Source organism: Agrobacterium sp. LAD9 (genome assembly GCF_003031125.1).
Taxonomy (GTDB): domain Bacteria; phylum Pseudomonadota; class Alphaproteobacteria; order Rhizobiales; family Rhizobiaceae; genus Agrobacterium; species Agrobacterium radiobacter.
In genome coordinates this window covers 1-227714 of the sequence record NZ_PHGS01000007.1, presented here as the reverse complement: position 1 = coordinate 227714, position 227714 = coordinate 1, and the positions used below count along the sequence as shown (strand labels likewise).

227 protein-coding genes, 4 tRNA genes and 1 riboswitch (1 of these 232 running past the window's edge) are annotated in these 227714 nt (G+C 59.6%); of the genes, 91 read left to right on the top strand and 140 right to left on the bottom strand.

Going from position 1 to position 227714, the window contains the following annotated elements; translation table 11 throughout:
* Positions 1-748 carry the 5' portion of a zinc ABC transporter substrate-binding protein ZnuA gene (gene znuA / locus DA915_RS07760; protein ID WP_003502781.1) on the bottom strand. The gene continues 245 nt to the left of window position 1, outside the view, so only the first 748 of its 993 coding nucleotides appear in the window; its start codon is at positions 746-748; its stop codon lies off the left edge, out of view.
* Between the two features lie 104 nt (positions 749-852).
* On the opposite strand from znuA, the gene znuC reads away from it, so the two are divergent.
* The 3 genes from znuC to zur are packed head-to-tail and all read left to right on the top strand — an operon-like array spanning position 853 to position 3006.
* A complete protein-coding gene (gene znuC, locus DA915_RS07755; protein WP_107675555.1) occupies positions 853-1785 on the top strand; it encodes a zinc ABC transporter ATP-binding protein ZnuC in 933 nt (310 codons plus the stop codon).
* A complete protein-coding gene (gene znuB / locus DA915_RS07750; RefSeq protein ID WP_107675554.1) occupies positions 1778-2596 on the top strand; it encodes a zinc ABC transporter permease subunit ZnuB in 819 nt (272 codons plus the stop codon). Before znuC ends, znuB begins: the two co-directional genes overlap by 8 nt.
* Positions 2593-3006, top strand: coding sequence for a zinc uptake transcriptional repressor Zur (zur, locus tag DA915_RS07745; protein WP_003502775.1), 414 nt, complete (start codon positions 2593-2595; stop codon positions 3004-3006). The genes znuB and zur overlap by 4 nt, the downstream gene beginning before the upstream one ends.
* 36 nt (positions 3007-3042) lie before the next feature.
* Here zur and DA915_RS07740 read toward each other — a convergent pair whose 3' ends face one another.
* Positions 3043-3576: a gamma carbonic anhydrase family protein gene (locus DA915_RS07740; protein ID WP_107675553.1), complete on the bottom strand. Its 534-nt coding sequence runs from the start codon at positions 3574-3576 to the stop codon at positions 3043-3045.
* Between the two features lie 32 nt (positions 3577-3608).
* Positions 3609-4298, bottom strand: a complete 690-nt coding sequence (locus DA915_RS07735) for a fumarylacetoacetate hydrolase family protein (RefSeq protein ID WP_107675552.1) — start codon at positions 4296-4298, stop codon at positions 3609-3611.
* 138 nt (positions 4299-4436) lie between these two features.
* On the opposite strand from DA915_RS07735, the gene dusA reads away from it, so the two are divergent.
* Positions 4437-5447 (top strand): tRNA dihydrouridine(20/20a) synthase DusA, encoded by a 1011-nt coding sequence (dusA, locus tag DA915_RS07730; RefSeq protein ID WP_107675551.1) that lies wholly within the window; start codon positions 4437-4439, stop codon positions 5445-5447.
* Positions 5448-5453: 6 nt separating this feature from the next.
* On the opposite strand, the gene DA915_RS07725 is transcribed toward dusA, so the two are convergent.
* Together DA915_RS07725 and uvrA are read right to left on the bottom strand one after the other, a co-directional pair.
* On the bottom strand, positions 5454-6254 hold the full coding sequence (locus tag DA915_RS07725) for a DUF72 domain-containing protein (RefSeq protein WP_107675550.1): 801 nt from the start codon (positions 6252-6254) through the stop codon (positions 5454-5456).
* Between the two features lie 56 nt (positions 6255-6310).
* Positions 6311-9232 (bottom strand): excinuclease ABC subunit UvrA, encoded by a 2922-nt coding sequence (gene uvrA, locus DA915_RS07720; RefSeq protein ID WP_107675549.1) that lies wholly within the window; start codon positions 9230-9232, stop codon positions 6311-6313.
* A 263-nt stretch (positions 9233-9495) separates the two neighbouring features.
* Here uvrA and DA915_RS07715 point away from each other — a divergent pair, with 263 nt between their 5' ends.
* Together DA915_RS07715 and DA915_RS07710 are read left to right on the top strand one after the other, a co-directional pair.
* Positions 9496-10080, top strand: a complete 585-nt coding sequence (locus DA915_RS07715) for a single-stranded DNA-binding protein (RefSeq protein ID WP_161974070.1) — start codon at positions 9496-9498, stop codon at positions 10078-10080.
* Positions 10081-10113: 33 nt separating this feature from the next.
* Positions 10114-10377 (top strand): hypothetical protein, encoded by a 264-nt coding sequence (locus tag DA915_RS07710; protein WP_223564850.1) that lies wholly within the window; start codon positions 10114-10116, stop codon positions 10375-10377.
* A gap of 54 nt (positions 10378-10431) precedes the next feature.
* Here the strand turns inward: DA915_RS07710 and DA915_RS07705 are convergent, their stop codons facing one another.
* Complete coding sequence (locus tag DA915_RS07705) at positions 10432-11580, bottom strand: HPP family protein (protein ID WP_003502756.1); 1149 nt, start codon at positions 11578-11580, stop codon at positions 10432-10434.
* A 126-nt stretch (positions 11581-11706) separates the two neighbouring features.
* On the bottom strand, positions 11707-12336 hold the full coding sequence (locus DA915_RS07700) for a MarC family protein (protein WP_003502754.1): 630 nt from the start codon (positions 12334-12336) through the stop codon (positions 11707-11709).
* A 217-nt stretch (positions 12337-12553) separates the two neighbouring features.
* Between DA915_RS07700 and gyrA the strand changes: the two genes are divergently transcribed.
* Positions 12554-15346: a DNA gyrase subunit A gene (gene gyrA, locus DA915_RS07695; RefSeq protein ID WP_060724999.1), complete on the top strand. Its 2793-nt coding sequence runs from the start codon at positions 12554-12556 to the stop codon at positions 15344-15346.
* Positions 15347-15441: 95 nt separating this feature from the next.
* On the opposite strand, the gene DA915_RS07690 is transcribed toward gyrA, so the two are convergent.
* The 3 genes from DA915_RS07690 to DA915_RS07680 form a co-directional block, all read right to left on the bottom strand.
* Entirely contained in the window at positions 15442-15702 is a 261-nt protein-coding gene (locus tag DA915_RS07690) for a hypothetical protein (RefSeq protein WP_003502750.1), read from the bottom strand.
* An 83-nt stretch (positions 15703-15785) separates the two neighbouring features.
* A complete protein-coding gene (locus DA915_RS07685; RefSeq protein ID WP_080570138.1) occupies positions 15786-17267 on the bottom strand; it encodes a D-alanyl-D-alanine carboxypeptidase family protein in 1482 nt (493 codons plus the stop codon).
* Between the two features lie 138 nt (positions 17268-17405).
* The gene (locus DA915_RS07680) at positions 17406-18125 is read right to left on the bottom strand and encodes a hypothetical protein (RefSeq protein WP_020810777.1); all 720 of its coding nucleotides are present in this window, start codon (positions 18123-18125) and stop codon (positions 17406-17408) included.
* Between the two features lie 137 nt (positions 18126-18262).
* On the opposite strand from DA915_RS07680, the gene DA915_RS07675 reads away from it, so the two are divergent.
* From DA915_RS07675 to DA915_RS07660, 4 genes are all read left to right on the top strand, one after another.
* Positions 18263-18526, top strand: coding sequence for a hypothetical protein (locus tag DA915_RS07675; RefSeq protein ID WP_003502742.1), 264 nt, complete (start codon positions 18263-18265; stop codon positions 18524-18526).
* 15 nt (positions 18527-18541) lie between these two features.
* Positions 18542-18769 carry a hypothetical protein gene (locus DA915_RS07670; protein ID WP_107675548.1) on the top strand — a complete coding sequence of 76 codons (228 nt, stop codon included), beginning with the start codon at positions 18542-18544 and terminating at the stop codon, positions 18767-18769.
* A 341-nt stretch (positions 18770-19110) separates the two neighbouring features.
* Complete coding sequence (locus tag DA915_RS07665) at positions 19111-19263, top strand: hypothetical protein (RefSeq protein WP_003502736.1); 153 nt, start codon at positions 19111-19113, stop codon at positions 19261-19263.
* Between the two features lie 88 nt (positions 19264-19351).
* Positions 19352-19441, top strand: a tRNA-Ser gene (locus tag DA915_RS07660).
* Positions 19442-19572: 131 nt separating this feature from the next.
* On the opposite strand, the gene DA915_RS07655 is transcribed toward DA915_RS07660, so the two are convergent.
* Complete coding sequence (locus DA915_RS07655) at positions 19573-19911, bottom strand: hypothetical protein (RefSeq protein WP_003502734.1); 339 nt, start codon at positions 19909-19911, stop codon at positions 19573-19575.
* Positions 19912-20226: 315 nt separating this feature from the next.
* Here DA915_RS07655 and DA915_RS07650 point away from each other — a divergent pair, with 315 nt between their 5' ends.
* From DA915_RS07650 to DA915_RS07560, 19 genes are all read left to right on the top strand, one after another.
* Positions 20227-21315 (top strand): septal ring lytic transglycosylase RlpA family protein, encoded by a 1089-nt coding sequence (locus tag DA915_RS07650; RefSeq protein ID WP_099085419.1) that lies wholly within the window; start codon positions 20227-20229, stop codon positions 21313-21315.
* A 75-nt stretch (positions 21316-21390) separates the two neighbouring features.
* On the top strand, positions 21391-22563 hold the full coding sequence (locus DA915_RS07645) for a D-alanyl-D-alanine carboxypeptidase family protein (protein WP_107675547.1): 1173 nt from the start codon (positions 21391-21393) through the stop codon (positions 22561-22563).
* Between the two features lie 135 nt (positions 22564-22698).
* On the top strand, positions 22699-23373 hold the full coding sequence (tmk, locus tag DA915_RS07640; RefSeq protein WP_107675657.1) for a dTMP kinase: 675 nt from the start codon (positions 22699-22701) through the stop codon (positions 23371-23373).
* The gene (locus DA915_RS07635; protein WP_107675546.1) at positions 23366-24391 is read left to right on the top strand and encodes a DNA polymerase III subunit delta'; all 1026 of its coding nucleotides are present in this window, start codon (positions 23366-23368) and stop codon (positions 24389-24391) included. The genes tmk and DA915_RS07635 overlap by 8 nt, the downstream gene beginning before the upstream one ends.
* Positions 24392-24699: 308 nt before the next feature.
* Positions 24700-26250, top strand: coding sequence for a methionine--tRNA ligase (gene metG, locus DA915_RS07630; RefSeq protein WP_107675545.1), 1551 nt, complete (start codon positions 24700-24702; stop codon positions 26248-26250).
* A gap of 11 nt (positions 26251-26261) precedes the next feature.
* The gene (locus DA915_RS07625) at positions 26262-27044 is read left to right on the top strand and encodes a TatD family hydrolase (protein WP_107675544.1); all 783 of its coding nucleotides are present in this window, start codon (positions 26262-26264) and stop codon (positions 27042-27044) included.
* Between the two features lie 2 nt (positions 27045-27046).
* Positions 27047-27871 (top strand): MBL fold metallo-hydrolase, encoded by an 825-nt coding sequence (locus tag DA915_RS07620; RefSeq protein ID WP_107675543.1) that lies wholly within the window; start codon positions 27047-27049, stop codon positions 27869-27871.
* A gap of 21 nt (positions 27872-27892) precedes the next feature.
* On the top strand, positions 27893-29674 hold the full coding sequence (locus DA915_RS07615) for a chloride channel protein (RefSeq protein WP_107675542.1): 1782 nt from the start codon (positions 27893-27895) through the stop codon (positions 29672-29674).
* A 109-nt stretch (positions 29675-29783) separates the two neighbouring features.
* Positions 29784-30146: a helix-turn-helix transcriptional regulator gene (locus tag DA915_RS07610; protein WP_035212424.1), complete on the top strand. Its 363-nt coding sequence runs from the start codon at positions 29784-29786 to the stop codon at positions 30144-30146.
* A gap of 29 nt (positions 30147-30175) precedes the next feature.
* Positions 30176-30703, top strand: coding sequence for an arsenate reductase ArsC (locus DA915_RS07605; protein WP_107675541.1), 528 nt, complete (start codon positions 30176-30178; stop codon positions 30701-30703).
* On the top strand, positions 30703-31761 hold the full coding sequence (gene arsB, locus DA915_RS07600; protein WP_003502712.1) for an ACR3 family arsenite efflux transporter: 1059 nt from the start codon (positions 30703-30705) through the stop codon (positions 31759-31761). Before DA915_RS07605 ends, arsB begins: the two co-directional genes overlap by 1 nt.
* Before the next feature lie 2 nt (positions 31762-31763).
* Entirely contained in the window at positions 31764-32186 is a 423-nt protein-coding gene (gene arsC / locus DA915_RS07595; protein WP_107675656.1) for an arsenate reductase (glutaredoxin), read from the top strand.
* The gene (gene arsH / locus DA915_RS07590; RefSeq protein ID WP_192886434.1) at positions 32164-32889 is read left to right on the top strand and encodes an arsenical resistance protein ArsH; all 726 of its coding nucleotides are present in this window, start codon (positions 32164-32166) and stop codon (positions 32887-32889) included. Before arsC ends, arsH begins: the two co-directional genes overlap by 23 nt.
* Positions 32890-33200: 311 nt before the next feature.
* Positions 33201-33767, top strand: a complete 567-nt coding sequence (locus tag DA915_RS07585; RefSeq protein ID WP_107675540.1) for a YceI family protein — start codon at positions 33201-33203, stop codon at positions 33765-33767.
* A 115-nt stretch (positions 33768-33882) separates the two neighbouring features.
* Positions 33883-34272, top strand: coding sequence for a hypothetical protein (locus DA915_RS07580; protein ID WP_107675539.1), 390 nt, complete (start codon positions 33883-33885; stop codon positions 34270-34272).
* 5 nt (positions 34273-34277) lie between these two features.
* A complete protein-coding gene (locus DA915_RS07575; protein ID WP_107675538.1) occupies positions 34278-34784 on the top strand; it encodes a sigma-70 family RNA polymerase sigma factor in 507 nt (168 codons plus the stop codon).
* On the top strand, positions 34781-35560 hold the full coding sequence (locus tag DA915_RS07570; RefSeq protein ID WP_107675537.1) for an anti-sigma factor: 780 nt from the start codon (positions 34781-34783) through the stop codon (positions 35558-35560). The genes DA915_RS07575 and DA915_RS07570 overlap by 4 nt, the downstream gene beginning before the upstream one ends.
* Before the next feature lie 3 nt (positions 35561-35563).
* Positions 35564-36208, top strand: coding sequence for a cytochrome b (locus DA915_RS07565; RefSeq protein WP_107675536.1), 645 nt, complete (start codon positions 35564-35566; stop codon positions 36206-36208).
* A gap of 375 nt (positions 36209-36583) precedes the next feature.
* Positions 36584-37204, top strand: coding sequence for a DUF1062 domain-containing protein (locus DA915_RS07560; protein ID WP_107675535.1), 621 nt, complete (start codon positions 36584-36586; stop codon positions 37202-37204).
* 80 nt (positions 37205-37284) lie between these two features.
* Here the strand turns inward: DA915_RS07560 and DA915_RS07555 are convergent, their stop codons facing one another.
* A complete protein-coding gene (locus DA915_RS07555) occupies positions 37285-37935 on the bottom strand; it encodes a glutathione S-transferase family protein (protein WP_107675534.1) in 651 nt (216 codons plus the stop codon).
* 332 nt (positions 37936-38267) lie between these two features.
* Between DA915_RS07555 and DA915_RS07550 the strand changes: the two genes are divergently transcribed.
* Positions 38268-38924 (top strand): peroxiredoxin, encoded by a 657-nt coding sequence (locus DA915_RS07550; protein ID WP_107675533.1) that lies wholly within the window; start codon positions 38268-38270, stop codon positions 38922-38924.
* Between the two features lie 67 nt (positions 38925-38991).
* Here the strand turns inward: DA915_RS07550 and DA915_RS07545 are convergent, their stop codons facing one another.
* Positions 38992-39795 (bottom strand): hypothetical protein, encoded by an 804-nt coding sequence (locus DA915_RS07545; protein ID WP_107675532.1) that lies wholly within the window; start codon positions 39793-39795, stop codon positions 38992-38994.
* 31 nt (positions 39796-39826) lie between these two features.
* A complete protein-coding gene (locus DA915_RS07540) occupies positions 39827-40279 on the bottom strand; it encodes a DUF5680 domain-containing protein (protein ID WP_107675654.1) in 453 nt (150 codons plus the stop codon).
* Between the two features lie 165 nt (positions 40280-40444).
* Here DA915_RS07540 and DA915_RS07535 point away from each other — a divergent pair, with 165 nt between their 5' ends.
* From DA915_RS07535 to fghA, 3 genes are read left to right on the top strand one after another with little or no spacing between them, the layout of a single operon-like run.
* Positions 40445-40900 (top strand): YaiI/YqxD family protein, encoded by a 456-nt coding sequence (locus tag DA915_RS07535; RefSeq protein ID WP_003502698.1) that lies wholly within the window; start codon positions 40445-40447, stop codon positions 40898-40900.
* Between the two features lie 25 nt (positions 40901-40925).
* Positions 40926-41585, top strand: a complete 660-nt coding sequence (locus tag DA915_RS07530) for a DUF1345 domain-containing protein (protein WP_060724173.1) — start codon at positions 40926-40928, stop codon at positions 41583-41585.
* A 28-nt stretch (positions 41586-41613) separates the two neighbouring features.
* Positions 41614-42447: an S-formylglutathione hydrolase gene (gene fghA / locus DA915_RS07525; RefSeq protein ID WP_099085427.1), complete on the top strand. Its 834-nt coding sequence runs from the start codon at positions 41614-41616 to the stop codon at positions 42445-42447.
* Between the two features lie 60 nt (positions 42448-42507).
* Here fghA and DA915_RS07520 read toward each other — a convergent pair whose 3' ends face one another.
* The 6 genes from DA915_RS07520 to crcB all read right to left on the bottom strand — a co-directional run bounded on the left by DA915_RS07520 (position 42508) and on the right by crcB (position 46578).
* Positions 42508-42897: a RidA family protein gene (locus DA915_RS07520; protein WP_003502695.1), complete on the bottom strand. Its 390-nt coding sequence runs from the start codon at positions 42895-42897 to the stop codon at positions 42508-42510.
* A gap of 204 nt (positions 42898-43101) precedes the next feature.
* Positions 43102-43590, bottom strand: a complete 489-nt coding sequence (locus tag DA915_RS07515) for a hypothetical protein (protein WP_003502694.1) — start codon at positions 43588-43590, stop codon at positions 43102-43104.
* Positions 43591-43650: 60 nt separating this feature from the next.
* Positions 43651-44445: an ATP12 family chaperone protein gene (locus DA915_RS07510; protein WP_107675531.1), complete on the bottom strand. Its 795-nt coding sequence runs from the start codon at positions 44443-44445 to the stop codon at positions 43651-43653.
* Between the two features lie 29 nt (positions 44446-44474).
* Positions 44475-45140: an HAD family hydrolase gene (locus DA915_RS07505; protein WP_107675530.1), complete on the bottom strand. Its 666-nt coding sequence runs from the start codon at positions 45138-45140 to the stop codon at positions 44475-44477.
* A 5-nt stretch (positions 45141-45145) separates the two neighbouring features.
* A complete protein-coding gene (locus tag DA915_RS07500) occupies positions 45146-46135 on the bottom strand; it encodes an RluA family pseudouridine synthase (protein ID WP_003502691.1) in 990 nt (329 codons plus the stop codon).
* A gap of 65 nt (positions 46136-46200) precedes the next feature.
* Positions 46201-46578: a fluoride efflux transporter CrcB gene (gene crcB, locus DA915_RS07495; protein WP_003502690.1), complete on the bottom strand. Its 378-nt coding sequence runs from the start codon at positions 46576-46578 to the stop codon at positions 46201-46203.
* 201 nt (positions 46579-46779) lie between these two features.
* Between crcB and DA915_RS07490 the strand changes: the two genes are divergently transcribed.
* A complete protein-coding gene (locus DA915_RS07490) occupies positions 46780-47100 on the top strand; it encodes a hypothetical protein (RefSeq protein WP_060724170.1) in 321 nt (106 codons plus the stop codon).
* Positions 47101-47323: 223 nt separating this feature from the next.
* Here the strand turns inward: DA915_RS07490 and DA915_RS07485 are convergent, their stop codons facing one another.
* The gene (locus tag DA915_RS07485) at positions 47324-48298 is read right to left on the bottom strand and encodes a copper chaperone PCu(A)C (protein ID WP_107675529.1); all 975 of its coding nucleotides are present in this window, start codon (positions 48296-48298) and stop codon (positions 47324-47326) included.
* Positions 48299-48385: 87 nt separating this feature from the next.
* Entirely contained in the window at positions 48386-48775 is a 390-nt protein-coding gene (locus tag DA915_RS07480; RefSeq protein ID WP_223568418.1) for a hypothetical protein, read from the bottom strand.
* A gap of 165 nt (positions 48776-48940) precedes the next feature.
* Here DA915_RS07480 and DA915_RS07475 point away from each other — a divergent pair, with 165 nt between their 5' ends.
* From DA915_RS07475 to DA915_RS07455, 5 genes are all read left to right on the top strand, one after another.
* Positions 48941-49126: a DUF3008 family protein gene (locus tag DA915_RS07475; RefSeq protein WP_003502682.1), complete on the top strand. Its 186-nt coding sequence runs from the start codon at positions 48941-48943 to the stop codon at positions 49124-49126.
* 217 nt (positions 49127-49343) lie between these two features.
* Positions 49344-49431: riboswitch (glycine riboswitch) on the top strand.
* 154 nt (positions 49432-49585) lie between these two features.
* Positions 49586-50725: a glycine cleavage system aminomethyltransferase GcvT gene (gene gcvT, locus DA915_RS07470; RefSeq protein WP_107675528.1), complete on the top strand. Its 1140-nt coding sequence runs from the start codon at positions 49586-49588 to the stop codon at positions 50723-50725.
* A 28-nt stretch (positions 50726-50753) separates the two neighbouring features.
* A complete protein-coding gene (gene gcvH / locus DA915_RS07465) occupies positions 50754-51116 on the top strand; it encodes a glycine cleavage system protein GcvH (protein WP_045016075.1) in 363 nt (120 codons plus the stop codon).
* The gene (gene gcvP, locus DA915_RS07460) at positions 51116-53980 is read left to right on the top strand and encodes an aminomethyl-transferring glycine dehydrogenase (RefSeq protein WP_107675527.1); all 2865 of its coding nucleotides are present in this window, start codon (positions 51116-51118) and stop codon (positions 53978-53980) included. The genes gcvH and gcvP overlap by 1 nt, the downstream gene beginning before the upstream one ends.
* A gap of 150 nt (positions 53981-54130) precedes the next feature.
* Positions 54131-54934, top strand: a complete 804-nt coding sequence (locus DA915_RS07455) for an endonuclease/exonuclease/phosphatase family protein (RefSeq protein ID WP_107675526.1) — start codon at positions 54131-54133, stop codon at positions 54932-54934.
* Between the two features lie 45 nt (positions 54935-54979).
* On the opposite strand, the gene DA915_RS07450 is transcribed toward DA915_RS07455, so the two are convergent.
* Positions 54980-55483 (bottom strand): hypothetical protein, encoded by a 504-nt coding sequence (locus DA915_RS07450; RefSeq protein ID WP_107675525.1) that lies wholly within the window; start codon positions 55481-55483, stop codon positions 54980-54982.
* 133 nt (positions 55484-55616) lie between these two features.
* On the opposite strand from DA915_RS07450, the gene DA915_RS07445 reads away from it, so the two are divergent.
* Positions 55617-56957, top strand: coding sequence for an MFS transporter (locus DA915_RS07445; RefSeq protein WP_192886432.1), 1341 nt, complete (start codon positions 55617-55619; stop codon positions 56955-56957).
* Positions 56958-57017: 60 nt separating this feature from the next.
* Here the strand turns inward: DA915_RS07445 and DA915_RS07440 are convergent, their stop codons facing one another.
* The 5 genes from DA915_RS07440 to cysG all read right to left on the bottom strand — a co-directional run bounded on the left by DA915_RS07440 (position 57018) and on the right by cysG (position 61941).
* Positions 57018-57830, bottom strand: coding sequence for a ferredoxin--NADP reductase (locus tag DA915_RS07440; RefSeq protein ID WP_003502669.1), 813 nt, complete (start codon positions 57828-57830; stop codon positions 57018-57020).
* A 144-nt stretch (positions 57831-57974) separates the two neighbouring features.
* On the bottom strand, positions 57975-58481 hold the full coding sequence (locus tag DA915_RS07435) for a DUF934 domain-containing protein (RefSeq protein ID WP_107675524.1): 507 nt from the start codon (positions 58479-58481) through the stop codon (positions 57975-57977).
* A 10-nt stretch (positions 58482-58491) separates the two neighbouring features.
* Complete coding sequence (locus DA915_RS07430) at positions 58492-60162, bottom strand: nitrite/sulfite reductase (protein WP_107675523.1); 1671 nt, start codon at positions 60160-60162, stop codon at positions 58492-58494.
* An 8-nt stretch (positions 60163-60170) separates the two neighbouring features.
* Entirely contained in the window at positions 60171-60485 is a 315-nt protein-coding gene (locus DA915_RS07425; RefSeq protein ID WP_020012470.1) for a DUF2849 domain-containing protein, read from the bottom strand.
* Positions 60478-61941, bottom strand: coding sequence for a siroheme synthase CysG (cysG, locus tag DA915_RS07420; protein WP_107675522.1), 1464 nt, complete (start codon positions 61939-61941; stop codon positions 60478-60480). The genes DA915_RS07425 and cysG overlap by 8 nt, the downstream gene beginning before the upstream one ends.
* A 218-nt stretch (positions 61942-62159) precedes the next feature.
* On the opposite strand from cysG, the gene DA915_RS07410 reads away from it, so the two are divergent.
* Both DA915_RS07410 and mazG read left to right on the top strand, forming a co-directional pair.
* Positions 62160-62792 carry a deaminase gene (locus DA915_RS07410; protein WP_371412707.1) on the top strand — a complete coding sequence of 211 codons (633 nt, stop codon included), beginning with the start codon at positions 62160-62162 and terminating at the stop codon, positions 62790-62792.
* Positions 62793-62858: 66 nt separating this feature from the next.
* A complete protein-coding gene (gene mazG, locus DA915_RS07405; RefSeq protein ID WP_107675652.1) occupies positions 62859-63704 on the top strand; it encodes a nucleoside triphosphate pyrophosphohydrolase in 846 nt (281 codons plus the stop codon).
* Between the two features lie 195 nt (positions 63705-63899).
* On the opposite strand, the gene hflX is transcribed toward mazG, so the two are convergent.
* The 8 genes from hflX to dusB form a co-directional block, all read right to left on the bottom strand.
* A complete protein-coding gene (gene hflX, locus DA915_RS07400) occupies positions 63900-65339 on the bottom strand; it encodes a GTPase HflX (RefSeq protein ID WP_170318977.1) in 1440 nt (479 codons plus the stop codon).
* 91 nt (positions 65340-65430) lie between these two features.
* Positions 65431-65673, bottom strand: a complete 243-nt coding sequence (gene hfq / locus DA915_RS07395; RefSeq protein WP_003496145.1) for an RNA chaperone Hfq — start codon at positions 65671-65673, stop codon at positions 65431-65433.
* A 184-nt stretch (positions 65674-65857) separates the two neighbouring features.
* Positions 65858-67234: a Trk system potassium transporter TrkA gene (trkA, locus tag DA915_RS07390; protein ID WP_060724158.1), complete on the bottom strand. Its 1377-nt coding sequence runs from the start codon at positions 67232-67234 to the stop codon at positions 65858-65860.
* Positions 67235-67282: 48 nt separating this feature from the next.
* Complete coding sequence (locus tag DA915_RS07385; RefSeq protein ID WP_003502628.1) at positions 67283-68647, bottom strand: sigma-54 dependent transcriptional regulator; 1365 nt, start codon at positions 68645-68647, stop codon at positions 67283-67285.
* A complete protein-coding gene (locus DA915_RS07380; protein ID WP_003502626.1) occupies positions 68637-70898 on the bottom strand; it encodes a PAS domain-containing sensor histidine kinase in 2262 nt (753 codons plus the stop codon). The genes DA915_RS07385 and DA915_RS07380 overlap by 11 nt, the downstream gene beginning before the upstream one ends.
* A 150-nt stretch (positions 70899-71048) precedes the next feature.
* The gene (gene ntrC, locus DA915_RS07375; protein WP_003502624.1) at positions 71049-72500 is read right to left on the bottom strand and encodes a nitrogen regulation protein NR(I); all 1452 of its coding nucleotides are present in this window, start codon (positions 72498-72500) and stop codon (positions 71049-71051) included.
* Positions 72497-73645, bottom strand: a complete 1149-nt coding sequence (locus tag DA915_RS07370) for a nitrogen regulation protein NR(II) (protein WP_003502622.1) — start codon at positions 73643-73645, stop codon at positions 72497-72499. The genes ntrC and DA915_RS07370 overlap by 4 nt, the downstream gene beginning before the upstream one ends.
* The gene (gene dusB, locus DA915_RS07365; RefSeq protein ID WP_107675520.1) at positions 73642-74655 is read right to left on the bottom strand and encodes a tRNA dihydrouridine synthase DusB; all 1014 of its coding nucleotides are present in this window, start codon (positions 74653-74655) and stop codon (positions 73642-73644) included. Before dusB ends, DA915_RS07370 begins: the two co-directional genes overlap by 4 nt.
* Before the next feature lie 275 nt (positions 74656-74930).
* On the opposite strand from dusB, the gene DA915_RS07360 reads away from it, so the two are divergent.
* Together DA915_RS07360 and DA915_RS07355 are read left to right on the top strand one after the other, a co-directional pair.
* Positions 74931-76118 carry a bifunctional 2-C-methyl-D-erythritol 4-phosphate cytidylyltransferase/2-C-methyl-D-erythritol 2,4-cyclodiphosphate synthase gene (locus DA915_RS07360; RefSeq protein WP_107675519.1) on the top strand — a complete coding sequence of 396 codons (1188 nt, stop codon included), beginning with the start codon at positions 74931-74933 and terminating at the stop codon, positions 76116-76118.
* Positions 76115-76624, top strand: a complete 510-nt coding sequence (locus tag DA915_RS07355; protein WP_107675518.1) for a CinA family protein — start codon at positions 76115-76117, stop codon at positions 76622-76624. The genes DA915_RS07360 and DA915_RS07355 overlap by 4 nt, the downstream gene beginning before the upstream one ends.
* On the opposite strand, the gene DA915_RS07350 is transcribed toward DA915_RS07355, so the two are convergent.
* Both DA915_RS07350 and DA915_RS07345 read right to left on the bottom strand, forming a co-directional pair.
* Positions 76606-77061 carry a type II toxin-antitoxin system RatA family toxin gene (locus DA915_RS07350; protein ID WP_107675517.1) on the bottom strand — a complete coding sequence of 152 codons (456 nt, stop codon included), beginning with the start codon at positions 77059-77061 and terminating at the stop codon, positions 76606-76608. The genes DA915_RS07355 and DA915_RS07350 overlap by 19 nt on opposite strands.
* A gap of 9 nt (positions 77062-77070) precedes the next feature.
* Entirely contained in the window at positions 77071-77640 is a 570-nt protein-coding gene (locus tag DA915_RS07345; RefSeq protein ID WP_060724153.1) for an AAA family ATPase, read from the bottom strand.
* A gap of 249 nt (positions 77641-77889) precedes the next feature.
* Between DA915_RS07345 and DA915_RS28840 the strand changes: the two genes are divergently transcribed.
* From DA915_RS28840 to DA915_RS07330, 3 genes are all read left to right on the top strand, one after another.
* Entirely contained in the window at positions 77890-78066 is a 177-nt protein-coding gene (locus DA915_RS28840; RefSeq protein WP_192886431.1) for a hypothetical protein, read from the top strand.
* Between the two features lie 128 nt (positions 78067-78194).
* Positions 78195-78929 (top strand): AraC family transcriptional regulator, encoded by a 735-nt coding sequence (locus tag DA915_RS07335; protein ID WP_107675515.1) that lies wholly within the window; start codon positions 78195-78197, stop codon positions 78927-78929.
* Positions 78930-79022: 93 nt separating this feature from the next.
* Complete coding sequence (locus DA915_RS07330) at positions 79023-79952, top strand: DMT family transporter (protein ID WP_020012455.1); 930 nt, start codon at positions 79023-79025, stop codon at positions 79950-79952.
* Between the two features lie 199 nt (positions 79953-80151).
* Here DA915_RS07330 and lipA read toward each other — a convergent pair whose 3' ends face one another.
* From lipA to DA915_RS07275, 11 genes are all read right to left on the bottom strand, one after another.
* Complete coding sequence (gene lipA / locus DA915_RS07325; protein WP_087743870.1) at positions 80152-81123, bottom strand: lipoyl synthase; 972 nt, start codon at positions 81121-81123, stop codon at positions 80152-80154.
* Between the two features lie 104 nt (positions 81124-81227).
* Entirely contained in the window at positions 81228-81476 is a 249-nt protein-coding gene (locus tag DA915_RS07320) for a GlsB/YeaQ/YmgE family stress response membrane protein (RefSeq protein ID WP_003502608.1), read from the bottom strand.
* A 96-nt stretch (positions 81477-81572) separates the two neighbouring features.
* Positions 81573-83018 carry a dihydrolipoyl dehydrogenase gene (lpdA, locus tag DA915_RS07315; RefSeq protein WP_003502607.1) on the bottom strand — a complete coding sequence of 482 codons (1446 nt, stop codon included), beginning with the start codon at positions 83016-83018 and terminating at the stop codon, positions 81573-81575.
* 60 nt (positions 83019-83078) lie between these two features.
* The gene (locus DA915_RS07310) at positions 83079-83723 is read right to left on the bottom strand and encodes an SGNH/GDSL hydrolase family protein (RefSeq protein ID WP_107675514.1); all 645 of its coding nucleotides are present in this window, start codon (positions 83721-83723) and stop codon (positions 83079-83081) included.
* A gap of 12 nt (positions 83724-83735) precedes the next feature.
* A complete protein-coding gene (locus DA915_RS07305; protein ID WP_060726180.1) occupies positions 83736-85070 on the bottom strand; it encodes a pyruvate dehydrogenase complex dihydrolipoamide acetyltransferase in 1335 nt (444 codons plus the stop codon).
* 14 nt (positions 85071-85084) lie between these two features.
* Positions 85085-86506, bottom strand: a complete 1422-nt coding sequence (locus DA915_RS07300; protein WP_107675513.1) for a pyruvate dehydrogenase complex E1 component subunit beta — start codon at positions 86504-86506, stop codon at positions 85085-85087.
* Between the two features lie 17 nt (positions 86507-86523).
* A complete protein-coding gene (gene pdhA / locus DA915_RS07295) occupies positions 86524-87567 on the bottom strand; it encodes a pyruvate dehydrogenase (acetyl-transferring) E1 component subunit alpha (RefSeq protein ID WP_020012450.1) in 1044 nt (347 codons plus the stop codon).
* A 153-nt stretch (positions 87568-87720) separates the two neighbouring features.
* Positions 87721-88038, bottom strand: a complete 318-nt coding sequence (locus tag DA915_RS07290) for a septum formation initiator family protein (RefSeq protein ID WP_003502598.1) — start codon at positions 88036-88038, stop codon at positions 87721-87723.
* 304 nt (positions 88039-88342) lie between these two features.
* A complete protein-coding gene (gene eno / locus DA915_RS07285; RefSeq protein ID WP_107675512.1) occupies positions 88343-89617 on the bottom strand; it encodes a phosphopyruvate hydratase in 1275 nt (424 codons plus the stop codon).
* A 148-nt stretch (positions 89618-89765) separates the two neighbouring features.
* Entirely contained in the window at positions 89766-90611 is an 846-nt protein-coding gene (kdsA, locus tag DA915_RS07280; protein WP_107675511.1) for a 3-deoxy-8-phosphooctulonate synthase, read from the bottom strand.
* A complete protein-coding gene (locus DA915_RS07275; protein ID WP_107675510.1) occupies positions 90611-91489 on the bottom strand; it encodes a VOC family protein in 879 nt (292 codons plus the stop codon). Before DA915_RS07275 ends, kdsA begins: the two co-directional genes overlap by 1 nt.
* A gap of 211 nt (positions 91490-91700) precedes the next feature.
* Here DA915_RS07275 and lexA point away from each other — a divergent pair, with 211 nt between their 5' ends.
* Together lexA and DA915_RS07265 are read left to right on the top strand one after the other, a co-directional pair.
* A complete protein-coding gene (gene lexA, locus DA915_RS07270; RefSeq protein WP_107675509.1) occupies positions 91701-92423 on the top strand; it encodes a transcriptional repressor LexA in 723 nt (240 codons plus the stop codon).
* Positions 92424-92824: 401 nt separating this feature from the next.
* Positions 92825-93502 (top strand): glutathione S-transferase family protein, encoded by a 678-nt coding sequence (locus tag DA915_RS07265; RefSeq protein WP_107675508.1) that lies wholly within the window; start codon positions 92825-92827, stop codon positions 93500-93502.
* A gap of 19 nt (positions 93503-93521) precedes the next feature.
* On the opposite strand, the gene DA915_RS07260 is transcribed toward DA915_RS07265, so the two are convergent.
* Entirely contained in the window at positions 93522-95954 is a 2433-nt protein-coding gene (locus DA915_RS07260; RefSeq protein WP_107675507.1) for a ComEC/Rec2 family competence protein, read from the bottom strand.
* Positions 95955-96260: 306 nt separating this feature from the next.
* Here DA915_RS07260 and gltA point away from each other — a divergent pair, with 306 nt between their 5' ends.
* On the top strand, positions 96261-97550 hold the full coding sequence (gltA, locus tag DA915_RS07255) for a citrate synthase (RefSeq protein ID WP_003502585.1): 1290 nt from the start codon (positions 96261-96263) through the stop codon (positions 97548-97550).
* 76 nt (positions 97551-97626) lie between these two features.
* Here gltA and DA915_RS07250 read toward each other — a convergent pair whose 3' ends face one another.
* From DA915_RS07250 to DA915_RS07160, 20 genes are all read right to left on the bottom strand, one after another.
* The gene (locus DA915_RS07250) at positions 97627-98361 is read right to left on the bottom strand and encodes an amino acid ABC transporter ATP-binding protein (protein WP_060726176.1); all 735 of its coding nucleotides are present in this window, start codon (positions 98359-98361) and stop codon (positions 97627-97629) included.
* Entirely contained in the window at positions 98339-98998 is a 660-nt protein-coding gene (locus DA915_RS07245) for an amino acid ABC transporter permease (protein WP_003502581.1), read from the bottom strand. The genes DA915_RS07250 and DA915_RS07245 overlap by 23 nt, the downstream gene beginning before the upstream one ends.
* Positions 98995-99666 carry an amino acid ABC transporter permease gene (locus DA915_RS07240; RefSeq protein ID WP_020012427.1) on the bottom strand — a complete coding sequence of 224 codons (672 nt, stop codon included), beginning with the start codon at positions 99664-99666 and terminating at the stop codon, positions 98995-98997. The genes DA915_RS07245 and DA915_RS07240 overlap by 4 nt, the downstream gene beginning before the upstream one ends.
* A gap of 80 nt (positions 99667-99746) precedes the next feature.
* Positions 99747-100532, bottom strand: a complete 786-nt coding sequence (locus tag DA915_RS07235; RefSeq protein ID WP_003502579.1) for a transporter substrate-binding domain-containing protein — start codon at positions 100530-100532, stop codon at positions 99747-99749.
* A 6-nt stretch (positions 100533-100538) separates the two neighbouring features.
* Positions 100539-101249, bottom strand: coding sequence for a GntR family transcriptional regulator (locus DA915_RS07230; protein ID WP_003502578.1), 711 nt, complete (start codon positions 101247-101249; stop codon positions 100539-100541).
* A gap of 197 nt (positions 101250-101446) precedes the next feature.
* A complete protein-coding gene (lpxB, locus tag DA915_RS07225) occupies positions 101447-102631 on the bottom strand; it encodes a lipid-A-disaccharide synthase (protein ID WP_107675506.1) in 1185 nt (394 codons plus the stop codon).
* A gap of 4 nt (positions 102632-102635) precedes the next feature.
* Positions 102636-103508 carry an LpxI family protein gene (locus tag DA915_RS07220; RefSeq protein WP_192886430.1) on the bottom strand — a complete coding sequence of 291 codons (873 nt, stop codon included), beginning with the start codon at positions 103506-103508 and terminating at the stop codon, positions 102636-102638.
* Between the two features lie 3 nt (positions 103509-103511).
* Positions 103512-104327, bottom strand: coding sequence for an acyl-ACP--UDP-N-acetylglucosamine O-acyltransferase (gene lpxA, locus DA915_RS07215; RefSeq protein WP_003502575.1), 816 nt, complete (start codon positions 104325-104327; stop codon positions 103512-103514).
* Positions 104324-104791: a 3-hydroxyacyl-ACP dehydratase FabZ gene (fabZ, locus tag DA915_RS07210; protein WP_003502572.1), complete on the bottom strand. Its 468-nt coding sequence runs from the start codon at positions 104789-104791 to the stop codon at positions 104324-104326. The genes lpxA and fabZ overlap by 4 nt, the downstream gene beginning before the upstream one ends.
* A complete protein-coding gene (gene lpxD / locus DA915_RS07205; protein WP_003502570.1) occupies positions 104784-105851 on the bottom strand; it encodes a UDP-3-O-(3-hydroxymyristoyl)glucosamine N-acyltransferase in 1068 nt (355 codons plus the stop codon). The genes fabZ and lpxD overlap by 8 nt, the downstream gene beginning before the upstream one ends.
* Positions 105852-105900: 49 nt before the next feature.
* Positions 105901-108225 (bottom strand): outer membrane protein assembly factor BamA, encoded by a 2325-nt coding sequence (bamA, locus tag DA915_RS07200; RefSeq protein WP_107675505.1) that lies wholly within the window; start codon positions 108223-108225, stop codon positions 105901-105903.
* A 199-nt stretch (positions 108226-108424) separates the two neighbouring features.
* Positions 108425-109546, bottom strand: coding sequence for an RIP metalloprotease RseP (rseP, locus tag DA915_RS07195; protein WP_162687200.1), 1122 nt, complete (start codon positions 109544-109546; stop codon positions 108425-108427).
* Between the two features lie 49 nt (positions 109547-109595).
* Positions 109596-110429 carry a phosphatidate cytidylyltransferase gene (locus DA915_RS07190; protein ID WP_107675504.1) on the bottom strand — a complete coding sequence of 278 codons (834 nt, stop codon included), beginning with the start codon at positions 110427-110429 and terminating at the stop codon, positions 109596-109598.
* Positions 110429-111172 (bottom strand): isoprenyl transferase, encoded by a 744-nt coding sequence (locus DA915_RS07185; protein ID WP_107675503.1) that lies wholly within the window; start codon positions 111170-111172, stop codon positions 110429-110431. Before DA915_RS07185 ends, DA915_RS07190 begins: the two co-directional genes overlap by 1 nt.
* A gap of 65 nt (positions 111173-111237) precedes the next feature.
* On the bottom strand, positions 111238-111795 hold the full coding sequence (gene frr, locus DA915_RS07180; protein WP_003502562.1) for a ribosome recycling factor: 558 nt from the start codon (positions 111793-111795) through the stop codon (positions 111238-111240).
* Positions 111796-111857: 62 nt separating this feature from the next.
* Complete coding sequence (gene pyrH, locus DA915_RS07175) at positions 111858-112580, bottom strand: UMP kinase (RefSeq protein WP_003502561.1); 723 nt, start codon at positions 112578-112580, stop codon at positions 111858-111860.
* Positions 112581-112677: 97 nt separating this feature from the next.
* Entirely contained in the window at positions 112678-113604 is a 927-nt protein-coding gene (tsf, locus tag DA915_RS07170) for a translation elongation factor Ts (protein WP_003502560.1), read from the bottom strand.
* 360 nt (positions 113605-113964) lie between these two features.
* The gene (gene rpsB, locus DA915_RS07165) at positions 113965-114732 is read right to left on the bottom strand and encodes a 30S ribosomal protein S2 (protein WP_003502558.1); all 768 of its coding nucleotides are present in this window, start codon (positions 114730-114732) and stop codon (positions 113965-113967) included.
* A 6-nt stretch (positions 114733-114738) separates the two neighbouring features.
* Entirely contained in the window at positions 114739-114864 is a 126-nt protein-coding gene (locus tag DA915_RS29385; protein ID WP_003512833.1) for a hypothetical protein, read from the bottom strand.
* A gap of 60 nt (positions 114865-114924) precedes the next feature.
* Entirely contained in the window at positions 114925-115767 is an 843-nt protein-coding gene (locus DA915_RS07160; protein ID WP_003502556.1) for a cell envelope integrity EipB family protein, read from the bottom strand.
* A gap of 116 nt (positions 115768-115883) precedes the next feature.
* Between DA915_RS07160 and DA915_RS07155 the strand changes: the two genes are divergently transcribed.
* The 4 genes from DA915_RS07155 to DA915_RS07140 are packed head-to-tail and all read left to right on the top strand — an operon-like array spanning position 115884 to position 118735.
* Entirely contained in the window at positions 115884-116354 is a 471-nt protein-coding gene (locus DA915_RS07155) for a RidA family protein (protein WP_003502555.1), read from the top strand.
* Positions 116351-117091, top strand: a complete 741-nt coding sequence (locus DA915_RS07150) for a glycerophosphodiester phosphodiesterase (RefSeq protein ID WP_003502553.1) — start codon at positions 116351-116353, stop codon at positions 117089-117091. Before DA915_RS07155 ends, DA915_RS07150 begins: the two co-directional genes overlap by 4 nt.
* Complete coding sequence (locus DA915_RS07145) at positions 117088-118281, top strand: GNAT family N-acetyltransferase (protein WP_107675502.1); 1194 nt, start codon at positions 117088-117090, stop codon at positions 118279-118281. Before DA915_RS07150 ends, DA915_RS07145 begins: the two co-directional genes overlap by 4 nt.
* A gap of 22 nt (positions 118282-118303) precedes the next feature.
* Entirely contained in the window at positions 118304-118735 is a 432-nt protein-coding gene (locus DA915_RS07140; protein WP_003502549.1) for an HIT family protein, read from the top strand.
* Between the two features lie 178 nt (positions 118736-118913).
* Here DA915_RS07140 and DA915_RS07135 read toward each other — a convergent pair whose 3' ends face one another.
* Positions 118914-119765 carry a DUF1989 domain-containing protein gene (locus DA915_RS07135; protein WP_107675501.1) on the bottom strand — a complete coding sequence of 284 codons (852 nt, stop codon included), beginning with the start codon at positions 119763-119765 and terminating at the stop codon, positions 118914-118916.
* Between the two features lie 110 nt (positions 119766-119875).
* On the opposite strand from DA915_RS07135, the gene DA915_RS07130 reads away from it, so the two are divergent.
* On the top strand, positions 119876-120766 hold the full coding sequence (locus DA915_RS07130; RefSeq protein WP_107675500.1) for a LysR family transcriptional regulator: 891 nt from the start codon (positions 119876-119878) through the stop codon (positions 120764-120766).
* Here the strand turns inward: DA915_RS07130 and DA915_RS07125 are convergent.
* The 7 genes from DA915_RS07125 to DA915_RS07095 form a co-directional block, all read right to left on the bottom strand.
* Positions 120745-121695, bottom strand: coding sequence for a phosphatase PAP2 family protein (locus DA915_RS07125; protein WP_107675499.1), 951 nt, complete (start codon positions 121693-121695; stop codon positions 120745-120747). The two genes, DA915_RS07130 and DA915_RS07125, sit on opposite strands and share 22 nt — an antisense overlap.
* 70 nt (positions 121696-121765) lie before the next feature.
* Positions 121766-122110: an AzlD domain-containing protein gene (locus DA915_RS07120; RefSeq protein ID WP_162708931.1), complete on the bottom strand. Its 345-nt coding sequence runs from the start codon at positions 122108-122110 to the stop codon at positions 121766-121768.
* Complete coding sequence (locus tag DA915_RS07115) at positions 122107-122865, bottom strand: AzlC family ABC transporter permease (protein ID WP_003502543.1); 759 nt, start codon at positions 122863-122865, stop codon at positions 122107-122109. The genes DA915_RS07120 and DA915_RS07115 overlap by 4 nt, the downstream gene beginning before the upstream one ends.
* A 167-nt stretch (positions 122866-123032) precedes the next feature.
* The gene (clpA, locus tag DA915_RS07110; protein WP_003502542.1) at positions 123033-125540 is read right to left on the bottom strand and encodes an ATP-dependent Clp protease ATP-binding subunit ClpA; all 2508 of its coding nucleotides are present in this window, start codon (positions 125538-125540) and stop codon (positions 123033-123035) included.
* A gap of 10 nt (positions 125541-125550) precedes the next feature.
* On the bottom strand, positions 125551-125907 hold the full coding sequence (gene clpS / locus DA915_RS07105) for an ATP-dependent Clp protease adapter ClpS (RefSeq protein WP_003502541.1): 357 nt from the start codon (positions 125905-125907) through the stop codon (positions 125551-125553).
* 281 nt (positions 125908-126188) lie between these two features.
* Entirely contained in the window at positions 126189-128771 is a 2583-nt protein-coding gene (gene cckA / locus DA915_RS07100) for a cell cycle histidine kinase CckA (protein ID WP_107675498.1), read from the bottom strand.
* Positions 128772-128945: 174 nt separating this feature from the next.
* A complete protein-coding gene (locus tag DA915_RS07095; RefSeq protein ID WP_003502539.1) occupies positions 128946-129221 on the bottom strand; it encodes a hypothetical protein in 276 nt (91 codons plus the stop codon).
* Between the two features lie 235 nt (positions 129222-129456).
* On the opposite strand from DA915_RS07095, the gene DA915_RS07090 reads away from it, so the two are divergent.
* The gene (locus DA915_RS07090) at positions 129457-130701 is read left to right on the top strand and encodes a flagellar biosynthetic protein FliO (RefSeq protein WP_192886429.1); all 1245 of its coding nucleotides are present in this window, start codon (positions 129457-129459) and stop codon (positions 130699-130701) included.
* Between the two features lie 108 nt (positions 130702-130809).
* Here DA915_RS07090 and dksA read toward each other — a convergent pair whose 3' ends face one another.
* Positions 130810-131229: an RNA polymerase-binding protein DksA gene (gene dksA / locus DA915_RS07085; protein ID WP_003496274.1), complete on the bottom strand. Its 420-nt coding sequence runs from the start codon at positions 131227-131229 to the stop codon at positions 130810-130812.
* Between the two features lie 302 nt (positions 131230-131531).
* On the opposite strand from dksA, the gene DA915_RS07080 reads away from it, so the two are divergent.
* The 4 genes from DA915_RS07080 (at position 131532) to DA915_RS07065 (ending at position 135381) form a co-directional block, all read left to right on the top strand.
* Complete coding sequence (locus DA915_RS07080) at positions 131532-132008, top strand: histidine phosphatase family protein (RefSeq protein ID WP_050816408.1); 477 nt, start codon at positions 131532-131534, stop codon at positions 132006-132008.
* A 128-nt stretch (positions 132009-132136) separates the two neighbouring features.
* Entirely contained in the window at positions 132137-133615 is a 1479-nt protein-coding gene (locus DA915_RS07075; RefSeq protein WP_107675497.1) for a YcjX family protein, read from the top strand.
* On the top strand, positions 133612-134691 hold the full coding sequence (locus DA915_RS07070; RefSeq protein WP_107675496.1) for a YcjF family protein: 1080 nt from the start codon (positions 133612-133614) through the stop codon (positions 134689-134691). Before DA915_RS07075 ends, DA915_RS07070 begins: the two co-directional genes overlap by 4 nt.
* A gap of 129 nt (positions 134692-134820) precedes the next feature.
* Positions 134821-135381: a hypothetical protein gene (locus DA915_RS07065; RefSeq protein WP_003502534.1), complete on the top strand. Its 561-nt coding sequence runs from the start codon at positions 134821-134823 to the stop codon at positions 135379-135381.
* Positions 135382-135395: 14 nt separating this feature from the next.
* On the opposite strand, the gene folK is transcribed toward DA915_RS07065, so the two are convergent.
* The 3 genes from folK to folP form a co-directional block, all read right to left on the bottom strand.
* Positions 135396-135932, bottom strand: a complete 537-nt coding sequence (gene folK / locus DA915_RS07060; RefSeq protein ID WP_003502533.1) for a 2-amino-4-hydroxy-6-hydroxymethyldihydropteridine diphosphokinase — start codon at positions 135930-135932, stop codon at positions 135396-135398.
* Complete coding sequence (folB, locus tag DA915_RS07055) at positions 135916-136281, bottom strand: dihydroneopterin aldolase (protein WP_003502532.1); 366 nt, start codon at positions 136279-136281, stop codon at positions 135916-135918. Before folB ends, folK begins: the two co-directional genes overlap by 17 nt.
* A gap of 78 nt (positions 136282-136359) precedes the next feature.
* Positions 136360-137145, bottom strand: coding sequence for a dihydropteroate synthase (folP, locus tag DA915_RS07050; RefSeq protein WP_107675495.1), 786 nt, complete (start codon positions 137143-137145; stop codon positions 136360-136362).
* A 179-nt stretch (positions 137146-137324) separates the two neighbouring features.
* Between folP and DA915_RS07045 the strand changes: the two genes are divergently transcribed.
* Positions 137325-137951, top strand: a complete 627-nt coding sequence (locus tag DA915_RS07045) for a DUF922 domain-containing Zn-dependent protease (protein ID WP_031234002.1) — start codon at positions 137325-137327, stop codon at positions 137949-137951.
* A gap of 306 nt (positions 137952-138257) precedes the next feature.
* On the opposite strand, the gene DA915_RS07040 is transcribed toward DA915_RS07045, so the two are convergent.
* Positions 138258-138578, bottom strand: a complete 321-nt coding sequence (locus tag DA915_RS07040; protein WP_003502527.1) for a 2Fe-2S iron-sulfur cluster-binding protein — start codon at positions 138576-138578, stop codon at positions 138258-138260.
* Between the two features lie 130 nt (positions 138579-138708).
* Positions 138709-139077 carry an Hpt domain-containing protein gene (locus DA915_RS07035; protein WP_003502525.1) on the bottom strand — a complete coding sequence of 123 codons (369 nt, stop codon included), beginning with the start codon at positions 139075-139077 and terminating at the stop codon, positions 138709-138711.
* 478 nt (positions 139078-139555) lie between these two features.
* On the opposite strand from DA915_RS07035, the gene DA915_RS07030 reads away from it, so the two are divergent.
* Positions 139556-145915 carry a hypothetical protein gene (locus DA915_RS07030; protein WP_107675494.1) on the top strand — a complete coding sequence of 2120 codons (6360 nt, stop codon included), beginning with the start codon at positions 139556-139558 and terminating at the stop codon, positions 145913-145915.
* A 114-nt stretch (positions 145916-146029) separates the two neighbouring features.
* Here DA915_RS07030 and DA915_RS07025 read toward each other — a convergent pair whose 3' ends face one another.
* The gene (locus tag DA915_RS07025; RefSeq protein ID WP_107675493.1) at positions 146030-146947 is read right to left on the bottom strand and encodes a PhzF family phenazine biosynthesis protein; all 918 of its coding nucleotides are present in this window, start codon (positions 146945-146947) and stop codon (positions 146030-146032) included.
* Between the two features lie 303 nt (positions 146948-147250).
* On the opposite strand from DA915_RS07025, the gene DA915_RS07015 reads away from it, so the two are divergent.
* Both DA915_RS07015 and DA915_RS07010 read left to right on the top strand, forming a co-directional pair.
* Positions 147251-148024 (top strand): NAD kinase, encoded by a 774-nt coding sequence (locus tag DA915_RS07015; RefSeq protein ID WP_020809760.1) that lies wholly within the window; start codon positions 147251-147253, stop codon positions 148022-148024.
* 21 nt (positions 148025-148045) lie between these two features.
* Positions 148046-148546 (top strand): hypothetical protein, encoded by a 501-nt coding sequence (locus DA915_RS07010; protein ID WP_026364079.1) that lies wholly within the window; start codon positions 148046-148048, stop codon positions 148544-148546.
* A 27-nt stretch (positions 148547-148573) separates the two neighbouring features.
* Here the strand turns inward: DA915_RS07010 and DA915_RS07005 are convergent, their stop codons facing one another.
* The 4 genes from DA915_RS07005 to DA915_RS06990 form a co-directional block, all read right to left on the bottom strand.
* A complete protein-coding gene (locus DA915_RS07005; protein ID WP_107675491.1) occupies positions 148574-149044 on the bottom strand; it encodes a cysteine hydrolase family protein in 471 nt (156 codons plus the stop codon).
* Between the two features lie 73 nt (positions 149045-149117).
* A protein-coding gene (prfB, locus tag DA915_RS07000) for a peptide chain release factor 2 (RefSeq protein WP_099085460.1) occupies positions 149118-150249 on the bottom strand; the annotation gives its coding sequence in 2 pieces (ribosomal slippage) (positions 149118-150179 and positions 150181-150249; 1131 coding nt in all).
* A 98-nt stretch (positions 150250-150347) separates the two neighbouring features.
* The gene (locus DA915_RS06995; RefSeq protein ID WP_020012387.1) at positions 150348-152795 is read right to left on the bottom strand and encodes a penicillin-binding protein 1A; all 2448 of its coding nucleotides are present in this window, start codon (positions 152793-152795) and stop codon (positions 150348-150350) included.
* Positions 152796-153122: 327 nt separating this feature from the next.
* Positions 153123-154382 (bottom strand): N-acetylmuramoyl-L-alanine amidase, encoded by a 1260-nt coding sequence (locus DA915_RS06990; protein ID WP_107675490.1) that lies wholly within the window; start codon positions 154380-154382, stop codon positions 153123-153125.
* A 645-nt stretch (positions 154383-155027) separates the two neighbouring features.
* Here DA915_RS06990 and DA915_RS06980 point away from each other — a divergent pair.
* A complete protein-coding gene (locus tag DA915_RS06980) occupies positions 155028-157925 on the top strand; it encodes a ribonuclease E/G (RefSeq protein ID WP_107675489.1) in 2898 nt (965 codons plus the stop codon).
* Between the two features lie 231 nt (positions 157926-158156).
* Here DA915_RS06980 and DA915_RS06970 read toward each other — a convergent pair whose 3' ends face one another.
* The 3 genes from DA915_RS06970 to DA915_RS06960 form a co-directional block, all read right to left on the bottom strand.
* On the bottom strand, positions 158157-158861 hold the full coding sequence (locus tag DA915_RS06970; protein WP_003502501.1) for an SDR family oxidoreductase: 705 nt from the start codon (positions 158859-158861) through the stop codon (positions 158157-158159).
* Positions 158862-158979: 118 nt separating this feature from the next.
* Positions 158980-159345, bottom strand: a complete 366-nt coding sequence (locus DA915_RS06965; RefSeq protein WP_107675488.1) for an antibiotic biosynthesis monooxygenase — start codon at positions 159343-159345, stop codon at positions 158980-158982.
* Positions 159342-159668, bottom strand: a complete 327-nt coding sequence (locus DA915_RS06960) for an NIPSNAP family protein (protein WP_003502499.1) — start codon at positions 159666-159668, stop codon at positions 159342-159344. The genes DA915_RS06965 and DA915_RS06960 overlap by 4 nt, the downstream gene beginning before the upstream one ends.
* 74 nt (positions 159669-159742) lie before the next feature.
* Here DA915_RS06960 and DA915_RS06955 point away from each other — a divergent pair, with 74 nt between their 5' ends.
* On the top strand, positions 159743-160426 hold the full coding sequence (locus tag DA915_RS06955) for a helix-turn-helix transcriptional regulator (RefSeq protein ID WP_107675487.1): 684 nt from the start codon (positions 159743-159745) through the stop codon (positions 160424-160426).
* Between the two features lie 24 nt (positions 160427-160450).
* Here the strand turns inward: DA915_RS06955 and DA915_RS06950 are convergent, their stop codons facing one another.
* Positions 160451-161608: a pyridoxal phosphate-dependent aminotransferase gene (locus DA915_RS06950; protein WP_060724201.1), complete on the bottom strand. Its 1158-nt coding sequence runs from the start codon at positions 161606-161608 to the stop codon at positions 160451-160453.
* 173 nt (positions 161609-161781) lie between these two features.
* Here DA915_RS06950 and DA915_RS06945 point away from each other — a divergent pair, with 173 nt between their 5' ends.
* The 6 genes from DA915_RS06945 (at position 161782) to DA915_RS06920 (ending at position 166159) form a co-directional block, all read left to right on the top strand.
* Complete coding sequence (locus DA915_RS06945) at positions 161782-162549, top strand: DsbA family protein (protein WP_003502496.1); 768 nt, start codon at positions 161782-161784, stop codon at positions 162547-162549.
* 125 nt (positions 162550-162674) lie between these two features.
* Positions 162675-163112 carry a type II 3-dehydroquinate dehydratase gene (aroQ, locus tag DA915_RS06940; protein ID WP_003502495.1) on the top strand — a complete coding sequence of 146 codons (438 nt, stop codon included), beginning with the start codon at positions 162675-162677 and terminating at the stop codon, positions 163110-163112.
* Between the two features lie 25 nt (positions 163113-163137).
* Positions 163138-163626: an acetyl-CoA carboxylase biotin carboxyl carrier protein gene (accB, locus tag DA915_RS06935; RefSeq protein ID WP_020012377.1), complete on the top strand. Its 489-nt coding sequence runs from the start codon at positions 163138-163140 to the stop codon at positions 163624-163626.
* A gap of 12 nt (positions 163627-163638) precedes the next feature.
* Positions 163639-164985 carry an acetyl-CoA carboxylase biotin carboxylase subunit gene (accC, locus tag DA915_RS06930; RefSeq protein WP_107675486.1) on the top strand — a complete coding sequence of 449 codons (1347 nt, stop codon included), beginning with the start codon at positions 163639-163641 and terminating at the stop codon, positions 164983-164985.
* 6 nt (positions 164986-164991) lie between these two features.
* Positions 164992-165636, top strand: coding sequence for a leucyl/phenylalanyl-tRNA--protein transferase (gene aat, locus DA915_RS06925; protein ID WP_107675485.1), 645 nt, complete (start codon positions 164992-164994; stop codon positions 165634-165636).
* Positions 165637-165715: 79 nt separating this feature from the next.
* Entirely contained in the window at positions 165716-166159 is a 444-nt protein-coding gene (locus DA915_RS06920; RefSeq protein WP_107675648.1) for a hypothetical protein, read from the top strand.
* Positions 166160-166176: 17 nt separating this feature from the next.
* Here DA915_RS06920 and DA915_RS06915 read toward each other — a convergent pair whose 3' ends face one another.
* The 5 genes from DA915_RS06915 to gatB form a co-directional block, all read right to left on the bottom strand.
* Entirely contained in the window at positions 166177-166614 is a 438-nt protein-coding gene (locus DA915_RS06915) for a DUF2155 domain-containing protein (RefSeq protein WP_026364075.1), read from the bottom strand.
* 129 nt (positions 166615-166743) lie between these two features.
* Positions 166744-167142 (bottom strand): NADH:ubiquinone oxidoreductase subunit NDUFA12, encoded by a 399-nt coding sequence (locus DA915_RS06910; protein WP_080866104.1) that lies wholly within the window; start codon positions 167140-167142, stop codon positions 166744-166746.
* Positions 167143-167251: 109 nt separating this feature from the next.
* Positions 167252-167725 (bottom strand): GNAT family N-acetyltransferase, encoded by a 474-nt coding sequence (locus tag DA915_RS06905; RefSeq protein ID WP_107675484.1) that lies wholly within the window; start codon positions 167723-167725, stop codon positions 167252-167254.
* Positions 167722-168219, bottom strand: a complete 498-nt coding sequence (locus tag DA915_RS06900) for a GNAT family N-acetyltransferase (RefSeq protein WP_080817148.1) — start codon at positions 168217-168219, stop codon at positions 167722-167724. Before DA915_RS06900 ends, DA915_RS06905 begins: the two co-directional genes overlap by 4 nt.
* A 211-nt stretch (positions 168220-168430) precedes the next feature.
* Positions 168431-169936, bottom strand: a complete 1506-nt coding sequence (gene gatB / locus DA915_RS06895; protein ID WP_107675483.1) for an Asp-tRNA(Asn)/Glu-tRNA(Gln) amidotransferase subunit GatB — start codon at positions 169934-169936, stop codon at positions 168431-168433.
* Between the two features lie 151 nt (positions 169937-170087).
* Between gatB and DA915_RS06890 the strand changes: the two genes are divergently transcribed.
* Positions 170088-170420 carry a DUF1294 domain-containing protein gene (locus tag DA915_RS06890; RefSeq protein ID WP_107675482.1) on the top strand — a complete coding sequence of 111 codons (333 nt, stop codon included), beginning with the start codon at positions 170088-170090 and terminating at the stop codon, positions 170418-170420.
* On the opposite strand, the gene DA915_RS06885 is transcribed toward DA915_RS06890, so the two are convergent.
* Positions 170402-170911, bottom strand: coding sequence for a GNAT family N-acetyltransferase (locus DA915_RS06885; RefSeq protein ID WP_020012369.1), 510 nt, complete (start codon positions 170909-170911; stop codon positions 170402-170404). The two genes, DA915_RS06890 and DA915_RS06885, sit on opposite strands and share 19 nt — an antisense overlap.
* Before the next feature lie 274 nt (positions 170912-171185).
* Here DA915_RS06885 and DA915_RS06880 point away from each other — a divergent pair, with 274 nt between their 5' ends.
* A complete protein-coding gene (locus DA915_RS06880; protein ID WP_026364074.1) occupies positions 171186-171443 on the top strand; it encodes a YjhX family toxin in 258 nt (85 codons plus the stop codon).
* A gap of 69 nt (positions 171444-171512) precedes the next feature.
* Here DA915_RS06880 and DA915_RS06875 read toward each other — a convergent pair whose 3' ends face one another.
* The 4 genes from DA915_RS06875 to DA915_RS06860 all read right to left on the bottom strand — a co-directional run bounded on the left by DA915_RS06875 (position 171513) and on the right by DA915_RS06860 (position 174655).
* Positions 171513-172010, bottom strand: a complete 498-nt coding sequence (locus DA915_RS06875) for a GNAT family N-acetyltransferase (RefSeq protein ID WP_371412706.1) — start codon at positions 172008-172010, stop codon at positions 171513-171515.
* Positions 172001-173482 (bottom strand): Asp-tRNA(Asn)/Glu-tRNA(Gln) amidotransferase subunit GatA, encoded by a 1482-nt coding sequence (gene gatA / locus DA915_RS06870; protein WP_107675480.1) that lies wholly within the window; start codon positions 173480-173482, stop codon positions 172001-172003. Before gatA ends, DA915_RS06875 begins: the two co-directional genes overlap by 10 nt.
* A gap of 55 nt (positions 173483-173537) precedes the next feature.
* The gene (gene gatC, locus DA915_RS06865) at positions 173538-173825 is read right to left on the bottom strand and encodes an Asp-tRNA(Asn)/Glu-tRNA(Gln) amidotransferase subunit GatC (RefSeq protein WP_003496362.1); all 288 of its coding nucleotides are present in this window, start codon (positions 173823-173825) and stop codon (positions 173538-173540) included.
* Between the two features lie 125 nt (positions 173826-173950).
* The gene (locus DA915_RS06860) at positions 173951-174655 is read right to left on the bottom strand and encodes a metal-dependent hydrolase (RefSeq protein WP_003502462.1); all 705 of its coding nucleotides are present in this window, start codon (positions 174653-174655) and stop codon (positions 173951-173953) included.
* Between the two features lie 84 nt (positions 174656-174739).
* Here DA915_RS06860 and DA915_RS06855 point away from each other — a divergent pair, with 84 nt between their 5' ends.
* Both DA915_RS06855 and ruvX read left to right on the top strand, forming a co-directional pair.
* Entirely contained in the window at positions 174740-175042 is a 303-nt protein-coding gene (locus DA915_RS06855) for an alkylphosphonate utilization protein (RefSeq protein ID WP_003502460.1), read from the top strand.
* Positions 175043-175056: 14 nt separating this feature from the next.
* Positions 175057-175536, top strand: a complete 480-nt coding sequence (gene ruvX / locus DA915_RS06850) for a Holliday junction resolvase RuvX (RefSeq protein ID WP_107675479.1) — start codon at positions 175057-175059, stop codon at positions 175534-175536.
* On the opposite strand, the gene DA915_RS06845 is transcribed toward ruvX, so the two are convergent.
* From DA915_RS06845 to DA915_RS06825, 6 genes are all read right to left on the bottom strand, one after another.
* On the bottom strand, positions 175488-175805 hold the full coding sequence (locus DA915_RS06845) for a DUF6105 family protein (RefSeq protein ID WP_003502456.1): 318 nt from the start codon (positions 175803-175805) through the stop codon (positions 175488-175490). The two genes, ruvX and DA915_RS06845, sit on opposite strands and share 49 nt — an antisense overlap.
* A complete protein-coding gene (locus DA915_RS28835) occupies positions 175802-175963 on the bottom strand; it encodes a hypothetical protein (protein ID WP_020812168.1) in 162 nt (53 codons plus the stop codon). Before DA915_RS28835 ends, DA915_RS06845 begins: the two co-directional genes overlap by 4 nt.
* A gap of 249 nt (positions 175964-176212) precedes the next feature.
* The gene (locus DA915_RS06840) at positions 176213-176857 is read right to left on the bottom strand and encodes a TetR/AcrR family transcriptional regulator (protein WP_003502452.1); all 645 of its coding nucleotides are present in this window, start codon (positions 176855-176857) and stop codon (positions 176213-176215) included.
* A 155-nt stretch (positions 176858-177012) separates the two neighbouring features.
* Positions 177013-177624: a GNAT family N-acetyltransferase gene (locus tag DA915_RS06835; protein WP_003502450.1), complete on the bottom strand. Its 612-nt coding sequence runs from the start codon at positions 177622-177624 to the stop codon at positions 177013-177015.
* Positions 177625-177761: 137 nt separating this feature from the next.
* Positions 177762-179414: an acyl-CoA dehydrogenase family protein gene (locus tag DA915_RS06830; RefSeq protein WP_003502448.1), complete on the bottom strand. Its 1653-nt coding sequence runs from the start codon at positions 179412-179414 to the stop codon at positions 177762-177764.
* A 137-nt stretch (positions 179415-179551) separates the two neighbouring features.
* Positions 179552-180130: a LysE family translocator gene (locus DA915_RS06825; RefSeq protein WP_035212507.1), complete on the bottom strand. Its 579-nt coding sequence runs from the start codon at positions 180128-180130 to the stop codon at positions 179552-179554.
* Positions 180131-180421: 291 nt separating this feature from the next.
* Between DA915_RS06825 and DA915_RS06820 the strand changes: the two genes are divergently transcribed.
* From DA915_RS06820 to dprA, 5 genes are all read left to right on the top strand, one after another.
* Entirely contained in the window at positions 180422-180853 is a 432-nt protein-coding gene (locus tag DA915_RS06820) for a hypothetical protein (RefSeq protein WP_107675478.1), read from the top strand.
* Between the two features lie 238 nt (positions 180854-181091).
* Positions 181092-182033, top strand: coding sequence for an aspartate carbamoyltransferase catalytic subunit (locus DA915_RS06815; protein WP_003502441.1), 942 nt, complete (start codon positions 181092-181094; stop codon positions 182031-182033).
* Positions 182030-183322 (top strand): dihydroorotase, encoded by a 1293-nt coding sequence (locus DA915_RS06810; RefSeq protein WP_003502440.1) that lies wholly within the window; start codon positions 182030-182032, stop codon positions 183320-183322. The genes DA915_RS06815 and DA915_RS06810 overlap by 4 nt, the downstream gene beginning before the upstream one ends.
* 48 nt (positions 183323-183370) lie before the next feature.
* Positions 183371-183988, top strand: coding sequence for a glycerol-3-phosphate 1-O-acyltransferase PlsY (gene plsY, locus DA915_RS06805; RefSeq protein WP_161974062.1), 618 nt, complete (start codon positions 183371-183373; stop codon positions 183986-183988).
* A gap of 20 nt (positions 183989-184008) precedes the next feature.
* The gene (dprA, locus tag DA915_RS06800; RefSeq protein WP_107675477.1) at positions 184009-185151 is read left to right on the top strand and encodes a DNA-processing protein DprA; all 1143 of its coding nucleotides are present in this window, start codon (positions 184009-184011) and stop codon (positions 185149-185151) included.
* Here dprA and DA915_RS06795 read toward each other — a convergent pair.
* The gene (locus DA915_RS06795; protein WP_020012349.1) at positions 185104-185337 is read right to left on the bottom strand and encodes a hypothetical protein; all 234 of its coding nucleotides are present in this window, start codon (positions 185335-185337) and stop codon (positions 185104-185106) included. The two genes, dprA and DA915_RS06795, sit on opposite strands and share 48 nt — an antisense overlap.
* 258 nt (positions 185338-185595) lie before the next feature.
* Here DA915_RS06795 and topA point away from each other — a divergent pair, with 258 nt between their 5' ends.
* From topA to rpmG, 6 genes are all read left to right on the top strand, one after another.
* The gene (gene topA / locus DA915_RS06790; RefSeq protein WP_099085467.1) at positions 185596-188280 is read left to right on the top strand and encodes a type I DNA topoisomerase; all 2685 of its coding nucleotides are present in this window, start codon (positions 185596-185598) and stop codon (positions 188278-188280) included.
* Complete coding sequence (gene rnr, locus DA915_RS06785) at positions 188277-190631, top strand: ribonuclease R (protein WP_107675476.1); 2355 nt, start codon at positions 188277-188279, stop codon at positions 190629-190631. The genes topA and rnr overlap by 4 nt, the downstream gene beginning before the upstream one ends.
* Before the next feature lie 45 nt (positions 190632-190676).
* A complete protein-coding gene (locus DA915_RS06780; protein WP_003502429.1) occupies positions 190677-191120 on the top strand; it encodes a DUF983 domain-containing protein in 444 nt (147 codons plus the stop codon).
* Between the two features lie 61 nt (positions 191121-191181).
* A complete protein-coding gene (locus tag DA915_RS06775) occupies positions 191182-191808 on the top strand; it encodes an NUDIX hydrolase (RefSeq protein ID WP_244600699.1) in 627 nt (208 codons plus the stop codon).
* Positions 191809-191825: 17 nt separating this feature from the next.
* The gene (locus tag DA915_RS06770) at positions 191826-192992 is read left to right on the top strand and encodes an MFS transporter (RefSeq protein WP_192886446.1); all 1167 of its coding nucleotides are present in this window, start codon (positions 191826-191828) and stop codon (positions 192990-192992) included.
* 89 nt (positions 192993-193081) lie between these two features.
* On the top strand, positions 193082-193249 hold the full coding sequence (gene rpmG / locus DA915_RS06765) for a 50S ribosomal protein L33 (protein WP_003496403.1): 168 nt from the start codon (positions 193082-193084) through the stop codon (positions 193247-193249).
* An 895-nt stretch (positions 193250-194144) separates the two neighbouring features.
* On the opposite strand, the gene DA915_RS06755 is transcribed toward rpmG, so the two are convergent.
* Positions 194145-195515, bottom strand: a complete 1371-nt coding sequence (locus DA915_RS06755) for a PleD family two-component system response regulator (protein ID WP_107675473.1) — start codon at positions 195513-195515, stop codon at positions 194145-194147.
* 18 nt (positions 195516-195533) lie between these two features.
* Positions 195534-195905, bottom strand: coding sequence for a response regulator (locus tag DA915_RS06750; protein ID WP_003496409.1), 372 nt, complete (start codon positions 195903-195905; stop codon positions 195534-195536).
* A 131-nt stretch (positions 195906-196036) separates the two neighbouring features.
* On the opposite strand from DA915_RS06750, the gene DA915_RS06745 reads away from it, so the two are divergent.
* The gene (locus tag DA915_RS06745; protein WP_107675472.1) at positions 196037-196345 is read left to right on the top strand and encodes a DUF3572 domain-containing protein; all 309 of its coding nucleotides are present in this window, start codon (positions 196037-196039) and stop codon (positions 196343-196345) included.
* Between the two features lie 21 nt (positions 196346-196366).
* Here DA915_RS06745 and DA915_RS06740 read toward each other — a convergent pair whose 3' ends face one another.
* Positions 196367-196627: a BrnA antitoxin family protein gene (locus tag DA915_RS06740; RefSeq protein WP_003502419.1), complete on the bottom strand. Its 261-nt coding sequence runs from the start codon at positions 196625-196627 to the stop codon at positions 196367-196369.
* Complete coding sequence (locus tag DA915_RS06735) at positions 196593-196880, bottom strand: BrnT family toxin (RefSeq protein WP_003502417.1); 288 nt, start codon at positions 196878-196880, stop codon at positions 196593-196595. Before DA915_RS06735 ends, DA915_RS06740 begins: the two co-directional genes overlap by 35 nt.
* Positions 196881-197059: 179 nt before the next feature.
* On the opposite strand from DA915_RS06735, the gene DA915_RS06730 reads away from it, so the two are divergent.
* Both DA915_RS06730 and DA915_RS06725 read left to right on the top strand, forming a co-directional pair.
* A complete protein-coding gene (locus DA915_RS06730; RefSeq protein ID WP_080866093.1) occupies positions 197060-198343 on the top strand; it encodes a DNA polymerase IV in 1284 nt (427 codons plus the stop codon).
* 169 nt (positions 198344-198512) lie between these two features.
* A complete protein-coding gene (locus DA915_RS06725) occupies positions 198513-199751 on the top strand; it encodes a L,D-transpeptidase family protein (RefSeq protein WP_107675471.1) in 1239 nt (412 codons plus the stop codon).
* Positions 199752-199772: 21 nt separating this feature from the next.
* Here the strand turns inward: DA915_RS06725 and dnaE are convergent, their stop codons facing one another.
* From dnaE to DA915_RS06585, 26 genes are all read right to left on the bottom strand, one after another.
* Complete coding sequence (gene dnaE / locus DA915_RS06720) at positions 199773-203276, bottom strand: DNA polymerase III subunit alpha (protein ID WP_107675470.1); 3504 nt, start codon at positions 203274-203276, stop codon at positions 199773-199775.
* Between the two features lie 539 nt (positions 203277-203815).
* Complete coding sequence (locus DA915_RS06710) at positions 203816-204499, bottom strand: ABC transporter ATP-binding protein (protein ID WP_003502409.1); 684 nt, start codon at positions 204497-204499, stop codon at positions 203816-203818.
* A gap of 15 nt (positions 204500-204514) precedes the next feature.
* Positions 204515-205822 carry a lipoprotein-releasing ABC transporter permease subunit gene (locus DA915_RS06705; RefSeq protein WP_003502407.1) on the bottom strand — a complete coding sequence of 436 codons (1308 nt, stop codon included), beginning with the start codon at positions 205820-205822 and terminating at the stop codon, positions 204515-204517.
* Positions 205823-205946: 124 nt separating this feature from the next.
* Complete coding sequence (gene proS / locus DA915_RS06700) at positions 205947-207269, bottom strand: proline--tRNA ligase (RefSeq protein ID WP_003502405.1); 1323 nt, start codon at positions 207267-207269, stop codon at positions 205947-205949.
* Positions 207270-207939: 670 nt separating this feature from the next.
* On the bottom strand, positions 207940-208245 hold the full coding sequence (locus tag DA915_RS06690) for a DUF1467 family protein (RefSeq protein ID WP_003502403.1): 306 nt from the start codon (positions 208243-208245) through the stop codon (positions 207940-207942).
* Between the two features lie 279 nt (positions 208246-208524).
* A complete protein-coding gene (locus tag DA915_RS06685; RefSeq protein ID WP_003502399.1) occupies positions 208525-210192 on the bottom strand; it encodes a ribonuclease J in 1668 nt (555 codons plus the stop codon).
* Between the two features lie 203 nt (positions 210193-210395).
* The gene (locus DA915_RS06680) at positions 210396-211136 is read right to left on the bottom strand and encodes a biotin--[acetyl-CoA-carboxylase] ligase (RefSeq protein WP_003502397.1); all 741 of its coding nucleotides are present in this window, start codon (positions 211134-211136) and stop codon (positions 210396-210398) included.
* Between the two features lie 26 nt (positions 211137-211162).
* Positions 211163-212605, bottom strand: a complete 1443-nt coding sequence (gene nuoN, locus DA915_RS06675) for an NADH-quinone oxidoreductase subunit NuoN (RefSeq protein ID WP_003502395.1) — start codon at positions 212603-212605, stop codon at positions 211163-211165.
* 18 nt (positions 212606-212623) lie between these two features.
* A complete protein-coding gene (locus tag DA915_RS06670) occupies positions 212624-214135 on the bottom strand; it encodes an NADH-quinone oxidoreductase subunit M (protein WP_003502393.1) in 1512 nt (503 codons plus the stop codon).
* Entirely contained in the window at positions 214135-216132 is a 1998-nt protein-coding gene (gene nuoL, locus DA915_RS06665; protein ID WP_107675469.1) for an NADH-quinone oxidoreductase subunit L, read from the bottom strand. Before nuoL ends, DA915_RS06670 begins: the two co-directional genes overlap by 1 nt.
* A gap of 7 nt (positions 216133-216139) precedes the next feature.
* Entirely contained in the window at positions 216140-216448 is a 309-nt protein-coding gene (gene nuoK, locus DA915_RS06660; protein WP_003502389.1) for an NADH-quinone oxidoreductase subunit NuoK, read from the bottom strand.
* Between the two features lie 29 nt (positions 216449-216477).
* On the bottom strand, positions 216478-217092 hold the full coding sequence (locus DA915_RS06655; protein WP_003502387.1) for an NADH-quinone oxidoreductase subunit J: 615 nt from the start codon (positions 217090-217092) through the stop codon (positions 216478-216480).
* Positions 217093-217228: 136 nt separating this feature from the next.
* Complete coding sequence (nuoI, locus tag DA915_RS06650; protein WP_003502385.1) at positions 217229-217720, bottom strand: NADH-quinone oxidoreductase subunit NuoI; 492 nt, start codon at positions 217718-217720, stop codon at positions 217229-217231.
* Positions 217721-217756: 36 nt separating this feature from the next.
* Positions 217757-218803: an NADH-quinone oxidoreductase subunit NuoH gene (nuoH, locus tag DA915_RS06645; RefSeq protein ID WP_003496451.1), complete on the bottom strand. Its 1047-nt coding sequence runs from the start codon at positions 218801-218803 to the stop codon at positions 217757-217759.
* Positions 218804-218816: 13 nt separating this feature from the next.
* Positions 218817-220898, bottom strand: coding sequence for an NADH-quinone oxidoreductase subunit NuoG (gene nuoG, locus DA915_RS06640; protein WP_107675468.1), 2082 nt, complete (start codon positions 220896-220898; stop codon positions 218817-218819).
* 155 nt (positions 220899-221053) lie between these two features.
* On the bottom strand, positions 221054-222358 hold the full coding sequence (gene nuoF, locus DA915_RS06635) for an NADH-quinone oxidoreductase subunit NuoF (RefSeq protein WP_020012329.1): 1305 nt from the start codon (positions 222356-222358) through the stop codon (positions 221054-221056).
* Between the two features lie 10 nt (positions 222359-222368).
* On the bottom strand, positions 222369-223466 hold the full coding sequence (locus tag DA915_RS06630) for an NADH-quinone oxidoreductase subunit E (RefSeq protein ID WP_107675467.1): 1098 nt from the start codon (positions 223464-223466) through the stop codon (positions 222369-222371).
* Positions 223467-223482: 16 nt separating this feature from the next.
* The gene (locus tag DA915_RS06625) at positions 223483-223743 is read right to left on the bottom strand and encodes a hypothetical protein (protein ID WP_003502376.1); all 261 of its coding nucleotides are present in this window, start codon (positions 223741-223743) and stop codon (positions 223483-223485) included.
* On the bottom strand, positions 223743-224933 hold the full coding sequence (locus DA915_RS06620; RefSeq protein WP_003496461.1) for an NADH-quinone oxidoreductase subunit D: 1191 nt from the start codon (positions 224931-224933) through the stop codon (positions 223743-223745). The genes DA915_RS06625 and DA915_RS06620 overlap by 1 nt, the downstream gene beginning before the upstream one ends.
* Position 224934: 1 nt before the next feature.
* On the bottom strand, positions 224935-225363 hold the full coding sequence (locus DA915_RS06615) for a GFA family protein (protein WP_003502373.1): 429 nt from the start codon (positions 225361-225363) through the stop codon (positions 224935-224937).
* Entirely contained in the window at positions 225360-225962 is a 603-nt protein-coding gene (locus tag DA915_RS06610; protein WP_020810740.1) for an NADH-quinone oxidoreductase subunit C, read from the bottom strand. Before DA915_RS06610 ends, DA915_RS06615 begins: the two co-directional genes overlap by 4 nt.
* A gap of 21 nt (positions 225963-225983) precedes the next feature.
* A complete protein-coding gene (locus DA915_RS06605; protein ID WP_003502368.1) occupies positions 225984-226568 on the bottom strand; it encodes an NADH-quinone oxidoreductase subunit B family protein in 585 nt (194 codons plus the stop codon).
* Complete coding sequence (locus tag DA915_RS06600) at positions 226559-226924, bottom strand: NADH-quinone oxidoreductase subunit A (RefSeq protein WP_003496469.1); 366 nt, start codon at positions 226922-226924, stop codon at positions 226559-226561. The genes DA915_RS06605 and DA915_RS06600 overlap by 10 nt, the downstream gene beginning before the upstream one ends.
* Before the next feature lie 437 nt (positions 226925-227361).
* Positions 227362-227438: transfer RNA gene (locus DA915_RS06595), tRNA-Asp, on the bottom strand.
* A gap of 41 nt (positions 227439-227479) precedes the next feature.
* Positions 227480-227556: transfer RNA gene (locus tag DA915_RS06590), tRNA-Asp, on the bottom strand.
* A gap of 41 nt (positions 227557-227597) precedes the next feature.
* Positions 227598-227674, bottom strand: a tRNA-Asp gene (locus tag DA915_RS06585).
* Positions 227675-227714 lie beyond the last annotated feature (40 nt).

Sequence of the window (227714 nt, the reverse complement as noted above, 5' to 3'; positions counted from 1 at the left end):
TGACGGTGATCGATCCCGCCGTCTTCACACCGTAACGGTGCTCGAAATACTGATAGGCATCGTGGAAGACGATGAAGGGCTTGTCCTTCACCGGCTTGACCGTTTCCTTGAGTTCGGCATCAAGCGCATCGAGATCGTCGATCAGTTTTTTGGTATTGGCCTGGTAGGTCGCGGCATTGCCGGCATCGGCGGCGATCAGCGCGGTTTCGATCGTCTGCGCCATGGCCTTGGCGTTGGCGGGATCGAGCCAGAGATGGGTGTCGTATGCGCCATGGTCGTGGTCCCCGTGACCCTCCGCATGGTCGTGTCCATGATCGTGTGCGCCTTCCTCTTCGGCGTGACCGTCATGCGCATCATGGCCTTCGTCGCCATGGTCGTGTGCTTCAAAGGGGCCGCCTTCGCGGAAGGGCAGCTTCTCCAGCCCCTTGGCGTCTTCCAGTTCCACCACGGTTGCCTTGCTGGCAAGCGCTTCCAGCGGCTTTTCCAGAAATGCTTCAAGGCCCGGCCCAACCCAGAAGACCACATCGGCCTTTTCCAGCTTGCGCGCATTGGACGGTCTGAGATTATAGGTGTGCGGTGAGGCCGCGCCGTCGACGATGAGCTGCGGTTCACCGACGCCCCGCATGATTGCGGCGACGAGGGAATGGATGGGCTTGATCGAGACCACGACATCGGGCGCGGCGGTGGCGCCGGAAGCGGCGGCTGCGATAGCCACCGATGCCATGAGCGGGATCAGGAACGATTTCATGAAATGCACTCCACTTGAAGAAGTATAGTTATGTTATTACATTTATTGCGTTACTCTATAACGTATGCAATAGCGGTAAGCAACATCGCCGAACGGACAATCCCATGCTTCATTCCGCCCATCGGGGCAACGAGATACTGGTTTCCCTTGCCAATGCCGGCGTGCAGCGCAATGGCCGCTGGCTGGTGCGCGGCGTGGAGTTTTCCGTCAGCAAAGGCGAGATCGTCACGCTGATCGGGCCGAACGGTTCCGGCAAATCAACGAGCGCAAAAATGGCGATCGGTGTGCTGAAGCCGACCGAGGGCGAGGTCTCGCGCATTGCCGGTCTGAGGGTCGGTTATGTACCGCAGAAGCTCTCCGTTGATTGGACCATGCCGCTTTCGGTGCGCCGGCTGATGACGCTGACCGGGCCGCTGCCAGCCCGTGAAATCGACGCGGCGCTGAATGCGACTGGCATTGCGCATCTCGCCAACGCCGAGGTCCAGCACCTTTCCGGCGGCGAGTTCCAGCGCGCGCTCCTGGCCCGCGCCATCGCCCGTAAGCCCGATCTGCTGGTTCTTGACGAGCCCGTGCAGGGTGTCGATTTCTCCGGTGAGATTGCTCTCTATGATCTGATAAAAAATATCAGAAATTCAAATAATTGCGGAATTCTGTTAATCTCGCATGACCTGCATGTGGTGATGGCGGAAACCGACACCGTCATATGCCTGAACGGCCATGTCTGCTGCCGGGGCACGCCACAGGCGGTGAGCCAGAGCCCGGAATATATGCGGCTGTTCGGCGGCTCGGCAGCCAAGGCGCTTGCCGTCTATAGCCACCATCACGATCATACCCATTTGCCCGATGGCCGGGTGCAGCATGCGGATGGTTCGGTGACCGATCATTGCCACCCCGAGGACGGCCACCACCATATGCATGACCATGGCCACCATCATGACGACCATGGCGAATGCGGCTGCGGCCACCAGCATGAGCATGAGCATGAGCATGAGGGCCATACTTCCTCCAGCCAGCGGCAGGGAGAGCGCCATGTTTGACGATTTCTTCGTTCGCGCCATGGTCGCCGGTATCGGTGTCGCGCTCACTGCCGGTCCTCTCGGCTGTTTCGTCGTCTGGCGGCGCATGGCCTATTTCGGTGATACGATGGCCCATTCGGCGCTGCTCGGCGTCGCGCTGTCGCTGCTGTTGCAGCTCAACCTCATCGTCAGCGTCTTTCTGGTGGCGTCGGCCGTGTCGATCCTGCTGCTCTTCTTGCAACGCCGGCAGGCTCTCTCCTCCGATGCACTGCTTGGCATATTGTCCCATTCGGCGCTGGCGATCGGTCTTGTCATCGTCGCTTTCATGAGCTGGGTGCGTATCGACCTCGTCTCGTTCCTGTTCGGCGATATTCTCGCTGTTACCCGCAGCGATATCGCCCTGATCTGGGGCGGTGGGCTGGTGGTCATCGTTTCCATGGCCTTCCTGTGGCGGTCGCTGCTCGCCTCCACCGTCAATACAGAATTGGCCGAGGCCGAGGGGTTGAACCCGGAGCGCGCGAAGCTGATCTTTACGCTCTTGATGGCGCTGGTGATCGCCATCGCCATGAAGGTGGTCGGCATCATGCTCATTACCTCGCTGCTCATCATACCGGCGGCGACCGCCAGACGTTTTTCCGCTACGCCGGAGGTGATGGCGGTGGTGGCTTCGCTGATCGGCGCGATTGCCGTTGTCGGCGGCCTGTTCGGCTCGCTCACCTACGATACGCCGTCCGGCCCTTCCATCGTGGTTGCCGCGGTGATCCTCTTCGTTATAAGCCTGTTGCCGGCGCCGGGTTTTTCCCGCGCCGCGGATGAAGGAGGCAAGTCATGAATGTGCAGACCCAGCAGAACCTCACCAAAAACCAGTCGCTGGTCATGAATGCCCTCTCAAATGCGCATCAGCCGCTCAGCGCCTATATGATCCTCGACAAGCTGCGGGACGATGGTTTTCGCGCGCCGCTGCAGGTTTATCGGGCGCTGGAAAAGCTGGTGGAATTTGGTCTCGTGCACCGGCTTGAGAGCCTTAACGCCTTTGTTGCCTGCACCCATACGCAGGCGGAGTGCTGCTCGCACCACCATGGGACTGTCGCTTTCGCCATCTGCGAATCCTGCGGGCAGGTGACGGAGTTTCACGATCATGAGATCGACCACCGCCTTGAGCGCTGGGTAAAGGACAGCAAGTTCAAGGCGGAAAAGACAACCATTGAAATTCGCGGTCTCTGCGCCGCCTGCTCGGCTTAGTCTCGAGGCGGGGCGGGCGTGGATGCCCGCCGTTTCCTATCCCTCGATGATCGCCAGATCTTTCGAAAACCGCTTCCAGTTTTCGATGTATTTTTCCGCCGAGCGGCGGAGCCCTGCGACGGCTTCATCATCAAGCGTCCGGATGGCGCGCGCCGGCGAGCCGACAATCAGGGAATTGTCTGGGAATTCCTTGCCCTCCGTCACCAGCGCATTGGCGCCAACGAGGCAGTTGCGGCCGATCTTAGCGCCATTCAGGATCGTCGCCCCCATGCCGATGAGCGAATTATCGCCGATGGTGCAGCCATGCACGATGGCGTGGTGGCCGATGGTGCACATTTCGCCAATGACAGCGGCAAAGCCGGGATCGCTATGCACCATCGCACCCTCCTGAATATTGGTGCCATGCCCGACGCTGATCGGCTCGTTATCGCCGCGCAGCGTCGCGCCGAACCAGATGCCGACATCCTCGCCGAGCGTGACCGAGCCGATGACGTTGGCGTCGGGTGCTACCCAGTAGCTATCCGGGGCAGGGGTTCGCGGCACCCGGTCGGCAAGGCGGTAAAGCGGCATGGTGGTGTCCTCCCTTTGTTTTGGCGATGCTTTCAGGCAACCGTCACGGCAAGCGTGCCGACACCCTCGACGCCGCATTCGATCCGGTCGCCGCGCACGATGGGGCCGACGCCGGCCGGCGTGCCGGTCATGATGACGTCACCGGCGGCAAGCGTGAACAGCTTGGAAAGCTCGGCAATCACTTCCGGCACTTTCCAGATCATCTGGGCGAGGTCGCCAGTCTGCTTGCGTTCGCCATTGACGTCGAGCCAGATCGCACCGGTAGCGGGATGGCCGATCTTGTCTGCGGGGACGATGGCCGAAATCGGCGCGGAATATTCGAAAGCCTTCGCGCCTTCCCAGGAGCGCCCCATCTTCTTAAGACCGTCCTGAAGGTCCCGACGGGTCATGTCTATGCCGACGGCGTAACCCCAGACATGGTTCAGCGCCTCGGCCGCCGGAATATCGGAACCGCCGCTTTTCAGCACCACGACGCATTCGACTTCGTAATGTACGTTGGATGACAGCGGCGGATAGGGGAAATCCCGTCCTGATGGCAGCAGATTGTCCGGGTTTTTCTGGAAATAAAAGGGCGGCTCGCGCGAAGGATCGTGGCCCATCTCTATGGCGTGATCGGCATAATTGCGGCCGACACAATAGACCCGCCGTACGGGGAACAGGTCGCCCGTGCCTTCAACGGGCAGAAGAACGGGTTTCGGGGCGGGAATGACGGTGGCGGCCATGTGGATTTCCTGTCGTCTTTTCTGGGTGCAATTCTTGTCCCGCGATTCCGGGGCGATTTCCAGTTCAAAATGACCCTGCCTGCAAAACTGGCTTTTTACGGTCCTTTGCTGTAGAAGCCGGCGCAAAGAGGTTAATCCATGTACAGACAAGCGCTTGCAAGCGGCGAAAAAATCTTCGCCGTTGCCCCCATGATCGACTGGACCGACACGAGGTGCAGATTTTTGCACCGGCAATTGTCGAAGCGTGCGCTGCTTTATACCGAAATGATCGTCGCCGACGCCATTATCCATGGTCAGCGTGACAGGCTGCTCGGCTATCACCCTCAGGAACATCCCGTCGCGCTGCAGCTTGGTGGGTCTGATCCGGCCAAGCTTGCCGAGGCGGTGCGGATCGCCGGGGACTACGCCTATGATGAGATCAATCTCAATGTCGGCTGTCCCTCGGATCGGGTGCAATCTGGTACCTTTGGTGCATGCCTGATGCGCGAGCCTGATGTGGTGGCGCAATGTGTCTCGGCAATGAAGGCTGTCGCCCGCGTGCCGGTTACGGTGAAATGCCGGATCGGCGTGGATGATCAGCAGCCGGAAGCGGTTTTGCCGGATTTTCTGAAGCGGGTTGTTGCGGCAGGCGCGGACGCCGTCTGGGTTCATGCGCGAAAAGCCTGGCTGCAAGGGCTTTCGCCGAAGGAAAACCGCGAAGTGCCGCCGCTCGATTATGATCTCGTCTATCGCATGAAGCGGGAAAACCCTGACGTCTTTGTCGGCATCAATGGCGGTATCGCCGATCTCGATCAGGCGAGCGGGCACCTCCAACATATGGATGGTGTGATGCTCGGCCGGGCGGCCTATCACAACACTTCCGTCCTTGCCGATGTCGACCATCGCATCTATGGCGAAGAGGCCCGGCAGCCGGACTGGATGGCGCTGCGTGACGCCATGATGGCCTATGCCGCCGACTATATCGCCGCGGGTGGACGTCTCAACCACGTCACTCGCCATATGGTCGGACTGTTTCAGGGCATGCCCGGCGCGCGCCGTTTCCGGCAAATCCTCTCCAGCGATGCCACCCGGCCGGGGGCTGGCCCGGAGGTGATCGAGGCCGCTTTCGCGACCATCGATTTCAGCTCGACGAAGGAAATGGCGGGCTGAAAGCGCTCAGACCGCCTTTTGCAGTTCCTGCGCACCATTGGGCGCATTGACCTTGCCGCCGGTGATGAAGAAAGCGAAGACGTCGCGCCGGGTCTTTTCGACTTTTCGCCCCGGTGCGATCAGCGGCAGATCGTCCGACACGTCGCCCTTTGCATAGGTCTTTACCCGCTCGGCCCAGTGGTCGATTTCTTTTTTCGGATAACAGGTCTTGATGTCGTCCTCGCCCTTCTGCAGGCGGCAATAGACGAAATCGGCCGTCACGTCAGGCAGCATCGGATAGTCATGATGGTCGGCGCAGACGACGGCGACTTTGTGCTTGGCGAGAAGATCGATGAATTCCGGAACCTGAAATGTCGGGTTGCGAACCTCGACGACATGGCGAAGACGGATACCGTCCTGCTTCTCGGGCAGGAGCGCCAGAAATGCGCCGAAATCCTCCGCGTCGAATTTTTTTGTCGGCGCGAATTGCCAGAGGATCGGGCCGAGGTGGGACCCGAGTTCCGTCAGCCCCTGCGTCAGGAACTTCGTCATCGATTCACCGGCCTCGGCCAGAACCCTGCGGTTGGTGACAAAGCGGCTTGCCTTTAGCGAGAAGACGAAATCCTCGGGCACTTCGGAAGCCCATTTGACGAAGGTCTCCGGTTTCTGGCTGCTGTAATAGGTGCCGTTCACCTCAATGGCCGTGAGTTGCCGGCTGGCGTGCTCCAATTGGCGCTTCTTCGGCAATTTTTCGGGGTAAAAAGTGCCTTCCCAGGGCTCGAAGGTCCAGCCGCCGATACCGGTGCGGATCGTGCCTGATGTCGACATATGCTGTTCCTCCTCCGGCCTTCGGCCTTTCGAACCTTTGCGACAAAAGCTGCGGATTACTCCGCAGCCTCCCGTTTTCCGGCTGGCCGGCGCTCCAGAAGCTCCTTCAGGAAGTGACCGGTATAGGAACGCTCGACTTTCACGATGTCTTCCGGCGTACCGGTCGCCACCACTTCGCCGCCGCCCGTGCCGCCCTCAGGCCCGATATCGATGATCCAGTCCGCCGTCTTGATGACTTCGAGATTGTGCTCGATCACCACGACGGAATTACCCTGTTCCACAAGCGCATGCAGCATTTCGAGCAGCTTGTTGACATCGTGGAAATGCAGGCCGGTCGTCGGCTCGTCGAGAATGTAGAGCGTGCGACCGGTGGAGCGCTTGGACAGTTCCTTGGCGAGCTTGACGCGCTGCGCTTCGCCGCCGGAGAGCGTGTTCGCCTGCTGGCCGACCTTGATGTAACCGAGGCCGACATCGAAGAGCGATTGCAGCTTGTCGCGCACCGCCGGCACGGCGGCGAAGAATTCCACGCCTTCCTCCACCGTCATATCCAGCACGTCGGCGATGGATTTGCCCTTGAAGGTGACGTCAAGCGTCTCGCGATTATAACGCTTGCCGTGGCAGACATCGCAGGTGACGTAAACGTCAGGCAGGAAGTGCATCTCGATCTTGATGACGCCGTCACCCTGGCAGGCCTCGCAGCGGCCGCCCTTGACGTTGAAGGAGAAACGGCCCGGCGCATAACCGCGTGCCTTGGCTTCCGGCAGGCCGGCAAACCAGTCGCGGATTGGCGTAAAGGCGCCGGTATAGGTGGCCGGATTGGAGCGCGGCGTGCGGCCAATCGGCGACTGGTCGATATCAATGACCTTGTCGATGAATTCGAAGCCATCGATGCGGTCATGTTCCGCCGGGATTTCGCGCGCGCCCATCACCCGGCGCGCCGCCGACTTGTAGAGCGTCTCGATCAGGAAGGTGGATTTGCCGCCGCCTGATACGCCGGTTACGGCAGTGAAGACGCCGAGCGGTACAGCTGCCGTGACATTCTTAAGATTGTTGCCGCGTGCGCCAAACACCTTGATCTCGCGGCCCTTCTTGGGCTTGCGGCGCTCAGCCGGCACGGCGACACCGAGTTCGCCCGAAAGATATTTGCCGGTCAGCGATTTCGGATTGGCCATCACCTCCTGCGGTGAGCCTTCGGCTATCACCTGACCGCCATGAATGCCGGCGGCCGGGCCGATATCGACCACGTAATCCGCCGTCAGAATGGCGTCTTCGTCATGTTCGACCACGATGACCGTATTGCCGATATCGCGCAGATGTTTCAGTGTATCGAGCAGGCGGGCATTGTCGCGCTGATGCAGGCCGATCGAGGGCTCGTCGAGAACATAGAGAACGCCTGTCAGGCCCGAGCCGATCTGCGAGGCCAGACGGATACGCTGGCTTTCACCGCCGGAAAGCGTGCCGGAATTGCGCGACAGGCTGAGATAATCCAGCCCGACATCATTGAGGAAGCGCAGGCGTTCGCGGATTTCCTTGAGGATTCGGACCGCGATTTCGTTCTGCTTGGCGTTGAGGCTTTCCGGCAGCACTTCAAACCAGTCGCGCGCCGTGCGGATCGACATTTGGGTGACTTCACCAATATGCAGCTTGTTGATCTTGACAGCGAGCGCTTCCGGCTTCAGGCGATAACCGGCGCAGGCCGGGCAGGGGGCCGCCGACATGTAGCGTTCGATTTCCTCACGCGCCCAGGCGCTGTCGGTCTCTTTCCAGCGACGCTCCAGATTGGGCACGATGCCTTCGAAATTCTTCACTGTCTTGTAGGAGCGGGCGCCGTCCTGGTAGTTGAATTCGATCTTTTCCTCGGTGCCCTGCAGGATGGCGCTCTGTGCGTCCTTCGAAAGGTCCGACCATTTGCTCGAGAGTTTGAAACCGAAGGCCTTGCCGAGTGCTTCCAGCGTCTGGTTGTAATAGGGCGAGGATGATTTGGCCCAGGGAGCTATCGCGCCGTCCCGCAGCGTTCGTGCCGGTTCCGGAACGATCAGGTTTTCATCCACCTTCTGCTGCGAGCCAAGGCCATCGCAGCTCGGGCAGGCGCCGAAGGGGTTGTTGAAGGAGAACAGCCGGGGCTCGATTTCCGGAATGGTGAAGCCGGAAACGGGGCAGGCGAATTTTTCCGAAAACAGCACCCGCTCATGGGTCTCGTTGAGCGACTTGTTGGCGGAGCCGCCAGCGGCGGTTTCTTCCGGTGGCAAAGGCTTGTCAGCAAATTCCGCAATCGCCAGCCCGTCGGCGAGCTTGAGGCAGGTCTCGAGACTGTCGGCAAGGCGTGCTGCCATGTCCGGGCGCACGACGGCGCGATCGACCACCACGTCGATGTCGTGCTTGTATTTCTTGTCGAGAGCAGGAACGTCGGCGATTTCGTAGAACTGGCCATCCACCTTGACGCGCTGGAAGCCCTTCTTCATTAGATCGGCGAGTTCCTTCTTATATTCGCCTTTGCGGCCGCGGACTATCGGCGCAAGAATATAAAGACGCGTACCTTCCTCGAAAGCGAGAATGCGATCGACCATCTGGCTGACAGTCTGGCTTTCGATCGGCAGGCCGGTGGCTGGCGAATAGGGGACACCGACACGCGCGAAGAGAAGGCGCATATAATCGTAGATCTCGGTGACCGTGCCGACCGTGGAGCGCGGGTTGCGCGAGGTGGTCTTTTGCTCGATGGAGATTGCTGGCGACAGGCCGTCGATCTGGTCGACATCCGGCTTCTGCATCATCTCCAGGAACTGGCGCGCATAGGCCGAGAGGCTTTCGACATAACGGCGCTGGCCTTCGGCATAGATCGTATCGAAGGCAAGCGAAGACTTGCCCGAGCCGGAAAGGCCGGTCATGACGATCAGCTTGTTGCGCGGCAAATCCAGATCGATGCCCTTGAGGTTATGCTCGCGGGCGCCACGGATGGAAATCGTCTTCAGTTCACTCATGACAAGGCTCGGACAAAATAACAGGCTTGATGGCAGCGCGTCCTTATGTAGTGACGCAGCCGGGTGTGTCGAGGTCTATTCCCTCTCGGTCGCAGCTTTTCGGAAAGCTTGACTCGAAATCTGCGATTTAATAGAACAAAAAAGGAACGGAATGCAAGCGCGAATGTCCGCTCCCGCAGCTTAAGATTATTCTTTGTGGATAGTTCCATGCTTGCGGTGCCCTTTGCGGGCGGCGGCAGCTATTGTGTGGCAAATTTTTTGAAATGCAATTGCCGGTCATGATGGCCGGCGGACAGGATGACGAGATGGCTGGTAGCGTAAACAAGGTAATTCTGATCGGGAACGTGGGCGCTGATCCCGAAATCCGCCGGACGCAGGATGGCCGCCCCATCGCCAACCTGCGCATCGCCACCTCGGAGACCTGGCGTGACCGCAATAGCGGCGAGCGCAAGGAAAAGACCGAATGGCACACCGTCGTGGTTTTCAACGAAGGCCTGTGCAAGGTCGTCGAGCAATATGTCAAGAAGGGCGCCAAGCTCTATATCGAAGGCCAGCTGCAGACCCGCAAATGGCAGGACCAGACCGGTAACGACCGTTACTCCACCGAAATCGTGCTGCAGGGCTTCAACTCCACGCTGACCATGCTTGACGGTCGCGGCGAGGGCGGCGGTGCTGCCCGCAGCGGCGGTGGCGATTTCGGCGGCGGCAACGATTATGGCAGCGGCGGCGGCTCCAGCTATGGCGGCGGTTACGACCAGCAGCCCTCGTCGCGCGGCGGCTCTGCCCGTGGCGGCAGCCAGCCCTCCGGCGGCTTCTCCAATGACATGGACGACGACATCCCGTTCTGATCGGACGGTGGATCCAGAAACGCGTGACAGGAGGTGAGCTTGACTGACGAAACCGTGCAGCCGAAACAGCCCGCCACCTGGCGCATCATTCTTGCTTTTTTCCTCGATTTCTGGACGGCGTTTTTCGCCGCCGGATTTCTGGTCGCGACGGTCGCGGGTGGGCGAACGCCTGAAGGTTTTGCCCTCAACGGCGCGCCCGCCTTTATCGCCTTCGCGCTGATCATCGCCTATTTTGTCGTGCTCGGTCGGTTCTTCGGCGGCACGCTGTGGCAGCGCCTGCTGAAGGCGAGACGCTGACTTCAGGCTTTGCCGGTTCCTCCTGAGAGGAGGATACTTCCACGTCGCGGCAAGCTATGCCGCGACTTTGTCCGCCAGCATCGCGACCATGACATCGGATTGCGACACGATGCCCACCATCTTGCCCCTGGCATCGATCACCGGCAGATAATGCAACCCTTCCTCCGCAAAGCGGATGATGGCTTCCTCGATGGAGGTTTCCGGTCGCACGGTTTTCACCGGTGATGTCATGATGTCCTTGACCGTATCATTGGGTGCGCTTGCGCCGGACAGGATGAGGCGCAGCCGCTGCAGGAAACCGATGGAGGGACGACCGTTTCTCCAGCTCGCCTTTTCCAGAAAGTCCGTCTGGGTGACGATGCCGACGATTTCGGCCCTGTCATTGGTGACGGGCAGCGCCTTGAAATGATGGCTGTGCATCAGCGCATGGGCGTGGCGCAGGCTGTCGTCAGGAGCAACACCGACCACGTCGCGTGACATGACGCTTTCGCAATCGAGATGCAGCGCGCGACGCCGGTAGGAACGCAACTCGGTCCTGCGCAGGATGGTTTCCAGCGCATCGCGGTCGATATCGATGAACTCGTCATATTCCTTCAGCACTTCGTCGAGATCGGTGGAGGAAAAACCGATTTTCTGGATGGGTGTCGGATCCGTGGTACCGTGGGCGGCCTTGCCGAGCTTCAGGCCATGTGGATAGGCGCGACCGGTGGCATTGTTATAGGCGAGGGCCAAAGCAAGAAGGATCAGCGAGTTTCCGGCGACCGGCCACAGCAGGAAACCATAGCCGAGGCTGTGCACGGCAGGGCCGCCGAGGACGGCAGTCAGTGCGACAGCACCGCTTGGCGGGTGCAGGCAGCGCAGCGCCATCATGGCGGCGATGGCGAGGCTGATGGCGAGCGCGCTGGCAAGAAACAAATCCGGAACCAACAGCGCCACGGTCACACCGACGAAAGCCGAAACGAGGTTGCCGCAGAGGATCGACCATGGCTGCGCCAGCGGGCTGGAGGGCACGGCAAACAAAAGCACGGCCGAAGCGCCCATCGGCGCGATCATGGCTGGCAGGGTGGGATCGAAACGGAGAGCAAGACTTCCCAAAAGGCCGGTTAGCAGGATGCCGACAAAGGCGCCGGTTGCGGAGCGCAGCCTTTCCCTGTTGCTGACGGGTGCGGCATCCGGGATGAGGCGGCGCAGCGTGGAACGCATGGAGATAACTTTCGAATCCGAAAAAACATGCGTCTTTTAGCCGAAGCAGAGGGCGGATTTAAAGGGAGGATTTTCCGGCATTTCAGCTGTTGGCGAGAATTTATTGCGTTGGTGTCGCGAAGCGGCTCAGAACGCGAAGGCTGATTTTATGCCATCGACCACGAATTGCACGGAAAGCGCCGCAAGCAGAACGCCGAGCAGTCGGGTAAGGATCGCGCGGCCGGTATTGCCGAGAAAGCGGTCCATCCGCTCCGAAACGATGAGCGCGGCATAAACAAGGGCCATGGCGAAAGCGAGGATCAGGATGAGCACCACCATCTCGACGGTGGTCTTCATTGAGCCGGCAAGCAGCACGGTGGCGGAAATGGCGCCCGGTCCGGCGATCAGGGGCAGCGCCAGCGGAAAGACCGCCAGATTGTGGAGGTGGTCCTTGGTGATGGCGATTTCGGAGGTCTTTTCCTTCCGTTCCTGGCGCTTCTCGAAAATCATCTCGAAGGAGATCCAGAACAGCAGAAGGCCGCCGGCGATGCGGAAGGCGCCGAGCGAAATGCCGAGCAGGTTGAGGATCGCAAGGCCGAAGAGCGCGAAGACGGCGAGAATGCCGAAGGCGATGATGGAACCGCGCAGCGCCACCTGGCTGCGCTGGTCGCGGTTCATGCCGGCGGTGAGCGCCAGGAAGACGGGGGCGAGACCCGGCGGATCGAGTGTGACCAGAAGTGTGGTAAGCGCGTTGATGAGCGTTTCGCTGCTGGCCATTTTTTCCCCGCTTATTGCCTTTTTGCGCGTGAGACTACGCAAGTCGCAATCGCTTTAAAAGGGAGTGGCGACGCTTTTGCTGACCTAAATGGCGAAAAGCGGTGTATGTCTTGCAAATGACGCAAAAGACTGTTCAAAACTCGCCGGGAAATTGGCTTAACGTGGCTGTTTCCGCTATAAAAATCCATCCGATTCTTAACAGAGAATGTGATCCGTTTTGACTGACCAGAGCCCCCCCGGCGGCGGAAAACTTCCGCCAGGCATTGAACCGATTTCCATCATGGAGGAAATGCAGCGGTCGTATCTCGATTACGCCATGAGCGTTATCGTTTCCCGCGCGCTTCCCGATGTGCGAGACGGCCTGAAGCCGGTTCATCGCCGTATTCTTTACGGCATGTCCGAACTCGGCATCGACTGGAACAAGAAATACGTCAAATGCGCCCGCGTTACCGGTGACGTGATGGGTAAATTCCATCCGCACGGCAATTCGGCGATTTATGACGCGCTGGCGCGTATGGCGCAGGACTGGTCGCTCCGCCTGCCGCTGATCGACGGGCAGGGTAACTTCGGCTCCATCGACGGGGATCCGCCGGCGGCTGAACGTTATACCGAATGCCGTCTGGAAAAGGCCGCCCATTCGCTGCTCGACGATCTCGACAAGGAAACGGTCGATTTCCGCGACAACTATGACGGCACCTTGCAGGAACCGGTCGTCATTCCGGCCAAGTTCCCGAACCTCCTGGTCAACGGAGCAGGCGGCATCGCCGTCGGCATGGCCACCAATATTCCGCCGCACAATCTGTCCGAAGTCATCGACGGCTGTATCGCGCTGATCGAAAATCCGGCGATCGAACTGCCCGAACTGATGCAGATCATTCCCGGCCCGGATTTCCCGACCGGTGCTCTGATCATGGGCCGTTCCGGCATCCGCTCTGCTTACGAGACGGGCCGCGGTTCGGTCATCATGCGCGGCCGCGCGACCATCGAGCCGATGCGTGGCGACCGCGAGCAGATCATCATCACCGAAGTTCCCTATCAGGTGAACAAGTCGTCGATGATCGAGAAGATGGCCGAACTGGTCAAGGAAAAGCGCATCGAGGGTATTTCCGACCTGCGCGACGAATCCGACCGCCAGGGTTATCGCGTCGTCATCGAGCTGAAGCGCGACGCCAATGCCGATGTCATCCTGAACCAGCTTTATCGCTACACGCCGCTGCAAACCTCCTTCGGCTGCAACATGGTGGCGCTGAACGGTGGCAAGCCGGAACAGATGACGCTGCTCGACATGCTGCGCGCTTTCGTCTCCTTCCGCGAGGATGTCGTCAGCCGCCGCACGAAGTACCTGCTGCGCAAGGCGCGCGAGCGTGCGCATGTGTTGGTCGGTCTGGCGATTTCCGTCGCCAATATCGATGAGGTCATCCGCGTCATCCGTCACGCTCCCGATCCGGCTTCGGCCCGCGAGGAGTTGATGACCCGGCGCTGGCCGGCGCAGGAAGTGGAAAGCCTGATCCGTCTGATCGACGATCCGCGTCACCGCATCAATGAAGACGGTACCTACAATCTCTCCGAAGAGCAGGCGCGCGCCATTCTCGAATTGCGCCTTGCCCGCCTCACCGCACTTGGTCGCGATGAAATCGGCGACGAGCTGAACAAGATCGGCGCGGAAATCAGCGAATATCTTGAGATCCTGTCGTCACGCCTGCGCATCATGCAGATCGTCACGGAAGAGCTCATCGCGATCCGCAACGAGTTCGGCACGCCGCGCCGTTCCGAGATTGTCGAGGGCGGCCCCGACATGGACGATGAGGACCTCATCGCCCGCGAAGACATGGTCGTCACCGTTTCGCATCTCGGCTACATCAAGCGTGTGCCGCTGACCACCTACCGGGCGCAGCGTCGCGGCGGCAAGGGCCGTTCTGGCATGGCGACGCGCGACGAGGATTTCGTCAATCGCCTCTTCGTTGCCAATACCCATACGCCGGTACTGTTCTTCTCCTCGCGTGGCATCGTCTACAAGGAAAAGGTCTGGCGTCTGCCGATCGGCACGCCGCAGTCCAAGGGCAAGGCCCTGATCAACATGTTGCCGCTGGAGCCCGGAGAGCGCATCACCACCATCATGCCGTTGCCCGAGGATGAGACCACCTGGGAAACGCTTGACGTGATGTTCTCGACGACACGCGGCACGGTTCGCCGCAACAAGCTAGGCGATTTCGTGCAGGTCAACCGCAATGGCAAGATCGCCATGAAGCTGGACGAGGAGGGCGATGAAATCCTCTCCGTCGAAACCTGTACGGACCGCGATGACGTGCTGCTGACGACCGCGCTCGGCCAGTGCATCCGCTTCCCCGTAGACGATGTGCGCGTCTTTGCCGGCCGCAACTCCGTCGGTGTGCGCGGCATCAACATGGCCGAAGGCGACCGCATCATCTCCATGACCATTGTCGGGCATGTGGAAGCGGAGCCGTGGGAGCGTGCGGCCTATCTGAAGCGCTCGGCTGCTGAGCGGCGTGCCGCAGGCGTCGATGAGGACGATATCGCACTCGTTGGCGAGGAAGTGACGGAAGAGGGTGAACTTAGCGAAGAGCGTTATCAGGAACTGAAGGCACGTGAAGAATTCGTGCTGACGGTTTCCGTGAAGGGCTTCGGCAAGCGCTCCTCCTCTTACGACTTCCGCACCTCGGGCCGCGGCGGCAAGGGCATCCGCGCCACCGACACCTCGAAGACCAACGAGATCGGCGAACTGGTTGCGGCCTTCCCCGTGGACGAAGGCGACCAGATCATGCTGGTGTCCGATGGCGGGCAGCTCATCCGCGTGCCGGTCAACGGCATCCGCATCGCCAGCCGCGCCACCAAGGGTGTGACGATCTTCTCTACCGCGAAGGATGAGAAGGTGGTTTCCGTGGAGCGCATCAACGAGCCGGAAGGCGACGACGAAGCAGAGAACGGTAATGGCGAAGATGCCGCCGACGATCTGCCGGATACGCCGGAGGCACCGGAGAACGAGGCGTAAGCCGCCTCGTCATCTTCGGGTACTAATCAAGAAAAACCCCGCGGTGCTCAGGCTCCGCGGGGTTTTTCTTTTGTCGTATCAGCTACGTTTGATTTTCAGCGAATCCGGATATGGACCGGAGCGCGACCCGAACGGCTCGCGACATGAAGGTGGATGTTTGCTTCCGGCTGATTGGAGCGCCAGGCGCGGGCGCCATGCGACAGAAGCAGCGCCACGAGATCGCGCGTTTTTGCCTTGGAACGGTTGAGACCGAGATCGGCGATACGCATTGCCGCCTCGTGAATGGGATGCAGAACCGACAGGCTGCCATGCCCATTGCCAGACGCAATGTCCGAATAATTCTCGTTGACTGCCATCTTGGAAAGCCTCGCTACTCATTACACAATTCGAGGAGACAGGCGATGTTTCGACAATGAAGCACCGCCTGCGGAAACATCAGTTACTGGAGTGACGCCCAGCAGCTGACGCCTTTCTTTTTCAGTACATTACATGCATTCACCGCAGCGTTCTGGCCATCAAAGCCGCCGAAACGGGCGCGGTAGATCTGGGAGCCGTCCTTGCTGAAGGCGACCGTGAAGGGTTTTGCGGAGCGCAATGCCGCGCCGCCTTTTTCCTGCGCGTTCTGCAACAGGCCGCGGGCGGAATTTTCGTCCGGTGATGCGCCGATCTGGATTACCCAGCCGCCTTGCGGAGCTTCGGACCGGGCCGAAACAGAAGGGGCGGAGGCGACAGACGCCGTGGTAATATTGTCCACCTTGGTCGAGTTGGTGATCAACTTGCGGTCCGGTGCAGCGGGTGCCTGAGCAATCGGATCCTTGCCCTTCTGCCAGGTGGCGGCTTCCATGGCCTTGACGGCTGCATTGGAAGAGGAGCCCGCAAAGGCGGTGACCGGCGCTTCCTCGTAACGGGTTTGCGGAACGGGACCTGCATGCGGAAGACCGGAATCGGTCGCTGCGACGGCCACGGAAGGCACAGCTGCAGCCACGGCAACGGGTTCTTCGACCGGAGCAGAACGCGTCTGCGCGATCAGGTTGCTGTTGCCGCCGCGCGATGCCTGCGGCAGGTAAGTAGCAACAAGCTTGCGCATTGTCGCATCACGGGCAGCACTCGAACGGCCGCCGAGAACGACAGCGACGATCGAGCGACCGTCGATCTGCGCCGACGTGGCAAGGTTGCTGCCGGCTGCGCGGGTGTAGCCCGTCTTGATGCCATCCACGCCCTTCACGGTTCCGACGAGGCGGTTATGGTTGCCGATAACCTGCTTGCCGAAGTTGAAGGTGCGGGTGGAGAAATAGCCGTAATATTGCGGAAAATGCTGGCGAAGTGCCACGCCGAGGCGGGCCTGGTCGCGTGCCGTCGTCATCTGCGCCGTGTTGGGCAGGCCGTTGGCGTTGCGATAGGTCGTGCGGGTCATGCCGAGTGCACGGGCTTTGGCGGTCATCATTCTGGCAAAGCGGTCTTCCGAGCCGCCGATATATTCGCCAAGCGCGGTTGCCATGTCATTTGCAGAACGGGTGACGAGCGCAAGGATAGCCTGTTCCACGGTGATGCTGCCGCCGGCGCGCACGCCGAGCTTGGATGGTGGCTCCTTGGCGGCATTCGCGGAAACCGGCACCTTGGAATCAAGCGAGATGCGTCCGGTATTGAGTGCTTCGAACGTCAGGTAAAGCGTCATCATCTTCGTCAGCGAGGCTGGATAACGCAGGCCGTCAGGATCCTCACCATAGAGGACCTTGCCGGTCTTGGCGTCGATGACGATACCCGCATATTTCGGGTCGGCCTTTGCGGTCTGAACGGATGTTGCGGTTATGAACGCCGCAGCAAGGGTTAACGCAATAAACCTCACGAAAGACGTTGCACCCGCTTTGCGCGAATGTGCTCCAGATAGACTTTTCAACACTGCTGAACTCTTCAATCGCATATTTATGTTCCGCTCGGACACGCCCCGCCCGATGCTCCGAGACGAAACTTTATCGGGATGGCGTTACCAAGTGGTTTATGAAAGGTATCTGCCTTCCATAAAATGCGACTTTTCGCACACAATCTGTGCCGTGCCGTGTCACGGATTTCCGTCTTTTACGAGGCGTCGCTCGATATAGTTTTTCACATCCGCATCCAGCTTTTGCCATTGTGGCAGCAGGGCGGAGGAGAAACGGTAGAACAGGCTGAGATCCTGTCCGGTGTGAATATCCCTCTGGCAATCGCTGCCAGTGGCCTCCTGCGGCGGTTGCGGCAGGAGGCAGCGCACCACATAGGCGTTGCCGCCCTCACGCTCGCCCGTCAATATGACTTCCTTGCCGTAGCCGGAATCGGCGCGCAGACGGTGCAGCACGAGGCCGTGCTTCAGCGGCACCGGCTCTCCCTCTGTCAGGCGTGAATAGATCGGCGCGAAGCGACCGGACATATCCTCCGACATGGTGCTTTGCGAAAGCTGGATGAAAATCAGCCCCGCCGCCTGCGTCGGATCATCGAAAACAGAGCGATTCGCATCCTCATAGCCCCTGAGGTCCGGCCAGCTTAGATAAAGATCGACGCGTTCGCGTTCTCCGCTGAGGCGCTCGGAAGGCGCTCGCAGGGTGTTTTTCGCAAGCTTCAGCCGGTCGTTGCCGATGACGATCTCCACGTCCTCGGTGGCCGTCGTATGGCCCGCCTGGAGAATCCGCTCGCCGTACCATTTGATGCCGACATTGAGCGCGCCGAGAAAGATGAGAAGAATTCCGGCGATGAGGGCGGTCCGGAGCATGACTGACGATGAAAGCAGGGGTTTCTGGTCTTTCATGGACTTCCATATTCGGTTGGCCGCCGGATGATTTTCCGGGACGGGAAATAGCCGTGCAAAGCTTTAACCTGAGGCGATCGGCATTGAAATGATGTTTTGCCGCTGCTACCTGATAACCACCAAGCAAAGGACGGCATATGGCAGCGCGCGACAGATATTCCCGGAAGCTCGAATGTTCCAAATGTGGTCATCAGGGTTTTGCCGAAGCGTCGGAATCGGATGACAAGAGCCGCCGGGACGTCGATTTTCGCATCGATGAAATGCCTAGGGGATTTCGCGCTGAGCGCGTCTCGGGCGATCCGACGGATTTCATGATCCGCTGCGCCCAGTGCGGCAATATATTCCGTTTCCTGCAGAAAACCGCCTATGCGCCGGGAGGCGAGCCGCGCGTGAAGGCCTGAACGGGAGGTGCCCGCATGACTTTACCGCAACAACCTGATGGAGCGCCGCAAAGGCGCAAACCGATCTGGCCGTGGATTCTGCTTCTGGTGCTCACGCTCTGCGCCATCTATTCCTATAATCGCGCCAATGAAATCATCGCGGAATTGTCAGACACCTTGCTGCCCGCTCTGCTGAACCTGTTCGAGGATATTCTTCGCGGCGACGGCCGGCATGGCAATGGCGGGCCGGGCATCGGCGTCTGAAGCGAGGACGTCTGGCGCGTAGCCGGCCCCTTGGGCGTGCTTCAGCCTCTGTGATCGCAAATAAAAAAAAGCCCCGCAAATAGGCGGGGCAGGTTGATCGCTCGGGGAAAGTTGGGCAATGCCCGGGAGCGATGGCTTGATATAAGTGACAAGAGTGCTGACGCGATAGGCCACTTCCGACCCAAACAGTACGCCCGCGCATAAATTTTGTTCAATCAGCAGATTTTTAAAAGATGAGCTCGGTAAATCTGTAAGACAACTTGACAGACTTCCCCTTTATTCTTTGCATTGCCTCGAATTGCACATATTCGCCTTTAACATAACGTGACATGAGCAGACGCATGGATAAATCCGGAATTTTCTTCGTGGCGCTTTTGCTGGTGCTGATCGCAATTGTTTTGAGCCTGACGCTATTCGATTCGGCCCAGCAGGTGCCGTCGATACCTTCAGGCGACGGATCCCTGCTGCCGCCGGCAACGACCCCGGGGCAATGATCTGCCAACCATAAAGAGAAGGACGGCGCCGCTCGCCCGGGCGGGATTGACGGCCTTTTTCAAACCGCTATAAAGCCTCACCACCGATGGATGGGTGTCCGAGTGGTTTAAGGAACCGGTCTTGAAAACCGGCGTGCGTGAGAGCGTACCGTGGGTTCGAATCCCACCCCATCTGCCATTCAGTCCGAAAATGATTCTAAAAGCGCAGCGACGAAGGATGCTTCGATCGCGTTGCTTTGCTTTGGAATGGCTGGAGATCGGCGTGAATGGGAAACCCGCCTTTCGGCGGGTTCCGAGCGGCTAATTTGATCAGATTTCCGGACAACCCCGTTCATTCGCGAAGGTGATGCGATCCGGTCCCCGGCGCGTGAAGCCTTCAACGACGACACGACCCGGCGTGACGCGTACGACCTCGGGATCGCGCAGGCCTGCCTCACGGGCAGCGGCACGGGCTTCGCGTTCGCTGCAACCGCGCATGCGGGGCGGGCCACGGCGGTCCATATCCCGGTCACGATCTCGGATGACGGGGCGAACGCCGTCAGGGCCGATTCTGAGCTCCATGTCCTGTGCACCTGCAGGGATTGGTGCGGCGAAGGATACGAGGGCGATGCCAATCGCCAGACCTGTGGTTTTCATAAACTTGATCATGTTTCCTCCCTCAGCCGAAACCGGCGGAAGCTCGTTGTTTGCGGGGAGAAAACGCGGTCGTCGTCCGTTTGTTCCTTGAGGATGCGGTCGGGAAGGGAGGCCGAGGTGGGTAGATTGGGCCCGACAGGCGGGCTTAAAAGATAGAAATCATTAACCACGTTCGTTACAATTTTATCGAATTTGCAGAAGTCGTTCGCATTTTCGCCACGTTATGCACAAGATTAAGCGACTGTTAGGTGCTTCGATGGCAGGGGCAATTATCGAGGCAAGTGAGGGTGCGGTTCTCCGAGCCAATAGCAGCGTGGGGCAGACGATTTGAATTCTTCGGTCAAGAAACTCGGCATCAACGCCAGGTCGGGCGTGAAGTGGCTCGCAATTTCCGTGCTTTGCGCTGCGACTGCATCGTGTTCCACGACGTCCGAGACCAAGCCTAAACCCAAGCGCAGCAAGGAATATTTTTCCGAATCCGAATATGGCGTCAAAGCCAGCCCGCGTGTGGCCGATGGCAAAAGCATTCCCAAGGGCGGCGGGCGCGAGCTGGTCGGCAATGCCTATACCGTCAAGGGCCGCCGTTATTTCCCGAAGGAAGAGCCGGGTTACAACAAGACCGGTCTTGCTTCCTGGTACGGTTCCGCCTTTCATGGTCGCCTGACCGCCAATGGCGAAGTCTACGACAAAGAACATCTTTCTGCCGCACATCCGACATTTCCCCTGCCGAGCTACGCGCGCATCACCAACATGGAGAATGGCGCTTCGGTTCTGGTGCGCGTCAACGATCGCGGACCGTTCCATGAAGGCCGCCTGATCGACGTTTCCAGCAAGACGGCCGATCTTCTGGACATGAAGGCCACTGGAACGGCGAATGTGCGGGTGCAATATGCCGGCCGCGCACCGCTTGACGGTCACGACATGCCCTATCTGATGGCATCTTACATTCCGAAGGGATCACGTTCGCCGGGTGTAGCACCGGAGGGGCAGATCGCAACGGGCGTGATGGTGGCTTCGGCCTCGCCGAATTTCGTTCCCGCGCCCACCTCCAACCCGAATTACGGCGGCTCTACCCAGACGGCGCTCGTCGGTTCCAAGAAGAATGCGGCGCTTCAGGCCATGCCGCTGGTCAATGGCCCGGCGCCGGTTTTCGAACAATTCGCGATCCTGCCGGAAATCGGCCCTATCCTGGCCGAGCGTCCGGAAGGCAATTTCATGCGTGAGCCGGCTGCCCCCGGCGGCAATTATCTGCGCGTGCCGACGCCGTCTTCCAAATTTGCCGCGGCCTATTCCGAAGAATCTGCTACGGTTTCCAGGACCGCGAGCGCCTTTGACAGCGTGCTCGTCGATCGTGGCGCGCTCAATGAGCAATCGATACTCGCCCATGTGAAGCGTCAGCAGGCGAAGTCGCGCTGACGGATTGAAGGATACGGCCGGCCTCTCGCCTTTATCGCGGGCAGCCGGTTGCGGCAGGCAGGACTGGGCGGTTTCATGCGCAAGGCCATTCATCGCTCCTATTGTTCGGTCGTCACGGCGGCTGCGCTTGCGTTTTTCAGTGCAGGCCCGGCGCAATCACAGACAGCCCCCTTCATCGCCAAGGCCGAACAGGCCTATATGGTCGATGCCGAAACGGGAACGGTGCTTCTTTCGCAGAATGAGAATCAGCCTTTTCCACCTGCATCGCTCGCCAAGCTGATGACGGTGGAGGTGGTGCTGGATGCGCTGTCCAAGGGTCAGGTGGCGCCTGAGACCGCTTATCCCGTCTCGGAATATGCCTGGCGCACGGGCGGTGCGCCGTCGCGCACCTCGACCATGTTCGCGGCGCTGAAATCCTCCGTCAGCATCAATGATCTCTTGACCGGCATCATCGTCCAGAACGCCAATGATGGCTGCATTGTCATCGCCGAAGGCATGACGGGCTCGGATGCCGCCTTTGCCAAGCGCATGACGGCGCGGGCGGGCGAACTTGGCATGAGCCGCAGCACCTTTACCAATTCCACGGGGCTTCCCGATCCCGGCAACCAGACGACCGCCAGGGACATGGTGCGCCTTGCCCAGCATCTGCATGACACCTATCCCGACCGTTACGGGCTTTTCACCAAGCCGGATTTCGAATGGAATCGGATTTTCCAACGCAACAAGAACACGCTGTTGATGCCGGGCAGCGGTATCGATGGTCTCGGGCTTGGTTTTGCCGAAGGCAGCGGTTTTGCCGCCGTCGTCTCGGCCGAGAGGGAAGGCCGCCGGGTCTATCTGGCGCTTTCAGGCATCGTGGACGACAAGACGCGGCAGGAAGAAGCCCGCCGGGTGGTGGACTGGGGCCTGACGGCCTTTGAGAAACGCCATCTTTTCAGCAAGGGCGAGGCTGTCGGGTCGGTCAGCGTCTATGGCGGCGATGTCGCGCATATCGATCTTTCGCCGAAGGAAGATGTCAGCGTGCTCGTGCCGGTCAATAATCCGGAGCGTATTTCCGGACGAATCGTCTATCGCTGGCCGCTGAATGCACCTTTGGACGTTGGCGCAAATGCCGGAACGCTCAGGATTTTTTCGGGTGAGCGCCTGTTGCGGGAGGTTCCGCTTTATACGAAGGCGGCGGTCGGCAAGGGATCGCTTACCCAGAATGCAACGGGTGCGCTGAAGGAACTGCTGCTGTTCTGGCTCTGAAAGCCTGTTCCACGCATCGCCTTGTTCCTATGCTTTTGTTCAGGCACCGGTTTTTCTGAAAAGCGCTTCACACATTTCGGTTCGATGCTGTAAACAGGCATTTCGAATTCCAGAAAACCCGTGCAGGACGTGACATTGGCCGAAAAGACCGGATTGTTCATCAGCTTCGAAGGCGGCGAGGGCGCCGGCAAGTCGACGCAGATTCGCACCCTTGCCGAGGCGCTTCGCGGCCGTGGTTTCGAGGTGGTCGTGACGCGTGAGCCGGGGGGCTCGCCGGGTGCGGAGGCTGTCCGGCATGTGATCCTGTCGGGTGCGGCCGAATCCTTCGGCGTGCGCATGGAAGCAATCCTGTTTGCGGCTGCCCGCAACGACCATGTCGAAGAGGTCATTCGCCCGGCGCTCGCGCGCGGCGAAATCGTGCTCTGCGACCGGTTTCTCGATTCTTCTCGCGTTTATCAGGGCACGACCGGCAATCTGGAGCCGGAATTCATCGAAACCCTGCAACGCATCGCGATTGACGGCGTCGTGCCCGAACTGACACTGATTTTCGATATCGCCGCCCAAAAGGGGCTCGCCCGCGCCAGAAAGCGTGCGGATGAGGGCGCTGCGCCTGATCGGTTCGAGAAAGAGGAAATCGAAACCCACGAGAAGCGGCGGGAAGCCTATCTGGATATTGCGCTCGCCGAACCGCGTCGCTGCCGGATCGTCAATGCCGACCAGCCGGAAGGAAAGGTGGCGGAGGATGTCCTGTCCTTCGTCGAGCCTTTGCTTGAACAGCTGGGAACGGCAGCGGGCGCGGCGCATGAGTGAGGTTCAGGGCGTTCTCGACGGCGCGATTGCGCCACAGCAGAACACGAAGCTTTTTGGCCATGAAGAGGCGGAAGCGTTTCTCGCGCAATCCTATCGCTCCGGCAAGGGCCATCACGCCATTCTGATCGAGGGGCCGGAGGGTATCGGCAAGGCGACGCTTGCCTTCCGTTTTGCCAATCATGTGCTCAGCCATCCCGATCCGTCGCTGGCGCCGGATTTTCTCGCTGATCCCGATCCGCAATCGCTGGTCAGCCGGCAGATCACCGCAGGCGCCTCGCATAATCTGCTGCATCTCACCCGTCCGGTGGACGAAAAGACCGGCCGCGTGAAATCAGCCATCACCGTGGACGAGGTGCGGCGGGCAGGGCACTTCTTTTCGCAGACCTCGGGCACCGGCAACTGGCGCATCGTCATCATCGATCCCGCCGACGATCTCAACCGCAATGCCGCGAATGCGATCCTAAAAATACTGGAGGAGCCGCCAAAGCGGGCGATGTTCCTCGTCCTGTCGCACGCGCCGGGAAAATTGCTGCCGACCATCCGCTCGCGCTGCATGCCGCTCAGGCTCCTGCCGCTTTCCGACGCGGCCATGGTGCAATCGCTCGATCATCTCGGCATCAGCCCATCGGGTGAAAAACGCGACGCCCTGCTTGCCGCCTCCAAGGGCAGCGTGGCTCAGGCGCTCAAGCTGCTGAATTACGGCGGCTCGGACATCGTCGAGGCCTTTGCCGAGGTCATGGGAGCCGAAGGGCCGGGCGCGCGCAAGCAGATGCACAAGCTTGCCGAGATTCTCGCGCAGAAGGACGGCGACATCGTCCTCGGCTTCTTCATGGAGCATGTGACGGAAGAGCTGATGGAGCGCGCAAGAGCGGCGGCGATGGCGGGTGATATCGCGGCGGCGGAAAAGCATGCGCGGCTTTCCTCGGCGCTTTCGGAACGCATTACCGTGGCGCAGGCCTATAATCTCGACAAGAAGCAGATGGTGCTCTCCATTCTGGAGGATATTCGCGGCGTTTGAGGATCGGGAATCGTATGGAACGTACGATTTGACGGTGAATAAATTCTCCTTCGTCATGCCGGACTTGATCCGGTATCCAGCCACGGCGCGTCTGTGCCGTGGGGAATGAGTCTTTCGCGATCAAGGACTTGATCGCTGCTGGACCCCGGATCTAGTCCGGGGTGACGGTAGTGCGGATGCTAAGCGTTTGCCAAATCCACTTTGTCTGCGAGCAGTCGTACAAAACGTACGCTTTTTCTTTCGCTGCTGCGCACAATGGTTTAAGAGCGGTCTATCCAAAAAACAGCCTGTAAAGTCGATAGACCGTCATGACAGACAAGACACCATTCTACATCACCACCGCGATCTCCTATCCTAACGGCAAGCCGCATATCGGCCATGCCTATGAGTTGATTGCGACGGACGCCATGGCACGCTTTCAGCGCCTGGATGGAATGGATGTTTTCTTCCTGACCGGCACCGACGAACACGGCCAGAAGATGCAGCAGACAGCGCGGGCGGAAGGTATTTCGCCGGAAGAGCTGGCGCAGCGCAATTCCGATCAGTTCCGCGAGATGGGCAAGCTGCTCAACGCCTCGAACGATGATTTCATCCGTACCACGGAAGAGCGTCACCACGAGACCTCGCGCAATATCTGGAACCTGATGGCCGATAGCGGCGATATCTACAAGGACAGCTATGCCGGCTGGTATTCCGTGCGCGACGAGGCCTATTACGGCGAGGACGAGACGGAAGTGCGCGCGGACGGCGTTCGTTACGGGCCGCAGGGCACGCCGGTCGAGTGGGTGGAAGAGGAAAGCTACTTCTTCAAGCTCTCCGAATACCAGGACAAGCTGCTGAAGCTTTACGAGGAAAACCCTGAATTCATCGGCCCGGCCGAGCGTCGCAACGAAATCATCTCCTTCGTGAAATCCGGCCTCAAGGATCTGTCGATTTCCCGCACCACCTTCGACTGGGGCATCAAGGTTCCGAACGACCCGAAGCACGTCATGTATGTCTGGGTCGATGCGCTGACCAACTACATCACCGCCACCGGTTACATCGAGGACAAGAACGGTCCGCGCGCCAAATATTGGCCTGCCGACGTGCATATCATCGGCAAGGACATCATCCGCTTCCACGCGGTTTACTGGCCGGCTTTCCTGATGAGCGCCAAGCTGCCGTTGCCCAAGCGGGTCTATGCGCATGGCTTCCTGCTCAACAAGGGCGAGAAGATGTCGAAGTCGCTTGGCAATGTCGTCGATCCGGCCAATCTGGTGAACCATTTCGGTCTCGATCAGGTCCGTTATTTCTTCCTGCGCGAAGTTTCCTTCGGCCAGGACGGCAGCTATAGCGAAGAGGGTATCGCCACCCGCATCAATGCCGATCTCGCCAATGGCATCGGCAATCTCGCCAGCCGTTCGCTGTCGATGATCGTCAAGAATTGCGACGGCCAGATACCGACACCCGGTGAGTTCACCGATGAAGACAAAGCGATGCTCGCCTCCGCCGACGGGTTGCTGGCGCTCTGCCGTGAGGAGATGGGCAAGCAGCTCATCCACCGCGCGCTTGCGGCCATTATCGCCGTCGTCTCGGAAACCGACCGCTATTTCGCGTCGCAGGAGCCTTGGGCGCTGAAGAAGACCGATCCCGAGCGCATGGGCACGGTTCTTTACGTCACGGCGGAAGTGGTGCGCCAGATCGGCATTCTCCTGCAGCCCTTCATGCCGGAATCCTGCGACAAGCTGCTCGATCTCGTTGCCGCTCCCGCCGACAAGCGCGATTTCGCGGCATTGGGAGAGGCGGGCCGTCTGGTTCCGGGCACGCCGCTCGAAGCGCCGAAGCCGGTTTTCCCGCGTTACGTCGCGCCGGAAACGTGAAGGCGACAACCATGCTGATCGATACCCATTGCCATCTGGATTTTCCCGATTTCGAGGCTGAGCGCGACGATATCATCGCCCGCGCCCATGCTTCGGGTGTCAGCCAGATGGTGACGATCTCGACCCGGGTGCGCCGGCTGCCTGAACTTTTGAAGATCACGGAAAAATATCCGTCGGTTTTCTGCTCGGTCGGCACGCATCCCAACAGCGCGGCCGAGGAACTGGATATCTCTGCTGATGATCTGGTGCAGCTGGCGGAGAGCCACGACAAGATCGTGGCGATCGGCGAGGCGGGTCTGGATTATTTCTACGATACGCAGAAGCCGGAAGACCAGAAGACCGGCCTCCTTCGCCATATCGAGGCGGCAAGGAGAACGAAGCTGCCGCTCGTCATTCACAGCCGCAGTGCCGATGACGACATGGCCGCTATTTTGCGCGCCGAGAGCGACAAGGGAGCATTCCCCTTCATTCTGCACTGCTTCTCCGCTGGTCCTGAGCTGGCGAAAGCCGGTGTCGAACTTGGCGGTTATGTTTCCTTCTCCGGCATTCTGACTTTCCCGAAATCGCAGGATATCCGCGATATCGCCGCCACCGTGCCGCTGGACCGGCTGCTGGTGGAGACGGACGCGCCTTATCTTGCGCCGAAGCGCTGGCGCGGCAAACGCAACGAACCTTCCTACGTGGTCAACACCGCTGAAGTTCTGGCCGAGGTGCATGGTGTTTCCTATGAGCGCATGGCCGAAATCACCACCGAAAACGCCTTCCGCTGCTTTTCGAAGATGACAAGGGTGTAGGCGTGGCAATCTACCGTCGCCGCTTCACGGTTCTCGGTTGCGCGTCGTCGCCCGGCGTGCCGCGCATCAACGGCGACTGGGGTGCCTGCGACCCTGACAACCCCAGGAACAGGCGCACGCGCACCGCCTTCATGGTAGAGCAGATCGGCCCGGATGGCGGCAGGACGACTGTCGTCATCGATACCGGCCCGGATTTTCGTGAGCAGATGATCGCGGCGAAGGTGGAGGCGGTCGATGCGGTGCTTTACACCCACGCCCATGCCGACCATCTGCACGGCATCGACGATCTGCGCATCTATTTCGCCATTCAGCAAAACCGCATTCCGATCTATGCCGATCCCGTCACCATGGCGCGCATATGGGACGGTTTCGCCTATTGCCTGGAGACGCCGCCGGGCAGCAGCTATCCGCCCATCGTCGAACCAAGGATCATCGCGGATATCGACGCGCCTGTTATCATCGACGGGGCAGGCGGGCCGATACCTTTTGGCGTGCATATGCAGCAACATGGCGATGTGCATTCGCTGGGCTTCCGCATTGGTGACGTCGCCTATTGCACCGATGTCAGCGATTTTCCGGCCGAAAGCCTGCCGAAGCTTGCCGGCCTCGATGTCCTCGTCATCGACGCGCTGCAGCACCGTTACCACCCCAGCCATCTTTCGCTGGAGCAGGCGCTCGACTGGATCGAGAAATTCGCACCCAGACGGGCGATCTTGACCCACATGCATATTCCGCTCGATTATGACACGGTGATGCGTGAAACGCCTGATAATGTTGAACCGGCTTATGATCAGATGCGTTTCGAGATCGAGATCGAAGCAGCCTGACGCCGCCTGAAAAGGAACAGCATGTCGACCAAGCCTTTCCGTGCACCCAGTATGGCGAGCTTCTTCGACAATCTGCGCGCCAGCCGGTTGCGGGCCATGTTCCGGCGCGGCGAACTGGGGCTGGTGATCCTCGCCGTTTTCATCGGCATCGCCGCGGGTCTCCTGGTGGCGCTGATCGGCGCTCTTAGCACGGCGCTGCATGTGCTGGTCTTCGGTGTCGAGCGATTGAGCAGCAGTGATCTGTCCGGATGGATCGTGCTCGCCGGTCCTATCATCGGCGGCATAGTACTTGGCCTGATCATCTTCATTCTATCGAAGACCCGCAAGAAACCCATGGTCGACCCGATCGAGGCGAATGCGCTGCATGGCGGCCGCCTGTCGCTGACGGACAGCATCATCGTCTGCGTGCAGAATATCGTCTCCAACGGTTTCGGCGCATCTGTGGGGCTCGAGGCCGGTTACACCCAGATCGCCAGCGGCGTTGCCTCCAAGATCGGCATCAAGCTGAAACTGAGGCGAGGGGACATGCGCATCCTCGTCGGCTGCGGCGCCGCAGGGGCGATTGCAGCAGCGTTCAATGCGCCTCTGACCGGGGCGTTCCACGCCATTGAACTCATCATCGGCACTTATACCGTCGTAACGCTTGCGCCGCTCATCGTTTCGGCGCTGGTGGCGACGACCGTTATCGGTGTTATCGGTGGCCATGGCCTCTCCATCGATATTGTCGATGCCAGCCGCGTGACGCCGGCGGATTATGTGCCTGCCATCTTTCTCGGCGTCGTGTGCGCGGCCATCGGCATCACGCTGATGCAGGCGGTGTCCTTCATCGAGGAGACGGCCCGCAAAAGCGCCATTCCCGGCTGGCTGCGCCCTGCAATTGGCGGCGTGGCGGTGGGTGGGCTTGCGCTGATTTCACCGCAGGTGCTGTCGAGCGGCCACGGCGCGCTGCATCTCAATATCGACGCGGAACTGACGATATACGGGCTGGCCGGGCTGTTCCTGCTGAAGGCGGCGGCCAGCGCCATTTCCATCGGTTCGAATTTCCGCGGCGGCCTGTTTTTCGCCTCGCTGTTCATGGGATCGCTGCTCGGCAAGATTTTCGCGCTTTGCGCCCCCTATATCGGTTATGGTTCGACGGCACCCATCGTTTATGCGGTGATCGGCATGAGCGCCTTTGCCGCCGCCATCATCGGTGGCCCGCTGACCATGACGTTTCTGGCGCTGGAACTGACCGGCGACTTCCAGATCACGGCTCTGGTGCTTGCCGCCGTCATCACCACCTCGCTCGTGGTGCGCACCACATTCGGTTACTCCTTCGCCACCTGGCGTTTTCACCTGCGTGGCGAGAGCATTCGCAGCGCCCACGATATCGGCTGGATCCGCGACCTGACGGTCGGCAGGATGATGCGCGCCGATATCCGCAAGGCCAATGTCAGCATGGGGCTTCCGGCCTTCAGGGAGAAGTTCCCGCTCGGTTCGACGCAACGGGTAATCATGACCCATGATGACGGGCGTTATGCCGGCGTCGTCCTTGTCCCGGAAATCTATGCCGACCCGATGGATCGCGACCCCAGCAAGATCAGCCTCGAAACCTATCTGCACTACAAGAACGACGTGCTGCTGCCGACCATGAATGCCCGTCAGGCGGCGGCGGCCTTCGATGCGGCGGAGAGCGAGGCGCTGGTGGTCGTCAATGACAAGATCGAAAACCGGCCGGTGGGCCTGCTCACGGAAAGCCATACATTGAGACGTTATAGCGAAGAGCTGGATCTTAGGCGTCGCGAGGCGTCCGGTGAATTATAATATACATTAGGAAATCTATTCATCTTATTGATATGATTAATTTTTATATTCATTTCTTCTGCCTCGTTTGTTTTCTTGACAATCCTTTTGTATCCGTTATTCTGGATATATGGATAATTTAACCGCAATAACAGCGCTTGGCGCTTTGGCTCAATCCACCCGCCTGGAGACATTCCGGATACTCGTGCGGCACGAGCCGGACGGCGTTCCCGCTGGGGAACTTGCGCGCCTTATCGATGTTCCACAGAACACGATGTCGGCGCATCTCGCCACGCTTTCGCGGGCGGGTCTGGTCAAGAGCGAGCGGCAAAGCCGGTCTATCATCTATCGCGCCGATCTTGACGGGTTGCGCCTGTTGACCCTGTTTCTGCTGAAGGATTGCTGCGGTGGTTCGACCGAACTTTGTGCACCGCTGATTGCCGAACTGACACCCTGCTGCAGCCCGGAGGCGACACCATCGCCGGGCCTGTAAGACCACCGATCTAACCACGGACCGAAACCATGACCGACAAGATTTATAACGTGCTCTTTCTGTGCACGGGCAATTCCGCTCGTTCCATTCTTGCCGAATCCATTCTCGCCAAGGAAGGTGAGGGGAGGTTCAACGCCTATTCGGCCGGCAGCCAGCCGAAGGGGGAGGTGAACCCTCACGCCCTGAAGGAACTGGCGGTGCTGGGTTATCCTGCTGCTGGTTTCACCTCGAAAAGCTGGGATGTTTTTGCCGGGCCTGATGCGCCCCAGATGGATTTCATCTTCACGGTCTGCGACAGCGCCGCAGGTGAAGCCTGTCCCGTCTGGATCGGCCATCCGATGACAGCCCATTGGGGTATAGAGGACCCCGCCGCCGTGGTTGGCTCTGAGGCCGAGGTTCAACGCGCCTTTGCGCAGGCTGCCCGTTTCCTCAAGAACAGGATCGCGGCTTTCGTCAGCCTGCCCCTGCAATCGATCGATCGAATGGCGCTGGAAACCAGGCTCCGGCAGATCGGCGCTTTGGAAGGAACCACCAATCGTGAAGGAAAATCGGCCTGATGTCCGTCTTCGAACGTTATCTGACCGTCTGGGTGTTCCTGTGCATCGTTGTCGGTGTCGCGCTCGGCCATTGGATGCCCGGCGTCTTTCAGCTCATCGCTGCTGCCGAGATCGCCAGGGTGAATATCCCGGTTGCGGTCCTGATCTGGCTGATGATCATCCCGATGCTGCTCAGAATCGATTTCCGCTCCCTCTCGCAGGTCGGCACATTCTGGCGCGGCATTGGCGTGACGTTGTTCATCAACTGGGCCGTCAAGCCGTTCTCTATGGCGCTGCTCGGCTGGTTTTTCATCGGCTGGCTATTCCGTCCTTATCTTCCGGCTGGTGAGATCGACTCCTATATTGCCGGGTTGATCATCCTTGCCGCTGCTCCATGCACCGCCATGGTCTTCGTCTGGAGCAACCTGACACGGGGTGAACCGCTGTTTACATTGTCGCAGGTCGCGCTCAACGATGCGATCATGGTCGTGGCCTTTGCTCCCATTGTCGGGCTGCTGCTAGGCCTTTCGGCCATCACCGTGCCCTGGGATACGCTCGTTCTCTCTGTCGCGCTCTATATTGTCGTTCCCGTCATCCTCGCGCAGCTGATCAGGCGGTGGCTCATGACTGACGGAACGTCACGAACACTGGATCGCGTTCTTGCAAGGCTGCAGCCGATTTCGCTGGTGGCGCTGCTTACGACGCTGGTTCTTCTCTTCGCCTTCCAGGGCGAGCAAATCATCGCCCAGCCGGCCGTCATCGGTCTGCTTGCCATCCCGATCCTCATCCAGGTCTATCTGAATTCGGGGCTTGCCTACCTCCTGAACCGGATGACGGGTGAGCGCCATTGCGTCGCCGGGCCTTCGGCCCTCATCGGCGCCAGCAATTTCTTCGAGCTGGCCGTCGCGGCCGCCATCAGCCTGTTCGGCTTTCAGTCAGGCGCGGCACTCGCAACCGTTGTCGGTGTTCTCATCGAAGTCCCGGTCATGCTTTCGGTCGTCTGGATCGTGAACCGCTCGAAGGATTGGTATGAGGCCGCCCCCGCCGTTTCCCGAACGATAATGACTGAAAGGCAATGACCATGGATGCCACGATTTTTCACAATCCGTCCTGCGGAACGTCTCGCAACACGCTGGCGCTGATCCGCGCGGCAGGGATCGAGCCGACCGTGATTGAATATCTGCGGGAACCGCCGACGCGCGAACGGCTCGCAAAAATGATAGCGGATGCGGGCCTGACGGTGCGCGAAGCCATGCGCGAGAAGGGGACACCCTATACCGAACTCGGTCTCGACAATCCTGATCTGACCGACGATCAGCTGCTTGATGCGATGATAGAAACACCGATCCTCATCAATCGCCCTTTCGTGGTGACACCACTCGGCACCAGGCTCGCCCGTCCGTCGGAAATCGTGCTGGATATTCTGCCCAAGACTTTCAACGGACCGTTCTTCAAGGAGGATGGTGAGCAGGTCCTCGACAATGAAGGAAAGCGCATTGCCTGAGACATTTCCCGCGTTGCAGGCGCAACACCTGCACAACATTGACCCGGATGCACTGCATCCGGCGTTTTCGACCCACAAGCCGCGCATCCTGATCCTTTACGGCTCGCTGCGCGAGGTTTCGTATAGCCGTCTGCTTGCATTCGAAGCCGGGTGGCTGCTCGAACGGCTCGGTTGCGAGGTTCGGATATTCGATCCGAAAGGCCTGCCTTTGCCCGATGAAGCGCCCGTCAGCCACCCGAAGGTGAAGGAGTTGCGTGAACTCTCCCAATGGTCGGAGGGACAGGTCTGGGTAAGTCCCGAACGCCACGGCGCGATGACCGGCATCATGAAGTCGCAGATCGACTGGATTCCTCTTGCAGTTGGATCGGTCCGGCCAACACAGGGCAAGACGCTCGCCGTCATGGAGGTTTCCGGCGGAAGCCAGTCCTTCAACGCGGTGAACCAGATGCGAATTCTCGGCAGATGGATGCGGATGATCACCATCCCAAACCAGTCCTCGGTGGCAAGGGCCTATCAGGAATTCGATGCTGAAGGCCGGATGAAGCCATCATCCTATTATGACCGGGTCGTGGATGTCTGCGAGGAACTGGTGAAATTCACGCTACTGACACGTGACGCTTCCAGCTATCTGACAGATCGCTACAGTGAACGCAAAGAGCTGGCAGACGAGCTTGAAAAACGAGTCTCGTTAAAATCGATCTGACGGGCTGGTCTTGGTGGCGTTTCGTGCTTTTCAGTCCAGAAACGATATGATCGCATCGGTCGTTCTGTGGCATATGCAACAGGCAACAACCACACAAATCCAGAACCTCACCACTAATTAAGTTCCATAATCTATCTTATGCGATTACTGTTTGTGGGTTGAAACCATCACCCCTAGGGATGTTTGCCCACCGCCAATCAAAAGCGGTCATTCCCCTGTGGTGGGATTTTGACGATCTGCCGGCATGGTACGGATTAAACCTCTTCCTGCGGTGTTCTCCTGAGTGCGACTACTCGTAAAGGAGCTTGCGCGTGAAATATTCCTATTCCCTCACTCTGCTCATGGTGACATTGGCTGGCATGCCGGTGTCTGCCAGCCCGTTCTCGTCGGCAGCCGGACGTTATCGCATCGATCCCGCCTCTCACATACGCTTTTCAATTGCCCAGGTTGCCGGCCCCGGGATCAAGGGTACTATTCCCGACATATCCGGCCGTTTCGACATCGATCCGGACCAGCCGGCCAAGTCCTACGTGGAGATCAGTCTCAACCCTTCCAGTGTCCAGACGGGACAGGAACGGGTGGAAAACTTCCTGCGATCCAGCGCGGTTTTTAATATCGCCATTTATCCGCAGATCGTGTTTCGCTCCAAACGCGTTACGCAGGACGGGCCGCGTAGCGCAGTGGTTGAAGGCACACTGACAGCCAGAGGCATATCCAGACCCGAAACGTTTCACGCGACATTCGTCGAGCAACAGAAGGGATCCGTCACCTTCCACGTCACCGGCAATGTCGCCCGCCTGCCCTATGGCATGGGTGTTGGGGTGCCGCTCTATTCGAATACGGTTGCATTCGACTTTGATTTGAAGGGCGTCAGATAAAAAGCGATGGGGCATCAAAAAAATCCAGCGGCGGTGGGATTAAGCGCCGCTGGCCGGTGTTTCTCCAATATCGGGCATCTTCTCCGATCCATCACTCCTCAAAGGACTATCTCCCATGCGTGCACATCATTTCGTTCTGGCTGGCCTTGTCGCGCTTACGGCCACGGCTGCACTGGCCGAACCCTATGCCGGTGGTGCGGTGATTGAAAAGGCAACGGCCAAGGGCACGATCCTGACCGACTCCAAAGGCATGACCCTTTATACTTTCGACAATGATACAAATGGCGCGTCGGCCTGCTATGATGGCTGTGCAAAGAAATGGCCGCCCCTCGCCGCCTCGAAAACCGACAAGGCGGATGGCGACTACAAACCAGTTTCCCGTAAAGATGGTACGATGCAATGGTCGCATGACGGAAAGCCGCTCTATCGTTGGCAGATGGACAAGAAGCCCGGCGATGTCACGGGCGATGGCGTCGGCGGCGTCTGGCACATCGCCAAGGAATAGTATCCATGCCGGATTTTCTGGACGAGATCACGAGTTGCATACCGGCGCTTCGACGTTACGCGAATGCGCTCACGCACGACCGTGACAGGGCTGACGATCTCGTCCAGGACTGTCTGGAGAGAGCGATCCGCAAAAAGGCGTTGTGGAAACCGCAGGGACCGCTGCGTCCCTGGTTGTACCGGGTGCTTATCAACGTCTACCGTAACAATCTGCGCGGCCGAAATCGGAGGCCCTCGCAAATCCCGATTGACGATGTTGCGGAACAGCTGTTCGTGCCGGCGGCGCAGACGGGTCGGATAGCGCTTGCCGAAATGGCCCGCGCCATTGAAAAACTGTCCGGCGAACATCGCGAGGCCCTCCTCCTCGTCGTTGTCGAAGGCCTTAGTTATGCGGAAGCGGCAAATGTTCTTGAAATTCCGTTGGGCACTCTGATGTCCCGTCTGGGGCGAGCTCGAACGGCCCTCGCCCGCATGACCCAGGAAGACCAGCCAAATCTCAAGGTGATAAAATGACCGGCAGCGAGCCGCAGATAACCGAAGCCGATCTGATCTCTTACGTCGATGGGCAGCTCGAAGACCCGCGGCGTAACGTCGTTCGCGCCCACCTCGCCTCCAATCCGGCCGACGCACGCAAGGTTGCTATGTGGCAGCAGCAGAACACGACGCTTACGGCGCTCTACGGCCCTCTTGATACCGGTGCTTTACCCGAGCGCCTCGATGTTTCCCGGATCGAGCGGCGTCTGCGATCGCAGCGTGCCGAGTGGCGTAACATGGCGGCGGCATCCATCCTCGTTCTGGCCGTTGGTTTGACAGGCGGCTGGTTCGGGCGCGGGTTAGTGTCTCAGGTCGCGGAACCTGCTCACTCCCTCGTGGCGGATGCAACGCAGGCGCATAAGCTGTTTGTGAGCGATGTTCTGCATCCGGTCGAAATTCGGGCCGATGCGGAGAATGCTTCCAGCCTGCCGAAATGGCTGTCGAAACGGCTGGACCGCAAACTGAGTATTCCTGACCTCACCCGCCATGGACTGTCCCTTGTCGGCGGCCGCGTCCTTCCCAGCTCGGAAGGCGCCGCCGCCCAGCTCATGTATGAGGATAAAAGCGGGCAGCGCGTTACTCTTTATATCGTGGCTGCGGCCGACTCGAGCGACACCCCCATGCAGCGCTCCAGCGTCGGTTCGCTGCAGACAGTCTCCTGGGATGACGAAATGATCCGCTGCGCTTTGGTCGGCAACCTGCCGTCCGACCGCATGGACGCCATCGCTAAAGACACCTATCAGCAACTGAGTTAGCCGATGAGATATTTCGAGGATCATTCCGATAGCGCACCAGCGGGTGAACGTCTGTGGCGTAATTCGCCGACATCCTTCGGATGGGTGGCGATCACGTTCCACTGGACGATCGCGCTGCTTTTTCTGGCGCAACTTGCGCTGGGATATGTGATGAGTCGCAACGATATCGATCCGGTTCTGCAGTTCGATCTGTTCCAATATCACAAGTCGATAGGGTTTCTGGTGCTAGCCCTCGCCGTGCCGCGTGTCCTGTGGTCGGTTTTCAGCCGGAAGCCGCAGCCTGTCGATGGCGAAGGCCTGGCTTCAAGGTTCGCCGCGCGGGCCGCTCACCTCGCATTGCTGTTTCTTACCCTCGCCGTTCCCCTCGCCGGCTGGGCCATCGCTTCGACGTCTCCGCTGCAAATTCCCAGTTACGTCTTCGATCTCGTGGTCGTGCCGGGGTTGCCTCTGGCGATTTCCGACCAGGCGGAGGCTTTCTGGACAGAGGTTCATGCCACTCTCGCCTATCTCGCCGCAGCCATCGTATTTCTGCACGTGATGGCAGCGCTATGGCACCATTTCATCCGCAAGGATTCTATCCTCCGGCGTATGCTTCCGTCTCCGGCAGCCGCAGATAACAGGCGCAAAACTGTGTCCAATCGGAAATAGATGGGCAGGTTACCCGGAGTTGCGTAAAAGTCACATCGCAATGGCTTTCGGCCGCCGGGCGTGCCGGGTGCTCCATTTCTGAACGATCATTTGTTATCTTTACCGTCGAAGAGCATTGGCGCATCGAGGTAGACTTTGCCTAAGTAAATACCGGTCTCAATCCAGTTTCACCCGTACTGCGGATGGCCACAGGCTGTCGGCGTATGATCACGTTCATCGGGTGGTGGCAAGAGACCGGTCTGGCATTGTTAAAATGTGCCCTGCGCAGCTTTGCTGTCTCAGCTCTTCACCCACCCGAAACATCGCCACGCCGTTCCCGTCAGGGTTTTCTCCTGCACCATCTTGGTGGACTTCCAAATGGAAGACCAAGACAATATGTGCAATGTACTTCGGGTCCAATGGACCATTACACCACGAACGGCGCCCCAGCCCTGGCTTGCATGCAGCGGATGTGGCGACCTGAGGGCGTTTCAAGCCAGCGGCAAGATCCGGCTTAATGCCAACGGCCGCAAACTGGATGCCTGGCTCATCTATAAATGCCTGATCTGCGACAAAAGCTGGAACCGGCCAATTTTCGAGCGGCAGAACGTCCGCGACATCAGCCCTTCCGTTATGGAAGCGCTGCAGTCGAACGATCCGCAATGGATAAGAGCGGAAACATTCAACCTCGAAGCCCTGAGACGCAAATCGCAACGCATCGACGAGTTTCCCGAGTTCGATATCGAGAAAAAGATCAAGGACGAACCTCCCGACTGGACCAAGGCCGAGATTGATCTCACGGTTCCGCTCCAGACCGGCATACGCCTTGATCGTCTGCTGGCGTCCGAACTGGGGCTTTCACGGTCGATGCTGCAGAAGCTTCACGATGGCGGCGCCATACGGGCACCATCCGACCTTCTGCGGCGACGTCTCAAGAACGGCACCCGCATTGTGATCGAGTGCTGCGATGGTTTCGATCGGGAGCTATTCTTGAAACCCGTGACGGTGGGTTTCTAAAGGTGTCGCGAGGGTCTGTCAGGTCAGACCCTCGCGCTGAGACTGGGTTAGACCGCAGCGGCAGTCTTTCCGACCGTCGCTCAGCCGTTCGACGCAGCCTTGAAAATCGCCAATTGGTCGGCAAATGCGCGTTTATAGGCGGGGCGCGCTTCGCCCCGGGCGACGTAGGCCGAGAGGTTCTCATATTCGTCGAGGATGCCTGAGCTTTTTATCCTTTGCAGCACGGACACCATCAGCAGATCGCCGGCGCTGAATCCGCCGTCGAGCCAGTCGGCGTCACCGAGGCGGTGGGACAGTTCGCCAAGCCGCTTGCGAATACGGTCATGGACGACCTGCAGGCGCTCGCTGTGCCAGCTCTTGTCCCTTTCGAGAAAGCCGGCGACAAAATGCTCGACGATGGGCGGCTCCATCGTGCTGAGTGCGGCGAACATCCACATGATCGCACGCGCCCGCGCATCCGCATCCTCTGGCAACAGGCCGGCATGACGTTCGGCTATATGCAGCACGATCGCCCCGGATTCAAACAGGACGAGTTCACCCTCCTCATAGGTCGGGATCTGCCCGAAGGGTTGAAGCGCAAGGTGCGCCGGCTCCCGCATCGCCTTGAAGGAAAGAAGGCGGACATCATAGGGCTGGCCCACTTCTTCGAACGCCCAGCGGACGCGCATATCGCGGGCGAGACCCTTGCCGCCATCGGGCGAGTGTTCAAAGGCGGTAATGGTGATTGTCATTGCTGTTCTCCATCACTCCCTGTGCGGAAACGCCCCGGAATGCCGTCGCCTGACGTTGCGTCACAATATGCGCTGGGATGAGCGAAAACAACGCCGGGATCGCCTTTCGAGTAATCCTGTCCTCCTGAAACAATCAACCGGGTGGAAATCACGCAACTGCAACAAACGATGGAAATCGGGGGCATCAAATCTCTGTGGGGCTGAAGCAAACGCCACTGAGGCCGGATGAAAAGGCTGGCCATTTCATGCAAAAACTCTAAGCTCCAGCGCCGGACACGAATTGTCGAAAACCATCAGATTTTCAGTTCAAATCATCAGGGAGAAAGCATCAGATGAGCCTGCGTATCAACGATATAGCACCAGACTTCACCGCCGAGACCACCCATGGTCCGGTGAGCTTTCACGACTGGATCGGCGACGGTTGGGCGATCCTGTTTTCGCATCCGAAAAATTTCACGCCCGTCTGCACGACGGAACTTGGTGCGATGGGCGGCCTGCAGCCGGAATTCGAAAAACGCGGCGTGAAGATCATCGGCATTTCGGTCGATCCGGTTGAGAGCCATGAAAAATGGAAGAACGACATTCGCACCGCGACCGGTTTCAACGTCGATTATCCGCTGATCGGCGACAAGGACCTGAAGGTCGCGAAGCTCTACGACATGCTGCCGGCCGGTGCTGGCGACAGTTCCGAAGGCCGCACGCCTGCCGATAACGCCACCGTGCGCTCCGTCTTTGTCATCGGTCCCGACAAGAAGATCAAGCTGGTCCTCACCTACCCGATGACCACCGGCCGTAATTTCGAGGAAATTCTCCGCGCGATCGATTCCATCCAGCTCACCTCCAAACACCAGGTGGCGACACCTGCCAACTGGAAGCAGGGCGAGGATGTCATCATCACCGCAGCCGTTTCCAACGAAGATGCGATTGCCCGTTTCGGCTCCTACGACACGGTTCTTCCCTATCTGCGCAAGACCAAGCAGCCCGGCTGATTTTGAAACCTGTGATGGGGCGGTGAAAACGCATCGTCCCATCCGTTCTGGGGCATGACGGCGCGCCCTAGCCGGCTTCCTGCTTCGCGACGAGCAGCATTGGCCGATCATCGAGTTCGGCGGGGGTGAAGCGCGCAAGAAGATCGAAAGATGTTATGGCTTCACCGGCGGCGAAGCGTCGTCCGTTGACGACGAGATGTCCGAGGCCGAATATGGTGAGAAGCGCTTCCGTCGCATCTCCCGCTGGGCTATCGAAAAGCAGATCTGTCTGGCCGAAATGTTCCAGACCCGTTGTCCAGGCCCTGATCTTTTCCCCCTCTTCCGTCACAAAGGCTCCGAAGGCCAGCATCGTCGCCATTTGCTGCGGCTGGTCCAGATGGCTGTTTGCATAGTTCAGATAGTCATCGAGATTGGCGCGGCCGACGATCATGTCCAGATAGTGCAACGCAACCGCCTGCATGGGGGCGAGCTGATGGATGCCGAGCAGGGTCGAGGCGATCTCGTTATGCGCGATGTCTGGATCATCTTCATCCGCCAGGATGAGAAATCTGAACTCGCATTGGTGTGTCGCACGGGTGAAATCGTCATATGCCGCTTTTGCATCGATACAAAAGGTCTTTGACCAGTCGACCCTTGCCTCTGCAACTGCCGGATATTGGGCCGGCGCAATCGGCGTCGCTACGACCGGCTCGGGAGTACCGACAAAAACCCTGGTTGCACCGCGCAGTCCGTCAAACACGCCCTTTTCGCCCAACCGCTCGCATTCATATCCCTCCTCACCCCACGCTTCTATCAGGGTCACATCCGAGATCGCGGGTTTGCTGTCGAAATAGAGTGTCGCCTTGAAAAATTGAGCGTCGCCATTTGCCATTGTAGTTCCTGTCCATGGCATTTCTTGCGCTCTATGGCTTTATGATACCGCCATGATAGTCAAGCCGGTATGTCTCGACATGTCCGCGGTAAATGCGCTCGACGCCGGTGAAGGACCGGAATTCACCCGCATTCGTATCGACATAGACCAGATTTTCCACCGGGTGGGTGAAGCCGCCAAGAAAGCGGCCCTCCCGATAGAGCGTGGAAAGCGACCGCTGAATGACCATGCCGGCTGTCGCACCGTCGATCATATCGGGCCGAAGGATACGGCCGTAATAACTCATCGCCCAGAGGGCCGTCCCCTGATGCCAGACGACCTCCTGACCGATGAAATCGGTTCCCCCGAAATAGCTGTCGATATAGTGCCAGTCGCCGTTCTGATAGCCGAGATCGTGCGATCCCTTGCGCGTGGGCGTCGCGGATTTGTTGCCGCCGCCAACATACGTGGCAGACTTGGCCTGCACGATGAACTCTTCCAGCATGGTATCCCTCGAAAACAAGAACATAAAGGGAACATATGCCGTTTTTACGATCATCGCAAGTACCGCCTGCGCCCACCATCCATCCCGTATTTCAGCTGTCGTGGGCTTGGTAATCGCGGCATTTGCGCTTAGAAGCGTGGCAGGAAATATCCGAAAAGAGTGTCCATGCCGCAGAACCCGCAAATCTATGTCGATGCCGATGCCTGCCCCGTGAAGCCGGAGATTCTCAAGGTGGCGGAACGGCATGGGCTGGAAGTGACCTTTGTCGCCAATTCCGGTCTGCGCCCGTCGCGAGATCCCATGGTGAAAAACGTCATTGTTTCCGCTGGTTTCGACGCTGCGGACGACTGGATCGCCGATCATGCCGGCGAAAACGATATCGTCATCACCGCCGATGTGCCGCTGGCTGGACGCTGTGTCGCCAAGGGTGCGTTGGTCACCGGGCCGACGGGTCGCGTTTTTGACCAGTCGAATATCGGGATGGCGACGGCGATGCGCGACCTTGGTGCACATCTGCGTGAAACCGGTGAAAGCAAGGGATATAACGCGGCTTTTTCACCGCGCGACCGCTCCGCCTTTCTGGAGACGCTTGACCGTTTCTGCCGCCGTGTCAAAAAGTGACGGTGCCAACAGAAAGATGCCGCCCATGACCACGGCCAATATGAAAAGCAGCAGCTATCGCCGCCATCAACCTTTCGTCATTGCTTTTCTCGTCGGCGCCATAGGCCTTGGGCTGGCTCTGGTTCTGGCGCCACCGCTGGCGATCGAGATCGCGGCCGTTCTGTTCTTCCTGACCTATCTCACTTTGATTGGCTTTCGCCTGTCGGGCCTGACGGCGCAGCATCTGAAGGCCCATGCCGATAGTGACGATCTGCCCGCAGTCGCCATCATCGCCGTCACGCTGCTAGCCGTCGCTGTCGCTGTGGTATCACTGTTCCAGGCGCTCAACCACACAGGCGAGACGGTCTGGACGCTGCTCATCGCCTTTGCCTCGGTGATCTTGGGCTGGCTGACCATCCACACCATGACAGCCCTGCATTACGCCCATCTTTACTGGCGGCCGGCCACGGTGGACGGCAAGCGGCAGCATCGCGGCGGCATGGATTTTCCGGCGACCAAGGAACCCTGCGGTTACGACTTTCTCTACTTCGCCGTGGTGATCGGCATGACGGCACAGACATCGGATGTGGGAATTACCACGACCGCCATGCGGAAGGTCACGCTGCTGCATTCCATCGTTTCTTTCTTCTTCAACACAGTTCTGGTAGCGGCGGCGGTCAATGCCGCGGTCTCGCTTGCGGGCTGAGCCGGATTTTTTCACAAGGAATGTCTTCATGAACATCATTTCGCAAAATACGGCCTTTGGCGGCATGCAGGGCGTATTTTCGCACGTATCGGAAACCCTGAAATGTGAGATGACCTTTGCGGTTTACGTGCCGCCGAAGGCGATCCATGAGCCCTGCCCCGTTCTGTGGTATCTTTCCGGCCTCACCTGCACCCATGCCAACGTCATGGAAAAAGGCGAATATCGCCGCATGGCCGCCGAACTCGGGCTCATCATCGTCTGCCCGGACACCAGCCCGCGCGGCAATGACGTGCCGGACGAACTGACCAACTGGCAGATGGGCAAGGGCGCCGGATTTTATCTCGATGCCACGCAGGAACCCTGGTCCGAGCATTACCAGATGTACAGCTATGTCACGGAAGAACTGCCCGCCCTCATCGGCCAGCATTTCCGTGCGGATATGAGCCGCCAGAGTATTTTCGGCCATTCGATGGGCGGCCATGGCGCGATGACCATGGCGCTCAAGAATCCCAGCCGTTTCAAAAGCTGCTCTGCCTTTGCACCGATCGTGGCTCCCTCGTCAGCCGACTGGTCAGAACCGGCGCTGGAAAAATATCTCGGTGCGGACAAGGCCGCATGGCGTCAATACGACGCCTGTGCGCTGGTCGAGGATGGCGCGCGTTTTCCCGAGTTCCTGATCGACCAGGGCAAGGCTGATAGTTTCCTTGAAAAAGGCCTGCGTCCCTGGCTCTTCGAAGAGGCGATCAAGGGCACGGATATCAGCCTGACGTTGCGCATGCATGACCGCTACGACCACTCCTACTACTTCATTTCCACCTTCATGGATGACCATCTGAAATGGCATGCCGAGCGGCTTGGATAAGGGTGGAGAAGCAAGCCGGCGGCGCCCTGTGAGCGCCGCCGTTTCAGGTTTGACCCGCTATTAAGGGATACGGGCAATGACCTTGATCTCGAAATCGAAGCCCGCGAGCCAGTTGACGCCGACAGCGGTCCAGTTCGGGTAAGGCTTTTGGCTGAAAATCTCCTGCTTGACGGTCATGATCGTTCCAAACTGGTTTTCCGGATCCGTGTGGAACGTCGTGATATCCACAATGTCGTCGAAAGTGCAGCCCGCCGCCTCGAGCGTTGCCTTGAGATTTTCGAAGGCCAGCCGGACCTGCCGTTCAAAATCAGGTTCAGGCGTTCCATCGGCACGGCTGCCGACCTGGCCGGAAACGAATAGCAGATCACCGGATTTGATGGCAGCAGAGTAGCCATGCTCTTCGTAAAGCGCGTGCCTGTGGGCGGGAAAAATTGCTTCGCGTTTACTCATTTCCATCTCTCTTTCAGCTGAGTGACGATGCCGCGCTCTATAGCGTCAGCGTCCAGTTTACATACGTTGCGTATGCGAGATAGGAACATACACTGCGTATGTCAAATAAATATACGCGATGTATGTGAGTGCGACACGCGGAACCAATGGTGGCGCGACATTGAGAAACGACGCATCGTGATTGTGCCACCGCTTCCGCGGACGTTACGGGAAGAGCGCCGTCGCAAGCGTCGTCGGGCCGGATCGGCTGAGCCTGAATTCGCGGATCACCCGTTCTGCAACGCCATAGGCGAGTTCCTGCTCGATAGACTGATTGTCGAAGCTGACGACAGTGGCGGTGAATTTGGCTTCGGCGATCACTTCTCCCGTCGCCACGGCGGCGGCGCGGACGATGACCTTGGCCGACGCCCTTTCTCCGAACAGGAAGGGGCCGCGCGTAACGGATGCGAGACGGATGGTCAGCACCACGCGCGGGCGGGTCTCTCCACGCGCCGTGGTCTTGATCGCATTCTGCACCTGCGCATGAATGGACTGCATCAGCGCCGGAGCGACATCCGGGCGGGCGGCGACGAATGCGCCGCGCACATCGTAAAGCAGCCGGTCGGTATTGGTCGCTTGCGGTTCCAGCCTGAAAGACATGAGCGTGAAACACGCCAGCACAAGAATGCCAAGGCGTTTCAGCGTGGTGATCATGATCAGCGGCTCCCCTTACGTGAGGTAACCGCATATTCGGCCATCAGGGTTAGAAAAGCGTTAAGAAGCGCTCTTCAGGGACTCCAGAACATTGAGTGCCGCGCGCATGTCGACAAGCCTCACGGCGCGGCGCTCCAGCGCCTCCTCGTCCTCCCCCCATTGCTCGGCGGTCCAGTCCTCATCGAGATGGGCAAGCGCCCATGCTTCCTCCTGCGTCAGCTGCCCTTCCGCCAGCGCAAGCGCCAGAATGGCGGAGCCGGTCAGCGACGTCATGGTGTGAAGAGCGGCAAGTGCGATCGGTGTGTCATATTTCTTCAGCGTTACCGCGAAAGCCGCGATGGCTTCGCGTGGCTGGTCTTGATGCATTACGCCTTCAACGAGAATGAAGCGCGCGCCGAGCACATTGGCCGCCCAGTCCAGCACGGGATCCCAATGGTCCGTCTGTCGCGCAACCAGCGCTTCCGGGTCACCGGCGCGGTAACAAAGAAGATCGGAAGAAGAAAACCGGAGGATATCCTCGAAAACCGCCTGGGTGTCGTTGGCGACGCCATCGATGGCGGTATTCACATGGCGCGATACCGGCATGACCACCGGGTTCACCACCTCCTTCTGGGCATCCCACTCATCGCGAAGCAGTTCAGCCAGCGCGTGCGACGGGACGGTCAGATTCTTCTTGGCGGGCGTGCGCAGCGGCTTGCCATCGAGAAGGATGGCAAAGCCACCCTCCTCCACCTCTCCGACGGTGACATCCTTGTAGAACCGCTTCGGCAAAGGTTTCTGCATCTGGATTTGCGCGCGCAGGATCGGGTCGGGGTGGCTCAGGCCCTCCGAAAGGTCGTTCAGGAGATCACGCATGGCACGTCCTCATCAGTCGGATAGAAAGGTTAGAGATTATCGGCAGGAACATAGGCCGGAATTTCACGCGGATGGCTGACTACCGCATCTGCGCCCGCCGTCCAGAGTTCATCGACGGAAGCATAACCCCAGGCGACGCCGATCGCTTTTGCGCCCGCAGCCTTGGCCATCTGCATGTCATAGACCGCATCGCCGATCACGATAGTATCGGCCGGAACCATGCCGGTTTCGTGGCAACACTCCATGACCATGGCCGGATGCGGCTTTGACGGGCAATCATCCGCAGTGCGCGAAACGATGAAGTGTTCGGCAAAGCCGTGGGTTTCGAGAATATGGGTGAGCCCTCGCCTTCCCTTGCCGGTCACCGCGCCAATCAGCACATCGTCCCGTTTCGAAAGCGTGTCGATCAGCGGCGCGATACCGTCGAAGAGCGGCGTCGTCATTTCGGGACGCTCGCGCAGGGGATGATAAACTTCCCTGTAACGCTGCGTCATTGCCAGCGCCTCCTCATCCACATGCGTCTTGCCCAGCATGCGGGCGATGGCGATATCCAGCGTCAGCCCGATGATCGCCTTGGTCTGCGAGATACCAGGCCGCGGCTTTCCAAAATCGGCAAAGGTTTCGACCATGACCGCATGGATCAGGCCGGCGCTGTCCACCAGTGTGCCGTCGCAATCGAAAAGAACGAGCTTCATCGCTTTCAGTCTTCCCTGTCGCCATCGGCCACGTCGAGGCCGAGCAGGTTCCAGGTCTGCACCATATGCGGCGGCAAAGGCGCGCTGACCCGAAGCCGGCCCCCATTCGGATGCGGAATGTCGATATGGCGCGCATGCAGATGCAGGCGCTTCTGGATGCCGCCGGGGAAATCCCAGTTCGGATCGTCGATATAATATTTGGGATCACCGATGATCGGGTGGCCCATATGCAGCGCGTGAACGCGGAGCTGATGGGTGCGGCCGGTATAGGGTTCCATCTCCAGCCAAGCGAGGTTCTGCGCGGCGGTATCGATGACACGGTAATAGGAAACGGCGTGATCGGCCCCCTCCTCGCCATGCTTGGCGATACGCATGCGGTCGCCATCCATGGTCTGTTCCTTGACCAGCCAGGTAGAAATCTTGTCCTGGTGCTTGCGCGGCACGCCCTTGACCAGCGCCCAATAGGTCTTCTTGGTATCGCGCTCGCGGAAGGCGGCCGTCAGCTTCTGCGCAGCACCGCGGGTGCGGGCAACCACCAGCACGCCAGAGGTATCGCGGTCGAGGCGGTGCACCAGACGCGGCTTTTCGCCCTTAGGGCTGGTCCAGGCTTCCAGAAGCCCGTCGATATGGCGGTTGACGCCGGAACCGCCCTGAACGGCAATGCCGGCCGGCTTGTTGAAAACGAAAACCTTGTCGTCTTCATGCAAGAGCATGCGCGCCAGAAGTTCCGCGTCTTCCGAATGTTTGAGATCCCTTGATCCGATCGGTCCGCTTTTGACTTTGAGATCGGAATCGACCGGCGGTACGCGCACCATCTGTCCCGGCTGCACCCGCGCGTCCGTCTTCACCCGGCCGCCATCCACGCGCACCTGTCCGGATCGCAACAGCTTCTGCAATTGCCCGAAACCAAGTCCCGGATAGTGAATCTTGAACCAGCGATCGAGGCGCATACCGGCCTCGTCGGCCCCGACCTTGATATGCTCGATACCTGCCATGAAATTTCCAGTCTCTCTGTCTTGATCGCGCGCCCGTTGTTCGGCGCGCCGTTTGGATCAAGCCTTTAGAACAAGTTGCGGCCCAAGGCCAGCCCGGCGAAAACCGCGGCAATGGAAACCACAAGACTTGCAAGGACGTAAACGGCCGAAAGGCCGAGCGCACCGCGTTCGAAAAGCGCCACCGCATCGAGCGAGAAGGAAGAAAATGTCGTGAAGCCGCCGAGCACGCCGGTGACGAGAAACAGGCGCATTTCCATCGAGGCGTTCAGCCGCCGCGCCACAAGCTCGACCAGCAGACCGATGAGGAAAGACCCGACCACATTAACCGCAAGCGTTCCCCAGGGGAAATTGGGCCCGGCCAGCCGCACGCTCCAGACGCCGACCAGATAACGAAACACGGAACCGATGGCGCCGCCTGTCGCGACAAGAGCGATATTGATCATGGGAATGGTATCTCCGGAAATTACCGGACCTGTGAAGTCCGACGCATTTCTAGACCAAGGGCACAGCGGACGAAAGCCCTTTGGCAGGCGTCTTCGTCCATTAAAATACGATTAAATTGTAGCGTCGCGATTTAGCCTTCCAACAAGATGCGGCTGCTAATCTCGCTTTTTTAAGGGTCGGCGACAATTGCCGGGGGTTGGATGACACAGGTTCTTTCTGTTTCCGCGAATACGGCAGCCTATGCGCTGGAAGCCGTGAAGCCATCGCAGCGCGTTCCGCGCAAAAGCGAAGTGGAAGAGGCCATTCACGAATTGGCGCGCAAGGCCGAAGGTGGGGATGACTTCCAGCTGCGCGGCATGATGACGGTGATCAAGCCACCCGCCCTGACGCTCTATTTCCTGACCGTTGCCAGCCAGCGCCACGAGCCGCAGGCGACACTGGAGCAGGCCGTTGAGGCCTATGAGGAAAACAGCACCACGCAAAAACCCAGAAATGATGTGTTAGATCATACCGATATATAGGTATCTTAATTTGGTTTCTCGGCCTCTTGACCACGTCGAACGGACATTCGCGTTCAGCTTGGTGTCAGCTTGATTTTCTAGATATTTTCGACCGAGTTCCGGAAAATCGCGATGGCAGATGCCCTCTCCCTTTTTCCATCACGGCGCTGAAGAACAAATACAATATATGAAAAATTTGCGGCTACCGGACCTGTCACGCGTTCCGGTAGCCGCTTTTCATTGGTCAATTATGCTTGTGGTCGCTGCCGCCCTTGGCTGCGCCAGCGGAGAGCACGATGTCGACCTTGCCGGCCTTTTCGAAGATCAGCGTCACCGGCACCTTGTCGCCTTCGGCAAAGGGCTTCTTTACATCAAAGAACATCATGTGCAGACCGCCGGGCTTCAGCTCCACTGTCTGCCCTGCGGGAATGACGATGCCGTCATCCAGCTTGCGCATTTTCATGACGTCGTTGACCATGGCCATCTCATGGATTTCGGCACGACCGGCAGCCGAGGATTCAACGCCGACCAGCTTGTCGTCGCTATCGCCGGTATTCTTGATCGACACATAGCCGCCGCCCACGGGCTGGCCCGGCAACATGGCCTTGGTCGTGCCGCCAGACACTTCGAGACTGCCGCCCTTCACGACATCCATATCCATGCTCATGCTGGCATGATCATGGCCGCCCGCATGCGCCTTGGCCGCAACCTTGATGGTCGGCGCCGGGCTTTTCAGGGAATGGGGATCGACGCCGGCCGCCGCGACCTCATCCCAGGATACCTTGCCCTTGTCACCGCAAAGCTGCGTTACCTTGAAGGGCAGGTCGTGCCCTGCTTCGATACCGGAAATCTTACCCTGCACCGCGAAGGTATCGTAAAACTCGTCCGGGAGGTTGCCCCCCTTCCAGCGGATTTCGATCGGGCCGCTTTTGATCTCCTTGCCGTGGTTCTTATAGACCTTCTGGTAGTCGCCCTTGATGATCTCCAGCTCCCAGCCGGCCTTGGGCTGCGGCTTGGCGGAAATGAAGCCTTCCGGCAGCTTGATCTGGACTTCGGTGGTGGCGAGACCGCCGTCGCAGCCATGCGGCACCTGAAGGGCCGCAACGACGGTGCTGTCCTGTTCGGCCGAACCCTCAACGAATGTGGCATGGGCAAAAGCCTGTGCAGTCGAAACCGAGGCGACGAAAAGGCCGCAGGTGATGATCTTGGTGGTTTTCATTTGCTTGTCCCTGCGACTGCTACCCTCTGGGTCTGCGCAGCCGCTCCGTGCCGCCAAAGACGGCGATTATCCCGTTAAAACGAAAAATCAGGCGGACTGGGGTGGCGGGCCGCGCGCGGCGGGTTGCTGGATCGTCAGGACGGAGCGGAAGCTCCATTCCGCAGAGAGACGATTGTCGAGCCAGGCAAATTGGGTCTTCAGCCAGCCTTCCGTATCGGGCATGGGCAGAAGAATGGACGATGCCAGCAGGCACGCCTCGCAGAAGAGGATAGCGTCACCCGAATGGGCCGGGCTGTCCTTGGTGTGGGAGGCATTCAAACCGCCGGCGTGGCCGAGGCAGATTTCGGCAAAGGTGCCATCCGGAAGCCGGTAGCTCTCGTCGAGTGCAACCTCCGGGGCGACGGCAAGTGCTGGCTTGTGGGCAAAACCGAGCGACAACATCAGGGTCGCGCAGAAAATGCGAAGCACCTTCTCCATCCCTGTCAGTCGTCGTTTTTGATTTGCATCCATAATCCCATGCGATATCCCGCTTTCCCGCCGATTTCAAAGGGGAATTTTGCCGCAGGCTTAACAGTTGCAAGGGAACAATCGCCGCAAGGCGGCATTTCCCCGTCGGAACCACCGTTTCAAGGGAGATCCGACATGCCAGCCAAATCGAAAGCCCAGCAGAAAGCCGCCGGCGCCGCACTCGCCGCCAAACGGGGTGAGACGAATAAATCCAGTTTACAAGGTGCTTCAAAAAGCATGGAGAAGTCTATGACAGAAAAGGAACTTGAGGATTTCGCTTCGACGAAACGCAAAGGCCTGCCGGAGAAAAAATCCGATTAGAAACACCTTTTCTCGCCAGCCCAAATCCATGCGCTAGAAAAGCCTCATCGCGCCCATGCGAGCGGCATTGACCGGGCTATTCCGACGGGTACGAAACGCGGTCTCAAAACCGTCATACCGGACAGGATAGATGTCGATGGCGCAGATGGAGCAAAAATCTGTTCAGATGCGTCATTTCGTCCTTGCCAATAACGGGCCTTCGAAGATAATGAGCGTCGCATCATCGTTGGGAGAAACCGCTTCAATGCGGTGCCGAAGGAGCAACCGCCCCGGAAACTCTCAGGCAAAAGGACCAGCGGTGACGACGGAACTCTGGAGAGAAGCCACCTTTCATAAGGACGGCTCGCCGAAGGGATAACAATCTCAGGCGACAAGGACAGAGGGGGCTCTTGAACCCGGCGCGTTTCTCGCGTCATGACCTGAGCCCGCGCGATCTTTCGCGCAACCCTGGAGGCGTCCTTGGACGATACCGCCGAGCTTGACATCACGCCGCTCAATTCCCTGCATCTTTCGCTTGGCGCCCGCATGGTGCCATTCGCGGGTTACGACATGCCGGTTCAATATCCGGCCGGCGTTCTGAAGGAACATCTTCAGACCCGTACCTCCGCCGGCCTGTTCGACGTGTCCCATATGGGCCAGGTGATCCTGAAGGCGAAATCCGGCAACAATGCCGATGCCGCACTTGCGCTGGAAAAGCTGGTGCCGGTCGACATTCTCGGCCTCAAGGAAGGCCGCCAGCGCTACGGTTTCTTCACCGATGAAAACGGCTGCATCCTCGACGACCTAATGATCACCAATCGCGGCGATCATCTTTTTGTCGTCGTCAACGCATCCTGCAAACACGCCGATGTCGCCCATATGAAGGCGCATCTTTCCGGCGACTGCGAGATAACCCTTCTCGACGACCGGGCGCTTATCGCGCTGCAGGGACCGCGCGCGGAAGCGGTTCTGGCAGAACTGTGGGCTGGCGTCTCCGAAATGAAGTTCATGGACGTGCTGGAAATTCCGCTGCACGACGTCCCCTGCATCGTCTCCCGCTCCGGTTATTCCGGCGAGGACGGCTTTGAAATCTCCGTGCCTGCCGAAAAGGCGGAAGAGATCGCCAAGGCCCTGCTCGAACATCCCGATTGCGAGCCGATCGGGCTCGGCGCGCGTGACAGCCTGCGTCTCGAAGCGGGCCTTTGTCTTTATGGCAACGATATCGACACCACGACCTCCCCCATCGAAGCTTCGCTCGAATGGGCGATCCAGAAGGCGCGCCGCGAAGGTGGCGATCGCGAAGGTGGCTTTCCGGGCGCGAAACGCATTCTCGGCGAACTGAAAGACGGTACATCGCGCCGCCGCGTCGGCCTGAAGCCCGAAGGTAAGGCACCGGTGCGTGGCCATTCCAAGCTTTTCGCGGATGCCGAGGGCAAGACGGAAATCGGCGAAGTGACTTCCGGCGGCTTCGGCCCATCGGTCGAAGGTCCCGTCGCCATGGGTTACGTGCCAACGGCCTACACGGCTCCCGGTACGGCGATCTTTGCAGAAGTGCGCGGCAAATACCTGCCCGTCACCGTCGCTGCCCTGCCCTTCATCAAGCCCACCTACAAACGATAATCTTCATCCCATCTCCGGAGAGAATACGATGCTGAAATTTACCGCAGAACACGAATGGCTGAAGTTCGAAGGCGATATCGCCACCGTTGGCATTACCAGCCACGCCGCTGAACAGCTTGGCGATCTCGTCTTCGTCGAATTGCCGGAAGTGGGCGCCACCTTCTCCAAGGATGGTGACGCAGCGACCGTTGAATCCGTCAAGGCGGCTTCCGATGTCTATTGTCCGCTGGATGGCGAAGTGGTGGAAATCAACCAGGCCATCGTTGACGACCCCTCGCTGGTCAATTCGGACCCGCAGGGTGCCGGCTGGTTCTTCAAGCTGAAGCTTTCCAACGTCGCGGATGCCGATACGCTGCTCGACGAGGCAGCCTACAAGGAGCTGATCGCGTAATGACGACGCCCACGGAATTTCATTTCACCGACTATCAGCCCTATGATTTCGCCAACCGGCGTCACATCGGGCCGTCGCCGTCGGAAATGGCTGACATGCTGAAGGTCGTCGGCTACAAGAGCCTCGACGCCCTGATCGACGCCACCGTTCCATCCTCCATTCGCCAGAAGGTGCCGCTGACCTGGGGTGCCGCGCTGACCGAACGCGAGGCGCTCGACCGCCTGCGCGAAACGGCCAACAAGAACCAGGTGCTGACCTCGCTGATCGGTCAGGGTTATTACGGCACGATCACGCCGCCGGTCATCCAGCGCAATATTCTGGAAAACCCGGCCTGGTACACGGCCTATACGCCCTACCAGCCGGAAATCAGCCAGGGCCGTCTTGAGGCGCTGCTGAACTACCAGACCATGGTCTGCGATCTGACCGGCCTCGATGTCGCCAACGCATCGCTGCTCGATGAAGCGACGGCCGCTGCCGAAGCAATGGCCATGTGCCAGCGCGTCGCCAAATCTAAAGCGACCGCCTTCTTCGTGGATGCCAATTGCCATCCGCAGACCATCGCGCTGATCGAGACCCGTGCAGCCCCGCTTGGCTGGAAGGTGATTGTCGGCAACCCGTTCACCGATCTCGATCCGGTCGACGTGTTCGGCGCGATCTTCCAGTATCCGGGCACCCACGGCCATGTCAGCGACTTCTCCGGCCTGATTTCCCGCCTGCACCAGACCGGCGCCATCGCCGCCGTCGCCGCCGATCTTCTGGCGCTGACGCTGCTGAAATCCCCCGGTGAAATGGGCGCAGATATCGCCATCGGCACTTCGCAGCGTTTCGGCGTTCCGGTCGGTTACGGTGGCCCGCATGCGGCTTACATGGCCGTCAAGGATGCGCATAAGCGTTCCATGCCCGGCCGTCTTGTCGGCGTTTCGGTCGATGCGCGCGGCAATCGCGCCTATCGCCTGTCGCTGCAGACCCGCGAGCAGCATATCCGTCGTGAAAAGGCCACTTCCAACATCTGCACGGCGCAGGTGCTGCTCGCCGTCATGGCCTCTATGTACGGCGTCTTCCACGGCCCGCAGGGCATCAAGGCGATTGCCCAGCAGACCCATCAGAAGGCCGTGCTGATGGCCAAGGGTCTGGAAAAGCTCGGCTACACGATCGAGCCGGAGACCTTCTTCGATACGATCACCGTCGAAGTCGGTCACATGCAGGGCGTCATCCTGCGCTCGGCTGTCGCGGAAGGTGTGAACCTGCGGAAGGTCGGCGCGACCAAGATCGGCATGAGCCTTGACGAGCGCACGCGCCCGGCAACGCTTGAGGCGGTCTGGCGCGCGTTTGGCGGCAATTTCTCGATCTCGGATTTCGAGCCGGAATATCGTCTGCCGAAGGAACTGCTGCGCACCAGCCAGTACATGACGCATCCGATCTTCCACATGAACCGTGCCGAAAGCGAGATGACCCGTTACATCCGCCGTCTTTCGGACCGCGATCTGGCGCTCGACCGCTCGATGATCCCGCTCGGTTCCTGCACCATGAAACTGAACGCAACTGCGGAAATGCTGCCGATCACCTGGCCGGAATTCTCCGACATCCATCCCTTCGTGCCAGCCAATCAGGCGCTCGGCTACAAGGAGATGATCGACGATCTCTCCGAAAAGCTGTGCTCGGTCACCGGTTACGACGCCTTCTCCATGCAGCCGAACTCCGGCGCGCAGGGGGAATATGCGGGGCTTCTGACCATCCGCAACTATCACCTTGCCAATGGCGGCACACATCGCGACGTCTGCCTCATTCCCACCTCGGCGCATGGCACCAATCCAGCCTCCGCGCAGATGGTCGGCATGAAAGTGGTGCCGGTGAAGGTGCGGGACAATGGTGACATCGACATCGATGATTTCCGTGCAAAAGCAGAGCAGTATGCGGAAAACCTCTCGTGCTGCATGATCACATACCCGTCCACCCACGGCGTGTTCGAGGAGACGGTTCGCGAGATTTGCGAGATCACCCACAAGCATGGTGGACAGGTTTATCTCGATGGCGCCAACATGAACGCCATGGTCGGCCTTGCCCGTCCCGGCGATATCGGTTCGGACGTTTCCCACCTCAACCTGCACAAGACCTTCTGCATTCCGCATGGCGGCGGCGGTCCGGGCATGGGGCCGATTGGCGTCAAGGCGCATCTTGCTCCTTTCCTTCCCGGCCATCCGACGACGGACGGTCGTGAAGGTGCGGTTTCGGCTGCCCCGTTCGGCTCGCCTTCGATCCTGCCGATTTCCTGGAGCTATTGCCTGATGATGGGCGGCGAAGGGCTGACGCAGGCGACCAAGGTGGCGATCCTCAACGCCAACTATATCGCCGAGCGGCTGAAGGGCGCTTACGACGTGCTCTACAAGTCCGAAACGGGACGCGTGGCGCATGAGTGCATCATCGACACCCGCCCGCTGGCGGACAGCTGCGGCGTGACGGTGGACGATGTTGCAAAGCGCCTCGTCGATTGCGGTTTCCATGCGCCGACCATGAGCTGGCCGGTGGCCGGCACGTTGATGATCGAGCCGACGGAATCCGAAACCAAAGCGGAAATCGACCGTTTCTGCGATGCCATGCTGGCGATCCGCGAGGAAGCCCGCGACATCGAGGAAGGCCGTGCGGACAAGACCAACAATCCGCTGAAGAACGCACCGCACACGGTGGAAGACCTGGTCGGCGAGTGGGATCGTCCCTACAGCCGCGAAAAGGGCTGCTTCCCGCCCGGCGCTTTCCGCATCGACAAATACTGGTCGCCGGTCAACCGCATCGACAATGTCTACGGCGACCGCAACCTCATCTGCACCTGCCCGCCGATGGAGGATTATGCCGAAGCGGCTGAATAAGGCATCAGTGCAAACCAACATACGAAGGCCCGGAGCGATCCGGGCCTTTTCCGTTGCGGCGACAACATTTCACGACCTCGCTGCACACGATTGATCGCCATCCGTTCCATGCTAAAACGGGTGCCACAATCAAGCGGTGATGGAGTGTGAATGCGTCTGATTTGCCTGAATGGTTGGGGCGGAAAGCTTCATGACGAGCTTGTTCCCTATATCGCCTCATCCGATCCCGATATTCTCTGCCTGCAAGAGGTGGTGCACACGCCGACTGCCTTGCAGGACTGGCTGAGCTATCGCGATCACGGCATCGACCTGCCGCAAAGAGCGAACTTCTTCAGCGATATCGCCGAGGCCTTGCCAAATCATCTGGCGATTTTCTGCCCGGCGGCGCAGGGCGATCTCTGGCATGGTGAGATCAGGTATCCTTCCCAATGGGGGCTGGCGACCTTCGTGCGCAAATCCATTGCCATCGTTGCGCAGGCTCAGGGTTTCGTGCACGGCACCTTTTCCGCAGATGGATACGGCGATCATCCACGGTCTCGCACGGGCCACGCCATCAGGGTTTTCGATTTCACGACCGGTCAACCGGTTGTCATTGCCCATATGCACGGGCTGCGCGACCCCAACGGCAAACACGATATCCCTGCCCGTCTGGCGCAGGCAAAACGCCTCGTGCAACTTGTCAAAAACATTGCGGAAGATGGCGACCGGATCGTCGTCTGCGGTGACTTTAATGTTCTGCCTGACAGTGAGACCTTCACTGTGCTGAAGGAACTGGATCTCATCGAACTCGTGACGACACGCGGCTTTACCGACACCCGGACATCGCATTATGCCAAACCGAACCGTTATGCGGATTACATGCTGGTCAATCCGGCTGTGAAGGTCGATCACTTCAATGTGGTGGGGCAGCCGGAGGTCTCGGACCACTGCCCTTTGCTGCTCGAGTTCAGCTAAAGACCCCGAGCAGCCTCGTCTGTCATTTTTTCACGGCCCGCTGCCTCAGCGCACCAGCCGGATATCGCTCGTCACCACCGTCTTGCCGGTCCGGCCATCCTTGTCGGTGGTGCGCAGGCGCAGGCTATTGGCGCCAACCTTTTCGATGGTCATGGCGGCGACGCGATCACCATTGATGTCGCGATTCCAGCGGACCGTGAGGTTGATCGCGTTTCCCCGCCTTTTGCCGGAAAGCGCAGACGGACGACCGGAAGGACCGGTATAGGCACCGCTATAGCGTCCACCCTTCGCCGAGAGATCGGCGGCTATCGCGCGCCTTACGACGAGCAGTCCCCGGCAAGTGCCGGACATGTTGAGCGACGAGGCCCCCGCATTGGAATTAAGCGTACAGTTCACATTGATGGGCGGCGTGCCGATGCGAGTAATCACGGTTCCCTTGCCCGCCCATGTGCCTTTCAGCGACGAAAGGAATTCGCGTTCATCCGCATGCGCGGGCTGTGCGCCGAGCAATCCGGCAGAAAATAAAATTGCGAGAGCCTTGGTCTTCATGGCGAGTATCCGGTTTTTCTTCGAAGACTAACTCGCTTGCACCGCGAAACGTTCCTCCGGCCTATTCTGCAACGAGCAAAATATCGAAGGACTTATGTTTCTGTCGTGTCAATGCAACCAAATGCGGGCACAGATGTTTCTCGCCAGCCTCGATCAATTTCTGATCACCTCTTGCATATTTTTCGGAGCATATTTCATGACGACTATCGGCGTTTCGGCACCGCGCGGCAGCCTGCCTTCCGGCGGTCTGCCTCGCAGCGGTGGCATTTCAGACCGCACGCTTTTTGCCCTTGCAGCACTGAATTTTTTTCTGGCCGATGCCCGCGACGGTCTAGGGCCGTTTCTGGACGCATTTTTAGCGACACAGGGCTGGTCTTCGCTTTCACTCGGGATGATCGCCACGGTCGGCGGTCTCGTCGGTCTGCTTGCCACGCCGCTGTGCGGCGCGCTGGTGGATGGCACGACGTGGAAAAGAACGCTGATTGCCGTTCCCGTCGTTCTCGTGACTGTCGGCGCGCTGATCACGCTGATCTTTCCGGATGTGTGGATCGTCTGGACCGGCCAGATCATGACGGCGGTCGTCGGTGCCGTCGTCGGCCCGGCGCTGGCCGGACTGACGCTTGGCCTCGTCGGTGAACGCCTGTTCTCCCGTCAGATATCGCGAAACGAATTCTGGAACCACGGCGGCAATTTCGCGTCGCTTTTCGCCACTTACATTGCCGTCTCCTTCTTTGGCCTGCATGGCGTCATCGGGCTGATGCTGCTGACTGCGGCCGGTGCGCTTGTTGCGGCAGCAGCCATCGATCCTGACAGGATCGACCACAAGGTTGCGCGCGGCCTTGCCGAAGACAAGGGCGAACCGGGGCCATCCGGCATCAACGTGCTGCTTCACGAACGCGGCCTGATATTCCTCGCCATCATTCTTCTGATCTTCCACTTCGGCAATGCGCCGATGGGACGGCTCATCGCGCAGAATTTCGCCATCGAATTACAGACACCGTTCCGCACGACGGCGATCATTACCGGCGTCGCGCAATTTGCTATGATCTTCGTCGCAGCGATGGCGCCGTGGCTGATCCTTCGCTTCGGTCTTGCGACCGTGTTTCTGATCGCGCTTGCCGCCCTGCCGATCCGCGGCCTGCTTGCCTCCGCCTTCACGGATTTCTGGGTGATCTTTCCGGTGCAGTTGCTCGACGGCATCGGCGCCGGTCTTTTAGGCATCGTGACACCCGTCGCGGCCGAACGCATTCTCAAGGGAACAGGCCGGTTCAATGTCGGGCTTGCAAGCGTCATGATGGTGCAGGGCGTGGGTGCTTCTCTCAGCAACGTCGTTGCCGGCTGGCTGGTCACCAAAGGCGGTTATGCGCTTTCGCATCTGGTCGGCGGCGGCATATCGGCCATCGCTATCGCCCTGTTTTTTATCTACCGAAACGAAATCGCCCCGAAGCAGGACGACGAAGCACTGCCTCAGTAGGCCGTACAAACAAAAAGGAGGCCTTGCGGCCTCCTTCATAAACCTTATCAAATGTCGGCTTTATCCGACGAAAGCGCGCTCGATAACGAACTCAGCGGGCTTGTTATTGGCGCCTTCGTTGAGGCCGGCCTTTTCAAGCAGCTCCTTGGTGTCCTTCAGCATGGCCGAGGAACCGCAGATCATGCCGCGATCGATTGTCGGATCGAGCGCAGGCACACCGAGATCCGCAAACAGCTTGCCGTTCTCGATCAGCGTGGTGATGCGGCCCTTGAAGGGGTAGTCCTCGCGGGTGACGGTGGCGTAATGCTTGAGCTTGTCGCCGACGATCTCGTTCAGGAATTCGTGGTTCCTGATTTCCTCGACCAGATCGAAACCGTATTTCAGCTCGGCCACGTCGCGGCAGGTATGGGTGAGGATGACCTCTTCGAACTTTTCATAGGTATCCGGATCGCGGATCAGGCTTGCGAAAGGCGCAATGCCGGTGCCGGTCGAGAACATATAAAGCCGTCTGCCGGGTGTCAGCGCGTCCAGAACCAGCGTGCCTGTCGGCTTCTTGCGCATCAGAACCGTGTCGCCGGGCTTGATCGCCTGAAGATGCGAGGTCAGCGGGCCATCAGGAACCTTGATCGAGAAGAACTCCAGTTCCTCGTCCCAGGCGGGGCTGGCGATGGAATAGGCGCGGTAGATCGGCTTTTCGCCGACCATCAGGCCAATCATGGCGAATTCGCCTGAACGAAAACGGAAGCCAGCCGGACGCGTCATGCGGAAACGGAACAGGTGATCCGTATAATGCTCCACCGACAAAACCGTCTCGGCGTAAACACCATCAGGTATCTTGATCGCGAAATCTTCCGTCTTGGCTGGCGCGTTCATTTCAGGTTCCGTCCATTCATTCGATAAGCGACATTCTTCGACCGGGCAATTATACCATTTTTGTCGCGGTTTGAAGGCATGAGAATATCAATACTGCCATGCGCAGAAAATATGTATCCGAAACTCATATTTCCACGCAACGTGTCATTGGGCCGCACGACGGCGCCAGCTATAGGCCTCGCCACCACTGGCCGGCCGGGCCGTCGGCTGGTAATAGACCGGGATTTCCGGCAGGCGATTTTCGGACAGACGACGGATCGCCGTGTCGTTCGTCACCGCAAAGCTGGTAAAGCCGGTGCGCAGCATCAGCGGCACCTGGTCGATCAGCACATCGCCAACCGCCCTCACCTCTCCCGCAAAATCAAGACGGCTGCGCAGCAGCGAGGCGTGGCTGAAACCACGGCCGTCATTAAAGGCCGGAAAGCTCACGGCCACAAGCTCGATACGGTCGAGATAGGGTTCGAGCCGCGTGACATCGTCGGCAGGCGTAATCAGAACGCCGAGGCCGATATCGTTGCTTTCGGCGGCGCGGACAAGGAAATCGGCAAGCGGCAGCACCGGCTTTTGCTCAGCCCCAGCCTTCAGCTCTTCCGTTTCGATCACCCAGGGATCGTTTTCCACGAAGCCGTCGCGGTTCCAGATTTTCGTCATGGCAATCTCCTCAGGCGGCTTCAGCGGCGGAACCGTAGAGCGCATCCTTGAAAGGCTGCGGTCCGACACGGCGATAGGCTTCGAGGAAGTTCTCTTCCTTCGAAAGGCGCAAGCCCAGATAGGTGTCGACGATGGTTTCCACCGCGTCGGTCACTTTTTCCGGCTCGAAACCGCGACCGATGATCTCGCCGATCGAGGTGTTTTCGTCACCCGATCCGCCAAGCGTAATCTGGTAGAGTTCGGCACCCTTCTTTTCCACACCCAGAAGGCCAATATGGCCGACATGGTGATGGCCGCAGGCATTAATGCAGCCGGAAATCTTGATCTTCAGCTCACCGATTTCCAACTGACGCTCATGCGCGCCGAAACGGGTGGAGATTTCCTGCGCGAGCGGAATGGAGCGCGCATTGGCGAGCGCGCAATAGTCCAGCCCGGGACAGGCAATGATATCGGTGATCAGCCCGGCATTGGCGGTTGCCAGCCCCGCCCCCACAAGTGCACGATAGACCGGTTCGAGATCGGCCAGCGCCACATGCGGCAGGATGATGTTCTGCTCGTGGCTGATGCGGATTTCGTCGAAGGCATACTCCGCGGCGATATCGGCGACGAGTTCCATCTGTTCGTCAGTCGCATCGCCCGGAATACCGCCGATCGGCTTTAGCGAGATCGTCACCATGCCGTAATCGGGATGCTTGTGCGGCTGAACGTTCTGCTCGACAAAACGGGCAAAACCCTCATCCGCACGCTTCCAGCGCGCCAGGCTTTCCCAGCCTTCAGGACGATCCTTCATTGCCGGCGGTGCAAAATAGGCGGTGATGGCGGCGATATCCGCATCCGGCAGCTTCAATTCGGTGTTTTTCAGTTCCGCGAACTCGACCTCAACCTGACGGGCCAGCTCTTCCGCACCCGTCTCGTGCACAAGGATCTTGATGCGCGCCTTGTACTTGTTGTCACGGCGGCCGTGCAGGTTATAAACGCGCATGACGGCCGTGGTGTAGGACAGCAGATCTTCTTCCGGCAGGAAGTCGCGGATCTTCTTGGCGATCATCGGCGTACGGCCCTGCCCGCCGCCGACATAAACGGCAAAGCCGATCTCACCCTTGTCGTTCTTTTTCAGGTGCAGGCCGATATCGTGGACCTGAATGGCGGCGCGGTCGCGCTCGGCACCCGTTACCGCAATCTTGAACTTGCGCGGCAGGAACGAGAATTCCGGATGCACGGAGGACCACTGACGCAGGATTTCCGCATAAGGACGCGGATCGGCGACTTCATCTGCCGCAGCACCGGCGAAATGATCGGCGGTCACGTTGCGAATGCAGTTGCCCGAGGTCTGCAGCGCATGCATTTCCACGCTCGCCAGTTCGGACAGGATATCCGGCGTGTCGGAAAGGCGCGGCCAGTTGTACTGGATGTTCTGGCGGGTGGTGAAGTGGCCATAACCCCGGTCATATTTGCGGGCGATATGGGCCAGCATCCGCATCTGCTTCGAATTCAGCGTACCGTAGGGAATAGCGACGCGCAGCATGTAAGCATGGAGCTGGAGGTATACGCCGTTCATCAGGCGCAGCGGCTTGAACGCGTCCTCGGCCAGCTCACCGGACAGCCGGCGCTCTACCTGATCGCGAAACTGTGCCACGCGGCCTTCAACAAATGCGTGATCGAATTCGTCGTAACGGTACATATTCTTCCTCAGACTGCGATAAATGCTGCATCGGCCGGCTTGAAGCCGTTGGCATAGTGCATGGTCGGGCCGGCGGCGCGAATGCGCTCGCGAAGCCGCGTCGGCCAAAGCTTGCCGTTCTCCTCAATGACATCGACGATATTCACGTCGACGACCTTGTTGGCGGAAAAATCGCGCTTGCCGATTTCCTCGAACGAGGCAACGGCCTCCGCATGGCGCGCGACGATCGCACCCTGCAGGTTCTCCGTCCATTCGCCATTGGCGTCGAGCCAGACGGCGATACCATCGCCCAGGCGGTTGGCGGTCAAAACCTTGTCAGCCATTTGCATACTCCCGTTTAAGGTTCACTGGCCTCGCAGCAAGCGCAAGCGCCTCGGACCTGTCGAAATTGGCGCCCGCCACCGCATCGCCGATGATGACCATGACCGGACCGGTCAGTTCATCGCGATGTTCGAGGTCGGGCAGATCGTTCAATGTGCCATGCAGCAGGCGGCGATCTGCGCGGCTGGCATTTTCGATGACGGCCACCGTCGTCTCCACGCCCAGCCCTGCCTCGATCAGCCTTGTCGCCACCGAAGCGGCAACGCTGCGGCCCATATAGACGGCGATTGTTGCGCCGGAAACGGCAAGACGCGCCCAATCGGGCAGAACGTCGCCGGTCAGATCGTGGCCGGTGGTGAAAATCAGCGACGAGGCGACACCGCGCAGCGTCAGCGGCAACTCGAAATCCGCAGCGGCGGCAAAAGCCGAAGTGATGCCGGGCACGATCTCGTAGCCAATGCCGGCATTACGCAACGCCGCCATTTCCTCACCCGCCCGGCCATAGACCAGTGGATCGCCGGATTTCAGGCGAACGACGCGTTTTCCATCCTTACCGAGACGCACCAGCAGGCGGTTGATCTCGTCCTGCGACTTCGTATGGCAGCCCTTGCGCTTGCCGACAGACAGTCTTTCGGCGTCGCGGCGGCCCATATCGACAATCGCCTGCGGTACCAGCGCATCATAAACGATGACGTCGGCCTCCATCAGCACGCGCTGCGCGCGCAGCGTCAGCAGGTCTTCCGCACCCGGACCGGCGCCGACAAGCCAGACACGGCCTTCGCTGCGTTCAGGCGATTGCAGCAGACGGTCAGCGGCATCGCGGGCGGAAAGCGTATCGCCGAGAGCAACGGCATCCGCGACAGCACCGGAAAAGAACCGCCGCCAGAAATTGCGCCGCAAGGCTCCCTTGGGAACATTCTGCTCGGCGGCGTCACGATATTGCACGGCAAGGCGCGCAAGCTTGCCGAGCGACGGCGACAGCATCTGGTCGATGCGCGCGCGGATCATCTGGGCGAGAACCGGCCCTGCCCCTTCGGTGCCAATGGCGATGGCGACGGGGGCGCGGGCGACGAGCGCCGGGGTGAAGAAATCGCAAAATTCCGGCTGGTCCACCGCATTGGCGGGGATTTTCTTAGCGCGCGCAGCCGTAACGATCTGGCGGTCCAGCGCCTCGTCCCCGGTGGCGGCAAAAACCAACGTCGCGCCTTCGATCAACTGGCTGGAGAAACCCAAAGCCCGATGATCAATGCCGTTCTCGCGGAGATAGCGCACAAAATCCGCTTCCGGCTGGTCAGCATAGGCGACAATATACGCATTGGTGTTGGCGAGCAGCCTTACCTTCGCGAACGCTTCATCACCATTACCGAACACAGCGACCTGCCGTCCCTCAACCCGGAAGAAGGCGGGGAAGGTAGAAAGGCGGTCGCCAGCAGCGGAAAAATCATGTTCGTTGTGCATTGGACATATATCTCGCATTGCGGTGCAAGATTGAAGAAACAGAAATTCAAGCCTTTCCGACACCTGGATTTTTATTTCTCGAAGACCCCGGTTTTGGAGGAAAACAAACCGGTAGCCCTTTTTCGCGCCTGCGCAAGGCCTGAGAATCCACTCAGAATCCCTTGACAAAGCAGGTACCCGCGCCGAACAAGGAGCAACGATTACCCGTCGATTTCTCCATGCGAAGACCGCTTTTCCTTGAGGCGGCACGAAGGATCAGACCCTTGACCAGCCACACCCTCGCCGCCCGCCTTCTCGATATCATCGAACACGATATTCTGCCCTTGACGGCGCGCGGCGTCAGCCTCGGCAACAAGGTCTTCGGTGCGGCTATCCTACGCAAATCCGATCTGTCGCTGGTGATAGCGGAGACCAATAACGAACTGGAAAACCCGCTCTGGCATGGCGAAGTGCACACGCTGAAGCGGTTTTACGAACTGGGCGAAAAGCCGAACACCAAGGACCTGATTTTTCTTTCCACCCACGAACCCTGCACCATGTGCATGTCCGCCATCACCTGGGCCGGCTTCGACAATTTCTATTCCTTTTTCAGCCATGAGGATTCACGCGACGCTTTCGCAATCCCGCACGATCTGAAAATCCTGAAAGAGGTTTTCGGGTTGGAGCCGGGCGGATATCGCCGAAACAATGCCTTCTGGAACTCGTATTTCATCGCCGATCTGGTGGAGGGCGAAGACGATCCGCTGAAAACCACGCTGAAGGTGCAGACGGCCCGTATCAAGGCCGCCTATGACGATCTTTCCACCAGCTATCAGTCGTCAAAGAGCGGCAACGACATTCCGTTGAATTAGAGCCCTTCCAGGCGGTTTTCCGTCAGGATAATGCGCAAAAAAGCGAAGAACGAAGGTTTGAGACATATGGAAGCCTCGAAGGATATTTCCCGCCTGATCGAGATCATGGAAGCCCTGCGCCAGCCGGAAACCGGTTGCCCGTGGGATGTTGTGCAAACCTTCGAGACGATCAAGCCCTATACCATTGAAGAAGCTTATGAAGTCGCCGACGCTATCGAGCGCAAGGACATGGACGATCTTTGCGAGGAACTGGGCGACCTTCTCTTGCAGGTGGTTTTCCACGCCCGCATTGCCGAGGAACGGGGCGAATTCGCCTTTGGCGACGTGGTTGAGGCTGTCACCTCGAAGATGATCCGCCGCCATCCGCATGTCTTTGCCGTTTCCGAGGCCGATACACCTGACAGCGTCAAGCTGCAATGGGACCGGATCAAGGCCGAGGAAAAACGCGAACGTGCAGAGCGCCGCGCCCGCCGGGGTATCACCGAGGATTTCAAGGCCGGGTTTCTGGGCGGCGTGCAGCGCAGCCAGCCGGCGCTCACCGAGGCCCTGAAGCTGCAGGAACAGGCCGCGCGCGCCGGTTTCGACTGGTCAGATCCCGCTCCCATTCTAGACAAGATCGAGGAGGAAATCGCCGAATTGCGTGAGGCGCTGGCGGAGGGGAAACCGGAGAAAGTCTCGGACGAACTCGGCGATCTGATCTTTGCCCTCGTCAATATCGGCCGGCATGTCAAAGCGGATCCGGAAGATGCGCTGCGCGGCACCAATACGAAATTCCGCAGGCGTTTCAATCACATCGAAACATCGCTCACCGAAAATGGCGAGACGCTGGAAGAAGCGAGCCTTGAGCGGATGGAAGATTTGTGGCAGGCGGCGAAACGCATCGAACGCTCACTTGATACGGTTTCGTTCTGATCGCGGAGATGCTGCGGGCGCTTTGGCTGGCGCCGTCAGAGGGAATGGTGCGTCGAGCCAATCACGCCGAGGTCATCCTCGGGCTTGTCCCGAGGATCTGCAACCTGTCGATTCTACTCAACGTGATTGGATTCTCGGGGCAAGCCCGAAGATGACGTCGAATTTGAGGAAATCCTCGCACCCCTTTCGGAGCACTTAGCGCTCCCAGTCCTCGCGTTCGCGGATGGTCACTTTACCAAGCTTGCGCTCCAGCTCGGCGGCCTGCGTTTCCGACAGGCGCACATCGAGCGCCACCGATCCGTCCTCATGGTCTTCACGGGCATCCACGATGGAATTGCTGTAGACCCAGGAAATCAGCGACAGCTGCTCAACGGAAAGCACGACGGTCGTTTCCGTCAGCACACCGGAGAGGCGCTTTGAAATCTCGTCCATCAGGGCATCAACGCCCTCACCCGTGATTGCCGAAACGGCGCGAATATCCGAGCGGCCTTCGGCGCGCTGCATGATGGCGTCATGCGCTTCCGGCTCGAGACGGTCGACCTTGTTCCAGACCTCGATGATGCGCTTTTCGGCCTCCTTCTCGTCAATGCCGAGATCGCCGAGAATACGTAGCACATCCGCAGACTGTGCGGCATTATCCGGATCGGACATGTCGCGCACATGCAGAACGAGATCGGCTTCCAGCACCTCTTCCAGCGTTGCACGGAAGGCGGCGACGAGATGCGTCGGCAGGTCGGAAATAAAACCGACCGTATCGGAAAGGATGACAGTGCGGCCATGCGGCAGCTTCATCCGGCGCAATGTCGGATCGAGGGTTGCGAACAGCATGTCCTCCGCCAGAACGCCAGCACCGGTGATGCGGTTGAACAGCGTGGATTTACCGGCATTGGTGTAACCGACCAGCGCCACGATCGGATGCGGCACCTTGCGGCGCTTGGCGCGGTGAAGCTGGCGGGTGCGCACCACCTGCTCCAGCTCCTTCTCGAGCTTTACGATGCGATCCTGCAGCAATCGTCTGTCGGCCTCGATCTGCGTTTCACCCGGACCGCCCATGAAACCCGCACCACCGCGCTGGCGTTCAAGGTGGGTCCAGCTTCTGACGAGGCGGCCCTTCTGGTAGTTCAGATGCGCGAGATCAACCTGCAACGTGCCTTCCTTGGTGGAGGCGCGGCGGCCAAAGATTTCAAGGATGAGACCCGTGCGGTCGATGACCTTGGCATTCCACTGCTTTTCGAGATTTCGCTGCTGCACCGGGGTCAGCGGATGATCGACGATCACCAGGCCGGAATCCGTCTCATCGAGCAGATGGCCGATTTCCTCGATCTTGCCGGTTCCGAACAATGTCGCCGGGCGCGGCTGGTTCACCGAAACGATGAGACCCTGCGTCACCTCCAGATCGATGGCGAGCGCCAGACCCTTGGCTTCCTCAAGCTTGGCTTCAACGGAGCGGCCGGGAGCGACGGGGCCTGCCGCCGCATCGCGATTTTCGCGCTGCTGCTTGAGGACGGGCACGAGGACAACCGCGCGCATGTCGTCGCGGCGCTTTTCCTGCTCCGGAATGATCGATTCGTTCGAAGTGTCGCGCGTCGAAATGGGCTCAGCCTTATCCAGAAAGAAGATTGCGGCCGACCGCATCCGCGCGGGCGGCCATGGGAATTAACCTGACGGAACGGGAAATGTTCCCGATCCGGGTCAGTCTATATCGAATATCCGTCGAGGGAGCCGATCAGGCCGCGCCTTCTTCGCTTTCGAACATCTGCATCGGCTGGCCGGGCATGATGGTGGAGATCGCATGCTTGTAGACCAGCTGCGAATGACCGTCACGGCGCAAAAGCACGCAGAAATTGTCGAAGGAGGTAACAACGCCCGTCAGCTTGACGCCGTTGATCAGGAAAATCGTGAGCGAAATCTTCTGCTTACGAACGGTATTGAGGAAGAGATCCTGAAGGTTTTGAGAACGTTCCGCCATAGCGCCGCTTCTTTCTTTTTTGCCGGCAGGGATACCGGAAAATAATCAATCAATAATAAGCCGGCCAAGTCTTGTCCCCCGCTTGGCTGACCTCAAACTCTGGTATCAAATCATGTTCCGTTCCGCAACGGTCAAAACAGCCTGACGGGTACGAGTATTGACCCGCATTTTCGATTCGGGACAGTCAAAAATATTGTATCGAAACACGGAAAAGTTGTTCCACGTCGCGCACCGCATCGGCGGATGCAAAGAGCACGACACGGTCCTTCGCCTTGATTTTCGTGCTGCCGTCAGGACGGATCACCACACCGTCGCGATAGATCGCGCCGATGCGCACGCCTTCGGGCATATCGATGTCGCGGAAGGATTGGCCGACCAGCGGCGATGTCTCCAGCGCCTCCGCCTCGATTACCTCCGCCGAACCGCGTTGGACGGCGTAGACCGAACGGATGCGACCCTTGCGCACATGCTGAAGCACGCGGGAGATCGTCACGGCTCTGGGATTGATATAGGCATCGAGCCCCAGAGAACGGGCGACATCGTGGAATGACGTGCTGTTCAAGAGCGCCAGATTCGATTTGCAGCCGAGCTGCTTGGCAATGACGGCGGCCAGAATATTGGTCTGGTCATTGTTGGTGAGCGTGACGATCAGATCGGTATCCTGAATATCGGCCTGCATCAGGATTTTCTGATCGAGCGCCGAACCATGCATGACGATGGTGTGGCTCAACTGCTCGGATGCGGCAACCGCCCTGTCGCGGTCCGACTCGATGATCTTCACCCGCGTCTTCGGCTGCATCTCCTCGATCTTGTGCGCGACGAAATGGCCGATATTACCGGCACCCGCAATCACGATGCGCTGCGCTTCCTGCTCCTCGTGACCGAAGAGGCTTAGGGTACGGCGGGCGTGCTGGCGCTGGCAGATGACATAGGCAAGGTCGCCCACCCGCAACTGTTCCGAAGAATGCGCCACCTTCAGAATACCATCCCGGTAAACGCCAACCACCGTGGCGATGAGGTCGGGAAAGAGGCTGGAGAGTTGCTGCAGCGGTGTGTTGATGACAGGGCAATCTTCCATGCATTCGATGGCCAGCATGTAGATCGTATCTTCCGCGAACCTCACGACGTCGGTTGCGCCCGGAAAGGCGATACGCCGCAGCACCATCTTGCCGACTTCGACTTCCGGAGAAATCGTCACATCGATGGACATGTTCTCGCGGCTGAAGAGATCGGCATATTCCGGCTTCAGATAGCTCTGGTCGCGGATGCGGGCGATCTTGGTCGGCACGCTGAAGAGCGCATGCGCCACCTCACAGGCGACGATATTGATCTCGTCATGCAGCGTAACGGCGATGATCATGTCGGCCTGGTCGGCGCCGGCCTTGGCTAGCATGTCGGGATGGGCGCCATGGCCGACATAACCGCGCACGTCCAGCGTCTCGGTTATGGCGGTAATAAGCGGCGCAGCGGTATCGATGACCGATACCTCATTATCCTCCCGCGACAATTGTTCGGCGATGCCGTAACCCACCTGCCCTGCGCCGCAAATGATGACTTTCATGCTGTCTCTCTGACGGAATAATCGGTTACGGCAAAGCGCCTAGATTCCTTATACGCCGAGAGATTTCAGTTTGCGATGCAGCGCCGACCGTTCCATGCCGACAAATTCCGCCGTGCGCGAAATATTGCCGCCGAAGCGGTTGATCTGGGCCATCAGGTAGTCCCGCTCGAACATTTCACGCGCTTCGCGCAGCGGCAGGGTCATGATGTGCTGATCGCCCTGCGCCGAAATCTTCGGCAGCATGTCGCCAATATCCGCCGGCAGCATGTCGGCCGAGATCGGCGCTTCGCCGCCTTCGGGCCGCGCCAGAATCATCAGCCGCTCGATATTGTTGCGAAGCTGGCGGATATTGCCCGGCCAGTCGTGGGTCTGGAGAACGGCCATGGCGTCATCCCCGATCTTGCGCGGGCGAATGCCAGCCTGTTCGGAAATCTGCCGCATGAACATGTCGACGAGGAAGGGGATATCTTCGCGGCGCTCGGAAAGCGCCGGCACCTTCACCGGCACCACGGCGAGGCGATGATAGAGGTCCTCGCGGAACTGGCCTTCGGCGATCAGGCTTTCGAGATGGTGGGCGGTCGAGGAAATGATGCGCACATCCACCTTCACCCGCTTGCCGCCGCCGACACGCTCGAATTGCTGGTCGACCAGCACGCGCAGGATTTTGTTCTGCGTCTCGCGCGGCATTTCGCCGACTTCATCGAGATAAAGAACGCCGCGATGGGCTTCTTCCAAGGCACCTACCTTGCGTGGCTGTCCGGGCAGGCCTTCCGTGCCGAAAAGCGCGATTTCCATGCGGTCGGGCGTGATCGTCGCGGCATTGAGCGCCACGAAAGGTCCTGTAGCGCGCGAGGATTTCTTGTGCACCATGCGCGCCACCAGCTCCTTGCCGGAGCCGGAGGGGCCGAGGATCATGATGCGGCTGTTGGTGGGGGCCACCCTGTCAATGGTCTGGCGAAGCTGCGACACGGCAAGTGACGCACCAACGAGTTCAACCGCGTCACCGGTGCGCTTCTTGAGTTCCTGAACCTCGCGCTTCAGCTTGGAGTTTTCCAGCGCCCGCTCGGCGATCAGGATCAGCCGGTCGGCTTTGAACGGCTTTTCGATAAAGTCGAAAGCGCCACGCTTGATGGCGTTGACGGCGGTTTCGATATTGCCGTGACCGGAAATCATGACGACAGGAATTTCGGGATGACGGCTCTTGATTTCGTCCAGCAGCGCCAGACCGTCGAGCTTCGAACCCTGCATCCAGATATCGAGAAAGATCAGGCGCGGCACGCGTTCCGAAATGGCGGCCAGCGCGCTGTCGCTGTCGAACGCCATGCGGGTCTCGTGTCCCTCGTCGGAAAGAATGCCCGCTACGATTTCGCGAATGTCCGCCTCGTCATCCACGACCAGAATATCAGACGCCATATGCTGCTTCCTTGTTATTTTCGCTGCCGACCGCCTCGATATAGGGCAGCAGCACTCGGATCATGGCGCCATGGCCATGGTCGAATTCGGCCGGGGCATCATGGAGCTCCAGATACCCACCATGTTCTTCGATGATTTTCTTGACGATGGCGAGGCCGAGGCCTGTGCCCTTGTCCCGCATCGTCATATAGGGTTCGAGAATGCGGTGACGGTTCTCGACGGGAAGGCCGCGGCCATTGTCGATGATGTCGGCCACGAAACGGGAATTGGCCTCGTCGAAGGAGGCGCGCACCAGGATTTTACCCGGACGCTTTTCGCCTTCCACCGCCTCGATGGCTTCCGTCGCATTCTTGATGAGATTGCCGAAGGCCTGTCCCAGCATGCGGGCATCGAACATGCCCTCCAGCGGGATGTCGCCCAGTTCCGTTGAGAATTTCGTGTCGGCGGCGCTGATTTCGCGCAGGAACGCCGCATCCTTCAAAATCGAACGCAGGTCCGACTTTTCCTTGGTCGGCTTCGGCATGCGCGCAAAGGCCGAGAACTCGTCGACCATCCGGCCGATATCACCGACCTGCCGGACGATGGTGTCCGTACACTGGTCGAAAATGGCGCGGTCGCTTTCATCGATCTGCTTGCCGAAACGGCGCTTGATGCGCTCGGCGGAAAGCTGGATCGGCGTCAGTGGGTTCTTGATTTCATGAGCGATGCGTCGCGCCACATCCGACCATGCGGTGGAGCGTTGGGCGATGACGAGATCGGTGATGTCGTCAAGGGTGATGACGTAGCTGTCGCGGCTGTCGCGGGCGTCCTCGCGGGTCACCTGCACATTGAGGGTACGCTCCTTGCCGCGCCGCATGATATTGATCTGCTTGCGGAAGTTGCCGCGCGACCAGGTGTTGGCCTCGGTCACGACCTCTTCGATTTCAGGCGCAATTTCCGACAGTTGCGCACCGATCAACTGGTCGGAAGAAAGCGCCACGAATTCTTCTGCCGAAGGATTGACGATGGTGATCTTGCGGTTCTCGTCAACGCCGATGACGGCGGCGGTAACGCCCGAAAGCACCGCCTCGATGAAGCGGCGACGATCGTCGATATCGTCTTTCGCCTCGATGATCTGTTCCTGCTGGCTGCGCAGTTCCGAGACCATCTTGTTGAAGGTGCGCGACAGACGCCCGACGTCGCCATCAACGGCGCGCACGGGCACCAGCACATGCATGTTGCCGGTGGCGACACTGTCTGCGGCACTGATGAGAAGCCGGATCGGGCGCACGATACGGTCGGCGACCGCGATCGCCGTCCAGATCGCCGCCAGAAGCACGATCAGCGCAAAACCGAGATAGAGGATCGCAAAGGCGATCTGCAGCGGCGCGCGACCGGCTTCCATCGCCTTGTATTCGGCGCGGTTCTCCTCCATCAGCCGCATTGCGCCCATGACCTTGGGATCGACGGCGCGTACCGTGTAAAGGAAGGTTCCGCTAATGCCTTCGAGCTTGATAATCGCGCCAACGAGGTTGGTGATGCCAGGCGGGATCAACGTCGGCTGACCGGCGGCGGCCTTTTCAAGCGCGTCATGCGGAATGGCGGGAAGCGGTTTTTCCGTCTTGATATCGGCCTGCGCGACGGCGTCGCCGTCTTCCTGCACCAGAAACGCGCCAAGCAGGCCGCGTCCCTTGGCCTGACGGGTCATGAGATCAACGAAGCCGGTGCGGTCTAGATAAAAAAGCGCGCGGTTGCGGTCGAGATCGGTGGCCATCGACAGGGTCTGGCCCTGAAGATAACCGGCATTTTCCATCATATAGGCCTGAGCGATGTTGCTGGAGGAATCGACGATCGACTGCGTGCGCAGCGAAAACCAGCGGTCGAGACCGACATTCAGCGTCAGGCTGGCGAAGATGGCGACAAGCACGGCGGGCGTGATCGCCACGATGGAGAAAAGCACGACGATGCGCACGTGCAGACGCGCCGCCGCCCTGCCCTTTTTCCGGGCTTTCAGCAGGCGGTTGATTTCGCGGCCGATCAGAAAGATCAGGCCGATCACGAAGATCGAATTGATGACGACGGAAGCGATGACGACGTTGGATGTCGGCGCAATCGGGGTCACGCCGAGCAGCACGAAGAGGGTAATGATGGCGCAGACGAGGGCGACGCCGGCGAGCACCAGCCCCGGCAGAGCGAAAGACATCCTGCGATCGGCAACCACCATGCCCGCTGCTTCGTCAGCAACGGCGTTTTCGGCGGCGGGTTTCCGCATCAACTACTCCCAATCGCTGGCCAGCCAGCACCACATTCCTGAAGTCAGGCAAGATTCACCGCAGTTCGGCGAATCTCTCTCCCTCCTAGTGTTTTCCAAGCAACACAATGTGGCGAAAATGCAACGACAGATGCGGCCTTGTCAACATTCTCAGCTGGGGCGGGAGCTGCGATACACGGAAACTCCAAGCTCGCGGATTTTCTTGCGCAGCGTATTGCGGTTGAGGCCAAGAAGATCAGCAGCCTTGATCTGGTTGCCGCGTGTCGCCGTCAAGGCGGCGAGAATCAGCGGATATTCCAGTTCGCGCAGCACGCGGTCGTAAAGACCCGGCGGCGGCAAGCCATCACCAAAGCTTGAGAAATAATCCCGCATGTTTTCCTCGACCGCCTGCGAAATGGTGAGCGAGCCGGTACGGACCGCCATCTTGTCGAGCGGGCTGTCCGGGACATCCGACTGCAATTCCTGCTCGATGATTTCGCGGGTGATGACTTCCTGCGGATAAAGCGCCATCAGGCGGCGGATCAGGTTTTCCAGTTCACGCACGTTGCCCGGCCAGGCATAGGCCTTCATGACCTCAAGCGCCTCGGTCTCGAAACGCTTGCCCTCAAGGCCTTCCTTCTCACCCTGCTGGATGAAATGGCGCACGAGATCGGGAATATCCTCGGCCCGGTCACGCAGCGGCGGCAGCCGAAGCGGCACGACGTTGAGGCGATAATAGAGGTCCTCGCGGAAGAGGCCCTGATTGATCGACTGTTTCAGGTCCTTGTTGGTGGCGGCGACGATGCGGACATCGGTGCGGATCGGCGTGCGTCCGCCCACCGTCGTATATTCGCCCTGCTGCAACACGCGCAGCAGGCGTGTCTGGGCATCCATCGGCATATCGCCGATTTCATCGAGGAACAGCGTACCACCTTCGGCCTGTTCGAAACGGCCGGTCGAGCGGTTCTGCGCACCAGTGAAGGCGCCCTTCTCGTGGCCGAAAAGTTCGGATTCGATCAGGTCGCGCGGGATTGCCGCCATGTTGATGGCGACGAAGGGACCATTGCGGCGCTTGCCGTAATCATGCAGCGCCCGCGCCACCAGCTCCTTGCCGGTGCCGGATTCGCCGGTGATCATCAGCGTCAGATCGGTCTGCATCAGGCGGGCGAGAACGCGGTAGATTTCCTGCATCGCCGCGGAACGGCCAACGAGCGGCATGCCGTCCTGCATGTCGTCATCAAGCTTGGCCGGCTTGCGCTTCGGCTCAGACAGGGCGCGGCCGATGATCGCGATCAGTTCTGTCAGGTCGAAGGGCTTCGGCAGATAGTCGTAAGCGCCTTTTTCCGAGGCCTTGATGGCGGTCATGAAGGTGTTCTGCGCGCTCATGACAAGAACCGGCAGGTCTGGACGGGCCTTCTTGATGCGAGGCAGAAGATCGAAGGCGTTTTCATCCGGCATCACGACATCGGTAACGACCAGATCGCCCTCACCTGCCGAGACCCAGCGCCAGAGCGTTGCGGCATTGGAGGTGATGCGCACGTCGTAACCGGCACGGCTGAGCGCCTGGTTGAGTACCGTGCGGATTGCGGCATCATCATCGGCGACGAGGATCGTAGCTGTCATAGGTCATTTCCTGTCGTGTTCGGCAAGGTGATGTCGTCGAGCGCCACTTCCGGCGAGACGGGCATCAATACGCGGAAAGTCGTGCGATGGTTCTGGCTGTCGCATTCGACGATGCCGCCATGGGCGCCGATCAGCTTGGCGACAAGCGCCAGGCCCAGGCCCGAACCATTCGTCTTGGTGGTGATGAAGGGATCGAAGAGATGCGGTAAGAGATCGGCCGGAACGCCCGGGCCATTGTCATGCACGCAGAATTCGAGCGGCAGCGAAATGCGCTCGCGGCTGCCGGCGACGGAAAGCCGCATGCCGGGACGGTAGGCGGTGGTCAGCAATATCTCGCCATCCGACTGGTTGCCCACGGCTTCCGCCGCATTCTTCACCAGATTGAGGAAGACCTGAACCAGCTGGTCGCGATTGGCATAGACCGGCGGCAGCGACGGGTCATAGTTCTCGGAAATCTTGATGTTGCGGGCAAAACCGGCCTTGGCGATTGCCTTCACATGATCGAGCACGGAATGGATGTTGACCGGTACGCGATCCACCGGCCGCTCGTCGGAAAACACCTCCATGCGGTCGACCAGCGAAACGATGCGGTCGGTCTCATCGCAGATCAGCCGCGTCAGCGCCCGGTCCTCATCGGCAACCGATGTCTCCAGAAGCTGGGCAGCGCCGCGAATGCCTGACAGCGGGTTCTTGATCTCATGCGCGAGCATCGAGGCAAGGCCGGTTACGGAACGGGCAGCGGCGCGATGGGTCAATTGCCGGTCGATCTTGTCCGCCATCGACCGCTCCTGAAAGACGACGACAACCGAACCCGGCTCGCTGACAACGGGCGCCACATAGAGATCGACCAGCTTGTCCTGTCCAAGCCGTGGCGAACTCAGATCGACCCGATATTCGTTCACCGGTGCGCGGCGTTCCCGCACCTGATCGATCAACGCCAGAAGCGGGCTGCCGAAGGGAATAAAGGTGGAAACGCGGTAACGGGCGAGATGAGAGGCGCTTGCCCCGAAAAAGGCCTCGGCTTCCCAATTGGCGAATGCAATGAAACCTTCGGCATCCACTAGAATGACGGGGTTCTGCACCGCGTTCAGAACCGCCATGGCGAGCGGGTTTGCATCTGCCGGGCTGTGTTTGTCAGCGCTCATGCGGCCTTCCTTGCGGCTTCGCCCGCATTTTTGCAAAGGGCGGAGCGCAGCAGATCGGCCACCTCCACCGTGTCACGCGATGTCATGATTTGAGCCTTGTCGGGCGTGGCGATCTCTGGCGCGAAACGGTCGAGATACCAGCCCAGATGTTTGCGGGCATGCCGGAGACCGGCTTCCCTTCCGTAAAATTCCAGCATCATCTCGTAATGCTCGATGGCAATGGCGGAAATATCATCGCGGTGCGGCGCCGCATGTCCGGCGAGCACTGCCGGCAGCCAGGGTTGCCCCTGTGTGCCGCGCCCGACCATGACGGCATCCGCACCCGATCGGCGCAGGATTTCGCGCGCATCATCGGCCGTTTCCACATCGCCATTGGCGATGAGAGGCACGGAAATCACCTCGCGCACGGCGCGGATGGCGTTCCAGTCCGCTCGTCCCTCGTAAAACTGCATGCGGGTGCGCCCGTGAATGGTGATGAGCTGAACACCTGCCGCCTCGGCGCGGCGGGCGATATCAGGCGCATTGATGGTGTTTTCGTCCCAGCCGAGCCGCATCTTCAGCGTCACAGGCACGTCGACCGCATTGACCGTCGCCTCGATCAGCGAGAGCGCATGATCGGGATCGCGCATCAGCGCCGAGCCGGAATAACCGCCCGTTACCTTCTTGGCCGGGCATCCCATATTGATATCGATGATGCCGGCGCCGTTATCGGCCGCGATCTTCGCCGCCTCGGCCATGAAATACGCCTCACGCCCGGCAAGCTGCACCATATGCGGAACCATGCCTGCATTTTTCAGCCGCGCCCAGGATTCCCCCTTGTTAGCGACGAGCTCGCGGCTTGCGACCATCTCCGTCACGACGAGACCCGCACCATAACGCCAGGCAAGCTGCCGAAACGGCAGATCCGTCACGCCCGACATGGGCGCCAGCACGGCACGATTACGGATCGTAACTGAGCCGATGCTGAACGGTTCTGACAACTCCGGAAGATGCAATTGATGATCTTTCATGCAGAAGGGTTATTTGCATTATTTTTAGACAGTGTTTGCGCGGTTGCCAAGCACTTTTAGAGGGTTGCACCTTTTATTTGCTGGGCGGCTGCCTGCCTGTTTTGCTGTCGGCAGCAATTTGTGCAGGTTCAAAGGCCAATGACGATCGATCCTGCGTCATGCAGGGGCGAATGCGCGTCTTATCGGGCTGGCCATCCGGGTTTTGAAACGCTAGAGCAGGACTGTCAACCGCTAAGGGTTGCGCGCAAAGCATATGACCAATGCAGGAAAGTACTATGAAACTCGGCATCGTCATCGTCGCCGCGGGACGCGGTGAAAGGGCAGGCTCGCCCGAGGAAGGGCCGAAGCAATATCGCCCGATCGGCGGCAGGGCCGTGATCGAGCATACATTGGCGACTTTCCTCGGCTGGAATGGTGCCTCCCCCATCGTGGTCGTCAGCCATGCCGACGATGCAGCACTGTTGTCACCAGTCCTGCAGCGACTGGATGCCGGTGAGCGGATCGTCACCGTGACGGGCGGTGCGACACGCCAGCAATCGGTACTGGCCGGGCTGGAGGCGCTCGCCTCGGAAGAGCTGACGCATGTGATGATCCATGACGCCGTGCGGCCTTTCGTCGCCGTGGACATGCTGGAACGCATCGTCGCCCTGCACCGGGCGGGTGCGGTGGGCGTTCTGCCCGCCCTGCCCGTCACCGATACGCTGAAGCGCGGCTCTGGCGATCTCGTCGTGGAGACGGTTTCCCGACAGGGACTTTATGCGGCCCAGACACCGCAGAGCTTCAATTACGGTGATATTCTTCGCGCGCATCGCACTGCTGCTGCTTCCGGCAAAACGGATTTCACCGATGACGCATCCATCGCGGAATGGGCCGGGCTGACGGTGACGCTGACCGAAGGTTCGGTCGACAATGTAAAACTCACTCTCAAGCGGGATATCGCCATGGCCGATGAAAAGCTCTCTCACGGATTGCCCGACGTGCGCACCGGCAATGGTTACGACGTGCATCAGCTTGAGGCCGGGGATGGCGTCACACTCTGCGGCATCTTCATCGAGCACGATCAGAGACTGAAAGGTCATTCGGATGCCGATGTGGCGCTGCATGCGCTGACCGATGCGCTGCTCGCCACCTGCGGCGCCGGCGATATCGGCGACCATTTCCCGCCCTCGGATCCGCAATGGAAGGGTGCGGCCTCCCGCATCTTTCTCGAACACGCGGCCAAGGTGGTGCGTGACAATGGCGGCACGATCATGAACGCCGACGTTTCGCTGATAGCCGAAGCGCCGCGCATCGGTCCGCACCGGCAGGCCATGCGGGAAGCGCTTTCGGACATGCTCGGGATCGCGCTGGAGCGCTGCTCGGTGAAAGCGACAACCAACGAGACGATTGGCTTCGTCGGCCGTCGGGAGGGCATCGCGGCGATAGCCACCGCTACCGTCGTCTACCGGGGCAGACCGCTATGAGCCTTTTTCCCGCTGACATAGAAGAACTGGCGCGGCGGATCATCGCCGATTTCACCGCCCGCGGTTTCATGGTCTCGACAGCTGAGAGCTGCACGGGCGGCCTGATCGCCGGCGCGCTGACAGAGATTGCCGGCTCCTCCGCCGTCGTGGACCGTGGTTTCGTTACCTATACCAATGAAGCCAAGATGGACATGCTGGGAGTTGGCGTCGAGACACTGGCGAATTTCGGCGCGGTCTCCCGGCAGACGGCGCTGCAGATGGCGCATGGCACCCTGTTCCGTTCACGGGCGGATTTTGCCGTGGCTGTAACCGGCATTGCCGGCCCGAGTGGCGGCTCTTCGGAAAAACCGGTGGGATTGGTGCATCTGGCGGCCAAGGCGCGCAATGGCCAGAGCCTGCACAAAGAGATGCATTACGGCGACATTGGTCGCACCGAAATCCGTCTTGCGACGGTTAAGACAGCGCTCGAAATGCTGACCGCACTTAGTCAGGCCGGGTCGGCATAAATCTTGTCGGCGCGGGTCTCGAAGGCTTCCGCGAACATGCGGAATGCCCGGTCGAACATCGACCCCATGACCGCGCCGAGCAGTCGGTTCTTGAATTCATAGTCAATGAAGAAATGAATGGCTGAGCCGCCCTCGTCCGAGGCCTCAAAACGCCAGCGATTTTCGAGATATTTGAATGGTCCGTCGATATATTTCACATCGATGGCGCGCTCCGCAGGGTTCAGAAGCACCTGGGTGGTGAAGGTCTCACGAATGGCCTTGTAACCCACCGTCATGTCAGCCACCAGCAGCATCTTGCCGTCGCGTTCCTTGCGCGAGCGGACCGTGAGCGCCTCGCAAAGGGGAAGAAACTGCGGATATTTCTCCACATCGGCGACGAGGTCGTACATGCGGTCGGGCGAGTGTTTAACGAGGCGATGCGTTTCGAACTGTGGCATGAGCGGCAGTTAATCCTCGATAACGAGAAGATCAAGAAGGCGGCGAAACTGTTTTCGGCTTTTCAGCTGGAATACCGGCACATCAGGACCATAAAGCGCGAAATTCTGCTCGAAAATCGGGGCATGGCGGCGTTCGAAATTCCAGATATAGCGCAGGAAATCGATGTCTATTCTTTCGGGACATCCCTCCGCCATTTCCGGACGCGCCTTGCCGTAACCCTTGATCGCCCGGCTGACGGCGCCCCACAGGCAGAGCCAGCGCGGCATGCGCACCCAGAGAACGATGTGGGACCGCGGCAGGCGTATATCGAAAGACGATGGATTGCTGCCGTCCATCAGCCAGCGTTCTTCTGTGATGATGGCGGCTATCCTCTGCCGCTGCTCATCGCGGGCGCGCGCCTGCCAGCCGGGCAGCCAGAAAATCTCCCGATCCATGGAGATATAACGAAGCCCGAAATTGCCCGCGAGCTTCTGCGAAAGCGTCGACTTGCCGCCGCCGGAACAGCCAACGACCAAGATGCGCTGCGCGCCGGCGATAATCGCGGCAGCATCTTCTACCCTGTGAAGATAGTTCGGCATTTGAAAGACCTCATCTAACCGCTGGATATATTTCTGCCACCCGGTCATAACCCTTGAGCGATATCGTTACCGCGCATGGCAGTTACGGAAAATTGACTATTGTAACTCCGTCGCAGGGATTGCTATTTATTTGCGACTAATATTACACCCATTGGATGCAACGGCGCTGGAAGCTCCCGATTTCACCCAGCGTATTCATCCTTGGGTTCAGACCCGATACATAACCGCTTTGAGCCACTGAGTGAGCCGATGGACGATTTTTCCAACATCATCAACCTTCTCGAATCCGCAAAACAACTCGCATCGATGAACGGCATGCCGGTGCTTGCCTATCTTATCGATGTCGCGAAATGCGAGGCGAGAGAGAACAAGCCGGTTCTGCGCAAGCGCAAACGCGGCGAATCGACCACCAAGGAAGACTGTTAATTGCCGGCGCGCAGAGCCGACCGATAAAGCCGACTGGCCCAATCTTCAAGACAATGTCATAATCAAACAATGAAACCGGCCGCTTTTTCGAGGCGGCCATTTCTTTGCACAATGGAAACGACAGCGTCATGACAGCCGCATCCGCCGATATCAGAACCTACAGGGAAGAAAAACCGAAGGAACGGCATGGCTTCGTTCAAATCGTTCTTCCGGTCTCCGGGCGTCTGCTAATCGATGTAGCCGGACGGCAGGATGAATTGTCGACCGGGCGTGGCGTCTTCATCCATCGCGACACGCCGCATACCCAGGAAGCGACAGCGAGCAATCACTCACTGGTGGTCGATATTAATGAAAGCGCCCTTCCCGAGCAAACCCTCGAAAAATTCGCCCGTTCGCCGTTTCTCGACATAGTGCAGGATACCCGGCAATTGATCGCCTATATGCGCGGCATCATCGGAGCGGATGGGCGGCGCGACGATATTGCCGGTCTGTGGGCGCCGCTGCTGATCGACAGTCTGGCCGATGACAGAACCGATATCCGCCAACGCCTGCACAGGCTCGCCGCGGTCGTCAGGGCGGAACCGTTCTTCCCCTGGACCATCGGGATGCTTGCCTCCTGCGTGACGATCAGCGACAGCCGTTTGCATGCTCTGTTTCTCGAGGAATTCGGCCGCCCGCCTCACCGCTGGCTGGCCGGGCTGCGCATGGACAAGGTCTGCGTGCTGCTCGACGATTCCACCCTGCCAATTGCCGAGATTGCCCTGCGGGCCGGCTTTTCCGACCAGACGGCACTGACGCGCGCCATGCGCAATGCGGTGGGTGAAACGCCCGCTGCCTATCGCCGAAACCGCGGCATTCATTAGAACCGTCGACACGGTCATCAGGAGTTTTTGTCAAGACAGCCGGAAAGGGCTGTGGCACATCGCAGGCAAATGCGAATGCGGATGTGACAGGACATGAACAGGACAGGTCTCGGTGTTTTTTATGGCATGCTGGCGGGAGCGATGTGGGGAGGCATCTTTCTCGCCCCCAAACTCGTGCCGGATTTTTCCGCCTTGCAACTGTCGACGGCGCGTTACCTCACCTACGGGCTGATTTCCCTCATCATCATCGGACCGCGCATCAGGCGGGTTTCCGCCCGTTTTGGCATACAGGAATGGTTTGCGCTCGGCTGGCTGAGCATGATCGGCAATATCGCCTATTATGTCTTCATATCGACAGCCGTTAAACTCAGCGGTGTCGCTTTCACCTCCATCATCATCGGTTTCCTGCCCGTCGCCGTCACCATCATCGGCAGTCGCGACCACGGCGCGGTATCGCTCCGGCGGCTATGGCCGTCGCTTGTTTTCGGCGCAATCGGCATTGTCGGCATTTCCTGGCAATCGCTGGTGCAAGGCGATGGTGGGCTCGATGTTTCACGCGTCATCGGCCTTGCCTGCGCGCTCGGGGCACTGGCCTCCTGGACGGCCTTTGCCGTCGGCAACGCCCGCTGGCTTTCCCGCCTCCACGATGTCAGCGCCGATGACTGGAACATGATGACGGGTGTGGTGACCGGCGCACTGGCGCTGGCGCTGGCAATTCCGGCTTTTGGCTTTGGTGGCGCAAGCCACGCTTCCGGGGATTGGCTGCATTTCGCCGCCGTTGCCGCAGGCCTCGGCGTCACCGCCTCCATTATCGGCAATGCGCTATGGAACCGCATGAGCCGACTTCTGCCGCTCACCATGGTCGGACAGATGATCCTGTTCGAAACGCTGTTTGCGCTGCTTTACGGTTTTCTCTGGGAGGGGCGTGGCCCGACGCTGGTTGAGGTCGTCGCGATCTGCTCAGTAGTGCTGAGCGTGGTGCTGTGCATGCGGGCGCATCGCCCGAAGAAGGTTGTGGCGTAATTAGCTTAAGGGCCGAAGACAGGCGATTGAGCCATTTCGTAAGGATCGCCTCCAGCTCAACGTCATCCTCGGGCCCGTCCCGAGGATCCAATCACGTATCGTAAAGTACAGAGGTTGCAGATGCTCGGGACAAGCCCGAGCATGAGAGCGTGCAAAACGTGCGATGACACGTCGTTTTGCCCAGCCTTTCCGCCCCTGATTACTCAGCAGCAGCCAGCAGCTTCTTCTCGCGGGCAGCACGCAGGCGCTCGAAATCGTCGCCGGCATGGTGCGAGGAGCGGGTCAGCGGGCTCGACGACACCATCAGGAAGCCCTTGGTATAGGCCACCGTCTCGTAGGACTTGAATTCCTCCGGCGTCACGAAGGCCTCGACCTTGTGGTGCTTGCGGGTCGGCTGCAGATATTGGCCGATGGTCAGGAAGTCCACGTCGGCGCTGCGCAGGTCGTCCATCAGCTGCAGCACTTCGTTGCGCTCTTCGCCAAGGCCGACCATGATGCCCGACTTGGTGAACATGGTGGGATCGAGTTCCTTCACCCGCTGCAGGAGGCGCACGGAGTGGAAATAGCGCGCGCCGGGGCGAACCGTCAGGTAGTTGCCAGGAACGGTTTCCATATTGTGGTTGAAGACATCGGGCTTGGCCGCAACAACACGTTCCAGCGCGCCCGGCTTCTTCAGGAAGTCAGGCGTGAGGATTTCGATGGTCGTCGTCGGAGACGCGGCGCGGATCGCCCAGATCACCTTCTCGAAATGTTCAGCGCCGCCATCGGCGAGGTCATCGCGGTCGACCGAGGTGATGACGACGTGCGACAGGCCCATCTGCTTGACGGCCTTGGCGACGTTCTCGGGCTCATCCATGTCAAGCGGATTGGGCTTGCCGGTCGCGACGTTGCAGAAGGCGCAGGCGCGGGTGCAGATTTCACCCATGATCATGAAGGTCGCGTGCTTCTTGTCCCAGCACTCGCCGATATTCGGACAGCCGGCTTCCTCGCACACCGTGACCAGCTTGTGCGAACGCACCAGTTCGCGCGTCTCGTGATAGCCCTTGGAGGTCGGCGCCTTGACGCGGATCCATTCCGGCTTGCGCATGACCTCGGTATCGGGCTTATGCGCCTTTTCCGGGTGGCGAATACGCTTTTCTTCGGACGAAGTCCTGTCGAGAATAGTGACCATTAAAAACCTGCTTCCATCGCCTTTAGCGATCTAAACATCTGTTGGCCCGATGCTTTAGAACAATTCCAGAAAAAGCGTAAGCCCCTTCCGGTCACGAAGCCTTGTCAGCGCCGCACCAGCTTCGCCAGGAACAGCAGCAGGCTGGCGCCGAGGAAAGACGTGACAAAGTAGCCGAGCCTGCTGTCCTGCACGAAAACATCGAAGGTTCTCAGCACCGCAACAGCCACCACCGAACCGACGATGCCGAGGACGATGTTCATGAAAACGCCGAAGCGCATGTCCATGAGCTTGCCCGCAAGCCAGCCGGCGAGACCGCCGATGATGATTGCTGCAATCCAGCCTACGCTTTCCATTCCACGCTCCCTGAAAGAACCGGCCCCTTGAGCGACCTGCATCGAGACATATGGGACACCCGGCAGGGTTAGACAATGCCGGGTATCACGGAGCACTTATGCGTTCAGAACACGCCCATAGGCGTCGAGCACGCTTTCCTTCATCGACTCCGAAATCGTCGGATGCGGGAAGATCGTGTGCATCAGGTCTTCTTCCGTCGTCTCGAGATTCATGGCGACAACGAAGCCCTGAATGAGCTCGGTCACTTCCGCACCGACCATATGCGCGCCGAGCAGTTCACCGGTCTTTTTATCGAAGATAGTCTTGACCATACCCTGATCTTCGCCGAGTGCCACGGCCTTGCCGTTCGCAGCAAAGGAGAAGCGACCGACGCGGATATCGCGGCCCTGTTCCTTCGCCTTGGCTTCGGTGAGGCCGACAGAAGCGACCTGCGGGTTGCAATAGGTGCAGCCGGGAATCTTGAGCTTGTCCATCGGATGGACATTCGGCAGACCTGCAATCTTTTCGACGCAGATGACGGCCTCATGCTCCGCCTTGTGGGCGAGCAGCGGCGGGCCGGCAACATCGCCGATGGCGTAGATACCAGGTACATTGGTCTTGCCGTAACCGTCGATGACGATGAAGCCGCGATCGGTCTTCACGCCGGCAGCCTCAAGCCCGATACCTTCGATATTGGCGACGACGCCGACGGCGGAAATCATGCGGTCGGCCGTGATCTTTTCGGAAGAACCATCCTTCTTCTCAAGCGTCGCGGTGATGGAGTTCGCGCCCTTCTCGACCTTGGAAACCTTGGTCTCCAGATGGATTTTCATGCCCTGCTTTTCGAGCTGCTTCTTGGCGAAGGTGGAGATTTCCGCGTCTTCAACCGGCATGACCTGGCTCATGATTTCGACGACGGTGACGTCGACGCCCATGGTGCGGTAGAAGCTGGCGAATTCGATGCCGATCGCGCCCGAGCCCATGACGAGCAGCGACTTCGGCAGTTCTTCCGGCTTCATCGCCTCGAAATAGGTCCAGATCAGCTTGCCATCGGGCTCGATGCCGGGCAGCGCACGCGGGCGCGCACCTGTCGCGACGATGATGTGCTTGGCGGTATAGGTGCCCTCGCCCAGCGTGTTCTTCGGCACGGGACCCTGCGGCTGAACCACCGGCTTGGTGGACTTGCCGACAACGATTTCGCCCGGCTTGGTGATCTTGGCTTCACCCCAGATGATATCGACCTTGTTCTTCTTGAACAGGAAACCGACGCCGTTGTTCATACGCGCAGCAATGCCGCGCGAGCGTGCCACAATCGCCTTGACATCAGGCTTGATCGAGCCTTCCAGCGTCAGACCGTAATCCTTGGCATGGGTGGCGGTATGCATGACATCGGCGGTGCGCAGCAGCGCCTTGGTCGGAATGCAGCCCCAGTTGGAGCAGATGCCGGCAAGGTGCTCGCGCTCGACCACGGCAACCTTCATGCCGAGCTGGGCCGCACGGATCGCGGCAATATAACCGCCCGGTCCCGAACCGATGATGATGACGTCATAAGATTGAGCCATTGGAAATCCTGCCTTGTCTTATTCGGGTGACGGCAAACCGCCCCGAAACGAGGATGAGTGTCAAAGTCCGAGCATCATGCGGACGACAGGCTCCAGCCCGCGCCCGATGGCCCGCGTGTTTTCAGCATCGAGATGGACGCCGTCCACCGGCGTCGTGCGGGCGACAGACCCGGCATCGAAAAATCCGCAGTCGAGGTCGTCGGCAAGGTCCCGGTAAACGGAAGCCAGCATCGCCGACTCATCGATTGCATCGCGAAAGATCGCGCCCATGACAGGGTTTGCCGTCTCACTGAGTTGCGGCGGCGCGACGATCAGCACGTCAGGCGCTTCCCAGTCCGGAACTTGCCAGACATGGTTGCGCGTGAGCTTCACCAGCCGCTCGATACCCTTCATGGCGACAATCGCCGAGCCGTGGATCGACGGTTTCATGTCGTTGGTGCCGAGCATGATGATGACGAGATCAAGCGGCGCATGGCTGTGCAGCAACGTCGGCAGAAGCCGCGCGCCGTTGCGGTCGCAATCGGCCGTCAGGTCGTCATAGGCGGTGGTGCGGCCGCCAAGACCCTCATGGATCACATGCACGTCGGAACCGAGCGCCTTCTGCAAGACGCTCGGCCAAAGATCGTCATGGCTGTGCCGGCCACCCGTTTCCGCATCAGATCCCCAGGTCAGGGAATCGCCAAAGCAGAGGACCGACTTCACCATGTTATTCTCCGATCAAACCAGCATGCCCATCGGGTTTTCGATGTAGCGCTTGAAGGCGCCGATCAGTTCGGCTCCGAGCGCGCCATCGACGCAGCGGTGGTCGGTGGAAAGCGTGACCGTCATGACGTTGGCGATCTTGATCTCGCCGTTCTTCACGACAGCGCGCTGTTCGCCCGCACCGACAGCCAGGATGGTGGCATGCGGCGGGTTGATGACGGCGGAGAAGCTCTTGACGCCCATCATGCCCATATTGGACACGGCCGTCGTGCCGCCCTGATACTCCTCGGGCTTCAGCTTGCGCTCTTTCGCGCGCTTGCCGTAGTCCTTCATCTCATTGGAGATGGTGGAGAGCGACTTCTCTTCCGCCTTGCGGATGATCGGCGTGATCAGGCCACCCGGAATGGAAACGGCAACGCCGACATCCGAATGCTTGTGCTTGACCATGTTGCTTTCCGTCCAGGAGACGTTGGCGTCAGGCACGTCGCGCAGCGCCAGAGCCAGCGCCTTGATGACCATGTCGTTGACCGAAAGCTTGTAGGCCGGCTTGCCGTCCTTTTCGGGTGCTGCAGCATTGAGCTGGGCGCGCAACGCCAGAAGCGTATCCAGTTCGCAATCCACGGAAACGTAGAAATGCGGAACGGTCTGCTTGGATTCGACCAGACGCTTGGCGATGACCTTGCGCATGCCGTCGTGCGGCACCAGCTCGTAGGAACCCGGCTCGAACAGCTTGAGAACGGCTTCGTCGGACGGACCCTTGGCAAGTGCCGGAGCCGGTGCGCCTGCGGATGCTGCGGCGGCAGGAGCTGCCTTCGCACCACCGGAAGCGGCAGCCTTTTCCACGTCGGTCTTGACGATGCGGCCATGCGGGCCGGACCCGGAGACGGCCGTGAGGTCGAGACCGGCTTCCTTGGCGAGACGACGGGCAAGCGGCGAAGCGAAGATGCGCTCGCCGGACTTTGCGACCGGGGCCGGTGTGGAAGCTGCGGCTGCCTGCTCAGCCTTGACTGGCGCAGCTTCGGTCTTTTCTTCCTTCGGTGCCTCGGCTTTGGCCTGAGACGGAGCAGGAGTGGCATTGCCGCCCTTTGCCGCCTCGGCCACATCTTCGCCTTCTGCAGCGAGGATGGCGATCAGGGCGTTGACCTTGACCGCGTCGGTGCCAGCGGCAACGACGAGCTTGGCAACGATGCCCTCATCGACGGCTTCCACTTCCATGGTCGCCTTGTCGGTCTCGATCTCGGCAATCACGTCACCGGGTGCGACCTTGTCGCCTTCCTTGACCAGCCACTTGGCCAGATTGCCCTCTTCCATGGTGGGAGAAAGGGCAGGCATGGTGATGTTTATCGGCATCGAAACGCCTCCCCTTACTTGTAGCAGACGGTTTTGACAGCCTGAACGACTTCATCGACGTTCGGCAGAGCCAGCTTTTCGAGGTTTGCCGCGTAAGGCATTGGAACGTCCTTGCCGGCGATCGTCAGGATCGGCGCATCGAGATAGTCGAAAGCGGCGCGCATGACCTGGTTGGCGATGAAGTCACCGACCGATGACTGCGGGAAACCTTCCTCGACCGTGACCAGACGACCGGTCTTCTTGACCGATTCGATGACGGTGGGCAGATCCATCGGACGGATGGTGCGCAGATCGATCAGTTCGACGTCGATGCCGAGCTTTTCGAGTTCCGCAACAGCCTTGATCGCGTAGGTCATGCCGATGCCGAAGGAAACGATGGTCGCGTCCGTGCCCTTGCGATGAATGCGCGCCTTGCCGATTGGCAGCACGAAATCATCGAGCTTCGGTACTTCGAAGCTCTGGCCGTAGAGAATTTCGTTCTCGAGGAAGATGACCGGGTTCGGATCGCGGATAGCCGCCTTCAGAAGACCCTTCGCGTCCGCTGCCGTGTAAGGCATGACGACCTTGAGGCCCGGAATATGGCTGTACCAGGCGGCATAACACTGCGAATGCTGAGCGCCAACGCGGGCGGCAGCACCCGAAGGACCGCGGAACACCATCGGCGCACCCATCTGGCCACCCGACATGTAAAGTGTCTTCGCTGCCGAGTTGACGATCTGGTCGATCGCCTGCATGGCAAAGTTGAAGGTCATGAATTCGACGATAGGCCGCAGGCCCGTCATTGCCGCACCGACGCCGATACCGGCAAAACCGTGCTCGGTGATCGGGGTGTCGATGACGCGGCGTTCACCGAATTCCTGCAACAGGCCTTGGGTGATCTTGTAGGCGCCCTGATATTCGGCGACTTCCTCACCCATGACAAAAACTTTTTCGTCGGCGCGCATTTCTTCGGCCATGGCGTCACGCAGCGCTTCACGCACCGTCGTCATCACCATTTCAGTACCGGCAGGAATATCCGGATCGGCAGCAACTTCGATCTTGGGTGCTGCCGGAACCTTGGCGGCTTCCTTGGAAGTGCTCGGCTCTTCGGATGCTTCGCGGGTCTTGCCGCCTGCGGCGTCCGAACCGGAATTTGCAGCCTCTGCCTTCGGCTCTTCCTTCTTGGCGGAGGAAGAGATGTCGGCGGCGCTTTCGCCTTCCTGAATGAGAACGGCGATCGGCGTGTTGACCTTGACGCCTTCGGTGCCGGCATCGATCAGCAGCTTGCCGATGACGCCTTCATCCACGGCTTCCACTTCCATGGTCGCCTTGTCGGTCTCGATCTCGGCAATCACGTCGCCGGAGGTGACCTTGTCGCCTTCCTTTTTAAGCCATTTGGAAAGCGTGCCTTCCTCCATGGTCGGGGAAAGGGCGGGCATAAGAATTTCTACTGGCATGGGTTTCCCTTTCCCGATCAGAGCAGAATGTCGGTGTAGAGCTCGGATACATCCGGCTCGGGGTCGTTCTGGGCGAAGTCAGCGCTGTCGGCAACGATGTCACGGACATCCTTGTCGATGGCCTTCAGTTCGTCCTCGCTTGCCCAGCCATGGTCGATGAGCCGTGCCTTGACCTGCTCGATCGGGTCGTGTTCGGAGCGCATCTTCTGCACTTCGTCTTTCGAACGGTATTTTGCCGGGTCGGACATGGAGTGACCACGGTAACGGTAGGTCAGCATCTCCAGAATGATCGGACCCTTGCCGGAGCGGCAATGTTCCAGTGCCTGATCGGCAGCCGCCTTGACGGCGCGCACATCCATGCCATCCACCTGAATGCCGGGAATGCCGAAGGACTGGCCGCGCAGCGAATAGTTCGACTGGGCGGTGGCGCGGGCGGTCGAGGTGCCCATGGCGTAACGGTTGTTTTCGACGATATAGATGATCGGCAGCTTCCAGAGAGCAGCCATGTTGAAGCTCTCGTAGACCTGACCCTGGTTGGCCGCGCCGTCACCGAAATAAGTCACGGAAACATTGTCGTTGCCGCGATAACGGTTGGCGAAGGCAAGACCGGTTCCAAGCGAAACCTGCGCACCGACGATGCCGTGACCGCCGTAGAAATGCTTCTCCTTGGAGAACATGTGCATGGAGCCGCCCTTGCCTTTCGACAAGCCGCCCCTGCGGCCGGTCAACTCGGCCATGACGCCACGCGCGCTCATGCCCAGAGCGAGCATGTGGCCGTGGTCACGGTAAGCGGTGATGACCTGATCGCCTTCCTTCTGCGACATCTGCATGCCAACAACAACGGCTTCCTGACCGATGTAGAGGTGACAGAAACCGCCGATGAAGCCCATGCCATAAAGCTGGCCGGCCTTTTCTTCGAAACGGCGGATGAGAAGCATTTCACGATAGGCGTGAAGCTCTTCTTCCTTCGAGAAGTCCGGGCTGTTCTTGCCGGTAAATTCGGTTGCAGCCTTTGCCGTTGTCTTGCGGCCGGATACGGTCGCTGGTTTTCGCGGCGCCATTCATCCCTCCCTGAGTTGCCGTTTGAATGGATAGAGTGGCGCGTACCATATGCAAGAAAATGCCATGCAGCAATGCTTTAAACGCATGGCACATATTCACGCTAAAGCGCTGTGAATAAATCACAAATGATTAATTAACTTGATTTCGGTTAATTAGAAATAGGTGTTCATGATGACGATTTCATCCGTGCGGGACATATTGAGCTGATAGCGCGAAATCTCGTCGATCATGTCCCGCTCAAGCGAGCCGTCGCTCATCAATTCCACCTGCCGCTCAAGCGCCACACGCGCCTGCGTGAGCTTTGCGAGCTCCGCGGTGCGGGTAATGCGCTGCCGCTCCAGCCGCTCCGTCGCCTGCAGGCCGAAGTCGCCATGAATGGAATGATACCCGAAATAGGAAAGAAAAGCGATCGTGATGGCCGGAACGATCAAACGGCCGAATCGTCTCTTTTTATGATGCCTGGTCCACATGCCGGAGAGAAGCCTTAAAACGCACAACGTGATTCTGAGACTAAGCCGGATTGTTTAACTATCCGTTGACCTTAAATTCCTGTCGGCTGACGGACGCAAAAAAGCCCGCCGGAAGGCGGGCTACGTTTGCAAAGAGAGTTCTCCTCTCAACTTCGTCATCCTCGCCCTTGGGACGAGGATCTATAAGTGGTTTGGAAGGTGGATCCTCGGGTCAGGCCCGAGGACGACGTCTCATGCGTGGACACGTCTTTCACCAACCTCAGCCCGCCAAGCGGCGGGCCACGTCGCCAAACCTGAACGCGAATTATCCGCGCAGGATCGAACGGCCGGCGTAAGCGGCCTGCGGGCCCAGCATTTCCTCGATACGGATCAGCTGGTTGTACTTCGCGAGCCGGTCGGAACGGGCAAGCGAACCGGTCTTGATCTGACCGCAATTGGTGGCAACCGCGAGATCGGCGATGGTGGAATCTTCCGTTTCGCCCGAGCGGTGCGACATGACGGCGGTGTAACCGGCCTTGTGCGCCGTTTCGACCGCATCCAGCGTCTCGGAAAGCGAACCGATCTGGTTGACCTTGACGAGGATGGAGTTGGCAACCCCCATCTTGATGCCGTCGCGAAGACGTGCGGAGTTGGTGACGAAAAGATCGTCGCCCACCAGCTGGCACTTGTTGCCGACGAGATCGGTCAGCGTCTTCCAGCCTTCCCAGTCGTCTTCGGCCATGCCGTCTTCGATGGAGATGATCGGATACTTGCCGACCAGATCGGCGAGATATTCAGCCATCGCGCCCGGCTCCAGCGTGCGGCCTTCGCCTTCGAGAACGTATTTTCCGTCCTTGAAGAATTCGGTCGACGCACAGTCAAGACCAACGAACATGTCGTCGCCCGGACGGTAACCGGCCTTTTCGATCGACTTCATGATGAAATCGAGCGCAGCCGGCGCGCTTTCGAGGCCCGGTGCGAAACCGCCCTCGTCGCCGACGTTGGTGTTGTGGCCCTGCGCCGACAGTTCTTTTTTCAGCGTATGGAACACTTCCGAACCCATGCGCACGGCTTCGCGGATGTTTTCCGCGCCGACCGGCAGGATCATGAATTCCTGGAAGTCGATCGGGTTGTCTGCATGCGCGCCGCCATTGATGATGTTCATCATCGGAACCGGCAGCAGATGTGCGTTCGGGCCGCCGACATAACGGTAAAGCGGCAGGCCGGAAGCTTCAGCGGCAGCCTTGGCGACTGCAAGCGATACGCCGAGGATGGCGTTCGCGCCAATGCGCGACTTGTTCGGCGTGCCGTCAAGCGCGATCATTATCTGGTCGATCTGAATCTGGTTTTCGGCATCAAAACCGCCGATGGCGTCGAAGATTTCCGTATTGACGGCTTCGACCGCCTTTTCCACGCCCTTGCCGAGATAACGCTTGCCGCCATCACGCAGCTCAACCGCCTCATGTGCGCCAGTGGAGGCGCCCGAGGGAACGGCAGCGCGGCCCATGGAGCCGTCTTCGAGATAAACGTCGACTTCAACGGTCGGATTGCCGCGGCTGTCGAGGATTTCGCGCGCGATGATATCGGTAATGGCAGTCATGGTCTCTCCCTTGGGAATGGAACAGATATTTTCCGTCGCCTGTCTTAGACGATGGCGAAGAAATTACAATGACGGCGAGCGGCGGAAACGGCCCGCCCGCCATTTAAAATCGATTGGCACAAACGGTGCCCGCCGCAACGGCCAGCCCTCAGGCTTTGGTGATGGCGTCGAAAGCCAGAAGCTTTTCGAGTAGTTTCGGCATGTCCTTCAGGTGCACCATGTTGGGGCCGTCAGACGGCGCATTATCAGGGTCCTCATGGGTCTCGATGAAGAGGCCGGCCACGCCGACGGCGACCGCCGCGCGTGCCAAAGTCTCGACGAATTCGCGCTGGCCGCCCGTGGAGCCACCCTGCCCGCCCGGCTGCTGCACCGAATGGGTGGCATCGAAGACAACAGGAGCGCCGAGCGAAGCCATGATCGGCAGGGAGCGCATGTCGGAGACCAGCGTATTGTAACCGAAGGACGCGCCGCGCTCGCACAGGAGCACGTTTGGATTGCCGCTCTCATTGAGCTTGGCAAGCACGTTCTTCATGTCCCAGGGCGCCAGGAACTGACCCTTCTTGACGTTGATGACGCGGCCGGTTTTGGCGGCGGCGACGAGAAGATCGGTCTGGCGGCTGAGGAAAGCCGGAATCTGCAGCACATCCACCACCTCGGAAACGATGGCGCATTGCTCCTCGGTGTGAATGTCGGTCAGAACAGGAAAGCCGAATTCCTTCTTGAGATCAGCGAAAACCTGCATCGCACTGTCAAGGCCGATGCCGCGCTTGCCGGAAAGCGAGGTGCGGTTCGCCTTGTCGAAGGAGGACTTGTAGACAAGTCCGATCCCGAGGCTGTCGCAAAGCTCTTTCAGGACACCTGCAATCATGAAGGCGTGTTCGCGGCTTTCCATCTGGCACGGGCCGGCAATCAGCGAAAAACGCTCGGTATTGGAGAAGGAAACCTTGCTGGCGCCGTCGCCGGCGATGACTTTGAGATTGTTCGTAACGCTCATCATTTTTCCTCGAAGGCGAAGGCAACGCCCTGACCGGGTGCCGCAGGCACCACCAGGCGGCCGCCCGCTTTTGCGCAGGACACGCCATTAGCAGCAAGCGCCGCCTCTGTCACGGCAAGATCGTGTGACGAAAAGACGATGCCCGCACCGCGCAATCCGCCGCCGCTCCAATCAGGAGTATTCGGGGCCTGTCCGCTGAAATCAGGTTTTCCGGTCAATCTGATGTGCGCATTGCCGGTCGCGAAAACCATATCACCATCCGGAGATATTCTGCCCTCACAACCAAAAACCGTTTCGATCAAGCGCGCCGCGTTCGGATCATCACCGGAGAACAAAACGATTTCGCTGAGGCCGGAGACACCGTTGGCATGGCGCTCCAGCACTGTTCGATCGCCCGGCAGGGCCTGCAGCCGCTGACAACTAAACAGAAAGAAATCCGCCGCCCCGCTTGCCGCAAAAGCCAGCCGGAACGCCGCCTCGCTTTCCGATCCATCCGGCATCCGCACATGGCGCGAAAACTGAAATACGTCGCCCGCTGACACGCCGGAGGCCAGAAACCTGTCATGGTCGGCAAGGGCATCATCGGTTTTAGCGACAAGAGCCGAAAAACCCTCCTGCCCGTCACGCTGCCGGAAGGCCCTGTCCCTGCCCGTGAACACATCTCCCCTGTCTGCCGAGGCATTATATTTAGCCGGATCAGCAATTACGAGCGGCTCCAGATAGGTCCCGTCAGTGAAAAAAACACAGGCATTTCGGGTGCCGAAAGGATGCAAAGCCTCCGGTGAGACCGTAAATCCAAGGCTGGCGAGACGTTTCGCGGCAACGCCGATTTCCTGCACCGGCAGAACGAGATGATCGACGCTATGGGATTTCATCATGACCTGTTTCCTGCGCTGGCGCTCCGCCCGGACATGCCTGGACGATTTGGGCCGCAGAAAAGCACAATCGTAGGCCAAGAAGCAAATCATCAAAACAACAGATAGCAGCTTCACGAAATTTTAGGGGATTGCGGAACACATATGGAACATATAGTGTTCGTTCTGTATTTGTTTCGCGACTTCCACTACGATTCTAAAGGGTGTTTTCCTCATGCTCACGCGCAAACAGCAGGAATTGCTTCTCTTCATTCATGAACGAATGAAAGAGTCCGGCGTGCCGCCATCCTTCGATGAAATGAAGGACGCACTCGATCTTGCCTCGAAATCTGGCATCCACCGCCTGATCACCGCCCTCGAAGAGCGCGGGTTTATTCGCCGGCTACCAAATAGAGCGCGAGCGCTGGAAGTCATCAAGCTGCCTGAGGCCTATACGCCGGGTGCAAGGCCGCAGCGCGGCTTTTCGCCGAGCGTCATCGAAGGCAGCCTTGGCAAGCCCAAGGCGCCGGAAGCGGCCCCTGCCCCCAAGACGCCGGCCAACGATCTCGTCGGGGCCGTTACCGTGCCGGTCATGGGCCGCATTGCCGCCGGTGTGCCGATTTCCGCCATCCAGAACAATACCCACGATGTGGCCGTGCCTGTTGATATGCTCGGTTCGGGCGAACATTACGCTCTTGAGGTCAAGGGCGACTCGATGATCGAGGCCGGCATTTTTGATGGCGATACCGTCATCATCCGCAATGGCAATACGGCAAATCCGGGTGATATCGTCGTAGCGCTGGTGGATGATGAGGAAGCCACCCTGAAGCGTTTCCGTCGCAAGGGCGCCTCCATTGCGCTCGAGGCGGCAAACCCAGCCTATGAAACGCGTATTTTTGGACCGGACCGGGTGAAAATCCAGGGCAAGCTGGTCGGACTGATCCGCCGTTACCATTGATTCAAGGCATGGGGCCGCAATTCCTTTTGCTGCGGGCACCATCAAGAGGATGGCGCTCCCCTTATGGAGCATTGCAGCTTGCTCCTTGGAATGATGCGGTTCTGCATAAGTGAGAAGCGACATCGTCTGGCAGGTCCGCACATCTTTTTATCGCGAAGGCCAGCAGGCAGCGGTAAGAAACAGATGATTGAAAATGAGCATCCTTAATTTCGTTGAGAAAGGATGCAGGTCATCAGTCTCGTCGCGGTGTGTTTCGTCGTTATCTCCGAATGGTGACGTACAGGTGCTTCTTTTCTTCCTGCCCCACTCATCAATACGGCTTATGGGAGCCATGGATTATTTGCAATATTCCTGGGCCCATCCGCCAGTATAGAAATGCGCATCATATCGGGGAACACGCCATGTACGATCTTTATATCGCCAACAAGAACTATTCCTCATGGTCACTGCGGCCATGGGTATTGATGCGCACGCTCGGCATTGCTTTCGATGAAAAACTCGTTCCCTTCGGCGAAGGCGTTTCCTTCTCCACCTTTTCGCCAACCGGCAAGGTGCCTTGCCTCGTTGATGAAGGCGTGACGGTTTGGGAATCGTTGTCGATCGCCGAATATCTGGCGGAGCGACACCAGGGCGTCTGGGCGAGCGACAAGCAGGCAAGAGCATGGTCGCGTTCGGCTGCGAGCGAAATGCATGCGGGCTTTTTCTCGCTGCGCAATCTCTACCCCATGTCGGTCGGCATTCGCGTGAAACCGAAGGGTGACAATACCGGGCTAGCGGCCGACATAAAGCGCGTTGATGCGCTGTGGAGCGAAGGCCTGGCAAAATTTGGCGGGCCCTTTCTTGCCGGTCAGAAATTTACGGCGGTCGATGCCTTCTTCTGCCCGGTGGCTTTCCGTTTCCAGACCTATGGCGCGGAACTTTCGCCCGCAGCGAAAGCCTATTGTGACCGGCTGCTCGCCCTGCCCGCCATGCGCGAATGGTACGAGGCCGGACTGAAGGAAACCTGGCGCGACGCGGCGCATGAAGAGGAAATCGGCGGGATCGGCGAATTGACGACGGATCTGCGCATCAAGGCCTGACGATCCAGGCTGGCGGCCCTCATTGTGGTGCCGCCAGCAACCGCGTGACGGCATCAGGGACCTCATGGTCAAAACGGCCGCTTTTCCAGTCGTAATAGCGATGTTCGCTCCAGGGCCTGTCCATGCCGGCTATCGCGGCGCGCAACCTGCCGACTACCGCGACCTGATCGCTGCCGGCAAAATCTATTTCCAGCGAACCGATCCGCCGCAGGATATCGCGGTTAAGCAAGAGTGCGCCCGAGCGGCATTGGGAGAAGGATGTTCTGCGGGAAACGACGACAATATCGGCGATATCACAAGCCTTTCCGGCAAATCGACCATCTTCCAGAACGATGATCCATTCGCCGCTTCTCGCGCGTGCGGCACACCATATGCCCTTGCTGCAGGTGAAAATACCGGGCTCCGCGTCTCTCAGGGCCACCGTCATCTGCCGTGCAACCGCCCTCATCTTTTCCGGATCAAGCTTCGCCTTGGTCAAAACCACGGTGGTTGCCGCAGCCTCCCTCTTGAGAAAGACCGGCGGAACTGGCTGTTTCGGCAGCAGCAGTGCCCTTTGCCACTGGTCATAAACGAAACCCTGCGGCCGTGTTTTCGTCGTGTAGGCTTTGCCATCCTCCAGCAGCGCCACCAGCATGCCATCCTCATGAACAAGCAGATGAGGCGGATTGCGATAGGCCGTGGCCGCCGACAGGCCAAAGGCGAGGACCAGAAACGGCAAACCAAGAAGCGCCAGCCGGCTGCGTAACAATGCCAGCAGCAGAAAACCAACGGAGGCAAGCCCCAGGAACCAGCCATGTGGCCGCCCCGTCGCAGCGCTTCCTCCCCAGGAGGCCACTTCCTGCGCAACGTCGATCACAAGAGCCATACCGTAACCCATGACCTTGAGGAACGGAGCATCGAGCCCGAAAGGCATCAGCAGCATGGCGACAAGGCCGAAAGGCATGACGATCAGCGACATGAGCGGCATGGCGGCCAGATTGGCAAAAAGTCCATAGGTGGTGACACGCTGAAAATGCTCGGCGGAATAGATCGCAGTCGAAAGACCGCCGATCAACGAGGTCGTGATGACGCCGCCGATGATGGCGCCCGCCGTTTGCGCCACCGTCATCCATGCCGGTTTGCGCCCGATGAACAGACGCTCGCGATCAACACGCCAGCGGCTCCAGGCGGCATAGGAGGCGACGAGCGCGATGGTTGCGGCAAAGGACATCTGGAAGCTCGGACCCATGATTTCCGAGGGCGACAAGGCAAGAATGACCAGAGCGGAAAGCGCAACATTCCTGAGACTGAGCGAGGGTTGATCGAAGAGAACAGCGATCAGCATCACCGACATCATCAGCCAGGCGCGTTCGGCGGAGACGGCGAAACCGGAAATCAGATAATAGGCAAGCGTCATCAGGAGTGCGGCGAAAGCCGAGATTTTCTTGACGGGCCAGCGCTGCGCAAAGGCCGGAAAAAGGCTGAAGGCAAGCCTCAACCCCACAAAGAATATGCCTGACGCCAGCGCCATGTTGAGCCCGGATATGGCGACGATATGGGCAAGGCCGGAAAGCCGCAGCGCTTCCATCGTCCCGGCGGATATGGCCTGTCTCTCATCGGTGACGATGGAGGCGGCAAAAGCGCCGGCATCACCGCCGATGGTGTTGCGGATGCGTTCCGCAATGGCGGTGCGCAGGCCGTAAAGCCGCATATCGGCCCATTCCAGCCAGTCCGTTCCGGCCCTGATGTCATCTTCGGGTGATATGACCGTCTGTGGCGGCTTATAAAAGAAGCCCGTCGCGCCTATGCCCCTGAAATAGGAGGCGAAGGCGAAATCGTTGAGCCCCGGCAAAGCCGGTCCGGATGGCGGCGAAAGCCGCGCCTTGCCACGAATGGTCGCGCCCAGTGCGGCGGGCTCACCTGCCCCGCGTGAGAGAAGCGACACCTTTTCCGGCGGGCGTGACAATGCCGGCGCTTCCGTCGCGGCAAGCCGCACCACATATCGCCAATCCCCGCGCGCATCGACCTCCCGGCGCGTCACCGTGCCTGTAATGGTAGTGGTGACGGGTGTATCCAGCACCACGGTTCCCACCCGCCGCGTTTCTACCTCGGCGAAAAGCATGCCCAGCAAGAACAGCGCGAAAAAGCCGCAGGCCGTCGCTGCCAGACCCGAACGATATTTCGTGAAGGATGCCAGACCCGCGGCAATGAGACATGCGATTGCCAGAACAGGGAATGAAGGCGAGGTATCGAGGGAAAACCAGAAGATCGCACCACAGCCGATGAAGACCGGCACGAAAAGAAAATCGTGGCCGAATGCACGCTCCTCGGCGAAGCATGCGGTGATTTTTTGAGAGGCGACAGCTCGCAGTTTTGGCCTGCTGACAAGGGCGGGCGTATCATATGCCGCAACATCCCCGGTTCTGCGGAGCGGGAACAGAATCTCCGCCGTGCCGGGCAAGCCGCCCTGCATCGTTTCCGCATATCCGAAATGCTGTTTTTCCCCTTGACCAAGCAATCCGCGCCGCGCCCCTGCCGCACCTGAAACAGGTTTGCAGGCGGATGCGAGGGATTGCAATGCTTTCCTTTAACCCTGCGTTGACCGAGATCGAATTGCTATGATGATAAAGCGAAAAGCAACGCAATTGCGTATGCCGCAATGCACAATTTGACCTTTGGATAGCTTGGCATCGGCGCAAGGATCATATAGCTAATCGGTAGACGCTTAACCGCGGGGCGTGTCTCAGCGCCCCCACCCGCATGTTTTCGGAGGATCAGTATGACGGAAAAAAGCGCTACAGTGACACTTGGCGAAAAACAGGTCGAACTCCCGGTCAGGGAAGGCACGATTGGACCAAGCGTCGTCGATATCGCCACGCTGTACAAGCACACGGGCTCCTTCACCTACGACCCGGGCTTCACGTCGACGGCCTCCTGCGAATCCAAGATCACCTATATCGATGGTGACGAAGGCGTTCTCCTTCACCGCGGCTTCCCGATCGAGCAGCTTGCCGAACAGGGCGATTTCCTGGAAACCTGCTACCTGCTGCTCTACGGCGAACTGCCGACGGCTGCGCAGAAGAAGGATTTCGACACCCGCGTCACGCGTCACACCATGGTGCATGAGCAGATGAGCCGCTTCTTCACCGGCTACCGTCGCGACGCGCATCCGATGGCCGTCATGTGCGGCACGGTCGGCGCTCTCTCGGCCTTCTATCACGACTCGACCGACATTACCGATCCGCACCAGCGCATGGTCGCTTCTTTGCGTATGATCGCAAAAATGCCGACGATCGCCGCCATGGCCTACAAGTACCATATCGGCCAGCCCTTCGTTTACCCGAAGAACGATCTCGATTACGCCTCCAACTTCCTGCACATGTGCTTTGCTGTACCGTGCGAGGACTACAAGGTTGATCCGGTTCTGGCCCGCGCCATGGACCGTATCTTCATCCTGCATGCCGATCACGAGCAGAACGCCTCCACCTCCACGGTGCGTCTTGCCGGTTCGTCGGGCGCTAACCCGTTCGCCTGTATTGCGGCTGGCATTGCCTGCCTCTGGGGCCCGGCTCATGGCGGCGCCAACGAAGCAGCACTCAACATGCTCAACGAGATCGGCACGGTTGACCGTATTCCGGAATATATCGCCCGCGCCAAGGACAAGAACGATCCGTTCCGCCTGATGGGCTTTGGCCACCGCGTCTACAAGAACTACGACCCGCGCGCCAAGATCATGCAGAAGACGATGTACGAAGTGCTGGAAGCCACTGGCAACTCCGACGATCCGATCATGCAGGTCGCGCTCGAACTGGAAAAGATCGCCCTTTCCGATCCTTATTTCGTCGAGAAGAAGCTTTACCCGAATGTCGACTTCTATTCGGGCATCACGCTGAAGGCGCTCGGCTTCCCCACGACCATGTTCACCGTTCTCTTCGCTCTCGCCCGCACCGTCGGCTGGATCGCACAGTGGAACGAAATGATCGAGGATCCGCAGCAGCGCATCGGCCGTCCGCGCCAGCTCTACACGGGCGCCGGCAAGCGCGACTACGTTCCGGTTTCCAAGCGCTAAGCCGCGAAACCATTTGAGATTAAAGGCCGGCAGGTTTTCACCCGCCGGCCTTTTTTGTTGGGCGTCTGAGTGGTTCTTAGTGGCGCGCCGCAACGCCCAGGAACTGCTTGAGTTCGGGGGTTGCGGGATTGGCGAACACCTCTTCCGGCGGGCCAATTTCATGCACCCTGCCCTCATGCATGAAGACGACGCGAGAGCAGACGTCGCGCGCGAACTTCATTTCATGCGTCACCATCAAGAGCGTCATGCCTTCGGCGGCGAGTTCCCGCACCACGGCAAGCACTTCCGCAACCAGTTCGGGATCGAGCGCCGAGGTGATCTCATCGCAGAGCAAAGCGATCGGCTGCATGGCGAGGGCGCGGGCAATGGCGACGCGCTGTTGCTGGCCACCTGACAACTCATCGGGATAGGCATCGAATTTATGCGCCAGGCCAACCCGCTCCAGCATCTTGCGGGCAACGGCTTCCGCCTCCGGTTTCGACGTCTTCTTGACCACCATCTGTGACAGCATGACATTGCCGCCGACGGTCTGGTGCGGGAAGAGATTGAACTGCTGGAAAATCATGCCGACCTTCAATCGAAGTGCCTTAAGATGGAGATCGTCTTCGAGAAGCTGTGCGCCGGCGACCGATATGGAACCGGCCGAAATCGTCTCCAGCCCGTTGATGCAACGAAGCAGGGTCGATTTTCCCGATCCGCTCTTGCCGATGATGGCGATGACCTCGCCCGGCTCGACATCGAGGTTGATGCCCTTCAGAACCTCGTTGCTGCCATAGCTTTTGCGGACTTCAGTGATTTCGATGAGCGACATTGAGCTTCCTTTCGAGGATCTGGCTGCTCTTCGACAGAGGCCAGCACAGCGCGAAATAGATGAGGGCCACGAGGCCATAAACGGTGAAGGGCTGGAAGGTGGCGTTGGTGACGACCGTGCCGGCCTTGGACAGTTCCACGAAACCGATGATCGAGGTCACCGCCGTTCCCTTGATGACCTGCACGAAAAAACCGACGGTCGGCGGAATGGCGACCCGCATGGCCTGCGGCAGGATGACGTAACGCATCTGCTGCAGGCGGCCCATGGCAAGGCTTGCCGACGCCTCCCATTGCCCCTTGGCGACAGATTCGACGCAGCCACGCCAGATTTCGGTCAGGAAGGCTGCTGCCCACAGGATCAGCGTCAGACCCGCCGCGAGCCAGGCCGGCACATCGATACCGAAAAGACCAAGGCCGAAAAAGGCGATGAAGAGCTGCATCAGCAGCGGCGTTCCCTGAAAAAGCTCGACATAATAGCGCGCGAAAACCCGCATCGATTTTTTCCGGGAAATGCGCATGAAGAGCAGAAGCAGCGCCACCAAGCCGCCGCCGGCAAAGGAGACGAGCGAGAGCAGCACGGTCCAGCGCGTGGCGAGCAGCAGGTTTCTGAGAATATCCCAGGTGGAGAACTCGATCATCGGACACTCCTGCGCGGAAAAATGAGGTTGCCGCCCATCAGCAGCACCTGCCGGAGAAGAATGGCCAGCACGAGATAGATGACGGTGGAGACCATGTAGGCTTCGAAGGCGCGGAAGGTGCGCGACTGGATGAAATTGGCCGCGAAGGTCAGGTCCTCGGCGGCGATCTGCGACACGACCGACGAACCGAGCATAACGATTACCACCTGCGAGGAGAGCGCCGGCCATATTCGTTGCAGGGAGGGAACCAGCACCACATGGCGGAAGGTTTCGAAACGGGTCATGGCAAGGCTTGCGCCGGCCTCGAACTGCCCCTTCGGCGTCGCCTGAATGCCGGCGCGGATGATCTCGCAGCTATAGGCCCCGAGATTGACCACCATGGCGATATTGGCGGCGCTCAGTTCCGACAGTTGCAAGCCAAGCGACGGCAGGCCGAAAAAGATAAAAAACAATTGTATGAGAAACGGCGTATTGCGAATGAGTTCCACATAGGTCGCGACCGGCGGCCGCAGCCATTTCGGGCCAAGCGCGCGCACCCAGGCACAGAATATGCCGAGCGCGATGCCGAGAACGCCGCCGACGGCGATCAATTCAAGCGTGACGGCGATACCCTTGGCGATCTGCGGATAATATTCGAGGAGCCATCCAAAATCGAATGTGTATTTCACCCGATGTTTCCTTCGGAAGAGGACAAACCATGCGCCGGGCCGGGATCAAACGGGACCGGCGCATGTGTTTGCCGGGTTGGTCACAGATCCTTCGGAAGATCGGTTTTCAGCCACTTCTGCGCGATGGTGTTCAGCGAACCGTCGGTCTTTGCAGTGGCGATGATGGCGTTGACCTTCTCCAGCAGCGCCGGCTGCTCCTTGTTCAGGCCGATATAGCAGGGAGAATTTTTGATCAGGAACTTAAGCTCGGGACGCTTCGGTGGGTTCTTCGCGAGAATGGCGGCGGCCACGACATTGCCCGTGGCGACGGCTTCCACCTGACCGGCGAGGAAGGCAGAGATAGTGCCGTTATTGTCCTCGTAGCGCTTGATGGTCGTATCAGCGGGAGCGACCTTGGTCAGTTCCAGATCCTCGACGGCGCCACGGGTAACGCCGATGGTCTTGCCGGCCAAATCTTCCGCCTTGGTGACAGCAAGCGAGTCCGGAGCGAACACACCGTTGAAGAAAGGCGCATAGGCGGTGGAGAAGTCGATGACCTTTTCACGGTCCGGGTTCTTGCCGAGGCTCGAAATGACGAGATCGACCTTGTTGGTCTGCAGATAGGGAACGCGGTTTGCGCTGGTGACCGGCACCAGCTCGACCTTCACCCCGAGCTTCTCGCCGATCAGGTTGGCGACGTCGATATCGTAACCCTGCGGCGCCATATCGGTGCCAACGCTGCCGAACGGCGGAAAATCCTGCGGGACGGCGACGCGGATCGTGCCTCGGGAAGTGATATCGCCGAGCGCGTCGGCAAAGGCTGCGGGCGAAAAACCAAGTGTTGCGGAAATCGCGGCAATGGCAAGCAATGAACGTCTGGAAAACATTGGGAATTACTCCTTGGGGCTTGAGGAAAGAGGCTGCAGTGAAAGCGAATTGCGAAGCTCGTAGAGCGGGTCCGGCCTGCGGGTGAGATCGAGACCGGTTTCGACTTCGTCGAGATGGCGGATGGCGAGTTCGGCGGCGCCGTGAAAATCAGCCGCCTTGATCGCCTCGAAGATGCGGCAGTGCCCGTCATGCGATTGCTGCGCATGGAAATCGGACTGATAGAGCATGGAGATGAGGATGGTTCTGGCCGTCAGGTCGCGCAGCGTTTCGACGATGATGTCATTTCCGGCGATTTCGGCGATGCGGATGTGGAAATCGCCCATCAGGCAGGTCAGGCGCTGGCGGTCGCCTTTGACAATCGCCGCCTTTTCTTCATCGAGATGATTGGCAAGGATCGTTATGCCTTCCGCGCTGATGGCGGAAAGGTTGCGCAAAAGTCCATATTCGATGATGCGCCGTGCCTCATAGACCTTGATGGATTCTTCGGCGGAAGGCTCCACCACGAACCAGCCGCGGCGCGGGCTGACCGTGACGATGCCGCGCGTCTCCAGCCGCATCATCGCCTCGCGGATGCGCGTGCGCGACACGCTGAAAAGGCTGGCGAGCTGGTTCTCGCTGAGGCGGGTGCCCGGGCGGATGCGCGCGGAAAGAATGCCTGAGATGATGGCGTCTTCTACCGCGCTCTGGGCGCTTTCTGATGTATGGCTATCTTGCATACAAGATTGAAAGCAAGAGGTGTGCCAGACGTAAATTCGCGGGCCGCGAACCCTATAAAAGCCTGGGGATTGCCGCCCTAACGATCAAATGCGTTAAAACCAACCCCTCGCCTGCCTGCATTGGCGGCAAGGCGGCAGTTGGCTTAACCTGTCGGAAAAACCGATATTTTCGCCGCCTGTGGACAGGATGGCTGCGATTATACCGAGGAGCTATTCTTGTTTTTGAGGACATCGAGAAGAATGCGCGCGCCGGTTTCGCCCGGCGGTACATCCGTGTGCAAACGCCGCTGCACCAGCGCATAACCTTCGAGCATCGCCCGCCGCTCGGTGGTATCGGACGACAGACGCTCGGCCCAGCGCAGCATCGAGCCTGCCCTGACGACCTCGTTGAAATATTCCGGAATGATGGCGTAATCGGCGATCAGGTTCGGCAGGGCGCCGGTCCAGGTTTTCACCCGCTTGCTCAGCATGGTGAAAATCCAGTCGGTCTTGTAGACCGAGATGGTCGGCACACCCGCGAGTGCGAGTTCCAGAATGACCGTGCCGGAAGCGGCGATGGCCGCATCGGCTTCAGCAAACGCGTTCCATTTGAAGGCGGAATCGATGCCGATTTCGGGCCTTATATCCTCCGGCCATGATGCCACCAGTTCGTGGATGCGTTTTTCCTGACGTGGCACAGTGGGCAAAAGAAACCGCGTCGAACCGTTGCGCTCTACAAAAGCTCTCGCTGCCGCCTGAAAAGGCTCCATCAGCCGCGTCGTTTCAGTGGAGCGCGAGCCCGGCAGGAGGAGGATGGTTTTCGGCTGGCCATCTGCCGGCAGAGAGCGTTCCGCCCGCTTCTGCCGCACAGAGAGCACATCGGCATCGACGCTGAGCCGATGGCCGACAAAGGTCGTCGGGGGACCGCCGAGACGGCGCATCGCTTCCGGCTCGAAGGGCAGCAGGGCCAGAACATGATCGACATAGGACAGCATCGCGGTGGCGCGATATTCCTTCCACGCCCAGACGCTGGGGCAGACATAATTGACAACAGGCAGATGCGGTAATTGCCGGCGGACTTTCTTCGCAACGCGATGGGTGAAATCCGGACTGTCGATGATCAGCAGAATATCGGGCTTTGCAGCGGCGATTGCCTGGGCGGTCTGGTTGATCCGCGCAATGAGCTTCGGCAGCTTTTTCAAAACCTGCGTGAAGCCCATGATCGAGAGTTCGGAATAGTCGAACAGGGAAACCAGGCCCTGTGCTTCCAGCGCATCGCCGCCGACACCCACCAGCTCGACGGGGCCCGCATATCGGGCCTTGAGCGACCGGATCAGATCCGCACCCAGAAGATCACCGGATACCTCTCCGGCAATGACCGCCACTTTTAATGCCGCCGTCATCCGATCAACTCTCCCCCATCATGTCTCCGCCGAGTGACGTATCGATGCCGCAGACGAATATGCCCGCCTCATCGGCCGCCTTCAACATCGCCTCGCGATCAAGCACCAGCGCCCGTCCGGCTTCGACGGCGATGCCGGCCAATCCCGCCTTGCGTGCATTCTCCACCGTTTCCACACCGATTGTCGGCAGGTCGGCGCGCACATCCTGCTGCGGCTTGCACAGCTTTACGAGTACACCCTTGCGGCGCAGGGATATACGTCCTTCGGCGCGCAATGCCGCGACGCGCGCCAGCATGGCATCCGTGCCCTCAACGCCTTCCAGCGCGACGATACGGCCACCCACGGCGACTGCTCCCTGCCCCACATCCAGCTTGCCGAGTGCAAGTGCCGCCTCAGCCGCCTTGCGTATGTCACGCAGATCTTCCTCGGCGGGCTTTTGTGCACCGAAAGGGCCTGTCGCAGCCAGCAGGCCGGGCGCGATCTCGTGCGCGCCGATGACTTTTGCGCCAAGTGTGCCGATGATCTTGATGACCATCTGCAAAACGGCGTCATCGCCGCTCGACAGCAGCGTCCTGACAATGGACGGCAGTTTGAGCAGGATGCCGACCGTGGGGCGGATCTCGCGCCATTCCGGCCGTCGCGCCACGCCGCCGGAAAGCACGACACGGTCTACCTGATTTTCACGCAGCAGACGGCCCAGCCCGGCGACATCACCGACACTGATGACGGCATTGTCGAAACCGCTCCAGTCGAAACGGGAATCGTCGCGCAAGCGCACGATGAAAGGGTTCTCGCCCATCTCACGGGCGGCAGCCGCCACATAAAGCGGCAGCTGGCCGCTGCCGGCCACGATGGCGAGACGCCCGCCGCCTGTCACGGCTCACTTGCCCCGGTTGGGCGAAGAGATCGCGCGGTCGCTATCCGCGCCGATGAAATCGAGGATTTCAAGCGCCTGCGGGCAGTCCAGATAGTCGTTGCGGTCGAGGGCTGCGGCATTGCCGCGGATCGTGCCTTCGGCCTCGAAAATCGCCTTGTAGACGCGTCTGACCTTGTGGATATCCGCACGCTCGATGCCTGCACGTGTCATGCCGACAACGTTCAGCCCGCCGAGAATGCCGGGGTTGCCATTCAGCATGCCATAGGGAATGACGTCGTAATTGACCGCCGACAGCCCGCCGATGAAAGCCTGGCGGCCGATACGGGTGAACTGGTGCACGGCGCAGCCACCGCCCAGAATAGCGCGGTCCTCGATGGTAACATGGCCCGCCAGCATCACATTGTTGGACAGGATGATGTGGCTGCCGAGGCGGCAATCATGCGCCACATGCGAATTGGCGAGGAAGAGATTGTCATCACCGATAATGGTCTTGCCGCTGCCATCGGAACTGCCGGCGTTCATCGTCACGCCTTCACGCATGACGCAGCGTTCACCGATCTCGAGCGTCGTTTCCGAACCGTCGTGGCGAACCGCCTGCGGTGTGCCGCCGATGACCGCCATGGGATGGACGACCGAACCGCGGCCGATGACGGTCCGGCCGGAAACAACGGCGTGATTGTGCAGCCAGACACCGTCATGCAGCGTGACTTTCGCGCCGACATAGCTCAGCGCGCCGATGACGACGTTTTCACCGATCACCGCGCCGTCTTCGATGACGGCCGTCGGGTGAATTCTGGCCGAGGCGGCAATCGTGCTCATTGCTGGTCCTCGGGGATCATCATGGCGCCGACATCGGCTTCCGCCACCAGCGCGCCGTCCACCTTCGCCTCGCAATGGAATTTAAAAACATTGCCGCGCTGGCGCTGCTTGACCACGTGGATTTCCAGACGATCACCGGGAACGACGGGTCTACGGAAGCGCGCATTGTCGATGGTCATGAAATAGACGAGGTAACCGCCCTCACCCTGGCTACGGGCGCAGATCGCGCCTGCCGTCTGCGCCATGGCTTCGACGATCAGAACGCCCGGCATGATCGGGCGATCCGGGAAATGGCCGGTGAAATGCGGTTCGTTGACAGTGACGTTCTTGATGCCGATCGCCGAGTTGTTACCATCGATCTCGATGATCTTGTCGATCAGCAGGAATGGGTAACGATGCGGCAGAAGCTTCATGACTTCCAGAATGTCAGCCGCGCCGAGCGTCGTCTTCGTTTCTTCAGTCATTGTTTTTCTCTCCTGTTTTTTTATCACGCCCTTCAGCGCGTGCCAGAATTTCGGCCATGTCGCGCAGGAAATATTTCATTGGACGCGCAGGCGTTCCGCCATAACGGGCGCCTGCCGGTACGTCCGCTACAACACCGCTCATCGCCGCAATCTGCACGCCGTCGCCAATGTTGATATGGCCATTGATGCCGGCCGCGCCGCCAATCATCACACCGTCGCCGATGCGGGTGCTGCCCGCAATGCCAACCTTGCTGACGATGCCGCAATGGCGGCCGATACGAACGTTGTGGCCAATCTGGACCTGATTGTCGATCTTGGTGCCTTCGCCAATGACCGTGTCATCCATGGTGCCGCGATCGATCGTGGTGTTGGCGCCAATCTCGACATTGTCCTGAATGATGACGCGACCGATCTGCACGATCTTCAGCATGCCGCGTGGACCGGGGGCATAACCGAAACCGTCCTGACCGATGCGCGCGCCGTTGTGGATAATCACATTATTACCGATGAGCGCGGCAAGAACGCTTGCGCCGCCCGCAATGGTGCAATCACGCCCTATCTGCACATCCTGCCCGATGATGACGCCGGGGCCAATCCGCGTGCCAGCGCCAATATGGGCGCCGGCTCCGATCACGGCAAGCGCCTCGACAATGACGCCCGCTTCCAGTTTCGCGGATGGATCGACATGGGCAGCATGGGAAATTTCGGCGTCCATCCGCGCGATCGGACCGGGTCGCATGGCGGAAGGATGCAACAATGCACCGACCTGCGCAAAAAGGGTGTGGGGGTTTTTCGATATCAGCGCGGGGGTGTGAGACGGAAGCATGTCTACAAGCGCTGCATCACAAATGACGGCGCCAGCTTCGCAGGTCTGCAGCTCATCGCGGCTCTTGCGCGAAAGAATATAGCAGAGCTGATCGGGCTTTGCCCTATAGACCGGCGAAACGGACCTGATAATCCGTTCTCCCGCCGCATCGTCAGACAGTTCCGCCCCAAAATGATCTGCGATATCTTTCAATCGCAGTCCCTCATGGGGCGGAAAAAAGGCATTGTATTCCATCAGCCGGAAACTCCAGAACGTTCAAAGTTGCAGTTCTGGACTGCCGATATCAGAAAGTGTTGGACATGCCAAACCGGAAACGCTGTTCCTCGTCGTAGTCTTCCTTGGCGATCGGTACCGCGTAATCGACGCGGATCGGACCGAAGGGCGACGCCCACATCACGCCGATACCAGCAGACGCACGGATGGAGTTGTCGTCCTTCACACCTGCGCTGTTGGCAACCTTGTTGCCATAGAGCGTGCCGGCATCGACGAAACCAGCGAGGCGCAGACCGAAATCTTCCGGAACGCCAGGCATCGGAGCCGTGACTTCAGCAGACGCGGCGAAATAGGTCGTGCCGCCGATGGAGTCGGAGCCGATACGCGGACCGATACCGTCGTTCTTGAAGCCGCGAACCTGACGGCCGCCGAACTTGAACTGATCGAAAACCAGCAGATTGTCGCCCGTCGGCACCACATGACCGGCCTGACCGGTGAGCGAACCGATGACATCGTACTCATCCGACAGCGTGTAATAGAAGCGCGCCTTGGCGAAAACCTTGTAATATTCGGAATCGCCGCCGAGGCCTGCAAATTCGTTCGTCAAAGCAGCCTGCCAGCCTTCGCGCGGCATGTTGCGGTCGTCGAGCGTATTGTAGTTCAGCGTGTTCGAAATGATGGACTGCGTCCAGTCACCGCCACGGATCAGGTCTTTATAAGGCGCTGCAAGGTTGCTGCCGGTTTCCCAGTCGCCTTCGCCATCATAATTGAGCTGCTTATAGGTATACTTGAACGTTGTCGAGAGGTCCTCGGTGATCGGCGCGGTCACGCGCAGCGAGAAGCCCTGCTCGTCGTAGTCGTAATAATCTTCGCTGCGGCTCTGGCTCTTGAACAGGTCGAAACCTGCGGCAAGACGGTAGCCGAGGAAGTAAGGCTCGGTGAAGGACAGCGTGTAGCTACGTGCATCGTCTTCACCCGCACCAGCGGCGAGACGTATGTACTGTCCACGACCGAGGAAGTTCTTTTCTTCGATGGAGGCTTCGAGCAGAACGCCGTCGTTCTGCGAGTAACCCGCACCGATACCGAACGAACCCGTCGACTGGTCTTCCACATCGACAACAATCACGACGCGGTCAGGCGCGCTGCCGCCGGCAGTCGAGATATTGACCTTCGAGAAATAACCGAGCGCTTCAAGACGGCGCTTTGCAGCCGTAATGACCGTCTGGTTGAACGCGTCGCCTTCGGAGATATCGAACTCGCGACGAATGACGTAGTCACGCGTACGGGTGTTGCCACGGATTTCGATGCGCTCGACATAGGCGCGCTCGCCCTGATCGACGATATAGGTTACGCCGATGGTGTTGCCAGCCATGTCACGGTCGCCGCGCGGCGTTACGCGGGCAAAGGGATAACCTTCGCCGGCCACGCGCTTGGAAATCGCTTCCATGCTCTGCTGAACTTCCTTGGCGCTGTAGCTGCCACCCTGACGGGTTTCCACGAGGCCCTGAAGTTCGGAACCATCGACGCCCGGAACGGTCGATTCGACCGCGACGTTGCCGAAGTTATAACGCTGACCTTCATCGACCGTGATGGAGACGGTGTATTCGTTCTTGGACTCGTCCAGCACCGCCTCGGAGGACACGACCCGGAAGTCGGCGTAACCGCGGTTGTAATAGAACTGGCGCAGCGCCTCTTCGTCGGCGCGCAGCTTGTCCTCGTTATAAACGTCCTTACGCGTCAGGAACGACAGCATGTTGGACTTCTTGGTATTGATGACAGCGGCCAGACGACCATCGCTGTAGGCATTGTTGCCGACGAAATCGATACGGCCGATCTTCGTGCGCTCGCCTTCATTGATGACGAAAGCAATGTTCACACGGCCCTGACCGACGGAAACGGTCTGCGTGGTGATTTCGACGTCACTACGGCCGATCGCGGCATAGGCTTCCTTGATGCGGGCGATATCCGCCGTCACGATAGCCTGATTGAAGGGGCCAAGCGCCTGTGTCTGTACGACGCCGGCGAGCTTGTCGTCCTTGATCTTGCGGTTACCGTTGAAGACCACCTGGTTGACCAGCTGGTTCTCGTTAACAGTAACGACCAGCGTGCTGCCGGAAACGCGCATGGAGACATTCGAGAAGTAACCGGTGGCGTAAAGACGCTTCACCGATTCATCGATATCCGAATTGGAAAAGTTCTTACCCGGCGCAATGGTGATGTTGGAGCGCACGGAGTCCGCACCGGACCTCTCGGCCCCGCGAACATCGATCTTGCTGATGACGGCTGCATTCGCAACACCAGCAGAGGCAAGCACGCCAAGGCCCGCAACCGAAGAAACACCAGCAGACAGCGCAACCGCCGACACCGCGTTCAAAAATCTTGAACCAGCCTTCATTTCAATTCTTACCTTTTTACGTTGTCCCTCAGCGGGCGGAACCCGACTCCGGCCATGTGCGTCGTTTTACCTGCTTTTCCCCTACAAGCAAGTCAGAACGTTAAATTCTGTTTACTTCGTGATCCAGAGTGGCGCATTCGCCACTTCGGCATAAAAACAAGGTAAACAAACAACTAACAAAACCGTTAAAACACAATCCTCAGCCGATCAAGCTGCTGATATCATTCCATGTTGCAAAAACCATAAGACCCAAAATCATCATCATGCCGATACGGAACGCGACTTCCTGCGCGCCCGCGCCGAGCGGCCTGCCGCGAATGGCCTCGATCGCGTAAAACACCAGATGGCCGCCGTCCAGAACCGGGACGGGCATCAGGTTCAGCAGACCGATCGAAACGGAAAGGACTGCGGCAAGCTGGATAACGGCGGAAATGCCGAGCGTCGCCATCTGGCCGGACGCCTGCGCGACACGCACCGGACCGCCCAGCTGATCGGCATTCATGCGGCCGGTCACGAGGTTGCCGATATAGTTGAAGGTGCCGGTAATGACGTGGCCGGTTTCGCGCACGCCCTCAACCAGCGCCTCGGTCGGCGAATATTCGATGTGGCGGAAATTGCCGCTGGTCTGGTCGGTGACGATGCCGATAATGCCCATTTCCAGCTTGTTGCCGAACTGGTCAGTGGTTTCCGTGCGCGTCGGAACCATCGGCAGCTTCAGCTCCTCGCCTGCCCTTTCGACAGTTACGGTGATCGGCGTGCCCGGGCGGATGCCGACGTAACGACGGACATCCTCGAAAGTCATCACCTTTTCGCCATCGATCGCGACCAGTCGGTCGCCGGGCCGCACGCCAGCTGCGGCGGCAGCGCTGTTTTCGCGCACTTCCGCCACGACTGGATCGGCAATCATCCGACCATAAATGCCGAAAAGCACCGCGAAGATGAGAATGGCGAGAATGAAATTTGCGATCGGGCCCGCAGCAACCGTGGCCGCTCTTTTCCACAGCTTTGCGCCGGAAAGCGTCTGCGCCCTCTCCTCCAGCGACATATGCGACAGGCCGGAACTATCCGGTTTGCTGGCGGCATCCTCATCACCGAAGAACTTGACGTAACCGCCGAGCGGGATCGCGGAAATCTTCCATCTCGTGCCGCGCTTGTCGGTGAAACCGATCAGCTCCGGGCCGAAGCCGATGGAAAATGCCGTGGAACGGATGCCGCACCAGCGCCCGACCAGATAGTGGCCCATTTCATGGACAAAAACGAGCAGGGACAGCACCAGGATGAAGGGCACGATATAGCCGGTCAGAAAGCCGGTCGCCGCCATTACTGTGTTCATGACAATCTGCCCTTTATGTCGTGACCTTTCGCGCCGCTCAGAAACCCGGCAACAGACCGCCGCCCGATCCGGGCACGTCGCCGGTTGCCGCCGCATGCACGAAAGCAATGAGGAATACCGTAAAGCAGGCGAAAACAAGACCGTCAACACGGTCCATGAAGCCGCCATGGCCCGGAATGAGATGGCTGGAATCCTTGACCTGGAAACGTCGTTTCACGAAGGATTCAAAGAGATCACCTATCTGGCTGAATACCGACAGGATGAACGCGAGCCCCAGCACCAGCAGGCTGATTCTGCCGTGATAGGCCATGGACACCGCGCCGCCGCCGATCACAGCCGCCACTGCCCCGCCGATCGCACCCGACCAGGTCTTGCCGGGCGAAATCGAAGGCGCAAGCTTCGGCCCGCCAATGGCGCGTCCAACGAAATAGGCGAGAATATCCGTCGACCAGACAACGGCGAAGATGAAAAGGATGGACACGAAGCCCGTCAGCTCCTCACCGCGAATGGCCGCCAGCGAGATGCCGCTCAGACCCGCATAAAAAATGCCACCCACCAGCCACCAGTTCCTGCCGCGCAAAACCGGAAACAGGGCTGCGGTCAGCGTGAAGCCGGATAAAAGCGGCAGATCGAGCGAGGATTCGCCGAAAATCGTGTTGCCGGCGATAACGGCGACCGCGAACCAGCCCCAGGCATTGCCGGTCGGGTTGGCCTCCGACAGCCGGGTAATCGTCGACCATTCATAATAGATGAGGATCGCCAGAAGACCCGCGACGATGCGGAACAGAATGCCGCCATACCAGGTCGCGGCCAGAATGACCGCTGCCATGACGATTGCGGAGACGATCCGCAGTCTGAGTTCACGGCTCATCAGGCGCCTGCCACGGCAACCTGCTCGGTGAGTGCACCAAAGCGGCGGTCACGCGTTGCATATTGCTCGATTGCGGAGAAGAATCGCTGGCGGTCGAAGTCGGGCCAATATTCGGGAACGAAGAGGAACTCAGAATAAGCGGCCTGCCAGAGCAGGAAGTTCGACAGGCGCTCTTCGCCGCTGGTGCGGATGATAAGATCCGGATCCGGCATGCCCGACGTGTCAAGCCGGGCCGAAATCATCTCCGGCGTGATCGAAGCAGCATCGAGCCGGCCTTCGGCGACATCACGGGCGATTGCCACCGTGGCGCGCGCAATCTCGTCACGGCTTCCATAGTTGAAGGCGATCACCAGCGTCAGCTTGGTATTGCCAGCCGTCATCTGCTCCGCCTCTTCGAGGAGAGAGCGTATGTCGGTCTTCAGCCCCTGCCGGTCACCGATGATCCGCACGCGGACATTTTCGCGATGCAGTTCGGCAAGGTCACGCCGGATGAAAGCCTTCAAAAGCCCCATCAGGTCACTCACCTCGGATTCGGGCCTGCGCCAGTTTTCCGACGAGAAGGCAAACAGCGTGAGATAGCGTATTCCGCAATCACCGGCCGCGCGCACGGTCTCGCGTACGACCTCCACCCCGCGGCGATGCCCCATCACGCGCGGAAGACCGCGCTGCTTTGCCCAGCGTCCATTGCCATCCATGATGATGGCGACGTGCTCGGGTATGGAGGAACGTGTCGTCGTCGGCATATCGATCCAGTAACAGGGCAGCGCGGAATTAAAACGAATAAAATACAGGTCTATCGCAAGCGATATCAGACCTGCATGATTTCCTTTTCCTTCTCGGCAAGCAAGCGGTCAATTTCCGAAATCGTGTCGTCGGTCATTTTCTGCACCTTTTCCGACTGTCCACGGCTTTCGTCCTGACCGATGTCACCATCCTTTTCGGCTTTTTTCAGACCATCCATGCCGTCGCGGCGCACATGGCGAATCGCGACCTTGGACTTTTCGGCATAGTCATGGGCGACCTTGACGAGCGACTTGCGGCGCTCTTCGTTCAGTTCAGGCAGCGGAATTCTGAGGTTCTGACCATCGACGATCGGGTTGAGGCCGAGATTGGATTCGCGGATCGCGCGATCGACGGCATTGACCATCGACTTGTCCCAGATGTTGACGCCGAGCATGCGCGGCTCCGGAACCGTGATGTTTGCGACCTGGTTGAGCGGCACTCGCGAACCGTAAGCTTCAATGGTGACCGGATCGAGAATGTTGGCCGAAGCCCGGCCGGTACGCAGCGATGCGATATCGCTCTTGAATGCGTTGATGGCGCCATCCATGCGGCGCTTGATATCGTTGAGGTCAATACCACTCATCTTGATACTCCGTCTCTGTCGGCTGTAGCCGGAATTCGCCCAGGGGGCGGCGTCTTTTTTGATTACTTGTCGTGCACGATGGTCTTGCGGCCACCGCCGGTCAATATCTGCGCGAAACCGCCCTTCTCGTGGATCGAGAAGACGATGATCGGAATATGGTTTTCGCGGGCAAGCGCGACAGCGGCGATATCCATGACCGCCAGGCCCTTGCCGAGCACTTCGCTATGGGTCAACTCGTCGAAACGGGTAGCTGTCGGATCCTTCTTCGGATCGGCAGAGTAGATGCCATCCACCTGGGTACCCTTGAAGATCGCCTCGGCGCCCATTTCCGCGGCGCGAAGCGCTGCAGCAGAATCGGTGGTGAAGAACGGGTTGCCCGTACCGCCGGCGAAAATCACCACACGCCCCTGTGCGAGATGGTGAAGGGCGGCGCGCTGGGAGAAGCTCTCACAGATTTCAGGCATCGCGATTGCCGAGAGAACGACGGTGTCGATGCTGAGCTTGCGCAGCGACGTGGCGAGCGCCAGTGCATTGATGACGGTCGCCAGCATGCCCATATGGTCGCCGGTAACGCGGTCGCCCCCCTTGGAGGCCACGGCCACGCCGCGGAAAATATTACCGCCGCCGACGACAACGCCGACTTCAACACCCATCGCCCTCGCCTCGGCGATATCGGAGGCGATACGGTCGGCCACCGCCACATCGATACCGAAACCCTGATCGCCCATAAGGGCTTCACCGGAAGCCTTGAGAAGAACACGTTTGTAGATCGGCTTGGAAGACATCATGACTCCTCGGAAATGTAACCGAAACGCGGATACACGAAGGGCACCGCGTTGTCACGCGATGCCCTCCCGTTTTCCCAAGATTGGGTAAATATAATCAGCCCTTGGCGACTGCGGCGACTTCTGCTGCGAAATCGCTTTCTTCCTTTTCGACGCCTTCGCCGAGCAGCAGGCGAACCATGCCCGTCACTTCGATGGAAGCGCCAGCTTCCTTTTCGGCTTCCTTGACGGCAGCGCCGACAGTGATGTCGGGGTTGATGACGAACGCCTGCGACAGAAGAGCGACTTCTTCGAAGAACTTGCGCATACGGCCATCAACCATCTTTTCGATGATGGCTTCCGGCTTGCCGGATTCGCGGGCCTGTTCGATGAAGACGTTGCGCTCGCGCTCGGCCACGGCAGCGTCGACTTCTTCGGCGCGGATGGCGAGCGGGTTGGTCGCAGCGATGTGCATGGCAACCTGGCGGCCGATCGAGTTCAGAACGGCCTTGTCGCCGTCCGACTTCAGGGCAACGAGAACGCCGAGCTTGCCGATGCCGTCGCCGGCAGCGTTGTGGATATAGGTCGCAACAACACCGTGCGGCACTTCGAGTGCAGCCGAGCGGCGCAGCGTCATGTTTTCGCCGATCGTCGCGATCGCGTCCTTGATGCTGTCGGAAACGGACTTGCCGGTTGCCGGATAGGTCGCAGCGGAAACAGCGTCAACGGTGCCGTCGGTGGTGAGGGCAACCTGGGCGATACCGCGGATGAGGTCCTGGAACGCGTCGTTGCGGGCAACGAAGTCGGTTTCGGAGTTCAGCTCGACAACAACAGCCTTGTGACCCATGGTGGCAACGCCGACCAGACCTTCGGCAGCCGTGCGGCCGGACTTCTTGTCGGCCTTTGCGATGCCCTTGGCGCGCAGCCAGTCGATCGCCGCTTCCATGTCGCCATTGGTCTCAGCAAGAGCCTTCTTGCAGTCCATCATGCCTGCGCCAGACTTCTCGCGCAGTTCCTTCACCATTGCGGCTGTGATTTCGGTCATTGTTTGCCTCTTATCGGTTCGATCGGTCAGCCGGCGGAATTTGCCGTGCCGAAGTTCTGGGTGATGACTGTACCCGGCCGCACACCCTTTGAAACCGAAGAGGATTTCAGGAAAGGGGCATGCGCATTCCCAAGTGCTGCGGCGTCTCCATACATCGAAATGATGGGTGCCGCCGAAGTGTGACAGCGTTATGAAGACTGCCTTGCGTTTCAACCACGTCAGACGCCAGCGGTTTCCAAAAAACGTGGCGGAGCGCTTGAAACGAACAAGGCCGTCAACCCATTGAAGGTCTTTGACGGCCTTGTCATATCCTGGTCGAGGAGACGGCGATTAAGAAATCGCCGCCAGACAGGGCCTAAATCAGGCGCCAGCCTCGTCTTCGAGAGCGGGCTCGATCGGAGCTTCTTCAGAAGCGCCGATGTCGCGGCCGGAAGCACCCTGCTGACGGGCAATACCGTCGATGGCAGCGCGGGCAATCAGGTCGCAGTAGAGCGAGATGGCGCGCGAAGCATCGTCGTTACCCGGGATCGGGTAGTCGATATGGTCCGGGTCGCAGTTGCTGTCGATGATCGCAACGACCGGAATGCCAAGACGCTTGGCTTCTTCGATCGCGATCTTTTCCTTGTTGGTGTCGATGATGAACATCAGGTCCGGAACGCCGCCCATATCGCGGATACCGCCGAGAGCCTTTTCGAGCTTTTCGCGCTCGCGCTCAAGGTTCAGGCGTTCCTTCTTGGAGTAGCCGGAGCCTTCCGAGTTCAGGATTTCGTCAACCTTGCGCAGACGCTGGATCGAGTTCGAAATGGTCTTCCAGTTGGTCATCATGCCGCCGAGCCAGCGGGAGTTGACGTAGTACTGGGCCGAACGCTTTGCGCTGTCGGCGATGATTTCGGACGCCTGACGCTTGGTGCCGACGAACAGAACGCGGCCACCACGGGCAACGGTGTCGGACACGACCTGAAGGGCGCGCGACAGCATCGGAACGGTCTGAGCCAGGTCGATGATGTGGATGTTGTTACGGTCGCCGAAGATGTACGGCTTCATCTTCGGGTTCCAGCGGTGCGTCTGGTGGCCGAAGTGAACACCAGCTTCCAGAAGCTGACGCATAGAAAAATCGGGCAATGCCATGCCTTGTTACTCCTTTTCCGGTTTAACCCCCGCGAAGCGAACAGCGCCGATTTTCATCGACACCACCGGGCGGAACGGACCGGATTTCTCCCGGAACATCCCAAGCTTCGCGTGTGGAATGGTGAGCCGCATACAGTCGCCCGCGTGAAAATGCAAGCATTTATGCGAAAAAACCGGCAAAATAGCCGCGTTTCAGCGAACCGGCTTGTTTTCGCAGGTTTCGGGCTTGAGAATATCGAGCTTCGCAAGCTTTCCCGTCAGAACGAAATCGCCGTAATCCATCGTCAGATCGCGGGTGATTCCGTTTTCGTAAAGCTTGAACGACATGCGGTAGATCGGCAGGGCGTCGGTGCCGGTCTTGTCGTTGTAATAGGCGATCGTTACCGGCCAGAAGGCAGCCTTGGCGAATTCGCCCGCCTTGCCGGCGTCGGCATCGCCATCCTTCGGCATTTGCGACTTGCCGACCAGCGTGGAGGTGATCAGGCTTTCATCGCCATCATCAGAACCGTCGAATATCCGGGATTCGAAAATGCGCTTTCCCTGTTTCGCATGTTCGATGACCTGAAACATGTGCTGTGTCGGGAATTCGCTGGCGACGAGACTGATCTGGCGGGCATCCGGCCGGGTCAGATCGACCTTCACGCCCTCGGTGCTGTCGGTTGCCGCCCCCTGCACTTCCTTGTCCAGCTTGTCGTCGGTGTAGGATTTGGTCTCGAAGGTGAATTTCTTCGCGGCAAGGTCTTCGAAAGTCGTGGTCTGCTGATCGGTCATGCGCACGGCGTCGCCGGTGTTGATCTGCGTCACGAAACGGAAATCGGTCTTGTAACCCTGACAGGATGAGCCGGTGAATTCATAGACCATGCGGCCGGTCATGCCCTCGATGCCGGAGCGATCCGACGCATCCTTGAGTTCGAGATCGTAGACGGCGCGGTGGGCGACGAGATCCGGAACCGTGACGGGCAAGGCATTGGCAGCGCTTGACAGGCCGGTCATAAGCCCTGTTGCGGCAACGAAACCAAGCGTCCTGACAAACATGCAATATCTCCTGTTGGACTCGCCGCTCATATTGTACAAGCAACCGCCCGGCTTTTGGATCAACATCTTCTGAATGCCGGATTCTTGAAGGATTTACAACAAAACCGGAGACGAAAATGTCGGACGTCATCGAAGGCCGCCTCAAGGAACTTGGCTTCACGCTTCCCGTCGCCGCGGCGCCAGCCGCAAACTACGTTCCGTTCACCATCAGCGGCAATCTTCTTTATGTATCGGGTCAACTGCCGATGGAATCAGGCAAGATTGCGGTGACGGGCCTCGTTGGCCGCGATGTTGACGTGCCAGGCGCCCAGCGCGCGGCCGAATTATGCGCCGTCAACATTCTCGCACAGGTCAAGGCCGCTTTGAATGGTGACCTCTCGAAAATCCGCCGTGTCATCAAGTTGAATGGCTTTGTTGCCTCGGTTCCGGAGTTCGTGGAACAGCATCTCGTCATCAATGGCGCCTCCAATCTTCTCGCCAATGTTCTCGGTGATGCCGGCAAACATGCCCGTGCCGCCGTCGGCATGGCATGCCTGCCCTTCAACGCTTCAGTCGAAATCGACGCCATCGTGGAAATCGACGTATGACGCTCAAGCTTTCCTGGCTGACGGCTGAGCCCGTCGCCCATCGCGGTTATCATGATCTCAACAAGGCGGTCTGGGAAAACACGCTTTCCGCCTTTTCCCGCGCCATCGAGGCCGGTTTCGCCATCGAATGCGACGTTCAGCTGGCAGCCGACAGCGTTCCGGTGATTTTTCACGACGACGACATGGCCCGCCTGACGGGCATCAAGGGCGACGTGCGCGAACGCACATCGGCCGAGCTGTCCCTTCTTGCCGTCGGTCAGACCAAGGATCGGGTTCCAACGCTCAAGCAGCTTCTGACGCTCTGCGCCGGCAAGGTGCCGCTGGTGATCGAGCTGAAGGGCCGTGCCGGCGAAGGCGTCGATGACGGTTTTGCCGAGGCGGTTCTGGAAGACCTTGAGGGCTACAAGGGCCATGTGGCGCTGATGAGCTTCGACCATCACCTGCTGAAGGACCTGAAGGCTGCGGGCTCGCCCTGGCCGCTGGGCCTCACCGCCGAGGGCGACAAGCCGGAAGACTTCTTCAAACATGATGAAGCGATGCAGCTGGGGCTCGATTTCATCTCCTATCATTGGGGTCATCTGCCCAACAGCTTCATCGAAGCGCAAAGAAAACTCGGGCTTCCGGTGATTACCTGGACGGTCAGGGATGAAAATGCGCGCGAGACTACCTATAAATATGCGGACCAGATGACATTCGAAGGTTTCGACCCGAGAGAGAACCCATCCGCGACGGCATGACAGAAGACTATTCCATCAGCATTGCGCAATCCTTTGGGGATATCGATCCGGAAAGCTGGAAACGGCTTTCCGGAACATCGCGCAATACATCAGGAAAACACTACAACCCTTTTATCTCCCATGAATTTTTATCATCCATGGAAGAGTCAGGGTCAGCGACAGCCAAGACCGGCTGGCTTGGCCACCATCTTCTTCTCGAAAATGCCTCCGGTGTGCTCGTCGGCGCAGTGCCGGCCTATCTGAAAAACCACAGCAAGGGCGAATACGTCTTCGACCACGGCTGGGCGGATGCTTTCGAGCGGGCCGGCGGCCACTATTATCCGAAGCTGCAATGCTCGGTGCCCTTCACGCCGGCAACCGGGCCACGCCTGCTCGTTTCCGAAGCGGTGGACGAAACGCGCTTTAAACCGCTTCTTGCCTCCGGCCTCGCCCAGGTGACCGAAAAGATCGGCGTCTCTTCCGCCCATGTCACGTTTCTCGAAGAAGACGATCTGTCTGCCCTTCTGCCCCGTGATTTCCTGCACAGGACAGACCAGCAGTTCCACTTCATCAATGATGGCTATCGCGACCACGATGATTTTCTCGATGCCCTTTCTTCGCGCAAGCGAAAGGGGCTGAAAAAGGAACGCCGTGCGGCGCTGGAACACGGTATCGAGATCGACTGGTTGACCGGAAGCGACCTCACCGAAGACATCTGGGACCAGTTCTTCGCCTTCTACATGGATACCGGCAGCCGCAAATGGGGCCGGCCTTATCTCACGCGGGAGTTCTATTCGCTGATCGGCGAGCGCATGGCCGATGATGTGCTGCTGGTGATGGCGAAACGCGATGGGCGCTATATTGCGGGGGCAATCAACTTCATCGGCTCGGATGCGCTTTATGGCCGCCACTGGGGTTGCATCGAGGATCATCCCTTTCTGCATTTCGAGGTCTGTTACCATCAGGCAATCGATTTCGCGCTGGCGAAGGGTTTGAAACGGGTGGAAGCGGGCGCTCAGGGCGAGCACAAGCTGGCGCGCGGTTACGTGCCGGTGACGACCCATTCGGCGCATTTTATCGCCCACCCGGGCCTGCGCCGCGCCATTGCCGATTATCTTCAGCGCGAACGCGAAGAGGTCGAACATATCGGCGATTATCTTGATGAACACACACCCTTCCGCAAGGGCGAGAGACAGGAACCGGACGTATAGTCCGCTATGAGGAGAGATCACGATGACGGCCAGCGCCTATGACGACAACAATATCTTCGCAAAAATCCTGCGTGGCGAAATTCCGAGCCACAAGCTCTACGAAGACGAGCATACGCTTGCTTTCATGGATGTCATGCCGCAGGCCCCCGGCCATCTGCTCGTCGTTCCCAAGACCGGCTCGCGCAACCTGCTCGATGCCGACCCGGAGGTTCTGGCAAGGACAATTCCCGTGGTGCAGAAACTCGCCGTCGCGGCCAAGGAAGCCTTCGATGCGGACGGCGTCTTCGTCGCCCAGTTCAATGAGCCGGCGGCCGGGCAGACCGTTTTCCACCTGCATTTCCACGTCATTCCGCGCAAGGAAGGCGAGCCGTTGAAGCCGCATTCCGGCGTGATGGCCGATGGCGAGGTACTGAAGGCCCACGCGGCGAAGATAAAGGCGGCGCTTGCTTCGTGATGCGTGCCAAGACGCCAACGCGTCTGGCAGAACCGCAGCTTCCGCACATCGTCACCCCGGACTGGATTCGCGGTCCAGCGCGATCAAATCCTTGATCACAAGAGACTATCCTTACGGCGCAGACGCGCCGTGACTGGATGCCGGGTCTAGTCCGGCATGACGGCGGTGGTGCTTATCATCATTCCACAGGCTGATACGCATTCCTCTGCGGCCATGGCCAGCCTTCAAGCACCGCCATATCCGGCCGGAATATCTCCACCTTCAACGGATAACAGGCCGCCGTATCGCTGGAATGCGTGGCGCTGCAATCGCCGCCCGGGCAGGCGGAAAGTGCGCCGATAAGATCGATCTCCGCAAAAAGCTCCAGATAATCTCCCGGCCGCACCGGGCTCGCCTTCATGAAATATTGATGCGTGTCGCGGGTAAAGCCCGTGCACATGAACACGTTCAGCACGTCGTGCACATGCGGCTCAGCCTCCGCGAACGACAGGCCTTTGGCCGCGGCGAGCGCATTCGTCAGGTTCGAATGGCAGCAATGGTGATAGTCGCCGCCGCTCAAAAGCCTGTTGGTATAGGGGTCGCAGCGAGTACCGATCACGTCATGCACCCCGCCCCCATCCTCGTCGAAGCCATACCATGACAGCGTGTCGTGCGTGATGGTCGCCATTGGCCGCAGCGATGGCAGGTTGCTCCAAAGCCGATTGCCGACCGAAACGTGGGTGGCGTGCAGGGCGCGGGTCTTGCCGCTGAAAAACCGCTCGGTCAGATCATGGGCGTTCCAGAGGTTCAGGTCTCCCACCTGCGGACCTTCGATGCTCACGATGCGAAAGAAATGTCCCTTCGGCACATGAAAGGTGCGGCCGTCACGCGGCGGCACGATGACCTCATCGATCTTTTCCATGCCATTCTTTGCCTGCGCCAGGCGCGCGAGGTCCGGCGTCTCAAGCGTGCCGTTCGGATAAACGACAACAGGACGGACGGCGCGGCGTGCAGCGGCGTCAGCGGGTTCGGCGACGGGCATGGGGGTCATGAAATCCTCTGAGCGATGAAAATACCGATGCGAAATTGCGTCAGGAATACCCGCCTGACAAGACGGGTTTTTCTTGCGCTCAGACCAAGTCTGACTTAGCCTTGGCGATCATGAAACTGCCTCCCCTTGCCACCCTCCGCGCATTCGAAGCCGCGGCCAGAAGAACGAGTTTTTCTCTGGCCGGGCAGGAACTCGGCATGACGGCGACTGCCGTGAGCCAGCATGTTCGCAATCTGGAGGCCTGGCTTGGCGTGGCCCTGTTCGAGCGGCATGCCAGAGGCGTGAGGCTCACCCAGGCCGGCCGGGAATTCGGCCTTACGGTTTCGTCAGGCCTGCGGCAGATCGCCTCCGACGCAGAGCGGATCCGTCACGGTCGTGACCGCATGACCGTCCGCCTTGCCAGCCTGCCCTCCGTCGTGGCGCATTTTCTGACTCCCCGCCTGCCCCGCTTCCGGGCGCTTTACCCGGATATCCGGGTATCCATCAGCTATTCCGGAGCACATCATGCAATACCGGCTGATCTGACCATAGAGCATGGGGTGGTCTCCGGGGAAAATGCCGTAGCTCTCTTTAGCGCTGAGACACGGCCGACATGCGCGCCAAGCTATGCCGCCGAATTCGGTCCTTTCGACGACGTTGACAGCCTGTTGCGAGCGGAATTGCTGCATGACGATACCGAAGCGGCATGGCAGAACTGGTTCGCAGCCGACGGGATATCCCTTCCCGATAATGCCGGCCCCGTTTTCGCGGATTTCAATCTGCTCGTGACCGCACTCAAAGCCGGACAAGGCGTCGGCCTTTGCCCGACGGCGCTTCTTCACCACGAGATTGCCAACGGTCAACTGACCGTGTTTTTCGACCGGGCCGCCGATACGGATAAATATTACTGGCTGATGGAAGCAGAAGAGATGACCGCCCCGGCCCGCATATTATCGGACTGGCTTGTTGCGGAAGCCCGGGAGAGCGAAACGCGTCGCAATTATTCTGCCGCGACGATCTGAATACGGGAGGCGGCCGCCGCTTCGGTCAGTTCCCTCGCCGACAGCCGGTTGAGCAGGCGGGACGATACAGCACAAATGACGACAAAAGCAGCGAGACCGCCGAAAACATCCGAAAGATGGTGTCCACCCTGAACAAGAACGGCCAGCGGCATCAACAGGTTTATCGGCAAGATCGCTGCCATCACCGCCCAGTGGCGCGGCATGAACCAGACTGACATTGCCGCCATGAAGATATGAAACGATGGAAAGCCGATCAGCCCCAGGACATTTTTGGGAGAAAGATAGACTACTCCCTCGGTTATAAGGCGGTTCAACTCTTGACCGTAATTATTATCAACGGCCAGGGGGATAGCCTGTGATACCCACTGCGGCAATTGCACATAGGCTGAAGGTCCGAATGTCGGGAAGAATATCCAAAAGATGATACATGCAAACGCCCCCAGCACTCCCGTCACCAGGAAGTGGTGCAGCATCCGCTGGTTGCCGGTGAAGCCGAGCGTAAGGACGATCACCAGAAGCTGCGGCAACGATGAGGCATAGACGAAAAACAGGCCGGTTCCGATCCATGGATGGGTTGCCGCCCACAGGACGACGCCCGTCCAACTGTAGCCAAACGCTGCATCCACACCGAAAAGCACATGATCAATCGCTGGAAAGGCGACAGGTAGGAACATGTAGTTGAAAATCGAAGCGGCAAGCGTGAACAGGATGAATAGCCCGCCAGAAATCAGGGCGACTGCGATGCGAAGATCGCGCCCGCTAGTGCGATATAGCTGACCGAGGATAAAAACGCCGACGCCTGCCAGAACGCACAGAAGATATCCGGCGTAATCGACACGAATGCCTTTGACCGCAATCAATACCGCATCGATAACGAATAATGTTGCGATAAATCCAAGTACAAAACGCTCTGCCGCAAAGAGTCGCATTGAATTCCGGCCCCTGTTTCAACCAGCGGCAAAGTAGGGCAATGAGCTTAATATTCGGATAAAGCGAGCATCAGAAACCGAGTGCGAACAATCCACCCGCCAGAAACAGGATCGGAACCGCTACACCGACGATGACCCGTTGGCCCGCCAGCAGAAATGCGATGAAACCGAGTGTGGCAGCGCCGATGCGCAGCCATAGGGGTGACGCCTCAAGCGTACCGGTTGGAAAGACGATCAGCTTGGCGGTGACGGCCATGACGAGTGCGGTGGCAACCGCCCTTACCCAGTGCAGGGCCTCGGAATCCTCCTTCAGGCGGTTACCGGCGAGAACGCCGAGCCAGCGCCAGAGATCGGTCGCCAGCCAGCCGGCAATCGCGATGAAAAGATAGGGCGCCCACCAATGTTCGGTCATCATGGTTCGCTCTCCGGCGAGACGGGCTTTATCCGGCGACGAAACACCAGGCGGTCGATCAGATAGGCCGCCGTACCGCCGCCGATCCCGGCATAGAGAATGTCGAATTCCGGTGCAATCACCGCGAAGGCGGGTCCGGCGATGACGCCGATGACGAAGGCGACCTTGACGACGGAATGACGGGCCGAAGCCCAGATAGATGCCACGAAATAGACCGGTGTGAGAAAAAACAGCACGCCGGCGACAAGAGGCGGAAAGGCGGCGACGATGCCGTAACACAGGCCGACGATGATGGCATTGACCACGGTGAGCGTAATACCGAAACCGGCGAACCAGGCGGCGCGGGCTTCACGCGGCACCTTGGAAAGATTCTGCGTGGCAAAGACCCAGGCGGTGATTGCAACGAAGTGTGAGAGGAACAGTAAAATCCATGTCGGCGTCTTCGCGCCGCGCATTTCCGGAACGATGGAGGCGACCATCGGCATCATCCGGACCGAAGACAGCGTCACCGCCAGAAAACAGGCGGCGAGATTGGCGCCGCCGACCATGGAACCAATCAGGATCATCTTGGCCGGCAAGGCCCAGATGACAAGCGTCATGAACACCGCTTCGCCGCGCGCAACCCCGGATTCGAGTGCGAAAGCGCTGAAACCGACGAAAGATGTCATGAGAATGAGCGAGGGCAGCGAGAATATGCCCCGCATCCCCCGGAAAAACCAGCCGCGCAATGGGATGGTATCGCTGTCGGCAGTGTGCATTGCTGACCCACTCGAGCATGTCGCCCGAGAATGCCGTGGCCTCGGGGTAACGTCATGCATGAAACAAAAATGAAACGCGTCGCAGGTATCAGGTAAAACGCGACGCATTTCATACATGAAAATGCCGGGCTTTCGCCCGGCACCGGTTTATCGATCAAAGACCGTGATCATTTTTTCTTCGGCACTTTCGGCACCGTATTGGTCTTGCGCCGCGGCTTGCTGGCCTCATCAGACTTATCGGCCTCGGCAACAAGGACATCCGCCTCTTCCTTGGCTTTTGCCGCCTTGGAAGCAGTTTTTGCCTTTGCCTTGCCCGGCGATTTGGCCGCCTTCAGTTCGGCCTCCGGCTGCGGCTTAACGGGCGCGGTCTCCGGTAGAACCTCAAGCTTGAGGCCGTCGGAGCCGTCATCCTTCTTGCCGACGGTGACGCTGACGACGCCGCCCTTCTTGAGCTTGCCAAAGAGGATTTCGTTGGCGAGCGGCTTCTTGATGTGCTCCTGGATCACGCGCGACAGCGGGCGTGCGCCCATCTTTTCGTCGTAACCCTTCTCCGCCAGCCACGAGATCGCATCTTCATGCAGATCGAAGGTGACGTTGCGCTCGGAGAGCTGGGTTTCCAGCTGCATGACGAACTTCTGCACCACCTTGTGGATAACGGCAGTCGGCAGCGGCGAGAACGGAATGATCGCATCCAGACGGTTGCGGAACTCCGGCGTGAACAGGCGGTTGATCGCCTCTTCATCCTCGCCCGTGCGGCGCGAAGAGCCGAAACCGATCGCCGATTTCGCCATTTCGGACGCACCCGCATTGGTCGTCATGATGAGGATGACGTTGCGGAAGTCGATCTTCTTGCCGTTATGGTCGGTCAGTGAGCCGTGGTCCATCACCTGCAACAGGATGTTGTAGATATCCGGATGCGCCTTTTCGATTTCGTCCAGCAGCACCACGGAATGCGGATGCTGGTCGACGCCGTCGGTCAGAAGACCGCCCTGATCGAAGCCGACATAACCGGGAGGTGCGCCGAGCAGACGCGACACGGTATGGCGTTCCATATATTCCGACATGTCAAACCGTAGCATCTCGACGCCAAGCGAGGCGGCAAGCTGCTTGGCCACCTCCGTCTTGCCCACGCCCGTCGGGCCGGAGAAGACATAGGAGCCGATCGGCTTGTTCGGTTCGCGCAGGCCGGCACGCGCCAGCTTGATGGCCGTGGCAAGCGCCTCGATGGCGATGTCCTGACCGTAGACGACCGAGCGCAGTTCCTTTTCAAGGTTGGCGAGGACCATCTCGTCATCCTTGGAAACCGTCTTCGCGGGAATGCGGGCCATCGTCGCGATGGTGACCTCGATTTCCTTTTCGGTTATCAGCTTGCGGCGCTTGGACGCTGGCAGCAACATCTGCGCCGCACCGGTTTCGTCGATCACGTCGATTGCCTTGTCCGGCAGTTTCCGGTCGGAAATGTAGCGGGCCGACAACTCAACGGCCGCCTTGATCGCATCGTTGGAATATCGCAGGTGGTGATATTCCTCAAAATAGGGCTTCAGGCCCTTCATGATCGCGATGGTGTCATCGATAGAGGGCTCGTTGACGTCGATCTTCTGGAAGCGGCGCACAAGCGCACGATCCTTCTCGAAGAACTGGCGATATTCCTTATAGGTGGTCGAACCGATGCAGCGGATCGCACCCGACGACAGCGCCGGCTTCAGGAGGTTCGAAGCATCCATCGCACCGCCGGACGTTGCGCCCGCACCGATGACGGTGTGGATTTCGTCGATGAACAGAACCGCGCCCGGATACTCTTCGAGTTCCTTGACGACCTGCTTCAGACGCTCTTCGAAATCACCGCGATAACGGGTTCCGGCGAGCAGCGTGCCCATGTCGAGCGAGAAGATCGTGTCATTGGCGAGCGCTTCCGGCACCTTGCCTTCAACGATACGCTTGGCCAGACCTTCGGCGATCGCCGTCTTGCCCACGCCGGGATCGCCCACATAGAGCGGGTTGTTCTTGGAGCGGCGGCAGAGAATCTGGATCGTGCGGTTGACCTCGTCGTGACGGCCGATCAACGGATCGATCTTGCCGTTTTTCGCCTTTTCATTGAGGTTGACGCAATAGGCCTTCAGCGCATCCTGCTGCTTCTTGGCGGAAGATCCCTCTTCCTCGGGATTGCTGCGGCTCGCCTTGTTTTCACCTTCGGGCTCATCAGCACCGCGCGGCGCGCGCGTCTGCGACGTGCCCGGACGCTTGCCGATGCCGTGGGAGATGTAATTGACCGCATCGTAACGGGTCATCTCCTGCTCCTGCAGGAAATAGGCGGCGTGGCTTTCGCGCTCGGCGAAAATGGCGACGAGCACGTTCGCGCCGGTCACTTCCTCGCGGCCGGATGATTGCACGTGAATGACGGCCCGCTGGATGACCCGCTGGAAGCCGGATGTGGGCTTGGAATCCTCGTCGTAACCGGTCACGAGGTTGGTCAGTTCGTTGTCGACGTAATCGCTGACAGTCTTGCGCAGCGCATCGAGATCGACGTTGCAGGCGCCCATCACGGCAGCGGCATCCGCGTCGTCGATCAGCGCCAGAAGGAGATGTTCAAGCGTCGCATATTCGTGGTGACGCTCATTTGCAAAGGTCAGTGCCTGGTGCAGCGCCTTCTCGAGACTCGGGGAAAAAGTTGGCACGTTGCGATCCTCATTTCTTTTCCATGACGCATTGCAGCGGATGCTGGTGCTGTCGGGCGAAATCCATGACCTGGCTTACTTTCGTCTCTGCGACCTCATATGTAAACACCCCGCATTCGCCCACGCCGTGCTGGTGCACGTGCAGCATGATACGGGTTGCCGCTTCGCGATCCTTCTGGAAAAAACGCTCCAGAATATGGATGACAAACTCCATGGGAGTGTAGTCGTCATTCAGTAAAAGAACACGGTACAAATTCGGTCTTTTCGTCTTAGGCTTGACGCGGGTGATAACAGACGTTCCGCGGTTGGTGCCGCCGCCGTCTTCCCCTTCGCCCTCGCCCTGCATGTAGATCGGCTTAGCGATCATCTTTCATCATTCTCCAAACTGTTCTCAAACCGACAGTTCTTTGCCAGGAGGGAGAACTTCGCCTCTTCATATCTAGGTCGTTAAGACGCGATTTTAAGCCCCTTGCGAAACGGTGCAATCACTATTGCGTTTGCGAAGAGGCAAACCTCGGGAAAAGTGCGGATATGGAGGCAGCTAAAGCGCGGGAAGACATGAGCCAGCATTGGCGGCACGTTTTCAGGCCGAATGCAAACGGGTACGACAGGTCTCAGCCTGCCGAATCCGGTTCGCCGCCGCCGGCCTTACTCCTTGTCGTCAAGCATTTCGCGAACGGCGATGGCGAGCTGCTTCAGCGAGAACGGTTTCGGCAGGAAACCGAACTTGGCGTCCGCCGGCAGGTTCTTTGCAAAGGCATCCTCGGCATAACCCGAAACAAAGATGAATTTCAGATCGGGGTAGGACTTGCGCAACTCTCTCAGCAGCGACGGACCATCCATTTCCGGCATCACGACGTCGGAAACGACGATATCGACCTTGCCTTCCAGTTCCTCCATCACCTCAAGCGCCTCGGTGCCGGAGCCGGCCTCGTGCACAGTGTAGCCGCGGGTTTCCAGCATGCGCTTGCCGCCGCGCCGCACCGCCTCCTCGTCTTCCACCAGAAGCACGACGGCGGAGTTGCCGGTCAGGTCCAGCGGCTCTTCCTTCACGGGTTCGGGTGCGGCCACGGGGGCGAGAGCCGCCTGACCGGGCTGCTGGCCGGCAACGGCTTCCACCACATGGCGCGGCAGGTAGATACGGAAGGCAGTGCCCTTGCCCACTTCCGATTCGGGATAGATGTAACCGCCCGACTGCTTGACGATGCCATAGACCATAGAGAGGCCAAGACCCGTGCCCTTGCCCACTTCCTTGGTGGTGAAGAAGGGCTCGAAAATCTTGTCCATGATCTCGGGCGGAATACCCGTGCCGTTATCGGCAACTTCCACCATCACCATGTCTTCGGCCGGGAATTCCGGACGGCCAAGCGCTGCGATCTCTTTCTCGTCGACGTTGCGCGTCCTGATGGTGATCTTGCCGCCGTCAGGCATGGCGTCACGCGCATTGACGCAGAGATTGATGAGCACCTGCTCGAATTGCGACAGGTCGGTCTTCACCGGCCACAGATCACGGCCGTAATCGACTTCCAGCTTGACATTGGTGCCTGATATCAGCCGGTCGACCAGCATGCGCAGATCGCCGATCACGTCAGTCAGGTTGAGGATGGCCGGACGCATGGTCTGCTTGCGCGAGAATGCCAGCAGCTGGCGCACCAGCACCGCTGCGCGATTGGCGTTGCGCTTGATCTCCATGAGGTCGGCAAAGCTCGGATCGGCCGGCCTCGCCTGCAGCAGCAGATGGTCGGACGACAGCAGGATGGCGGTCAACACGTTGTTGAAATCGTGGGCGATGCCGCCTGCGAGCGTGCCCACCGCATTCATCTTCTGCGTCTGCGCCATCTGGGTTTCGAGCGCCTTCTGCTCGGTCACCTCTATAGCGTAAACGATCGCCACCTCTTCCGGGGCTTCATCATCCTGATCGATCACGGCATTGACGTAGAAACGGAAATGCCTGCCCTCGTCGCTCGGATGACGGGAATCGAAGGGCGCGATATCGCCCTGACGATCCTTGGCTTCGGCCAGCGCCTGTTCGAGCCGCGGCTTTTCGTTGTCGTGAAGCACGGTTTCAAGCGCCACGCCACGGTCGATATCATCGCGCCCGACAACGCCGGAGAACAGCTTGAGGAAAGGCGCGTTGATGCGCAGGATGCGGCCATCGCCGTCGAGCGAGGCAATCGCCATCGGCGTGTTGTTGAAAAAGCGGGTAAAGCGCATGGCGGAGGAGGATTCGGTGTCCTCCTGCCCCTTCGGACGCATAAGCACAATGGTCCGGCTCTCACCCGGCGCGCCGTCCTTTGCGGTGACCTGATGCACGAGGCGGGCCGGCATGCTCTGGCCATTCACCCGGCGCATGTCGAGATCAAGGATTTCGGTGCGCTTGGCAGAACCCTGGGGCTGGACGGATTCGATCAGCGCCATGCCTTCGCCGGCGACGATGTCGGAAACGGTCATCGAACCGGGTGAAAACTGCGCGAGATCTATGCCGAGCCATTCGGACAGGGTGGCGTTCAGATAAACGATCTCGCCCTTGCGCCCGGCGGAAAAGAAACCGGCCGGGGCATGATCGAGGTAATCGATGGCATTCTGCAATTCGCGGAAAAAGCGCTCCTGATCCTCGCGCTCCGGCGTGATGTCGGCGATCTGGAAGACGTGCAGCCCCTCGCCGCCCGCATCCTTCAGCACCCGGCCCTTCAGCCGGTACCAGTGCGGCCCCGCATTGGAATCCCCGCCCAGCGGTTTCAGCAGCCGAAATTCTTCGTAGCCATCGCGGCCTTCGCGCAGCACGTTGATGAGCCGGTAAAGCGCTTCGGTGGATTCCCGGCTGCGCGACAGAAGCGTCTCGAGGCTCTGGATATCGCTCGCCTTCGTGGTGCCGCTCATGCGGCAATAGGTTGCGTTGGCATAGACCATATGCCCCTTGGCATCGGTGATCAGCGTGCCTTCGGGGTGAGCCGACAGGAAGCGGCGGGCAAGTCCGTCAGATTGCGACTGCGGCATGACCTCGATGAAGCCAATGATCGACGACACCAGAAAGAAGATGCCCATCATCGCCAGCACGCCGAGAATGCCGAGCACGATTTCGTTTTCCAGCGAATCCTTGAAATAGACAAAGGCGGCGGCAGCCGCGATCAGAACCAGCGCCAGAAGCAGAATACGCAGCACCGTGCCGGAACGGGCACGCCTGTCCACCAGCGGAAGGTCGTTGTCGCTTGTCTCGCGCACCCGTGTCATCTTGGCCTCGCAGTCGTGCAGGTCGTCATTCGGTCAGCCTTATTTCCTTGACGGAATCGGGCAGCAGAATTTCTTGTAGCAACTCGCTTGACCGGCAAAAAGCTCCGCCAGGACACAAAGGCTTAAAAACGCACAGCGAAAACGGCCTGAAAGGTGTATAAAAGCGTTGAGAGACTACTGCCTGGTACAGGTAAGCTCCTTCACCTGACATTGGATGCGTGGCGCGGAACAGACGATCTTGCCGTCAGCGACGGTGCAAACCGAGCATCCGTCAGTGAAGTCGAGGCAGGAGGGATTATCGCGCACGAACTCCGCCATGGTCGCTACGTTATCCGGCGCCTTGTCTTCGGCCCTCACGATCGAATGCGGGAACGCGAAAGAGGATAGCAACAGCAAAACAATAATGAAATGCCGAGCAAGGGAGCCGTCAATGCGCAATGCTTGGAACATTCAGAACCGCTCCTTCGTCAAAAGAATTGCAACTTTCACTGTCTCTCAGCATTGAAGGACGAGATGAGGCGCTTTGGTGGCGTCTTCACGTTTGAGGCGGCAATCCTGTGGGGCGAAATGAATAAACCTTGTATCACGCCCAAAAAAATCGTCTTTTCCTGCTTGATGTTCACAATATAAGAACCACGGCAATATTAATTGCCCAAGAAATTAAAAAGCCAGAAAATCTGAAGGGATGATCTCCATGATGGAAGATTTTATCGGCACCTATGGAAACCGTCTCATCGTCGCCGTTGTTGGTGTGGGCGTGGCCCTGCTCATTCTGGCGATTGCGCTGTGGCTTATGCGCAGACGCAGCGGTTCGGCACCATTCATTCGAGGCGGGCGCAACCGGCAGCCGCGCCTACAGGTTCTCGACGCAACGGCCGTGGATGCGCGCCGCCGTCTGGTGCTGGTGCGCCGCGACAATGTCGAGCATCTGGTCATGATCGGCGGCCCGACGGATATCGTCATCGAAAGCGGCATAGGCGCGATCCCAATCGTCAGGGATGTGCAGGAGCCGGAACTGAAGGCGCTGCCGCGTCAGGAAAGCGAACAGAAGAGAGCCGAGCCGACGATCCAGCAGGAACGTCGCCCCGCCCTGCCGCAACAGCAACCCGTTACCGCGGCGGCCCCCGTTTCCGTGCCTGAAGAACCCGCAAGGCAACCACAACGGCCGGAGCCGCCGGCACCTGCGCCGCGTCCCGCACCAGTTGCAGCCGCCGCCGCCCAGGTTCCGCCACGCCCATCAACCCAGCCGCAACCCGTCTCCACGCCTGTGACGGCGCGCGAACCCGTTCCGCCGGCAAGACAGACCGCGCCCGAGCGGGAGACAGTTCGGCCCACGCCGCCGCCAATACCCGTTGCTGCGGCTCCGGCTGCCGCCGTCTTGCACATGGCGGCTGCATCGCTAGACATGGCTGCAGCCCGGACGGAACCCAGGCGTGCCGAACCTGTCATGCCGGCCCCGGCACCCGTTGCACCGCCGATCCCGGCACAGACGCCCGTACAGGCAAAGGCGGAAGAACGGACTGCGGAATTCGCCCCGCCGGTTTTTGCCGCACGCGAGCCGGTGATCGACCAATCCATCGCCGCTGATTTTCTCGACGCGGCCCGGGAGCGTGTCCTTCCCGACCTGAATCCAGGGCAGACGACGTCCCCCGCACCGTTTCCGCCCAGACCTGAAAATCCGGCTGTGGCTTCCAACGACGCCGAGCCGAAATTTTCCGACGAGCTCGCCAGCGATTTCGAGAGCTTCCTCGAGGCGGAGATCGCCAAGAGCAAGGAGGCGGATAACGAACCGTCCATCGCCCCTGTCGCGGAAAAGCAGGCCAAGACCCAGCCCGCCTCCCCGCCTGTCACCGGCGCTTCACCGGATGGAGACATGCAGAAGGAAATGGCGCGTATCTTCGGAGAACTTTCCGTTACCCGTGACCGCTGACGGGCTCGGGCCTTTCGACCAGAAATTCGAAATAGAAAAAGGGCACGGAAGCGAATTCCGTGCCCTTTTTATTTGTCTGCGATTTGAAGGCTTGCTTGCCGCAGCGCCTTATTCGTCGCGGTAGACTTTTTCGCGACGCTCGTGACGCTCCTGCGCCTCGATGGAGAGCGTTGCAATCGGGCGGGCGTCCAGACGCTTGAGGCCGATAGGCTCGCCGGTTTCCTCACAGTAACCGTAAGTGCCGTCTTCGATCCGCTGAAGGGCTGCATCGATCTTTGAAATCAGCTTGCGCTGACGGTCGCGGGCGCGAAGTTCGATCGCCCGGTCCGTTTCGGAAGAAGCCCGATCAGCGAGATCAGGGTGGTTGGCGCTTTCTTCAGCGAGATGTCCGAGGGTCTCGCGCGCTTCTCTAAGGATGTCATTTTTCCAGGCGACCAGCTTCGCGCGGAAGTACGCCCGCTGGCTGGCATTCATGAACTCATCGTCTTCCGAGAGCACATATTTGCTAAGATCGATCTTCTCACTCAACGCGATTCTCCTCGAAGAACATCTCAATGCGGCGGTGTATACTCCAATGATAGTGGCCGATTCAAGTCTGCAGATCAGTTTTCAGGCATTTTTAAAACTGACACAAAAATCATCTAAATGACTAATTTTTATTCTTTATTCGTATTGAAGCGAACTCTTCTTCAATCACGTCAACGCGACTTACCAACAGGAAAGAGGACTTGCGGTCCTGCAACCCTATCCTGTAGCATTCATACCGTGCCCTGACATTCGAACGCCGGTCCCCGCCCTTGACAGCATCTTCCCCGAGCCGAGTTTATCTTCTGCGCCACGCCAAGGCCGCCTGGGCGGCACCTGGAGAACGGGATTTCGACCGGGGATTGAACGAAGCCGGTTTTGCCGAGGCGGAGGTCATCGCCGACCTTGCCGCCGACCGGCATTACCGCCCCGATCTGCTTCTGTCATCCACGGCCGCGCGCTGCCGGCAAACCACGCAGGCCTGGCAACGGGCCTTCAACGAAGGCATAGACATCTTCTACGTCGATGAGATGTATAATGCGCGCAGCGAGACCTATCTGTCGCTTATTGCCGCTCAGGCGGAGGCGCCGTCGGTGATGCTGGTGGGTCACAACCCCACCATGGAGGCGACGCTGGAGGCGATGATCGGCGAGGACCTGCTGCATGCCGCCCTGCCCTCGGGCTTTCCGACATCGGGCCTTGCAGTTCTCGACCATGATGACAGCGCCGCAAACGGTAAAAATCGCTGGCGGCTGGTCGATTTCCTCGCACCGGGCAAATAATCGCTGCGGCCTTTCATAAGAATTTTGCAGAGCGGCCTTCTGAAAATCCGCTGAAGCGCTTCTTTTTTGGGCAGCCGCAGCTCCCTATATTGCAGCGGTGACCGTTAAACACAGCCAGGAAACTGCCATTGTCGCCTTCTCTTACGTCCCTGACAGACAGCGCGCTGATCGCTTTCGATAATCTGGCCGACCGTGCGAGCAACCTCACCCATCCGACATTGCGGCTTGGCGTCACCGGCCTTTCGCGGGCGGGAAAGACGGTTTTCATCTCTTCCCTGGTCCACAATCTTCTGAATGGCGGGCGATTGCCGCTGTTCGAGGCCATGCGGTCCGGGCGCGTCTCGAATGTGCGTCTTGAACCGCAGCCGGACGACGCCATTCCCCGTTTTCAATATGAGGATCATATTCAGGCGCTGGTGCGCGACCGGCTGTGGCCGGATTCGACGCGGGCGATATCGGAACTCAGGATCACGCTGGATTACCAGAGCGCCAGCGGCTGGGGCCGGTGGTTTTCCGCCGGCAAGCTTTCCATTGATATCGTTGATTATCCCGGCGAATGGCTGCTCGATCTGCCGCTTCTATCGCAGGATTACAAACAGTTCAGCGATGCGACCGTCGCCCTTGCCGGAAGCGGCGTTCGTGCCGAACTGGCGCAGGAATGGCTGGCGATCGCGTCTTCGCTCGACATCAACGCGCCGGCAGACGAGATGACGGCCCGACGTCTGGCCGAAAGTTTCGCGGCCTATCTGAAAGCCTGCAAGTCCGACGAGAGATCACTCTCAACCCTGCCGCCCGGCCGTTTCCTGATGCCCGGCGATCTGGAAGGGTCGCCCGCACTGACCTTCGCGCCGCTTCCGGGCCTCACCGACGAGAAAGCGCCCAAGGGCTCGCTGCGCGCCATGATGGAACGGCGCTACGACGCTTATAAGTCGATCGTCGTCAAACCCTTCTTCCGCGAGCATTTTGCCCGCCTCGACCGGCAGATCGTCCTGATCGACACGCTGCAGGCCGTCAATCGCGGGCCGGAAGCCGTGCAGGATCTGGAGCGTGCGCTCGGTGATGTGCTTGCCTGTTTCCGCCCCGGCACCAACAGCCTGCTGTCGTCGCTGATCGGCAGGCGAATCGACAGGGTGCTGATTGCCGCCACCAAGGCCGACCATCTGCACCATGAAAGCCATGACCGGCTGGAGCGCTTGACCCGCCGTCTGGTGGACCGCGCCATCACGACAATCGGCATGAACGGCGCCGGCATCGAGGTCATGGCGCTGGCTTCCGTGCGCGCCACCCGCGAGGCGAGCGTGCGCCAGGACGGCCACGAGCTGCCTGTCATCGTCGGCACGCCGATAGCAGGTGAAACCATCAATGGCGAGACCTTCGATGGCAATCGCAAGACGGCGATCTTTCCCGGCGACCTGCCCGAGGATCCGGAACCGCTGTTCCGCAGCATCGACCGGGATGGCGACAAGGCATCGCTGCCCGACGTCAATGTCGTGCGCTTCCGCCCGCCGAACATAGATGAGCCGGGCAGCGGCGGCATCCGGCTTTCCGTTCCCCATATCAGGCTCGACCGCGCCATGCAGTTCCTGTTCGGAGACAAGCTCGCATGAAGGCTCCCACACAAAACGATCCGCAGACACGCCGCCCCGCGGCTTTCACGCTTGAGACCGAGGAAACGACGCGGTCGTCCGCCACACAGAAGCGCGCGCCGCGCAGCTTCGACGCCGAGGTTTCGTTGACGGCGGACGAAGACGATCCGTTTCTGGCGCCCGAGGGCATAGATGCCAATGCGCTGCCGGTGGCGACGCCGAAGAAGAGCCGTTTCTCCTTCGGCAAGCTCGCGCTCGGTGCATTGGGCGTCCTGTTCTCGCTTGCTTTCGGGCTGTGGGCGGATCAGCTTATCCGCAATCTCTTCTCCCGCTCCGACTGGCTGGGTTATACCGCGACAATCGCCCTCATCGTGGCGCTTTTTGCAGTTCTCGCCCTCGTCGGCCGCGAAGTCTTCGGCATCATGCGGCTCAATGCCGTGCAGTCTCTCAAGGCGGATGCTGAAACAGCGAGCCTCGACAAGAGCTCGAAACCCGCCCGCGCCATCGTCACGCGCCTCAATGCCGTCCTCTCCCACCGGGCCGAAACGGCCAAGGGGCGAGCGGCGCTGAAGGAAACGGAAAGTGATGTCATCGATGGCCCGCATCTGATCGAGCTTGCCGAACGCGAGCTGCTCGTTCCGCTCGACCGGCAAGCCCGGGCACTGATTCTCAACTCTTCCAAGCGCGTCTCCGTCGTCACCGCCGTCAGCCCACGCGCTGTGGTCGATCTCGCTTATGTGCTGTTTGAAGTCACGCGGCTGGTGCGCGCCATGGCGGAGCTTTATGGCGGCCGCCCCGGCACGCTCGGCATGCTCAAGCTTCTACGGGATGTCGTCGCGCACCTTGCCGTCACGGGATCGATCGCCGTCGGTGACGGGCTTGCTCAGCAGGTTCTCGGCCATGGCCTTGCCTCGAAACTCTCCGCTCGTCTCGGCGAAGGCGTCATCAACGGGCTGATGACGGCGCGAATCGGCATTGCGGCGATGGATCTGTGCCGTCCGCTGCCGTTCAGGGCGGTGAAGCGTCCGGGGATCGGCGATTTCATGTCCGACCTCACACCCGATCTAAGCGGGGGAAAAACCGGTAAAAAAGCCTGATCTACCGGGCATTGACGGTTCAAAAGGTTACGGACAAAGCCGCAAATGAGAGTGAAATAAACCAAGCATTAACCATTCCGCCGGTAGATTGCAGCCTATCGAACAGGCTTCTTCGCCGGGGAAAGTATCATGTATTCGCGCTTCTTTTCGCTTGTGGGCGGGCTTGCCGCCATATTGTCCGTCAGCGGTGGTTTCGGCATGTCTGACGTCCATGCCGCATCGCGCGATCGCGACGACGTGTTTTTCCGCTCCGTAGCCGGTGTCTGGAAAGGTCCGGGCGAAATCGTTGCTGGCAAATACAAAGGCACCAAATTCACCTGCGATCTGACGGGCGAACCGCTCGACGACAAGCAGACCGGCATCAAGCTCGGCGGCACCTGCCGCGTCGGCGTCTTCAGCCAGCCCATGTCGGCCGTCATCAGCCAGAACGGCAACAGCTACGAGGGCAAGTTCCTCGACGGCGCCGAAGGCAAGGGACTGGACATCACCTCCGGACAGGTGAGCGGTGACAAGGTCGTCGTCGGCATCAACCGCGCCAAGCTCAACGGCGCCATGGTCGCCCGCGTCTCCAAAGACAATTCGATGAACATCACCATTTCCGTCAAGGTCGCCGACCAGATGATCCCGGTCATCGGCGTGACACTGGCGCGCGATATTGATCAGATCGCTGTCGGCTCCATCAAGCCGTAAACGCCATACTCTTCTCAGCCATCACCAAGCGGGAGTGTCCACCACTCCCGCTTTTCGTTTGCGCTGACAATGCCTGTTTTGTCCGCCTGCCGTAGCCATTCCCGCACGGCCTTGCCCCTGACTTCGAGATCGGATGCAATATCGGCGAGCGGCATCAGCACGAAAGCGCGTTCCGTCATGCGAGGATGCGGCACTTCAATGCTTTCCGTTACGAGAGACTCGTTCCCATAGGTAAGCACATCAATATCGATGGTGCGTGGACCCCAGCGCTCCGTCCGCACGCGTTTCATGCCCTTTTCGATATCAAGGCACAATTGCAAGAGCGCGGGCGCTGAAAGCGAGGTTTCGACCAAAGCGCAGCAATTGAAGAAATCCGCCTGATCCGTCTTGCCCCAGGGCGGCGTGCGATAAAGTCCGGAAACGGCCAGCACGCGGCAATCCTCGTGTGCATCGAGTTCTCGGAGCGCCCTTGCCATGGCGGCGGCGGGATCGCCGATATTGCCGCCAAGGCCCAATGCGGCGACGGTCTTCTTCTCAGGCACGGTGTTCAACGCTCACCTGCGCATAATCGAGAATGCCGGGAACCGGCGCCGATGGTTTGCGCACTGTGATCCTGAGCCAGACGATCTGCGGATAACGGGCACGCAGCGCCTTGGCGATATCGTTCGCCAGCGCCTCGATGAGATAGCGGCGCTGCCCCACGACGATTTTTTCGATGACGGCAAAGGCCACGCCGTAATCGACGGTATTTTCAATATCGTCGGTTTCCAGCGCATCACCCGCCTCGACTTCCATCTCGGCATCGACGAAAAAGCGCTGGCCCAGCACCTCCTCCTGCTCGAGAAGACCATGACGGGCGAAGAAAGAACAGTTTTTCAGGATGATGGTATAGCGGCTCATCGCATCGCCTCCATGGCAGGACTGTTTCTCCAGAAAGCCGCCCCCTCTTGGGGACATGGCATTCCGGCACTCATTGATCTACGCATCGGCCTTTGCCGACGTTTTGGCAAGAACCGCATCGGCGATTGCCAGTGCATCGCGCGTTGCAGCGACATTGTGCACGCGAAAAATCGAAGCACCCGCCAACCTCAGGATCGCGGTGGTCGCAGCCGTTCCGATATCGCGTTCCGCTGCCGCATCCCGGCCCGTCAGCGACCCGATGAAACGCTTGCGCGACGTACCGGCGAGAACCGGCAGGCCGAAAGCGGCAAGCTCGCCGAAACGTGCCATCAGCTCGACATTTTCCCGCTCGTCCTTGGCAAAACCAAAACCGGGATCGAGCACGACGGCATCGCGGGCAATACCCGCATCCTCGGCGATCTCGAGCGAGCGATTGAGGAATTCGAACTGGTCGGCGACCACATCGGCAAGCTTCTGCCGGTCGCGGCCGGTATGCATGATGCAGACCCCGGCGCGGGTGGCGGCGACCACGCCGGCCATTTCCATGTCCTTCTGCAGGCCGAAGACGTCATTGACGATATGTGCGCCGGCGCTGATCGCCAGCTTCGCCGTCGAAGCGCGGTAGGTATCGACGGAAATCAGCACATCCGTCTCCCGGCGCAATTTCTCGATGACCGGCAGCACCCGGTCCTGTTCCTGGGCTTCCGTCACCGCGGCGGCACCCGGCCGCGTGGATTCGCCGCCGATATCGATGATGTCAGCACCCTCTTCCACGCAGGTCAGCGCATGGGAAAAAGCCGAATCGACGGCAAGATAACGGCCGCCATCGGAAAAGGAATCGGGCGTTGCATTGACGATGGCCATAATACGGCCACGCCCATCAAGTTTCAGGGAGCGACCATGGGCCGCTTGCCACGCGTTGCTGCCGGCTGTTATCACGTAACACGCGCCTTTCGGGAATAACGGAGTGTTATGCCAATTCTTATAAGTTCCGCTCCGCCTATGCAGCAAACCTTTTTGAAGTTCAACCGGAAGGCCGGGTCATGACTAAATCATCACGTGCTCTTTGCGTCGCTTTGGCGGGCGCAATGGCACTTTCCCTACCCGGATCGGCATTTTCCGACACCATCGTCCGCAAGACCTATTCCTATTTTTCGATTGGCGGCAAAACGGCGGCCGATCTCGACCAGCAGCTTTCCAAGCACGGCCCCCTGACCCGCAATACCGGCGCGCGCCATCCCGGCGCTACCGAAATCAAATTCGGCGGCGAGCTCACCTATGTGGAGAAAAACGGCCTTTGCAGCGTCGGAACCGCCAAAGTGGTGCTAAACACCCGCATTCTCCTGCCGCAATGGAAAAACCGCCGTCGCACCACGGCGGAACTGGCCTTCATCTGGGATACGCTGCTTGCCGATATCAAGCGCCACGAGGAGCGCCATGCGGAAATCGCCCGCACCCATGCCCGTTCGCTTGAAAGACAGCTGACCTCGCTTCGGCCGCAGAAAAGCTGCGAGACGCTACAGGAAATGGTCGGCAAGATCACCCAGACGGTGATGGACGAGCATGACCGGGACCAGATGCGCTTCGACGTCGTGGAATCGAAAAATTTCGATGCCCGCATGACCCGGCTTTTGAAAAACCGGCTCGAGCAGGGCCAGAATCGTCGCTGACGGTCATTGGCCGTACCTTCCAGAATCTCGGGGAAAATCACGGACATGACGTAACGTCATGTCCTATATCACCCGTGAATTCTCGCCGTGGTGCGGCCGGCAAGACTCATTGTAGCTTGTTCATACGGTTTGAAATGGTTGCGGCCCAAGGCGGGTCCGGCGGTTGCAACCGTCTCCGGTTCTCCCGGTGCGCACTTGAGGGCTCGCAGGTGTTTCCTCCCTCGCCTGCATGCGCGTACCCGCCTCGCCCCGCTCCCCGCTACCAGGTGAGCGGGGCTTTTTCTGCGTGAAGCAATACGGAAATTTTCAGCCCTGGCGCTCGGGAACATGAACGACGAGACCATCAAGCTCGTCATTCATCTTGATCTGACAGGAGAGCCGCGAGGTGGGGCGCACGTCGAAGGCGAAGTCCAGCATGTCCTCTTCCATCGGTTCCGGTCCGCCGACGCGCTCGGCCCAGGCGTCGTCGACATAGACATGACAGGTCGCACAGGCGCAGGCGCCGCCGCATTCCGCATCGATGCCGGGAATGGAGTTGCGCACCGCATTCTCCATGACGGTGGAGCCGTTGCTCACGTCGAGTTCATGGGGCGTGCCGTCAAAGGCAACGATGGTCAGTTTTGTCATGCCGGAAATCCAAAATGTGATCTAAGAACTGTTCTAAACACATAGAAAGGCCGCTCCGCCTTGGCAACCCGCTTCGAGGGCGCTTAGACGCAACCGGCCTTGCAAAATGGCAAATTTGATGGATTACGCCTCAGCGGCAGAGCTTGAGGATGAAATTTTCGGCTTCGACAATGGTTGCCGCGAGTTTTGCGATCGCCGCGCTGTCTTTGCCCTTGTCTTCCACTGCTGCCGCGGCTGCGGAAACGGCGGATGCGCCGACGGCCTGCGCCGACCCCTTCAGACGGTGGGCCGTCGCCATGACGGTCTTGTCGTCCGCACCCGCCATTTCATGCAAGGCGGCGCGGGCGTTGCGGCTGAAGAGTTGCAGCACCTCGATCTCCAGATCCTTGTCGCCCATCGTCTGCCGGGCGAGATGATCGAAATCGATCGGTTTTTTACCGGTGGCAGGCGCGCCGCCGCAATTATCGGGAGCTTCGAAAACAATACTGACCGCTGCCATGGCTGAAATCCTGTCTCACCGTTTCCTGTTTCGTGTCACATCTGTGTCGTATTCACGCATCCGGGCGGCTGCTATCAGCTTAAATTACGGCGTGACGCGGGCGAAAATCTTCTGCTATGGTTAATTTATGTTAAACTTATGCGAAACAAGGCGTTCAGCGTGAAACTCAGGTTTAAAAACTGTTAAAAAGCCGACACTTCGCCACCGCCGCAAATCCGCATTAATTGTTTCGAACACCTAAATGTGTCACTACGGTACTGCCGTTCCTGCGAGGCTTAAGCTCAAGCTTTGTTATTGCGGCACAGTGATGTAATTTCGCCCGAAAGCTGGACCACCAGCAATTCGGGATTTGGTAAATGGCGGAATTGTTCTCTCTTCAAGGGATAATGTTCCGCTGGCATGATGGCGGCAGTCTGCTTGCGGATCGCAAGTGGTCAACGGCATGAAGCCGGGCGTATGTGTAACGAGGCGTAACCGCATGGCGAATAACAAGATCAGCGACTCTGTCGACGAGACTGCATTTCAGGCATTGGAAGATGCCCTGCAGCTTGGCGCTTTCGAAGAAAAGCCGGAGACGCGGAAAACTGCAGCGCCGAAGCAGCCGGAGGCCAGATTGAAGGAAGCAAGCAGACAGACCCCTGCTCCCGAGGCCGCGCGCGCGCCTGCCGAACAGACGCCCAGATCGCCCAATCTCGAAGCGGCCAATGACGGCTCCAAGCGCAGCCCGGCCATGATCCTGAAATCGCTTGAAGGCGGCTCCATTGGCGGCGCGCTTCGCAACGCCACGATCATGTCGGTCATCTGGGCGCTCGGCGGCCTTGGTATCGCACATCTTCTTTATGGCAACACGCTGTGGAACATCGCCTCGCTGGCTGATCTCACCGCAATCCCCGGCCTGATGGCAATCGTCGTTGGCATCCTCGTTCCCATCATGCTGTTCTTCGCCTTCGCGATCATGATGGCGCGCGCCCGCGATCTGCGGAATGCCGCCCGCTCCATGGCCGAAGTCGCCCTTCGCCTTGCGGAACCGGAAACCGTGGCATCCGACCGCATCATGTCCGTCGGCCAGGCGGTTCGCCGCGAAGTCTCGGCCATGAATGACGGCATCGAGCGCACAATCGCCCGCGCGACGGAACTCGAAACCCTCGTTCATTCCGAAGTCAACGCGCTCGAACGCAGCTATGCCGACAATGAACTGCGCGTGCGCAGCCTCGTGCAGGAACTGACCGCCGAGCGTGACGCCATCGTCAATCACGCCGAGCGCATCCGCTCCTCCATCGTCGGCGCGCAGGAACAGATTAAAGAAGAGCTTTCCATCGTTGGCGAAGAGCTTTCGATGCGGATCGCCACGACCGGCGAGGCTTTCGCCTCTATGATCGACACGCGCTCGGCTGCGCTGCTCGAAAAATCGCGCGCCTCGACCGAAGCGATGGGCAGCCTGATCGCCGCCAAGACCGAAAACCTGCTCCAGGCGCTGAACTCCTCCGGCTCGACGATTTCCAACGAATTCGACATGCGCCTGCATAATCTCACCTCGACGCTGGACGAGCGCGGTGAAGTGCTGCTGGAGCGTTTTGCGATCCATGCTTCGACGCTGGATAGCGGCGTGGAAAGCCTCAACAGCGCGCTTGAGGAACGCACTCGCCAGCTCAACGAGACGCTGTCCAACCGCACGCTGGAACTCAACCGCAATATCGAACGCGGCCAGCAGGTCATCGGCGGTTCGCTCGATACGGTTCTCGACAAGCTGTCCACGACGCTTGAAGAAAAGGGCCTCTCCTTCCGCCAGAGCCTGCAGAGCACGGCCGACGATGCGATCATGGATCTCGATCTTCGCTCCGGCCTCTACGAGGAGCGCATGCAGGCGACGGTAGGCCAGGTCAACTCGGCCTTCGACGTGCATGTGGCGCAATTCGCCAGCGCCTTCGACCAGCGCGCCGGCAGCCTCGACAGCAAGCTGATGGAAAGTCTCGCCCGCATCAACGAAACCGTTGCCGGCGGCTCCGAAGCGCTCGACACCATGCTGAGCGCCGGTCTGGAGCGTATCGGTACCACCATGACCGATCAGTCGCTGGCGCTTGCAACTGCGCTGGGCACGGGTCAGGAAATGCTGGAAAGCGCGCTTGAAATCCGGACACAGGCCTTCAGCGACGCGATCGGCCAGCGCACCGCCGAAATCACCGACGCCTTCGCTAATTCTCACGAGAAGATCGACGCTGTGCTGTCGGAACGCAGCAACGCCCTGTTCGGCGCGCTCTCAGCCAGCCAGAACCGTTTCGACGAGGCACTCGCCAGCCGTTCGATGGCGATTACCGGCTCCGTCTCCGGCACGGCCGAACGCCTTGCCGCCATGCTCGACGAACGCGCCGCCGCGATCAACAGTGTCGTTGCCGATGTCGAGCGCCGCCTTTCGGAAACGCTCGAAACCCGGGCTGCCGCCATCACTGGTGCTGTTTCCGGCATCGAGGATCGTATTTCCGATACGCTGGAAAGCCGCACGGCTGCCCTGCACGACGTCGTCGCCGGTGCGGAAAGCCGTATCGCCGATACGCTTGACGGCCGCACGGCCGCTCTTTCCAGCGCCATTTCCGGCGTCGAGGAACGCATCGCCGATACGATGGACAGCCGCACCCTGTCGCTCGACATGACCTTTGCCAATGTCGAGGAAAGACTGTCCGAGACGCTCGACAACCGTACCTCTGCCCTCACCGGCATTGTGGCGAGCGCTGAAGAGAAAATCGCCGGCGCACTCGACAGCCGCACGGCCACCTTCGGCGACGTGGTCGCCGGTGCTGAAACCCGTATCGCGGAAACGCTGGATGGCCGCACCGCCGCTCTCAACGCCTTGGTCTCCGGCGCTGAAGAACGCATCGCCGATGCGCTCGACAGCCGTACCATGGCGCTCGACATGGCATTCTCCGGCGCGGAGGAAAAAATCACCGAAGCGCTCGACACGCGCACCGCAGCCCTTGGCGAACTGGTGGCCGGCGCTGAGACCCGTATTGCCAGCGCGCTTGACAGCCGCACGGATTCGCTGAAGACCGTCGTTTCCGGCGCCGAAGAGCGGATTACGGATGTTCTCGACAGCCGCACCATGGCGCTCGATATGAGCTTCTCCGGCGTCGAGGAAAAGATCGCCGATATTCTCGATGGTCGCACCACGGCCCTGCAGAACGCCGTTTCCGGTGTCGAAGACCGCATTGCAGACGCATTGGACAGCCGTACCGCTGCCCTTTCCGGCATCGTGGCAGGCGCGGAAGAACGCATCGCGGATGCGCTGGACAGCCGCACTCTTGCGCTCGATATGACGATTTCTGGTGTCGAGGAGCGTATCGCCGAGGCGATGGATGCCAGAGCATCGTCGCTTTCGCTTGCGGCGGCCGGTGTCGGCCAGCGTCTCGAATCCACCGCATTCACGCTTGAGAACGCGCTTGCCAGCGGTCACGAGCGGCTCGAAACCATGCTCGGCTCGCAGGCCGAGCGCATTGCCGGCTCGCTGGAGCGCAATAGCGGCCTGATCGAGCAGAGTGTCTCGGGCGCGGCCAACCGCATCGAAAGCGTCGTTGAAGACGGCAGCACCCGTTTTGCCCAGACGGTGGAAGAAGGTGTGTCCCGCCTCGAGACCAACCTCTCGCAATCGCATGAGGATATTCGCACGGCGCTCGACCAGCGCCAGGCGGACCTTGCTGCGACGCTCAGCTCCGCCACGACGCAGATGGGCGACATGCTTTCCGAGCAGGCTATGATGATCGGCACCACGGTCGCCTCCAGCGCCAGCATGCTTGAACTGTCGCTCGAGACCCAGCAGGACACGCTGCAGAAGGCAATCGACGGCAGTGCTGCGACGCTGGAAGAGCGTCTTCGCAACAGCGCCGGTGATATCGCCGTCAAGATCGGCGAGGCAGCCCGCGAAATCGGCGGGGCCACCGACGCCCTCTCCGCCCGCATCGAAACATCGATCGGCAATGTCACAACCCGTCTCGACGAGACAGGCGCCCGCATCGAGACATCTCTCGACACCCTGCAGACCCGCGTCGGTGGCGATCTCGCCAACGTCAACAGCTCGATCGAGGATGCCGGCCGCCGCTTCGCCGACGCGCTGGAAGACAAGACGGCCGTGTTCGCCCGCACCAGCGACGAGGCCGCCGAGCGCATCACCGGCATTCTGGACGAGCAGACCACGCGTGTCGCAGATACGTTGGAAAGCCGCACCAGCCGCCTGGCAGAAACCTTCGATAACGGCACGGCCCGCATCGATGAGCGCCTCGGCACCATGGACCGTGCGCTGACGATCGGCCTCGAAAACGTCAACCGCACCATTGAAGGCAAGGCGAGCGACCTCGCTGTCAGCCTGCGCGGTGCGGTCACGTCGGCCACCCAGAGCATCGGCGATGAAGCGGCCCGCTCCTCCGCCCTGCTCTCGAAATCCGGTTCGGAATTTGCAGAACAGGTGCAGGCGCAGAACGAAGCCTTCACCAAGGCCATCGAAGAGCGCTCCGGCGAGATCGTCAACCGCATCTCCGATGCGCAGACCCGTCTCTCCGGCCAGGCCGCCGCCGTGGCCCAGACCTTCTCCGAGGCAGGCAACATCATCGTCAACAAGGTTGCCGAGGCTGAAGCTGTCGTCCGCTCTCAGGTCGGTGTCATTTCCGAAACGCTGACGGGTGTCGAATCGGCCCTCGACGCGCGCGGTGAATCCATCCGCTCGGCGCTGGACAACCGCACCCGCGAACTCAACTCGATGCTGGCCAGCCGCTCTGCGGAGCTGTCTCGCCTGATCGAAGAGAAAGCCAAGCCTGTCGTCGACGAATATGCCACCATCGGCCGCGAAGCCGCCGAGAAGATCGTTTCCGCCGCCCAGCAGAGCGCCGAGCTTCTCTCGCAGAGCAACAGCGGCATGGTCGGCATGGTGGAACAGGCGATCAGCGACTATGCCGCTGCCGGAACGGATGCGGCGGGCAGGCTCGTCGCAGCCACCCGCCAGAGCACGGATATGCTGTCCGAGACCCATACTGCGATGGCGGACGCCGTCGAACAGGGCATCGACAAATATGCCCGCGCCGGCAGCGATGCCGCCAACAAGCTGGTCGCCGCCACCCGCCAGAGCACGGACATGCTGTCGCAGACCCATAACAGCATGGCCGAGATCGTCGAACAGTCGGCAACCAACTTCAATTCCGCCGTTGAGCGCGCCGCACAGGGCTTCGGCGCGGCAGATGAGGCATTGAACGTATCGGCGACCCGCTTCTCCGAATCCGCCTCGCAGGCCGCCGACATGGTGTCCAGCTCCAGCCGTCTGCTCGAAGGAAAGATCGACCGCCTGTCGAATATTTCCGGCCAGACGCTGGCGCAGGTTGCCGGTATCGTCGGACGCTTCGAGGAGCATTCGAAGGTGCTGAGCCAGGCGTCGGAACTGTTGAATGCCGCACAGTCGAGCCTCGTCGGCACGCTGGAGGAACGCCAGGACGCACTGCGCAGCCTGTCCGTCGGCCTCGTCAAGCGCTCCGAGGAAATCGAAAGCGCCATGCGCAACGTCGTCGGTGTCGTGGAAACCACGCTCAACGAGGCCGAGGAGCGTTCGCAGAATGTCGCCGGCAATCTGCGTGACAATCTGCAGGCGTCCTTCACCGATATTGGCCGCTCGCTCGACGAAACCGAGCAGCGCGCCCGCTCGGCGGCACAGACCATGCGGGGCGCCCTGCTCTCCGCCGGTCAGGATGCCAGCCGCTCGATCGAAAGCACGCTCTCCGACGCGCAGAAATACTCCGACGAGCTGGTAAACCGCCTGCGCGGCGGTGTTGAATCCTCGCTTTCGGAAGTCGACAATCTTCTGGGCAGTGCCTCGGAAAAATCGAATGCCGCCGCCGCCAACCTCAAGGAAACGCTGCGTCAGGCCGTCGAGGAAGCCGTCAGCCGCTTTGCCGGCGCAACGGACGAAATCCGCCGCTCCAGCCACGACATCCGTCGCGAGCTGGATGCGACACGCGCCGAACTGAAGCGCGGCGCATTCGACCTGCCGGAAGAAGCCAAGGAAAGTGCGGCCGCCATGCGCCGCGCCGTTTCCGAGCAGATCAAGGCCCTGCAGGATATTTCCCACCTTGTCGGTCGTTCGACCCACCAGATGGAAGTGTCCGAGCCGGTCGCCCGTGCGATTGCCGCGACCCAGCCTGCTGCTGAACGCCGCGTCGAGACGCGTCCGCAGCCGGCAGCCGCCGCTCCGGTGCAGCAGCAGCGCCCGGCACAGCCGCAGCAGCCTGCCCCCGCACCGGCCCTGCGTGGCACCCTGCCGCTTGAAAACCGCCAGGTCGAAAACCGTCAGGCTCCTGCGCCGACCCAGCCGGTCGCAACCAACCCGGCCGGACGCCGGGAAGAAGGTGGCGGCTGGATCAGCGACCTGCTGCGCGGTGCATCACAGGAGACGCCAGCGGCGTCCACACCACGCGCCAGCGCCGAGCAGCAGCCGACCCGTGCGGCCGACACCCGCAATCCGCGCCACATGGTGGAATCACTGAATTCGCTTTCGGTCGATATCGCCCGCGCCATCGATCACGATGCATCGGTGGAACTGTGGCGCCGTTACCAGCGCGGCGAGCGCGACGTCTTCACCCGTCGCCTCTACACGCTGAAGGGCCAGACGACGTTTGACGAGATCAAGCGCAAATACGAGCGGGAAGCTGAATTCCGCACCGCCGTGGACCGCTACATCACCGATTTCGAAAAGCTGCTCGCCGATGTGGCCCGCACGGATCGCGACCGGACAGTCACCCAGTCCTACCTCACCTCCGATACCGGCAAGGTCTATACGATGCTTGCCCATGCGGCGGGTCGGTTCAACTGATCCGATTGGCGCTGAAATGACAAAACCCCGGTCACAAGACCGGGGTTTTTCTTTTGGCGTTGCCTGCTGCTTTGTCGCTCTTCGGCGACGTGCGCTGACCGGGTTACGCTGAAGTCAAATCTCGAACGTGCCCGACGCCACACGCACCGCGTGACCGCCGATGCGCGCGCGGGCTATTTCGTTGTCCTTGATGTCCATGCGTAGATGGATGTGGGACGGTCTTTCCATCTCCACGCCCTGCTCTATCAGGAGCGGATGATGGCCGTCCGTCAGCCCGTCGAAATGCTGGATCGCGCCGGACAGGGCGGCGGCGGCGGAACCGGTTGCGGGGTCTTCCGAAATGCCCATATCCGGGGAGAACATGCGGGCGTGGAACTTTGCCGCGTGATTGACGCCGCCGCGACAGTAGATATAGGCCGCCGCCAGGCGTCCCTCGACAAGTGGCGCGGTGCGCAGCCACAGATTGGCGTCGAAATCCATGTCCCTGATAGCGGCGATATTGTGCAGCGGCACGAGCAGGAACGGCACACCTGCTGTCCAGATAGACGGCACATGATTCTCAAAGCCGAGATGTCCTTCGCTGACGCCGAGCGCATCGGCAAGAGCGGTGTGATCGAGCGGCAGGTCGACTCGGGATGATTTGCGCGGCAGGTCGAATTCCGCGAAGCTGACGGCGTCGGCGCGCATCTTCACCGCGCAGCGCACCGGCCCCACCTTCTCCTCCAGCACGCAGACCATATCGATGTCGTCATCACCCTCGCCGCGATTTCGCTCGGCGATGGCGACAGCAGCACCCACCGTCGGATGGCCGGCAAAGGGCAATTCGCCTGATGGCGTGAAGATGCGCAGCGAAGCTGCATGCGCCGGGTTGGTGGAGCGGTTGACGAAAACCGTCTCGGAAAGGTTCATTTCCCGCGCAATCGCCTGCATCGTGCCTTGGGGAAGATCATCGGCGTCATACATGACCGCCAGCGGATTTCCCGCCATTTTCGTCTCGGTAAAGACATCGTAGATATCGTAGTTCAGCGCCACATCCGTCTCCTGCCACTCGTCATTCCGGCTGCCTTGGCAAACTGCATCAGGCCGTCCCGCATCGCAACCCTTGTCGGCGCGCGCAAATCAAGAAGCTGTGGACCGGAGTGATGCGGCCCGCCGTCAGGGAACGCCTGCGCCTGCGAAAGGCCTTGTCGCCAGCCGCCGTCTTCATGTACCAAGGGTGCGTCTGGCGGCTTGCTATCGATCTCTTCATCGAGGTTTAAAGATTTCAAGCCGCTTCAACAGGTTACAGTGCCTTGCTCGGACCGGACCGGTCTGCGCCGTTGTCGAGGGAAGCGAATGTCGCATTCTACCTATTCACTGTCCTTCGTCGCCTCCGCAACAGAGGAGGCGCAGACGGCGCTGAGAGTGCTGAAAGGCATTTACGGCGACACGCCGTTCGCAGAGGCGGAAGTGATCGTTGCACTCGGCGGCGATGGCTTCATGCTGCAGATTCTCAACGAGACAATGAATTCCGGCAAGCGTGTCTATGGCATGAACCGGGGGTCCGTCGGCTTCCTGATGAATGACTACCGGGTGGAGGGCCTGCTCGAGCGCATCGCGGTGGCGAGCGGCAATGATTTCCATCCCTTGCGCATGACGACGACGGATTCCGACGGCGACGAGTTTACAGCCCTTGCCATGAACGAGGTCAGCCTGTTTCGCCAGTCACATCAGGCCGCCAAGCTTCGTGTCGAGGTGGATGGCAAGGTGCGGCTGGAAGAGCTGATCTGCGACGGCATGATGGTGGCGACCCCCGCAGGGTCGACAGCCTACAATTTCTCCGCCCATGGCCCCATCCTGCCGCTGGAATCGCCGCTTCTGGCGCTGACCCCCGTCAGTGCTTTCCGCCCACGGCGCTGGCGCGGCGCGCTTTTGCCGAATAAGGTAACGGTCGACATTCATGTTCTGGAACGCGACAAGCGCCCGGTGAACGCGGTGGCCGACCACACCGAGGTGAAATCCGTTCGTCACGTTAGGATCGCACAATCGCAGGACAGGACGGCCAGAATTCTCTCGGATCCAGATCGTTCATGGTCGGACCGGGTTCTCGCCGAACAGTTCAACAATTGACGCCCACAATCGATAATGGCCATGCAACTGACAAGACCTATCCTCGCTGCTTTCCTTTTCGCCGCCGCCGTGCTTCCTGCGCGGGCGCAGACGGAAGCGATCGACGCCTTGCCGGTTTCGGCAATCTTCGTCGTCAGCAGCGGCATGTGGGAAGATCGGAATCTTGAGCCGGTGAAAGGTCCTGACGGACAGCTGCGGCCGCCGCCTGCCTCGCCCACACGCGGTTATTACAAGGTCATCGCCATCCGCCAGGGCGACGGTACGGCGAAAATCTACCTGCAGCGCATCGTCTTTACCGCCGATGGGCCGAATCTTCTCGAAAATATCGAGCTGGAAGAATTCAGCCAGATGAAATCCTACGTCACGGATATTCGTCCCGAAAGCTCGAATGGCGCGCCCGCCTCGCCCGGCTTGTTCGTGACCGTTTATCTGAAGACGGACCCGATGAGCAAGGAAGCGGAAAGCTGGACGATCCTGATCGACGAGCTGGGTGAGATGAAGATCGAAAAAGCTTCGAACTGATCGAACCGGATACGCGGCCAGGCAAGGCTATGCTTCCAGTGCCTCCGGCCCGACAAGAACCGCTCCAAAATGATGTTTCCATAATCTTGCACCGAGTTCACCACTGCGGTCGAGACTGGAGCCCACCGTCAGCCACGGCAACAGCGTGGGATGCAGCCCCGCATCAAAAAGGGCAAAACCAGCGGCCAGTACGCAGGTATCAGCCTGAATACCGCAGACCAGCACCCTGTCGAGGTGCAGCGACAGAAGATAGTCGATGACCTCCCGTGGAGGCGCATAACCGTGTTTGATGAATATGCGATCCGCCGCAACAAGCGACTCGTCATGCCTGCCCGGCTTCCAGCCGAGTTGCCGCTCGAAGGGCGTCACGCTTTCATCATGACGCTCGACGGTGGCGATGCTGGGCATGGTCAGAGCGAGTGCGGATATCTCCGCCACCAGCGCAGCCGGCGGATTGAAGCTCGGCTGGACGTCGACGATATAGAGCGCCTGTTTCATGCTAGTCCTCCAACGAAAAACCCCTCGCAATGGGTTTGCGAGGGGCAATTTTCCAGTCGACGCGCCGGACGCCTTAATCGATATCCGAGACTTCCACATCCGCGCCGCCGCTGATGCGGTGGGCGAGTGCGGCTTCCATGAATTCGTTCAGGTCGCCATCCAGCACGTTGCCGGGTGCTGTACTTTCCACGCCGGTGCGCAGATCCTTGACCAGCTGGTAAGGCTGCAGAACGTAGGAACGGATCTGGTGGCCCCAGCCGATATCCGTCTTGGACGCGGCCTGGGCGTTTGCCGCCTCTTCCCGCTTCTGCAGCTCCACCTCATAGAGACGGGCGCGCAGCATGTCCCACGCCTTGGCGCGGTTCTTGTGCTGGGAGCGCTCCTGCTGGCAGGCGACGGCAATACCGGTCGGAATATGCGTGATACGCACGGCCGAGTCTGTCGTGTTGACGTGCTGGCCGCCCGCACCGGACGAACGATAGGTATCGATACGGCAATCGCTCTCATTGATGTCGATCTGGATCGAATCGTCGACGACGGGATAAACCCAGACGGAGGAGAACGATGTGTGGCGACGCGCATTGCTGTCATAGGGCGAAATACGAACGAGGCGGTGCACGCCCGATTCCGTTTTCATCCAGCCGAATGCATTGTGGCCCTTGACGAGGATCGTCGCGGACTTGATGCCGGCTTCTTCGCCGTCGTGAACTTCGAGAACCTCGACCTTGAAACCTTCGCGGTCAGCCCAGCGGGTATACATGCGCAGAAGCATGTTCGCCCAGTCCTGGCTTTCGGTGCCGCCGGCGCCGGAATGCACTTCGACATAGGTGTCGTTGCCATCGGCCTCGCCTGAAAGCATGGCTTCCACCTGGCGGCGGTTCGCCTCGCTCTTCAGCGCCTTCAGCGCGTCTTCGGCGTCCTTGACGATCTCGTCATCGCCTTCCATCTCGCCGAGTTCGATCAGCTCGATATTGTCGCGGAGCTGCTGCTCCAGCGCCTTGACGCCGTTGATGCTGTCATCCAGCTGCTGGCGTTCGCGCATCAGCTTCTGGGCCTCAGTGGCATCGTTCCAGAGGGTCGGGTCCTCTGCCTTGTTATTCAACCAGTCCAGCCGTCTTATCGCCTGGTCCCAGTCAAAGATGCCTCCTCAGCAGGCTTATGGCCTGCTTGATTTCGTCGACTACGTTCACGATTTCATTGCGCATTTCGCTGGTTCTTCACCTTCATTGAAACTCGTTGCTCAAATAAATGCGGGGGGCGCGGATGTAAAGACCCGCGCCCCCGCCAAACGTCAGGACTAATGTCAATAAAGACCGCCGCCACCGCCGGTGATGGCCTGCTGCGCCTGCGGCGAGGTCTTCAGAATGTCTTCCTGCGACATGTATCCGTCATCGCCGATGACAGAGAAGGTGGAGGCGGGACCCGTGCCCGGCTTGAAGGCTTCCATGATGGTGTCCGGCTCGCCCTCAACCGCCGCCATGCCGGTCTTGCGGTTGACGGCGACGAAGTTCATGCCAGCAGGCACGATGAACTTGCTCGGTTCCATGTGCTTGGCCGCATCGGCGATAAATTCACCGAAGATCGGTGCCGACAGCGAACCGCCGGTACCGCCGCGACCGAGAGGTGCGGGCGAATCGAAACCGATATAGAGGCCGGCAACCATGTCCGGCGTGTAACCGACGAACCAGGCGTCCTTTTCATCATTGGTGGTGCCCGTCTTGCCGGCAACCGGCAGATCGACCTTGATCTTGCCCGCCGCCGTGCCGCGCTGCACAACGCCTTCCAGCATCGAAGTCGTCTGGTATGCCGTCATCGGGTCGAGAACCTGTTCGCGATTGTCGACGATGACAGGCTCGTCCTGGTTCTGCCAGCTGGTCGCGTTGCAGCCCTCGCAGGCGCGCTCCTCGTGGCGGAAGATCGTCTTGCCGTAACGGTCCTGAATACGGTCGATCAGCGTCGGCTGGATCTGCTTGCCGCCATTGGCGATGACCGAATAGGCAGAAACCATGCGCATGACGGTCGTTTCACCCGAACCGAGCGACATGGACAGAAGCGGCGGCATCTTGTCGTAAATGCCGAAGCGCTCGGCATATTCCGCGACCAGATTCATGCCCATGTCCTGCGCCAGACGCACGGTCATGAGGTTACGGGATTTTTCAATACCGAGACGCAGGGTCGAAGGACCGGCGGAACCCCCGCCGTAATTCTGCGGCTTCCAGACCTGATTGCCCGAGACCACCTCGATCGGCGCGTCGAGAATGACCGATGCGGGCGTATAGCCGTTGTCGAGCGCCGCCGCATAGATGAACGGCTTGAAGGAGGAGCCCGGCTGGCGCATGGCCTGCGTCGAGCGGTTGAATTCCGACTGCGCGTAGGAGAAGCCGCCGACCATGGCCAGAACACGACCGGTATGCGGGTCCATCACCACCATGCCGCCCTGCACTTTTGGCGGCTGGCGCAGGCGATATTCGTTGCCGGAGCCGGAAAGCGGCTGCACATAAACAACGTCGCCCGCGGTCACGACACCGACCGGCGACTTGGCGGTCGCTCTTTTGCCGCTTGCATCACGGAAAGCCCAGCGCATGTTTTCAGCAGAGATATGGCCGCGCGTGCGCTTGTCGCCATCTTCCGCATCGGGATCGGCCTGAACGCCGATATCGACGCCATCGGCGGCAACCGCGAGCACGACCGCGACCTTCCATTCCGGAACGTCCCGGAGACCCTTGACCTTGGCCAGTGCCGCCGTCCAGTCGCCGGCCGTCTCGATCTTTTCCACCGGTCCGCGGAAGCCGCGGCGCTCGTCATATTGCACAAGCCCGTCCTGAAGCGCCTTGCGCGCCTCCATCTGGATTTGCGGGTCGAAAGAGGTACGGACCGAGAGCCCGCCTTCAAGAAGGGCTTCCTCGCCATATTTTTCGACGATCTGGCGGCGGACTTCCTCAGCGAAATAATCGGACGCGAAAATATGCGCACCACCGCGGCGCAGGTTGACGCCGAGCGGCTGCTTTTTGGCGTCGGTAGCGTCGGCAACGGTGATGTAGCCGTTTTCGGCCATGCGGTCGATCACCCAGTCGCGGCGCTCCAGAGCAGCCTTTTCGCGGCGGATGGGATGATAGTTGTTCGGTCCCTTCGGCAGCGATGCGAGATAAGCGGTCTCAGCGATCGTCAGTTCCGTTACCGACTTGTTGAAATAGGTGAGTGCCGCACCGGCGATGCCGTAGGAATTCAGACCGAAAAAGATCTCGTTGAGATAAAGCTCGAGAATCTTGTCCTTGGAATAGGTCTGCTCGATGCGGAAGGAGAGAATGGCTTCCTTGAGCTTGCGGTCGATGGTCTGGTCGTTGGTCAGAAGGAAGTTCTTCGCCACCTGCTGGGTGATGGTGGATGCGCCGACCGGACGACGGCCGGAGCCGACATTCTGGAGATTGACGAGAATGGCGCGGCCGAGACCGAAGATGTCGACACCCGGGTGGTTGTAGAAATTCTTGTCTTCGGCGGACAGGAAAGCGGCCTTCACGCGGTCAGGAATGGCCTGGATCGGCAGGAACAAGCGCTTTTCATGCGCGTATTCCGCCATCAGCGCACCGTTGCCGGCGTGCACGCGGGTCGTTACCGGCGGCTCATAGGTGCTCAGAACTGCGTAATCCGGCAGGTCCTTCGTCACGCCGTGCAAATAAATCGCACCGACGACGGCGGCGCACAGGAAGAGCACGCTGGCCAAGCCGAAAAAATATCCAATCAGTCTGATCATACCAAGCTACCGATAATTCGAATCGTAACCATCAACGCCCGACGATTTACGGGCGCATCCTTGCATATCGCGTGCCGTTTTGCACACCATACCTTCGATGACAAGCCGGATACGGCAGCATTCGCTGATATGTTACCGGGCGGCAGGCCCGCAATCGCGTTGCGGACGCTTGCGGATCGCCACCGAATCCGCGCTTCGAGTAACGCGGCGAATGTGAGTAAAATAGGGCTTCGCCTCCGCAATCGTCCGCAAGGCCCAAGAATTGAACAGCTTTTCGGCGGTCAATGGCAGGGCGGCAACAGCACCGTCGCTCCGCTGGCTACCTTCTCAGCCGCCGTTCGCCATGGCCTTGGCGCGGTATCGCCCGACGGCCGTTGCCAGCGTATCGGCCACCTTCTTGCGCCATTCCCCGTCGAGAAGCAGCTTTTCGTCTTCCGCATTGGAGAGGAAACCGAGTTCCAGCAGCACCGACGGCACGTCATGAGCGCGCAGCACCATGAAACCGGCATAACGATGCGGATTGTTGATGAGGCCCACCTGCCCCTCGAAGGAGGAGACGATGTTTTCGGCGAGCGTCACCGAAAAGGCCTGAGTTTCGCGGCGGGTGAAATCGAGAAGAATATCGGCGACCTCGGGCGGCTCGCTGGAGGCCGCGACACCCGCAATCTGGTCGGACTTGTTTTCGCGCTCCGCCAGTTCCTGCGCCTGCCGGTCCGACGCCCGGTCTGACAATGTATAAACGGTCGCGCCGCGGATACCCTTTTGCTTCAATGTATCCGCATGCAGCGATATAAAGAGGTTGGCATTGTTCTGGCGGGCAATCGTCACCCGTTCGGACAGGGCAAGGAATGTATCGGAATCGCGCGTCAGAAACGCCTTGATGCCGGGTTCGCGGTTCAACCGTTCCGCGAGTTCCTTCGCAAAGGTCAAAGTGATGACCTTTTCCTCGGTGCCCGTCGTGCCGCCGGTGGCGCCGGCATCGATGCCGCCATGACCGGCATCGACCGCGATGACAAATTCCGCAGGACGCGATGTCTTGTCGTCAGGCGTGATCGCGGCAGTCGTCACCGGGGCGGGCGCCTGCCATTGCTGATCCTTCACCAGTTCCGCGAACTTGCCCTTGGTGGTGATCTCGGCATCGAGCACGAAACGGAAAGATTGCCCGTCGTCAGCCTTCTTCGTTTCGGCAACAGTCACCTGTACCGGCTTTTTCGCCGTCAGCACAATGCGGGCGCTGTTCTGGCCCATGGTGCCGAAGCGGATGTCCGAGAAAAGACCAGTTGGCTTGAGGTCGGATGTGGGGAAAGCGAAATTCACCGCGGGGAAGTCCACGACGATGCGCGCGGGCGAATCGAGATAGTGAACGTCGAATTCCGGCTCTTCCGCAAAATCGAGAACGATGCGCGTGCGCGCCTCATCACCGATGATACGCGCCTGATGGGCGACAAGCGGCTCCACGGCATGGGCTGCCGGCACGACGGAAACAGAGGCGGCGACAGAAAATGCCAGAGCCGCCAAAGCCCGCGCGATTCGCGCGCCAAGCCGCCCTGCCCCGCCTGATATCGCTGCGTTGCGCGTGAAATTCATGGTCCTCAAGAAATTCCGTATGTCAGTCATTTTCGATAAACGGCGCGGAAAAACGCCGGCAACAGTGCCGTTTCAACCACGCCGTACGATAGTTTGCGCGTTTGCGCCCCACAATCGCAGGCCTTGGTGAACCAATTGTTAACCCGGAAATTCCACCAATAATATGGCATATTTAGCCAGCCTATTGCTATTATGACAGAGAAAACATACAACACGGATGAGGGTTAAAAGTGTTGACGGGATAGATGCCCGCCGGCTGCCAATCGAAAAAGACGCTGGCGCTGCAAATCGGGCAATCATCTGCCGTCGTTACATTTATCCTGAAACTGGATCAATTCCGGCCGTGGCCGGAGACCTACCCGGTGGCGCTGCCACCGCTGCTCTGAGGAGAGCAAATTCATCGGACCCCAAGGGGTCTATATATTATTGTCGTTCCGCCTGGCCAATGATGTCGCAGCAGTTTTCACATGAACCGGATACCAGGAGCAGGCCAAATGCCTCGCCGTCGGTCCGGATGCTGCCAGTTTACAGAGGCCCGGCTGGAGACTTCATTTCCGGCACATCCTTGCACTCATATGAAAGGCTCGTCCGTGTGGCGGGCCTGTTCTCGTATAAAACAAGGCTGCGCCGAGGAGCACAGCTTACATGGCAGACAAAATGCTTATCGACGCCTCCCACGAAGAGGAGACACGCGTAGTCGTTGTCCGTGGGAACCGGATCGAAGAATTCGATTTCGAATCGGAGCACAAAAAACAGATCCGCGGCAATATCTATCTTGCCAAGGTCACTCGCGTTGAGCCCTCCCTTCAGGCGGCCTTCGTCGATTACGGTGGCAATCGCCACGGCTTTCTCGCTTTTGCGGAAATCCATCCGGACTATTACCAGATCCCGCTTGCCGACCGTCAGGCTCTCCTGAAGGCGGAAGCCGAGGATCATCGCCGCAGCGACGATTTCGAATCCGCGGACGCGCCCGAACCCACAGCGCCGATGATCGACCTTTCGCAGGTGGATCAGCCGGATGTCGGCATTGTTTCCTCCGATGAAACCACTGAAACGGTTATCACGGAAGAAACTGCGTCCGTCGCTGAAGAGGTTTCCGAGGAAACCACCGTCGAGGCCGTAGCCGTAGAAGCGCCCGCCGAGGAAGAAAAGCCGAAGAAGCGCACCCGCCGCCCCCGCGCAAAGAAGAAAACCGCCGAAGAAGAAGCCGCAGCAGCCGAGGCCGCCGAAGCTTCTTCCGAAGACGACGGCAGCACCGGTGGCGAAATGGCCGCCATGGTCGACACCGACACGATTTCCGAGGAAGTCGAAGGTCTTCGTCGTGGCAATGACGATGATGACGACGATGATGACGATCATCACGAAAAGGAAGTGATCGAATCCGTCGGCGCCGAAGACGCCATGGAAGAAGTTCCGGATCGCGTCGCCCGCAAGCCGCGCAAACAGTATCGCATTCAGGAAGTCATCAAGCGCCGTCAGATTCTTCTGGTGCAGGTGGCCAAGGAAGAACGTGGCAACAAGGGTGCTGCACTCACCACCTACCTGTCGCTTGCCGGCCGCTATTCCGTGCTGATGCCGAACACGGCACGCGGCGGTGGTATTTCCCGCAAGATCACCCAGCCGACCGACCGCAAGCGCCTGAAGGAAATCGCGCGCGATCTGGAGGTTCCGCAGGGCATGGGCGTCATTCTGCGTACCGCAGGCGCCAACCGCACCCGCGTCGAAATCAAGCGCGACTTCGAATATCTGATGCGCCTGTGGGAAAACGTCCGCACGCTGACGCTGAACTCCACGGCCCCCTGCCTCGTTTATGAGGAAGGCTCCCTCATCAAGCGTTCGATCCGCGACCTTTACAACAAGGATATCGGCGAGATCATCGTTTCGGGCGAAGAAGGCTATCGTGAAGCCAAAGACTTCATGAAGATGCTGATGCCGAGCCACGCCAAGGTGGTTCAGCCTTACCGCGACATTCACCCGATTTTCTCGCGCTCCGGTATCGAAGCCCAGCTCGACCGGATGCTGCAGCCGCAGGTCACGCTGAAATCGGGCGGTTACCTCATCATCAACCAGACGGAAGCGCTGGTTTCCATCGACGTCAACTCCGGCCGTTCGACGCGCGAACATTCCATTGAGGAAACCGCGCTGACGACGAACCTCGAGGCCGCGGAAGAAGTGGCGCGCCAGCTGCGCCTGCGCGACCTTGCCGGTCTTGTCGTCATCGACTTCATCGACATGGAAGAAAAGCGCAACAACCGCTCTGTCGAAAAGAAGCTCAAGGATTGCCTGAAGAACGACCGCGCCCGCATCCAGGTCGGCCGCATCTCGCATTTCGGCCTTCTGGAAATGTCGCGCCAGCGCATCCGCGCTTCGGTGCTGGAATCGACCACGCAGGTCTGCCAGCATTGTGGCGGCACGGGTCATGTCCGCTCGGAATCCTCCATCGCCCTGCATGTTCTGCGCGGCGTCGAGGAATATCTGCTGCGCAACACCACGCATAACATCACGGTGCGCTGCACGCCGGAAACGGCGCTTTACCTGCTCAACCACAAGCGCGGCACGATCGTCGATTATGAAGGCCGCTTCGGCGTGTCCATCATCATCGCTGCTGACGCCGGCGTCGGCGCGCAGCATTTCGCCATCGACCGTGGTGAAGCCGTCGAAAATCCGGTGAAGATCGAAAGCCTCATCCAGATGCTGCCGAGCTTCGTGGAAGAGGAAGACGATTTCGTCGCCGAGGTGGAAGAGGACGAAGACGAGGAAGAAATCGTCAAGGCGCAGACCTCCGAGCCACGCCAGCAGCAGCCACAGGGCGACAATAGTGAAGAAGGCAAGCGCAAGCGCAAGCGTCGTCGTCGCCGTCGCGGCAAGGGTGGCCAGGGCGACCAGAACGGTGCGCTCGACGCCCAGTCCGGCGATGCGGAAGGCGATGATGCCGAAGGTGACGACGATGGCATCGAAACCGATGAGGCCGATGCTGAAAACGAAAACGATGCAGCGGAAGCAGTAGGTTCCGAAGAGGATGGCAAGCGCAAGCGCCGCCGTCGCGGCAAGCGCGGTGGACGCCGCAACCGTGCGGAAGACGAAGCTCTTGATGCTGCCGGCTCGGAAGCTGAAGGTGAGAGCGAAAGCGAAGAGGTTTCCGTTGAAGCATCTGTAACCGAAGAACCGACCGCCGCCGCCGCGGTGGAAGGTGTGGTTGCCGAAGTTGTGGAAGAGGAAGTACCGAAGAAGCCACGCCGCACCCGCAAGGCGAAGGTCAAGACTGAAACCGAGGAAGCGCCGAAAGCTGAAGCCGTTGAAACGGTGGAGCCGGTGATCGTCGAGGAAACAGTCGCCGAGGTCGCGGTTGAAGAAGCTGGTGAGGTTTCGGCCGATCTGGCTCCGGAAGCGGAAGCACCGGCCACGGAAGAAAAAGTCCGCGCCAACCGGGGCAGCAATGTCTCCAGTTCGGAGCCAGTGGTGACCTCGTCTTCGCCGAACCCCGATGGCGACGAGCCGAAGCCGCGCAAGGGCGGCTGGTGGCAGCGCAAAGGCTTCTTCTGAGAGAAGAAAGACTGAATGAAAAACGCCCGCAACGATGTTGCGGGCGTTTTGTTTTGTCGATGCAAAGAACGGGCGTTTTCTTGAGCCGCTGACATTTCCTCATTCCTGTGCTTGTCACAGGAATCCAGTCGACGCGCGTCCGCGTGGCGGGAGAGTCCTTTCAGCCCAAGGACTTGGGCTTGCTGGATCCCTGTGACAAGCACAGGGATGAGAGTTGGGAAGGCCAGGCCGTCAAACAGACCGCGTCAGGCCACCATCAACCCGGATATTCTGGCCGGTAATATACCCCGCCCCTTCCGACGCAAGGAATGCTACGGTGGCGGCGATTTCCTCGCTCTTGCCGTAACGCTGCATCGGCACGGCCTCTCGGCGTTCTTCCGTGGCCGGCAGGCTGTCGATCCAGCCGGGTAGCACATTGTTCATGCGCACGTTGTCGGCCGCGTAGGTATCGGCAAATATCTTGGTGTAGGAGGCAAGGCCGGCGCGGAACACGGCGGATGTCGGAAACATGCTGCTCGGTTCAAAAGCCCAGGCCGTCGAGATATTGACGATCGCGCCCGCCTTCTGCTTCACCATGACGGGGGCGATGATACGCGTCGGGCGGATGACGTTCATCAGATAGACATCGAGGCCGGTGTGCCATTGCTCGTCGGTAATGTCGAGAATGGAGGCGCGCGGGCCATGCCCGGCGCTGTTCACCAGCACGTCGATGCGGCCGAATGTTTCGAGTGTCCTGTCCGCCAGCCGCTGGAGATCGTCATTGGACTGGTTGGAACCGGTGACCCCGATGCCGCCGAGTTCCTTTGCCAGCGCCTCTCCCTTGCCGGAGGATGAAAGGATCGCCAGTTTGTAACCGTCCGCGGCCAGACGTTTCGCCACAGCTGCGCCCATGCCGCTGCCACCCGCCGTTACAATCGCCACTTTTTCTGCCGACATCGTTTTTCTCCATTTCCAGGCCTGCATCCATAAACTGCCCCATCTATAACGGGTTTCAACGACGACTTCGAACCAGAAAGGCTTGGAGCGGCGTGCAGAAAAACTGATGCTGGAAATGTCAGCCTGACACACTCCCCTCCGCCGGATGCGCTACCCGGCTGTCGGCTGGTGCCTCCTCCCTGTCCTGCAAACCGTAGTCGCGCATCACATGCGCGATGCGCAAGCGATAATCGGAAAAAACACCGGACCGGCCCAGCGACTGCGCGGTGCGATGCGGCACGGTATTGCGCCATGCTTTCACCGCCTCCTCATCCCGGAAAAACGACAAAGACAGCATCTTTTCCGGATTGCTGATGCTCTGGAACCGTTCGACGGAGAGGAACCCATCAATGGTTTCGAGCCCCGCCCGCAGGCTGGCGGCGATATCGAGATAATGCTGTTTTTCGCCGTCGGCCGGCCAGACCTCGAAGATGACGGCGATCATTGCCCGCCTCCGGCATGCGGGGCGGAAGCGAGACGTAGAAACAGCCGGTCCTCGCGGCGGATGAACTGCTCGCGCCGGGCGAATTCATAATTTTCCCGCCCGGCCGGATCGGCGGCAAGACGCGCCCTGTAGGCTTCGTAAGCGGCGAGGTTTTCGATGTTGTAAACACCATAGGCGATCGTGCTCGATCCCTCTTTCGGCGCGTAATAACCAATGAGATCGGCGCCGCAGCGTGGGATCGCCTCACCCCAGTTGCGGGCATATTGTTCGAAGGCATCGACCTTGAAGGGGTCGATCTCGTAGCGGATGAAACAGGTCAGCATCGTCACTCTCCTTGTGTTCTGCCGCATCTTTTTACGCTATTGCCTCGCATCAATGCTTCGGTTATCATCGAAGTATGAAAGACGGACCTCTCATCGCCAACGTCGCCGCCCTGATCGGCGACCCTGCCCGCGCCAATATCCTGACGGCGCTGATGGATGGGCGCGCGCTCACCGCAAGCGAGCTTGCGGAAGCCGCTGGTGTAACCCTGCAGACCGCGAGCGGGCACCTGTCCAAACTCTCAGAAGCACAATTGTTGAAGGCGGAAAAACAGGGGCGGCATCGTTACTTCCGTCTGTCAGACGAGGATGTTGCACAGGTTCTGGAAGCGCTTATGGGCCTTGCCCAACGCACAGGGGCAATCCGCGTCCGCACCGGACCGAAGGACAAGGCTCTGCGTGAAGCGCGCATCTGCTACGACCATCTGGCCGGAGAAAGCGGCGTGGCGCTACTTGCCGCTATTACCGCGAAGGGGCTCGTGACGTTAGGTGATGATCCTGCCCTAACGGATAGCGGACGCCACTTCTTCTCGAGCTTCGGCATCGACCTTTCGCCACTGGAAAAGGCGCGCCGCCCGGTCTGCCTGCATTGTCTTGACTGGAGCGAACGCCGCCATCACCTCGGCGGCGGGCTTGGCGCGTCTCTTCTGGAAGCCATGCAGCAGCGTGACTGGCTGCGGCGCGGAAACGGCCGGGTGCTGACCTTCACTGCAAAGGGTGAAAAGGCATTCAACAGCACCTTTAGCTGCACACCCGCCTGATCTCCCCGAGCGGATGATCCGGGCTTATTTCAGCCAGCCGGCAATACGTCCAACGGCCTCGGCAATGTCAGACACCGAACCCGCATAGGAAATGCGCAGCGCGCGATGGCCTTCTTCGGGATCGAAATCCATACCTGGCGTCGCCGCCACATCGATTTCCGCCAGCATGCGCTTGGCGAAATCCATGCTGTCGTTGGAGAAGCGGCTTGTATCGACATAGGCGTAAAAAGCGCCATCCATGGGCGATGCCAGCGGCAGGCCGATTTCCGGCAGGCGCGCCATCAGGAAATCGCGGTTGGTGCGATAGCTTTCCCTGTAGACATCCAGTTCCTCCGCCGCCGAAAAGGCTGCGGTCGCCGCAAGCTGCGAAAGTTCCGGCGGGGAAATATAGAGGCTCTGGGCCAGACACTCGACCGGGCGGACGAGGTTTTCCGGCAGCACCATCCAGCCAATGCGCCAGCCGGTCATGCAATAATATTTGGAAAAGGAATTGATGATCACGGCATTGTCGGTGATTTCGAGCGCGCTCGTCTCTTCGCCGACGAAGGTCAGACCGTGATAGATTTCGTCGGAAATGAAAGCCATGTCGCGGCTTTCGCAATAGCTCGCCAGCCGCTTCAGCGCCTCGCGGCCGGTGACTGTGCCAGTCGGATTGGCCGGGCTTGCCAGAAGCACGCCCTTCAGCTTGCAGCCGGCTCTTGTTTCCGCACGTTCGAGGCTTGCCGGCGTCAGCGTATAACCGGTTTCGGCCGTGACCGGCACTTCCACGACATTAAGGCCGAGCGCCTTGAGAATATTCCGATAGGCGGGATAGCCGGGCCTCGCGATGGCGACATGGTCACCGGCATCGAAAAGGGTGAGGAAAGCGAGATTGAAGGCCGCAGACGAACCGGTGGTCACCGCGATGCGGCCCGGATCGATGGCGACCTGGTGGCGCAGCCGGTAATGGCCGGCGATCGCCTCACGCAATTCGCGCAGGCCGAGCGCATCGGTATAACCGATCCGCCCGTGTTTCAGCGCGGCCTCAGCGGCTTCGAGCGAGGCCTTCGGCGCGGGATGGGAGGGCTGGCCGACCGCCATGGAAATGACGGGGCGTCCCGCCTGCCTGCGCCTGTTCGCTTCCGCCAGAATATCCATGGCGTGAAAGGGTTCGACTGCGCTCCGCTTCGACATCGTGATCAAGGGCATGCTCTTTCCTGAACCGTATTTCAGAGACTTGCCGCAGAATCACAATCTTCACAATCATGCGATCATAATGCGGACAAGTATTTTTGCCGTATGGCATTTGGCTTAAAGTAAGGTAATTGCCTTCATAAGATTTCAAGAGGCTCCGGCCGCACAGAATGAGGACCGATATGGCGCATTTTCTCCGTTCCACCCTTCTCGCCAGCGTGACGGCCCTTTCGACGGTATTCGCCTCCCTGCCTGCCCATGCGCTCGATGAGCAGCAGAAGAAGGAAATGGGCGAGTTCATCAAGCAATATCTCATCGAGAACCCGGAAATCATGCTCGAGGTTCAGGATGCGCTTGAACGCAAGCAATATGCGACGCGTAACGCCAAGGCGGCGGAAGCCGTCGCCGACAACAAGAAGGCCATCTTCGAATCGAAATTCGATCTGGCGCTCGGCAATCCGGATGGCGACGTCACGCTGGTCGAGTTCTTCGATTACAATTGCGGTTATTGCAAACGCGCCATGGCTGACATGGATAAAATCCTGAAGGGCGACAAGAAGGTGCGCGTCGTCCTCAAGGAGTTTCCGATCCTCGGACCGGAATCGGTTGCCGCGCACCGCGTTTCCAACGCCGTCAAACTGCTTGCTCCGGCCAAGTACCCCGAGTTCCAGCGCACCCTGCTCGGTGGCCGCGGACGGGCGAATGAAGACAGCGCCATGGAAGTCGCGACCTCGCTCGGTCTCAAGGAAGCCGACATCCGCAAATCCATGGCGGAAAACCCCAATGACGAGCAGGTGCAGGAGACTTACAAGCTGGCAACCAGCCTCGGCATCACCGGAACGCCGTCCTATATCGTCGGCGACGAAGCGGTTTTCGGCGCGGTCGGTGCCGACCCGCTGAAGGAAAAAATCGCCAATATGCGCAGCTGTGGAAAAGCCACCTGCTCCTGATTGCTAAAAAAGCCACTGCATTCCCTGTGAGATGCCCGCCAAGCGGGCTGTTTACGGCTTGCGGGGGCTTTTCCTTGACGTCTGCGCAGTCTATAGGTGTCGCTGATTTTCTTATGGAAACGTGAATGAGCAACATCATCATCGTCATCAACGGCCCCAATCTCAACATGCTGGGAAAAAGGGAACCGGGTATCTATGGTGGCAAGACGCTGAAGGACATCGAGAATGATTGTCTTGCGGCCGGTGCCGATCTCGGTTTCGCAGTGGAATTCCGCCAGTCCAACCACGAAGGCGTGCTGGTGGACTGGTTGCAGGAGGCGGGCGAGCGGGCGGCGGGCGTCGTCATCAATCCCGGCGCCTACAGCCACACGTCGATCGCGTTGCATGACGCCATTCGTGCGATTTCCACGCCCGTCGTGGAAGTGCACATTTCCAACATCCACGCCCGGGAAGAGTTCCGTCACAAATCGATGGTATCACCCGCGGCGAAGGGCATGGTCTGCGGTTTCGGACCATATGGATATATCATGGCGCTTCACGCGCTGAAAAACATCACGGCATAAAAAGAAACAAAGAATAGGGTTTGTCATGTCTGAAAAGAAACAGGGTATCGACAAGGAACTGATCCGCGAGCTCGCGAATATCCTCAACGATACCGACCTTTCGGAAATCGAAGTGGAGCAGGAAGATCTGCGCATCCGCGTCTCCCGCGCCGCTCCCGCTCCCGCCACGGTCTATGCTGCAGCGCCCGCCGCTTATGCGCCGGCACCTGCCCCGGCCGCCGCGCCGGCAATCGCCGCACCTGCTGCTCCCGCAGCGGCCGCAGCACCGGCCCGTAACCCGGCCAACACCGTGTCCTCGCCGATGGTCGGCACGGTCTATCTTTCGCCTGCCCCGGGCGCACGTCCCTTCATCGAAGTGGGCGCGACCGTCAAGGAAGGCCAGACCATTCTCATCGTCGAAGCTATGAAGACCATGAACCAGATCCCGGCTCCCAAGTCCGGCAAGGTCGTGGAAATCGTCGTCAACGACGCTCAGCCCGTGGAGTATGGCGAAGCCCTCGTGGTCATCGAATAAAGGCGGTTCAGCATGGTTTCGAAGATCCTCATAGCCAACCGCGGCGAGATCGCGCTACGCGTCCTGCGCGCCGCGAAAGAGCTCGGCATTCCGACGGTAGCCGTACATTCCACGGCCGACGCAGACGCCATGCATGTGCGCCTTGCCGACGAAAGCGTTTGCATCGGCCCGCCGCCCTCGCGTGACAGCTACCTCAACATCCACCAGATCGTTGCGGCCTGCGAAATAACAGGTGCGGACGCCGTTCACCCCGGTTACGGCTTCCTGTCGGAAAATGCCAAGTTCGCCGATATTCTCGACGCGCACGGCATCACCTTCATCGGACCGACCGCAGAACATATCCGCCTCATGGGTGACAAGATCACCGCCAAGCAGACGGCACAGGAACTCGGCATTCCCGTCGTTCCCGGCTCTGATGGCGAAGTGAAGCCTGAAAACGCGCTCGAAATCGCCCGGGAGATCGGCTTCCCGGTCCTCATCAAGGCGACGGCAGGCGGCGGTGGTCGCGGCATGAAAGTGGCGAAGACCGAGGCCGATCTGGAAGAGGCTGTCTCGACTGCCCGTTCCGAGGCGGCAGCAGCCTTCGGCAACGACGCCGTCTACATGGAAAAATACCTCGGCAAGCCGCGCCATATCGAAGTGCAGGTTTTCGGCGATGGCGAAGGCAATGCCGTTCACCTTGGCGAACGCGATTGCTCGTTGCAGCGCCGTCACCAGAAGGTGCTGGAAGAAGCCAATTCGCCGGCATTGACCGTCGAACAGCGCATGAAGATCGGCGAGATTTGCGCCGACGCCATGCGCAAGCTGAAATATCGCGGCGCCGGCACCATCGAGTTCCTTTATGAAAACGGCGAGTTCTATTTCATCGAAATGAACACCCGTCTTCAGGTGGAGCATCCGGTCACGGAAGCAATCACTGGCATGGATCTCGTGCAGGAACAGATCAGGGTCGCTTCCGGCCAGGGCCTGTCGGTCACGCAGGCTGATATCGAATTCCATGGCCATGCCATCGAATGCCGTATCAATGCCGAAGACCCGCGCACCTTCGTTCCTTCCCCGGGCACGCTGACCTATTTCCACACGCCGGGCGGCCTTGGCGTGCGCGTCGATTCGGGTGCCTATCAGGGCTACAAGATCCCGCCCTACTACGACAGCATGATCGGCAAGCTGATCGTTCACGGCCGCGACCGTGACGAGTGCATTCGCCGCCTGCGTCGGGCGTTGGACGAATTCGTCGTCGATGGCATCAAGACCACGCTGCCGCTTTTCCAGGATCTTCTCGAAAACGAGGATATCCTGAAGGGCGATTACGACATTCACTGGCTGGAGAAATACCTGGCCGGTGACGCGTCTCACTAAGACGCTATGGTTGGGCGTCGCAGCAGAAATAACGGCATAACGGTCGATATTCTGCTGCGCGCCTATTCCGCCGGCCTGTTTCCCATGGCCGATTCGGCTGACGATCCCGAGCTGTTCTGGGTCGAGCCGGAGATTCGGGGTATCATTCCCCTCACCTCCTTCCATATTTCCAAAAGCCTCGCCAAGGCGATGCGCAGGAAGCCGTTCGAGATACGCTTCAACACTGCCTTCGAAGCTGTCATGGCCGGATGCGCGGCGGAAGCGCCGGATAGACCAAGCACCTGGATCAATGCCACCATCCGCAGGCTCTATACCGAGTTGCACCAGATCGGCCATGCACACAGCGTGGAGGCATGGGAGGGCGAAGAGCTTGTCGGCGGGCTTTATGGCGTCTCGCTTGGTGGTGCCTTCTTCGGCGAGAGCATGTTTTCCCGCCGCACCAATGCATCGAAGATATGCCTCGTGCATCTGGTGGAGCGTTTGCGGCAGCAGGGATTTACGCTGCTCGACACGCAATTTACGACCGAACATTTAAAGACATTCGGGGCAATCGATATTCCAAAGTCGGAATATGCGACGATACTGGAAGCGGCTGTCGATAGGCCGGATGTGCCCTTCGAAAAATTGCCTGCGCAAGAAAATCCACGCTGAAAACAACCTGAGATTTTGCTTGCAACCCTCAAAAACATGACTTATCCGGTCATGATATTTTGTTCATCTGGGGATGGTCATGCGCTGGATTACGGCCTTGTTATCGATGTTGACGCTGGCTGTGAATGTCACCGCTGCCGAACAGCGCCCGAACCCGCAGGCGGCCTGGCGAAGCGAAATTTCGCGAGCCTTGACGGGCGTAACCGGCCGACCAGAACTCAAGGTCGTACGGACGAACAAGAAGCAGGCAATCCTTGTTACTTTCCGCGTTGACCCGGCGGGAAAGATCCAGGCTGTTCAGGTCAAAAACATAAGGGATAGTACCTACCAGACAAGAACGGCCGTGAAGCGGGCATTTTCTGAAATCAGATTCCCCTCACCTCCCGCCAGCGATCGACCCAACAGGTTCACTGTTCCGATCGTGATCGAGCCCGAACCGACGCGGGAGGAAATGATCGAACAACTGGAAAGCAAAAGCAAAGCCCTGGCAGATTTGGCCGCGAAGCTCAGACGCCAGAAATAGGCGCGGTCGCGGGTTAATTATTTGCTTGCCGTAGAGGGAGCAGGAACTTCCGAGTCCTGCTTGCAGCCTGTCAGCCACACGTCGTAGATCGGGTGTTCCACGGCATTGAGACCGGGGCTGTCGGCGAACATCCAGCCCGTAAAAATCCGCTTTATCTTGCGATCAAGCGTGATCTCATCGACCTCGATAAAAGCGTCGATCTTCTGGGTTTCCGTCTGGTCGCGGGAATAACAGACCTTCGGCGTCACCTGAAGCGCGCCGAACTGCACGGTCTCATCGATATAGACATCGAAGGAAGTGATGCGGCCGGTGATCTTGTCGATGCCGGAAAACACGGCGACGCGGTTTTCCAGACGGGCGGCGGAGACGGGCGACACGAGGAGAACAGCAGAGACCGCCGCAAACAGCGACACTGTCAGCGCACGCAAAGAACGATCCCGCGTGATTTTCCTCATATAGTGGTCTCCAAAATTTGCCTGTGTCGCGATGCCGACCGGATCAACGCCTAAGGGCGGAATGTGGCAAAAACCGGTGAGGCCAGATGCAAGCGCGGTGTTTTGCACAACACCGCGCATCACAAAAGCTTAGTTGCCAGGGGTCCAGGCGTCGTAGTCGCCGGTCACACGCGGGCGCTCGCCGGCAACAGCCAGCGATCCCTGCGGCCGATAGGCCTTGGACGTGCCAGTATGGTTCGGCTGGTGCGGCTTCTGCCACTCGCGCGCAACGTAGCTTTCCTGGCTTGGCGGCACGTCGGTGCGGTAATGCATCCAGCCATGCCAGCCGGGCGGAATGGCGGAGGCTTCGGCATAACCATTATAGATCACCCAGCGGCGCGGCATGCCCCAGGACGTGGTGCCGCCTTCGTAATAGGTGTTGCCCAACTCATCCTGCCCGACCTTCTTGCCGAAACGCCAGGTATGAAACCGCGTTCCGATCGTCTGGCCGTTCCACCAGGTGAAGATTTGCGTCAGGAGAGTCTTCATTATGCGTTCCTCGGGCTTGAATGCGCCGCAGCGATTTTCCGTGCACAGCACAAGACATGCTTATGCCGCCCCTCACGGCAATTGTCCAGCATTTCGAGATATATCCGTGCTATTTCAGCTTCATCCTGAAGCCCAGATGCCGCTTCTCGAACCCCAGCCGCTCGTAGAAGCGATGCGCGTCCAGCCGGGCCATGTTGGACGTCAGTTGCGCGGCGTTGAGACCCTGACGGCGGGCTTCTTCCAGGCAATGATTGATCATCACCGCGCCGATACCGCGACCGCGCATGTCGGTGCGCGTCTGTACCGCCTCGATCACCATGGACTTTGCCCCTCGCCCGACGAGCTTGGTCAGGATCGCCGTCTGGAAGGTGCCGACGACCTCGCCATCCAGTTCCGCCACATAAAGCGTTTCGCTCGGCGATGCCTCGATGGCGCGGAAGGCCGCAAGATAATCCGGCTGCGCTGATTCTTCCGCCGTATCGCCATGGCCGCCGATCTCGTCGGCGGCAAAAATGGCGGCAAGGGCGGGAAGGTCGTCCTCGCGCGCCATGCGGATAATGAGATTCTGCAATGTCGCATTCATCGGGTCAGGCTCTTTTCCATAACGATGCCGGGCAGACCCTCGATGCCCGCCATGCGCTCGATTCGGTCTACCTCGACAAATCCGACGCCTTCATAAAAGGCGATTGCGACAGTATTTTTAGGCTCGACTTCAAGCCGCATGATTTCCGCATCCGGAAAGCAGGTTTCCAGTTCCGCGAAGAGATCACGGCCGACGCCCTGACGCTGAAGGTCGGGCGCGACGTAAAGCTGGTGCAGCAGGGCCGTCTTCGCCATCTTGGTGGACATGGAGCCATAGGCCATGCCGCCAATCCGCTTGCCGTCATCAGCCACCAGAAACTCACCGCCCTTTTTCTCGATACGGTCCTTCATGGCCTGCGGCGAATGCCATGCGAGGATCAGCTGGTTCACCTTGTCGACGCCATAGATCGCATCATAGGTCGCGTGCCATGTCGTGGCGAGCAAGGTGCGGACCGGCTCGATGTCCCGCAGACTTGCCGTGCGGATGAAAAACATGTTTGGGCTCCGTCTTGAAACAGAAAAGCCGGGCGTTGATCCCGGCAGATATATGTCGAACCTCCCGCACTCTCGACGTTATCCTCGGGCTTGTCCCGAGGATCTGAGCACGTTTGGCCTTGTGGGTCGTTAGATCCTCGGGACAGGCCCGAGGATGACGAAGGAGAGCTTTGTGCCTCGATGCCTCCTACCGGCAGGAAGCAGCTTTCGCTTACTCTTCCTCGATGCCGAGCTTGGCCTTCACCAGTGCCTGCACCGCCTGCGGGTTGGCCTTGCCGCCCGTGGCCTTCATGACCTGGCCGACGAACCAGCCGGCGAGCGTCGGCTTCGCCTTGACCTTTTCAACCTGATCCGGGTTGGCGGCGATAATCTCGTCCACGGCCTTTTCGATGGCGCCGGTATCCGTCACCTGCTTCATGCCGCGCGCCTCGACGATTTCCGCCGGGTTGCCGCCCTCGTTCCAGACGATTTCGAACAGGTCCTTGGCGATCTTGCCGGAAATGGTCTCAGACTTGATGAGATCGATGATGCCGCCGAGCTGTTCCGGCGAAACCGGCGTCGTCTCGATATCCTTGCCGAACTTATTGAGGGCGCCGAGCAGGTCGTTGATGACCCAGTTGGCGGCAGCCTTCGCATCGCGGCCGGCGGCGACGGCCTCGTAATAATCGGCGATCGCCTTTTCCGATACGAGGATCGAGGCATCATAGACCGAGAGGCCGAGATCAGCCACGAAACGGGCCTTCTTGTCGTCGGGCAGTTCCGGCAGATCGACCTTCAGCGCCTCGACGAAAGCATCGTCGAATTCCAGCGGCAGCAGATCCGGATCGGGGAAATAACGATAATCATGCGCGTCCTCCTTGGAGCGCATGGAACGCGTCTCACCCTTGCCGGGATCGAACAGACGGGTTTCCTGATCGATGGAGCCGCCGTCTTCCAGAATTGCGACCTGGCGACGCGCCTCATATTCGATGGCCTGGCCAACGAAACGGATGGAGTTGACGTTCTTGATTTCACAGCGCGTGCCGAAACCTTCGCCCGGACGGCGCACGGAGACGTTGACGTCGGCGCGCATCGAGCCTTCATCCATGTTGCCGTCGCAGGTACCGAGATAACGGACGATGGAGCGCAGCTTCGTCATATAGGCCTTCGCTTCATCCGACGAACGCATGTCCGGCTTGGACACGATTTCCATCAGCGCCACGCCCGAACGGTTCAGGTCCACGAAGGACATGGTCGGATGCTGGTCGTGCATGGACTTGCCGGCGTCCTGCTCCAGATGCAGACGCTCGATGCCGATCTCGATATCCTCGAAATTGCCCTGACGGTCAGGACCGAGCGAAATGGTGATAGTGCCCTCACCGATGATCGGATCCTTGAACTGCGAAATCTGGTAGCCCTGCGGCAGATCTGGATAGAAGTAGTTCTTGCGGTCGAAGATCGAACGGTTGTTGATCTTCGCCTTTAGGCCGAGACCGGTACGCACCGCCTGCTTGACGCATTCCTCGTTGATGACGGGAAGCATGCCCGGCATGGCGGCATCCACCAGCGACACGTTGGAGTTCGGCGCATTGCCGAAGGTGGTCGAAGCGCCGGAAAACAGCTTGGAATTGGAGAGAACCTGCGCATGCACCTCCATGCCGATCACGATTTCCCAATCGCCGGTGGCGCCGGGAATGAAGCGTTTCGGGTCGGGGGTGCGCACGTCTACAAGGGTCATCTGAAGCTCACGATATACGGGTTCTTTGGCCTTGGTGGGTAGAACAAATGGAGCGCGGGCGCAAGAGATCTTGCGCCCTCTCACGCCAGGCCCGGGATTTTAGCCCATACCGGATACGCGTTTTTTACGCTTCCCGGTTTCAATTCACGCCATGGTGACGATCGCTCTCTGCTTCACGGCCTATATCGCCTTCAATCTTTTCGTCTTTCTTGTCTATTGGTGGGACAAGGAAGCGGCGAAGAACGGCGGTTGGCGTATCCGGGAAAGCACGCTGTTATCGCTTGCGCTCGTTGGCGGCAGCTTGGGCGCGATCTCGGCACAACGCCTGCTGCGGCACAAGACGCGCAAGGAACCCTTCCGCAGCATCCTGATATCAATCGTGATATTGCAGGTGGGCCTTGTCGCATCGCTTGCCATCATGCCAGACTGGCCGATGCGGCTGGTGGATGCTCTGCAAACTCTGTCTCAGAAAGCCGGCCCATAAAGACCACTCTCAACCTCCGCCAATTGCTTCTGCAGGCCTACCGACTGCACTTCGCGATCGAGCTTTGGCGCATAGGAAACGGAGAGCCAGCGGACACTGTAGCCATGGTGGCGGAAAAAGGCGACGGCCGGTTCGTTCTGGGCGTGAGTTTCAAGCCGGATGGTCTCGAATCCCCTGTCCTCTATCAGCCTTTCCACATCACCCAGCAGACGACTGCCGACCCGCCGGCGCTGAAAATCCGGATCGATCCAGAAATCGGAAATCGTCTCGTCAAAATGTTCGCGCGCCGCCCAGCCCGCAACCGAGCCACCGAACTCCGCCACCCTGATTGCCAGCCATGACGAGCGGGTAAAATTGGAAAAGGCGCTGGCCGCATTGTCGTAAAGGGTCGGGGTGATGCCGAGAGCTGCGGTTGCCTGTCGCCATGCCCTGAGGCCGATGGCCGCCAGAACCTCCGCTTCCTGCTCATGCGCATTGCGAATGACGATCAAGCCGCACCCTCCATGGCCGTTGAAATTAAACCATTGCCAGCGCGATTCGACCAGCATGGTTTTCTCGCGCCTAGCGGGACTTGACCGCGCCGGGTTCGCCCGCTACCCAAAAGGAGCAAGAACGGAGTTTTTATGTTCGCTCAATCGGAGTCCCGGTAAAGGCCCTGCCCGCAAGTTTATTGCGCGCCGGGCCATGCTGAAACCGAGCCGGATGCCTTAACGGCACCCGGATTTGTTTTCACGCGTCTATATGACGCCGACCGGACTTCCAAAAATGGACATTTCCCGCGCCGAACAGCGCATTCTTCACCTGCTCGCCCAGGGCGGCAGAATTGAACTCGTTCGAGATGACGCCCACAAAATCGAAAAACTCGCGCTTTATACGCGTGACGGCTGGATTTTCAGCGGCCTCAATCTCCTCACCTTCCGCAAGCTGAAACGGAAGAGAGCCATTGCCTCCTCGGGCGGCAAACCTTACCGCATTACCACGCGCGGGCTGGAACTCGTGCGGGGTGAGTTGGACAACAGATAAATCGACCGGGCGGCGGCAATGCTGTCGCCCGGCATTTCGCCGAGAATCAGCCTCGGCCGTAAAAGCGGGTTATGGCGAGAGCCTGCGCTCGAGCTTCACCTTTTCAAGCTCGACTTTCATGATGTCGGACCATTCCATGCCGCGCCAGACGATCTCAAATCCGCAACGCTCGTAAAGACCGATAGCGGCGCGATTTCTGGCATGGGTGTCGATGGTGGCTAGCGGCAGGCCTTGCGCGCGCATCCTGTCTAGAAAATGAAGGATCAGGGCTTTGCCGATCCCCTTGCCCTGCCAGTTCGGGTCCACCCAGAGATCGGAAATGTGATGCGGCGCCGCATCGCATGCGCCCCAGCCGGCAACAACGCCGTCCACTTCAGCGACGACAACATCACCGGTCGGAGACTTGGCGAAACTCTCGAATTCGCCCCTCACCCGCTCGATGACATCAGGATCGAGATAGCTGTCGTCGAAGGCCTCGCCGGAACGCCAGGCGGCAAAACCGACAAAGCCGACCGCATCGCGATCGGCTTCGTTCATCTGTCTAAGCTTGAGGCCGCTTACCACCACTTGGCGGGGGTGAACTTGCCGGCAGCCTGCTCAATGGCGTGCGCCGTCTTGAACAACGTTTCTTCCTCGAAAGGCTTGCCGATGAGCTGCAGGCCCAGCGGAAGACCCTTGCCGTCAAGGCCGGCCGGAACCGAAAGGCCGGGAAGGCCGGCCATGTTGACGGTGATGGTGAAAACGTCCTGTAGATACATCTTCACCGGATCGGAGGCGAGTTCCTCGTCGCCGACTGCGAAGGCGGAGGACGGGGTGATCGGCGCCAGAATGGCGTCGACGCCTTCGTGGAAGACGTTTTCGAAGTCACGCTTGATCAGCGTGCGAACCTTCTGCGCCTTCAGGTAATAGGCGTCGTAATACCCGGCCGACAGCACATAGGTGCCGACCATGATGCGGCGCTGCACTTCCTTGCCGAAACCGGCGGCACGGCTCTTTTCGTACATGTCGGCAATGTCCTTGCCGTCGACGCGCAGGCCGTAACGAACGCCGTCATAACGGGCAAGGTTGGACGAGGCTTCCGCCGGTGCGACGATGTAATAGGCAGGCAGCGCGTATTTGGTATGCGGCAGCGAGATATCGACAACCTCGGCGCCGGCACCGCGCAGCCATTCCACGCCCTTGGCCCAGAGCTTTTCGATTTCTTCCGGCATGCCGTCAACGCGGTATTCCCGGGGGATACCGATCTTCAGGCCCTTCAGCGACTGGCCGATGGCCTTTTCGTAATCCGGCACCGGCAGGTCAACCGAGGTCGTATCCTTGGCGTCAACGCTTGCCATGGTCTTCAACAGGATAGCGGCGTCGCGCACGTCACGGGCGATCGGGCCGGCCTGATCGAGCGAGGAGGCATAGGCAACGATGCCGAAGCGTGAGCAACGGCCATAGGTGGGCTTGATGCCAACCGTGCCGGTAAAGGCTGCCGGCTGGCGAATGGAGCCGCCCGTGTCGGTTGCGGTGGCGCCGGCGCAGAGATGCGCGGCCACGGCAGCGGCCGAACCGCCGGAGGAGCCGCCGGGCACGAGCTTCTGCTCGGAACCATTGGCGCGCCAGGGATTGATGGCCGGACCGTACCAGGAGCTTTCGTTGGACGAGCCCATGGCGAATTCGTCCATGTTGAGCTTGCCGAGCATGACGGCGCCCTGATCCCAGAGATTTTGGGTAACGGTGGATTCATATTTCGGCTTGAAGCCATCGAGAACATGCGAACATGCCTGCGTGTGGATGTCACGGGTGGCGAAAAGGTCCTTCACACCAAGCGGAACGCCTTCCAGCTCGCCAGCCGAACCGGACGCGATACGGCCATCGGAGGCTTTCGCCATGTCACGCGCCTTTTCAGGCGTGGTTACGACATAGGCGTTCAGCGCGCCATTGGCGGCATCAATGGCGGAGAGATAGGCGTCGGTCAGCTCGAGGGCGGAAAACTCTTTAGCCTTCAGCTTTTCGCGGGCTTCGGCAATGGTCAGGCTCGTCAGGTCGGTCATGGTCGGCAACGGCTTTCGAAATCTTGGAAAAATCGGGCGGCAAACGGCGGTCGGCTTATTCGACCACTTTCGGGACCATGAAGAAGTCCCGGTCGGTCGCAGGCGCATTGGCGACAATGTCTTCCGCCTTGTTGCCGTCGGTCACCACGTCGGCACGCTTTTTCATCTCCACCGGGGTGACTGATGTCATCGGCTCGACGCCGTCGACATTCACTTCCGAAAGCTGCTCCACGAAACCGAGTATGCCGTTCAGCTGGCCGAGCATATTCTGTGCTTCTTCTTCGCTGACTGCGATACGGGCAAGGCGCGCAACGCGCTTTACGGTGGCGAGATCGACGGACATGGTTCTACTCCGGTAGGAATTTTCCTACCCGCTATAATCACCATGTCCGCCATTCGCAACGGTAGAAAGCATGTCGCGTCAAAGTGTGAGGTGCTTTTGCGGTCACGACATGCCTGAGCAAAACGTCAGAAGGACAGCGTATCGCCCGCCTTAGGCGTGTGGACACGGGCTTCCGACCCCTCCATGCCGGTCACGAACTTCTCCGGCGTCTGGTCGATGATCGGGAAGGAGCCATAGTGGCAGGGAATGACATTCTCGAACTTGAAGAAGCGCTGGCAGGCGAGCGCCGCGACGGCTCCGCCCATGGTGAAGCGGTCACCAATCGGCACGAGGCCGATATCCGGCTGGTGCAGTTCATTGATCAGCTTCATGTCGGAAAAGATGTCGGTATCGCCCATGTGATAAACGGCCGGGCCGTCTTCGAAATGCAGCATCAGGCCATTGGCACTGCCGAGCGAATGGGAGACGCCATCCTCGGTGATCTGGGCGGAGGAATGCAGCGCATTGGTGAAGGTGACGGAAAAACCGTCAAAATGCACCGTGCCGCCGGTATTGCCCATATCAACCTTCGCGACACCCTTGGCGGAAAGCCATGCGGCAAGATCGGCATTGGCCAGTACGGTTGCACCTGTCTCGCGCGCAAGCTGAACGGTGTCGCCGACATGGTCGCCATGGCCGTGGGTCAGGAGAATATGAGTGATGCCTTCGGCCGCCGACTTCCCATCCTGTCCGGCAAAACCGGGGTTGCCGGTGAAGAACGGATCGATGAGGATCTTCGCGCTACCGTTTTCGAGGCGGAAGGCGGAATGGCCGAGCCAGGTGATTTTCATGGGAAGTTCTCCTTTGTATTACCGGTATATTATGACATAGGACGGCCTGAACAACCGCACTACCAATATTTAAGAGAGGCGACCATGGCCGCAAATGATGACGAGTACGTGTATGACGAGGCGACCGGTGAATGGCGACCGGCCTCCGAACTGGCTGCAGAAGCGGCGCGTGCGAATGAAGTACGCGATGCGGCGGGCAATGTGCTTGAAGATGGCGATTCCGTCACCCTGATCAAGGATTTGAAGGTCAAGGGCACCAACACGGTCATCAAGCAGGGCACCGTCATCAAGTCGATCCGCCTGACAGACAATCCGGAAGAGATCGATTGCAGGCATGATGCGGTCAAGGGTCTGGTGCTGCGCACTGAATTCGTCCGCAAACGGTAAGGACAGCGCGCGACATGGCAATACTCACCATCGAGGAACTGGCGCAGACGCTTCAGCCCGCGCAGGCAATTGCCGGCCTCGACCTCGGCACAAAGACCATCGGGCTTGCCATGTCAGACCTGTCGCGGCGCTTTGCAACGCCGCGTCCGGTCATCAAACGGGTGAAATTCACGCAGGATGCGGAAGTGCTGCTGGCCTTCGCCGAAAAGGAAAAAGTTTCCGCCTTCATCATCGGCCTGCCCATGAACATGGATGGTTCGGCCGGTCCCCGCGTGCAGGCAACGCGCGCCTTCGTGCGCACCATGGGTGAAAAAACCGCCCTGCCCTTCATCTTCTGGGATGAGCGGCTTTCAACAGTCGCGGCCGAGCGCGCATTGCTGGAAATGGACGTCTCACGCGCCAAGCGGGCCCAACGTATCGATTCGGCCGCCGCGAGCTTCATTCTTCAGGGCGCGCTGGACAGGCTTTCCGCACTCACCCGCGCGGCCGACTGACGGCCCTGCCACCAGGCGGCAATCTGCTTTCTCTTGCGGAATGCGAGAATCGCAAAAACGATCAGACTGTCTAGCGCGATGGCGCGCGCCACCAGCGGCGGCAGGCTTTCCGGTGGCAGGCCGAGAATATTGCCGTATATCTCGAACACCAGATCATGGGTCTGCCGCGTCAGCATGTAGAAGCCGAAGCTCATGTCGTAATAGGAAAGCCAGTACCAGCTGCCCAGCAATGCGACGGGACCGGCCCAGAGTATCAGAAACCACTTCATGCCACCTGCCCCCGCGCCAACACCGCATCGGGAAAGCCAGCAAGCACCGCCCAGCGCGCCACGGCCATCAGGCAGAGGTTCAGCGCCGGCACGTCGATATCCAACGGCAGCATCACAAAAAACGTCATCATGACGCCTAAAGCTGTCCAGCGGCTCACTTGCGGCTCCCTTATGCGCAGTCATTGCGCATGGTTAACATTTCGTTAATCCACACTGGACCGGCAGCCCGGGCGAGGCAAATGAAAGCTGTCATTATGGTTAATGACGGGCGGCCGGCATGTGGAAAAGCATGTGATCCCGTGAACGACCGGATGCGCCGGGCGGTTGCCGACCGGGTGAAAACATGGCTGATTTTTCTTTAACGCGCTGGTCCTGAACGTGACCGCCCTACACCTGCCGAAGCCGGTTCAGCCGTAAACGCCACGCACCAGTCTTTTGACGGCAGTGGAGATCTTGTCCCAGTCCCGGTCCGATTTGAGCGGCACGCCGGCAAACTGGCCGCTGGTGGCAGCGGAGATGACGAGGTGCTGGATGGCGGCGAACAGCACGGCATTGACCGCCGCTGTATCCACGCCCTTCGGCGCCGCCAGCGAACCGCGCATGCGCTCCAGCCACTTGCCCAGCGACTTGGCGCGGGCTTCGGCCAGCTGACGCACCTGCGGTGAACCGTCAGAGACTTCCCAGGCGATGATCTTGCAGACGAGAGGATCGCTGCGCAGCGCATCCATGAAATAAAGCGCCAGCTTTTCCATGAGATCGCCATAGGTCAAAAGAAACATGCCGCCGGTGTCCTCGGGAATGCGATCCTTCACCCAGGAGCCGAGATCCTCGCCGATCGCCTCGATCAGGCCATCGAGGCCGCCGAAATAACGGTAGATCAGCTGCTTGTCGCAGCCGGCGCGGCGTGCGACGGCGTTGATGCCGAAACCCTGAAATCCCTCTTCGGCGAGCAGCGATCGCGCCGCGTTAAAAATCGCCTTCTCGGTCTGAGCGCGATCCTTGATGCGCTTTTCCGGTCTGTCGGCTGAAATCGCCTCTGCGGTCGCCAGCATGATTCCCTACCCGTTTTCTGAAAGGCCTTTCTCAACGGGTTAACAAAGCATGAAGGGAAGAACAATGTGGCGGGGCGGATGGACGGAAGGTTCCTGTGGATGAAGGGTAGCCGACGTGAACAATCCCGAACCCATGCTCCGCGGAATCAGCCGGTTTATTCCAGCGCCATGCCGAACCACACGCTGCCGGGCGTTTCGTGGCTTTCGAGGCGTTTGAAGCCGCGGGTTTCCCAGAAGCGCATGCCCGCATGGTTGCGTTCGCTGGCGCCGAGGTGGATGCCGTAAACATTGTTCTGTCTTGCCATATCGAGCCAGCGCGACAGAAGCCGGGTGCCGCCGCCCTTGCCCTGCGTGCGCGGCAGCAGGTTCATGTGAATATGGGCCGGAAACGGATCAGTGAGCCAGGTGGGCGTGCGGCGCGGATGGTGGATGAACTGGGCCCGGCGCTGATCGGCGTCCCATGTCTGCTGGTCGCCGCCGGGATCGGGGTAAAGGGTGCGCAGATGCGGCCACCATTCCCGCTCCAGCCGCTCTTCGTGCACCGCCGTATCAAGCGCGCCGACAATATAACCGCACACACCCTCCTCATCCTCAGCCACAAAAACGGCATCGGGCCAGAGATGCAGATAGGGCACGGAATAGATATGCCCGACCATGCGGCCATCATTGTAAAGCGGGGTAGCATCCTGCCCGGCATCGCCGGTGGCAAGGCTTATGGCGTAGAGCGCGTCTTCATCCTCAGCGCGGGCGGAACGGAAGGTCAGCATTGGCAGCCGCCTTCCCTTGCCGCGCATCGATGCGCGAAGCTGTCGTGACAGATAAGAACACGCCTTACGCCATTGCTGTTTGTCAAATCCGAGACCCCTCCCGCCAGGACTGCAAAACCTTCATCCGCATGCATCGGTCAAGATGCAGGCGGATAAAGAAGATCGATTATATAATTCGGATCGAAGCGGGAATCGAGCATGCCGTAAGTATGCCGCCAGCCGCCCGCCAGACGGGTTTCGAGGAAGGCATCGGCGATCTTGCCGGCGCCAAGGCGGCAAAGCTCGGCGGCAGCGGCCGCGAGTGCAAACTGCTCCACCAATAGACGGGCCGCCCCCTCGTCACGTTCGGCAAGGGCGATCGCGGCGCGCAGCACGTCGGTGGTCTTCTTGCCGGCAGGTCCGAGATCACGCTCCAGCGTCTGGAAGACGAGATCGAACAGGTCCTTGCCGCGCTGGAGAACCCGCAGCACATCCAGCGCCATGACGTTGCCGGAGCCTTCCCAGATGGCGTTGACGGGCGCTTCGCGATAGTGGCGGGCAATCGGCCGCTCTTCAACGTAACCATTGCCGCCAAGGCACTCCATGGCCTCGTAGATGAGGGCCGGCGCGATCTTGCAGCACCAGTATTTCACGATGGGCGTCATCACCCGCGCATAGGCGGCTTCGGCCGGATTGTTGCGGGCGGCATCAAACGCCGTCGCCAGCCGGAAGGAGAGCGCAGTGGAGGCCGCCACATCCAGCGCCATGTCGGCGAGAACGCGCGTCATGATCGGCTGGGTGACCAGCATCTTGCCAAAAACCGAACGGCCGCGGGCGTAATGCACCGCTTCGGCAAGCGAGGCGCGCATCATGCCTGATGATGCCAACGCGCAGTCCAGCCGCGTCAGCGTCACCATGTCGAGGATCGTGCGGATGCCGCTGCCGGGATCGCCCAGCAGATAACCGAACGCATCGGTGAATTCGACTTCGGCTGATGCATTGGAGCGGTTGCCGAGCTTGTCCTTCAGGCGCTGGAAGTGCAGGCCGTTCTTCGAACCGTCCTCCAGATAACGCGGCACAAGGAAGCAGCCCATGCCGTCGCCCATCTGGGCGAGCATGACGAAACCATCGCTCATCGGCGCGGAAAGGAACCATTTGTGGCCGGACAGACGATAGATGCCCTCACCCACCCGCTCCGCCGTGGTGCGATTGGCGCGCACATCCGTGCCGCCCTGCTTTTCCGTCATGCCCATGCCGATGGTGACGGCGGTTTTCTGCAGGCCTGGTTTCTGCGAGGAATCATATTTGCGCGACAGGATCTTCGGCGCCCATTCCTTCTGCACGCGCGGCGAGGCCATGATGGCGGCAACGGAGGCGCTGGTCATGGTGAGCGGGCAGAGATGGCCGGCCTCCAGCTGCGAGGTCAGGTAGAATTTCGTGGCGCGCGCCTTGTGTTCATTGCCGCGCGTATCGGGAGAGTTCTCCCAGACGCTGGAATGCAGGCCCGATGACATGGAACGGCGCATCAGCGCGTGCCAGGCGGGATGGAACTCGACCTGATCCAGACGTTCGCCGCGCGGGCCGTGGGTGTGCAGCTGCGGCACGCCCTGATTGGCCATGCGCGCCAGCTCCTGCGCCTCATGCGAAGTGACGTAGCGGCCGAGCTGGTCGAACTCGTCCCTCAGATTGCGCGACAGGCCGGACGTGAGATCGACGATCAGCGGATCGGAACGATAGGCGTTGATACCGGACCAGAGGCTTGGCTGGTTCAGTTCGGCGAGCGTTTCTTCTGTCCGGGAATTCTGGGTCATCCGCTGCTTCTAGCTGTTTTGTACTGGCGTTGCATAGTGGGGTGATATTGCATAATTCCACCCGCAGGAAGCGATTGAGACGATTAAACCGCCGCTTTCAGCATTTTTCGGGAGTGCCCCTGATTTAGGTATCCGGCCTAGAGAATGCCAAACACGTTTCCGGCAAGACCGAGCGACAGCACCAGAAGGAAGCCCGAGGCGGTGCCGCGCACGAGCCGCGGCGAAGACTGGCCCGCATGGCGGATGAGAAGCGCCCCTGCAAACAGCCACACAAGCGCCGCGAAAGCCACGAGAGCAGAAAACAGCAGGATATATGGCCATATCTGGGTCAGCGGCGCCTGTGGCAACAAGACAAGGCCGACGATCAGCCCCTTCGGGTTAAGACAGGTGGTGACGAAAACCCGACGAGGAGTGATCGCCTCACCGATTGGCGCCGAAGACGGCAGGGTCCACAGCCGAACGGCCAGAAATGCGACCCAGATGGCGGCACAGAGCTTGATGGCCTGCGCAAGGCCCGTATGCATCTTCAGAAAATCGGAAAACAGCACAGCAAGCGCAAGGATGACCAGCAGATAGCCGGCGATTTCACCGATCATCAAAGGCAGCGACGCTCGGACACCACGGCCGGCACCGGAAAGCGCCAGAAGCGTGTTCGTCGGGCCAGGCGTCAAAAGCAGGGCCAGTACGGCCAGGGCGAAAACAGAATAGGAATGCATTGCGATAATTCCAGTCAACTGCGTCAAAGGCCGGATCTGGCCCGAGAATTCCACCCGAAACTGCCCAATGCCGCAGGGCGGCGCCTTGATATAAAGCAAGCGGCGAAACATTCCCAACCCGGACCAAATGTCGGGTTCCGCACGGTCAATCCGCTCCGCTTGCGGCAGGCATCCGATCCCGTTTGAAGCACCATCTTCAGGGATTCTGCATAGGCCGCCGCCTGATATGGAACTTGCGACGGGCTTTTTCGGTTGGCGACTTGCTGAACGGCTGCACAGGGGGAGGAAACCATGGAGGCCAGCGTGAGAAAGCTCTTCGAGCGGTATGAGCGATTTTTCAACAAGTCTCTCAAAGGCGACATGGATATGGAGGAGGTCGCCTCCCTCTATGCCTCCGACTTCATCGCCGCATCCCCTGCCGGGGTGATGACCGGAAAGAACGACGACCACTTAAAGCAGGTCATGAAGAAGGGTTACGACCGCTATCGAGCGATCGGAACGAAGGAGATGCGGATCCGCAATATCCGTATCTCGCCGATCGATGAACATCATTGCGTCGCCCACGTTGCCTGGACAGCGAACTTTACCCGCAAGCAACAATCGGATGTCGCAATCAACTTCGATGTTCACTATTTCGTCCAGAGGCTGGAAGGAGCGCCGAGAGTTTTCGGCTGGGCGTCAGGCGACGAGCAGGCGCTTTTGAAGGAGCATGGCGTCATCTGATGCATGCTCGGACCATCGTCAGGCCACTTGTCCGCTAGGGTTGGGGAAACATCGCCATGTTTTCATTTCAGGGGTTGCGGGCGCTTGCCCCGCGACCGTGCAATCTCTATAGAGCGCAGGACCGAATTCCGCGGCACTCCTGAGGCGTGTTCACAGCGAATGGGAGCGCACGGATCAGCATTCGGGCGTTCCGGGCATTTTCACGGGAAAATGCGGCGCCCGTCAGGAGGCAAACCGCATGGTCTTCTTCCCCCATCGCCATCTCCTCGGCATCAAGGGGCTTTCCCATCAGGATATCACCCTGCTTCTCGACAAGGCCGATGAGGCGGTGAAAATCAGCCGCCAGCGCGAGAAAAAGACCTCGACGCTCCGGGGCCTCACCCAGATCAATCTGTTCTTCGAAGCCTCGACGCGCACGCAATCCTCCTTCGAGCTTGCCGGAAAACGTCTCGGCGCAGACGTGATGAACATGTCAGTCGGCAATTCCTCGGTGAAGAAGGGCGAGACGCTGATCGACACGGCGATGACGCTGAACGCCATGCGCCCGGATGTGCTGGTCGTGCGCCACTCCTCCGCCGGCGCCGCCGCTCTTCTCGCACAGAAGGTCGCCTGCTCCGTGGTCAATGCCGGCGACGGCCAGCATGAGCACCCGACACAGGCCCTGCTCGATGCGCTGACCATCCGTCGCGCCAAGGGCGAGCTTTCGGGTATCACGGTGGCGATCTGCGGTGACGTGCTGCATTCGCGCGTGGCTCGCTCCAACATCATCCTGCTCAACCAGATGGGCGCGCGCGTGCGCGTCGTCGCCCCTGCCACGCTTCTACCATCAGGCATTCGCGACATGAGCGTGGAAGTCTTCCACGACATGAAGGAAGGGCTGAAGAATGCCGACGTGGTGATGATGCTGCGGCTGCAGCGCGAACGCATGTCCGGTTCCTTCGTGCCTTCGGTGCGCGAGTATTTCCATTACTACGGTCTCGATGCCGAGAAGCTGAAAGCGGCGAAAGAGGATGCGCTGGTCATGCATCCCGGCCCGATGAACCGCGGCGTGGAAATCGCCTCAGAAGTGGCCGACGGTCCGCAGAGCGTCATCGAAAGCCAGGTGGAAATGGGGGTTGCCGTGCGCATGGCCGTCATGGAAACCCTGCTTGTCTCGCAAAATCAGGGTGAGCGCGTATGAGTGCCGTTACCGTTCTCAACAATCTCCGCATCGTCGATCCTTCCCGTAATCTCGACGAGACCGGCAGCATCGTCATCGGTTCCGATGGCGCTATTCTCGCAGCCGGCAAGGATGCGCATAATCAGGGCGCACCTGAGGGTGCGACGGTGCGCGACTGCAAGGGGCTGCTGGCCGTTCCCGGCCTGGTGGACGCCCGCGTCTTCGTTGGAGAACCCGGCGCCGAACACCGCGAAACCATCGAATCCGCCTCGCGTGCGGCAGCGGCCGGCGGCGTCACCAGCATCATCATGATGCCCGACACCGATCCAGTCATCGACGATATCGCGCTGGTCGAATATGTGAAAAAGACGGCGCGCGACAAGGCGCTCGTCAACGTCCATCCCGCAGCAGCCCTGACCAAGGGTCTGAACGGCGAAGAAATGACCGAGATCGGCATGTTGAAGGAAGCCGGTGCAGTTGCCTTCACCAACGGCCGCAGGGCGCTTTCCGATACGCTGGTGCTGCGCCGCGCCATGACCTATGCGCGCGAACTGGGCGCTGTCATCGCGCTTGAAACCCGCGACAAATATATCGGTGGCGGCGATATGAATGAAGGGCTTTTCGCAAGCTGGCTCGGTCTGTCGGGCATTCCGAAGGAAGCCGAGATCATTCCGCTGGAGCGCGACCTGCGCATTGCCGGGCTGACGCAGGCGATCTACCACGCCGCCAAGATTTCCGTTCCGGAATCGGCAGAAGCGATCCGCGTTGCGCGGCAGCGGGGCGTAAAGGCCACCTGCGGCATCTCGATCAATCACCTCACCCTCAATGAGAACGATATCGGCGAGTACCGGACCTTCTTCAAACTCTCGCCACCGCTGCGCGCCGAAGACGACCGCAAAGCCATGGTGGAAGCGCTGAAGGACGGCACGATCGATATCATCGTCTCCTCGCACGACCCGCAAGATGTCGACACCAAGCGCCTGCCGTTTTCGGATGCGGCGAGCGGCGCGATCGGGCTTGAAACCCTGCTGGCGGCGGCGCTGCGCCTGCATCACAGCGGCGAGGTTCCGCTGATACGGTTGATCGATGCGCTCTCCACCCGCCCGGCCAAGATTTTCGGACTGGATGCGGGAACGCTGAAGGCTGGCGCGAAGGCCGATATCACCCTGATCGACCTCGACGAACCGTGGCTTGTGGCCAAGGAACAGCTGGTCTCGAAATCCAAGAACACGCCGTTCGAGGATGCCCGTTTCAGCGGCCGCGCGGTCGCCACTTATGTGGCTGGCAAAGCCGTTCATTCCTTGGCATAAGATCACCAACAGAGATCACGCGGCCGGCGCGACAGAGGGGACGTTTGAATGAGTGCTTTGACTGACTGGCAGACGGCGCCTGCCCTTCTCGCGCTGGCAGCGCTGATTGGCTATCTGTTCGGTTCCATCCCCTTTGGCCTCATTCTCACCCGCATGGCGGGGCTGGGCGACGTGCGCAAGATCGGCTCCGGTAATATCGGCGCGACCAATGTGCTGCGCACCGGCAACAAGAAACTTGCGGCGGCAACCCTGCTGCTTGACGCGCTGAAGGGCACGGCGGCCGTGCTGGTCGCCAATGCGCTCTGGGGTTATGAGGCTTCGCTGGTCGCCGGTTTCTTCGCCTTTCTCGGCCACCTGTTTCCGGTTTGGCTCGGCTTCAAGGGCGGTAAGGGTGTGGCCACCTATATCGGCGTGCTCCTGGGCGTAGCCCCGCTGATGATGCTGGCCTTTGCCCTGATCTGGCTCGCGACCGCCTTCATCACCCGCTATTCCTCGCTGTCGGCGCTGCTTGCCATGCTGGTTATTCCCGTGGCCCTCTGGGTGCTCGGACCTGAAAAGACGGCGCTGCTGGTGACGCTGCTCAGCGTGATTTCCTGGTGGAAGCACCGCGAGAATATTATGCGCCTGCTGGCGGGTACGGAAAGCAGGATCGGGCAAAAGGGCTGAGACCCATTTGAGGATATGCCATGCCGCATGAGGAAACGACACGGCAGGGCATAGAGCTTTCCGCGCGGCAGCGCGTCGCCTGGCTGAGGCTGATCCGCTGCGACAATATCGGCCCCGTTACCTTTCGCGAACTCATCAATCATTTCGGCAGCGCCGAAAAGGCGCTCGACGCCCTGCCCGAGCTTTCACGGCGGGGCGGCTCCTCCCGCAGCCCGCGCATCGCGACACAGGCGGAAGCGGAAGGCGAGATCGAAATCGCTGACAAATTCGGCGCGCGTTTCATCGGCATCGGCGAACCGGATTACCCGCCTGCCCTGCGACATCTGGATGGCGCACCACCGCTGATCGCCATGAAGGGATCGGCGGACGCGGCGACAAGGCCCTGCGTCGGCATCGTCGGCTCGCGCAACGCCTCCATCAACGGTGCTAAATTCGCCGCCATGCTGGCGCGCGATTGCGGGCGGGCCGGTTATGCGATCGCCTCCGGTCTGGCGCGCGGCATCGATGCGGCGGCGCACCGGGCAAGCCTTGCAACCGGCACGGTTGCCATGCTGGCAGGCGGTCTCGACCGTCCTTACCCGCAGGAAAATTTCGGGCTGTTGCAGGAGATATACGATCAGGGCGGCGCGACGATCAGTGAAATGCCCTTCGGCTGGGAACCGCGCGCACGGGATTTTCCCCGTCGCAACCGGCTGATATCAGGCGTCTCGCTCGGCGTCGTCATCGTAGAAGCGGCGGAGCGCTCAGGTTCGCTGATCACGGCGCGTCTCGCCGGCGAAGCGGGACGGCTGGTTTTTGCCGTGCCCGGCTCCCCACTTGATGCACGCTGCGAGGGCACCAACCGGCTGATCAAGGAAGGGGCGATGCTGACCACGGGTGCCAACGATATTCTCGAGGCGCTGCGACCGCTGATGGAGCCGCAACTGCCCTATGACCGCAAGATCGAGGAACCGAGATCCGACACGGAGATGTCACCACCAGGGGACGACGAGCGCAGCATCATCGCCGCCGCTCTCGGTCCCTCGCCCGTGGAAACGGACGATATCATCCGTCACACGGGTTTCTCCGCTGCCACCGTTCATCTGGTGCTGCTGGAGCTTGATATTGCAGGACGTCTAAACCGGCATGCCGGGGGGCGCGTGTCGCTCTTCATCGCGGATTGACAGCTTGCGTCGTCCGCTCTGGATATCACCGACTTCGACATAAGCCATCTCGATCAGATAACACAGCATGTCGGCGCCCTCGCGGCTGGCGACCTGGCGCAGCTCCGCCAGCATCTGGCGAATGTAAGCCAAGTTCTCTCTGGTCCCTTCATTGTCAGCATTATTGTTTGTTGCGTTCGGGACCATATATTTATCCTAAGAATTACGCCTGAAACGAAGAGCATTAAGTAGATTCAAATGATGTTGCCCATCATAACCAATTTACCAAAGATTGCAATACAACAATAGATTATCCATAGGTTGCAATCACCTTGGAGTGATAAAATCGGTCTTGCCTCTTGACCCGCGCGCATTACCTGTCCATGTCGAAATATAAAGAAGGCCAATTGCGGCATTGCGCGGCGATCCGGCCATGTTAACGGACCAGTTCCAGAGAAAAACAATATGAATGTCGTCGTCGTAGAATCTCCTGCCAAAGCCAAGACGATCAACAAGTATCTTGGCCCGGGCTATAAGGTTCTTGCATCCTTTGGCCATGTGAGGGATCTTCCTGCCAAGGACGGATCGGTGCTGCCCGACCAGGATTTCGAAATGTCCTGGGAAGTCGACAGCGCCTCCGCCAAGCGCATGAAGGATATTGCCGATGCGGTAAAATCCTCCGACGGCCTCTTTCTCGCAACCGACCCGGATCGCGAAGGCGAAGCCATTTCCTGGCACGTTCTCGATCTTTTGAAAAAGAAGCGTGTCCTCGGCGACAAGCCGGTGAAGCGCGTGGTCTTCAACGCCATCACCAAGAAGGCGGTGCTGGACGCCATGGCGAACCCGCGCGACATCGACGTGCCGCTGGTCGACGCCTATCTCGCCCGCCGTGCGCTCGACTATCTCGTCGGTTTCAACCTCTCCCCCGTGCTGTGGCGCAAGCTGCCCGGCGCGCGTTCCGCCGGTCGTGTGCAGTCCGTTGCGCTGCGTCTCGTCTGTGACCGCGAATCCGAGATCGAGCGTTTCGTTTCCGAAGAATACTGGAACATCAGCGCCCTTCTGAAGACCCCGCGCGGTGACGAGTTCGAGGCCAAGCTGGTTTCCGCTGACGGCAAGCGGTTGCAGAACCGTGCGATCAAGACCGGCGAAGATGCGAACCGGCTGAAGGCGCTGCTGGAAGGCGCGACCTACGTGGTCGACAGCGTCGAGGCGAAGCCCGTCAAGCGTAATCCCGGCCCGCCCTTCACCACATCGACGCTGCAGCAGGCGGCCTCCTCGCGCATGGGCTTTTCCGCCTCGCGCACCATGCAGGTAGCGCAGAAGCTCTACGAAGGCATCGATATCGGCGGCGAGACCGTCGGTCTGATCACCTATATGCGTACCGACGGTGTGCAGATGGCGCCGGAAGCGATCGATGCCGCACGCCTTGCCATCGGCGAGCAGTTCGGCGACCGTTACGTCCCGGAAAAGGCGCGTTTCTATTCCACCAAGGCCAAGAACGCCCAGGAAGCGCACGAGGCGATCCGCCCGACCGATTTCAACCGCACGCCGGATCAGGTGAAGCGTTACCTCGATCCCGATCAGCTGCGCCTTTACGACCTGATCTGGAAGCGCGGCATTGCGAGCCAGATGGCCTCTGCCGAAATCGAACGCACCACGGTGGAAATCCTTGCCGACAAGAACGGCGAAAAGGCCGGTCTTCGTGCCGTCGGCTCGGTGATCCGTTTCGACGGTTTCATCGCCGCCTATACCGACCAGAAGGAAGATGGCGAGCAGAGCGACGACGGTGATGACGAAGGCCGTCTGCCGCCGATCAACGAGCGCGAAAACCTCGCCAAGCAGAAGATCAATGCCAGCCAGCATTTCACCGAACCGCCGCCGCGTTATTCGGAAGCCTCGCTGATCAAGAAGATGGAAGAGCTCGGCATCGGCCGTCCTTCCACCTATGCGGCGACGCTGAAAACGCTGAGCGACCGCGAATATATCGTCGTCGACAAACGCAAGCTGATACCGCATTCGCGCGGCCGGCTGGTGACGGCTTTCCTCGAAAGCTTCTTCACCAAATACGTCGAATACGATTTCACCGCAGCCCTTGAAGAAAAGCTCGACCGCATCTCCGCCGGCGAACTGGACTGGAAGCAGGTTCTGCGTGATTTCTGGAAGGATTTCTTCGCCCAGATCGAAGATACCAAGGAACTGCGCGTCACCAACGTGCTGGATGCGCTGAACGAAGTTCTTGCACCGCTGGTCTTCCCCAAGCGCGAGGACGGTTCCGATCCGCGCATCTGTCAGGTTTGCGGCACCGGCAATCTTTCGCTGAAGCTCGGCAAATATGGTGCTTTTGTCGGTTGCTCCAACTATCCGGAATGCAACTATACACGCCAGCTGACCTCGGACGGTTCGGAAGCCGAAGCTGCCGCATCGAACGAGCCGAAGGCGCTGGGCGCCGATCCGATGACTGGAGAAGAGCTCACGCTCCGCTCTGGCCGTTTCGGGCCCTATATCCAGCGTGGTGACGGTAAGGAAGCCAAGCGCTCCTCGCTGCCCAAGGGCTGGAAGCCTGAAGATATCGACCACGAAAAGGCGCTGGCGCTCATCAACCTGCCGCGCGATATCGGCAAGCACCCGGAAACCGGCAAGATGATCTCGGCCGGTCTCGGCCGCTACGGGCCGTTCCTGCTGCATGATGGTTCCTATGCGAACCTCGAAAGCATCGAGGACGTGTTCGCGATCGGCCTCAACCGGGCAGTAACCGTCATTGCCGAGAAACAGAGCAAGGGACCGGGACGCGGCCGCAGCGGCACGCCGGCTGCTCTCAAGGAGCTGGGCGACCATCCTGATGGCGGCGCGATCACTGTTCGTGACGGGCGTTACGGCGCTTATGTGAACTGGGGCAAGGTCAACGCGACCATTCCAAAGGGACAGGACCCGGCTTCGGTGACGCTGGACGAGGCGCTGGTGTTGATTGCCGAGCGTATTGCCAAGACCGGGACCGGCGGCAAGCCCGTAAAGGCCAAGAAGACCGCTGCCAAGAAGGCCGATGGTGACGCCGCGGCAAAGCCGAAGGCAACCAAGGCCAAGGCGGCAACAAAGAGCAAGACGGCCGCCAAGCCGAAGGCAGCGGCCAAACCCAAGAAGGCAGCAGAGTGAGCAAGGCGCCGCGTCAGAGACAGGGTTCCGCCAGCGACGGTTTCGGACGCACCGGGCGCGGCAAGCGTGTGAATGAAGGTGAAGGCATCATCCATGGCGAGGTGCCTTCCCGCGAAGTGCTGCTGAAATTCATCGCCGACCACCCGCAGCAGGCCTCCAAACGCGAAATCGCCAAGGCTTTCGGCCTGAAGGGTGAAAACCGCGTGGTCCTGAAGGCGCTGCTGAAGGAGCTTGAAACCGACGGCATGGTCCAGAAGAGCCGCAAGTCTCTGACACGCCCGGGCGGCCTGCCGCCTGTGACGGTTCTCGACATCACCACCCGTGACAAGGACGGCGAACTGATCGGCCGGCCGGCGGAATGGCCGGAGGATCAGGGCGCGGCACCCGCCGTACTCATCCGCCAGTCATCGCAGGACCGCGGCAAGAAGGCCCCGGCAGCGGGTCTTGGCGATCGTATTCTGGCGAAGATCTTCTCCTCCAAGGAAAGCGCCGGCCCGGCCTATACGGCCCGTGTCGTGAAGCTGATCGACCGCCGCCAGAACGCGCTGCTCGGCGTATTCAAGGAGACGGCAGGCGGCGGCGGACGGCTGATGCCGATCGACCGGCGTGGCGAGGAAATGGTCATCGACCCCGATGGCGTCGGCGATGCAAAGGATGGCGATCTGATCGAGGTGGAAACCTCGCGCAACAGCGGTCGTTATGGCCTGACGCGCGCCAAGGTTCTGTCGGTCATCGGCTCTGTCGCCTCAGAAAAGGCGATCTCGATGATCGCGATCCATTCCCACGGCATTCCGCATATCTTCCCCTCGAACGTTCTTGCCGAGGCGGATGCCGCCAAGGCGGCCAGCATGTCGCACCGCGAGGACTGGCGCGACCTGCCGCTCATAACCATCGATCCGGCCGACGCCAAGGACCATGACGATGCGGTCTATGCCGAGCCCGACACGTCTCCCGACAATCCTGACGGCGTCATCGTCACCGTCGCCATTGCCGATGTCTCCTGGTATGTGCGGCCCGGTTCGCCGCTGGACCGCGAGGCGCTGAAGCGTGGCAATTCCGTCTATTTCCCCGACCGCGTCGTGCCGATGTTGCCGGAGCGCATCTCCAACGATCTCTGCTCGCTGAAGGAAGGCGTCGACCGCCCTGCCCTTGCGGTGCGGATGACCTTTTCGAAGGAAGGCCGCAAGGCGGGCCACACCTTCCACCGCATCATGATGAAGAGCGCGGCGAAGCTTTCCTACCAACAGGCACAGGCAGCCATTGACGGCAGGCCGGACGACAAGACCGGTACGCTGCTGGAACCTATCCTGAAGCCGCTGTGGCATGCCTATGAGGTGATGAAGCGCGGCCGTGACCGCCGCCAGCCGCTGGAACTCGACATGCCGGAGCGCAAGATCCTGCTTCGGCCTGATGGTACGGTGGACAAGGTCGTCATTCCCGAACGCCTCGATGCGCATAAGCTGATCGAAGAAATGATGATCCAGGCGAACGTCGCCGCCGCCGAGACGCTGGAAAAGAAAAAGCAGCCGCTGGTCTATCGCATCCACGATGCGCCCACGCTTTCCAAGCAGGAGGTTTTGCGCGAATTCCTTGGTACCATCGGCATTACCATGGCCAAGGGAGCGGCCATGCGCGCCAATTCCTTCAATGGCATTCTGGCTCGCGCACTCGACACGCCGCACCAGATCATGGTCAACGAGATGGTGCTGCGCAGCCAGAGCCAGGCGATCTACAGCCCCGAGAATATCGGCCATTTCGGCCTCAACCTGATGAAATACGCGCATTTCACCTCGCCGATCCGCCGTTATGCCGACCTGATCGTGCATCGCGCGCTGGTGGGCTCTCTGGGGCTCGGCGAAGGCGGGATCACCCCGCAGGAAGAAGCGACGCTGGACGATATCGCCGCCGAAATCTCCACCTTCGAGCGCCGCGCCATGGCCGCCGAGCGCGACACCATCAACCGCCTCATCGCGCATCATCTGTCTGAACGGGTGGGCGAAGAATTCGAGGGCCGCGTCGGCGGTGTCACCAAGGCGGGACTTTTTGTCGCGCTGCCGCAATTTGGTGCTGATGGTTTTGTTCCTATATCTACACTCGGAACCGATTATTTCCTCTATGATGAGGCCCATCAAGCCCTGACAGGGGAAAAGACCGGCCTCGGCTACCAGCTTGGCGATACGGTTCAGGTGCGGCTTGCGGAAGCGGTGCCTTTGGCAGGTGCGCTGCGTTTCGATATGCTGAGCCCGGGGCGCAAGATGCCGGTCGGCTCGCGGTCGTTCCACAAGGCAGGCCGGCGGACATCTCATCTTGCCGCCAAGCCTGGAACACGTCCGCCGAGAAGGCGACGATAACAAGACCGCTGCAGGCGGTTGAACGAACGGGAGAAGGACTTAAGGATGAGTGCACATCAGGGCTCGGAAACGGTCACCTTCGGAGACGATAGCGCGGAACGGCCGCTTGGCCGCTCGATCATGCGGGGAATGGCCAATCGTTGCCCGGCCTGCGGCAGCGGCCGCCTGTTCCGGGCCTGGCTGAAGCCGGTGGACGCCTGCGCGGCCTGCGGCGAAGAAATGCATCATCACCGTTCGGACGACCTGCCGCCCTATATCTCCATCGTCATCATCGGCCATATCGCCGTTGGCGGCTTCATGATGACGGATATGGTCCTCAACATTCCCATGTGGGCGCATTTCGCCATCTGGGTGCCGATCACCATTCTGTCCGCACTTTTGACGCTGCAACCGATCAAGGGCGGCGTCATCGGCCTGCAGTGGGCGCTGCGGATGCACGGTTTTGATCGAAAACAGCAAAAAGTGCAGATAGACGGCTCGTCTCACTGACGTGAGCAGGACCTTGCACGTGCCTGAGCTTTCCCGGGACCCCGAAACGGTGAGCGCTCCCGTGCGGCCGCGAGACGCTGCCTCCATCATCCTCTTCGACCGTTCCGGCTCAGGCCCCAAGGTCCTGATGGGCCAGCGCAGCAGCGCCCACGTCTTCATGCCGGGCGCCTATGTCTTTCCCGGCGGCAAACGCGATCCGCGCGACCATGCGCTGCCCTTTTCCGGTGATCTGCACCCTGCCGTCCTCAACAGCCTCACCGCTTCGGCGGCGCGCCGCCTGAGTGCCGCTGGCGCACGGGCTCTGGCGCTGGCCGCCGCGCGTGAGCTTTTTGAGGAAACCGGCGTGAACCTCGGAATGGGTGCCGAAGGTCCTGATCTCTCCCGTTTCCGATATGTGGCTCGCGCCATCACCCCACCCGGTAATGTGCGGCGCTACGACACGCGATTCTTCTGCTGTTATGCCGATGAGTTGGGGCTCGATGTCGGGCTCACCCGTGATTCCGACGAGCTCTCCAACGTGCAATGGCTTGACATGACAGACCTTTCCGGTCTGAACATGCCCAAAATCACACGTACGGTTCTCGAAGATGTCACAAAACTCATGATAGGTGATCCCTCACTGCCCTTTGAAAGCCCCGCGCGGCTCTATATCACGCGCCACGGCCGGTTCATTCGAGACTTTGTATAAAGGCCGTCATGTCACAAATGAAATGCGAAGAAGCGGACGCCATTCACTGGCCCTCACTGATCGCCGCCATTTCCGCCATCAGTGCGGTGGGTGTCGCCATCGGTCTCGGCCTGCCGCTCCTGTCGATCATCCTTGAGAAGCGCGGCATCTCCTCGACCATGATCGGGGTGAATTCGGCCATGGCGGGTGTCGCGGCGATGATGGCCGCCTCGGTGACCAGCAAGATCGCCCATGATTTCGGCGTGGCACGAACCATGCTTCTCGCGGTCCTGATTTCGGCGCTGAGCGCACTCGGCTTTTATTTCGCCGAAGCCTTCTGGATGTGGTTTCCGCTGCGAATCGTCTTCCATGGCGCGACCACGACGCTGTTCATTCTCTCCGAATACTGGATCAACATGACCGCGCCGCCGAAAAAACGCGGCATGGTTCTCGGCATTTACGCAACCGGCCTTGCGGTTGGTTTCGCGGTTGGTCCATTGCTGTTTTCCGTCGTCGGCAGCGAAGGCATCCTGCCCTTCCTCGTCGGCGCGGCGATCATCCTTCTGGCCGCTATCCCCATCTTCATGGCGCGCGGCGAGAGCCCGGAGCTGGACGAGCGGCCCAATCACCACTTCGTCCGCTACGTCTGGCTGGTGCCGATGGCGTCGGCTGCGGCTTTCGTGTTCGGTTCGGTGCAGGCGGGCGGCCTGTCGCTCTTTCCCATCTACGCCACCCGTGAGGGCTTCAACGAATCGCAGGCGGCGCTGCTGCTGACCGTCATGGGAATCGGCAACATGGTCTTCCAGATACCGATCGGCCTGCTTTCCGACCGGATGAAGGATCGGCGCACCATGCTCGCCCTCATGGCCTTTGCGGGCGTTTGCGGCACGCTGGCGCTGCCGGTTCTGGTGGAAAGCTGGCTTCTGGTGGCGGCGCTGCTGCTGTTCTGGGGCGGCCTCGTCTCCGGCATGTATACCGTTGGCCTCACCCATCTCGGCTCGCGCCTCAAGGGCGCGGATCTCGTGGCCGCCAATGCCGCCTTCATCTTCTGTTACGCCATGGGTACCATTGCAGGACCACAGGCCGTCGGCATTTCCATGGATGCTGCGGGCACCGATGGTTTCGCCTGGGCGCTCGCCGTATTTTTCGGGCTTTACGTGGTGCTTTATGGGTTCCGTTTTGTTTTCCGGGCAAAACAGGCTTGACTTTTCGGGCGCGATACGTAGTTTCGCGCCAGATTTAGCCGAGGTGAGAAGCGCCTGCGGCTTCTCTTTTGTTTAAAGGCAGGACGACCATGGCGAAAGCTACAACAATCAAGATCAAGCTGCTGTCGACAGCCGACACCGGTACCTTCTACGTCACCACCAAGAACAGCCGTACGTTCACGGACAAGATGACGAAGACGAAGTATGACCCGGTTGTACGCAAGCACGTTGAATTCAAGGAAACCAAGATCAAGTAATTTCTTGATCGGGTCTCCGGCAAAAAGCGCGCCCAATGGGCGCGTTTTTTGTTTGTGCCCAGCGGAAGAAGTGGCCACAAGCCCTTTGCGCCCAGAGGCTTCCCAACGGGAAAATAAGGGGCCTGCCTCCTGCCGCCGCGGAAATTGAGCGGTCATTGGCAACGTGTGGACGCAGGTTATCGATGAGTCCGACCACATGGTCTGACGCACCACTCACCACCGCAATCGTTCATGTGTTCAGAGGGTATGCTGGGGGTTACAGCCATCCGCCCCTGCCGCGTGACGACCTCGTCGCGTCGCGTAAGGAAGACGGCTGCGCAAGCCGCTACGCTGCAACGCGTGTACCAAGAGCAGGCAATTTTCGGAAATAAGGCGGTCGGCCAACGATGTGATTACGGCACGAGGAACCGATTCGGACATCGTCAGCCGACCGACCCCACGATTCAGGAGATGCGGCGGACCTGAGCATCATGGGGCATTCAAACTACGCAATACCAGCCCCTGACGAGCGAAATCGCGACGGCTAAGCCGCAATCATTCATCATCGCAAGACGGATAAACCGCCGGAAGAACTGTTATTCTCGATTGTGAGTGTGCGCAGAAGTAAAATAAAAATCAAGAAATTCTTAAGCCAGAGACATATCACCTGGGAAACATGGTTAAGTATACAAAGCTGGCACACTATAGTTGCCGGAGAGATTGAATTCAACGTGTTTTTCAACTTGAACTCTATTTATATCGTTAAGCTGCACCCTTTCATTGCAAAACGATAAAATACATCCAAGGTCAATGGCTTGCAGTCTGGCGGTGTCCATGCCCGATTTCCGAGCGAATATTTCGCCGGGACATGACGGAGAGATTGCGCAATATTTTTAGTTAATCCGCCGCCGCCGGTTCAAGCGGCGGCCGCCACGACGCGGTTGCGGCCGGCGTGTTTCGCCTCGTAAAGCGCCTTGTCCGCATGTTTCAGGATTTCGTCCGGCGCACCGAAAGCGCCGCTGCTGGTGGCTATGCCGAGAGAGGCGGTAATGCTCAATTCCCGATCGATGGAACGGACATAAAAGGGCTTGTCCTCCACGATCGCCCTCAGGCGCTCGGCGACACTTGCCGCAAGCTCTATCGGCGTATCGGGCATGACGACGACGAACTCCTCGCCGCCATAGCGGCAGGCAAGATCCGCACCGCGCACCGTGCTGCGGATGCGTGCCGCAAACTCCCGTAGCACCTCATCGCCGACATCATGGCCATAGGTATCGTTGACCAGCTTGAAGCGGTCTATATCGGTCATGCAGATGGAGATCGGACGGCCGCGAACGGCGGCGCGGTCGAACAGTATCTTCAGGTGGTTGTCGAGGTAGCGGCGATTGTTGAGGCCAGTCAGCCCGTCGACAATGGCAAGTTCCATCGTGTGCTGCAGATTGAGCCGCAGATGCTCGTTATAACGCTTGCGCCTGATCTGCGTCAGCGAGCGGGCGACGAGTTCGTTCGGATCGATCGGGCGGAGAATATAATCGTTCACGCCGAGATCGAGCGCGCGCGCCACCATCTCATCCGCCCCCTGCTCCGCCACCAGAAGCAGCGGCAGGAAACGGGTGCGTTCCAGCGAGCGAAGCTGCGAGCACAGCCGCAGCGGATCGTAGTCCTCGAAATTGGAATTGACGATGACGAGTTCGAAGGGGTTACTCGCCGCCTTGAGCAGCGCCGCCTGCGGCTCCGTGACAGCATCGACCTCTGCAATCGGCTTGAGCGCCCGCACGATACGTTCCTGCGAGCTGGAGCGGCCGTCCGCCACCAATACGCGGCCGGGCGTCTGCATCAGGCCGTCGCTGCGCAGCATCTCCTCGATGCCGATCTGGCGTGCGGTTTCGGCGCGCAGCCGTAACTCGTCGCTGACGGCCTTGAGGCGGACCAGGCTTTTGACGCGGGCGATCAGCTGCAGGTCGTTGACCGGTTTGGTCAGAAAATCGTCGGCGCCGGCTTTGAGGCCGCGCACGCGGTCCGACGGCTGATCAAGTGCGGTGACCATCACGACCGGAATATGCGCCGTATTCGGATTGGCCTTCAGCCTTTCGCAGACCTCGAACCCGTCCATGCCCGGCATCATGATATCGAGCAGGATGATATCGACCTGCTCCTCGTCGCAGATGGCAAGCGCCTTGAAACCATCCTCGGCGGTGACGACATCGAAATATTCCGCCACAAGACGCGCTTCGAGAAGCTTCACATTGGCCGGGATATCGTCAACAACCAGAACTCTCGCCGTCATAACCGTTCCCCAGTCGCCTCACGCATCGCCCAGATAAGTCTTGATGATTTCGATGAACTTCGGAACGGAAATCGGCTTCGACACATAGGCCTCGCATCCGCCCTGGCGAATGCGTTCCTCGTCGCCCTTCATGGCGAAAGCCGTGACCGCGATGACCGGAATGACATGCAGCTCGTCATCTTCCTTCAGCCATTTCGTCACCTCCAGCCCCGAAACTTCCGGCAGCTGAATATCCATGAGGATGAGGTCCGGGCGGTGCTTGCGGGCGAGATCGAGCGCTTCCATGCCGTTGCGCGTCTGGATCGTCGTATAACCAGACGCCTCGATCAGGTCGCGAAAGAGCTTCATGTTCAGCTCGTTATCTTCGACTATCATGACCTGCTTGGGCATGGTGAGCAGTCCCCGTTTCGCTTTGAAACCTTCATCCAGACATATAGGGTGTCAGAGAACCGATTCCATCGTCCATTTGTTGCGCAAGGCTAGAGGGATTTGGTTTCAAAATAGGTAACTTCGGGGAAGAAATGCTGCGCGATACGAAAAACAAAGGCAATGCCGGCAAAGATCCGCAAGAAACGGCCGCCGCCATACTTGGCTGGCTGGCAAACGAACCGGACATGCTGGCGCGTTTTCTGGCGCTGAGCGGATTGCAGGCCAACATGCTGCGCCAGGCCGTCACCGATCCCGGCTTTCTGGCGGGGCTCACCGATTTTCTGATGAGCCACGAACCCGATCTGATGGCATTTTGCGCCGCGACCGACACTTCCCCCGAAGCAGTGGCGGCCGCCTGGCATCACTTTTCCGGCCCGGGGCTCGATTCTGGCGTGTATTGACGGGCCGAGAGACGGAGACAGTCAGCGTTTCAGCAATGTGCGGGCATAAGATTCCAGAACGGCGTTCATGCGTGTCTGGTATCCCTTCCCGGTGGATTTATACGCCTCGACAACGGATTTCTTGACCCGCAATGTTATTTGCTGTGTTCCCTCGGGCTCCACGAGTTTTGCGTTCGCCCAGAAGCGCTCATCCAATTCGGGAATATCGCTGTAGTCTATCTTCTCGTCCGGCAAGGCGGCGAGTTCTTCAAGGCTCAGTTCTTTTTCGTATTTCTTCGTCATAACGTTTCCTTTCACGGCGGTTTGCCGGCCGGGCGGAGATGATGCGGATGAGACCGGCACGATCGGTATGAATGACCGCCAGAAATACTATTCCTTCGATCTGCCCGATGGTGTGATAACGCGTCTCGCCATACGCTACGCGCTCATCGACCCATGACAGGACCGCATTTTCGAAGATTCGAATCGCAGTCCGAAATCCGACGCCATGCTTTCGGATGTTGGACCGGTTTTTCTCTTCATCCCATTCAAACATGCGTAAAAAATCATCTACAATTGTAACTACAAATATGAGTCAAGATCAAATATTTCCCGCCGCTATGCAAGCTTTTCCCATTCTCCGGGGTTTGAAATCTGGGCTTTGTCGTCAACGCCCCTTGAGCCGTCGTCACGGCCGGAGTATGGTCGGCAACGTTCTGGTTTTGTTTTCGGCTCATGTCTACGTCGCACCCCTATGATCCCGGTTTTTGCCGCGACTGTCTGGCCGGCCAGCCAGAAGGGTTGAGGCGTTGCCGCGCCTGTGGCAGCCCGCGCCTTGTTTATCACGCCGAACTCTACGATCTGAGCATTGCCCATATCGACTGCGACGCCTTTTATGCCTCTGTTGAAAAACGGGATAATCCGGAACTGGCCGACAAGCCCGTGATCGTTGGTGGCGGCAAGCGCGGGGTGGTTTCCACCGCCTGTTATATCGCCCGCATTCAGGGCGTGCGCTCCGCAATGCCCATGTTCAAGGCGCTGGAAGCTTGTCCTGACGCGGTGGTCATCAAGCCGGACATGGAGAAATACAGCCGTGTCGGGCGCGAAATCCGGGCGATGATGCAGGAATTGACGCCGCTCGTGCAGCCAATTTCCATAGACGAGGCCTTTCTCGATCTTTCCGGCACCGAGAGGCTGCATCACGATCCACCGGCCCGTGTGCTGGCGAAATTCGCCCGGCGCGTGGAAAAGGAAGTGGGCGTGACCGTTTCAGCCGGGCTTTCCTATTGCAAATTTCTCGCCAAGGTCGCGTCCGACCTGCAAAAACCGCGTGGCTTTTCAGTGATCGGTGAGGCGGAAGCACTGTCCTTTCTGGCGGCGCGGCCGGTAACCACCATCTGGGGCGTGGGCAAGGCCTTTGCGGCGACGCTGGAAGCGGACGGCATCCGCATGATCGCGCAGCTGCAGGAAATGGAGGAAAGCGAGCTGATGCGCCGTTATGGCGTGATGGGGCAGCGCCTCTTCCGGCTTTCACGCGGCATTGACGAGCGGCACGTGCATAATAACGATCCCGTCAAAAGCGTCTCTTCCGAAACCACCTTCTTCAACGATATTTCCCGCCATGAGGATCTGGTGCCGATCCTGCGCTCTCTATCCGAAAAGGTTGCCTGGCGGCTGAAGAAGAGCGGCATTGCCGGTCAGACGGTGGTGCTGAAGATGAAGACGGCCGACTTCAAGCTCCGCACCCGCAACCGCAGGCTGGATGACCCCACGCAGCTTGCCGACCGGATTTTCCGCACCGGCCTCTCGCTGTTGGAAAAAGAAACGGACGGCACCAAATTCCGCCTCATCGGCATTGGCGTTAGCGATCTGCGCGATGCGGGCCTCGCCGACCCTCCCGATCTCGTCGACAGACAGGCGGGACGGCGGGCGGCGGCGGAAGCGGCGATGGACAAGCTGCGCGACAAGTTCGGCAAGGGCAGCGTCGAGACCGGCTATACTTTCGGAACGCGCAAATAATGCCCGCTGGGTTGTGCGAGGGGCCGCGCAATCCCGCCCCCGCCACGTCGCGCCCGATATATTTTAGATTTTACACAAATTAGTGATGTTGCGAATGAGACGTCCTTAAACTTCATTAAACTTCGCGTGGTTGAGTGAGGCAAGTTTTGTGCATGTGGTGTATTGCGTCATGTCCCTTCGCCTCCGTCTTATGGCTGGCATGCTGTCGGCCAGCATTCTCGCCTTTCCGGCGCTAGCCGCTGACAGCCGCGCGCTGCAGATTCTGGTATCAAAAAGCGATCAGTCGCTCTCGCTTTATGAAAATGGCGAAATCATCGCCACCTCGAAAGTCTCCACCGGCAAGGCCGGGCATGAGACGCCGAGCGGCATATTCTCCATTCTGGAAAAGCGAAAATACCACGAGTCGAATATCTATTCGGCTGCACCCATGCCCTTCATGCAGCGGCTGACATGGTCCGGCATCGCACTGCACGAAGGCAAGGTGCCGAACTATCCTGCCTCGCATGGCTGCGTGCGCCTGCCTTCCAAATTCGCCAAGTCACTTTTCGGCGACACGCGCACTGGCGTCCATGTCATCATCACCGACCGCCCGGTCTCGCTGCGCTTCGTACAGCATCCGGCGCTGTTCGCCCCGCGCGACGATGCCGATGACGGCAAGCTGCTTCTTTCGGATGTGGAGTTGCGCCCGGCGACATTCGATGCAGCCTTGGGCACGGTTGAGGTTGCCGTCAATGAAAAGACCCAGTCCCTCAAGCCGGCGGCGAAGGCCAGAGAACCCTCACCCCTGCGCATTCTCATCACCCGGCGTGGCGAGCGCGAAAAGGTGATGGATATTCAAACCGTGCTGACCCGTCTCGGCTTCGATGCTGGTTCTGCCGATGGTTACACCGGAGAGATGACGATCAGCGCAATCAATGGTTTCAAGCGCTGGAAGGGGCTGAAGACCACCGGGCCGCTTCTGACCGACGCCTTCGTGGCGGCGCTTTATGCCTCCGCCGGTGAAAACCATCCGCCGACCGGCCAGATCATGGTGCGGCAGGATTTCAAACCGCTGTTCGAAGCAGCCATCGACATCAAGGACCCGGAAGTGGCGCTCGGAACCCACTTCTTCGAGGCTGTTACCGTGGACCGCGCGGCTGGAACTGCCGAATGGAACGGCGTGACGCTCGAAAACCACCTGCCGGCGGCAGCCCGCAAGCGGCTCGGAATCACCGTTACCGAAGCCCCTGGCGGCTTCGATCAATTGAGCGCCGTGCTCAGCCGCCTCGAAATACCCGCAGAGATACGCAGCCGTATCGAACAGGAGCTTTCAAGCGGCAGCTCGATCACCGTTTCCGACATTAGTCACCAGATGGAAACAGGCACCGGAACGGACTTCATCACCGTTACGAAAGAAGGGCCGGTATGAGCGACGTGTGAGGCGCGAGCCTCACACCAGTTCCACGTCAACGACACCGGGTGCGGACCGCAGCGCAGCGGCGATTTCCGGCGAGATACGGTATTTCTCCGTCAGTTCCACCTCGATCTCGCGGCTGCCTTCATCCTTGATGACGATGAAATAGACCGAGCCGTCACCCTTGGTGTTGAGATGGCGGGCGACCGTTTTCAGCGGACCGGAATCGCGCACATAAACGCGCAAGGCCTTCTGCATCTGCACGGATTTCTCTTCCAACGACTGCGCCGTCTGTATACGCAGGCCGATGCCTTCCGGGCGCTCTTCCGCCTGCACGGTGATAACAAGCGATTTGCCGACTTCCAGCAGATCCCGGAATTGGCCGAGCCCTTCGGAAAACAGCACCGCCTCATATTGCCCTGATGCATCCGAGAAGGTGACGATGCCCATCTTGTTGCCGGTGCGGGTCTTGCGTTCCTGCTTGCCGGTGACGGTGCCGGCCAGACGCCCGGCGGTCGCACCCTGTTTCACCGCCGCTGAAAAATCGGCGAAATTCTGCACCCGCAACTTTTCCAGCACGGGGCGATAGGTATCGAGAGGATGGGCGGTGAGGTAAAAACCGAGAACCTGATATTCACGCAGCAGTTTTTCCGAAGCGAGCCAGGGCTGGAAAGCGGGCAGGACAAGCTTTTCCGGGCCGTTGCCGCCGCCGGAACCGAACATGTCCGACTGGCCGATGGTGCGATTGTTCTGCGCCATCTGCGCATAACCGATAATGCGGTCCAGCCCGCCGATCAGTTCGGCGCGGTCGCGGCCGAAACAATCGAAAGCGCCGGCATTGATCAGGCTTTCCAGCACACGCCGGTTGATCTGCTTGGGGTCGATGCGTAGGCAGAAATCTTCAAGGCTCGTGAACGGCTTGCCGTCGCGAACCTGGACGATGTGTTCCACCGCGCCCTCGCCTACGCCCTTGATGGCGGCCAGCGAATAATAGATGCGGTTTTCACCTGTCTCGAACTGGCGGAAGGACGTCTGCACCGAAGGTGCGACGACCTCGATGCCAAGGCGGCCGGCATCCTGCCGGAAATCGTTGAGCTTTTCCGTGTTTGCCATATCGAGCGTCATGGAGGCCGCGAGGAACTCCACTGGATAATGCGCCTTCATATAGGCGGTCTGGTAGGACACGATGGCGTAGGCGGCGGCATGGCTCTTGTTGAAGCCGTAATTGGCGAATTTCGCCAGAAGGTCGAAGATGGTGTTGGCTTGCGGCTTCGAGACGCCATTCTTGATGGCGCCATCGACGAAGCGCTCACGCTGCTGGTCCATCTCCTCCTTGATCTTCTTGCCCATGGCGCGGCGCAGAAGATCGGCTTCGCCGAGCGAATAACCTGACAGGACCTGGGCGATCTGCATCACCTGTTCCTGATAGACGATAACGCCTTGCGTTTCCTTGAGCAGATGGTCGATGGTCGGGTGGATTGATTCCAGCTCCTCCTCGCCATGTTTGCGGGCGTTATAAACCGGGATGTTTTCCATCGGGCCGGGACGATAAAGCGCCACCAGCGCGATGATGTCCTCGATGCAGTCTGGCCGCATGCCGATCAGCGCCTTGCGCATGCCGGCACTTTCCACCTGGAACACGCCGATGGTTTCGCCGCGCGACAGCATCTCGTAAGTTTTGGCGTCATCCAGCGGGATGGCGGCAAGATCAACCTTGATGCCGCGCTTGGCGACGAAATCCACCGCCACCTTCAGCACCGTCAGCGTCTTCAGGCCGAGGAAGTCGAATTTGACGAGGCCGGCGCTTTCCACCCATTTCATGTTGAACTGGGTGACCGGCATATCGGATCGCGGATCGCGATACATCGGCACCAGCTTGGAGAGCGGCCGATCGCCAATGACGATACCGGCGGCGTGGGTGGAGGCGTGACGGTAAAGCCCCTCAATCTTCTGGGCGATATCCAAGAGGCGGGCGACGACCGGCTCCTTGTCCGCCTCTTCCTGCAGGCGCGGCTCTTCCTCGATCGCTTTTGACAGCGGTGTCGGATTGGCCGGGTTGTTGGGCACCAGCTTGCAGATCTTGTCCACCTGCCCATAGGGCATTTCCAGAACGCGGCCGACATCGCGCAAGGCCGCGCGCGCCTGCAGCGAACCGAAGGTGATGATCTGCGCCACCTGCTCGCGACCATATTTGGCCTGCACGTAGCGGATCACCTCTTCACGGCGGTCCTGGCAGAAGTCGATATCGAAGTCAGGCATCGATACGCGTTCGGGATTGAGAAAGCGTTCGAACAGCAGCGAGAAGCGCAGGGGGTCGACGTCGGTAATGGTAAGCGCGTAAGCGACAAGCGAACCCGCACCCGAACCACGGCCAGGGCCTACCGGAATATCATGCTGCTTGGCCCATTTGATGAAGTCGGCAACGATCAGGAAGTAACCGGGAAACTTCATGCGCGAGATGACGCCGAGTTCGAAATCCAGCCTGTCGCGATACTCCTGCTCCGTATAACCGGCCGCCATGCCGAGCGCTGCCAGCCGCTGATCCAGCCCCTCTACTGCCTGGCGGCGAAGCTCCTCGGCTTCAGCGCGTTCCGCCGCTTCGGGGTCGTCGCTGGCGCCGGTGAAGCGCGGCAGGATCGGGCCACGCTTCTTCAGCACGAAGGAGCAGCGGAGCGCGATCTCGACAGTGTTTTCGAGCGCCTCGGGAATGTCGGCAAAAAGCGCCACCATCTCCTCACGACTCTTGAGGTAATGGTCGGGCGTCAACCGGAACCGGCTGTCATCGGAGACGATGGCGTTGTGCGCCACCGCCATCAGCGCATCATGCGCCTCGTAATCAGCCTTGGAGGGGAAGAACGCTTCATTGGTGGCAACCAGCGGAATATCATGCTCGTAAGCAAGGCCGATCATGCGCCGCTCATGGGAACGGTCGTAGCCTGACTGGCGCTGCAATTCGATGTAGAGACTGTCCCCGAAGAGTGACTTCAATGTCAGCAGCCGCTCTTTCGCCTGCGCTGCATGGCCTTCCTTCAAGGCCATATCCACCGGTCCGCCGGAAGCGCCCGTCAGCGCGATCAGCCCCGCATTGGAGGCCTCTTCCAGCCATGCACGGGTAATATGCACGGAATGACCGCCACTGCCCTCGCCTTCCAGATAGGCGCGGCTGACGATATCCACCAGCCGCTCATAACCTTCGGCATTGGCGGCCAGCAGAACGATGGCGGGAAGTTTCTGAAGATGGCTATTGTGGTTGCGGCGATCCTCCGCCGCATCCTGCATGTCGATCGACAGCTGGCAACCGATGATCGGCTGCAGACCCTCATCGCGCGCCTTTTCGGAAAACTCCAGCGCGACGAAGAGGTTGTTGGTGTCGGTAATGGCTATGGCCGGCTGGCCGTCCGCAACGGCCTTGGACATGATTTTCTTGAGGGGCAACGCCCCCTCAAGCAGGGAATAAGCGGAATGAACCCGAAGATGGACGAAACCGGGGGTCTTCAACGTTTCGCCAGAGGTCTCTCCACGCATAACCGCATCGCCCATATCATCATCCTGTCATTCTGAATCGAGGGGGCGATTTTCCGATTTCCGGCGCTTAATGTCCACCGCTTTGCAGCGTCCATACAGGCTTCTGCGCCGGTGTCTTCTTCACAGGGCGGTGAGGATCACCGAGAAGCTGGCAACAAAGACAGCGATGGAAGCGAAAGCAGCAACGTCACGGATGAAATCAGTCATTGGCCTCTCCTTACTCGTTATGTTCTAACTTTGTTCTCATTTTGTTCGATTGTCAACAGGGTTCTGCTGATATTCCTCTTGCTAATGTACGAGAATCGCCTTCGGTTCCGATCAAGGGAACGGCAAGCCGCTGACTCCAAAGCGAAAAACCCGAAGGCAAAAAAACGCCTCCGGTTCGGAAAAAAATCAAATTCAGAGAACAGCTATTCTTCAGGAGGCGACGGAGGGATTGATCCGGGCTCGCGACGGTTCGTCCTCGTTCCCTCACGGCAACGACCAGCGTAGTCGTTTCGGTCGCTCCGGAAGGCATGGTGATGCGCGAGGATCATCCCCGCGCAATCCCATGGTCAGAAATCGACGATCTTCCCGTCGGCGAGCGTTACGCGCCGGTCCATGCGGGCGGCGAGTTCATGATTGTGGGTGGCAATCAGCGCCGCGAGGCCAGATTGGCGCACCAGCGCCTCCAGCGCGTCGAATACATAATGCGCGGTCTCCGGATCGAGATTGCCGGTCGGCTCGTCGGCGAGCAGCAGGAGCGGCGCGTTGGCGACGGCGCGGGCAATGGCGACACGCTGCTGTTCACCGCCCGAGAGTTCGGCCGGACGGTGTTCGCCGCGATGCCCCACACGCATATAGTCGAGCAGCGCGCTGGCGCGCTTGCGAGCTTCAGCCTGGGTGAGACCGGCGATGAGCTGCGGCATCATCACATTTTCCACCGCCGAGAATTCCGGCAGGAGGTGATGGAACTGATAAACGAAGCCGATATCGCTGCGGCGGATCGCGGTGCGCGTTTCATCCGGCAGGCCGTTGCAGGGCGCGTCGTTAATATAGACCTCGCCGGCATCGGGATGTTCCAGCAGGCCTGCCAGATGCAGCAGCGTCGATTTGCCGGTGCCTGAAGGGGCGACCAGCGCCACCATCTCACCGCTCTTCAATTCAAAATCGGCCTTGCGCAGAATGGAAAGCGACGTCTCGCCCTGACCATAGGTTCTCTCAACGCCGGTGAGCCGCAGCACTGTTTTTTTTGCCATATTGCGAAGCGGTCCTTATTCGTAACGCAGGGCCTGCACCGGATCGAGCTTGGAAGCCCGCCATGCCGGGAAGATCGTTGCCAGGAAAGAGAGCGTGAGCGCCATGATGACAACGGAAATCGTTTCGCTGATATCCATTTCTGCCGGAAGCTGGCTCAAGAAATAAAGCTGCGGGTCAAACAGCACCGTGCCCGAAATCCAGGAGAAGAACTGCCGGATGGATTCCACGTTGAGGCAGACGATGACGCCGAGCGCCACGCCGGCGAAGGTGCCGACCATACCGATGGCCGCACCGGTCATGAAGAAGATGCGCATCACCGCGCCCGAACTTGCGCCCATGGTGCGCAGAATGGCGATATCGCTGCCCTTGTCCTTCACCAGCATGATGAGGCCGGAAATGATGTTCAGCGCCGCCACCAACACGATGAGGGTGAGGATCATGAACATGACGTTTCGTTCCACCTGCAGGGCGGAGAAGAAGGTCTGGTTCCGCTGCCTCCAGTCGGTAATGTAGATCTGCCTTTCGGCCGCCTGCTCCACCAGCGGACGGATGCCATCGACATCATCCGGGCGGCTCACATAAAGCTCAATGGATTGCACGATGCCGTCGGCATTGAAATAAAGCTGGGCTTCGGACAGAGGCATATAGATCATCGATGCGTCGTATTCCGACATGCCGATCTCGAAGACACCGGAAATCTTGTAAGACTTGACGCGCGGATTGACGCCCATCGGCGTCACGTCACCTTCCGGTGATATGAGAGTGATATCATCACCCGCCGTAACACCCAGCTGGGCGGCGAGCCTGGAGCCGACAAGAACGCCGTCACCCGCCATGAAGCCGACGAGGTCGCCGGTCTTGATGTTGGTGGCGACTTCCTTGACCTTGTCGATATCCTCCTGGCGCACACCGCGCACCAGAGCGCCGGAACCCGCACCGCCACGACCGGAAGCCAATGTCTGGCCCTCCACCAGCGGCAGAGCCATGGTGACGCCGGGTACGGCGGCGAATTTCTTAGCCAGCTCATCATAATTATTGAAGGGCTGGTCAATCGGCTGCACGATCATATGGCCGTTGATACCGAGAATGCGGGAAATCAGCTCCGTGCGGAACCCGTTCATGACAGCCATGACGATGATAAGCGTCGCCACGCCCAGCATGATGCCGACAAAGGAAAAACCGGCGATGACGGAAATGAATGCTTCCTTGCGCCGCGACCGCAGATAGCGCCAGGCCACCATACGTTCGAAAGCGGAAAACGGCCGGGCGGTCTTTGCCCCGGCGGAAACAGCCGCACCCTTGTCAGCCTCGGCTTGTGCCATGTCGTCTCCCTGATCTCAAACTGCAAGGCCGGTCTTTTCCGAAAACCGGCCCATATTTCTGCTGCATCTGCGCTACGAAACCGGAGCGGACTTCGGGTGAAGCCGCTCCGTCTTCCATTCGCGCTTAGGCGAGCACCTTGTTCATCGCCGCCTCGATCGTCACGGTCTCCCGCTCGCCGGTCTTGCGATCCTTCACTTCGACTTCGCCATTCGCGACCGAACGCGGGCCGACGATGATCTGCAGCGGCACGCCGATCAGATCAGCGGTGGCGAATTTCTGGCCCGCCCGGTCGTCCGTATCGTCGTAGAGAACATCCTTGCCGGCGTTGGAGAGCTGATAATACAGCTTTTCACAGGCAGCATCGCAGGCCGCATCGCCAGCCTTCATGTTGATGATCACGACGTCGAAAGGAGCGACCGAGGCCGGCCAGATGATTCCGTTCTCGTCATGCGATGCTTCAATGATGGCGGGAACAAGGCGTGTCGGCCCGATGCCATAAGAACCCATGTGGACGGGGTGTTCCTTGCCGTCCTTGCCCTGCACTTTCGCGCCCATAGGCTCGGAATATTTGGTGCCGAAATAGAAGATGTGCCCAACCTCGATGCCGCGCGCGGAAAGGCGCTCGCCTTCGGGAATGGCGTCATAGGCGGCCTCGTCGTGCATTTCGGACGTGGCTGCGTAATCGGTCGTCCACTCGTCGAACACGCCCTGCAGCGCCGCGACATCGTCGAAATCGGTGCTTTCAGCTGGAATGCCGCGGTCGAGGAAGCTCTTGTGGCAGAAGACTTCGGATTCGCCGGTATCGGCCAGAATGATGAACTCATGGCTGTGATTGCCGCCGATCGGGCCGGTATCGGCGCGCATGGGAATAGCGCGCAGGCCAAGGCGCTCGAAGGTCCGCAGGTAAGCCACGAACATCTTGTTGTAGGAATGGATCGCGTCTTCCTTGGTGAGGTCGAAGGAATAGGCGTCCTTCATCAGGAACTCGCGCGAGCGCATGGTGCCGAAGCGCGGACGCACCTCGTCGCGGAACTTCAGCTGGATATGGTAGAGGTTCAGCGGCAGGTTCTTGTAGGACTTCACATAGGAACGGAAGATGTCGGTGATCATCTCCTCGTTGGTGGGGCCATAGAGCATCTGGCGGTCCTGGCGGTCCTTGATGCGCAGCATTTCCTTGCCGTAGTCGTCATAACGGCCGCTCTCCTGCCAGAGCTCGGCGGTCTGCAGCGTCGGCATCAGAAGCTCGATGGCGCCGGAACGGTCCTGCTCCTCGCGGATGATCTTGTTGACCTTGTCGAGCACGCGTTTGCCGAGCGGCAGCCAGGAATAGATGCCAGCCGATTGCTGCCGGATCATGCCGGCGCGCAGCATGAGGCGGTGAGAGACAATCTCGGCTTCCTTGGGGTTTTCCTTCAGGATGGGCAGGAAATAACGGCTAAGACGCATGACGGCTTCCATTGATGTGGACGACAGCGCCAAAAGGCGCGGGAATCGCCCCGAATAGAGGGATATTGGCGCCGGATATAGCGGTTTCTGACCCAGATGAAAACCCGCCATGCAAAGAGCGTTAAAGGCGATTTTGTGGTATTTTCACGATAGCTAATTCGCGTCAAAACGCTTTGGCCGGAATATTATTCTTGATCCGGTGCGACAAATTGCACCACAGAGAATTTTTTGCCGACTGTAACAAATATGCAAAAAATGAGATGACAAGCATGGGGGTTTGAGCTAGCTTTAGCTTACAAAAGAGGCAGGAAGTTTAAATTCTTGTCATTTTCGCGGTCAGTCTTGGGAGGATCAGATCTTAGGCGCGCTCGTTCGCAGCCCCGGTAACGGTTACAGATCACGCGAAACCTGAAAACAAGGCTGAAAGGCCTTGTTTTTTTTTGCTTCTGCACGCATTTCCCTGCTCCTGGCCATCATTCCAGTAGAATTACTGGCGATGAATCGGGCATCCGGCAAGCTCCTGCTGTGTGCACGATAGATATGACATCCATATGACAGAGTCTCAGCCAGATTCACGGCAGACTGCCCCTTGCATAGGCAGGCGCTTCGGCTTGCTATCAGGTTGAGGGCGCAGATGTAGGCGGGGGCGGACATTGCCCGCGCTTTTTTTTCAGTCGAAAACGGGAATAATTCTCGGCAGGTCATCAAGGCTGACGCCGAACCACCAAGTTCCGCCATACCAGATCCCGCAGATCAAGGCCGAGATCAGGGTCGTCCACAACACGATACGTCCGCCCTTGAAGCTGGATGGCGCGCTGGCAACCGTCCCCAGCGCCACATCGCCCTCATCGTCCTGGGTGCGCAGGCCAATCGGCAGCACGATAAAAAGCACCGTCCACCAGACGATGAAATAAACGGCGAAGACCGAAAGAAGCGGCATGTGATCCTCCTGCACAATGCGCTTCTTGTAACGCATTCATCCGCAAACCGGAATCAATTCCCTGCAAGATGCATAAAAAGCCTTGGAAAGAGGAACAGAACCGCGCTTTGAGCAGGCACACTCAGGTCGCCGACAAAGGCGGACGCTCTCTCTTCCGTCATGCCGGCCCCCGGAACAAGCCCGAGGATGATCCGGCATCCAGCCACGGCGCGTCTGCGCCGTGAGAGGAGTCTTTACGCGATCAAGGACTTGATCGCGCTGGACCCCGGATCTAGTCCGGGATGACGGCATGCGGATGATACCCCGCTTTCCGGCTCAGACCTTCGTGACGAAAACCGTCACGATCGGCTTCTTGCCCCAGCTCTGATTGGCGGCGGCGCGCACGGCGCGGCGCACCGCTTCACGCAGCAGCTCCAGATCCTTGCGGCGGGCGCGCGGAATGCTTTCGACGGCGCCAAGCACGGCGTCATAAAGCGTGTCTTCCATCGCCTCATCCTCGTCATCGAATTCCGGCAGGCCGAAAGGCACCACATCGGGATCGCCGAGGAAATCGTAACGGCTGTCCAGCACGACATTGACCGCGACATGGCCGGCGAAAGAAAGCTTGCGGCGATTGCTGATGCCCATCTCGTCCATGTCACCGACGAGATTGCCGTCCTTGAAGACGCGGCCATGCGGCACGTCGTCGATAACCTCGGCCGGGCCGGGAGCAAGGCGCAGAACATTTCCGTTGCGCACCTTCGGTACCTGCGAAATGCCGGCCTGTTCGGCCAGTTCCTTCTGCGCCACCAGATGCGCCGCCTCACCATGCACAGGCACGACGATCTGCGGCTTCGTCCACTCATACATCTTCAGAAGTTCATTACGGCGCGGATGGCCGGAGACATGCACCAGCGCCTCATTGTCCGTGACAATGTGCACGCCCTGCTCGATCAGGCCGTTCTTGATCTCGATGATCGCCTTTTCGTTGCCGGGAATGGCGCGTGAGGAAAATACGACAGTATCTCCCGACGCGAGCGCCACATTGCGCATCTCGTCGCGGGAAAGCTTGGCGAGCGCTGCGCGCGGTTCGCCCTGCGAACCGGTCAGGATCAGCACCACACGGTCGCGCGGAATATAACCATATTCATCTTCTGCGAGGAACGGCTTGATGCCTTCCATGATGCCGAGATCCTGCGAGACATTGACGACCCGCTTCAGCGACGAGCCCAGCAGCAGCACCTCGCGGCCCGCGGCCTCAGCAGCCTGCGCGATCGAACGGATGCGCCCGACGTTGGAGGAGAAGGTGGTGACCGCCACGCGGCCTTCGGCATTTTCGATGATCTGGCGCAGGCCTTCGGAAACCTCGTGTTCGGAGGGCGACACACCATCGCGCACCGAATTGGTGCTGTCGCACATCAGTGCCAGCACACCCTCTTCGCCGATGGCGCGGAAGCGCGCCTCATCCGTCAACGGCCCGAGCGACGGCGCTTCGTCGATCTTCCAGTCACCGGTGTGGATGACATTGCCGAGCGGCGTGCGAATGACCAGCGACATCGGCTCGGGAATGGAGTGGTTGACACCAACAGCCTCGATTTCGAACGGCCCGACATTGATACGGTCGCCAGCCTTGAAGATCGTTACCGGAATTTCGGCGCGCGTGCCCTCATAAGCGCGCTTGGCTTCCAGCATGCCGGCGGTGAAAGGCGAGGCATAAACCGGGACATTGAGGCCGGGCCACAGATCATTCAGCGCGCCATAATGGTCCTCATGGGCGTGGGTGATGATGATGCCCTTGAGGTTCTTCTTCTGCTCGGCGATATAGCTGATGTCAGGCAGAACGAGATCGACGCCCGGCAGATCGAGACCGGCGAATGTCACGCCGCAATCCACCATGATCCATTGGCGCTTGCTTTCCGGCCCATAGCCGTAAAGCGCCAGATTCATGCCGATTTCACCCACACCGCCGAGCGGTATAAAGACCAGTTCGTCCTGTTTAGCCATTGTTTTTCTTATCCATTCACGAAAGCACGCGGACGACGGCATTTTGCCGTGCCCACCGCCTCTATCCAGCATCGGACCTGTTAAACCATCTGATCGACCGGGCCGATGCGGAACCGGTTTGTCACCCTGCATTTCATGAGCCGCAGGAAAGCTCCAACCTCTGGAACCGGTTCGGCGCGGCTTCCTGGGCCGCGCCGTTCACCTCATCCGAAAAATACGTCGCCGGCGGCGATGGAGCGCCTGGCGCCCTCGTCTTCATCCAGCAGCAGATAACCATTATCATCAATTCCGACGAAACGCCCGCCAATCGAACGATCAGGGAAATTGACGGTGATATGTTCGCCAATACCGCAGGCGGCCGCCCGCCAGCCGGTCATGATGCCGGAAACACCCCTGCCCTCGTCCCAGTCCCTCAGCACATCAGCCGTCTCGCGGAAGAGATGGGCGAACAGCTCGTCGGGCGAGCAGGACGCGCCATGTTCGGAGAGCATGGTGACGGGATAAAGCGGATTGTCCGGCTTATGGGCGATATTGATGCCGATGCCGATGACGATGGCGCGCCGGCCGTCAGGCAGCAGCTCCGCTTCCATCAGGATGCCGCAGGTCTTGCGGCGACCGATCAGCACGTCATTCGGCCATTTGATCTCCAGCGGTTCACCATTCGTCGGCAGCACCGCGCGAATGGCGCGATAGACTGCAAGCGCAAAAGCGAGCGGCAGGGAGCCGATGCGGTCCATCGGCGCGGGATCGATCAGAAGAAGCGATGCGTAGAGATTGCCGGGTTCGGAAACCCATGGCCGGCCGCGACGGCCGCGGCCGCCGGTCTGGCGGATGGCGGTAATCCACAGATTGCCGCCATCGCCTGCCCTTGCCCGGGCAAAACATTCCAGATTGGTCGATGGCGTTTCCGCCATCGCCTCGTGCCGGAAATCATCGATGGACATCCGACCCGTATGCTTGTGTGTGCTGCTCAAAAGAAGGTCTTCGCCGCAACAGTCACCGCGTTGCCGAGCGCACCGCCAAAGACAATGAAGGCGACAACGAACAGGGCCGAAAGCGCATAAACGACTTTCAGTTCGCCAGCCGGACGCTCGAATTTGTCCTTGGCCTCATCGAACCACATGACCTTGACGACGCGGATATAGTAGTAGGCGCCGACCACCGAGCCGATCACGCCGATGATGGCGAGCGGATAGAGCTTCGCTTCAATGGCGGCGAGGAAGACGTAATACTTGCCGAAGAAGCCGGCGAGCGGTGGAATGCCGGCAAGCGAGAACATCAGGATCGTCAGCACAACCGCCATGAAGGGGTTGGAAGACGAAAGACCGGCGAGATCCTCGACAGTCTCGACATTGCCGATTTCCTTGCGGCGCATGGAGAGAATGCAGGCGAAGGTGCCGAGCGTCATGACCATGTAGATGGTCATGTAGAGAATAACGCCCGAGATACCGGCTTCGGTGCCGGCGGCAAGACCAACCAGCGCGTAACCCATGTGACCGATGGAGGAATAGGCCATCAGGCGCTTGATGTTCTTCTGGCCGATCGCGGCAAAGGAACCGAGCAGCATGGAGGCGATGGAAATGAAGACGACGATCTGCTGCCAGTCGGCGAAGACCGGCTGGAAAGCCTCGATGACGATGCGCACGAGGATCGCCATGGCGCCGATCTTGGGCGCGGCCGAGAGGAATGCCGTGACCGGGGTCGGCGCACCTTCATAGACGTCCGGCGTCCACATGTGGAACGGCACGGCCGAGATCTTGAATGCCAGACCGGCGAGAACGAAGACCAGGCCGAAGACGAGGCCGAGCGAACGGGTTTCGGCCGCCAGAACCTGCGCGATTTCGGTGAAGCCGGTATTGCCGGTGAAGCCGTAGACCAGCGACATGCCATAGAGCAGCATGCCGGAGGAGAGCGCGCCGAGCACGAAGTACTTCAGACCCGCTTCCGTGGAGCGCAGGCTTTCGCGGTTGATGGCGCAGACGACGTAGAGCGCCAGCGATTGCAGTTCCAGCGCCATGTAGAGCGAGATCAGGTTGTTGGCCGAGATCATCAGCAGGATGCCGAGGGTCGCGAGAACCAGCAATACCGGATATTCGAAACGGCCGATCGGCTCGAAACGGCCCTGGCCGACGGCAAGGATCATGGCGGTGATGGAGCCGATCAGCGCCAGTACCTTCATGAAGTTGCCGAAGGCATCGGCGATGTAGACACCGCCGAAAGCCACGCCCGATGCGGGGGCAAAGATGATCCAGAGACCGACGACGAGCAGGAGGGCAACGGCAAGGCCGGTGACCGTCGTTGTCGACTTGTCGCCCGAGAAGACACCAATCATGAGCAGCGCCAACGCGCCGACCGCAAGGATCAGCTCGGGCGTCGCAATGTGCAGACTGGCAAAAAGGATTTCAGCGGTCATGTCCAACGGGTCCTGTCGTCAATTCATAGTGAGCGCAACATTTTGCGCCGCCTGCAGTGCAGCCGTATAGTTGTTTACCAGAAGATCGACCGATGCGGCGGTGGCATCGAAAACCGGAGCCGGATAAACGCCGAAGAAGATCGTCAGAGCAACCAGCGGGTAAAGGATGACCTTTTCGCGGGTCGACAGATCGAGCATCGATTTCAGGCTTTCCTTCTCGAGCGCACCGAAGATCACGCGGCGGTAGAGCCACAGCGCGTAGGCGGCCGAGAGGATGACACCGGTTGCCGCAAACAGCGCGACCAGCGTATTGGCGCGGAAGACACCGATCAGCGTCAGGAATTCACCGACAAAGCCTGATGTACCGGGCAGACCAACATTGGCCATGGTGAAGATCATGAAGGCGACGGCATATTTCGGCATGTTGTTCACGAGACCGCCATAGGCCGAAATCTCGCGGGTGTGCAGCCGGTCGTAAACGACGCCGACGCAGAGGAAGAGCGCGCCCGACACGATGCCGTGCGACAGCATCTGGAAGATTGCGCCCTGCACGCCCTGCACGTTGGCGGCGAAGATGCCCATGGTCACGTAACCCATGTGGGCAACGGAGGAATAGGCGATCAGCTTCTTGATGTCGTCCTGCATCATCGCCACCAGCGAGGTGTAGATGATGGCGAGAACCGACAGCGTGAAGACGAAGGGTGCGAAATAATCAGACGCCAGCGGGAACATCGACAGCGAGAAGCGGATGAAACCATAACCGCCGAGCTTCAGCATGACGCCGGCAAGGATGACGGAACCGGCGGTCGGCGCCTGAACGTGGGCGTCCGGCAGCCAGGTGTGCACCGGCCACATCGGCATCTTGACAGAGAAAGCCGCAAAACAGGCAAGCCAGAGCCAGGTCTGCATGCCGGCCGGGAAGCCGTACTTCAGAAGTTCGGTCATGTCGGTCGTACCCGCCTGCCAGTACATCGCCATGATGGCGAGCATGGTCAGAACCGAGCCGAGAAGCGTGTAGAGGAAGAACTTGTAGGATGCGTAGACGCGATCCTTGCCGCCCCAGACGCCGATGATGATGAACATCGGGATCAGCGTCGCTTCGAAGAAGACGTAGAAGAGAACCGTATCCAGCGCCACGAAGACGCCGATCATGACCACTTCCAGAAGCAGGAAGGCAATCATGTATTCCTTGATGCGTTTTTCGATCGAATCCCAGCTTGCCAGCACGCAGAAGGGCATGAGGAAGGTGGTGAGGATGACGAACAGCATGGAGATGCCGTCGACACCGAGATGATAGGCGGCGATGTTGCCGAACCAGGCATGCTTCTCGACCATCTGGAAGCCGGGGTTCGAATTGTCGAAACCGATCCAGATGAACAGCGACACGATGAAGGTGAAGACGGTCGTCAGCAGCGAGACATTGAGAATGTTGCGGCGACCATAGGGGCCGTTCTCATTCGTCAGAAGCAGCAGCACCACGCCGACGAGCGGCAGAAAGGTGACCGTTGAAAGAATGGGCCAATCGGTCATCAGAGGGCACTCCCGAGCATCATCCAGGTGACAAGCGCCGCGATGCCGATCAGCATCGCAAAGGCATAGTGATAAAGGTAACCGGATTGCAGGCGGACCATGCGGTTGGTCACGTCAACCACACGCGCTGCAATGCCGTTCGGTCCATAGTGGTCGATGACGGCGACGTCGCCCTTCTTCCACAGGAAGCGGCCAAGCGCCTTTGCGGAACGAACGAAGAGGAAGTCATAGAGTTCGTCGAAGTACCACTTGTTGAGAAGGAACTGGTAGAGGCCGCGATGGGTCTCGGCCAGACGCTTCGGCGTCTCCGGCGACTTGATGTACATGTACCATGCGGTCACGAAACCAAGCGCCATGGCGAAGAACGGGCTCCACTTCACCCACAGCGGAACATGGTGGAACTCTTCGAGGATTTCATTTTCCGGAAGCGTGAACAGGGCGCCCTTCCAGAATTCGGCATATTCATGACCGAAGAAATAACCTTCGAAGGCCACACCGGCAAAGATCGCGCCAACGGTGAGGATGAAGAGCGGGATCAGCATGACCATCGGCGATTCATGCACATGGTGCATCACGTCGGCGGAAGCGCGCGGCTTGCCGAAGAAGGTCATGAAGGCCAGACGCCAGGAGTAGAAGCTGGTGAACAGCGCGGCGATGACCAGCAGCGTGAAGGCGACGCCCGAGAGAACCGAGTGGGACGCGTAAGCGGATTCGATGATGACGTCCTTCGAGAAGAAGCCGGCAAAACCGATCATCGTGCCCGGGATCCCGACGCCGGTCAGCGCCAGCGTGCCAACGGTCATGGTCCAGAAGGTGATCGGGATGTGCTTGCGCAGGCCGCCCATGTAACGCATGTCCTGCTCGCCATCGACGGCGTGGATAACCGAACCGGCGCACAAGAACAGCAGGGCCTTGAAGAAGGCGTGTGTGAAGAGGTGGAACACGGCAGCACCATAAGCGCCGACGCCGAGCGCCACGAACATGTAACCAAGCTGCGAGCAGGTCGAATACGCAATCACGCGCTTGATATCGTTCTGTACGAGACCAACGGTCGCCGCGAAGAAGGCGGTGATCGCGCCGATCAGCGTCACGACGGTAAGCGCGTCATGCGACAGTTCGAACAGCGGCGACATGCGGGCGACGAGGAAGACACCGGCGGTAACCATGGTTGCGGCGTGAATGAGGGCAGACACCGGGGTCGGGCCTTCCATCGCGTCCGGCAGCCAAGTGTGCAGCAGGAACTGCGCCGATTTACCCATCGCGCCCATGAACAGCAGCAGGCAGACGCCCGTCATCGCATTGGCCTTGTCCAGCTGCATGCCGAACAGGTTGATGACCGTTTCCGTGGAAGCGGCACCTTCGGCCGGCAGATAGGTGCTGGCGGCAGCGAAGATGGTTTCGAGATTGATCGAGCCGAACAACACGAACACGCCGCCAATACCGAGAATGAAACCAAAGTCGCCGACGCGGTTGACGATGAAGGCCTTCATGGCCGCAGCCGAAGCGGACGGCTTCTTGAACCAGAAGCCGATCAGCAGATAGGACGCCAGACCAACGCCTTCCCAGCCGAAGAACATCTGCAGCAGGTTGTCGGAGGTCACCAGCATCAGCATGGCGAAGGTGAAGAGCGACAGATAGGCGAAGAAGCGCGGACGATGCGGATCGTGGTGCATGTATCCGATCGAATAGAGGTGCACCAGCGTCGACACGGTGTTGACGACGACGAACATGACGGCCGTCAGCGTATCGATTCGGAACGCCCATTCGACGTCGATGCCGCCAGACTGGATCCAGCGCAGCACGGTGACCTTGATCACCTCGCCCGGCTCGCCATGGGCAAGCGCGACACTGAAAAAGACGACCCACGACAGGATGGCGACCACGATCATCAGACCGGTGGTGACATATTCCGAAGCCTTGGCGCCGATCGACCGGCCAAACAGGCCGGCGATCAGGAAGCCAATCAGTGGAAGAAAGACGATAGCCTTGTAGATCATAGCCTTATCAGCCCTTCATCATATTGACGTCTTCGACGGCGATCGATCCGCGGTTGCGGTAGAAGACAACGAGTATTGCAAGACCGATGGCCGCTTCGGCGGCTGCGACGGTCAGAATGAAAAGTGCGAAGACCTGGCCGACGATGTCGTTCAGGAAAGCCGAGAACGCCACCATGTTGATGTTGACCGCCAACAGGATGAGCTCGATCGACATGAGGATGACGATGACGTTCTTCCGGTTGAGGAAGATGCCGAACACGCCGATCGTGAAGAGAATGGCGCTGACCGTCAGATAGTGGGAAAGACCGATTACCATATTGTGTTTCCTTGAATCCGTTCGCGCCTTCAGATGCCCTGACCCGGCTTGACCTTGACCGTGGTGACGGCGGTCTTCGGGTCACGGCCGACCTGCGTGGATACATCCTGCCGCTTGATGTCAGTGCGATGACGCAGCGTCAGCACGATGGCGCCGATCATGGCCACCAGCAGCACGAGACCGGCGAGCTGGAAGAAGTAGATGTAATTGGTATAGAGCACATCACCCAGCGCGGCCGTATTGGTGCGCTCGGTCACCGGCGGGATCGGCATGGTGATCGATTTCGCCGCCTGCGGGTTCAGCACGCTGCCGCCGACAACGACGATCAGCTCCGCCGCGAGGATGACGCCGATCAGCGCGCCGATCGGGGCGTATTGCAGCACGCCGGAGCGCAGCTCCGCAAAATCCACATCCAGCATCATGACGACGAAGAGGAAGAGCACCGCGACAGCGCCGACATAAACCACCAGCAGGATCATGCCGAGGAACTCGGCTCCCGTCAGCAGGAACAGCGCGGCTGCGTTGAAGAAGGTCAAAATCAGAAACAGCACCGAATGAACAGGGTTCTTCGATGCAATGACCATGAACGCAGACGCCACGGCGACGAAAGCGAATATATAAAAGAATACAGCGTGCAGACCCATCTTGGTGCCTTCTTGTCCTCATCGGGAGAAGATGGCCGAAAGCCCCCTCACCCGTTTCGTCCCCGCCGGCGAAAACCGCGCAGGCATTTTACTTTTCATCGCTTTCCGGAGGCTCCCCCGGAAAGACGGTTGCGCCTTAACGGTAAGGCGCATCCAGTGCGAGGTTGCGTGCGATTTCACGCTCCCAGCGGTCGCCATTGTCGAGAAGCTTCTGCTTGTCGAAATAAAGCTCCTCGCGGGTTTCCGTCGCGAATTCGAAGTTCGGGCCTTCGACGATGGCATCGACCGGGCAGGCTTCCTGGCAGAAGCCGCAATAGATGCACTTCACCATGTCGATGTCGTAACGCACCGTGCGGCGGGTGCCGTCGTTGCGGCGCGGGCCGGCTTCGATGGTGATCGCCTGAGCAGGACAGATAGCTTCACACAGCTTGCAGGCGATGCAGCGTTCTTCACCGTTGGGATAACGGCGCAGCGCATGTTCGCCGCGGAAGCGCGGAGACACCGGGCCCTTTTCAAAGGGATAGTTCACCGTCGCCTTCTGTTTGAAGAAGTGGCGCATCGTCAGGAAGATCGCACCGACGAACTCCTTGAGGAACAGTGAATTGACGGCTTGGGAAAGGCTTGCCATCTCAAACTCCAGATTTCTGAGCGAGGCGTGCGGACATCAACCGGCCCACCCCGTCAGCTTCAATACGAATGCAACAATAACGACCATGGCGAGCGACAGCGGCAGGAACACCTTCCAGCCGAGGCGCATGAGCTGGTCATAACGATAACGCGGAACGAAAGCCTTGGTCAGCGCGATCATGAAGAAGACCATGCAGCCCTTGAGCGCGAACCAGACAATGCCCGGAACCCAGTTCAGGAACCACACATCCACGATCGGCAGCCAACCGCCCATGAACAGGATCGTCGTGAGGCAGCAGATCAGGACGATCGCAGCATATTCGCCGAGCATGAACATCATGTAGGGCGTGGAGCCATATTCGACCATGTGACCGGCAACCAGTTCCGATTCCGCTTCCGGAAGGTCGAAGGGCGGACGGTTGGTTTCGGCAAGGCCCGAGATGAAGAACACGATGAACATCGGGAACAGCGAGAGCCAGTGCCAGTCAAGGAACGAGGCAGGCAGGCCGAGCATCGTACCGAGGCCGGTCTTCTGGGCAAGCACGATATCCGTCAGGTTCAGCGAACCGACGCAGAGCAGCACGGTGACGATGACGAGGCCGATCGACACTTCATAGGACACCATCTGCGCGGCGGAACGAAGCGCGCCGAGGAACGGATACTTCGAGTTGGAAGCCCAACCGCCCATGATGATGCCGTACACTTCAAGCGAGGAAATCGCAAAGATGTAGAGGATGCCGACATTGATATTGGCGACGACCCAGCCTTCATTGAACGGAATGACGGCATAGGTGGCAAGCGCCAGCGTCACGGCGACCAGCGGCGCCAGAAGGAAGACGGCCTTGTTAGCGCCGGCCGGAATGACCGGTTCCTTGAGGATGAACTTCAAAAGGTCGGCGAAGGACTGAAACAGACCGAAGGGGCCGACGACGTTGGGACCACGGCGCAACTGCACTGCCGCCCAGACCTTACGGTCGGCAAGCAGAAGGAAGGCGATGGCCACCAGAAGGCAAACGAGAAGCAGCAGGGACTGGCCGACCATGATCAGCGCGGGCCAGACGTAGCTCCAGAAAAACTGTTCCATAAATCCCCTCCCCTTACTCTGCCGCAGCCTGGAAATTGTTGCGGGCCAATGCGGAACACTCGGCCATGACAGCGGATGCGCGCGCAATCGGGTTCGTCAAATAAAAGTCTTTTACGGTCGAGGCAAACGCCGACTTGTTGAGGCTGCCCGCATGAGCGGCGAGAGCCTCGATATCCTTGCCGTTACCGGCAACGATCTCGTCGGTTTCAGCCAGATGCGGGTGCGCAACATAAAGCTGGCCGCGCAGCGCCGACAGCGAATCGAACGGCAGCTTCTTGCCGAGCACGTCGGAAAGCGCACGCAGGATCGCCCAATCTTCGCGGGCCTCGCCCGGTGCGAAACCGGCGCGGTTGCCCACCTGAACGCGGCCTTCGGTGTTGACCCAGATACCGGATTTTTCGGTATAGGCCGCACCCGGAAGGATGACGTCGGCGTGCATCGCGCCATGGTCACCATGGCTACCGATATAGACGGTGAACTTGGCGCCCTTGTTCGACAGGTCGATTTCATCGGCGCCGAGCAGGAAGAGAACGTCCATGGACGTTACCATTTCGGCAGCAGCAACACCGCCCTCGCCCGGCACGAAGCCGATATCGAGACCACCGACGCGGGCAGCGGCGGTGTGAAGCACCGAGAAGCCGTTCCATTCTTCGCTGATGGCGCCAACCGAAACGGCAAGCTTTGCAGCAGCAGCGAGAACAGCCGCACCATCGGCGCGTGCCAGAGCGCCCTGGCCGATGATGATCAGCGGGTTCTTGGCAGACTTCAGCTTTTCGATGAAGCTGTGCGAACCGCTGGCCAGATCGGAAAGCGTTTCCGCGCCGGAGCCGAGATATTCATAATTGTAGCGCAGCTCACCGGCTTCGCCGATCACGCCGATCGGGAAACCGCCGCGACGCCAGCGCTTGCGAATGCGGGCGTTGAGCACGGCCGCTTCGTAACGCGGGTTGGAACCAACGATCAGCAGCGCGTCGGCCTGTTCGATGCCTTCAATGGTGGAATTGAACAGATAGCTGGCGCGGCCAAGCGACGGGTCGAGCGCTGCACCATCCTGGCGGCAATCGACATTGGCCGAACCGAGCGACGCCAGCAGCGACTTCAGCGCGAACATTTCTTCGATGGAGGCCAGATCACCGGCAATCGCACCGATCTTGCTGCCGGATGTCGCAGCAACTGCGGTCTTGATCGCGCCGAAGGCTTCGCCCCAGCTTGCAGGCTGCAGACGGCCATCCCTGCGAACGTAAGGGCGGTCGAGACGCTGGGTCTTCAGACCATCCCAGATGAAGCGGCTCTTGTCGGAGATCCACTCTTCGTTGATCGCTTCGTTGACGCGCGGCATGACGCGCATGACTTCACGGCCACGGGTATCGACGCGGATGGCCGAACCGAGCGCGTCCATCACGTCGATGGTTTCGGTCTTGTTCAGTTCCCACGGACGGGCGGTGAAGGCGAAAGGCTTGGAGGTGAGCGCGCCGACCGGGCAAAGGTCGACAACGTTGCCCTGAAGCTCGGAGGTCATCGCCTGTTCGAGATAGGTGGTGATCTCGGCATCTTCGCCGCGGCCGATGAGGCCGAGTTCGGCAATGCCGGCAACTTCCGTGGTGAAACGGACGCAACGCGTGCAGTGGATGCAGCGGTTCATGACCGTCTTGACGAGCGGGCCAATGTACTTGTCTTCAACCGCACGCTTGTTTTCCGCATAACGCGAGCCCGCGATACCGAAGGCCATGGCCTGGTCCTGCAGGTCGCATTCGCCGCCCTGGTCGCAGATCGGGCAATCGAGCGGGTGGTTGATGAGCAGGAATTCCATCACGCCTTCGCGGGCCTTCTTGACCATCGGCGTGTTGGTGAAAACCTCAGGCAATTCGCCATTCGGGCCGCCGCGAACATCGCGCACGCCCATGGCGCAGGAGGCGGCGGGCTTGGGCGGTCCGCCCTTCACCTCGATGAGACACATGCGGCAGTTACCTGCGACCGACAAGCGCTCATGAAAACAAAAGCGCGGAACTTCAGCACCAGCCTCCTCACACGCCTGCAACAGCGTGAAATGATCCGGAACCTCGATCTCTTTACCGTCAACCTTGAGCTTTGCCATGGTTCTACTTACGTCCTGTTGCCTGTTCGTCCCGTGTCTCTCACACGGTCCGCAACAAATCCTTAATCGCGCCCGACACTTAATCTCGTCGGCCAGGCGCTTCATGGTGTTCCGGCGCCGGGATCATCCCCGCGCCGCATGCAAGCCGCCAAAACTTATTCGGCAGCTTCCAGAACAGCGCCATCATCCATGGCCCTGTAGGTATATTGGTCGATGCGCTTTTCGATTTCCGGGCGGAAATTGCGGATCAGCGCCTGTACCGGCCATGCGGCGGCGTCGCCAAGCGCACAGATGGTGTGGCCTTCGATCTGCTTCGTCACTTCGAACAGCATGTCGATTTCGCGCTTCTGCGCGTTGCCCTTCACCATGCGTTCCAGCACGCGCCACATCCAGCCGGTGCCTTCGCGGCACGGCGTGCACTGGCCGCAGCTTTCATGCTTGAAGAAAGCCGCGATGCGGGCGATCGCCTTGATGACGTCGGTGGACTTGTCCATGACGATCATGCCGCCGGTGCCGAAGGAAGACTTCACTTCGCGCATGCCGTCGAAGTCCATGATGGCGTCCTTCATGTCCTCACCGCGCACGATGGGGCAGGATGCGCCGCCGGGAATGACGCCGAGCAGATTGTCCCAGCCGCCGCGAATGCCACCGCAATGGTGCTCGATCAGCTCGCGGAAGGACAGGCCCAGCGCATCTTCGAAGGTGCACGGACGCTCGACATGGCCAGAAACCATGAACAGCTTGGTGCCGACATTGTTCGGACGGCCGATAGACGAGAACCATGCAGCGCCACGGCGCAGGATGGTCGGTGCAACGGCGATCGATTCAACGTTGTTGACGGTCGTCGGGCAGCCATAGAGGCCCATATTGGCCGGGAATGGCGGCTTGAGGCGCGGCTGGCCCTTCTTGCCTTCAAGGCTTTCGAGCAGAGCCGTCTCTTCGCCGCAGATATAGGCACCTGCGCCGTGATGGACGTAGATGTCGAAATCCCAGCCATTCTTGTTGTTCTTGCCGAGCAGGCCCGCATCGTAACATTCGTCGATGGCTGCCTGCAGCGCCTCACGCTCGCGCATGTATTCGCCGCGAACGTAGATATAGGCCGTATGCGCACCCATGGCGAAACCGGCGATCACGCAGCCTTCGATCAGCGTATGCGGATCGTTGCGCAGGATTTCGCGGTCCTTGCAGGTGCCGGGCTCGGATTCGTCGGCGTTGACGACGAGATAGTGCGGACGACCGTCATTTTCCTTCGGCATGAAGGACCACTTGAGACCCGTCGGGAAGCCAGCGCCGCCGCGACCACGAAGGCCGGAAGCCTTCATCTCGTTGATGATCCAGTCACGACCCTTTTCGATGATCTGCTTGGTACCGTCCCAATGGCCGCGCGCTCTCACGCCCTTCAGGGACTTGTCCTTGAGGCCGTAGAGATTGGTAAAGATGCGATCCTGATCTTTTAACATGCTTCACCTCTTACCGCGGCTTCTTGCCGAAGACCCTGATATACTCGGCTTCGCCACCCTTGGCGAGCGCCTCGGCCTGCTTGATCCACTCGTCGCGTTCGATGCGGCCCTTGAAATTCAGATAACCGTCGACCCAGTCGCATTCGGCCTTTTTCCAGCCGGCGATCTGGGCATAGGTGAAGATGCCGAGCTCGTGCAGCGTGCCTTCGATCTTCGGACCGACGCCGGAAATGAGCTTCAGGTCGTCGGGCGTTGCGGGCTTTTCGATGCCGGCCGGACGATCCTTGGAATCGAGTGACGGCTTCGCAGATCCCGAAGCTTCCTTTTCGGCGGCCTTGACGTTGGCTTCGGCAGCCTTCGGCGCGGTCGCCGGCGTCTTCAGCTTCGGATCGGTTTCCGGCGCGTCCGTCTTCGGCTTGGCGGCATTGGCCGGCGGAACCGGTGCGGCATCAGCCACGACTTCGGCAGGCTTGTCGAGATTGGAACGATCCGGCTTGATCTCTTCCGTCAGGGTCGTCAGACCACCGACCGGGACCGACTCGTGACGGTCGATCTGCGGGCCGGTCTTGACCGTGTCGCCCTTGCCTGCCTCGAACGTGTCGATGATCTCTTCCAGACGCTCGGGCGTCAGGTCCTCATAGGCATCCTTGAAGATGATGACCATCGGCGCGTTGACGCAGGCGCCCTGACATTCCACTTCTTCCCAGGAGAGCGTGCCGCTCTCATTGGTATGCAGCGGATCGTGATGGATCTTCTTGCGGCAGACGTCCATCAGCGCTTCCGAGCCGCGCAGCATGCAGGGCGTGGTGCCGCAGACCTGAACGTGGGCGCGCGTGCCAACCGGCTTCAGCTGGAACTGCGTATAGAAGGTCGCCACTTCCATGACGCGGATATAGGCCATATCCAGCATGTCGGCGATTTTCTCGATGGCGGCGCGGGTAACCCAGCCGTCCTGCTCCTGCGCACGCATGAGCAGCGGGATGACCGCCGATTGCTGGCGTCCCTCGGGATATTTCAGAATCGTCTTTTCCGCCCATGCGGTATTTTCCGCATTGAAGGCAAATGCCACGGGCTGGAACTGATCTTCGGCTAGTCGACGAACGGACATACTTCCTCACGCCTTTTCAGTTTAACGTCTCACAACGCGATCTCGCCACCGTGACGAATTCGCAGGCGTAAGCCGCCTTGTCTTTCTGCATGAACACGATGAACTTGCTGCCATTGGGAACCGAGGCCTTGATCTCGTATCCCGATGACAGAAGCTGCTTGATGGTCGAAGAGCCGCCGCTCGACAGCGATACCTCAGGCTCGCTCGTCGCCGTCTGGGCGAGAACGGGTGCCGACATCGCAGCGAGAAAAGCCGGTATGGCCAGCGGCAGACGCATCAGCGGTCGACCTCCCCGAACACGATGTCGAGGGAGCCGAGCACGGCTGTAACGTCAGCAAGCTGATGGCCCTTGCACAGGAAATCCATGGCCTGCAGGTGTGCGTAGCCCGGAGCGCGGATCTTGCAGCGGTAGGGCTTGTTGGAACCATCGGCGACCACATAGACGCCGAATTCGCCCTTCGGCGCTTCGACAGCGGCGTAAACTTCGCCGGCCGGTACGTGATAACCTTCGGTGTAGAGCTTGAAGTGGTGGATCAGCGCTTCCATCGAACGCTTCATCTCGCCACGCTTCGGCGGAACCACCTTGCCGTCAAGCGAGGAGACCGGGCCGATGCGATGCTTGCCGGACAGAAGATCGACGCACTGCTTCATGATCTTCACCGATTCGCGCATTTCCTGCATGCGGATCAGGTAACGGTCGTAGCAGTCGCCGTTCTTGCCGACGGGGATGTCGAATTCCAGATCGGAATAGCACTCGTAGGGCTGCGCGCGGCGCAGATCCCAGGCAGCGCCCGAACCGCGCACCATCACGCCCGTGAAACCCCAGGCGAAGGCGTCTTCAAGCGAGACCACGCCGATATCGACGTTACGCTGCTTGTAGATGCGGTTGTCGGTCAACAGACCTTCGATATTGTCGAGCACGGTCAGGAACGGATCGCACCACTTGCCGATATCATCGACCAGTTCCGGCGGCAGGTCCTGATGAACACCACCCGGACGGACATAGGCCGAGTGCATGCGGGCGCCGCAGGCGCGCTCATAGAACACCATCAGCTTTTCGCGCTCTTCGAAGCCCCAGACCGGCGGCGTCATCGCGCCGACGTCCATTGCCTGCGTCGTCACGTTCATGATGTGCGACAGGATGCGGCCGATTTCCGAATAAAGCACGCGGATCAGCTGGCCGCGCATCGGGATTTCGAGGCCCAGCAGCTTTTCGACGGCGAGCGCAAAAGCGTGTTCCTGGTTCATCGGCGCGACGTAGTCGAGACGGTCGAAATAGGGAACGGCCTGCAGATAGGTCTTGGTCTCGATCAGCTTTTCGGTGCCGCGATGCAGAAGACCGATATGCGGATCGACGCGCTCGACGATTTCGCCGTCCAGTTCCAGAACCAGACGCAGCACGCCGTGCGCGGACGGATGTTCCGGACCGAAGTTGATCGTGAAATTGCGGACGTTATGCTCAGTCATTCTAGTGCTCCGCCGAGGTGATCATGGCGATGAATTCGGGGCCGGTCATGTTCTGCGTGGTTTCGGCGAAAGAATAGCTCGAAGGCTTTTCATCCGTGAAAATCTGCGACGCGAACTTGAAGTTGGAAGGGTTTTCGAAAGCCTGCAGCGAAACGGCAAAATGCTTGCCATCCTTGGAACGCCACATCAGCGTGCTGCCGCAATTCTTGCAGAAGCAGCGCTCACCCCACTCCGACGAGGAATAGACGCCGAGGTTCTCTTCGTTTTCGACGGAGATATCAGCGCATTCGACAGCCAGAAACGCACCGCCGGACCAGCGGCGGCACATGGAGCAATGGCAGACGCCGAATTCGCGGGCGCCGATCGCGGCCTTGAGGCCGACGGCACCGCAAAGACATTGGGCACGCTCTGTCGCAGGGGCTTCGCTCATTGCTTGGCCTTTTCGTCACCCGGGAGAACATATTCAGTCCCCTCCCAAGGAGAGAGGAAATCGAAATTGCGGAATTCCTGCTTCAGTTCGACCGGTTCATAAAGAACCCGTTTCAGCACGTCATCGTAACGTACTTCCACAAAGCCGGTAACCGGAAAATCCTTGCGCAGCGGGTGGCCTTCGAAACCGTAGTCGGTGAGAATACGGCGAAGGTCCTTATGGCCTTCGAACGGAATACCATACATGTCCCAGGCTTCGCGCTCGAACCATTCCGCGCCCATATAAACGGGGGTCGAAGACGGAACACCCTCGTCTTCCGCCACTTGCAGCTTGACGCGCACGCGCAGGTTCTGGCGCGGCGACAGCAGGTGATAGACGACATCAAAACGCTTCTCGCGCTGCGGCCAGTCGACGCCGCAGATATCGATGATGTTGACGAAACCGCACTGCACATCGTCACGCAGGAAGGTCAAAAGCGCGATCACGCTTTCAGGCGTCGTGTTCAGCGTCAGTTCGCCATAGGCAATATCAGCCGACACCACGAGGGAACCGCGCGCTTCCTTAACGTAAGCAGCAAGATCGTTGAGAGCTTCGCTCATTACTTAATCCGTCCTTTGCCCTTAACGCTCGATCGTACCGGTACGCCGGATCTTCTTCTGCAGCAGAAGTACGCCGTAAAGCAGCGCCTCCGCCGTGGGGGGACAGCCCGGAACGTAGATATCCACCGGCACGACGCGGTCGCAACCGCGCACGACAGCGTAGGAATAGTGGTAATAGCCGCCGCCATTGGCGCAGGAGCCCATGGAGATGACGTAACGGGGCTCAGGCATCTGGTCATAGACCTTGCGCAGAGCGGGCGCCATCTTGTTGGTCAGCGTGCCGGCGACGATCATGACGTCCGACTGGCGCGGTGAGGCGCGCGGGGCAACGCCGAAGCGCTCCATGTCGTAACGCGGGCCGGAAGCCTGCATCAGGCCTTCGACGGCGCAGCAGGCAAGACCGAACTGCATCCACATCAGGGAGCCGGTACGCGCCCAGGTGATCAGCTCGTCGGTCGAGGTAACGAGAAAGCCCTTATCGGCCAGCTCGTCGTTGATGTCCGTGAAGTAGGCGTCGTTGCTGCCAACCGGCTTGCCGGTCGAGGGATCGATGATCCCCTTCGGCTGCGGCGCAACGAGCGTGGTGTTGTTCTGGCTCATGCCCATTCCAGCGCTCCCTTCTTCCACTCATAGATAAAGCCGATGGTGAGGACGAGAAGGAACACCATCATCGACCAGAAACCGAACCAGCCCATCTCGCCGAAAGACACCGCCCAGGGGAACAGGAAGGCGACTTCCAGATCGAAGATGATGAACAGAATCGACACCAGATAAAAGCGGATATCGAACTTCATGCGGGCATCGTCGAAGGCGTTGAAACCGCACTCGAAAGCGGAGAGCTTTTCCGGGTCCGGCGCCTTGTAGGCGACCGCAAAGGGCGCAATGAGAAGCGCCAGGCCGATGACGAGAGCGATACCGATGAAGATTGCGATCGGAATGTAGGAACTGAGGAGTTCAGTCATGGTCTCTTCCCTGTCCGGCCGGGTGCCGGACCTGCCTTTGTGACCTTAAGTCTCAAAGAGCGGACAAATATGTTGCAACGCCAAAGTGGTTAGCGCAGCCGCGCCCTCTCTGCAAGAGTTTAGGCACCATTTCAAGACACCTGCCGCATTGATTGGCAACAATATTGCCGGAATTGACGCAAATTTGGGCCACAATTCCGACCTAAGCCCCTCAAATACAATAATAATCGATTGAACGACGCAACCGCAAAAAAGTCACACGAATTTTACGTCGAAACGGCGGTGAAGTGACGATATCCCGATATCGAAACTTGACTAAAAAAAGCAGGAAAAATCGCGTTTGAAACGGCCGGAATCAAGCATCGGAATCGTCAAAAACCGAGGCGTGCAAACAGCGCGTCGATCTGGTTTTGAGGAGACATTTCAAGAGAAAGAAATGGCGCGAGTGACGGGGCTCGAACCCGCGACCTCCGGCGTGACAGGCCGGCACTCTAACCGACTGAGCTACACCCGCGCTCCACAGACATTCATCTGCGTTTTTTCCGAGGAACAGGATGGCGCGAGTGACGGGGCTCGAACCCGCGACCTCCGGCGTGACAGGCCGGCACTCTAACCGACTGAGCTACACCCGCGCTCCACAGACATTCATCTGCGTTTTTTCCGAGGAACAGGATGGCGCGAGTGACGGGGCTCGAACCCGCGACCTCCGGCGTGACAGGCCGGCACTCTAACCGACTGAGCTACACCCGCGCTCCACAGACATTCATCTGCGTTTTTTCCGAGGAACAGG

Coding starts and splice junctions, on each gene's coding strand:
- znuC (WP_107675555.1), top strand. CDS start 853: ATGCTTCATTCCGCCCATCGGGGCAACGAGATACTGGTTTCCCTTGCC.
- znuB (WP_107675554.1), top strand. CDS start 1,778: ATGTTTGACGATTTCTTCGTTCGCGCCATGGTCGCCGGTATCGGTGTC.
- zur (WP_003502775.1), top strand. CDS start 2,593: ATGAATGTGCAGACCCAGCAGAACCTCACCAAAAACCAGTCGCTGGTC.
- DA915_RS07740 (WP_107675553.1), bottom strand. CDS start 3,576: ATGCCGCTTTACCGCCTTGCCGACCGGGTGCCGCGAACCCCTGCCCCG.
- DA915_RS07735 (WP_107675552.1), bottom strand. CDS start 4,298: ATGGCCGCCACCGTCATTCCCGCCCCGAAACCCGTTCTTCTGCCCGTT.
- dusA (WP_107675551.1), top strand. CDS start 4,437: ATGTACAGACAAGCGCTTGCAAGCGGCGAAAAAATCTTCGCCGTTGCC.
- DA915_RS07725 (WP_107675550.1), bottom strand. CDS start 6,254: ATGTCGACATCAGGCACGATCCGCACCGGTATCGGCGGCTGGACCTTC.
- uvrA (WP_107675549.1), bottom strand. CDS start 9,232: ATGAGTGAACTGAAGACGATTTCCATCCGTGGCGCCCGCGAGCATAAC.
- DA915_RS07715 (WP_161974070.1), top strand. CDS start 9,496: ATGCAATTGCCGGTCATGATGGCCGGCGGACAGGATGACGAGATGGCT.
- DA915_RS07705 (WP_003502756.1), bottom strand. CDS start 11,580: ATGCGTTCCACGCTGCGCCGCCTCATCCCGGATGCCGCACCCGTCAGC.
- DA915_RS07700 (WP_003502754.1), bottom strand. CDS start 12,336: ATGGCCAGCAGCGAAACGCTCATCAACGCGCTTACCACACTTCTGGTC.
- DA915_RS07690 (WP_003502750.1), bottom strand. CDS start 15,702: ATGGCAGTCAACGAGAATTATTCGGACATTGCGTCTGGCAATGGGCAT.
- DA915_RS07685 (WP_080570138.1), bottom strand. CDS start 17,267: ATGCGATTGAAGAGTTCAGCAGTGTTGAAAAGTCTATCTGGAGCACAT.
- DA915_RS07680 (WP_020810777.1), bottom strand. CDS start 18,125: ATGAAAGACCAGAAACCCCTGCTTTCATCGTCAGTCATGCTCCGGACC.
- DA915_RS07675 (WP_003502742.1), top strand. CDS start 18,263: ATGGCAGCGCGCGACAGATATTCCCGGAAGCTCGAATGTTCCAAATGT.
- DA915_RS07670 (WP_107675548.1), top strand. CDS start 18,542: ATGACTTTACCGCAACAACCTGATGGAGCGCCGCAAAGGCGCAAACCG.
- DA915_RS07665 (WP_003502736.1), top strand. CDS start 19,111: ATGGATAAATCCGGAATTTTCTTCGTGGCGCTTTTGCTGGTGCTGATC.
- DA915_RS07655 (WP_003502734.1), bottom strand. CDS start 19,911: ATGATCAAGTTTATGAAAACCACAGGTCTGGCGATTGGCATCGCCCTC.
- DA915_RS07645 (WP_107675547.1), top strand. CDS start 21,391: ATGCGCAAGGCCATTCATCGCTCCTATTGTTCGGTCGTCACGGCGGCT.
- DA915_RS07635 (WP_107675546.1), top strand. CDS start 23,366: ATGAGTGAGGTTCAGGGCGTTCTCGACGGCGCGATTGCGCCACAGCAG.
- metG (WP_107675545.1), top strand. CDS start 24,700: ATGACAGACAAGACACCATTCTACATCACCACCGCGATCTCCTATCCT.
- DA915_RS07625 (WP_107675544.1), top strand. CDS start 26,262: ATGCTGATCGATACCCATTGCCATCTGGATTTTCCCGATTTCGAGGCT.
- DA915_RS07615 (WP_107675542.1), top strand. CDS start 27,893: ATGTCGACCAAGCCTTTCCGTGCACCCAGTATGGCGAGCTTCTTCGAC.
- DA915_RS07610 (WP_035212424.1), top strand. CDS start 29,784: ATGGATAATTTAACCGCAATAACAGCGCTTGGCGCTTTGGCTCAATCC.
- DA915_RS07605 (WP_107675541.1), top strand. CDS start 30,176: ATGACCGACAAGATTTATAACGTGCTCTTTCTGTGCACGGGCAATTCC.
- arsB (WP_003502712.1), top strand. CDS start 30,703: ATGTCCGTCTTCGAACGTTATCTGACCGTCTGGGTGTTCCTGTGCATC.
- arsC (WP_107675656.1), top strand. CDS start 31,764: ATGGATGCCACGATTTTTCACAATCCGTCCTGCGGAACGTCTCGCAAC.
- arsH (WP_192886434.1), top strand. CDS start 32,164: ATGAAGGAAAGCGCATTGCCTGAGACATTTCCCGCGTTGCAGGCGCAA.
- DA915_RS07580 (WP_107675539.1), top strand. CDS start 33,883: ATGCGTGCACATCATTTCGTTCTGGCTGGCCTTGTCGCGCTTACGGCC.
- DA915_RS07575 (WP_107675538.1), top strand. CDS start 34,278: ATGCCGGATTTTCTGGACGAGATCACGAGTTGCATACCGGCGCTTCGA.
- DA915_RS07570 (WP_107675537.1), top strand. CDS start 34,781: ATGACCGGCAGCGAGCCGCAGATAACCGAAGCCGATCTGATCTCTTAC.
- DA915_RS07565 (WP_107675536.1), top strand. CDS start 35,564: ATGAGATATTTCGAGGATCATTCCGATAGCGCACCAGCGGGTGAACGT.
- DA915_RS07560 (WP_107675535.1), top strand. CDS start 36,584: ATGTGCAATGTACTTCGGGTCCAATGGACCATTACACCACGAACGGCG.
- DA915_RS07555 (WP_107675534.1), bottom strand. CDS start 37,935: ATGACAATCACCATTACCGCCTTTGAACACTCGCCCGATGGCGGCAAG.
- DA915_RS07550 (WP_107675533.1), top strand. CDS start 38,268: ATGAGCCTGCGTATCAACGATATAGCACCAGACTTCACCGCCGAGACC.
- DA915_RS07545 (WP_107675532.1), bottom strand. CDS start 39,795: ATGGCAAATGGCGACGCTCAATTTTTCAAGGCGACACTCTATTTCGAC.
- DA915_RS07540 (WP_107675654.1), bottom strand. CDS start 40,279: ATGCTGGAAGAGTTCATCGTGCAGGCCAAGTCTGCCACGTATGTTGGC.
- DA915_RS07535 (WP_003502698.1), top strand. CDS start 40,445: ATGCCGCAGAACCCGCAAATCTATGTCGATGCCGATGCCTGCCCCGTG.
- DA915_RS07530 (WP_060724173.1), top strand. CDS start 40,926: ATGACCACGGCCAATATGAAAAGCAGCAGCTATCGCCGCCATCAACCT.
- fghA (WP_099085427.1), top strand. CDS start 41,614: ATGAACATCATTTCGCAAAATACGGCCTTTGGCGGCATGCAGGGCGTA.
- DA915_RS07520 (WP_003502695.1), bottom strand. CDS start 42,897: ATGAGTAAACGCGAAGCAATTTTTCCCGCCCACAGGCACGCGCTTTAC.
- DA915_RS07515 (WP_003502694.1), bottom strand. CDS start 43,590: ATGATCACCACGCTGAAACGCCTTGGCATTCTTGTGCTGGCGTGTTTC.
- DA915_RS07510 (WP_107675531.1), bottom strand. CDS start 44,445: ATGCGTGATCTCCTGAACGACCTTTCGGAGGGCCTGAGCCACCCCGAC.
- DA915_RS07505 (WP_107675530.1), bottom strand. CDS start 45,140: ATGAAGCTCGTTCTTTTCGATTGCGACGGCACACTGGTGGACAGCGCC.
- DA915_RS07500 (WP_003502691.1), bottom strand. CDS start 46,135: ATGGCAGGTATCGAGCATATCAAGGTCGGGGCCGACGAGGCCGGTATG.
- crcB (WP_003502690.1), bottom strand. CDS start 46,578: ATGATCAATATCGCTCTTGTCGCGACAGGCGGCGCCATCGGTTCCGTG.
- DA915_RS07490 (WP_060724170.1), top strand. CDS start 46,780: ATGACACAGGTTCTTTCTGTTTCCGCGAATACGGCAGCCTATGCGCTG.
- DA915_RS07485 (WP_107675529.1), bottom strand. CDS start 48,298: ATGAAAACCACCAAGATCATCACCTGCGGCCTTTTCGTCGCCTCGGTT.
- DA915_RS07480 (WP_223568418.1), bottom strand. CDS start 48,775: ATGGAGAAGGTGCTTCGCATTTTCTGCGCGACCCTGATGTTGTCGCTC.
- DA915_RS07475 (WP_003502682.1), top strand. CDS start 48,941: ATGCCAGCCAAATCGAAAGCCCAGCAGAAAGCCGCCGGCGCCGCACTC.
- gcvH (WP_045016075.1), top strand. CDS start 50,754: ATGCTGAAATTTACCGCAGAACACGAATGGCTGAAGTTCGAAGGCGAT.
- gcvP (WP_107675527.1), top strand. CDS start 51,116: ATGACGACGCCCACGGAATTTCATTTCACCGACTATCAGCCCTATGAT.
- DA915_RS07455 (WP_107675526.1), top strand. CDS start 54,131: ATGCGTCTGATTTGCCTGAATGGTTGGGGCGGAAAGCTTCATGACGAG.
- DA915_RS07450 (WP_107675525.1), bottom strand. CDS start 55,483: ATGAAGACCAAGGCTCTCGCAATTTTATTTTCTGCCGGATTGCTCGGC.
- DA915_RS07445 (WP_192886432.1), top strand. CDS start 55,617: ATGTTTCTCGCCAGCCTCGATCAATTTCTGATCACCTCTTGCATATTT.
- DA915_RS07440 (WP_003502669.1), bottom strand. CDS start 57,830: ATGAACGCGCCAGCCAAGACGGAAGATTTCGCGATCAAGATACCTGAT.
- DA915_RS07435 (WP_107675524.1), bottom strand. CDS start 58,481: ATGACGAAAATCTGGAACCGCGACGGCTTCGTGGAAAACGATCCCTGG.
- DA915_RS07430 (WP_107675523.1), bottom strand. CDS start 60,162: ATGTACCGTTACGACGAATTCGATCACGCATTTGTTGAAGGCCGCGTG.
- DA915_RS07425 (WP_020012470.1), bottom strand. CDS start 60,485: ATGGCTGACAAGGTTTTGACCGCCAACCGCCTGGGCGATGGTATCGCC.
- cysG (WP_107675522.1), bottom strand. CDS start 61,941: ATGCACAACGAACATGATTTTTCCGCTGCTGGCGACCGCCTTTCTACC.
- DA915_RS07410 (WP_371412707.1), top strand. CDS start 62,160: ATGCGAAGACCGCTTTTCCTTGAGGCGGCACGAAGGATCAGACCCTTG.
- mazG (WP_107675652.1), top strand. CDS start 62,859: ATGGAAGCCTCGAAGGATATTTCCCGCCTGATCGAGATCATGGAAGCC.
- hflX (WP_170318977.1), bottom strand. CDS start 65,339: ATGCGGTCGGCCGCAATCTTCTTTCTGGATAAGGCTGAGCCCATTTCG.
- hfq (WP_003496145.1), bottom strand. CDS start 65,673: ATGGCGGAACGTTCTCAAAACCTTCAGGATCTCTTCCTCAATACCGTT.
- trkA (WP_060724158.1), bottom strand. CDS start 67,234: ATGAAAGTCATCATTTGCGGCGCAGGGCAGGTGGGTTACGGCATCGCC.
- DA915_RS07385 (WP_003502628.1), bottom strand. CDS start 68,647: ATGGCGTCTGATATTCTGGTCGTGGATGACGAGGCGGACATTCGCGAA.
- DA915_RS07380 (WP_003502626.1), bottom strand. CDS start 70,898: ATGCGGAAACCCGCCGCCGAAAACGCCGTTGCTGACGAAGCAGCGGGC.
- ntrC (WP_003502624.1), bottom strand. CDS start 72,500: ATGACAGCTACGATCCTCGTCGCCGATGATGATGCCGCAATCCGCACG.
- DA915_RS07370 (WP_003502622.1), bottom strand. CDS start 73,645: ATGAGCGCTGACAAACACAGCCCGGCAGATGCAAACCCGCTCGCCATG.
- dusB (WP_107675520.1), bottom strand. CDS start 74,655: ATGAAAGATCATCAATTGCATCTTCCGGAGTTGTCAGAACCGTTCAGC.
- DA915_RS07360 (WP_107675519.1), top strand. CDS start 74,931: ATGAAACTCGGCATCGTCATCGTCGCCGCGGGACGCGGTGAAAGGGCA.
- DA915_RS07355 (WP_107675518.1), top strand. CDS start 76,115: ATGAGCCTTTTTCCCGCTGACATAGAAGAACTGGCGCGGCGGATCATC.
- DA915_RS07350 (WP_107675517.1), bottom strand. CDS start 77,061: ATGCCACAGTTCGAAACGCATCGCCTCGTTAAACACTCGCCCGACCGC.
- DA915_RS07345 (WP_060724153.1), bottom strand. CDS start 77,640: ATGCCGAACTATCTTCACAGGGTAGAAGATGCTGCCGCGATTATCGCC.
- DA915_RS28840 (WP_192886431.1), top strand. CDS start 77,890: ATGGACGATTTTTCCAACATCATCAACCTTCTCGAATCCGCAAAACAA.
- DA915_RS07335 (WP_107675515.1), top strand. CDS start 78,195: ATGACAGCCGCATCCGCCGATATCAGAACCTACAGGGAAGAAAAACCG.
- DA915_RS07330 (WP_020012455.1), top strand. CDS start 79,023: ATGAACAGGACAGGTCTCGGTGTTTTTTATGGCATGCTGGCGGGAGCG.
- lipA (WP_087743870.1), bottom strand. CDS start 81,123: ATGGTCACTATTCTCGACAGGACTTCGTCCGAAGAAAAGCGTATTCGC.
- DA915_RS07320 (WP_003502608.1), bottom strand. CDS start 81,476: ATGGAAAGCGTAGGCTGGATTGCAGCAATCATCATCGGCGGTCTCGCC.
- lpdA (WP_003502607.1), bottom strand. CDS start 83,018: ATGGCTCAATCTTATGACGTCATCATCATCGGTTCGGGACCGGGCGGT.
- DA915_RS07310 (WP_107675514.1), bottom strand. CDS start 83,723: ATGGTGAAGTCGGTCCTCTGCTTTGGCGATTCCCTGACCTGGGGATCT.
- DA915_RS07305 (WP_060726180.1), bottom strand. CDS start 85,070: ATGCCGATAAACATCACCATGCCTGCCCTTTCTCCCACCATGGAAGAG.
- DA915_RS07300 (WP_107675513.1), bottom strand. CDS start 86,506: ATGCCAGTAGAAATTCTTATGCCCGCCCTTTCCCCGACCATGGAGGAA.
- pdhA (WP_020012450.1), bottom strand. CDS start 87,567: ATGGCGCCGCGAAAACCAGCGACCGTATCCGGCCGCAAGACAACGGCA.
- DA915_RS07290 (WP_003502598.1), bottom strand. CDS start 88,038: ATGTGGACCAGGCATCATAAAAAGAGACGATTCGGCCGTTTGATCGTT.
- eno (WP_107675512.1), bottom strand. CDS start 89,617: ATGACTGCCATTACCGATATCATCGCGCGCGAAATCCTCGACAGCCGC.
- kdsA (WP_107675511.1), bottom strand. CDS start 90,611: ATGAGCGTTACGAACAATCTCAAAGTCATCGCCGGCGACGGCGCCAGC.
- DA915_RS07275 (WP_107675510.1), bottom strand. CDS start 91,489: ATGATGAAATCCCATAGCGTCGATCATCTCGTTCTGCCGGTGCAGGAA.
- lexA (WP_107675509.1), top strand. CDS start 91,701: ATGCTCACGCGCAAACAGCAGGAATTGCTTCTCTTCATTCATGAACGA.
- DA915_RS07265 (WP_107675508.1), top strand. CDS start 92,825: ATGTACGATCTTTATATCGCCAACAAGAACTATTCCTCATGGTCACTG.
- DA915_RS07260 (WP_107675507.1), bottom strand. CDS start 95,954: ATGCAGGGCGGCTTGCCCGGCACGGCGGAGATTCTGTTCCCGCTCCGC.
- gltA (WP_003502585.1), top strand. CDS start 96,261: ATGACGGAAAAAAGCGCTACAGTGACACTTGGCGAAAAACAGGTCGAA.
- DA915_RS07250 (WP_060726176.1), bottom strand. CDS start 98,361: ATGTCGCTCATCGAAATCACTGAAGTCCGCAAAAGCTATGGCAGCAAC.
- DA915_RS07245 (WP_003502581.1), bottom strand. CDS start 98,998: ATGATCGAGTTCTCCACCTGGGATATTCTCAGAAACCTGCTGCTCGCC.
- DA915_RS07235 (WP_003502579.1), bottom strand. CDS start 100,532: ATGTTTTCCAGACGTTCATTGCTTGCCATTGCCGCGATTTCCGCAACA.
- DA915_RS07230 (WP_003502578.1), bottom strand. CDS start 101,249: ATGCAAGATAGCCATACATCAGAAAGCGCCCAGAGCGCGGTAGAAGAC.
- lpxB (WP_107675506.1), bottom strand. CDS start 102,631: ATGACGGCGGCATTAAAAGTGGCGGTCATTGCCGGAGAGGTATCCGGT.
- lpxA (WP_003502575.1), bottom strand. CDS start 104,327: ATGAGCACGATTGCCGCCTCGGCCAGAATTCACCCGACGGCCGTCATC.
- fabZ (WP_003502572.1), bottom strand. CDS start 104,791: ATGACTGAAGAAACGAAGACGACGCTCGGCGCGGCTGACATTCTGGAA.
- lpxD (WP_003502570.1), bottom strand. CDS start 105,851: ATGGAATACAATGCCTTTTTTCCGCCCCATGAGGGACTGCGATTGAAA.
- bamA (WP_107675505.1), bottom strand. CDS start 108,225: ATGAAGGCTGGTTCAAGATTTTTGAACGCGGTGTCGGCGGTTGCGCTG.
- rseP (WP_162687200.1), bottom strand. CDS start 109,546: ATGGCGGCGACCGGCTTTCTGACCGGCTATATCGTGCCCTTCATCCTG.
- DA915_RS07190 (WP_107675504.1), bottom strand. CDS start 110,429: ATGAGCCGTGAACTCAGACTGCGGATCGTCTCCGCAATCGTCATGGCA.
- DA915_RS07185 (WP_107675503.1), bottom strand. CDS start 111,172: ATGCCGACGACGACACGTTCCTCCATACCCGAGCACGTCGCCATCATC.
- frr (WP_003502562.1), bottom strand. CDS start 111,795: ATGAGTGGTATTGACCTCAACGATATCAAGCGCCGCATGGATGGCGCC.
- pyrH (WP_003502561.1), bottom strand. CDS start 112,580: ATGTCTTCCAAGCCGATCTACAAACGTGTTCTTCTCAAGGCTTCCGGT.
- tsf (WP_003502560.1), bottom strand. CDS start 113,604: ATGACCGAAATCACAGCCGCAATGGTGAAGGAACTGCGCGAGAAGTCT.
- rpsB (WP_003502558.1), bottom strand. CDS start 114,732: ATGGCATTGCCCGATTTTTCTATGCGTCAGCTTCTGGAAGCTGGTGTT.
- DA915_RS29385 (WP_003512833.1), bottom strand. CDS start 114,864: ATGCGGCTCACCATTCCACACGCGAAGCTTGGGATGTTCCGGGAGAAA.
- DA915_RS07160 (WP_003502556.1), bottom strand. CDS start 115,767: ATGTTTGTCAGGACGCTTGGTTTCGTTGCCGCAACAGGGCTTATGACC.
- DA915_RS07155 (WP_003502555.1), top strand. CDS start 115,884: ATGTCGGACGTCATCGAAGGCCGCCTCAAGGAACTTGGCTTCACGCTT.
- DA915_RS07150 (WP_003502553.1), top strand. CDS start 116,351: ATGACGCTCAAGCTTTCCTGGCTGACGGCTGAGCCCGTCGCCCATCGC.
- DA915_RS07145 (WP_107675502.1), top strand. CDS start 117,088: ATGACAGAAGACTATTCCATCAGCATTGCGCAATCCTTTGGGGATATC.
- DA915_RS07140 (WP_003502549.1), top strand. CDS start 118,304: ATGACGGCCAGCGCCTATGACGACAACAATATCTTCGCAAAAATCCTG.
- DA915_RS07135 (WP_107675501.1), bottom strand. CDS start 119,765: ATGACCCCCATGCCCGTCGCCGAACCCGCTGACGCCGCTGCACGCCGC.
- DA915_RS07130 (WP_107675500.1), top strand. CDS start 119,876: ATGAAACTGCCTCCCCTTGCCACCCTCCGCGCATTCGAAGCCGCGGCC.
- DA915_RS07125 (WP_107675499.1), bottom strand. CDS start 121,695: ATGCGACTCTTTGCGGCAGAGCGTTTTGTACTTGGATTTATCGCAACA.
- DA915_RS07120 (WP_162708931.1), bottom strand. CDS start 122,110: ATGATGACCGAACATTGGTGGGCGCCCTATCTTTTCATCGCGATTGCC.
- DA915_RS07115 (WP_003502543.1), bottom strand. CDS start 122,865: ATGCACACTGCCGACAGCGATACCATCCCATTGCGCGGCTGGTTTTTC.
- clpS (WP_003502541.1), bottom strand. CDS start 125,907: ATGATCGCTAAGCCGATCTACATGCAGGGCGAGGGCGAAGGGGAAGAC.
- cckA (WP_107675498.1), bottom strand. CDS start 128,771: ATGACACGGGTGCGCGAGACAAGCGACAACGACCTTCCGCTGGTGGAC.
- DA915_RS07095 (WP_003502539.1), bottom strand. CDS start 129,221: ATGTTCCAAGCATTGCGCATTGACGGCTCCCTTGCTCGGCATTTCATT.
- DA915_RS07090 (WP_192886429.1), top strand. CDS start 129,457: ATGATCTCCATGATGGAAGATTTTATCGGCACCTATGGAAACCGTCTC.
- DA915_RS07070 (WP_107675496.1), top strand. CDS start 133,612: ATGAAGGCTCCCACACAAAACGATCCGCAGACACGCCGCCCCGCGGCT.
- DA915_RS07065 (WP_003502534.1), top strand. CDS start 134,821: ATGTATTCGCGCTTCTTTTCGCTTGTGGGCGGGCTTGCCGCCATATTG.
- folB (WP_003502532.1), bottom strand. CDS start 136,281: ATGAGCCGCTATACCATCATCCTGAAAAACTGTTCTTTCTTCGCCCGT.
- folP (WP_107675495.1), bottom strand. CDS start 137,145: ATGGCCATCGTCAATGCAACGCCCGATTCCTTTTCCGATGGCGGCCGT.
- DA915_RS07045 (WP_031234002.1), top strand. CDS start 137,325: ATGACTAAATCATCACGTGCTCTTTGCGTCGCTTTGGCGGGCGCAATG.
- DA915_RS07040 (WP_003502527.1), bottom strand. CDS start 138,578: ATGACAAAACTGACCATCGTTGCCTTTGACGGCACGCCCCATGAACTC.
- DA915_RS07035 (WP_003502525.1), bottom strand. CDS start 139,077: ATGGCAGCGGTCAGTATTGTTTTCGAAGCTCCCGATAATTGCGGCGGC.
- DA915_RS07030 (WP_107675494.1), top strand. CDS start 139,556: ATGGCGAATAACAAGATCAGCGACTCTGTCGACGAGACTGCATTTCAG.
- DA915_RS07015 (WP_020809760.1), top strand. CDS start 147,251: ATGTCGCATTCTACCTATTCACTGTCCTTCGTCGCCTCCGCAACAGAG.
- DA915_RS07010 (WP_026364079.1), top strand. CDS start 148,046: ATGCAACTGACAAGACCTATCCTCGCTGCTTTCCTTTTCGCCGCCGCC.
- DA915_RS07005 (WP_107675491.1), bottom strand. CDS start 149,044: ATGAAACAGGCGCTCTATATCGTCGACGTCCAGCCGAGCTTCAATCCG.
- DA915_RS06995 (WP_020012387.1), bottom strand. CDS start 152,795: ATGATCAGACTGATTGGATATTTTTTCGGCTTGGCCAGCGTGCTCTTC.
- DA915_RS06990 (WP_107675490.1), bottom strand. CDS start 154,382: ATGAATTTCACGCGCAACGCAGCGATATCAGGCGGGGCAGGGCGGCTT.
- DA915_RS06980 (WP_107675489.1), top strand. CDS start 155,028: ATGGCAGACAAAATGCTTATCGACGCCTCCCACGAAGAGGAGACACGC.
- DA915_RS06970 (WP_003502501.1), bottom strand. CDS start 158,861: ATGTCGGCAGAAAAAGTGGCGATTGTAACGGCGGGTGGCAGCGGCATG.
- DA915_RS06965 (WP_107675488.1), bottom strand. CDS start 159,345: ATGATCGCCGTCATCTTCGAGGTCTGGCCGGCCGACGGCGAAAAACAG.
- DA915_RS06960 (WP_003502499.1), bottom strand. CDS start 159,668: ATGCTGACCTGTTTCATCCGCTACGAGATCGACCCCTTCAAGGTCGAT.
- DA915_RS06955 (WP_107675487.1), top strand. CDS start 159,743: ATGAAAGACGGACCTCTCATCGCCAACGTCGCCGCCCTGATCGGCGAC.
- DA915_RS06945 (WP_003502496.1), top strand. CDS start 161,782: ATGGCGCATTTTCTCCGTTCCACCCTTCTCGCCAGCGTGACGGCCCTT.
- aroQ (WP_003502495.1), top strand. CDS start 162,675: ATGAGCAACATCATCATCGTCATCAACGGCCCCAATCTCAACATGCTG.
- accB (WP_020012377.1), top strand. CDS start 163,138: ATGTCTGAAAAGAAACAGGGTATCGACAAGGAACTGATCCGCGAGCTC.
- accC (WP_107675486.1), top strand. CDS start 163,639: ATGGTTTCGAAGATCCTCATAGCCAACCGCGGCGAGATCGCGCTACGC.
- aat (WP_107675485.1), top strand. CDS start 164,992: ATGGTTGGGCGTCGCAGCAGAAATAACGGCATAACGGTCGATATTCTG.
- DA915_RS06920 (WP_107675648.1), top strand. CDS start 165,716: ATGCGCTGGATTACGGCCTTGTTATCGATGTTGACGCTGGCTGTGAAT.
- DA915_RS06915 (WP_026364075.1), bottom strand. CDS start 166,614: ATGAGGAAAATCACGCGGGATCGTTCTTTGCGTGCGCTGACAGTGTCG.
- DA915_RS06910 (WP_080866104.1), bottom strand. CDS start 167,142: ATGAAGACTCTCCTGACGCAAATCTTCACCTGGTGGAACGGCCAGACG.
- DA915_RS06905 (WP_107675484.1), bottom strand. CDS start 167,725: ATGAATGCGACATTGCAGAATCTCATTATCCGCATGGCGCGCGAGGAC.
- DA915_RS06900 (WP_080817148.1), bottom strand. CDS start 168,219: ATGTTTTTCATCCGCACGGCAAGTCTGCGGGACATCGAGCCGGTCCGC.
- gatB (WP_107675483.1), bottom strand. CDS start 169,936: ATGACCCTTGTAGACGTGCGCACCCCCGACCCGAAACGCTTCATTCCC.
- DA915_RS06890 (WP_107675482.1), top strand. CDS start 170,088: ATGGTGACGATCGCTCTCTGCTTCACGGCCTATATCGCCTTCAATCTT.
- DA915_RS06880 (WP_026364074.1), top strand. CDS start 171,186: ATGGACATTTCCCGCGCCGAACAGCGCATTCTTCACCTGCTCGCCCAG.
- gatA (WP_107675480.1), bottom strand. CDS start 173,482: ATGACCGACCTGACGAGCCTGACCATTGCCGAAGCCCGCGAAAAGCTG.
- gatC (WP_003496362.1), bottom strand. CDS start 173,825: ATGTCCGTCGATCTCGCCACCGTAAAGCGCGTTGCGCGCCTTGCCCGT.
- DA915_RS06860 (WP_003502462.1), bottom strand. CDS start 174,655: ATGAAAATCACCTGGCTCGGCCATTCCGCCTTCCGCCTCGAAAACGGT.
- DA915_RS06855 (WP_003502460.1), top strand. CDS start 174,740: ATGGCCGCAAATGATGACGAGTACGTGTATGACGAGGCGACCGGTGAA.
- ruvX (WP_107675479.1), top strand. CDS start 175,057: ATGGCAATACTCACCATCGAGGAACTGGCGCAGACGCTTCAGCCCGCG.
- DA915_RS06845 (WP_003502456.1), bottom strand. CDS start 175,805: ATGAAGTGGTTTCTGATACTCTGGGCCGGTCCCGTCGCATTGCTGGGC.
- DA915_RS06840 (WP_003502452.1), bottom strand. CDS start 176,857: ATGCTGGCGACCGCAGAGGCGATTTCAGCCGACAGACCGGAAAAGCGC.
- DA915_RS06835 (WP_003502450.1), bottom strand. CDS start 177,624: ATGCTGACCTTCCGTTCCGCCCGCGCTGAGGATGAAGACGCGCTCTAC.
- DA915_RS06830 (WP_003502448.1), bottom strand. CDS start 179,414: ATGACCCAGAATTCCCGGACAGAAGAAACGCTCGCCGAACTGAACCAG.
- DA915_RS06825 (WP_035212507.1), bottom strand. CDS start 180,130: ATGCATTCCTATTCTGTTTTCGCCCTGGCCGTACTGGCCCTGCTTTTG.
- DA915_RS06820 (WP_107675478.1), top strand. CDS start 180,422: ATGGAGGCCAGCGTGAGAAAGCTCTTCGAGCGGTATGAGCGATTTTTC.
- DA915_RS06815 (WP_003502441.1), top strand. CDS start 181,092: ATGGTCTTCTTCCCCCATCGCCATCTCCTCGGCATCAAGGGGCTTTCC.
- DA915_RS06810 (WP_003502440.1), top strand. CDS start 182,030: ATGAGTGCCGTTACCGTTCTCAACAATCTCCGCATCGTCGATCCTTCC.
- plsY (WP_161974062.1), top strand. CDS start 183,371: ATGAGTGCTTTGACTGACTGGCAGACGGCGCCTGCCCTTCTCGCGCTG.
- dprA (WP_107675477.1), top strand. CDS start 184,009: ATGCCGCATGAGGAAACGACACGGCAGGGCATAGAGCTTTCCGCGCGG.
- DA915_RS06795 (WP_020012349.1), bottom strand. CDS start 185,337: ATGGTCCCGAACGCAACAAACAATAATGCTGACAATGAAGGGACCAGA.
- topA (WP_099085467.1), top strand. CDS start 185,596: ATGAATGTCGTCGTCGTAGAATCTCCTGCCAAAGCCAAGACGATCAAC.
- DA915_RS06780 (WP_003502429.1), top strand. CDS start 190,677: ATGAGTGCACATCAGGGCTCGGAAACGGTCACCTTCGGAGACGATAGC.
- DA915_RS06770 (WP_192886446.1), top strand. CDS start 191,826: ATGAAATGCGAAGAAGCGGACGCCATTCACTGGCCCTCACTGATCGCC.
- rpmG (WP_003496403.1), top strand. CDS start 193,082: ATGGCGAAAGCTACAACAATCAAGATCAAGCTGCTGTCGACAGCCGAC.
- DA915_RS06755 (WP_107675473.1), bottom strand. CDS start 195,515: ATGACGGCGAGAGTTCTGGTTGTTGACGATATCCCGGCCAATGTGAAG.
- DA915_RS06750 (WP_003496409.1), bottom strand. CDS start 195,905: ATGCCCAAGCAGGTCATGATAGTCGAAGATAACGAGCTGAACATGAAG.
- DA915_RS06745 (WP_107675472.1), top strand. CDS start 196,037: ATGCTGCGCGATACGAAAAACAAAGGCAATGCCGGCAAAGATCCGCAA.
- DA915_RS06740 (WP_003502419.1), bottom strand. CDS start 196,627: ATGACGAAGAAATACGAAAAAGAACTGAGCCTTGAAGAACTCGCCGCC.
- DA915_RS06735 (WP_003502417.1), bottom strand. CDS start 196,880: ATGTTTGAATGGGATGAAGAGAAAAACCGGTCCAACATCCGAAAGCAT.
- DA915_RS06730 (WP_080866093.1), top strand. CDS start 197,060: ATGTCTACGTCGCACCCCTATGATCCCGGTTTTTGCCGCGACTGTCTG.
- DA915_RS06725 (WP_107675471.1), top strand. CDS start 198,513: ATGTCCCTTCGCCTCCGTCTTATGGCTGGCATGCTGTCGGCCAGCATT.
- dnaE (WP_107675470.1), bottom strand. CDS start 203,276: ATGGGCGATGCGGTTATGCGTGGAGAGACCTCTGGCGAAACGTTGAAG.
- DA915_RS06710 (WP_003502409.1), bottom strand. CDS start 204,499: ATGGCAAAAAAAACAGTGCTGCGGCTCACCGGCGTTGAGAGAACCTAT.
- DA915_RS06705 (WP_003502407.1), bottom strand. CDS start 205,822: ATGGCACAAGCCGAGGCTGACAAGGGTGCGGCTGTTTCCGCCGGGGCA.
- proS (WP_003502405.1), bottom strand. CDS start 207,269: ATGCGTCTTAGCCGTTATTTCCTGCCCATCCTGAAGGAAAACCCCAAG.
- DA915_RS06690 (WP_003502403.1), bottom strand. CDS start 208,245: ATGCGTTACAAGAAGCGCATTGTGCAGGAGGATCACATGCCGCTTCTT.
- DA915_RS06685 (WP_003502399.1), bottom strand. CDS start 210,192: ATGGCTAAACAGGACGAACTGGTCTTTATACCGCTCGGCGGTGTGGGT.
- DA915_RS06680 (WP_003502397.1), bottom strand. CDS start 211,136: ATGTCCATCGATGATTTCCGGCACGAGGCGATGGCGGAAACGCCATCG.
- nuoN (WP_003502395.1), bottom strand. CDS start 212,605: ATGACCGCTGAAATCCTTTTTGCCAGTCTGCACATTGCGACGCCCGAG.
- DA915_RS06670 (WP_003502393.1), bottom strand. CDS start 214,135: ATGACCGATTGGCCCATTCTTTCAACGGTCACCTTTCTGCCGCTCGTC.
- nuoL (WP_107675469.1), bottom strand. CDS start 216,132: ATGATCTACAAGGCTATCGTCTTTCTTCCACTGATTGGCTTCCTGATC.
- nuoK (WP_003502389.1), bottom strand. CDS start 216,448: ATGGTAATCGGTCTTTCCCACTATCTGACGGTCAGCGCCATTCTCTTC.
- DA915_RS06655 (WP_003502387.1), bottom strand. CDS start 217,092: ATGGGTCTGCACGCTGTATTCTTTTATATATTCGCTTTCGTCGCCGTG.
- nuoI (WP_003502385.1), bottom strand. CDS start 217,720: ATGGCAAGCCTTTCCCAAGCCGTCAATTCACTGTTCCTCAAGGAGTTC.
- nuoH (WP_003496451.1), bottom strand. CDS start 218,803: ATGGAACAGTTTTTCTGGAGCTACGTCTGGCCCGCGCTGATCATGGTC.
- nuoG (WP_107675468.1), bottom strand. CDS start 220,898: ATGGCAAAGCTCAAGGTTGACGGTAAAGAGATCGAGGTTCCGGATCAT.
- nuoF (WP_020012329.1), bottom strand. CDS start 222,358: ATGTTAAAAGATCAGGATCGCATCTTTACCAATCTCTACGGCCTCAAG.
- DA915_RS06630 (WP_107675467.1), bottom strand. CDS start 223,466: ATGTCCGTTCGTCGACTAGCCGAAGATCAGTTCCAGCCCGTGGCATTT.
- DA915_RS06625 (WP_003502376.1), bottom strand. CDS start 223,743: ATGCGTCTGCCGCTGGCCATACCGGCTTTTCTCGCTGCGATGTCGGCA.
- DA915_RS06620 (WP_003496461.1), bottom strand. CDS start 224,933: ATGACTGAGCATAACGTCCGCAATTTCACGATCAACTTCGGTCCGGAA.
- DA915_RS06615 (WP_003502373.1), bottom strand. CDS start 225,363: ATGAGCGAAGCCCCTGCGACAGAGCGTGCCCAATGTCTTTGCGGTGCC.
- DA915_RS06610 (WP_020810740.1), bottom strand. CDS start 225,962: ATGAGCGAAGCTCTCAACGATCTTGCTGCTTACGTTAAGGAAGCGCGC.
- DA915_RS06605 (WP_003502368.1), bottom strand. CDS start 226,568: ATGGGCATGAGCCAGAACAACACCACGCTCGTTGCGCCGCAGCCGAAG.
- DA915_RS06600 (WP_003496469.1), bottom strand. CDS start 226,924: ATGACTGAACTCCTCAGTTCCTACATTCCGATCGCAATCTTCATCGGT.